The 227,848-nt window shown below is 68.8% G+C and carries 197 protein-coding genes, 3 tRNA genes and 4 pseudogenes (2 of these 204 only partly in view); 94 read left to right on the top strand and 110 right to left on the bottom strand.

Annotated features, from left to right (window positions below; all coding sequences use genetic code 11):
• The 13 genes and pseudogenes from AC07NS_RS06930 to AC07NS_RS06870 form a co-directional block, all read right to left on the bottom strand.
• A protein-coding gene (locus AC07NS_RS06930) for a TonB-dependent receptor (protein ID WP_494602399.1) crosses the window boundary here: on the bottom strand, positions 1-1,430 show its 5' portion. The gene continues 1,420 nt to the left of window position 1, outside the view; only the first 1,430 of its 2,850 coding nucleotides appear in the window; it begins with the start codon at positions 1,428-1,430; its stop codon lies off the left edge, out of view.
• A 266-nt stretch (positions 1,431-1,696) separates the two neighbouring features.
• Positions 1,697-2,152: a chemotaxis protein CheE gene (locus tag AC07NS_RS06925; protein ID WP_110118610.1), complete on the bottom strand. Its 456-nt coding sequence runs from the start codon at positions 2,150-2,152 to the stop codon at positions 1,697-1,699.
• Positions 2,149-2,751 (bottom strand): response regulator, encoded by a 603-nt coding sequence (locus AC07NS_RS06920; RefSeq protein ID WP_494602398.1) that lies wholly within the window; start codon positions 2,749-2,751, stop codon positions 2,149-2,151. Before AC07NS_RS06920 ends, AC07NS_RS06925 begins: the two co-directional genes overlap by 4 nt.
• Positions 2,752-2,758: 7 nt before the next feature.
• Complete coding sequence (locus tag AC07NS_RS06915; protein ID WP_494602396.1) at positions 2,759-3,148, bottom strand: DUF8776 family protein; 390 nt, start codon at positions 3,146-3,148, stop codon at positions 2,759-2,761.
• Positions 3,149-3,153: 5 nt separating this feature from the next.
• The gene (locus AC07NS_RS06910; RefSeq protein ID WP_110118613.1) at positions 3,154-3,732 is read right to left on the bottom strand and encodes a chemotaxis protein CheD; all 579 of its coding nucleotides are present in this window, start codon (positions 3,730-3,732) and stop codon (positions 3,154-3,156) included.
• On the bottom strand, positions 3,729-4,118 hold the full coding sequence (locus AC07NS_RS06905; RefSeq protein WP_007675655.1) for a response regulator: 390 nt from the start codon (positions 4,116-4,118) through the stop codon (positions 3,729-3,731). The genes AC07NS_RS06910 and AC07NS_RS06905 overlap by 4 nt, the downstream gene beginning before the upstream one ends.
• 4 nt (positions 4,119-4,122) lie before the next feature.
• Positions 4,123-5,151, bottom strand: coding sequence for a protein-glutamate methylesterase/protein-glutamine glutaminase (locus AC07NS_RS06900; RefSeq protein WP_110118614.1), 1,029 nt, complete (start codon positions 5,149-5,151; stop codon positions 4,123-4,125).
• Positions 5,152-5,153: 2 nt separating this feature from the next.
• Positions 5,154-6,032: a CheR family methyltransferase gene (locus AC07NS_RS06895; protein WP_494602393.1), complete on the bottom strand. Its 879-nt coding sequence runs from the start codon at positions 6,030-6,032 to the stop codon at positions 5,154-5,156.
• Positions 6,032-6,496, bottom strand: coding sequence for a chemotaxis protein CheW (locus tag AC07NS_RS06890; protein WP_110118616.1), 465 nt, complete (start codon positions 6,494-6,496; stop codon positions 6,032-6,034). The genes AC07NS_RS06895 and AC07NS_RS06890 overlap by 1 nt, the downstream gene beginning before the upstream one ends.
• Positions 6,497-6,500: 4 nt before the next feature.
• Positions 6,501-8,822, bottom strand: a complete 2,322-nt coding sequence (locus AC07NS_RS06885; protein WP_494602391.1) for a chemotaxis protein CheA — start codon at positions 8,820-8,822, stop codon at positions 6,501-6,503.
• 57 nt (positions 8,823-8,879) lie between these two features.
• The gene (locus AC07NS_RS06880) at positions 8,880-9,245 is read right to left on the bottom strand and encodes a response regulator (protein ID WP_058347355.1); all 366 of its coding nucleotides are present in this window, start codon (positions 9,243-9,245) and stop codon (positions 8,880-8,882) included.
• Positions 9,242-9,526 (bottom strand): STAS domain-containing protein, encoded by a 285-nt coding sequence (locus AC07NS_RS06875; RefSeq protein ID WP_370443997.1) that lies wholly within the window; start codon positions 9,524-9,526, stop codon positions 9,242-9,244. Before AC07NS_RS06875 ends, AC07NS_RS06880 begins: the two co-directional genes overlap by 4 nt.
• Positions 9,526-11,543 (bottom strand): annotated as a pseudogene (locus AC07NS_RS06870) (methyl-accepting chemotaxis protein). Before AC07NS_RS06870 ends, AC07NS_RS06875 begins: the two are co-directional and overlap by 1 nt.
• 301 nt (positions 11,544-11,844) lie before the next feature.
• On the opposite strand from AC07NS_RS06870, the gene AC07NS_RS06865 reads away from it, so the two are divergent.
• Complete coding sequence (locus AC07NS_RS06865; protein WP_494602389.1) at positions 11,845-12,156, top strand: hypothetical protein; 312 nt, start codon at positions 11,845-11,847, stop codon at positions 12,154-12,156.
• A 252-nt stretch (positions 12,157-12,408) separates the two neighbouring features.
• Here the strand turns inward: AC07NS_RS06865 and AC07NS_RS06860 are convergent, their stop codons facing one another.
• The 5 genes from AC07NS_RS06860 to AC07NS_RS06840 form a co-directional block, all read right to left on the bottom strand.
• Positions 12,409-13,998 (bottom strand): methyl-accepting chemotaxis protein, encoded by a 1,590-nt coding sequence (locus AC07NS_RS06860; protein WP_494602387.1) that lies wholly within the window; start codon positions 13,996-13,998, stop codon positions 12,409-12,411.
• Positions 13,999-14,118: 120 nt separating this feature from the next.
• Positions 14,119-15,267: an acyl-CoA dehydrogenase family protein gene (locus tag AC07NS_RS06855; RefSeq protein ID WP_494602386.1), complete on the bottom strand. Its 1,149-nt coding sequence runs from the start codon at positions 15,265-15,267 to the stop codon at positions 14,119-14,121.
• A gap of 84 nt (positions 15,268-15,351) precedes the next feature.
• Positions 15,352-17,607 carry a S8 family peptidase gene (locus AC07NS_RS06850; protein WP_494602385.1) on the bottom strand — a complete coding sequence of 752 codons (2,256 nt, stop codon included), beginning with the start codon at positions 17,605-17,607 and terminating at the stop codon, positions 15,352-15,354.
• A gap of 33 nt (positions 17,608-17,640) precedes the next feature.
• Complete coding sequence (locus AC07NS_RS06845; protein WP_494602383.1) at positions 17,641-19,059, bottom strand: amino acid permease; 1,419 nt, start codon at positions 19,057-19,059, stop codon at positions 17,641-17,643.
• Between the two features lie 157 nt (positions 19,060-19,216).
• Entirely contained in the window at positions 19,217-19,480 is a 264-nt protein-coding gene (locus tag AC07NS_RS06840) for a DUF6356 family protein (protein WP_494602381.1), read from the bottom strand.
• A gap of 123 nt (positions 19,481-19,603) precedes the next feature.
• On the opposite strand from AC07NS_RS06840, the gene AC07NS_RS06835 reads away from it, so the two are divergent.
• On the top strand, positions 19,604-20,068 hold the full coding sequence (locus AC07NS_RS06835) for an Lrp/AsnC family transcriptional regulator (protein WP_494602379.1): 465 nt from the start codon (positions 19,604-19,606) through the stop codon (positions 20,066-20,068).
• A gap of 137 nt (positions 20,069-20,205) precedes the next feature.
• Here the strand turns inward: AC07NS_RS06835 and AC07NS_RS06830 are convergent, their stop codons facing one another.
• Positions 20,206-20,835 carry a TetR/AcrR family transcriptional regulator gene (locus AC07NS_RS06830; RefSeq protein ID WP_494602377.1) on the bottom strand — a complete coding sequence of 210 codons (630 nt, stop codon included), beginning with the start codon at positions 20,833-20,835 and terminating at the stop codon, positions 20,206-20,208.
• A 312-nt stretch (positions 20,836-21,147) separates the two neighbouring features.
• Between AC07NS_RS06830 and AC07NS_RS06825 the strand changes: the two genes are divergently transcribed.
• A complete protein-coding gene (locus tag AC07NS_RS06825; protein WP_494602375.1) occupies positions 21,148-21,972 on the top strand; it encodes a UDP-2,3-diacylglucosamine diphosphatase in 825 nt (274 codons plus the stop codon).
• Positions 21,972-23,063: a glycosyltransferase family 4 protein gene (locus tag AC07NS_RS06820; RefSeq protein ID WP_494602374.1), complete on the top strand. Its 1,092-nt coding sequence runs from the start codon at positions 21,972-21,974 to the stop codon at positions 23,061-23,063. The genes AC07NS_RS06825 and AC07NS_RS06820 overlap by 1 nt, the downstream gene beginning before the upstream one ends.
• A gap of 849 nt (positions 23,064-23,912) precedes the next feature.
• Here AC07NS_RS06820 and AC07NS_RS06815 read toward each other — a convergent pair.
• The 8 genes from AC07NS_RS06815 to phnC form a co-directional block, all read right to left on the bottom strand.
• Positions 23,913-24,713 (bottom strand): TIGR02281 family clan AA aspartic protease, encoded by an 801-nt coding sequence (locus AC07NS_RS06815; protein WP_494602373.1) that lies wholly within the window; start codon positions 24,711-24,713, stop codon positions 23,913-23,915.
• A 37-nt stretch (positions 24,714-24,750) separates the two neighbouring features.
• On the bottom strand, positions 24,751-26,058 hold the full coding sequence (locus AC07NS_RS06810) for a hemolysin family protein (protein WP_494602371.1): 1,308 nt from the start codon (positions 26,056-26,058) through the stop codon (positions 24,751-24,753).
• Between the two features lie 166 nt (positions 26,059-26,224).
• Positions 26,225-27,268 (bottom strand): substrate-binding domain-containing protein, encoded by a 1,044-nt coding sequence (locus tag AC07NS_RS06805; protein ID WP_492854265.1) that lies wholly within the window; start codon positions 27,266-27,268, stop codon positions 26,225-26,227.
• Between the two features lie 66 nt (positions 27,269-27,334).
• Positions 27,335-28,594 carry an OprO/OprP family phosphate-selective porin gene (locus AC07NS_RS06800; RefSeq protein WP_494602369.1) on the bottom strand — a complete coding sequence of 420 codons (1,260 nt, stop codon included), beginning with the start codon at positions 28,592-28,594 and terminating at the stop codon, positions 27,335-27,337.
• A 221-nt stretch (positions 28,595-28,815) separates the two neighbouring features.
• Positions 28,816-29,808, bottom strand: a complete 993-nt coding sequence (locus AC07NS_RS06795; RefSeq protein WP_494602368.1) for a polysaccharide deacetylase family protein — start codon at positions 29,806-29,808, stop codon at positions 28,816-28,818.
• 43 nt (positions 29,809-29,851) lie between these two features.
• Positions 29,852-30,670, bottom strand: coding sequence for a phosphonate ABC transporter, permease protein PhnE (gene phnE / locus AC07NS_RS06790; protein ID WP_494602367.1), 819 nt, complete (start codon positions 30,668-30,670; stop codon positions 29,852-29,854).
• A gap of 16 nt (positions 30,671-30,686) precedes the next feature.
• A complete protein-coding gene (gene phnD / locus AC07NS_RS06785; protein WP_494602365.1) occupies positions 30,687-31,697 on the bottom strand; it encodes a phosphate/phosphite/phosphonate ABC transporter substrate-binding protein in 1,011 nt (336 codons plus the stop codon).
• Entirely contained in the window at positions 31,694-32,488 is a 795-nt protein-coding gene (gene phnC, locus AC07NS_RS06780; protein WP_494602364.1) for a phosphonate ABC transporter ATP-binding protein, read from the bottom strand. Before phnC ends, phnD begins: the two co-directional genes overlap by 4 nt.
• Before the next feature lie 250 nt (positions 32,489-32,738).
• Here phnC and AC07NS_RS06775 point away from each other — a divergent pair, with 250 nt between their 5' ends.
• From AC07NS_RS06775 to AC07NS_RS06750, 6 genes are all read left to right on the top strand, one after another.
• Positions 32,739-33,998: a type III PLP-dependent enzyme gene (locus tag AC07NS_RS06775; RefSeq protein ID WP_494602362.1), complete on the top strand. Its 1,260-nt coding sequence runs from the start codon at positions 32,739-32,741 to the stop codon at positions 33,996-33,998.
• A gap of 164 nt (positions 33,999-34,162) precedes the next feature.
• On the top strand, positions 34,163-35,215 hold the full coding sequence (locus AC07NS_RS06770) for a 1,9-bis(guanidino)-5-aza-nonane synthase (protein WP_110118635.1): 1,053 nt from the start codon (positions 34,163-34,165) through the stop codon (positions 35,213-35,215).
• Between the two features lie 298 nt (positions 35,216-35,513).
• Positions 35,514-35,996 carry a Fur family transcriptional regulator gene (locus tag AC07NS_RS06765; RefSeq protein WP_110118636.1) on the top strand — a complete coding sequence of 161 codons (483 nt, stop codon included), beginning with the start codon at positions 35,514-35,516 and terminating at the stop codon, positions 35,994-35,996.
• A 192-nt stretch (positions 35,997-36,188) separates the two neighbouring features.
• A complete protein-coding gene (locus AC07NS_RS06760; protein WP_494602361.1) occupies positions 36,189-37,136 on the top strand; it encodes a thioesterase family protein in 948 nt (315 codons plus the stop codon).
• Between the two features lie 15 nt (positions 37,137-37,151).
• Positions 37,152-37,763 carry a GyrI-like domain-containing protein gene (locus AC07NS_RS06755; RefSeq protein WP_494602360.1) on the top strand — a complete coding sequence of 204 codons (612 nt, stop codon included), beginning with the start codon at positions 37,152-37,154 and terminating at the stop codon, positions 37,761-37,763.
• Between the two features lie 117 nt (positions 37,764-37,880).
• The gene (locus AC07NS_RS06750; RefSeq protein WP_494602358.1) at positions 37,881-40,229 is read left to right on the top strand and encodes a glycoside hydrolase family 95 protein; all 2,349 of its coding nucleotides are present in this window, start codon (positions 37,881-37,883) and stop codon (positions 40,227-40,229) included.
• Positions 40,230-40,779: 550 nt separating this feature from the next.
• Here AC07NS_RS06750 and hisG read toward each other — a convergent pair.
• Genes hisG through hisS form a run of 3 tightly spaced genes read right to left on the bottom strand, consistent with a single transcriptional unit; the run spans position 40,780 to position 44,370 of the window.
• On the bottom strand, positions 40,780-41,748 hold the full coding sequence (gene hisG, locus AC07NS_RS06745) for an ATP phosphoribosyltransferase (RefSeq protein ID WP_494602357.1): 969 nt from the start codon (positions 41,746-41,748) through the stop codon (positions 40,780-40,782).
• On the bottom strand, positions 41,745-42,926 hold the full coding sequence (locus AC07NS_RS06740) for an ATP phosphoribosyltransferase regulatory subunit (RefSeq protein ID WP_494602355.1): 1,182 nt from the start codon (positions 42,924-42,926) through the stop codon (positions 41,745-41,747). The genes hisG and AC07NS_RS06740 overlap by 4 nt, the downstream gene beginning before the upstream one ends.
• On the bottom strand, positions 42,883-44,370 hold the full coding sequence (gene hisS, locus AC07NS_RS06735) for a histidine--tRNA ligase (RefSeq protein WP_494602353.1): 1,488 nt from the start codon (positions 44,368-44,370) through the stop codon (positions 42,883-42,885). The genes AC07NS_RS06740 and hisS overlap by 44 nt, the downstream gene beginning before the upstream one ends.
• Positions 44,371-44,725: 355 nt before the next feature.
• Here hisS and AC07NS_RS06730 point away from each other — a divergent pair, with 355 nt between their 5' ends.
• A complete protein-coding gene (locus AC07NS_RS06730; protein WP_494602350.1) occupies positions 44,726-47,782 on the top strand; it encodes a DUF4982 domain-containing protein in 3,057 nt (1,018 codons plus the stop codon).
• A 146-nt stretch (positions 47,783-47,928) separates the two neighbouring features.
• Here the strand turns inward: AC07NS_RS06730 and AC07NS_RS06725 are convergent, their stop codons facing one another.
• Complete coding sequence (locus AC07NS_RS06725) at positions 47,929-48,546, bottom strand: hypothetical protein (protein WP_494602349.1); 618 nt, start codon at positions 48,544-48,546, stop codon at positions 47,929-47,931.
• A complete protein-coding gene (locus AC07NS_RS06720) occupies positions 48,546-48,851 on the bottom strand; it encodes a PadR family transcriptional regulator (RefSeq protein WP_494602348.1) in 306 nt (101 codons plus the stop codon). Before AC07NS_RS06720 ends, AC07NS_RS06725 begins: the two co-directional genes overlap by 1 nt.
• 315 nt (positions 48,852-49,166) lie before the next feature.
• Here AC07NS_RS06720 and AC07NS_RS06715 point away from each other — a divergent pair, with 315 nt between their 5' ends.
• Positions 49,167-51,242, top strand: a complete 2,076-nt coding sequence (locus tag AC07NS_RS06715; RefSeq protein ID WP_494602347.1) for a TonB-dependent receptor plug domain-containing protein — start codon at positions 49,167-49,169, stop codon at positions 51,240-51,242.
• 59 nt (positions 51,243-51,301) lie between these two features.
• Positions 51,302-53,416, top strand: coding sequence for a discoidin domain-containing protein (locus AC07NS_RS06710; RefSeq protein ID WP_494602346.1), 2,115 nt, complete (start codon positions 51,302-51,304; stop codon positions 53,414-53,416).
• Positions 53,417-53,602: 186 nt separating this feature from the next.
• Here the strand turns inward: AC07NS_RS06710 and pgi are convergent, their stop codons facing one another.
• Positions 53,603-55,222 carry a glucose-6-phosphate isomerase gene (gene pgi, locus AC07NS_RS06705; protein WP_494602344.1) on the bottom strand — a complete coding sequence of 540 codons (1,620 nt, stop codon included), beginning with the start codon at positions 55,220-55,222 and terminating at the stop codon, positions 53,603-53,605.
• 103 nt (positions 55,223-55,325) lie between these two features.
• Here pgi and AC07NS_RS06700 point away from each other — a divergent pair, with 103 nt between their 5' ends.
• Positions 55,326-55,817, top strand: coding sequence for a hypothetical protein (locus tag AC07NS_RS06700; protein WP_494602342.1), 492 nt, complete (start codon positions 55,326-55,328; stop codon positions 55,815-55,817).
• A 191-nt stretch (positions 55,818-56,008) separates the two neighbouring features.
• Here the strand turns inward: AC07NS_RS06700 and AC07NS_RS06695 are convergent.
• Positions 56,009-56,610 (bottom strand): annotated as a pseudogene (locus AC07NS_RS06695) (thioredoxin family protein).
• 191 nt (positions 56,611-56,801) lie between these two features.
• On the opposite strand from AC07NS_RS06695, the gene AC07NS_RS06690 reads away from it, so the two are divergent.
• Entirely contained in the window at positions 56,802-57,539 is a 738-nt protein-coding gene (locus AC07NS_RS06690; RefSeq protein WP_494602340.1) for a DUF1353 domain-containing protein, read from the top strand.
• A 6-nt stretch (positions 57,540-57,545) separates the two neighbouring features.
• Here AC07NS_RS06690 and AC07NS_RS06685 read toward each other — a convergent pair whose 3' ends face one another.
• On the bottom strand, positions 57,546-57,728 hold the full coding sequence (locus AC07NS_RS06685; protein ID WP_494602338.1) for a hypothetical protein: 183 nt from the start codon (positions 57,726-57,728) through the stop codon (positions 57,546-57,548).
• 89 nt (positions 57,729-57,817) lie between these two features.
• Here AC07NS_RS06685 and AC07NS_RS06680 point away from each other — a divergent pair, with 89 nt between their 5' ends.
• Positions 57,818-58,267: a hypothetical protein gene (locus tag AC07NS_RS06680; protein ID WP_494602337.1), complete on the top strand. Its 450-nt coding sequence runs from the start codon at positions 57,818-57,820 to the stop codon at positions 58,265-58,267.
• Here AC07NS_RS06680 and AC07NS_RS06675 read toward each other — a convergent pair.
• The 3 genes from AC07NS_RS06675 to AC07NS_RS06665 form a co-directional block, all read right to left on the bottom strand.
• Positions 58,264-59,478, bottom strand: a complete 1,215-nt coding sequence (locus AC07NS_RS06675) for an acetamidase/formamidase family protein (RefSeq protein ID WP_494602335.1) — start codon at positions 59,476-59,478, stop codon at positions 58,264-58,266. The two genes, AC07NS_RS06680 and AC07NS_RS06675, sit on opposite strands and share 4 nt — an antisense overlap.
• A 170-nt stretch (positions 59,479-59,648) precedes the next feature.
• On the bottom strand, positions 59,649-60,224 hold the full coding sequence (locus tag AC07NS_RS06670; RefSeq protein ID WP_494602833.1) for a LysE family translocator: 576 nt from the start codon (positions 60,222-60,224) through the stop codon (positions 59,649-59,651).
• A gap of 127 nt (positions 60,225-60,351) precedes the next feature.
• Positions 60,352-62,550, bottom strand: a complete 2,199-nt coding sequence (locus tag AC07NS_RS06665) for a protein-disulfide reductase DsbD family protein (RefSeq protein ID WP_494602334.1) — start codon at positions 62,548-62,550, stop codon at positions 60,352-60,354.
• Positions 62,551-62,660: 110 nt separating this feature from the next.
• Between AC07NS_RS06665 and AC07NS_RS06660 the strand changes: the two genes are divergently transcribed.
• Entirely contained in the window at positions 62,661-63,053 is a 393-nt protein-coding gene (locus tag AC07NS_RS06660; protein ID WP_494602333.1) for an acyl dehydratase, read from the top strand.
• Positions 63,054-63,222: 169 nt separating this feature from the next.
• Here AC07NS_RS06660 and ptsN read toward each other — a convergent pair whose 3' ends face one another.
• The 9 genes from ptsN to AC07NS_RS06615 all read right to left on the bottom strand — a co-directional run bounded on the left by ptsN (position 63,223) and on the right by AC07NS_RS06615 (position 69,745).
• The gene (gene ptsN / locus AC07NS_RS06655) at positions 63,223-63,690 is read right to left on the bottom strand and encodes a PTS IIA-like nitrogen regulatory protein PtsN (RefSeq protein ID WP_110120469.1); all 468 of its coding nucleotides are present in this window, start codon (positions 63,688-63,690) and stop codon (positions 63,223-63,225) included.
• An 85-nt stretch (positions 63,691-63,775) separates the two neighbouring features.
• Positions 63,776-64,411 carry a ribosome hibernation-promoting factor, HPF/YfiA family gene (hpf, locus tag AC07NS_RS06650; protein ID WP_494602332.1) on the bottom strand — a complete coding sequence of 212 codons (636 nt, stop codon included), beginning with the start codon at positions 64,409-64,411 and terminating at the stop codon, positions 63,776-63,778.
• A gap of 52 nt (positions 64,412-64,463) precedes the next feature.
• Positions 64,464-65,075, bottom strand: coding sequence for an exopolysaccharide biosynthesis protein (locus tag AC07NS_RS06645; protein ID WP_110120467.1), 612 nt, complete (start codon positions 65,073-65,075; stop codon positions 64,464-64,466).
• 119 nt (positions 65,076-65,194) lie between these two features.
• Entirely contained in the window at positions 65,195-66,694 is a 1,500-nt protein-coding gene (rpoN, locus tag AC07NS_RS06640) for an RNA polymerase factor sigma-54 (RefSeq protein WP_494602331.1), read from the bottom strand.
• Between the two features lie 193 nt (positions 66,695-66,887).
• The gene (lptB, locus tag AC07NS_RS06635; RefSeq protein ID WP_494602329.1) at positions 66,888-67,649 is read right to left on the bottom strand and encodes an LPS export ABC transporter ATP-binding protein; all 762 of its coding nucleotides are present in this window, start codon (positions 67,647-67,649) and stop codon (positions 66,888-66,890) included.
• 10 nt (positions 67,650-67,659) lie between these two features.
• Positions 67,660-68,211 carry an LptA/OstA family protein gene (locus tag AC07NS_RS06630; protein ID WP_494602328.1) on the bottom strand — a complete coding sequence of 184 codons (552 nt, stop codon included), beginning with the start codon at positions 68,209-68,211 and terminating at the stop codon, positions 67,660-67,662.
• A 30-nt stretch (positions 68,212-68,241) separates the two neighbouring features.
• Positions 68,242-68,868 carry an LPS export ABC transporter periplasmic protein LptC gene (gene lptC, locus AC07NS_RS06625; RefSeq protein ID WP_494602327.1) on the bottom strand — a complete coding sequence of 209 codons (627 nt, stop codon included), beginning with the start codon at positions 68,866-68,868 and terminating at the stop codon, positions 68,242-68,244.
• A gap of 14 nt (positions 68,869-68,882) precedes the next feature.
• Positions 68,883-69,500, bottom strand: a complete 618-nt coding sequence (locus AC07NS_RS06620; protein ID WP_110120462.1) for a ribonuclease D — start codon at positions 69,498-69,500, stop codon at positions 68,883-68,885.
• A gap of 158 nt (positions 69,501-69,658) precedes the next feature.
• A tRNA-Leu gene (locus AC07NS_RS06615) sits at positions 69,659-69,745 on the bottom strand.
• Positions 69,746-69,887: 142 nt separating this feature from the next.
• On the opposite strand from AC07NS_RS06615, the gene AC07NS_RS06610 reads away from it, so the two are divergent.
• The gene (locus tag AC07NS_RS06610) at positions 69,888-70,859 is read left to right on the top strand and encodes a complex I NDUFA9 subunit family protein (RefSeq protein ID WP_494602325.1); all 972 of its coding nucleotides are present in this window, start codon (positions 69,888-69,890) and stop codon (positions 70,857-70,859) included.
• 5 nt (positions 70,860-70,864) lie between these two features.
• On the opposite strand, the gene AC07NS_RS06605 is transcribed toward AC07NS_RS06610, so the two are convergent.
• Together AC07NS_RS06605 and AC07NS_RS06600 are read right to left on the bottom strand one after the other, a co-directional pair.
• Entirely contained in the window at positions 70,865-71,506 is a 642-nt protein-coding gene (locus AC07NS_RS06605; protein ID WP_494602324.1) for a hypothetical protein, read from the bottom strand.
• Positions 71,507-71,573: 67 nt separating this feature from the next.
• A complete protein-coding gene (locus AC07NS_RS06600) occupies positions 71,574-72,383 on the bottom strand; it encodes an undecaprenyl-diphosphate phosphatase (RefSeq protein WP_494602323.1) in 810 nt (269 codons plus the stop codon).
• A 244-nt stretch (positions 72,384-72,627) separates the two neighbouring features.
• Here AC07NS_RS06600 and AC07NS_RS06595 point away from each other — a divergent pair, with 244 nt between their 5' ends.
• The 3 genes from AC07NS_RS06595 (at position 72,628) to AC07NS_RS06585 (ending at position 79,830) form a co-directional block, all read left to right on the top strand.
• Complete coding sequence (locus AC07NS_RS06595; RefSeq protein ID WP_494602322.1) at positions 72,628-74,073, top strand: NAD(P)-dependent oxidoreductase; 1,446 nt, start codon at positions 72,628-72,630, stop codon at positions 74,071-74,073.
• 18 nt (positions 74,074-74,091) lie between these two features.
• Positions 74,092-78,615, top strand: a complete 4,524-nt coding sequence (gltB, locus tag AC07NS_RS06590; RefSeq protein ID WP_494602321.1) for a glutamate synthase large subunit — start codon at positions 74,092-74,094, stop codon at positions 78,613-78,615.
• Positions 78,616-78,801: 186 nt separating this feature from the next.
• Complete coding sequence (locus tag AC07NS_RS06585) at positions 78,802-79,830, top strand: nucleoside hydrolase (protein ID WP_494602320.1); 1,029 nt, start codon at positions 78,802-78,804, stop codon at positions 79,828-79,830.
• Here AC07NS_RS06585 and AC07NS_RS06580 read toward each other — a convergent pair.
• Together AC07NS_RS06580 and AC07NS_RS06575 are read right to left on the bottom strand one after the other, a co-directional pair.
• Positions 79,827-80,411, bottom strand: a complete 585-nt coding sequence (locus tag AC07NS_RS06580; protein WP_494602319.1) for a hypothetical protein — start codon at positions 80,409-80,411, stop codon at positions 79,827-79,829. The genes AC07NS_RS06585 and AC07NS_RS06580 overlap by 4 nt on opposite strands.
• A gap of 39 nt (positions 80,412-80,450) precedes the next feature.
• A complete protein-coding gene (locus AC07NS_RS06575) occupies positions 80,451-81,593 on the bottom strand; it encodes a citrate/2-methylcitrate synthase (protein ID WP_494602318.1) in 1,143 nt (380 codons plus the stop codon).
• Positions 81,594-81,668: 75 nt separating this feature from the next.
• Between AC07NS_RS06575 and AC07NS_RS06570 the strand changes: the two genes are divergently transcribed.
• From AC07NS_RS06570 to queG, 6 genes and pseudogenes are all read left to right on the top strand, one after another.
• Complete coding sequence (locus AC07NS_RS06570) at positions 81,669-82,763, top strand: citrate synthase/methylcitrate synthase (RefSeq protein ID WP_494602317.1); 1,095 nt, start codon at positions 81,669-81,671, stop codon at positions 82,761-82,763.
• Positions 82,764-82,902: 139 nt separating this feature from the next.
• Positions 82,903-85,791 carry a TonB-dependent receptor domain-containing protein gene (locus tag AC07NS_RS06565; protein ID WP_494602832.1) on the top strand — a complete coding sequence of 963 codons (2,889 nt, stop codon included), beginning with the start codon at positions 82,903-82,905 and terminating at the stop codon, positions 85,789-85,791.
• Between the two features lie 48 nt (positions 85,792-85,839).
• Positions 85,840-86,733: a cation diffusion facilitator family transporter gene (locus AC07NS_RS06560; protein ID WP_494602315.1), complete on the top strand. Its 894-nt coding sequence runs from the start codon at positions 85,840-85,842 to the stop codon at positions 86,731-86,733.
• 204 nt (positions 86,734-86,937) lie between these two features.
• Positions 86,938-88,392 carry a D-glycero-beta-D-manno-heptose-7-phosphate kinase gene (rfaE1, locus tag AC07NS_RS06555; protein WP_494602313.1) on the top strand — a complete coding sequence of 485 codons (1,455 nt, stop codon included), beginning with the start codon at positions 86,938-86,940 and terminating at the stop codon, positions 88,390-88,392.
• A gap of 232 nt (positions 88,393-88,624) precedes the next feature.
• Complete coding sequence (gene fzlA / locus AC07NS_RS06550; protein WP_494602311.1) at positions 88,625-89,311, top strand: FtsZ-binding protein FzlA; 687 nt, start codon at positions 88,625-88,627, stop codon at positions 89,309-89,311.
• Positions 89,292-90,341, top strand: a pseudogene (gene queG / locus AC07NS_RS06545) (tRNA epoxyqueuosine(34) reductase QueG); the annotation flags it as partial. The gene fzlA and the pseudogene queG, both read left to right, overlap by 20 nt.
• 40 nt (positions 90,342-90,381) lie before the next feature.
• Here queG and AC07NS_RS06540 read toward each other — a convergent pair.
• From AC07NS_RS06540 to gmd, 4 genes are all read right to left on the bottom strand, one after another.
• Positions 90,382-91,545 carry a sulfotransferase family protein gene (locus tag AC07NS_RS06540; RefSeq protein WP_494602310.1) on the bottom strand — a complete coding sequence of 388 codons (1,164 nt, stop codon included), beginning with the start codon at positions 91,543-91,545 and terminating at the stop codon, positions 90,382-90,384.
• A gap of 211 nt (positions 91,546-91,756) precedes the next feature.
• Positions 91,757-92,326: a dTDP-4-dehydrorhamnose 3,5-epimerase gene (gene rfbC / locus AC07NS_RS06535; RefSeq protein WP_494602309.1), complete on the bottom strand. Its 570-nt coding sequence runs from the start codon at positions 92,324-92,326 to the stop codon at positions 91,757-91,759.
• A 75-nt stretch (positions 92,327-92,401) separates the two neighbouring features.
• Complete coding sequence (gene fcl, locus AC07NS_RS06530; protein WP_494602308.1) at positions 92,402-93,352, bottom strand: GDP-L-fucose synthase; 951 nt, start codon at positions 93,350-93,352, stop codon at positions 92,402-92,404.
• Positions 93,342-94,418: a GDP-mannose 4,6-dehydratase gene (gmd, locus tag AC07NS_RS06525; protein WP_494602307.1), complete on the bottom strand. Its 1,077-nt coding sequence runs from the start codon at positions 94,416-94,418 to the stop codon at positions 93,342-93,344. The genes fcl and gmd overlap by 11 nt, the downstream gene beginning before the upstream one ends.
• A gap of 228 nt (positions 94,419-94,646) precedes the next feature.
• On the opposite strand from gmd, the gene AC07NS_RS06520 reads away from it, so the two are divergent.
• Positions 94,647-95,693, top strand: coding sequence for a glycosyltransferase family 2 protein (locus tag AC07NS_RS06520; protein ID WP_494602306.1), 1,047 nt, complete (start codon positions 94,647-94,649; stop codon positions 95,691-95,693).
• Here the strand turns inward: AC07NS_RS06520 and argE are convergent.
• Entirely contained in the window at positions 95,656-96,834 is a 1,179-nt protein-coding gene (gene argE / locus AC07NS_RS06515) for an acetylornithine deacetylase (protein WP_494602305.1), read from the bottom strand. The two genes, AC07NS_RS06520 and argE, sit on opposite strands and share 38 nt — an antisense overlap.
• A 157-nt stretch (positions 96,835-96,991) precedes the next feature.
• Here argE and purU point away from each other — a divergent pair, with 157 nt between their 5' ends.
• Together purU and AC07NS_RS06505 are read left to right on the top strand one after the other, a co-directional pair.
• Entirely contained in the window at positions 96,992-97,834 is an 843-nt protein-coding gene (purU, locus tag AC07NS_RS06510) for a formyltetrahydrofolate deformylase (RefSeq protein WP_494602304.1), read from the top strand.
• A 13-nt stretch (positions 97,835-97,847) separates the two neighbouring features.
• Positions 97,848-98,846: a glycosyltransferase family 9 protein gene (locus AC07NS_RS06505; RefSeq protein WP_494602303.1), complete on the top strand. Its 999-nt coding sequence runs from the start codon at positions 97,848-97,850 to the stop codon at positions 98,844-98,846.
• On the opposite strand, the gene AC07NS_RS06500 is transcribed toward AC07NS_RS06505, so the two are convergent.
• On the bottom strand, positions 98,835-99,941 hold the full coding sequence (locus AC07NS_RS06500; RefSeq protein WP_494602302.1) for a glycosyltransferase family 4 protein: 1,107 nt from the start codon (positions 99,939-99,941) through the stop codon (positions 98,835-98,837). The genes AC07NS_RS06505 and AC07NS_RS06500 overlap by 12 nt on opposite strands.
• A 35-nt stretch (positions 99,942-99,976) precedes the next feature.
• Positions 99,977-100,498 carry a BamJ family beta-barrel-assembly machinery protein gene (gene bamJ, locus AC07NS_RS06495; RefSeq protein ID WP_494602301.1) on the bottom strand — a complete coding sequence of 174 codons (522 nt, stop codon included), beginning with the start codon at positions 100,496-100,498 and terminating at the stop codon, positions 99,977-99,979.
• 169 nt (positions 100,499-100,667) lie between these two features.
• Here bamJ and galU point away from each other — a divergent pair, with 169 nt between their 5' ends.
• Positions 100,668-101,537 (top strand): UTP--glucose-1-phosphate uridylyltransferase GalU, encoded by an 870-nt coding sequence (gene galU, locus AC07NS_RS06490; protein WP_494602299.1) that lies wholly within the window; start codon positions 100,668-100,670, stop codon positions 101,535-101,537.
• 139 nt (positions 101,538-101,676) lie between these two features.
• Here galU and AC07NS_RS06485 read toward each other — a convergent pair whose 3' ends face one another.
• Positions 101,677-102,879, bottom strand: a complete 1,203-nt coding sequence (locus AC07NS_RS06485; RefSeq protein ID WP_494602297.1) for a threonine ammonia-lyase — start codon at positions 102,877-102,879, stop codon at positions 101,677-101,679.
• On the opposite strand from AC07NS_RS06485, the gene rfbD (AC07NS_RS06480) reads away from it, so the two are divergent.
• The 5 genes from rfbD (AC07NS_RS06480) to AC07NS_RS06460 all read left to right on the top strand — a co-directional run bounded on the left by rfbD (AC07NS_RS06480) (position 102,866) and on the right by AC07NS_RS06460 (position 109,283).
• A complete protein-coding gene (rfbD, locus tag AC07NS_RS06480) occupies positions 102,866-103,915 on the top strand; it encodes a dTDP-4-dehydrorhamnose reductase (RefSeq protein WP_494602296.1) in 1,050 nt (349 codons plus the stop codon). The two genes, AC07NS_RS06485 and rfbD (AC07NS_RS06480), sit on opposite strands and share 14 nt — an antisense overlap.
• A 21-nt stretch (positions 103,916-103,936) precedes the next feature.
• Positions 103,937-104,824, top strand: coding sequence for a glucose-1-phosphate thymidylyltransferase RfbA (gene rfbA / locus AC07NS_RS06475; protein WP_494602295.1), 888 nt, complete (start codon positions 103,937-103,939; stop codon positions 104,822-104,824).
• Positions 104,825-105,169: 345 nt separating this feature from the next.
• Positions 105,170-108,097 carry a glycosyltransferase gene (locus tag AC07NS_RS06470; RefSeq protein ID WP_494602294.1) on the top strand — a complete coding sequence of 976 codons (2,928 nt, stop codon included), beginning with the start codon at positions 105,170-105,172 and terminating at the stop codon, positions 108,095-108,097.
• The gene (locus AC07NS_RS06465) at positions 108,094-109,023 is read left to right on the top strand and encodes an NAD-dependent epimerase/dehydratase family protein (RefSeq protein ID WP_494602292.1); all 930 of its coding nucleotides are present in this window, start codon (positions 108,094-108,096) and stop codon (positions 109,021-109,023) included. Before AC07NS_RS06470 ends, AC07NS_RS06465 begins: the two co-directional genes overlap by 4 nt.
• 65 nt (positions 109,024-109,088) lie before the next feature.
• Entirely contained in the window at positions 109,089-109,283 is a 195-nt protein-coding gene (locus AC07NS_RS06460) for a hypothetical protein (protein WP_494602291.1), read from the top strand.
• 54 nt (positions 109,284-109,337) lie between these two features.
• Here AC07NS_RS06460 and AC07NS_RS06455 read toward each other — a convergent pair whose 3' ends face one another.
• Entirely contained in the window at positions 109,338-111,407 is a 2,070-nt protein-coding gene (locus AC07NS_RS06455; RefSeq protein ID WP_494602290.1) for a hypothetical protein, read from the bottom strand.
• A gap of 349 nt (positions 111,408-111,756) precedes the next feature.
• Between AC07NS_RS06455 and AC07NS_RS06450 the strand changes: the two genes are divergently transcribed.
• The 4 genes from AC07NS_RS06450 to rfbB all read left to right on the top strand — a co-directional run bounded on the left by AC07NS_RS06450 (position 111,757) and on the right by rfbB (position 115,396).
• Complete coding sequence (locus AC07NS_RS06450) at positions 111,757-112,407, top strand: ABC transporter permease (protein WP_494602288.1); 651 nt, start codon at positions 111,757-111,759, stop codon at positions 112,405-112,407.
• A gap of 57 nt (positions 112,408-112,464) precedes the next feature.
• Positions 112,465-113,187: an ABC transporter ATP-binding protein gene (locus AC07NS_RS06445; RefSeq protein WP_494602831.1), complete on the top strand. Its 723-nt coding sequence runs from the start codon at positions 112,465-112,467 to the stop codon at positions 113,185-113,187.
• A 123-nt stretch (positions 113,188-113,310) separates the two neighbouring features.
• Positions 113,311-114,309 carry an STELLO glycosyltransferase family protein gene (locus tag AC07NS_RS06440; RefSeq protein WP_494602286.1) on the top strand — a complete coding sequence of 333 codons (999 nt, stop codon included), beginning with the start codon at positions 113,311-113,313 and terminating at the stop codon, positions 114,307-114,309.
• A gap of 31 nt (positions 114,310-114,340) precedes the next feature.
• Positions 114,341-115,396, top strand: coding sequence for a dTDP-glucose 4,6-dehydratase (rfbB, locus tag AC07NS_RS06435; RefSeq protein ID WP_494602284.1), 1,056 nt, complete (start codon positions 114,341-114,343; stop codon positions 115,394-115,396).
• Between the two features lie 112 nt (positions 115,397-115,508).
• Here the strand turns inward: rfbB and tkt are convergent, their stop codons facing one another.
• A complete protein-coding gene (gene tkt / locus AC07NS_RS06430; protein WP_494602282.1) occupies positions 115,509-117,467 on the bottom strand; it encodes a transketolase in 1,959 nt (652 codons plus the stop codon).
• 203 nt (positions 117,468-117,670) lie between these two features.
• On the opposite strand from tkt, the gene AC07NS_RS06425 reads away from it, so the two are divergent.
• Positions 117,671-119,707: an NAD(+) synthase gene (locus tag AC07NS_RS06425; protein ID WP_494602281.1), complete on the top strand. Its 2,037-nt coding sequence runs from the start codon at positions 117,671-117,673 to the stop codon at positions 119,705-119,707.
• A gap of 160 nt (positions 119,708-119,867) precedes the next feature.
• On the top strand, positions 119,868-121,187 hold the full coding sequence (locus AC07NS_RS06420) for a mannose-1-phosphate guanylyltransferase/mannose-6-phosphate isomerase (RefSeq protein WP_494602279.1): 1,320 nt from the start codon (positions 119,868-119,870) through the stop codon (positions 121,185-121,187).
• Here AC07NS_RS06420 and AC07NS_RS06415 read toward each other — a convergent pair.
• Entirely contained in the window at positions 121,171-122,325 is a 1,155-nt protein-coding gene (locus tag AC07NS_RS06415; protein ID WP_494602277.1) for an AGE family epimerase/isomerase, read from the bottom strand. The genes AC07NS_RS06420 and AC07NS_RS06415 overlap by 17 nt on opposite strands.
• 98 nt (positions 122,326-122,423) lie before the next feature.
• Between AC07NS_RS06415 and AC07NS_RS06410 the strand changes: the two genes are divergently transcribed.
• The 8 genes from AC07NS_RS06410 to AC07NS_RS06375 all read left to right on the top strand — a co-directional run bounded on the left by AC07NS_RS06410 (position 122,424) and on the right by AC07NS_RS06375 (position 128,300).
• On the top strand, positions 122,424-122,978 hold the full coding sequence (locus AC07NS_RS06410; protein ID WP_494602275.1) for a D-glycero-alpha-D-manno-heptose-1,7-bisphosphate 7-phosphatase: 555 nt from the start codon (positions 122,424-122,426) through the stop codon (positions 122,976-122,978).
• Entirely contained in the window at positions 122,975-123,853 is an 879-nt protein-coding gene (gene rfbD, locus AC07NS_RS06405; protein ID WP_494602273.1) for a dTDP-4-dehydrorhamnose reductase, read from the top strand. The genes AC07NS_RS06410 and rfbD (AC07NS_RS06405) overlap by 4 nt, the downstream gene beginning before the upstream one ends.
• 82 nt (positions 123,854-123,935) lie before the next feature.
• Entirely contained in the window at positions 123,936-124,589 is a 654-nt protein-coding gene (gene fsa, locus AC07NS_RS06400; protein ID WP_494602272.1) for a fructose-6-phosphate aldolase, read from the top strand.
• A 150-nt stretch (positions 124,590-124,739) separates the two neighbouring features.
• A complete protein-coding gene (locus AC07NS_RS06395) occupies positions 124,740-124,973 on the top strand; it encodes a hypothetical protein (RefSeq protein ID WP_494602271.1) in 234 nt (77 codons plus the stop codon).
• Between the two features lie 116 nt (positions 124,974-125,089).
• Complete coding sequence (locus tag AC07NS_RS06390) at positions 125,090-126,490, top strand: pyridoxal-phosphate dependent enzyme (RefSeq protein ID WP_494602269.1); 1,401 nt, start codon at positions 125,090-125,092, stop codon at positions 126,488-126,490.
• Positions 126,491-126,548: 58 nt separating this feature from the next.
• The gene (locus AC07NS_RS06385; protein WP_494602268.1) at positions 126,549-126,806 is read left to right on the top strand and encodes a type II toxin-antitoxin system ParD family antitoxin; all 258 of its coding nucleotides are present in this window, start codon (positions 126,549-126,551) and stop codon (positions 126,804-126,806) included.
• Complete coding sequence (locus AC07NS_RS06380) at positions 126,807-127,112, top strand: type II toxin-antitoxin system RelE/ParE family toxin (protein WP_494602266.1); 306 nt, start codon at positions 126,807-126,809, stop codon at positions 127,110-127,112. It abuts the gene before it with no gap.
• A gap of 12 nt (positions 127,113-127,124) precedes the next feature.
• Positions 127,125-128,300 (top strand): trans-sulfuration enzyme family protein, encoded by a 1,176-nt coding sequence (locus AC07NS_RS06375; RefSeq protein WP_494602264.1) that lies wholly within the window; start codon positions 127,125-127,127, stop codon positions 128,298-128,300.
• Here the strand turns inward: AC07NS_RS06375 and AC07NS_RS06370 are convergent.
• Positions 128,227-129,210, bottom strand: a complete 984-nt coding sequence (locus AC07NS_RS06370) for a mechanosensitive ion channel family protein (RefSeq protein WP_494602263.1) — start codon at positions 129,208-129,210, stop codon at positions 128,227-128,229. The two genes, AC07NS_RS06375 and AC07NS_RS06370, sit on opposite strands and share 74 nt — an antisense overlap.
• A 268-nt stretch (positions 129,211-129,478) precedes the next feature.
• Between AC07NS_RS06370 and AC07NS_RS06365 the strand changes: the two genes are divergently transcribed.
• From AC07NS_RS06365 to AC07NS_RS06345, 5 genes are all read left to right on the top strand, one after another.
• A complete protein-coding gene (locus AC07NS_RS06365) occupies positions 129,479-130,639 on the top strand; it encodes a DegT/DnrJ/EryC1/StrS family aminotransferase (RefSeq protein WP_494602261.1) in 1,161 nt (386 codons plus the stop codon).
• A gap of 67 nt (positions 130,640-130,706) precedes the next feature.
• Positions 130,707-131,486, top strand: a complete 780-nt coding sequence (locus AC07NS_RS06360) for a hypothetical protein (protein ID WP_494602260.1) — start codon at positions 130,707-130,709, stop codon at positions 131,484-131,486.
• Positions 131,486-132,382, top strand: coding sequence for a hypothetical protein (locus AC07NS_RS06355; RefSeq protein WP_494602258.1), 897 nt, complete (start codon positions 131,486-131,488; stop codon positions 132,380-132,382). Before AC07NS_RS06360 ends, AC07NS_RS06355 begins: the two co-directional genes overlap by 1 nt.
• Before the next feature lie 113 nt (positions 132,383-132,495).
• Entirely contained in the window at positions 132,496-135,600 is a 3,105-nt protein-coding gene (locus AC07NS_RS06350) for an FG-GAP-like repeat-containing protein (RefSeq protein WP_494602256.1), read from the top strand.
• Between the two features lie 255 nt (positions 135,601-135,855).
• On the top strand, positions 135,856-137,055 hold the full coding sequence (locus AC07NS_RS06345) for a multidrug effflux MFS transporter (RefSeq protein WP_494602830.1): 1,200 nt from the start codon (positions 135,856-135,858) through the stop codon (positions 137,053-137,055).
• 8 nt (positions 137,056-137,063) lie between these two features.
• Here AC07NS_RS06345 and AC07NS_RS06340 read toward each other — a convergent pair whose 3' ends face one another.
• From AC07NS_RS06340 to AC07NS_RS06330, 3 genes are all read right to left on the bottom strand, one after another.
• Positions 137,064-138,413: an HlyD family type I secretion periplasmic adaptor subunit gene (locus AC07NS_RS06340; protein ID WP_494602254.1), complete on the bottom strand. Its 1,350-nt coding sequence runs from the start codon at positions 138,411-138,413 to the stop codon at positions 137,064-137,066.
• Entirely contained in the window at positions 138,410-140,119 is a 1,710-nt protein-coding gene (locus AC07NS_RS06335) for a type I secretion system permease/ATPase (RefSeq protein ID WP_494602253.1), read from the bottom strand. The genes AC07NS_RS06340 and AC07NS_RS06335 overlap by 4 nt, the downstream gene beginning before the upstream one ends.
• A gap of 134 nt (positions 140,120-140,253) precedes the next feature.
• Positions 140,254-141,861 (bottom strand): cisplatin damage response ATP-dependent DNA ligase, encoded by a 1,608-nt coding sequence (locus AC07NS_RS06330; protein WP_494602251.1) that lies wholly within the window; start codon positions 141,859-141,861, stop codon positions 140,254-140,256.
• Between the two features lie 106 nt (positions 141,862-141,967).
• Between AC07NS_RS06330 and AC07NS_RS06325 the strand changes: the two genes are divergently transcribed.
• Positions 141,968-142,384, top strand: a complete 417-nt coding sequence (locus AC07NS_RS06325; RefSeq protein ID WP_494602249.1) for a PaaI family thioesterase — start codon at positions 141,968-141,970, stop codon at positions 142,382-142,384.
• A 3-nt stretch (positions 142,385-142,387) separates the two neighbouring features.
• On the opposite strand, the gene AC07NS_RS06320 is transcribed toward AC07NS_RS06325, so the two are convergent.
• The gene (locus tag AC07NS_RS06320; RefSeq protein WP_494602248.1) at positions 142,388-143,101 is read right to left on the bottom strand and encodes a hypothetical protein; all 714 of its coding nucleotides are present in this window, start codon (positions 143,099-143,101) and stop codon (positions 142,388-142,390) included.
• Between the two features lie 71 nt (positions 143,102-143,172).
• On the opposite strand from AC07NS_RS06320, the gene AC07NS_RS06315 reads away from it, so the two are divergent.
• Positions 143,173-144,156 (top strand): DUF2167 domain-containing protein, encoded by a 984-nt coding sequence (locus AC07NS_RS06315; RefSeq protein ID WP_494602247.1) that lies wholly within the window; start codon positions 143,173-143,175, stop codon positions 144,154-144,156.
• A 10-nt stretch (positions 144,157-144,166) separates the two neighbouring features.
• On the opposite strand, the gene AC07NS_RS06310 is transcribed toward AC07NS_RS06315, so the two are convergent.
• Positions 144,167-145,201 (bottom strand): ligase-associated DNA damage response exonuclease, encoded by a 1,035-nt coding sequence (locus tag AC07NS_RS06310; protein WP_494602245.1) that lies wholly within the window; start codon positions 145,199-145,201, stop codon positions 144,167-144,169.
• Between the two features lie 43 nt (positions 145,202-145,244).
• On the opposite strand from AC07NS_RS06310, the gene AC07NS_RS06305 reads away from it, so the two are divergent.
• The 4 genes from AC07NS_RS06305 (at position 145,245) to AC07NS_RS06290 (ending at position 149,255) form a co-directional block, all read left to right on the top strand.
• Entirely contained in the window at positions 145,245-145,772 is a 528-nt protein-coding gene (locus tag AC07NS_RS06305) for a PaaI family thioesterase (protein WP_494602244.1), read from the top strand.
• Positions 145,769-146,188: a PaaI family thioesterase gene (locus AC07NS_RS06300; RefSeq protein ID WP_494602243.1), complete on the top strand. Its 420-nt coding sequence runs from the start codon at positions 145,769-145,771 to the stop codon at positions 146,186-146,188. Before AC07NS_RS06305 ends, AC07NS_RS06300 begins: the two co-directional genes overlap by 4 nt.
• A gap of 247 nt (positions 146,189-146,435) precedes the next feature.
• Entirely contained in the window at positions 146,436-146,534 is a 99-nt protein-coding gene (locus tag AC07NS_RS06295) for a hypothetical protein (RefSeq protein ID WP_233245198.1), read from the top strand.
• Between the two features lie 279 nt (positions 146,535-146,813).
• The gene (locus AC07NS_RS06290) at positions 146,814-149,255 is read left to right on the top strand and encodes a TonB-dependent receptor (protein ID WP_494602242.1); all 2,442 of its coding nucleotides are present in this window, start codon (positions 146,814-146,816) and stop codon (positions 149,253-149,255) included.
• Positions 149,256-149,267: 12 nt separating this feature from the next.
• Here the strand turns inward: AC07NS_RS06290 and AC07NS_RS06285 are convergent, their stop codons facing one another.
• The gene (locus AC07NS_RS06285) at positions 149,268-150,218 is read right to left on the bottom strand and encodes a histone deacetylase family protein (RefSeq protein ID WP_494602240.1); all 951 of its coding nucleotides are present in this window, start codon (positions 150,216-150,218) and stop codon (positions 149,268-149,270) included.
• Between the two features lie 92 nt (positions 150,219-150,310).
• On the opposite strand from AC07NS_RS06285, the gene AC07NS_RS06280 reads away from it, so the two are divergent.
• Positions 150,311-151,165: an acyl-CoA thioesterase gene (locus AC07NS_RS06280; RefSeq protein ID WP_494602239.1), complete on the top strand. Its 855-nt coding sequence runs from the start codon at positions 150,311-150,313 to the stop codon at positions 151,163-151,165.
• A gap of 174 nt (positions 151,166-151,339) precedes the next feature.
• On the opposite strand, the gene AC07NS_RS06275 is transcribed toward AC07NS_RS06280, so the two are convergent.
• Positions 151,340-153,223: an HWE histidine kinase domain-containing protein gene (locus tag AC07NS_RS06275; RefSeq protein WP_494602238.1), complete on the bottom strand. Its 1,884-nt coding sequence runs from the start codon at positions 153,221-153,223 to the stop codon at positions 151,340-151,342.
• Between the two features lie 194 nt (positions 153,224-153,417).
• On the opposite strand from AC07NS_RS06275, the gene AC07NS_RS06270 reads away from it, so the two are divergent.
• From AC07NS_RS06270 to AC07NS_RS06260, 3 genes are all read left to right on the top strand, one after another.
• Positions 153,418-153,768 (top strand): hypothetical protein, encoded by a 351-nt coding sequence (locus AC07NS_RS06270; RefSeq protein WP_494602237.1) that lies wholly within the window; start codon positions 153,418-153,420, stop codon positions 153,766-153,768.
• Between the two features lie 17 nt (positions 153,769-153,785).
• Complete coding sequence (locus tag AC07NS_RS06265; protein ID WP_494602235.1) at positions 153,786-154,166, top strand: hypothetical protein; 381 nt, start codon at positions 153,786-153,788, stop codon at positions 154,164-154,166.
• An 89-nt stretch (positions 154,167-154,255) separates the two neighbouring features.
• Positions 154,256-154,867 (top strand): superoxide dismutase, encoded by a 612-nt coding sequence (locus tag AC07NS_RS06260; RefSeq protein WP_494602234.1) that lies wholly within the window; start codon positions 154,256-154,258, stop codon positions 154,865-154,867.
• A gap of 61 nt (positions 154,868-154,928) precedes the next feature.
• Here the strand turns inward: AC07NS_RS06260 and AC07NS_RS06255 are convergent, their stop codons facing one another.
• Together AC07NS_RS06255 and AC07NS_RS06250 are read right to left on the bottom strand one after the other, a co-directional pair.
• Positions 154,929-155,771 carry a metallophosphoesterase family protein gene (locus AC07NS_RS06255; RefSeq protein ID WP_494602233.1) on the bottom strand — a complete coding sequence of 281 codons (843 nt, stop codon included), beginning with the start codon at positions 155,769-155,771 and terminating at the stop codon, positions 154,929-154,931.
• Complete coding sequence (locus tag AC07NS_RS06250; RefSeq protein ID WP_494602231.1) at positions 155,768-156,625, bottom strand: diacylglycerol/lipid kinase family protein; 858 nt, start codon at positions 156,623-156,625, stop codon at positions 155,768-155,770. The genes AC07NS_RS06255 and AC07NS_RS06250 overlap by 4 nt, the downstream gene beginning before the upstream one ends.
• Positions 156,626-156,792: 167 nt before the next feature.
• Between AC07NS_RS06250 and AC07NS_RS06245 the strand changes: the two genes are divergently transcribed.
• From AC07NS_RS06245 to AC07NS_RS06230, 4 genes are all read left to right on the top strand, one after another.
• Positions 156,793-157,134 (top strand): YMGG-like glycine zipper-containing protein, encoded by a 342-nt coding sequence (locus AC07NS_RS06245; protein WP_494602230.1) that lies wholly within the window; start codon positions 156,793-156,795, stop codon positions 157,132-157,134.
• A gap of 144 nt (positions 157,135-157,278) precedes the next feature.
• Positions 157,279-157,695 carry an OmpA family protein gene (locus AC07NS_RS06240; RefSeq protein WP_494602229.1) on the top strand — a complete coding sequence of 139 codons (417 nt, stop codon included), beginning with the start codon at positions 157,279-157,281 and terminating at the stop codon, positions 157,693-157,695.
• Between the two features lie 309 nt (positions 157,696-158,004).
• Entirely contained in the window at positions 158,005-158,211 is a 207-nt protein-coding gene (locus tag AC07NS_RS06235; protein WP_487288871.1) for a hypothetical protein, read from the top strand.
• A gap of 14 nt (positions 158,212-158,225) precedes the next feature.
• Positions 158,226-158,498, top strand: a complete 273-nt coding sequence (locus tag AC07NS_RS06230; RefSeq protein WP_494602228.1) for a hypothetical protein — start codon at positions 158,226-158,228, stop codon at positions 158,496-158,498.
• A gap of 82 nt (positions 158,499-158,580) precedes the next feature.
• Here the strand turns inward: AC07NS_RS06230 and phyR are convergent, their stop codons facing one another.
• On the bottom strand, positions 158,581-159,372 hold the full coding sequence (phyR, locus tag AC07NS_RS06225) for an anti-anti sigma factor/receiver protein PhyR (protein ID WP_116489161.1): 792 nt from the start codon (positions 159,370-159,372) through the stop codon (positions 158,581-158,583).
• Positions 159,373-159,603: 231 nt separating this feature from the next.
• On the opposite strand from phyR, the gene nepR reads away from it, so the two are divergent.
• From nepR to AC07NS_RS06200, 5 genes are all read left to right on the top strand, one after another.
• Complete coding sequence (gene nepR, locus AC07NS_RS06220; protein WP_110118974.1) at positions 159,604-159,789, top strand: anti-sigma T factor NepR; 186 nt, start codon at positions 159,604-159,606, stop codon at positions 159,787-159,789.
• Between the two features lie 2 nt (positions 159,790-159,791).
• Positions 159,792-160,397, top strand: coding sequence for a sigma-70 family RNA polymerase sigma factor (locus tag AC07NS_RS06215; protein WP_110118973.1), 606 nt, complete (start codon positions 159,792-159,794; stop codon positions 160,395-160,397).
• On the top strand, positions 160,394-162,109 hold the full coding sequence (gene phyK / locus AC07NS_RS06210; protein ID WP_494602227.1) for a sensor histidine kinase PhyK: 1,716 nt from the start codon (positions 160,394-160,396) through the stop codon (positions 162,107-162,109). Before AC07NS_RS06215 ends, phyK begins: the two co-directional genes overlap by 4 nt.
• 70 nt (positions 162,110-162,179) lie before the next feature.
• Entirely contained in the window at positions 162,180-162,317 is a 138-nt protein-coding gene (locus AC07NS_RS06205) for an entericidin A/B family lipoprotein (protein WP_110120447.1), read from the top strand.
• Positions 162,318-162,523: 206 nt separating this feature from the next.
• On the top strand, positions 162,524-163,633 hold the full coding sequence (locus tag AC07NS_RS06200) for a hypothetical protein (protein WP_494602226.1): 1,110 nt from the start codon (positions 162,524-162,526) through the stop codon (positions 163,631-163,633).
• Positions 163,634-163,662: 29 nt separating this feature from the next.
• Here the strand turns inward: AC07NS_RS06200 and AC07NS_RS06195 are convergent, their stop codons facing one another.
• From AC07NS_RS06195 to chpT, 3 genes are all read right to left on the bottom strand, one after another.
• A complete protein-coding gene (locus tag AC07NS_RS06195; protein WP_494602225.1) occupies positions 163,663-164,493 on the bottom strand; it encodes a CheR family methyltransferase in 831 nt (276 codons plus the stop codon).
• Positions 164,490-164,867 (bottom strand): response regulator, encoded by a 378-nt coding sequence (locus tag AC07NS_RS06190; RefSeq protein WP_494602224.1) that lies wholly within the window; start codon positions 164,865-164,867, stop codon positions 164,490-164,492. Before AC07NS_RS06190 ends, AC07NS_RS06195 begins: the two co-directional genes overlap by 4 nt.
• Before the next feature lie 78 nt (positions 164,868-164,945).
• Positions 164,946-165,629: a histidine phosphotransferase ChpT gene (chpT, locus tag AC07NS_RS06185; RefSeq protein ID WP_494602223.1), complete on the bottom strand. Its 684-nt coding sequence runs from the start codon at positions 165,627-165,629 to the stop codon at positions 164,946-164,948.
• A gap of 126 nt (positions 165,630-165,755) precedes the next feature.
• Between chpT and AC07NS_RS06180 the strand changes: the two genes are divergently transcribed.
• The 5 genes from AC07NS_RS06180 to AC07NS_RS06160 all read left to right on the top strand — a co-directional run bounded on the left by AC07NS_RS06180 (position 165,756) and on the right by AC07NS_RS06160 (position 173,864).
• Positions 165,756-165,947: a DUF3553 domain-containing protein gene (locus tag AC07NS_RS06180; RefSeq protein ID WP_110120443.1), complete on the top strand. Its 192-nt coding sequence runs from the start codon at positions 165,756-165,758 to the stop codon at positions 165,945-165,947.
• Positions 165,944-166,723: a 3'(2'),5'-bisphosphate nucleotidase CysQ gene (gene cysQ, locus AC07NS_RS06175; RefSeq protein WP_494602222.1), complete on the top strand. Its 780-nt coding sequence runs from the start codon at positions 165,944-165,946 to the stop codon at positions 166,721-166,723. The genes AC07NS_RS06180 and cysQ overlap by 4 nt, the downstream gene beginning before the upstream one ends.
• 177 nt (positions 166,724-166,900) lie before the next feature.
• On the top strand, positions 166,901-169,276 hold the full coding sequence (locus AC07NS_RS06170) for a TonB-dependent receptor (RefSeq protein WP_494602220.1): 2,376 nt from the start codon (positions 166,901-166,903) through the stop codon (positions 169,274-169,276).
• A gap of 178 nt (positions 169,277-169,454) precedes the next feature.
• Positions 169,455-172,124 (top strand): PAS domain S-box protein, encoded by a 2,670-nt coding sequence (locus tag AC07NS_RS06165; protein WP_494602218.1) that lies wholly within the window; start codon positions 169,455-169,457, stop codon positions 172,122-172,124.
• Between the two features lie 72 nt (positions 172,125-172,196).
• Positions 172,197-173,864: an MFS transporter gene (locus tag AC07NS_RS06160; RefSeq protein WP_494602216.1), complete on the top strand. Its 1,668-nt coding sequence runs from the start codon at positions 172,197-172,199 to the stop codon at positions 173,862-173,864.
• Positions 173,865-174,030: 166 nt separating this feature from the next.
• Here AC07NS_RS06160 and AC07NS_RS06155 read toward each other — a convergent pair whose 3' ends face one another.
• Genes AC07NS_RS06155 through AC07NS_RS06145 form a run of 3 tightly spaced genes read right to left on the bottom strand, consistent with a single transcriptional unit; the run spans position 174,031 to position 177,791 of the window.
• Positions 174,031-175,779 carry a heparinase II/III family protein gene (locus AC07NS_RS06155; protein ID WP_494602214.1) on the bottom strand — a complete coding sequence of 583 codons (1,749 nt, stop codon included), beginning with the start codon at positions 175,777-175,779 and terminating at the stop codon, positions 174,031-174,033.
• A gap of 9 nt (positions 175,780-175,788) precedes the next feature.
• Positions 175,789-176,448, bottom strand: coding sequence for a ribulose-phosphate 3-epimerase (rpe, locus tag AC07NS_RS06150; protein WP_058348977.1), 660 nt, complete (start codon positions 176,446-176,448; stop codon positions 175,789-175,791).
• 59 nt (positions 176,449-176,507) lie between these two features.
• Entirely contained in the window at positions 176,508-177,791 is a 1,284-nt protein-coding gene (locus tag AC07NS_RS06145) for an RsmB/NOP family class I SAM-dependent RNA methyltransferase (RefSeq protein ID WP_494602212.1), read from the bottom strand.
• Positions 177,792-177,869: 78 nt separating this feature from the next.
• Here AC07NS_RS06145 and AC07NS_RS06140 point away from each other — a divergent pair, with 78 nt between their 5' ends.
• Positions 177,870-178,106 (top strand): DUF1674 domain-containing protein, encoded by a 237-nt coding sequence (locus tag AC07NS_RS06140; protein ID WP_494602210.1) that lies wholly within the window; start codon positions 177,870-177,872, stop codon positions 178,104-178,106.
• Positions 178,107-178,364: 258 nt separating this feature from the next.
• Here the strand turns inward: AC07NS_RS06140 and mscL are convergent.
• The 5 genes and pseudogenes from mscL to aroA all read right to left on the bottom strand — a co-directional run.
• Positions 178,365-178,775 (bottom strand): annotated as a pseudogene (gene mscL / locus AC07NS_RS06135) (large-conductance mechanosensitive channel protein MscL); the annotation flags it as partial.
• A 79-nt stretch (positions 178,776-178,854) separates the two neighbouring features.
• The gene (locus AC07NS_RS06130; protein WP_110120436.1) at positions 178,855-179,136 is read right to left on the bottom strand and encodes an integration host factor subunit beta; all 282 of its coding nucleotides are present in this window, start codon (positions 179,134-179,136) and stop codon (positions 178,855-178,857) included.
• A 186-nt stretch (positions 179,137-179,322) separates the two neighbouring features.
• Complete coding sequence (gene rpsA / locus AC07NS_RS06125; protein WP_110120435.1) at positions 179,323-181,032, bottom strand: 30S ribosomal protein S1; 1,710 nt, start codon at positions 181,030-181,032, stop codon at positions 179,323-179,325.
• 151 nt (positions 181,033-181,183) lie between these two features.
• On the bottom strand, positions 181,184-181,816 hold the full coding sequence (gene cmk / locus AC07NS_RS06120; protein ID WP_494602209.1) for a (d)CMP kinase: 633 nt from the start codon (positions 181,814-181,816) through the stop codon (positions 181,184-181,186).
• Between the two features lie 3 nt (positions 181,817-181,819).
• Positions 181,820-183,148: a 3-phosphoshikimate 1-carboxyvinyltransferase gene (aroA, locus tag AC07NS_RS06115; protein ID WP_494602208.1), complete on the bottom strand. Its 1,329-nt coding sequence runs from the start codon at positions 183,146-183,148 to the stop codon at positions 181,820-181,822.
• Positions 183,149-183,265: 117 nt separating this feature from the next.
• Here aroA and AC07NS_RS06110 point away from each other — a divergent pair, with 117 nt between their 5' ends.
• The 3 genes from AC07NS_RS06110 (at position 183,266) to AC07NS_RS06100 (ending at position 184,270) form a co-directional block, all read left to right on the top strand.
• On the top strand, positions 183,266-183,736 hold the full coding sequence (locus AC07NS_RS06110; RefSeq protein WP_494602206.1) for a TIGR02300 family protein: 471 nt from the start codon (positions 183,266-183,268) through the stop codon (positions 183,734-183,736).
• 211 nt (positions 183,737-183,947) lie between these two features.
• A tRNA-Ala gene (locus AC07NS_RS06105) sits at positions 183,948-184,023 on the top strand.
• A gap of 171 nt (positions 184,024-184,194) precedes the next feature.
• A tRNA-Ala gene (locus AC07NS_RS06100) sits at positions 184,195-184,270 on the top strand.
• 217 nt (positions 184,271-184,487) lie between these two features.
• On the opposite strand, the gene AC07NS_RS06095 is transcribed toward AC07NS_RS06100, so the two are convergent.
• The 8 genes from AC07NS_RS06095 to rimP all read right to left on the bottom strand — a co-directional run bounded on the left by AC07NS_RS06095 (position 184,488) and on the right by rimP (position 194,383).
• Positions 184,488-185,720: an aminotransferase-like domain-containing protein gene (locus AC07NS_RS06095; RefSeq protein WP_494602205.1), complete on the bottom strand. Its 1,233-nt coding sequence runs from the start codon at positions 185,718-185,720 to the stop codon at positions 184,488-184,490.
• 285 nt (positions 185,721-186,005) lie between these two features.
• Positions 186,006-186,551 (bottom strand): hypothetical protein, encoded by a 546-nt coding sequence (locus AC07NS_RS06090; protein WP_494602203.1) that lies wholly within the window; start codon positions 186,549-186,551, stop codon positions 186,006-186,008.
• Positions 186,552-186,565: 14 nt separating this feature from the next.
• Entirely contained in the window at positions 186,566-187,078 is a 513-nt protein-coding gene (locus AC07NS_RS06085; protein WP_494602201.1) for a DUF2939 domain-containing protein, read from the bottom strand.
• A 51-nt stretch (positions 187,079-187,129) separates the two neighbouring features.
• Positions 187,130-187,609 (bottom strand): YcxB family protein, encoded by a 480-nt coding sequence (locus AC07NS_RS06080; protein ID WP_494602199.1) that lies wholly within the window; start codon positions 187,607-187,609, stop codon positions 187,130-187,132.
• Between the two features lie 141 nt (positions 187,610-187,750).
• Complete coding sequence (gene infB, locus AC07NS_RS06075; protein WP_494602197.1) at positions 187,751-190,870, bottom strand: translation initiation factor IF-2; 3,120 nt, start codon at positions 190,868-190,870, stop codon at positions 187,751-187,753.
• 205 nt (positions 190,871-191,075) lie between these two features.
• Positions 191,076-191,726, bottom strand: coding sequence for an RNA-binding protein (locus AC07NS_RS06070; protein ID WP_494602195.1), 651 nt, complete (start codon positions 191,724-191,726; stop codon positions 191,076-191,078).
• Positions 191,727-191,789: 63 nt separating this feature from the next.
• A complete protein-coding gene (nusA, locus tag AC07NS_RS06065; protein ID WP_494602194.1) occupies positions 191,790-193,475 on the bottom strand; it encodes a transcription termination factor NusA in 1,686 nt (561 codons plus the stop codon).
• Positions 193,476-193,477: 2 nt separating this feature from the next.
• Positions 193,478-194,383 (bottom strand): ribosome maturation factor RimP, encoded by a 906-nt coding sequence (gene rimP, locus AC07NS_RS06060; protein WP_494602193.1) that lies wholly within the window; start codon positions 194,381-194,383, stop codon positions 193,478-193,480.
• Positions 194,384-194,461: 78 nt separating this feature from the next.
• On the opposite strand from rimP, the gene ppa reads away from it, so the two are divergent.
• From ppa to trmB, 9 genes are all read left to right on the top strand, one after another.
• The gene (gene ppa / locus AC07NS_RS06055) at positions 194,462-194,995 is read left to right on the top strand and encodes an inorganic diphosphatase (RefSeq protein ID WP_494602192.1); all 534 of its coding nucleotides are present in this window, start codon (positions 194,462-194,464) and stop codon (positions 194,993-194,995) included.
• A 115-nt stretch (positions 194,996-195,110) separates the two neighbouring features.
• Entirely contained in the window at positions 195,111-196,463 is a 1,353-nt protein-coding gene (gene miaB / locus AC07NS_RS06050; RefSeq protein ID WP_494602190.1) for a tRNA (N6-isopentenyl adenosine(37)-C2)-methylthiotransferase MiaB, read from the top strand.
• Positions 196,460-197,407 (top strand): PhoH family protein, encoded by a 948-nt coding sequence (locus AC07NS_RS06045; protein WP_110132750.1) that lies wholly within the window; start codon positions 196,460-196,462, stop codon positions 197,405-197,407. Before miaB ends, AC07NS_RS06045 begins: the two co-directional genes overlap by 4 nt.
• Before the next feature lie 11 nt (positions 197,408-197,418).
• Positions 197,419-197,886 (top strand): rRNA maturation RNase YbeY, encoded by a 468-nt coding sequence (ybeY, locus tag AC07NS_RS06040; RefSeq protein ID WP_494602829.1) that lies wholly within the window; start codon positions 197,419-197,421, stop codon positions 197,884-197,886.
• 18 nt (positions 197,887-197,904) lie between these two features.
• Positions 197,905-198,810: a transporter associated domain-containing protein gene (locus AC07NS_RS06035; RefSeq protein ID WP_494602187.1), complete on the top strand. Its 906-nt coding sequence runs from the start codon at positions 197,905-197,907 to the stop codon at positions 198,808-198,810.
• Positions 198,807-200,408, top strand: coding sequence for an apolipoprotein N-acyltransferase (gene lnt, locus AC07NS_RS06030; RefSeq protein ID WP_494602185.1), 1,602 nt, complete (start codon positions 198,807-198,809; stop codon positions 200,406-200,408). The genes AC07NS_RS06035 and lnt overlap by 4 nt, the downstream gene beginning before the upstream one ends.
• 33 nt (positions 200,409-200,441) lie before the next feature.
• The gene (locus AC07NS_RS06025) at positions 200,442-200,867 is read left to right on the top strand and encodes a helix-turn-helix domain-containing protein (protein ID WP_494602183.1); all 426 of its coding nucleotides are present in this window, start codon (positions 200,442-200,444) and stop codon (positions 200,865-200,867) included.
• A 124-nt stretch (positions 200,868-200,991) separates the two neighbouring features.
• Positions 200,992-202,215 carry a methionine adenosyltransferase gene (metK, locus tag AC07NS_RS06020; RefSeq protein WP_492854147.1) on the top strand — a complete coding sequence of 408 codons (1,224 nt, stop codon included), beginning with the start codon at positions 200,992-200,994 and terminating at the stop codon, positions 202,213-202,215.
• A 205-nt stretch (positions 202,216-202,420) separates the two neighbouring features.
• Entirely contained in the window at positions 202,421-203,101 is a 681-nt protein-coding gene (gene trmB, locus AC07NS_RS06015) for a tRNA (guanosine(46)-N7)-methyltransferase TrmB (protein ID WP_494602181.1), read from the top strand.
• Positions 203,102-203,170: 69 nt separating this feature from the next.
• Here the strand turns inward: trmB and AC07NS_RS06010 are convergent, their stop codons facing one another.
• The 11 genes from AC07NS_RS06010 to mutS all read right to left on the bottom strand — a co-directional run bounded on the left by AC07NS_RS06010 (position 203,171) and on the right by mutS (position 216,625).
• The gene (locus AC07NS_RS06010; RefSeq protein WP_109101055.1) at positions 203,171-203,578 is read right to left on the bottom strand and encodes a Fur family transcriptional regulator; all 408 of its coding nucleotides are present in this window, start codon (positions 203,576-203,578) and stop codon (positions 203,171-203,173) included.
• 47 nt (positions 203,579-203,625) lie between these two features.
• A complete protein-coding gene (locus AC07NS_RS06005; protein ID WP_492854145.1) occupies positions 203,626-204,078 on the bottom strand; it encodes a GNAT family N-acetyltransferase in 453 nt (150 codons plus the stop codon).
• The gene (gene tsaB, locus AC07NS_RS06000; protein WP_494602179.1) at positions 204,075-204,719 is read right to left on the bottom strand and encodes a tRNA (adenosine(37)-N6)-threonylcarbamoyltransferase complex dimerization subunit type 1 TsaB; all 645 of its coding nucleotides are present in this window, start codon (positions 204,717-204,719) and stop codon (positions 204,075-204,077) included. The genes AC07NS_RS06005 and tsaB overlap by 4 nt, the downstream gene beginning before the upstream one ends.
• 2 nt (positions 204,720-204,721) lie before the next feature.
• A complete protein-coding gene (locus AC07NS_RS05995) occupies positions 204,722-205,381 on the bottom strand; it encodes a DUF1131 family protein (RefSeq protein ID WP_494602177.1) in 660 nt (219 codons plus the stop codon).
• A gap of 69 nt (positions 205,382-205,450) precedes the next feature.
• Positions 205,451-206,038 carry a malonic semialdehyde reductase gene (locus tag AC07NS_RS05990; RefSeq protein WP_494602176.1) on the bottom strand — a complete coding sequence of 196 codons (588 nt, stop codon included), beginning with the start codon at positions 206,036-206,038 and terminating at the stop codon, positions 205,451-205,453.
• A 101-nt stretch (positions 206,039-206,139) separates the two neighbouring features.
• Positions 206,140-206,709 (bottom strand): NifU family protein, encoded by a 570-nt coding sequence (locus AC07NS_RS05985; RefSeq protein ID WP_494602828.1) that lies wholly within the window; start codon positions 206,707-206,709, stop codon positions 206,140-206,142.
• Positions 206,710-206,929: 220 nt separating this feature from the next.
• On the bottom strand, positions 206,930-207,964 hold the full coding sequence (gene trpS / locus AC07NS_RS05980) for a tryptophan--tRNA ligase (protein ID WP_494602174.1): 1,035 nt from the start codon (positions 207,962-207,964) through the stop codon (positions 206,930-206,932).
• A 280-nt stretch (positions 207,965-208,244) separates the two neighbouring features.
• Complete coding sequence (gene murJ / locus AC07NS_RS05975) at positions 208,245-209,885, bottom strand: murein biosynthesis integral membrane protein MurJ (RefSeq protein ID WP_494602172.1); 1,641 nt, start codon at positions 209,883-209,885, stop codon at positions 208,245-208,247.
• Positions 209,886-209,976: 91 nt separating this feature from the next.
• Positions 209,977-210,843, bottom strand: a complete 867-nt coding sequence (locus AC07NS_RS05970; protein ID WP_494602170.1) for an alpha/beta hydrolase family protein — start codon at positions 210,841-210,843, stop codon at positions 209,977-209,979.
• 178 nt (positions 210,844-211,021) lie between these two features.
• Positions 211,022-213,844, bottom strand: a complete 2,823-nt coding sequence (locus AC07NS_RS05965; RefSeq protein ID WP_494602168.1) for a [protein-PII] uridylyltransferase — start codon at positions 213,842-213,844, stop codon at positions 211,022-211,024.
• A gap of 78 nt (positions 213,845-213,922) precedes the next feature.
• Positions 213,923-216,625 carry a DNA mismatch repair protein MutS gene (gene mutS / locus AC07NS_RS05960; protein ID WP_494602166.1) on the bottom strand — a complete coding sequence of 901 codons (2,703 nt, stop codon included), beginning with the start codon at positions 216,623-216,625 and terminating at the stop codon, positions 213,923-213,925.
• A 192-nt stretch (positions 216,626-216,817) separates the two neighbouring features.
• Between mutS and AC07NS_RS05955 the strand changes: the two genes are divergently transcribed.
• Positions 216,818-217,324 (top strand): energy transducer TonB family protein, encoded by a 507-nt coding sequence (locus AC07NS_RS05955; RefSeq protein WP_494602164.1) that lies wholly within the window; start codon positions 216,818-216,820, stop codon positions 217,322-217,324.
• Here the strand turns inward: AC07NS_RS05955 and AC07NS_RS05950 are convergent.
• The 4 genes from AC07NS_RS05950 to AC07NS_RS05935 form a co-directional block, all read right to left on the bottom strand.
• The gene (locus AC07NS_RS05950) at positions 217,321-218,238 is read right to left on the bottom strand and encodes a cobaltochelatase CobT-related protein (RefSeq protein ID WP_494602162.1); all 918 of its coding nucleotides are present in this window, start codon (positions 218,236-218,238) and stop codon (positions 217,321-217,323) included. The genes AC07NS_RS05955 and AC07NS_RS05950 overlap by 4 nt on opposite strands.
• Before the next feature lie 120 nt (positions 218,239-218,358).
• Positions 218,359-219,510, bottom strand: coding sequence for a molecular chaperone DnaJ (dnaJ, locus tag AC07NS_RS05945; RefSeq protein ID WP_494602160.1), 1,152 nt, complete (start codon positions 219,508-219,510; stop codon positions 218,359-218,361).
• Positions 219,511-219,668: 158 nt separating this feature from the next.
• A complete protein-coding gene (gene dnaK, locus AC07NS_RS05940) occupies positions 219,669-221,573 on the bottom strand; it encodes a molecular chaperone DnaK (RefSeq protein ID WP_494602158.1) in 1,905 nt (634 codons plus the stop codon).
• Between the two features lie 302 nt (positions 221,574-221,875).
• Positions 221,876-224,515, bottom strand: a complete 2,640-nt coding sequence (locus AC07NS_RS05935) for a M1 family metallopeptidase (protein WP_494602156.1) — start codon at positions 224,513-224,515, stop codon at positions 221,876-221,878.
• 93 nt (positions 224,516-224,608) lie between these two features.
• Here AC07NS_RS05935 and AC07NS_RS05930 point away from each other — a divergent pair, with 93 nt between their 5' ends.
• A complete protein-coding gene (locus AC07NS_RS05930; protein WP_494602154.1) occupies positions 224,609-225,226 on the top strand; it encodes an alpha-ketoglutarate-dependent dioxygenase AlkB in 618 nt (205 codons plus the stop codon).
• Here the strand turns inward: AC07NS_RS05930 and AC07NS_RS05925 are convergent.
• The 3 genes from AC07NS_RS05925 to rpsT form a co-directional block, all read right to left on the bottom strand.
• Positions 225,223-225,591 carry a hypothetical protein gene (locus AC07NS_RS05925; RefSeq protein WP_494602152.1) on the bottom strand — a complete coding sequence of 123 codons (369 nt, stop codon included), beginning with the start codon at positions 225,589-225,591 and terminating at the stop codon, positions 225,223-225,225. The two genes, AC07NS_RS05930 and AC07NS_RS05925, sit on opposite strands and share 4 nt — an antisense overlap.
• Positions 225,592-225,718: 127 nt before the next feature.
• On the bottom strand, positions 225,719-227,206 hold the full coding sequence (dnaA, locus tag AC07NS_RS05920; protein ID WP_494602150.1) for a chromosomal replication initiator protein DnaA: 1,488 nt from the start codon (positions 227,204-227,206) through the stop codon (positions 225,719-225,721).
• Between the two features lie 425 nt (positions 227,207-227,631).
• Positions 227,632-227,848: the 3' portion of a 30S ribosomal protein S20 gene (gene rpsT, locus AC07NS_RS05915; RefSeq protein WP_494602149.1), read on the bottom strand. The gene runs 59 nt beyond the window's last position; the window shows 217 of its 276 coding nt (coding positions 60-276); its start codon lies off the right edge, out of view — the gene reads right to left on this strand; it ends in the stop codon at positions 227,632-227,634.

Genomic DNA, 227,848 nt, shown 5'->3' with positions numbered 1-227,848 from the left:
TGCGGGCGCAGGCGGATCTGGGTCAGCTTCCACTTGGTCGGGTCGGTCAGGGCCGCGTTGCCGTAGCTGAACTTCGGATCACGGCTGTCGGTGTAGTCGTAGCTGTAGCCGTCGACGTTGAAGTAGTCGAAGCGCAGCGTCGTCTGGATCGGGTTCTGGTGGTCCGACTTGGAGTGGCCGACGAAGCCGTGGATCGTGAAGTTGTCGCTGATCTGGTGGTCGCCGGTCAGCGAGAACTGGGTGAACTTGGTGTCGAGCTTGTCGAAGCGGTTCTCGACGGCCAGGTCGACGTCGTCGAACGTGCCCTTGACCATCACGCCGTTCTCGATGGTGCGCGCGGTCACGTTGGTGTCGGCGATGCCGCAACTGCTGGCGACGTTGGCGGCCGTACAGGCGCCGCCGGTGCTGAAGGACGGGGCCTCCAGATAGGTCTCCTGGCGCGTGCCCTTGAAGTCGGCGTAGAGGGCGTCGAACGACAGGGTCGTGCCTTCGAACGGCTGGAATTGCAGGGCCAGGGTGGCGCCCAGGCGCTCCTGGTCGCTCTCGAAGCGGTCAAGGCGCGGGAAGCGCGGGTGGAAGGCGGCGTTGTCGGCCAGGGCCTGGGCCGAGGGGTTCACCGTGGTGGGCAGGCCCGCGCCGTTGTTGACGGCGTCGAAGCCCGGCGAGAAGGCGTTGCCCGTGGCCCAGCGCACGGTGCTGTTGCCCTCTTCGAGGATCTTGCGCTTGGTGTAGGCCACCGAGAACAGGGCCCCGAACCGGCCGTCCTGCCAGGTGTTCGAGATCATGAAGGCGCCGCGCGGCGTGGCCTTCTCGGAGAGGTCGTTGTAGCTGCCCTGCAGTGAGGCCGACATGGCGAAGCCGTTGTAGTCGAACGGACGCGCGGTGCGCAGGTCGACCGTGGCGCCCAGCGAGCCCTCTTCCACCGACGCCTCGCCCGTCTTGCGCACGGTGATCGAGTTGAAGAGGTCCGAGGCGAAGATGTTGAAGTCGAACGAACGGCCGCGGTTGGTGCCGCCCGAGGCGTCGGCGCCGCCGGCGGTCGTCAGGGCTTCCATGCCGTTGATGCGCACGCGGGTGAAGGTGGGGCCAAGGCCCCGCACCGAGATCTGACGGCCTTCGCCGCCGTCGCGCGCCAGGGCCACGCCGGGGATGCGCTGGATGGATTCGGAGAGGTTGAGGTCGGGGAACTTGCCGATGTCCTCGGCCAGGATCGAGTCGGTGGCGGCGGCTTCCTCGCGCTTGACGTTGAGGGCCTTGGCCAGGCTGTTGCGGAAGCCCGTGACCACCACCGCCTCGACTTCGGAGCTCTCGGTCGTCGCACCGGCGTCCTGCGCCATGGCCGAGCCCGCGGCCGCCAGGGCCAACGCCACCGCGCCGGCCGACACGCCGATCTTCAGAGCGCGCAGGCGCGCGTCATGTCCGTAAGACATCCAGTCCTCCTCCCATACGTTTCGTTGCAACGCGGTCTCACAGACCCCGTCGTGGCTTCGAAACGACCGCGCGTCCTTCCCACGCGGCCGCTCTCGGCCGTCATTATGGAAACCGGTGTCATTCGCATTTGTAATGCGCTGACACCGGTAGCAACTAACGCGTAACAAACACTGGAGGGCGTATCAAGCTGTGGGACCGGTAACAGTTGCAACGACCGACGCGAACGTGGCGCCGGCGCTACGCTAGGGTCTCATGGGGCGCTGTTTCAGCGCTGGGCGACCTTGTGCAGGCCGTCGAGCATGCCCCGGCGGTGCTCGGCCGGCAGGCTGGCGCCGACGTTTCGCAGCAGGCGCAGGGCCGAAAGGTGGACGTCCACCGCGTCCCAGCGCCAGGCGCCGGCCTCGGCGCAGTTGTCGACCAGGGCGCACAGCGACACCGCCGCCTCGTCGACCCCGGCGTCGGCGGCGAAGCCGGCCACGTCGATGATCTTCAGGGTCAGGGTGTAGAGCGTCTCGAAGTCCTCGCCGGCGCGACCGGCGGCCGTGGGGCCAAAGCGCGCCTCAATGGCCTCCAGGGCTTCGTCCAGGGCGGCCAGCGAGCTATCGCGCAGGGTCTCGACATTGGCCTCGGCCGCGGCGACCGCGTCCTTGGCCAGGATGCCGCCGCGATCCTTGATCATGGCGGCGAGGCGGTTGGGGGGCCGGAACTTGCGGACGGTCATATCTGCACCTTCGCGACCTTCATCAGGCTGTTGATCTCTTCCTGCGACATGTTCGGCTCCTGAGCGTCGCCGACCTCCCCCGCCAGGTCGTCCTTGCGTCGGCCGTCCGTCCCCGGCGGCGGCCCCTCGTGCTTGAAACGGCGATCGGGCCCGACATAGCTGTCGCACTCGATGAAGGCTCGCTCTTCCCGCGCCACCCAGAAGATCCGCTCCAGCAGCACCTTGGGCGTGATCGGCTTGGCGACGGTGAAGTTGGATCCGGCGTCGCGGTTCTTGAACACCTGCGAGGTGCGGGTGTGGCCCGTCACCAGGATCACCGGAACATAGCGGTTGGTTTCGGGCCCCTCGCGGCGGAGCCACTGGATGAATTCGTAGCCGTCGACCTCGGGCATCTGCACGTCGCTGATGATCAGGTCGAAGGTGTGGATCTTGATGAGGGCCTGGGCGTCCTTGACCGACTCCGCGCGGTGCAGGGAGCGCACGCCGAAGCCGGAGACCACGCCCGACAGGATGTCCAGAGACGCGCCATTATCGTCGAGCACCAGCACGGTGGCCCGCTCGAGATTGATCCGAGTCGATGGATTTAGCGGCTCGGGCATCGACGCCTCAGAAGAAGTCGAGTTCGCCGGCCTCGGCGCCCCAGCCCGCATGGTCCTTGTCGGAACGCAGGCGGCCCACCAGGTCGGCCAGGCCCAGGCCTTCGAGCAGGGGCTCGATCGCCAGGTTCCATTCGCCGGACGCATGCTGACTGATGCGGGCCAGCACGTCCGACAGGCCGTGCAGCCGCTGGCTCAGCTCGTCGAGCGCCTGCAGGCGGGTGATGTTCTCGAGCGCCGCGCCGCCGGTGGCCAGCTCGCCCGCCACGTGCTCGCAGTCGCGGCAGATCATCGCCGCGGCCGCCAGCTCGGCCGCTAGCCGACGCGACAGCTCGCCCACCGGAAGCTGATGATCCGGGGAAACGATGATATCGGCGGCGGCGGTCGACGTGGCGGTCATGAGGTCTAGAACAGCTCCAGGTCGCCGGCGTTGGACGCGGGCTGAGGAATCGGGGCGGGACGACGCACTTCTTGCGGCGCATTGTCGACGGCCACAAGGCGTTGGCGCACCCGGCCGGTGACCGGCCAGAACTCGACCCGGCGGGCCGAGACGCCGCCGACGCTGGACGACACGATCGGAATGCCTTCGTCGCGCAGGAAACGCTCGGCGAAGGCCGCGTTGCTGGCGCCGACGTCCGACAGGCTGTCGAACAGCTTGCCGCCGCCGAAGATCTTGGCTTCCAGCCGCTCGCGGCGGGCGCCCTTCTTCAGCAGGCCGTTGATCAGCAGTTCCATGGCGTAGGCGCCATAGCGCACGGCGTCGCCGCCGCTACCGCTGCTGCGGCCGTCGCCCGCGTCGGGCAGCAGGAAGTGGTTCATGCCGCCGACGCCGGCCTGCGGATCGCGGATGCAGGCGGCGATGCACGAGCCCAGCACCGTGGTCATCACCACGTTCGGGTCGGTCGAGACATGGCTTTCGCCCTGGGTCACGTGGACCTTGGTCGCGCGCAACTCGTCGTCGTGGGAGTAGTCGCGCCCGATCATGTCAGCTGCCCGAAAACTTGTTCGATCTTGTCGCGCAGACCCTGCACGGTGAACGGCTTGACGCAGTAGTTGTTGACGCCGAACTGCACGGCGCGCTGCACGAGCTCGCGGTCGGCCCGGCCGGTCAGCATGACGAAGGCCGTCTGCCGGATCGGCGGGTGCGAGCGCACGGCGCGCAGCAGGGCCAGGCCGTCCATCTTCGGCATGTTGAAGTCCGAGATGACCAGGTTGGCCGGCTTGGCCAGGAGGTTCTTCAGAGCCTCCTCGCCGTCGGGCGCCTCGCGGATGTCCTTGAAGCCGATCTGCTGCAGGGCGTTTCGGATCAGCGCCCGCATGGTCAGCTGGTCGTCGACGACGAGAACGGAAATGGTGCTTGCTTGGGGCATGGGTCTATCGCCTCGCGGAGGCCAGATCGAGAATGGATTGGCCGATGGAGGACAGGGAAACCTGCTTCTCCACGGCCCCGAGTTCAAAGGCGGCGCGAGGCATGCCGTAGACGACGCAGCTGGCCTCGTCCTGGCCCACCGTGCGGGCGCCGGCCTGGCGCATCTGCAGCAGGCCCTGGGCGCCGTCGCGGCCCATGCCGGTCAGGATCGCGCCAACGGCCTTGTCGCCGACGGCCTGGGCCACCGAGCGGAACAGCACGTCGACCGAGGGGCGGTGGCCGCTGACCGGGTCGCCGGCCGTCAGGCGGCAGCGCAGGCCGGCCGAGCGGACGACTTCCAGGTGCGTGGCGCCGCCCGGGGCGACATAGACCTTGCCGACTTCCAGCAGCGCGCCGTCGGTGGCTTCCTGCACCTTAGCCCCGCTGGCGCGGTCGAGGCGCGCGGCGAAGCTGGCGGTGAAGGTCGCCGGCATGTGCTGGGTGATGACCGTCGGCGGGCAGGTCTCGGGGAACTGGGTCAGGATCGACAGCAGGGCTTCCACCCCGCCGGTCGACGAGCCGATGGCGACCACGTCGCCGGTCGGCACGTAGGCGCCGCGGCGAACCGGTGCCGGCGCGGCGTCGGCCTTGGTGCGGACCGAGGCGCGGGCCGCGGTCTTCACCTTCTCGGCGACTTCCGCCAGGGCCTCGGCGGTGCCGGTGGCCGTGGTCGGCTTGCCGACGCAGTCGACGGCGCCCAGCTCCAGCGCGCGCAGGGTCATCTCGGCCCCGGCCTGGGTCAGGCTGGAGACCATGACCACCGGCATCGGCCGCAGGCGCATGATCTTCTCGAGGAACTCGATGCCGTTCATGTTCGGCATCTCGATGTCGAGGGTCACGACGTCCGGGTTCAGGGCCTTGATCATGCCCCGGGCCTCGAACGGGTCGCCGGCGGCGCCGACCACCTCGATCTCGGAGTCGCGGTTGAGGGCGGCCGTGATCAGGCCGCGCATGGTCGCCGAGTCGTCGACGACGAGGACGCGAATCTTGGGCATGGTCAGACCCCCGTCTTGCGATAGGCGGTCAGGCCGCAGCTCTCGAAGCCGCGCACATTGGCGCCGACGCGTTCGGAGTGGCCCACATAGAGCTTGCCGCCCTGCGCCAGCAGAGGCTGGAAGCGGCTCCAGACCCGCTCCTGGGTCGGTTCATCGAAATAGATCACGACATTCCGGCAGAAGATGGCGTCGAACGGACCCTTCATCGGCCAGGACGGGCCGTTGAGGTTCAGTTCGCGGAAAGCGACCAGGCGGCGGGCGGACTCGCAGACGCGATAGGCCCGGCGGTCATTCGGATCGCGCTCGAAGAACTGGCCCCGCTGAGCCGGCGAAATGCCTTCCAGCAGGTGTTCGTCGTAGACGGCCTGACGGCCGGTCGCGAGCACGTTGGTGTCGATGTCGGTGCCCAGGATGCGGATGTCGAGCTCGGCCGCGTTGGGCCAAACCGACAGCACCGTGAAGGCCATCGAATAGGGTTCCTGGCCCGACGAGCTGGCGGCGGACCACAGGCGCAGACGGCGGCCGGCGCGCACCTGGTCGGCGATCGGCTCCAGGATGTTGGCGCGCAGGTCGTCGAAGTGGTGCGGCTCGCGGAAGAAGCGGGTGACGTTGGTCGTCAGGGCCCGCAGCATTTCCTGGCTCTCGTCGTGACCCTGCTCGCTGGTCACGAAGGCGCAGTATTCCTTGAACGAACGCAGGCCCAGGGCGCGCAGGCGCTTGGCCAGGCGCGAATAGACCAGCGTGGCCTTGGTGTCGGGCAGGCTGATGCCGGCCATGCCGTACAGGATCTCGGCGATACGCTTGAAGTCCTGGGTCGTGAAGGCGAACTCGCCGTCGACCAGGGCCTCGCGCCGATCAGTGGAGGAAGGAGCGAAGGTCATCAGGCGGCCAGGGCCTCGCGCTCGGGCAGCAGACGATCGAGCGAGATCTCGCTGATCATCCGGCCGTCGATGGAAATGATGCCGCGGATGAAGTTGCGAACCATGTCGCAGGCCAGATCCGGGGTCGGTTGAACGAGATCGTCGGTGATCGACAGGATGTCGGACACCGCGTCGACCAGCATGCCGATCATGCGGTCGCCCGCCTTGACCACGATGAACACGCTGCGGACGGTCGGCTCGACCATCGGCATGCCCAGGCGGCAGGCCAGGTCCATGATCGGCAGCACCGCGCCGCGCAGGTTGATGACGCCGCGCATGTAGCCGGGCGACTGCGGAAGCGTCGTGGCCGGGCTCCAGCCGCGGATCTCGCGGACGGCCATGATGTCCACGCAGTATTCCTGGTCGCCGACCCGGAAGGAGATCAGTTCCCGGCGCTCGCCCGTGGTGATGATTTCTTCGGTCATCGGCTTACTCCGCGGCGATCAGAGTGGGTTCGACGGGACGGGGCGGTTCGCGGCGGCGCAGGCTGATCACCGCGTCGACATCGAGGATGAGGGCCACGCGGCCGTCGCCCAGGATCGTCGCGGCGGCCACGCCGTCGACCTGCTGGTAGTTCTGCTCCAGCGACTTGATGACCACCTGGCGCTGGCCGTGGATGGCGTCGGCCACCAGGGCGGCGCGCGAGCCGTCCTCGCCCTCGACCAGCAGCACCACGCCTTCGGTCGGCGGCGGCGAGCTGTCGCGGTAGCCGAGGGTCAGGCCGACGTCGATCAGCGGCACGAAGCTGTCGCGGACGGCCAGCACGGCGCCGACCGGGCCCAGCGGGCGCACTTCCTCCGGCTTCGGACGCAGGCTCTCGACGATGGCGGCCAGCGGCACGACCAGGGTCTCGCCGGCCACGTCGACCACCATGCCGTCGAGGACGGCCAGGGTCAGCGGCAGGCTGAGGCTGAAGGTCGAGCCATGGCCCGGACGCGAGGTGATCGAGATGCGGCCGCCCAGGGCCTGCACCGAGCGCTTGACCACGTCCATGCCGACGCCGCGACCCGAAACGTCCGAGATCTTGTCGGCGGTCGAGAAGCCCGGGAGGAAGATCAGGTTGTCGATCTCCTCGTCGGTCAGCTGCAGCTCCGGCGAGATCAGGCCCTTCTTGATCGCGATCGAGTGGACGCGCTCGCGGTTGATGCCCTTGCCGTCGTCGGAGACCTCGATGACGATCCGGCCGCTGCGGTGCAGGGCGGCCAGGCGCACGACGCCTTCCGGATTCTTGCCGGCCGCCTTGCGCTCCTCGGGGCTTTCCAGCCCGTGGTCGATGGCGTTGCGCAGCATGTGGGTGATCGGGTCGGACAGACGCTCGATGACCGTCTTGTCGACCTCGGTGTTCTCGCCGTCCATCACCAGGCGGGCCTGCTTGCCCGTCATGCTGGCGACTTCGCGGACCAGGCGCGGCATGCGCTGGAACACCGACTTCACCGGCTGGGCGCGGATGGCCATGACGCTGTCCTGGATCTCGCGCGTCAGCTGTTCCAGCTCGTCGAGGCCCATGGCCAGGTTGGAGGACGGGGCGATGCCGTATTCGCCGACGCGCTGCGCCAGCATGGCCTGGTTGATGACCAGCTCGCCGACCAGGTCGATCAGGCGGTCGATGCGCTCGGGATCGACGCGGATCACCGACTGGCCCGGACCCGGGACGTCGATCTGCTGGGTCTTGGCGGCGGCGGCCGGAGCGGCAGCCGGAGCCGCGGCGGCGACGGGGGCCGGCGCAGCGGGCGCGGCGACCGGCGCCGGGGCGGCCTCGACGACCGGCGCGACGGCGACCGGCTCGGGCGCGGCTTCGATGGGCGCGGGTTCGAAGGTTTCGATGACCGGGGCGGCCTCGATCACCGCCGGCGCGGGGGCCGGGGCGGCGCCGGCCAGCAGAGCGGCCAGGGCGTCGTCGGTCGCCACGGCTTCGCCGCGGGTGATTTCCAGGTCGCAGTCGCCATCGACGAATTCGAAGACTTCGCGAATGGCGTTTTCGTCCTCGTCGGTCTCCAGGCGGACGGTCCAGGTCGCATAGGCGGCCTCGGCGTCCAGCAGCTCGAGCGGCGGAATCGCGCTGGCGTCCAGCGTGGCCTCGATCGGGCCCAGGCGCGCCAGTTCGCGCAGCAGCAGGGCGGTCTCGTTGGCCTTGCGGTAGAGGTCCGACTTCGGACGGATCGACACCGTCCAGACGTTGCCGGCGGCGGCGAAGACGTCGGCCGCCTGCTCATCGACCGTGATGGTCTGCGGGACGAAGACGAAGCCGAGGTCGTCGTCGTCCATGGCGTCGTCGGCGCCGATCAGCGGTTCGGCGACCGGAGCGGCTTCAACCGACGCGGCGGCTTCGACCACGACCGGCGCGGCGACGGGCGCCGGCGCGGCGTTCGGGTCGGTGCAGGCCTTCAGCTCGGCGGCCATCGAGGCGGAAACCGCCTCGTCGACGTCGCCCAGCCCGCGGGCCGAGCTGACGTGGTCGGCCAGCACGTCCGAGGCGCGCAGCAGGGTCACCACCAGGTCCGGGGTCGCGGGCACCTCGTTGGAGCGCACGGCGTCGAGCAGGGTCTCGAACACGTGGGCGAAACGGACCAGCGGCTCGAGGCCGAAGGCGCCGGCGCCCCCCTTGATCGAGTGGACGGCGCGGAACACGGCGTTGACGGTGTCGCCATCGTCGTTGCCGTCCTGCATGGCCAGGAGCCCGCCTTCGAGGTCGGCGAGCAGTTCCTCGCATTCCTGGAAGAAGGTGACCTTGATGGCCTCTAACTCGTCCATTCCAACGTTCCTAAAACGAGAGAGTCTTCAGTACCCGAGACGAAAAGAAGAGAGACGTCAGGCCGCGACGCGGCGGATGGCGTCGACCAGCTTCTCGGGGTTGAACGGCTTGACGATCCAGCCCGTGGCGCCGGCGCGACGCGCGCGGTCCTTCTTGGCGGGGTCGCTTTCGGTGGTGAGCACCAGGATCGGGATGGCGCGATAGTCGTCGTCGACCCGCACCGCCTCGATGAAGCCGAAGCCGTCGAGCTTGGGCATGTTGATGTCGGTGATGATTACGTCGGGGCGATGGGCCGAAAGAACTTCCAGCCCGTGCTCGCCGTCGACAGCTTCGACGACGTTGAACCCGGCGCCGGCGAGGGCCATGCGCAGCATGTCCCGCATCGTCCGGGAATCATCGACCGTGAGGACCGTCCGCGTCACGATTGAACTCCATGGATATCCGCCGAGAGAAGCGCCCCTTCGGCGCCGAACAGACGGGTGGTTTCGACAAAGGCCTCCGAAGGGGCCCGGATAGAGAAGGACTTTCCGTCCGCCGCCCAGGCGGTCTTGGCCGCGAGCAGCACCTGCAGGCACAGGCCGCCGAGGCGCCGGACGTTGCCGGCCTCGACCTCGACCGCCTCGCCGCGGCGTTCCAGGAACGCCGCCTTGAGGGGGCCCGACGCCTTCAGATCAAGCGTCTCGGGCAGCGAAAGGACAGTCATCAAAACTCCTCCCAGCCGTCGCTGACCGGGGCGGCCGCTGCGGCGGCTCCACCACGGCCAGGCCGGGCGAAGGCGCCGAGCCGGGCGCGTTGCTCGGCGACGGGGTTGCGGGCCGGCGAGTCGACATGGGCGTCGGCTTCGCGCGGGCGTTCAAAGCGTTGGGCAGAACCCTCACCCACACGGAAGCGACCGATCAGGCGCACCAGCTCCGCGGTCTCGCCCTTCAGCGAGTGCGTCGCGGCGGTCGATTCCTCGACCATGGCGGCGTTCTGTTGGGTCACCTGATCCATCTGGTTGACGGCGGTGTTCACTTCGTTGAGGCCGGTCGCCTGCTCGGCCGCCGAGGCGGCGATCTCGGTGACCAGGGCGTCGATCTCGCCGACCTTCACCACGATCCGCTGCAGGGCTTCCCCGGTCTGACCGACCAGGCTCACCCCGGCAGAGACCTGCTGGGTCGACGACGAGATCAGGGTCTTGATCTCCTTGGCGGCCTCGGCCGAGCGCTGGGCGAGCGCACGGACTTCCTGGGCGACGACCGCGAAACCACGTCCCGCTTCGCCCGCCCGGGCGGCCTCCACCCCGGCGTTGAGCGCCAGGAGGTTGGTCTGGAAGGCGATCTCGTCGATCACGCCGATGATCTGGCTGATCTGCTTGGAGGAATTTTCGATTTCGCCCATCGCGGACACTGCCTGATGGACGACCTGACCGGAATGCGTCGCTTCGCCACGGGTGGTCGAAACCACGTCCGAAGCCTGGCGGGCGCCCGAGGCCGTGCGGCGCACGGTGGCGGTCAGCTCGTCGAGGGCGGCGGCGGTCTCTTCCAGGCTGGCGGCCTGTTGTTCGGTGCGGCGCGAGAGGTCGTCGGAGGCGTGGGCGATCTCGTCGGCGCCGGTGCGCAGGCCGTCGGTCGAGGCCGCGATGACCTTCACCGTATCCTGCAGCTGGGCGATGGCGCCGTTGAAGTCGTCCTTGAGCTTGGCGTACTCGCCCGGGAAGGCGGCGGTGACGCGGAAGGTCAGGTCGCCCGAGGCCAGGCGCTCCAGGCCCTCGGCCAGCGAGCTGACGACCAGGGCGCTCTCGCGGGCGGCGGCCGCGGCGGCCTCCTCTTTGGAGCGGCGCTCGTCGGCGGTCAGGGCCGCGGTCTTCTCCTGCTCGGCGCGCAGCTGCTCGAGGTGCAGCTGGTTGTCGCGGAAGACCTTCAGCGAGCGGACGATGGCGCCCAGCTCGTCGGCGCGGGTCAGGCGCTCCAGGTCGATGGCGTTGTCGCCCTTCGACAGCTTCTCGGTGGCGCCGGCGATGTCGGCGATCGACTTGCGGACGTTCATCACCGTCAGGAAGGCCAGGGCGGCCACGGCGGCCAGCGTGATCAGCGACAGCACGATCGTGATGCTGATCGCGGCGGCGGCCTCGGCCTGCTTCTTGGCGGCCTGCTCGGCGACGCGGGTGTTGGCCGCGGCCACCACCTGGTCGAGCTGGGTCGTCATCTTGGCGTATTGTTCTTCGAACGGCGCGATGAAGCCGACGGCCATGTTGAAGTCGACGCCGATCATCCCGCTCACCGTGTCGATGGCGCTGCGGCATTCCTCGAGCGACTTGATCAGCTCGGCGATCTTCGGCTGCTCGGCGGCCGGAAGCTTCGACTTCAGGGAAGCCAGGTCCTTCTTGATCGAGTCGGTCTCGGCCAGGACGGCGGCCATGCGGGCGTCGTTCTTGGCGACGTCGATGTTGCCGGCCTTGTGGGTCATCACGGTGTAGAGCTCACCGTTGATGTTCGAGATGCGCTTGGAGAGCTTCAGGATCTCCATGTTCTGGGCCATGTCGCTCTCGACGACCTGGCGCAGCGCGGCGGACTGGCTCTTCTGGATCATGATCGCCCCGCCGGCCATCAAGGCCAGCATCACCAAGGCGAAAGCCGGTGCGAAGCCGATTTTTATGATCAACGGCAGATCGACTAGTCGAAAGCGCTTCATCTCGAGATCCCCTCCAAGCGACGGCCGTGCCCACGGACCGCCTGCAATGAGGTCGGATCATCACGATAGATTCCTAATAGTTCCTGACTTTGGTTAAGAACGATGGCCGCACCTTGTCGCACCCCCTCCCAACCGCGCGTGCGCAGCCGCGTTCCGCCCGCGTTTTGAGTCTAGAGAGGGGCAATTGCGGCGACATGGCGCCAGTCGCAAGTCACCTTGGTTATCGACAAGTAAATATCGATTATTCTTCGCTGACTCAGACTATCTTAACTCGCGACTGCGAGAAGGTGCAGGCGTCCGGTTGGCGCAACGTCCAACGGACGAATAAAAAATACTAGGAGCAGCGGGATGAAATATCCGATCGCTATTGCCGCGGGAATCGCCGGCAGCTTGTTCGTCGCTCAGGCCGCTTCGGCCGCTGGCGGCTTCGAAGATCAAATGGGCCGTTGCTTGCAGCAATTCGCCAACACCAAGGACGCCGCCCAGGTGATGCTCGAGTGCACCGCCGACGCCGGCAAGCTCTCGGGCTGCAAGGTCGTCGACAACAGCGCGGCCGGCAAGGGCTTCGACAAGGCGGCCATGTGCATCGCCGAGAAGCTGCCGATGGGCGCCAAGACCGGCACCGTGAAGGTTCCGTTCCGCTTCCCGGGCGGCGCGTAAGTCTTACGCGCCTACCCAACGGGGGTTTCAAGCGCCTCCGCTGGTCCAGGCCGGCGTCTCCCAGACGGGAAACGCCACGGCCGGATCGGCGGGGGCGTTTTGCTGTTTGAACACCAGCGCCCAAAGACTAGACAGCCTCCGCCCAAGAAAAAGGCCCGCCTTGCAGGGCGGGCCAGGGTCTAGGAGGGAGAACGCAACGAAGAAATATCCGGAGCGCGCTAAGCTACGCCGCGCCCGGTCACCGACAAAAACTCAGTATTCTTCCCAGTCCTGGTCGATCGCGACCGCGGTCGATCCGCGCGAGACCGCAGCGCCGGGACGGGACGCCACGCGGGCGGCCGCGGCGGGACGCGGCGTCGGCCGCGCGACCGGGGCCGGGGCGGCCTTGTGGGAGGTCTTGAAGCCGCCGATCAGGCGCGTCAGCTCGGCCGACTGGCCTTTCAGGGAATGGGTGGCGGCCGTGGTCTGCTCGACCATGGCGGCGTTCTGCTGGGTGACCTGGTCCATCTGGTTCACGGCGATGTTGACCTGGGCCAGGCCGCTGGACTGTTCCTGGGCCGAGGACGAGATCTCGCCCACCAGCCCGTCGATCTCGCCGACCTTGTCGACGATGCCGCGCAGGGCCTCGCCAGTCTGGCCGACCAGGGCCACGCCCGCCTCGACCTGCTTGGACGAGGCGCCGATCAGGGCCTTGATCTCCTTGGCCGCCTCGGCCGAGCGCTGGGCAAGCGCCCGCACTTCGGACGCGACCACCGCGAAGCCTTTGCCGGCGTCGCCGGCACGGGCGGCCTCGACCCCGGCGTTGAGGGCCAAAAGGTTGGTCTGGAAGGCGATCTCGTCGATCACCCCGATGATGTTGCTGATCTCGCGCGAACTGGTCTCGATCTCGCCCATGGCGGCGACGGCGTCATTGACGACCACGCCCGAACGCTCGGCCTCGGTCTTGGCGCCGGCCACCACGTCGGAGGCCTTGCGGGCCCCGGCGGCCGAACGCTTCACCGTGGCGGTGATCTCGTCGAGGGCGGCGGCGGTCTCTTCCAGGCTGGCGGCCTGCTGTTCGGTGCGGCGCGACAGGTCGTCGGCGGCGACGCCGATCTCGTCGGCGCCCATGCGGATGCCGTCGCTGGCCTGGGTTACGGCGGCCATCGCCTCCTCCAGCGTCGCCACGGCGGCGTTGAAGTCGCCCTTCAGCTTCTGGAAGTCGGCGGCGACCTCAATGTCGAGGCGCGAGGCCAGGTCGCCCTCGGCCAGGCGGGCCAGCGCCTCGCCCAGGGCCTGGACCGCCACGGCCTGGCTGCGCTCATTGGCCTGACGCACTTCTTCGAGGCGCTTGCGCTCGTTCTCGATGGTCTCGAGATAGATCGAGATGGCGAAGTCCATGTCGAGCATCACGGCCTTGATCAGGGCCGAGACGGCGTCGCCGGCCTTGTCGGCGCCGTCGCCCTTGGCCATGAAGCCCTTGGGCCAGGCCTCCTTGATCGCCGCCCGCGCCAGGTGCTCGCTGACCATGGCGTAGCCGCCGATGTACCAGCGCGGCTCCAGACCGATGCGGGCGTGGGTCTCGCCGATGGTGCGCACGGCCTTGACGTAGGTGTCGCTGAACTCGGCCTGGGCGATCACGCCCCAGTGCGACTTCTGGCGCGAGCCGGCCGCGTCCATGTGGCGCTCGTCGCCGAAGAACCTGCGGGTCTCGGGCGTGGCCTTGACCTTGTCGTAGAAGCCGGCCAGCGCCGGGCCGATCTCTCGCTCGATGAGCGGACGCAGCGCCCGCAGAGACGCCCGGGCCCGGTCATCCAGGCCCATGAACGCGACGCGGTCACTCAGTGCGTAGTCCTGGCTCATCTGCCGTATCCCCGGTCTTGAATATCGGGGTTAAATCTCACGGCTGATGGTTAATCGCAGTACAACTTTTCCCGTTATGAGCGCGTCATACCGCCGCACTCTCGCCGGATGTGCTTGCGACTATCCGCCGCGACGCAGGGTTTCTCTGGCGATGACCAGTTGCTGGATCTGGCTGGTGCCCTCGTAGATGCGGAAAATCCGGACGTCCCTGTAAAGGCGCTCGATGCCGTAGTCGGCGACATAGCCGGCGCCGCCGAAGATCTGCACCGCCCGGTCGGCCACCCGTCCGACCATCTCCGAGGCGAACAGCTTGGCGGCCGCCGCCTCCAGGGTCACGCCCTCGCCCGCGTCGCGCTTGCGGGCGGTCTCCAGCACCAGGGCCTTGGCCGCCAGGGCCTCGGTCTTGCTATCGGCCAGCATCGCCTGGATCAGTTGGAAGTTCGCGATCGGCTGGCCGAACTGCTTGCGCTCGGAGGCGTAGGCCACGCAGTCGGCGATCAGCCGCTCGGCCACGCCCGTGCAGACGGCGGCGATGTGCAGGCGGCCGCGATCCAGCACCTGCATGGCCACCTTGAAGCCCTCGCCCTCCGCGCCCAGCCGGTTCTCGACCGGCACCCGCACGTTGTCGAAGGTGACGTCGTGGATGTGGGCGCCCTGCTGGCCCATCTTCTTCTCGGCCTTGCCCACGTGCAGGCCCGGCAGGCCGGCCTCGACCAGGAAGGCCGACACGCCCGAGCCGCCCTTGGCGTCCGGATTGGTGCGGGCCATCACCGTGAACAGCGAGGCCTTGCCGGCGTTGGTGATGAAGCGCTTGGTCCCGTTCAGCACATAGGCGTCGCCGTCCAGGGTCGCGCGGGTCTGCACCGCGGCGCTGTCGGAGCCGGCCTCGGGCTCGGTCAGGGCGAAGCTGGTGACGGTCTCGCCCGAGGCGATGCCGGGCAGCCATTTGGCCTTCTGGGCCTCGGAGCCGAACATCACCAGGCCCTGGCTGCCGATGCCGACATTGGTGCCGAACACCGAACGGAAGGCGGGCGAGGCGCGGCCCAGCTCGACAGCCACCAGCGCCTCGTCCTCCATCGAAAGACCCAGGCCGCCGTATTCCTCGGGGATCGATAGGCCGAAGAGGCCCAGGTCGCGCATCTCGGCGATCACGCCTTCGGGCACCGCGTCGTTCTCGGCCACCTGGGCCTCGATCGGCCGCAGCCGTTCGGCCACGAAGCGGGCGACCATCTCGAGCAGCTGGTCGCGGGTCTCGCGGTCGAGGGCCATGGCGGTTCCTTCCTGTCAGTCGTCGCGTCAAACGATCGTTTTATTCGCCGACTGTACCCGCCGCTCGCGGGAATGGAAGAGCCGTCAGAAGCGGGCCCGATAGGTGGCCGCCAGGTTCAGTTCCGGATCGGCCGAGGCGTCGTGCCCAGGCTGCAGCGCCACGCCGCCGCGCACGCTGATCCGCCGCTCGCCGCCCAGCGACCGCTCCATGCCCAGCCGCAGGTCGATCTCGCGCCCGTCGGGCGAGGCGCTGAAGCGGCGGGTCGAATAGGTCAGCGGGTCGTCATAGGACAGCGGCACGTCGGCCAGGGTGGCGGTGAACCGGCCCCGCTCGACGCGCAGGGGCTGGCTGACCTCGAAGGTCAGCAGGGCGCAGGACCAGCCGATCAGGTCGCAGTCGGCGGCCGCCATCAGCCGCCAGGCGCCGCTGACCGCGCCGTCCAGGCCCAGCAGCCCGCCCTGGGCCGACATCCGCCCCATCGAGGCCTCGGCCCGCAGGCTCACGCCCGGGCGCGGCGACAGGTCGAAGGCGGCGGCGGTGAAGCGGGTCGAGGTGGGCAGGGCGAAGGTGGAGCCCGGCGCCAGGAACGACCCCAGCGGCCCCAGCGGCTCGTCCAGGGTCCCGGCGGTGACGCTGAGCACGCCGCCGGCGAGCGCGGTCTGGCCGGTGGCCGCGACATAGCTGGAGGCCTTGATCTCGGTGGTCTGCATCGGGCGGCGGCGCACGGCCTCGCCCTGCTCGGCGCTGAAGGCGAAGCGGCCCAGGCGTACAGCCGCCTGCACCGTCTGGTCGGGACGGGCGACGAGGCGGAAGGCGTCGCGGCCTTCCGGACCGGCCGGGGCCGGCGCGCCGCCCTCGCCCTTCCAGGTCGAGAAGCTGAACCGGCCAAACGCCGCCTGCATCCGCGCCGAGCGCATGGGCTGGGGCCCCAGCAGCATGTCCGGCGCGCTGGCGTTGGGGGTCGGCTCGAACAGCGGCGCCTCCGCGCTGAAGGCCAGCTGCGCGCCGCCCAGGCTCGGGCCGCCCAGCACCACCGCGCTGGAAGCGGTCGGCGGCGGCAGGTCGCCCACGCCCCGGCGCGACGCGCCCGGCACGGAGCCGGCCAGGTCGACCACGAAGCGGCGGTGATAGTCGTCGGTCAGCACCGTGCCGAGCGCGTCGGTGCGCGCCAGGGCCTGGCCGAACGGTCCGGCGAGGCTGGTCCCGGGCTCGTTGGCGTCGATCGTGACCGATTCGCCCTCGCCCACGGCCAGGCTGCTGGTCCCCACCGGCTGGAAGGCGCGGGTCAGGTCGAGCGAGCCGCGGCCATAGGTGCTGTCGGTCCCGGTCGTGCCGAGATCGGCGGCCGTGCGCAGCAGGATCGAGACCGCGTCGCGGCCGGAGATGTTGGGGAAGGCCTGCAGCAGCAGGGCCAGGGCGCCGGCCACGTGCGGCGCCGCGAACGAGGTGCCCGAGATCCGCCAGCAACTGCCGGCCGTGTCGCAGTCGGTGATCACCTGGTCGCCCGGGGCGACGATGTAGCCGTTGGCCGCCACCCCGGCCTTGTTGGAGAAGCTGGCCAGGGTTCCGCTCTGCGACAGCGCCCCCACGGCCAACAGCGCGCCCTGGTAGCGGGTGTCGACGGCGTAGCGCGCCGGCCAGCCCGGATCGGCCTCGCCTTCGTTGCCGGCCGAGGCGGCGATGACCACGCCGGCGGCCGTGGCGCGAGCCAGGGCCGCCTCGAAGGTCGCGCCCAGCGGCGTGTCGCCACCGAGCGACAGGTTGATCACCTTGGCGCCGTTGGCGACCGCGTAGTCGATCGACCGCGCCAGGTTGCTGGAGGTGAAGATGCACTCTTCGCAGTCGGGGTCGGTCGAGGCGGTGTCGGCGCGGATCGACAGGATGGTCGAGCCGTAGGCCACGCCGATCGTGCCCGTTCCGTTGAAGTTGGAGGCGATGATCCCGGCCACGCGGGTGCCGTGGCGATCGGCGTTGGCCAGCTCGTTGCGGCCGGTGACGATGTCGGTCGAGGCGGCCGACACCCGGCCAGCCAGGTCGGCCTGGGACTGATCGACGCCGGTGTCGACCACCGCCACCGTGATCCCGGCGCCGGTGTAGCCGGCGTCATAGGCGGTGTTGGCGTGGATCGCGGCCAGGCCCCAGCTGCGCGTGTATTCGGCGCTGGTGACGCTGGGCGGAGGCGGCGGGGGTGGAGGCGGCGCGGGCGGCGTGACCGGGGTCGTCACGCCCGTCGACGGACCGCCGCCGCCCCCGCCTCCACCGCAGCCGGTGACCAGGAGCGCGCCGCCCATGACCAGGGCGACGGGCCAGAGGCGCAGGATACGGTCGAAGTCGGTCATCAGAACCCCTCCAGCCCGTCCCCGCGCCCGAACTTACACCGTCGGCGGCGAGCCTTTCGCGAGGACACTGCGTCGCACGCCGTAAACGAAATATATCAGCAGGCCTACAATCTGAGCGTACAGGAAATAACGCTGTGTTTTTTCCGGCAAGCTGATGAACAGGTAGAGGCAGCCGAGGATCGCGCCCGAGGCCACGACCGGCCAGGCCGGAACCGAGAACACCCGCGGGCGGTTCGGCTCGCGCCGGCGCAGTACGATCACCGAGGCGCCGACGGCGATGAAGGCGGCCAGGGTGCCGGCGTTGGCCAGTTCGGCGATCTCCTTCAGCGGCAGCAGGCCCGACAGGAACGCCGACAGCACGCCGGTCAGCAGGGTCATCAGCACCGGCGTGCCGGTCTTGGCGTTCACCTTGGCCAGGGCGCGGGGCAGCAGGCCGTCGCGGGCCATGACGAAGAAGATCCGGCTCTGGCCGTACATGAAGGCCAGGATCACGGTCGGCAGGGCGACCACGGCGGCCAGGGCGACGAGCTGAGCCACCTTCGGATGCTTGAGGGTCTCCAGAATGAACACCAGCGGCGCTTCGCTGGCCGAGAACACCTCGGTGCGCGAGGCCCCGATCGAGACGGCGGCGACGATCATGTAGATGGCCGTGCAGGCGGCCATCGAGCCGACGATGCCGATGGTCAGGTCGCGCTTGGGGTTCTTGGTCTCCTCGGCGGCGGTCGACACCGCGTCGAAGCCGTAGAAGGCGAAGAAGATCAGGCTGGCGGCGGCCATGACCCCGACCTTGATCCCGTCCGGACCGGGGTTGGCGGCGAAGCCCTTGGGCATGAACGGCGTGAAATGGCTGGCGTCGAAGGCCGGCAGGCAGAGGGCCACGAACACGGCCAGGGCGGCGATCTTGATGACCACCAGCACCATGTTGACCGTCGCGCTCTCGCGGGTGCCCAGCGCCAGCAGGCCGGCGACCGCCATCGAGATGATCACGGCCGGCAGGTTGACGATGCCGCCGGCGTGCGGACCGGCCAGCAGGAACTCGGGCGTGCCGATCATCCGGAACAGCCCCTGGGCGTGGGCCGACCAGCCCACCGCCACGGCGGCGCAGACCAGGGTGTATTCGAGGATCAGGCTCCAGCCGATCACCCAGGCCACCGGCTCGCCCATGGCGACGTAGCTGTAGGTGTAGGCGCTGCCCGAGGCGGGGATCATGGTCGACAGCTCGGCGTAGCAGAGCGCCGCGCAGGCGCAGACCGCGCCGGCGATCAGGAACGACAGGATGACGCCCGGCCCGGCCAGGCCCGCGCCCACGCCCGTCAGGGTGTAGATGCCGGTGCCGACGATGGCGCCGACCCCCAGGGCCACCAGGTGCGGCCAGCTCAGGGTCTTCTTCAGCTCATGGCCGCCATGGCCCGCCGCCCCGTCGATCGCCTTGCGGCGCGTCCAGAAACTCATGCTCGTCCTCCCGACTGCCGGGCGACCATGGCTGGGGATCGGCGCCCCGCCAAGAGGGCGGACCGTAAAGACGACGGATCTTCGGCCGGGCCGCGAAATCGCGCCTTCCACGGACGAAACGCCGGAAAAGGCCCGACTCGACCGAAGGATCGTCGGATCAGATGGCGGCGTCGAACGCCTGGTAGCCGATCGGGCCGCTGGCGAGAGCGCCATGCGTCTGGGCCCCGCGCCCCTTCATCCGGGCGTGCAGGCGCTTCACGCAGTCGCTGCCGGTGCGTTCGAACAGGAAGGGCAGCAGGCCGTGGACCAGGCAGGCCAGGCCCGCGGCGACCATTGGCAGGCCGAAGCTCCAGGCCATGGCGAAGTGCTCGCCATAGGTTTCGCCGACCTGGCGCGGGTGGCGGGTGAACAGTTGGAGCATCGAAGGTCCCCTTCCTCGATCAAGAAGGGGAGCGTGCGCCCGTCCGGCGAGAAAGGCATTGTCGATCTTCGATGCGAACGACAGATTTGGAGAACTTGAATCTCCCCATCGCGAAATTAAGAGATGATCGATCTCGATTCCATCGACCGCCGCCTGCTCGCCATCCTGCAGGAGGACGCCACCGTCTCGATCGCCGAACTGGCCGAGCGGGTGGGCCTGTCGCAGACCCCGTGCTGGAAGCGGCTGAAGCGCCTGCAGGACACCGGGGTCATCACCGCCCGCGTCGCCCTGCTCGACCGCGAGGCGCTGGACGTCTCGCTGACCGTGTTCGTGGCCGTCAAGACCGGCCGCCACGACGAGGCCTGGCTGGAAACCTTCGCCAAGGGCGCGTCGGCCCTGCCCGAGGTGGTCGAGTTCTACCGGATGAGCGGCGAGGTCGACTATCTGCTGAAGGTGGTGGTCAAGGACATCGCCGCCTACGACCGCTTCTACAAGCGCCTGATCGCCACCGCGCCGCTGAGCGACGTCTCGTCGAGCTTCGCGATGGAGCAGATCAAGTTCACGACGGCGCTGCCGATACCTGCTTAGACCCTCCCCCTGAAGGGGGAGGTGTCGGCGAAGCCGACGGAGGGGGATGTGACTGTAGAGCCAGCAGCCGCTTCGACATCAGGAGGGACTTCCCCCTCCGGCCCTCCGGGCCACCTCCCCCTTCAGGGGGAGGGTCGTTAGTCCGGCCACAGGTCCTGGATGTCGCCCTTGCGGTTCAGCATGTGTGTGGCGCGCTTGATCAGCATCAGCAGGCGCTCGCGACGGCCCTCGCCGTCATAGGTCAGGGTGGTGCGGGCCAGGCCTTCGAGCATGAAGCGGGCGAGGTCGCGGCTGGCCTGGAAGCGCGGGCCGGCGCCGGCGTGCAGGATCTTCAGGAAGTGGTCGCCGGCCTGGGCGCGGTCGAACTCGGCCTGGGCCGGGGCCAGCAGGGCTTGGATGGCCGGGTCGGTGCGGCCGGCGGCCTCCAGCTCGGCGAAGGCCAGGAAGGGCTCGCTCTGCAGCAGGTCCCAATAGCTGTCGATGGCGTGCTCGGTGACGTCGCCCCCGGCCGGAATGCTGTCGGCGGCGGCGCGGAACAGGGCCGAGCGGGCGGCCTGGACGTGGGCCACGGCGGCCTCGACCAGGGCTTCGCGGGTCGGGAAATGGTAGAGCATCGCCCCGCGGGTCAGGCCCGCGGCGTCGGCGATCACCGGGTTGGTGGCCGCGTGATAGCCGGTCTCGGCGAACAGACGCATGGCGCAATCGAGAATCCGCGCGCGCGTCTTCAGCGATTTCGGCGTATCCTTGGCGAGGCGGGCGGCGTCCATGGGCGTGATCTAGTGCGGAGCATGCTGCGCTGCAACAGCCGTTTTCCCAAAGAACACAAGGGATGAGGCCGGTGTCGCGCCGTCGTGGACGCGCCTGCCGCATGCGCAGGAACTGGTCGAAAGGGAGGCTGACCCTACGGCGCCTACCCTCGTTCGGCCACCACCGGGCGATTCGCCGCGCCCATTAGGGGGCGCCGAACCCGGACGGTTTCATCAAAGCGACATGCAATCAGCTTATCCGCCACCCTCAGTTCTCGCTTGGGGAAGCGGACTTCGCGGGGGCGAAGCCTGCACAGCGCTGGGGAGCCGTTCATGGCCGCCGAGATCGAAGTCCGCCGCTATCGCAGCATCTTCATCAGCGACATCCATCTGGGCACGCGCGGCTGTCAGGCCGAGCTGCTGCTCGACTTCATCCGCCACGTCGAATGCGACCGGCTCTATCTGGTCGGCGACATCATCGACGGCTGGAAGCTGCGCAGCGGCTGGTACTGGCCCCAGAGCCACAACGACGTGGTGCAGAAGATCCTGCGCCTGGCCCGCAAGGGCGTCGAGGTGATCTACGTGCCCGGCAACCACGACGACCGGGTGCGGGATTTCTGCGGCACCCACTTCGGCGGCGTGGTCGTGGCCCGCGACGTGATCCACGAGGCGGCCGACGGCAAGCGCTACCTGGTGGTCCACGGCGACGAGTTCGACGGCGTCGTGCAGCACGCCAAGTGGCTCGCCTTCCTCGGGGATTGGTCCTATAGAACCATCCTCATGCTGAACACCTTGCTCAACCGCGCGCGGCGGAGAATGGGGTTCGGATACTGGAGTCTCTCGGCCTATCTGAAGGTCAAGGTGAAGAACGCATTGCAGTTCATCGAGAACTTCGAGGCCGCCGTCGCCGACGAGGCTCGCCGTCGCGGCGTCGACGGCGTGATCTGCGGTCATATCCACAAGGCCGAAATGCGAGAGATCGACGGTATTCTTTACGTCAACGACGGCGACTGGGTTGAAAGCTGCACCGCTCTGGTGGAGCATATGGACGGCCAGCTCGAAATCCTCGAATGGTCGAAGATGAGGTCCTGGTCGGTGATCGACCGGGCCCGGGCGCTCGGCGTCGAGCCCCCGTTGCCGGAGCCTGCCGCCGCCTGATGCGGATACTTCTCGCCACCGACGCATGGGAGCCGCAGGTCAACGGCGTGGTTCGGACCCTCACCAAGGTGATGGCCGAGCTTCGCGCCATGGGCCATGAGGTGGACGTGGTCAGCCCTGACCAGTTCCCCACCTTCCCGCTGCCCACCTATCCCGAGATCAAGCTCGCGATCGGCGCCTACGAGCCGGTGCAGGAGCGCTTCAAGTCGTTCGAGCCCGAGGCGATCCACATCGCCACCGAGGGCCCGATCGGCCTGGCCGCGCGCCGCATCTGCCTGGAGTGGAAGCTGCCGTTCACGACCAGCTACCACACGCGCTTCCCCGAGTACGTCTCGGCCCGCCTGCCGCTGCCGCTGGCGGCCGGCTACACCTACATGCGCTGGTTCCACAAGCCGTCGGGCCGCCTGATGGTGGCCACGCCCACCATGCGCGACGAACTGGTGCGCCACGGTTTCCGCAACATCTCGCCGTGGTCGCGCGGCGTCGACACCGACGTCTTCAAGCCGCGCGCCGAGGGCGAACCGGACCTGTTCGAGGGTCTGGCCCGTCCGATCTATCTCAATGTCGGCCGCGTGGCCGTCGAGAAGAACATCGAGGCCTTCGCCAGCCTCGACCTGCCGGGCACCAAGGTCGTCATCGGCGACGGCCCCCAGCGCGAGGAGCTGGCCGAGAAATATCCCGAGGTGAAGTTCCTGGGCGCCAAGTTCGGCGACGAACTGGCCCGCTACTTCGCCTGCGCCGACGTCTTCTGCTTCCCGTCGCTGACCGACACCTTCGGCCTGGTGATCCTGGAGGCCATGGCCGCCGGCGTGCCGGTGGCGGCCTTCTCGGCGCCCGGGCCCATCGACATCATTCCGGGTTCCGGCGCCGGCGTGCTGGCGCCCGGCCAGACCGACGGCCTGCGCGAGGCGTGCCTCGCCTGCCTCGACATCGACCACGCCACGGTGCGCAAGTTCGCCGAGGGCTTCTCGTGGCGCGCCTGCGCCGAGGAGTTCTTCAAGAACCTGCAGCCCTACCCCGAACCAGAAAAGACCCGCTTCTGGCGGCGCCTGCGGCGACTGGCGCGGATCCGCAGGAAGACGGCGGCTTAGGGTCATCAGACCCTCCCCCTGAAGGGGGAGGTGTCGGCGAAGCCGACGGAGGGGGATGTGATTGCTCCCGTCGGCGGCGACTTCTGACTCGTCAGGAACTTCCCTCTCCGGCCCTCCGGGCCACCTCCCCCTTCAGGGAGAAGGTCTTGGCGCACGACTTCTCGCGCTCACGCGGAAAACCGCTGAGTTGATGGAGAGGGCGCGGGGCGTCCGGGCCTCGCCCGGAGTTGATTGTGTAATACCGTTTCGACGAAGCTTAGACGCCCCGCGCGATCGTTGTGCCTCAGGCCGGGGCGCGCAGGCCTCTTCCGCCTTTCACCCCTTCCCCGCGCAAGGCTCCCCCGTTCATGCGGCCAGGAGTGCGTCAGGGCGCGGACCCTCGGACGGGCGGGAGCCTATGAGGCAAGCTCCCGATGAATGGGTTTACGTCCCCCATCCTCATTTAAGCCTTCAGGCCCGGCTCTCGCCGCTCCTTCGGCCCCGCTCGATCGCATCCACGTCGCCGCTTCGGGCCGGATCCTTGCGCCCTCTCCCTGCGACGGGACGGGGTCCATTATGCAGCGGGTTTCAGCGCGTCTGATCCAGAGCGCTGAGAAAGTTGCAAGGGGCTGGATTGGTTGGGGTTTGGTCGCGCGGTGACGGGGGTTGAGGGCGTTCTATCCCCGTGAGCGATCCTTCTCCCCTTGCGGGAGAAGGTAGCGGCCGAAGGCCGTCGGATGAGGGGTCTCTCAGATGGGAGACGCCCCGCCCGGCCTAACCGCTGCACGCGGCTTTCAGTTCTGAGAGACTCCTCACCCGACCCTGCTCCGCAGGGCCACCCTCTCCCGCAAGGGGAGAGGGAACGCACATCTACTCCCGCCAGCGCAAGATCAGCACCCCGTCGCGGACCTCGTAGGACTCCAGGGTGTCGAGGAAGCTCATGCCCAGCAGGGAGCCGCTCATCGGGGCCTTGTTGACGTCCATGGTGAAGTCCTTGCGGACGATCGGGCCGATGGCCAGGCGGTCAGCGGTCCAGACCGCGCCGTAGCCCAGGCCGTTGGCGGTCTCGGCGGTCTGGTCGTAGTTCAGGGTCTCGATCGGCACGCCGATGCGCTGGGCGTCGGCGGGGCTGAGCACGGTGTGGCTGGCGCCGGTGTCGACCATGAACGGCACCCGCTGGCCGTTGACCTCGCCGATGATGACGAAGGCGCCGCCGGCGTTCTTGGCCACGCGCAGCTCGCGCTCGCCGGTCGCCACCGGCGCGCCGACATTCAGCGCCATCAAAAGGCGCTGCGGCGCCTCGGCCAGTTCGGCCCGGTAGAGATAGCCCATGCCCAGGACGGCGGCGATCACCAGCCACAGGGCCGCGAAGCCGACGCCCCGCAAGGCCTCTCGCCGCGTCGCCCGCAGCAGCGCGCCCGAGAACACCACGGCCGCCGCGCCCCACATGAGGGCGTAGGTCTTGTCGTAGCCGTCCTGCGGACCCCAGGGCGCGAAAAAGTTCGCCAGCACGAGCGCCGCCACGATGCCGCCGGCGAGCAGCGCCCAGGCCAGCCAGCGCCGCCAGGAGGGACGCGGCGGCCCTTCCGGCTTGGCCGCCTTCGAGGCCTTGACCGGCGCGACTTCGGTTTCCGGCGGCGGCTCTACGCCCCAGGGTCCCGGCTGGCTCATCTGACTATCCCCCCGCGCCTTCCTCGGCGCCCGCGCTTCAGTCCTCGTCGTCCTCGCGGCGCTTGCCGGGCTTGAGGATGACCTTGTCGATGCGCGAGCCGTCCATGTCGACGATCTCGACGTCGAACGCCCCCAGGTGAAGGATCTCGCCCTCGGCCGGGATGCGGCCCAGACGGTCGAGGATCAGGCCGGCCACGGTGTGGTAGCCGCCCTCGGCCTCGAAGTTCTCGCCCAGGGCGTCGTTGAGCTCCTGTATGTCGAGGCGGGCGTCGACCAGCCAGCTGCCGTCCTCACGGCGCAGGATGCGGCGTTCGCCCTCGTCGTGATCCTCGGGGAAGTCGCCGGCGATCATTTCCAGGAGGTCGAGCGGCGTGATCACGCCCTGCACCGAGCCGAACTCGTCGACCACCAGGGCCATGTGCAGCGAGGTCTGCTTGAAGACCGCCATGGCGCGCAGCAGCGACATGGTCTCGGGGATGGCGATCGGCTGCTGGATGTGAGCGCGCAGGTCCAGCGGCTCGCCGCCGAGGCAGGAGTCCAGCAGGTCCTTCTTCAGCACCACGCCGATCTCGCCGTCGAGGTCGCCTTCCAGGGCCACGACGATGCGCGAATAGGGGCACTCGCGGACCTCGGCCTGCACGGCCTCGGGCTCGTCCGACAGCGAGATCCAGTAGAGGTCGCGGCGCGGGGTCATGGCCACGCGCACCGGACGGTCGCCCAGGCGCAGCACCTCCTGGATCATGGTGCGTTCTTCGGGCTCGATCAGGCCCGCGTCGGCGCCCTCGGCCAGCACGGTCTCGACCTCTTCGGAGGTGATGCCGCTGTTGCGCTCGTCGCGCACGCCCATCAGCTTGAGGATGGCGGCCGTCGAGACGGTCAGCAGGGTGACGAACGGGCGCAGCACCGTGGCCACCAGGGCCAGGAACGGGGCCATGGCGCGGGCGATGGTGTCGGGGAAGATCAAAGCCAGGCGCTTGGGCACCAGCTCGCCCAGGATCACCGAGACGTAGGTCAGGCCGATGACGACGATGGTGGTGGCGATGGCCTCGGAGTGCGGGCCGATCACCGGCATCGGCTCCAGCCACTTGTCCAGCGCGCCGGCGATGGTGGCCTGGCCGTAGGCGCCAGCCAGGATGCCGATCAGGGTGATGCCGACCTGCACGGCCGAGAGGAAGCGGGTGGGGTGTTCGGCGAGGCCAAGGGCGATCTTGGCGCCGCGGTCTCCCCGGTCGGCCTGGCTCTGCAGTCTGGCCCGCCGCGCGGAGACCACCGCGAGTTCGGACATGGCGAAGACCCCGTTCAACAGAACGAGGAACAGAACGACGGCGAGCGCGAGGAGTATCATTGTCCCTAGGGGCAAGTGACGCGGCGCCGGACGGCGGCCACGGCCCAGACTTTCTTGACGCGGCGCGGGCGGACCGGAGAGCACTATACAAAAGAAAACGCCGCGGCCCATAGGACCGCGGCGCAATCTTCGGTCGCGCGGCGAAAACCGCGCTTATCCGGGCTGATTAAGCGGCCGGACGGGGCATCGTGGCCTTCTTGGCGACGACGTCCTTCTGGGCCTGGTGCTGGCCGGGGGGCAGCGGGATCAGACCACGGCCCTGCAGGTAGCCGCCGCGACCCGTGGCGGCGTCGGAGGTGAACTCCTTCAGGAAGTCTTCCAGGCCCGGCGTGACGCCGATGTTGGCCTTCTTGACGTAGATGAACAGCGAGCGCGACAGCGGGTAGGAACCGTCGGCGATCGTCTGGGCCGAGGGACGCACGCCGTTGATGGTCGCGCCCTTGATCTTGTCCATGTTCTCTTCGAGGTACGACCAGCCGAAGACGCCCAGCGAGCCCGGGGTCTTGGTCAGGGTGCCGACGATGGCGTTGTCGTTTTCGCCGGCGTCGATCCAGCCGTCGTTACGCAGCGGGTCGACCAGTTGCTTGAACTTCTTTTCGTTGTCCGAGCGGATGGCGTCGGCGGTCGGGAACTTGCGGGCGCCGGCTTCGATGGCCAGTTCCACGAAGGCGTCGCGGGTGCCCGAGGTGGGCGGCGGGCCGTAGACCTGGATGCGGTTGCCCGGCAGGCCGGCGCCGACGTCGTCCCAGCTGTTGTACGGGTTGGCGACGAACTGGCCGCCCTTCAGCACTTGCTTGGCCAGGCCGAGGTAGAGGTGCTCGGTCTTGAAGTTGTAGTCGGCGCCGTCCTTGTCGGTGGCGACCACGATGCCGTCGAAGCCGATCTTGATCTGGATGATGTCCTTGACGCCCTTGGCGGCGCACTGGTCGAACTCGGCCTTCTTCATCGGACGCGAGGCGTTGGCGATGTCCGGGAAGCCTTCACCGAGGCCGCCGCAGAACAGCTTGATGCCGCCGCCGGTGCCCAGGCTCTCGACCTTCGGGGCCTTCTTGCCGGTCTTCTTGGCGAAGTTCTCGGCGGTGCGGGTGGCGAACGGGAACACGGTCGACGAACCGGCGGCCCAGACGTAGTCGCGGGCGGCGTTGGCGGGGACGGCGGCCAGGCCCGACAGGGCGACGGCGGCGGCCGCGCAGGACAGGAGCTTTTTCATCGGAAATTCCTGAGAGGAAAAGGAAATGTCCGGACGGGCGCGACGCCCGTCCGGCGGGATCGGGCCTTAGAAGTCCAGCTGAGCGCGCAGCTGGAATTGCTTGATGGCGTAGTCCTGGTTGGCGCCGAAGTTATCGACGTCGCCGTCCGTGTAGTTCGCCTGGAAGCGGACGTACGAGGTCGGGTAGTAGTTCACGCCCAGGGTGACGCCCGTGTACTTGCCGGCCTGCGAGGTGGCCGGCTTGGTCTTCAGGGTGTCGTAGGCGTCGGTGGTGTCGGCGAGGTCGTAGCGCAGGGCCAGCTCGACGCCGCCCCAGCCGCCGGCCGTGACCGGGTTGAGGATCTTCGGACGCTTGAATTCGCCCGCGGCCGCGTCGTAGTTGCGGATCTCGCCCGTCGGCCAGAAGGTGACGTAGGCGTAGCCGACCTTGACCTTCGGGTCGCCGCCGACGGCCGAGCCGCCCACGCGGGTCACGTCGATCGACGAGTATTCACCCTGCACCGAGAACGGGCCGTGCACGTAGGCGCCTTCGACGGCCAGCGTGTTGTCGCGGTTGCCGATGGCGCCCGTGGTGTAGAAGGTGGTGCCGTTGGTGTAGGCGGTGTTGGTGCGGCCGGTGTAGGCGAAGGCGGTCTCGTCGCCGCGGTTGCGGTAACGGTACGACACGGCCAGGTGCAGCTTGTCGAGGTCGGTGTTGATCGGCGCGTAGTGGAAGCGGCCGGTGACGGCGATGCGCTCCTTGGAGTCGGCGCCCGCGTTGGCGACGTCGGCGGTGTTGATGCTGTTGCCCTGCACCGCGCCGGTGAAGCTGTAGTTCAGGCCCTGGTACTTGGCCACGACGCCCAGCAGGTAGGAGTCGACGCCGAAGTCGCCGTACGGACCGCGGTCCATGAAGGTGGTGAAGCGGGTCGAGGTCAGGTTCTCGAGACCGGTCGCCTTGACGTTACCGAACAGCAGCGAGACTTGCTCGACCGGCTTGTATTCGATGACGACGTCGTCCCAGCTCCAGGCGCCGCCGTTCACCGCGCCGCCTTCGGCCTTGTAGGCGAAGTAGTTGTTCAGCTTGCCTTCGACGCCGAGGAAGACCTGGCGGCCGCGGACGTTGCGGGTGTCGAAGTCGCCGCCGGCGCCGTCACGCTCGACGTCCTGGAACACGGCGTCGATCAGGATGCGGCCGCGGACCTTGAAGGCCACGTCGTCGTTCGAAAATTGCGGCGAGCCGCTCCACTTCACGCCCAGGTCCTGGGCTTGGGCCGCGACGCCGAGACCGAGCGCGAGCATCGCGCCGAGGGCCGAACCGGCGACCAGCGAGGTCTTGTTCCGCATCTGAGAATTCCCCTTGAGGCTTTCCCTGCGCCTCGCCCCCCTCTTAGGTGCGGGATCAGGATGAGAGGGCCTTTACGGACGGGGCATGACGGTTCAGACACCGATCTGTGACAGCCCGATGACACGTGTTTTCAAGGGGTTAATCTGTGTCGCGGGGGCCACAGGGGGTGGACTGGAATTGTCCGGGTACGGCGGGGTGCGCGGAGCCCGGCAGCCGCCGCTCAGCCGGCTTCCGGCCCGCAGGGCGCGGCCGCGTCGGCGGCGTAGCGGGCCAGCCAGGGCGGCGGCTCGACTTCCTCCGCGCCGTTGACCTTCACGCCGCGCTCGCGCGCCCAGCGGTATCCCCACATCGGCCCGAAGCGCGACACGAAGGTCGACCTGGCCGTGTAGGCCGGGTCGCTCTGGGCCTCGTCGAGCGTCACGAACCGGTAGCCGCGCGCCGCGTAGAGATCCAGCAGCGCGTCCAGCGTGTCGGCGTTGATGCGGTTCAGGTGCAGCAGGGCGATCTCGGGCGGCGCGTAGCCCAGCACCTTGGCGTCCAGACGGGCGTAGTAGTCGATCTGGATCGCCGAGTGCCGCAGATAGGCCTCGCGGATCCGGCCGGCGCAGCCCCCGCCGCCGCGTCCCTGGCCGGCCCGGAGGAGAGCGGCGCGATAGGCGGCTTCGAAGACATAGTCGGAGGTGTCGATCGTCGAGGCCGCGGCCGTGTAGCCCAATCGATCGAGCAGCGCGGTGATCCCGTCGCGCTTCTCCGCGGTCTCGCCCGTGTGGTTCATCGGAAAGCGCATGAACCGCAGCGGCTTGCCCGCCTTGTCCATGAGCGGGCGGATGGAGGCCTCGCCCCGCGTGATCTCCTGCTCGATCCCCGCCAGGTCGAGCATGTTGGCGTCGGCGTGGGAGTAGCCATGATTGCCGAGCGAGAGATCGCCCCTGGTCCAGGCGGCCAGCACGGGCTCGGCCTTGTCGCCCAGGGCCTGCGCCGTCTGCTCGACGACGAAACCCGTCGCCGGCGCCGAGCGGCGCTTCAGAACCGCGCGGATACGGGCGTTGAGGCGCGCGACCTTAGCCGGCGACAGCGCCGTCTCGTCTGCGCCGATGGCGCCGGCATAGGGCAGATCGTCGAAGGTGATCGCCACGGCGGGACCGGGCGCGGCGGCCGCCGGAACGGCGAGCCAAGCGGCGACCAGCGCCAGCGCGAGCGGAATGCGGATCATGACGCTCCCCGGATCGATGCGCCGACGCCTCGCCCGCCTTGCGTCAGAGCAGCCGCGAGCGGATGGCCTGGGACAGCAGGTCGATCATCGACACCGCCACGACGATGACCAGCACGATGCAGCCGGTCTGGTCGAACTGGAAGGCGTTGATCGAGTCGATGAGGATGGCGCCGATGCCGCCGGCGCCGATCAGGCCCAGCACGGTGGCGGCGCGGGCGCTGCTTTCGAAGCGGTAGAGGGCGTAGCTGGTCCACAGCGGGGCCACCTGCGGGATCACCCCCCAGACGATCTCCTGCAGCTTCACCGCGCCGGTGGCGCGCACGCCCTCGACGGGCCCCTTGTCGATCGACTCCACGGCTTCCGCGAACAGTTTCGCCAGCACGCCGCCGGTGTTGAACATGATGGCCATGACGCCGGCGAACGGGCCCAGGCCCACGGCGGTGATGAAGATCAGGGCCACGACCAGGTCGGGGATCGAACGGATCAGGTCGAGCAGGCGGCGCACCGGCTGCTGGATCCACCACGGCGTGATGTTGCGCGCGCCCAGAATACCGAGCGGGATGGCCACCAGCACCGCCAGGACCGTGCCCCACAGCGCCATCTGGATGGTTTCCCACATCTTGGCGACGAACAGGCCCCAGCTCATCGACATGAAGAGCTGGGGGTCGGTGAAGGCCGAGAAGAAGCCGCGGGCGAACTCGCTCATGCGGCTGGAGCCGCTGAACAGCTCGGGGAACTTGTCGATCTCGGCTGGCTTGAAGCTGATGATCAGCAGCAGCGCGACGCCGCCCCACAGCAGGGCGTCGAACGCCAGCGCGGTAGCCGAGCGCTTGGGCGGAGCCGGGATCGCGGCGTCGGTCATCGAGCGGGGCGCCGGATCAGTTCGCGGCCGGGAGGCCGGCCTTGGCCTCGGCGGCCAGGCGCTGGGCCCGGATGTCGGCCAGGGCCTTCTCGGCGGCGGCCACCTTGGCCTTGTCGCCGCCTTCCTTGGCCAGGCCCAGGCCCTCCAGGGCCTCCATCTCGCGGACGGTCAGCAGGTGGGTGTCGTCGGCCGGCTTGAAGCCGCCGATCGACAGGCGCTTGAGATTGTCGCGCTGCTTCTGGGCCTCCGGCGTGTCGCCCTGCGCATAGGTCAGGAAGAACTGGCGCAGCTTTTCCTTCACGACCGGGTCGAGGTCCTTGCGCCAGATGATCGGGTCTTCCGGCAGGGTCGGGGATTCCCAGATCACCTTGACCTTGTCGGCCTGGCCGTCCTTGCGGTCGGCGTTGAGGCGCAGGCTGGTGGTGTTGTTGGTGGCCGCGTCGAGCTTGCCGTTGGCCACGGCGAACAGGTTGGCCTGGTGGTTGCCGGTCAGCACGGTCTTGAAGCAGGTCTCGGGCTTCTTGCCGGCCGGGATGAACACGTAGGTCATCGGGGCCAGGGTGCCCGAGGTCGACTTCTTGTCGCCGATGCCGAAGTTCAGCGACTTGTCGCACTTCAGCAGTTGCTCGAGGGTCAGCTTGCTGTCCTTCGGCACGATGATCACCGACTTGTAGCCGTCGACGCCCGAGGGATCGAAGGTGCGGGCGAAGACCTCGCCGTTCGAGCGACGCACGGCCTCGAGGCCCGACTGGTTGGAGAACCAGCCGAGATCCGTCTGCTTGGCGCCCATGGCCACGATCAGCGATGAGTAGTTGGACGAGAAGAACGGCTTCACCTTGAGGCCGGTCTGCTTTTCCATGTCGGCCAGGATCGGACCCCAGTAGCTTTCCATGTTCTGGGCGGACTCGGTCGACAGGATCGAGAAGGTCACCGTGTCGGTCGCCTTGGGGGCCTCGGACGGGCCCGAGCAGGCGGCGAGCGCCAGCGCGGAGAGCGTGAGGCCGGCGATCAGGCTGCGGCGGATCATTGCGGGGCTCCTTCCCAGAACACGTCCTCGAATTCCGGGCCGTAGATGTCGATGAGTTTCTCGCGGTCCAGCGCGTCGGCCGGACCGTCGTAGACTTTCTGCCCGGCCTTCAGGGCCACGACCCGATCGCAATAGCGCAGGGCGTAGTCCACCTGGTGCAGGGTGACGATGACGGTCAGGCCGTCGCTGGCGTTCAGGTCACGGAGGATCTCCATGACCTTGCGGGCCGAGACCGGGTCGAGCGAGGCGACCGGTTCGTCGGCGAGGATGATCTTGGCCTTCTGGACCAGGGCCCGGGCGATGGCGCCGCGCTGCTGCTGGCCGCCCGAAAGCGTGTTGGCCCGCTGGCCGGCGTAGTCGGAGATGCCGACGCGGTGCAGGGCCGCCATGGCCGCCTCGCGCGTCTCCCTGGGCCACCAGCCGAACAGGCCGCGAACCAGCGGGATGCGGCCCAGCGATCCGAGCGCGACGTTGCTGAACAGCGACAGCCGGCCGACGAGGTTGAACTGCTGGGCGATGAAGCCGATGCGGATGCGCGCCTTGCGCACCTGGTCGCCGACCTTGCCCCTGGCCTGCACAGGGCCGCCGAAGGCGCCGATCGTCCCTTCGCCGTCATCGATGGTCTGCAGACCGTCGATCGAGCGCAGCAGGGTGGATTTTCCGGAGCCGGACGGACCGATGAGCGCGATCATCTCGCCCCGAGCGACGTCGAGCGAAACGGCGTTCAGGGCCTTCCGCGACCCGAAGGTCTTGGAGACGGAACGGATCGAGAGAACTGGGTCCGACGTCATGGTCGGGACGAATCCTTAACGTGGTTTCCGACGCGGGCAAATCCGTTCCCTGCTTTGCGTGCGCCGCGCAACGGATTTGTGACATGCGGTGGATCAATTCGCCCCAGGCCGACCGGGGAGGCCTCGGTTCAAAAGGGACTTTACATCCCCCCCAATCGCCCCTATTTCGCACGGCTCCGGCGGACCCGAAGTCCTCTAAAGCGCTGCTAACGCCGGCCTGGGTTTAACTTCCAACAGGGGGTTACGTGCATTGTCCACGTACCACACGCCCCTGGACCTGGTCCGCGAGCGGTCACCGGAACGTCCTGTCGCACTCGTGCGACCGGACGCGGTGTCGGTAGCGGCGCGCTGGTTCCAGTCTGAATTCAAAGGCGATGTTTTCTACGCGGTGAAGGCCAACCCTTCCCCGTGGGTGATCCGCGAACTGGCTACGGCCGGCGTGCGATCGTTCGACGTCGCTTCCGTGGCCGAGATCGAGCTGGTGGCCGAACACGCCCCCGGCTCGCGCATGGCCTTCATGCACCCGGTCAAGAGCCGGCGCGCCATCTCGGCCGCCTATTTCGACCACGGTGTCCGCACCTTCTCGTTCGACACGCACGAGGAGCTGGCCAAGATCATCGACTCGACCGGCCAGGCCAAGGACCTGAACCTGATCGTCCGCATGGGCGTGCAGGCAGAAGGCGCGGCCTATTCGCTGTCGGGCAAGTTCGGTGTCGACCTGCACGCCGCCCCGGCCCTGCTGCTGGCGGCCCGCCGCTCGACGCAGGACCTGATGGGCGTCAGCTTCCACGTCGGCAGCCAGTGCATGCGGCCTACGGCCTATCAAGCCGCCATGGCCCAGGCCTCGCGAGCGCTCGTCCGCGCCGGCGTGCTGGCCGACGTCGTCGACGTGGGCGGCGGTTTCCCGTCGATCTATCCGGGCATGGTCCCGCCGGATCTGTCGGAATACCTGGCGGCCATCGACCGCGGCTTCGCCGAGATGATGGTGCACGAGACCACCGAGCTGTGGTGCGAGCCGGGCCGCGCCCTGTGCGCCGAGGCCTCGTCGCTGCTGGTCAAGGTCGAGCTGAAGAAGGGCGACGCGCTCTATCTGAACGACGGGTCGTACGGCTCGCTGTTCGACGCGGCGCACATGAAGTGGCCCTTCCCGGTGAAGCTGTACCGCAAGAACGGCGAAGTCGTCGAAGAGGGCCTCAAGCCCTTCCGCTTCTACGGCCCGACCTGCGACAGCGTCGACCACATGCCCGGCCCCTTCTGGCTGCCGGAAAGCGTGGACGAGGGCGACTACATCGAGATCGGCATGCTGGGCGCCTATGGCGTCGCGATGTCGACCCGCTTCAACGGCTTCGGCGAAACCGACACCGTGGAAGTGCAGGACGCCCCGATGGCTTCGATGTACGGCCTGGCCAAGCGCTCGATCCCGGCGGTCCGCCAGGAAAACGAAGAGCGCAAGGTCGTTCGCTTCTCGCGTCCGAAGGGCGCGGCCGGCAAGCGCAAGCGCCGTCGCTAAACCGACGTCGTTCGCCACTAAGTCAGTTCTGAGTTAAACCGCGCGCCGCGCCCGACGTTATGACGACGTCGGGTGCGGTTCGTATTTCCCACCTGTCGGTCGCTCCGTCCCGGCAGATGGTCTTGTTTCAACGACGGGCGTCCAAAGTCAGGGAAACCGAAGCGATGAACGCTCCCGTTCCGAACAACCAGAAGGCCGAGCTGCTCCAGAACGTGGTCGAGCACGTCGACATCACGTCGTACGACGCCCGCCCGATCATCGACGCCATGCGCAAGATGTCGTTCAGCTCGCGTGACACCGCCCGCGCGGCCGACATCTTCAACATGGCCCTGGCCGACAAGGGCTGCTCGACCTGGCTGATCCTGGCCGGTTCGACCTCGGCCGGCGGCTGCATGCACGTCTACCGCGACATGGTGAAGAACGGCATGATCGACGCCGTGGTCGCCACCGGCGCCAGCATCGTCGACATGGACTTCTTCGAAGCCCTCGGCTTCAAGCACTACCAGGCCGCCGGCCCGGTGGACGACAACGTGCTGCGCGACAACTACATCGACCGCATCTACGACACCTATATCGACGAAGAAGAACTGCAGGCCTGCGACCACACGATCCTCGAGATCTGCAACCGCCTGGAGCCGCGCGGCTATTCCTCGCGCGAGTTCATCTGGGAGATGGGCAAGTGGCTGTCGGAAGGCAACGCCAAGAAGGAAGGCAGCCTGATCCAGACCGCCTACGAAGAAGGCGTGCCGATCTTCTGCCCGGCCTTCGTCGACAGCTCGGCCGGTTTCGGCCTGGTCAAGCACCAGAAGGAAAAGATCGCCGAGAAGGCGCCCTACCTGATGATCGACGCCGTGGCCGACTTCCGTGAACTGACCGACGTCAAGATCGCGGCCGGCACCACGGGCCTGTTCATGGTCGGCGGCGGCGTGCCCAAGAACTTCGCCCAGGACACCGTCGTCTGCGCCGAAATCCTCGGCGTCGAAGCCGACATGCACAAGTACGCCATCCAGATCACGGTGGCCGACGTGCGCGACGGCGCCTGCTCGTCCTCGACCCTCAAGGAAGCCGCCTCGTGGGGCAAGGTCTCGACCACCTACGAACAGATGGTCTTCGCCGAAGCCACCACCGTGGTGCCGCTGATCGCCAGCGACGCCTATCACCGCGAAGCCTGGAAGGGCCGCGAGAAGCCGCGCTGGAACAAGCTGTTCGGCAAGTAAGCCTTACGGTCTGAAACGATGAACGAGGCCCTCGGAGCGACCGCTCCGGGGGCCTTTTTCTTGCGGCGCCGCTCGGAACGGCGGGCCCTCTTTTCCCCGCCTCCCTCGCCCTTGTGGCGAGGGCCCATGCTGGCGACCGCTCAGACCTTGGCCGCCTCGAAAGGTTTGAGCAGGCTGAACGATGGGTCCTCGCCACAAGGGCGAGGAAGGCAATTTGGGTGGGCGGCAAAGAAGCGCTGGAACACCCGACCCCGCCGCCGCCCTTGCACCGCCCCCGGCCGGGCTTTACCTGATAGGCATGGCCCATAACGCGTGCGACCACGACCATCACCACCACGGCGTCGCCGGCGACGCGCTCGCGTCCGAACTGGCGGCCGCCGAGGCGCGCTGCCAGGCGTCCGACCAGCGCCTGACCGCGCCCCGCCGCCGGGTGCTGGAACTGCTGCTGGAGGCCGGCCAGCCGGTGAAGGCCTACGACCTGATCTCCAGCTTCGCCGTCGACGGCCCGCCGGCCAAGCCGCCGACCGTCTACCGGGCGCTGGAGTTCCTGGAAAAGCAGGGCTTCGCCCACCGCATCGAGAGTCTCAACTCCTACGTCGCCTGCCGGCGCGAGGCCGACGGCCACGCGGCCGCCTTCCTGATCTGCGACTGCTGCGGCGCGACCCGCGAGTTCGAACCGGCCGCCACGGCCGACATCATCGCGGCCGGCTCGGCGGCCGGCTACGCCCTGACCGGCGTGACGATCGAGGCGCACGGCAAGTGCGCCGACTGCCGGGAGTAACCCCCTCTCCGCTCCACTTTTCTCCGAGCATCCCCGCGAAGGCGGGGATCCAAGCCGCGCCTGATGGCTGGCGAGGCGCACGGCGCTGGACTCGGCTTGGGCCCCCGCCTTCGCGGGGGTGAGCGCTTGTGGGGTGGCGCACCTCCTGCGGATCAGGTTTGATCCCCCAAAGCCCAAATCACGGACGCCCGCATGACCACCGCTGAGACCCTCCCCGGCGTCGAGATCTGGCGCGGCGGGGTCAACACCTGGGACTGCGACGAGATGGGGCACATGAACGTGCGCTTCTACGTCGTCCGGGCGATGGAGGGTCTCGCGGGGCTGGCGGCCGAGATGGGCCTGCCGCACGCCTTCGCCCCGCACGCCAACGCCACCCTGGTGGTCCGCGAGCACCACATCCGCTTCCTCAAGGAAGCCCACGCCGGCGCGCCGCTACACATGCTGGGCGGGGTGATCGAGATCGGCGAGACCGAGGCGAAACTCTTGCAGCTGCTGGTCCATTCGGCCACCGGCGAGCTGGCGGCGACCTTCCAGACCACGGTGGCCCACGTCACCCCACGCGAGGGCGAGGCCTTCCCCTGGCCGTCGATCGTTCGTGAACGGGCCAAGGCCCTGGCGGTCGAGGTTCCCGAGCGCGCCCGGGCCCGCAGCGTCGACCTGTCGCCGGCCGTCTCGCAGGCCAGCCTGGCCCGCGCCGACGACCTGGGCCTGACCCGCATCAGCCTCGGGGCCCTGACGACGGGCGAGGTCGACGCCTTCGGACGGATGCGGGCCGAGCAGTTCATCGGCCGGGTCTCCGACGGCATCGGCGCCTTCATCGCCCCCTTGCGCGACATCGTCGCCGAGGCGGCGGAGGCCGCGCCTGGCCGGGTCGGCGGGGCGGTGCTGGAATATCGGATCGCCTATCTCGCCTGGCCGCGCCTGGGCGACCGGCTGGAGGTGCGTTCGGGGCTGATGGGCGCCGACGGCCGCGTCCTGCGCTGCGCCCACTGGCTGCTCGATCCCGCCACCGGCGAGGCCTGGGCCACCTCGACCGTCAGCGCCATCACCTTCGACCTAGACGCCCGCAAGGCGGTGGCGATCTCGGCGAAGGCGGCCGAGCGGCTGAAGGACGAGGCGGTGGAAGGGCTGGGGCTCTAGCGCCCCGATTGATCCATGGAAAAGCTGGATCTGAAGAAGACCCGCAAGGCGCTGTTCACCGCGCCCCTCGGCCGCTTCGAGACGATCGAGGCGCCGCCGGTCTCCTACCTGATGGTCGACGGCCACGGCGATCCGAACGCCGTCCCGGCCTACCGGCTCGCCGTCGAAAGCCTCTATGCGACCGCCTACACGATCAAGTTCGCCCGCAAGGCCGACGGCCGCGACTTTGTCGTGCCGCCCCTGGAGGGCCTGTGGTCGGCGCCCGATCCCGAAAGCTTCACCGCTCGCCGCAAGCACGAGTGGGACTGGACGATGATGATCATGGTCCCCGATCACGTGGACGAGGCGACTTTCCAGGCGGCCCGCGCCAAGGCGGGCCAGAAGCTCGGCGCCGTCTCGGAAAGCCTGCGGCTCGAGCGCCTGGAGGAGGGCCCCTGCCTCCAGGCCCTGCACGTCGGGTCCTATGACGACGAGGGCCCGCTGCTGGCCAGGCTGCACGACGAAATCATGCCCGCCGGCGGCTACGCCTTCGCCGGCAGGCACCACGAGGTCTATCTGAGCGACCCGCGCAAGGTCGCTCCCGAGAAGCTCCGCACCCTTCTGCGGCAACCCGTGCGGCGGATCTGACAGCGCGGTCAGCAAAAATGTCCCCCGGTGTCATCTTGCAATGTTAGCGCTCACATGAGTTGATGCCCACGAAGCGCCGGACATAAGGCGCGCGCCTTGGGAAGGGACCACGCCCTGATGCAGCTCAACCGACGCCACGCCCTGCTGGGCGGCACCGCGACCGCGATCCTGGCCGGCGAGGCCCTGGCCGCGCCCCTGCCGCCCACCCCGGCCGGCGATCTGAAGCTCTGGTACCGCCAGCCGGCCAAGGAATGGGTCGAGGCCCTGCCGGTCGGGTCCGGGCGCCTGGGCGGCATGGTGTTCGGCGGCGTGGCCCGCGAGCGCATCCAGCTCAATGAGAACACCCTGTGGGGGGGCGGCCCCTACGACCCGGTCAATCCCGAGGCGGCCGGCGCCCTGCCCGAAATCCGCCGCCTGATCGAGGCCGGCGACTACGCCGCGGCCACCGATCTGGCCAACGCCAAGTTCATGGCCACGCCCCTGCGACAGCAGCCCTATAACACCCTGGGCGACCTGGTGCTCACCTTCCCCGGTCTGCCGGAGACCGCCGAGGCCTATCTGCGTGACCTGGATCTGGACGCCGCCACCGCCCGCACCCGCTTCGCCCACGACGGCGTCGCCTACGGCCGCGAGGTGATCGCCAGCGCGCCCGACCGGGTGATCGCCATCCGCCTGACCGCCGACAGGCGCGGGGCGATCGCGCTGGATCTGGCCTTCGACAGCCCGCTGAAGCCCGCCGTTACGGTCGAGGGTGGCGACACCCTGGTGCTGTCGGGCCGCAACGGCACGCACTTCGGCATCCAGGGCGCGCTGAAGGTCGATTGCCGGGTCAAGGTGATCACGCGGGGCGGCAAGGTCTCGGCGGGCGACAAGGCCGTGTCGGTGCGCGGCGCCGACGAGGTGCTGCTGCTGGTCGCCGCCGCCACCAGCTATCGCCGCTTCGACGACGTCTCGGGCGATCCCGTGGCGACCAACAAGTCGGTGCTGGCCAAGGCGGCCCGCAAGCCGTGGGCGGCGCTGCTGGCCGACCACCGCGCCGACCACCGCCGGCTGTTCCGCGCCGTCTCGGTCGATTTCGGGACCACGGCCGCCGCCGCCCGGCCGACCGACGAGCGCATCAAGGCCTCGCCGACCACGGACGATCCGGCCCTGGCGGCGCTCTATTACCAGTACGGCCGCTACCTGCTGATCGCCTGCTCACGGCCCGGCGGCCAGCCGGCCAACCTGCAGGGGATCTGGAACGACAAGATGAGCCCGCCCTGGGGCGGCAAATATACGATCAACATCAACACCGAGATGAACTACTGGCCGGCCGAGCCGACGGGTCTATCAGAGTGCGTCGCGCCCCTCGTGGCGATGGTGCAGGAGATGGCGATCACCGGCGCCCGCACGGCCAAGGGCATGTACGGCGCGCGCGGCTGGGTGGCCCACCACAACACCGACCTCTGGCGGGCGACCGCCCCGATCGACGGCGCCAAGTTCGGCGTCTGGCCCACCGGCGGCGCCTGGCTCTGCAAGCATCTGTGGGACCATTACGACTACGGCCGTGATGCGGCCTATCTGGCCCGCGTCTATCCGACCATGAAGGGCGCGGCGCTGTTCTTCGTCGACGCCCTGGTGGTCGATCCCAAGAGCGGAAAGCTGGTCACCAGCCCGTCGATATCGCCGGAGAACGACCATGGCCACGGCTCGTCGATCGTGGCCGGGCCGACCATGGACCAGGCGATCGTCCGCGACCTGTTCAACGCCTGCATCGACGCGGCCAGGATCCTGGGCGTTGACGCGGCGCAGGCCGCCGAGTTCGCCGCCGCCCGCGACCGCCTGGCGCCCTACAAGATCGGCAAGGACGGCCAACTGCAGGAGTGGCAGGAGGACTGGGACGCCGACGCCAAGGACATCCACCACCGCCACGTCTCGCACCTGTACGGCCTGTTCCCCTCCGACCAGATCAGCCTCGACACCACGCCCGAACTGGCGGCCGCCTGCAAGAAGACGCTGGAGACGCGCGGCGATCTTTCAACCGGCTGGGCCATCGCCTGGCGGCTAAATCTGTGGGCGCGGCTGGGCCAAGGCGACCACGCCCACGGGATTCTCAAGCTGCTGCTCAGCCCCGAGCGCACCTATCCCAATATGTTCGACGCCCACCCGCCGTTCCAGATCGACGGCAATTTCGGCGGGACCTCGGGCATGACCGAGATGGTCCTGCAAAGCCGCAACGGCGCGATCCACCTGCTGCCCGCCCTGCCCTCGGCCTGGCCGACCGGGCACATGACGGGGCTGAAGGCGCGCGGCGCGATCGGCGTCGACGTGCGCTGGCGCGAGGGACGGCTGGAGAGCGCCCGGCTGACGGCGGTGAAGGCCGGCAAGCACGTGGTCAAGCTGGGCGGGGAGACGTTGGAGCTGTCGCTGCGGGCCGACGAGGTCGCGACGCTGGGGCTGAAGGGCGGGCGGCTGGCGCGGGTTTGATCCGCCAGCCGACCACGATCCTCCTCACTCGTCATCCCGGCCGAAGCGCAGCGTAGAGCCGGGACCCAGGAGACTGGGCGCAGCGGCTGGATCGCCCTTCGCAGCGGCGCCGTCCTGCGGCGGCCCCTGGGTCCCGGCTCTGCGGCGCTGCGCGCCTCCGGCCGGGATGACGATCGATGGGATTTCGGGTGCAAGAATTCTTAACGCTCAAGCTAAAACGCTTGTTTGCCGTTTTTGACTCTTTTGTCGAAAATTAAAACCAAGGCCCAGATACACCAAGGCCCGCCGCGGGGGATAATCGCGGCGGGCCTGGCTATTTCTCGATCATTCGATCTAGGCGGGCGTTTCCTCCCCGAAACGCCGAAGAGAGGGGGTTCTCTGTGGACCCGTTTCTCTCTTGCCCAGTCAGAAAACGGCAAAACCGAGATCGTGTCAACGGCAACGATCTAGATTCCACAAGGGTTTCGACGTTTTTTTGACATCAGACCCGTAGTTTGGACGCTCAAGTCAAACTAATCACCGTTTGGTTCGGTAATTTTTGACATACTAGTCAAATATCAACCGCCAGGCGACGCTTGAGCGCCTCCAGCACCGCCGAGCGGGATTCGAACACGTAGTCGGGACGCGACACGGTTACCGGCTCGACGCCAGCCGCCGCGAGCGCCGCGGCGGCGGCGAACAGGTCGCCGGTCGCCAGCAGGGCGCCATTGGCCCGGCGCGAACCGCCGGCCTCGACGAACGGGGCGACGGCGGCCTGTCCGGCGACGTCCTGTTCGGCCGGCCAGACCAGGGTGGCGAGGGTGCGGGCCCGGCCCTTGGCCTCGACCACCGACAGCAGGCGAGCCAGGCTGTCGAGCTGGCCTTCCGTCCACGGCGTGACCAGCGAGGCGGTCAGTTGGGCCTGGCTCTTGAGGATGACGCCGTCGGACAGCACCTTCAGGCCGTTGGCGGCGAGGGTGGCGCCGGTGGTGGTGATGTCGACCACCAGCTCGGCCGCGCCGGCGGCCGGAGCCCCCTCGGTCGCGCCGCTGCTCTCGACGATGCGATAGTCGGCGACGCCGTGGCGGGCGAAGAAAGCCCGCGTCTGGGTGACGTATTTGGTGGCCACCCGCAGGCGGCGGCCGGTCTTGGCCAAGTGCAGGTGCCCGACCTCGTCGATGTCGGCCATGGTGTCGACGTCGAGCCAGCTCTTGGGCGCGGTCACCACCAGGTCGGCGCGGCCAAAGCCCAGGGCGCGCAGCAGCATCACCCGGCTGTCCATGTCGTCGCCGCGCTCGCGCAGCAGATCCTCGCCGGTGACGCCCAGGTGCAGGTCGCCGCTGTCGAGGCCGACGGCGATGTCGCCCGCTGACAAGAGGCGCACCGACACGCCGGGCAGGCCCGACAGTTCGGCCGAATAGCCGCGCGCGCCGCCGGTCATCTCGACGCGGAAGCCGCATTCGGCCAGCCAGGCCTCGACCTGTTCCTTCAGGCGGCCCTTGGAGGGGATGGCGAAGATCATCGGGGTGTCGGTGGTCATTCTCCGCCTCCGGCATAGGCGCGGGCCGGGCGCACCATGCAGCCGACAGCCCCGGTTTTCGTCTCGGCTCCGAGCCTTGCGGGGAGACCGTCGTAGCGGCCGCCGGCGGCGACCGGGCGTTCCTCGCCCAAGACAGCGCTGCGCACCTCGAACAGGTAGCCGTCGTAATAGCCGAAGGCGCGCCCGAAGGCGGCGTTCAGCCGGATCCGCTCGGCGGGCACGCCGCCGGCGACCATGCCGGCCAGGCGCTTGCGCCAGCCCTCGATGGCCGCGTCGAGCGGCGCGCGGTTGGGACCGGCAAGGGCCTGGATGGCGTCCAGCGCGGCGTCCGGCGCGTCGCCGACGGCCAGGAAAGCGCGAACCTTGTCGGCTTCCGCCGGCGACAGGCGGCCGGCCTTCACCACCTCGGCCTTCTCGACCAGGCGATGGGCGATCTCGGCGGGACGGCGACCGCCGACCGGCTCGATGCCGGCCAGAGACCACAGCTCCTGCAAGACGGCGGCGGCCTCGGCTTCCGGCAGGCCCGCCAGCAGGGCGGCGATGCGGCTGCGTTCGCTGGACGCTGCGGGCGCGGCCTCGCCCTCGAGCTCGGCCTTCAGCTGGCGCGGGCGCGAGAAGGTGCGCTTCAGCCGCGCGCCGAGCGGCGGGGTCAAATCGAGGCTGTCGACGAAGGCGGCGAACAAACCGACGTCGCCCAGCAGCAGGGTCAAGTCGTCGCGACCGCCGGCCGCGGCGCCGGCCCAGGCCAGGGCGGCGATCTCGGCGTCGGCGGCCACCGGGTCGGCGGCCTCGAAGGCCTCGACGCCGATCTGCAGGAATTCCTCGGCCCGGTCGCTGCCGCGCGGGGCGACGCGGAAGGCCTTGCCTTCATAGAGGTAGCGGCCCGCCTGGACGCCGGAAGCCAGGTGCTGGCGGGCGACGGCGACGGTGAAGTCCGGACGCAGGCAGGCCTCGTCGCCGCCGTCGCCGGAGACGACGAACAGCCGCGAGCGCATGGCCTCGCCGGCCAGGTCCAGCAGCAGACCCAGAGGCTGCAACACCGGGGCGTCGGTCGGGACGGCCCCGGCCGACAGGAACGGAGCGCGGATGGCGTCGAGCGCCTCCGCCGGGATGGAACGCTCTAGCCTCAACGGATCAGCCCCCGATGATCTTCTTGACGGCGGCGACGAGGTCGCCACGCGGAATGGTCTGCTGGCCGGGCCGCTCGGCCTTCCAGGCGGCGTTGTCGGCGACGCCCGAGGCCAGTTCGCGGCCCAGGTCCAGGTCCTTGATCGTCACCGTGCCGGCGGCGATCTCGTCGCCGCCCAGCATGATGGCGGCCGGCGACAGGCGGCGGTCGGCGTACTTCATCTGCGGACGCATGCCCGAGGTCCCGAGATAGACCTCGGCCGGGATCCCCGCCGCGCGCAGCTGGCCGGCGACGGCGAAATATTCGCCCATGTGGGCCTGGTCGAAATTGATGATCACGACGGGACCGCGCGCCGCCGAGGCCGGCTCACGGCCGGCCGCCCGCAGGGCCGCCGCCAGGCGCGAGACGCCGAACGAGAAGCCCGTGGCCGGCACCGGCTGGCCGGTGAAGCGAGCCACCAGGTCGTCATAGCGACCACCGCCGCCGATCGAGCCGAAGGTGACCTTGTTGCCCTTCTCGTCGGTGGTGCTGAGCAGCAGCTCGGCCTCGAACACCGCGCCGGTATAGTATTCCAGGCCGCGCACGATCGACGGGTCGATGATCGCCTGGTCGTCGGCGACGCCCAGGCTGGTCAGGGCCGCGTCGATCTTGGCCAGCTCTTCCAGGCCCTCGTCGCCCTCGGCCGAGCCGGCGACGACCTTGGCGATGTTGTTCAGCGTGGCCGAACGGCCGCCGACACCGGCCTGGACGAAGTCGAGCACGGAATCGATGGCCTTGCCGGCCAGACCCGCGCCCTTGGTGAAGTCGCCGCTGTCGTCCAAGCGCCCTTCGCCCAGCAGCAGCCGCACGCCCTCGACGCCCAGGCGGTCCAGCTTGTCGACCGCGCGCAGCACGGCCAGCTTTTGGCCCTCGCTGGTCGCGCCGGCCCCGGTCAGCAGACCGTTGAGGAGCTTGCGGTTGTTGATCTTCAGCACCGCCGCGCCGCGCGGCAGGCCGGCGGCTTCCAGGCCCTCGACGGCCATGGCGATGATCTCGGCGTCGGCCTCCGGACGGGCCGAACCGACGGTGTCGGCGTCGCACTGGATGAACTGGCGGAAGCGGCCCGGGCCGGGCTTCTCGTTGCGCCACACCGGACCGAAAGCGTAGCGGCGGAAGGGCTTGGGCAGGGTTTCCCAGTTCTGGGCGGCGAAGCGGGCCAGCGGCGCGGTCAGGTCGTAGCGCAGCGCCATCCACTGATCGTCGTCGTCCTGCAGGGCGAAGACGCCTTCGTTCGGGCGGTCGCTGTCGGGCAGGAACTTGCCCAGCGCGTCAGCATATTCGAAGGCCCCGGTGTCGAGCGCCTCGAAGCCGTAGCGCTCATAGACGGCCGAGACGGCCTCGAGGATCGACTTCTCGGCGCGCAGGTCGCGGGCGCGCTTGTCGGCGAAGCCGCGGGGGCTGCGGGCCTCGGGGCGGAAGTCTTGGGTCTTGGCGTCGTCGGAAGCGTCGGTCATCGTCGGTCCTTAGAGATCTTCTAGGCTTCGACGGATGGCGCTTAGCTCAAGCCCCATCCGCTAGGCGGGGCTCTGGCTGGGTTCGCTGGTTTAGAGCGTGCGGACCCGGCCGATCCCGCGAGGCGAGGTCGGATGGTGGTGGCAGCCATGGTGGTGCGGCGTGCGGGTCATCGCGGCGGCGTATAGCGCAGGCTCGCGGCGGTGACCAGCGCGCATCGACTTGGTCGGCATTTCTCACAATGCGGGATGCAGTCCACAATTGTGAGATCGACTTGACACAAGGACAGCGGTCAAGCCACATCTGCGTCCAACGATAAATTGGCCTGACCAATAACAAGTAGCTTGGGAGAGGTTCATGCGGCGCACCCGGAACCGTTCAACGCACCTTCTGACCCATCTGGGCCTGGCCGGCCTGCTGAGCCTGACGGCCGCGCAAGCCCTCGCCCAACGCCTGGACGCCCCGTTCAACGACGGCTGGCGGATGACGACCGGCGACGTCCAGGGCGCCTCAGCGCTGGAGTTCGACGACGCCGCCTGGAAGCCCGTCACCCTGCCCCGCGCCTTCAACGAGGACGAGGCCTTCGCCCGCGACATCCACGATCACTCGACCGGGATCACCTGGTACCGCAAGCGCTTCGTGCTGCCCGCCGACAAGGGCCCAGCCGTGGGCGGCCGGGCGATCCTCGACTTCGAGGGCGTGCGTCAGGCCGGCGACGTCTATGTCAACGGCGTGCTGGCCGGCGGTCATGAGAACGGCGTCACCGCCTTCGGCGTCGATGCGACCAAGCTGCTGAAGCCCGCCCCGTTCGTGAACGTCATCGCCGTGCGGGTCGACAACGACTGGAAGTACAAGGAGCGCGCCACCGGCAGCGGCTTCCAGTGGAACAACAACAACTTCAATGTGAACTACGGCGGCATCCACCGCGCGGTGCGCCTGCACCTGACCGGCGACCTGCACCAGACCCTGCCGCTCTATTCCAGCCTGGGCACGACCGGCGTCTACGTCTGGGCCGACGGCTTCGACATCAAGGGCCGCGCCGCGACGGTGCATGCCGAGAGCCAGGTGAGGAACGATGGCGCCAGGCCGCGCACCTTCGCCTATCGGGTCACGCTGAAGGACGCCGACGGCAAGCCGGCCGGCCAGTTCACCGCCCCCGCCGTGACCATCGCCCCGGGCGAGACCAAGACGGTCTCGGCCAGTAAGCGCCTTTCCGACCTGCACTTCTGGAGCTGGGGCTACGGCTATCTCTATGCGGTGACCACCGAGTTGGTGGAGGACGGCAAGGTGATGGACAGCGCCCTCACCCGCACCGGCTTCCGCAAGACCGAGTTTCGGAACGGGACCGTCTTCCTCAACGACCGCGCCATCCAGGTGCACGGCTACGCCCAGCGCACCAGCAACGAGTGGCCTGCCCTGGGCACCGACATTCCGCCTTGGATCAGCGACCTTTCCAACGGCCTGATGGTGGAGAGCGGCGGCAATCTGGTGCGCTGGATGCACATCGCCCCCGCCCGCCAGGACGTGGAGTCGTCGGACCGCGTCGGCCTGCTGCAGGCCATGCCGGCGGGCGACGCCGAGAGCGACGTCACCGGCCGCCGCTGGGACCAGCGGGTCGAGGCCATGCGCGATGCGATCATCGCCTTCCGCAACAACCCGTCGATCGTCTTCTACGAGGGCGGCAACGAGAACATCAGCGAAGACCACATGGCGCAGCTGAAGGCGGTGCGCGACCAGTACGACCCACACGGCGGCCGGGCCATCGGCTCGCGCGAGATGCTCGACAGCAAGGTCGCCGAGTACGGCGGCGAGATGCTCTACATCAACAAGAGCGCCGGCAAGCCGATGTGGGCGATGGAATATTCCCGCGACGAGTCCGCCCGGAAATTCCAGGACGCCTTCACCGCGCCGTTCCACGCCGACAGCCCCGACTACAACCGCAACCAGGACAGCATGGTCGCCGAGACCGTGCGCCGCTGGTTCGACTACTGGCGCGAACGCCCCGGCGGCGGCGAGCGGGTCAGCTCGGGCGGGGTCAACATCATCTTCTCCGACAGCAACACCCACTTCCGCGGCGACAACAACTACCGCCGCAGCGGCGAGGTGGACGCCATGCGCCTCCCCAAGGAGGGCTTCTACGCCCACCAGGTGATGTGGGACGGCTGGGTCGATGTCGAGCAGCCGCGCGCGCGCATCGTCGGCCACTGGAACTATGCGGCCGGCGTGGTGAAGGACGTCACGGTGGTGTCGAGCGCCGACAGCATCGAGCTGGTGCTGAACGGCAAGTCGCTGGGCCAGGGCGTGAAGTCGGACGGCTTCCTCTTCACCTTCAAGGGCTTGGCCTATGCGCCCGGAACCCTGGTCGCCATCGCCCGCGACGCCAAGGGCAAGGAGGTCGCCCGCGACGAACGGGTCACGACCGGCCCGGCCGTCGCCCTGCGCCTGACGCCGCGCACCGGCCCCGGCGGCTGGAAGGCCGACGCGGCCGACGTGGCGCTGGTCGATGTCGAAGCGGTGGACGCCGAAGGCCGCCGCGTGCCGACGGCGCTCGACACCGTCAGCTTCGACGTGGCCGGTCCAGCCGAATGGCGCGGCGGCATCGCCCAGGGCGATTCCAAGAGCGCCGCGAAGCCGACCGACACGCCGGTCTCGGCCTCGGGCGAGCCGGTGACCAAGGGCCCGGCGGGCGTCGATGCGGTGACCCAATACGCCGGCGCCAACCGCAAGGACGACAACTACATCCTGGCCAGGACCCTGCCGGTCGAGGGCGGCGTCAACCGCGTGGCCCTGCGCTCGACCCTGGCGGCCGGCAAGGTGACGGTGACCGCCACGGCCGAAGGGCTGAAGCCGGCGACCATCACGCTGGACGCCGTCGCCGCGTCGAGCGAGGCCCCGCTCCTCCCCGTCAGCCTGGCGCGCGGCCCGACCCCGGCGACGCCGGCGTTCAAGGTCCGCCGCGACACGCTGGGGCCGGCGAAGATCCTGGCCGGCTCCAACGCCGACACCGCCGGCGCCACCACCGACGACGACGAGACCACCCACTGGGCCAGCGACGGCAAGCTGGAGAACGCCTGGATCGAGTACGACCTCGGCAAGCCCCAGGTCGCCGACGAGGTGGTGCTGAAGCTGATCGGCTGGCGCCTGCGCTCCTACCCGCTGCGCATCACCATGGACGGCCAGGTGGTCTATGAGGGCGAGGCGCCCAAGAGCCTCGGCTACGTCACCCTGCCGCTCAAGCCGGTGAAGGGGTCGCGCCTGCGCATCGCCCTGACCGGGGCCACGGCCGACCGCGACGGCTTCGGCAAGATCGTCGAGATCACCGGCGCCAAGGCCGGCTTCGACACCGGCGCCGAGAAGGTCAAGGCCGGCGGGGCCCTGGGGATCATCGAGGCGGAGATCTATCGGAAGCGGTGACAGCCCCCCTGCACTCGTCATTCCCGCCCAGGAACCGGGGATATCTACCGCCACCGGCAACCCACCCAGAAGCGGACAGATTCCATGTCGGCTAGGGGTGGTTGTGGGACGCTTCTGCGCGCTAACGCGCTCTAGGTCCTAGCCATCTAGCGACGCGTAAAGCTCCAATGTTCCAGCTTGGCCAGGCCGTGCCCCATGGCCAACATCATTGCGATCAGAAGAATGTAAATCACCGGGAACGTAATGCCGCCGCCTCCAAGCGCTGGCATGGCGAGCGCAAGCGCGGCGACAATCATGCTCGTCCAAGCGAGGCGCCCGATACTGCCACGTAGCAGCAGCACCGCGGCGACGAGATGCAACGCTCCAAAAGCAGCCATGACGCCTTGCTGCCATAGCCAATGACTGAGCGGTAGGTCGCCGACAATGCGTACCCAGCTTTCGCAACGCGTTCCGCAGGCGGTGAAACCGGGATCCGCGAGCAGCCGCATTTTCAAGGCGACATTGGACCACAGCTGAACGACGTGCAGCAGCCCGAACAGACTCGCCGCGAGTGCGGTAGCCAAACGAGCGGAGAAAGCCAGAACGGCGAGAACGCTCATCCGTTGACTATAGGCGGCGACAACGCAGCCCAGCGCGAAATCTAAAGCGTCGCTCGCGCTTTCGATATGATCGAGTTCGACAACCATCGCGCGGGCCTGCGTCGGTCGTAGGGGGGCGATCACCGCCGCCGCATGAGTGACTAGACACTTGGCGAGCTTGCGCATCAGGCCATGCTCGGCTTCAGATTTACCACTACGGCGGGGGACGTTGCCCAGGTCTGCGCAAAAACGATCCCGTCCGCCGTCAGGCGATAGGCGTGCCTCGCGGGGCGTCCTGACGCGTCGGCATTGCGCCACTCGGCTTCAAGCAAGCCCTGACGCGCCCAGCGATCAAGGAGAGGGTAGAGCGTGCCCGCGCCTACACTTGTCTCCTTGGTCAGATCGTAGCCGTGACGCCAGTTCGCCGGTGCGGCGAGGAATGCCGCGAGCAGTGCCTGAGCCGCTGCTGAGGGTTTGCGTATCGATGCCATACACCCATACTCGATATATATCGATTTGAGTCAATATCCCAACGACGTCAATGACAACATATAGTTTCTGAGCGACCGCTATGGGTGAGGCGAAGCTGGCCCCGACGCCTCATCAAGGCACTCAGATAGCGTCATGAGCGAGTGTCAGACTCGGTCAACACCCGCGACAAGGGCGGGCATGACGGGACAAGAGCGAGGTTCGTCAACCTGAACTTCCCGTAATGATTTCCTATATTTAATCCACATTTCAGCCGTTTAATTTGAGATCGGCGCCTCCACGCGGCAAGACCTTCCCCGGGATTGAGGGGAAGTTAGATGTCCAAGTCCGTGTTGTTCGCCGGGGCCGCCCTGGCGCTGTGCATTGCCGCTGGAGCCGCCCAGGCCGCCGATGCGCCGCAGGCCGCCCAGGCTCCGGTTCCGACCGGCCCGACCAGCCAGGCGCCGATGGACGACGCCGCCCAGAAGGGCGTGCTGGTGTTCACGCCGGACTTCTTCGCCACCCTGCAGCCCAACACCGCGCTCGACATGGTCGATCGCCTGCCCGGCTTCGTGGTCAACGACGGGGCCGGCACCCGCGGCTTCGAGGGCTCGGTCGGCAACATCCTGATCAACAACAACCGCCCGGCCTCGAAGAACGACACCGGTTCGAACGTGCTGTCGCGCACCCCGGCCAATCAGGTCGAACGCATCGAGCTGATCCGCGGCGGCGCGCCGGGCATCGACATGCAGGGCTATGGCGTGGTCGCCAACGTGATCCTCAAGAAGGGCGTCAGCCGCCAGTCGGTGCTGACCCACAACAGCGCCATCTTCTTCGGCGGCCGGGATCTCTACGGCGGCTCCTACCAGTTCACCGCCCGCAACGGCGAGAAGAGCTGGGGCGTGACCCTGTCGGACGGCATCAGCTCCAGCGACTCCAACGGCGCCGGCCGCCTGACCCGCAAGAGCGCCGCCGGCGCCCTGCTGCGCGACGAGAGCTATCTGAACGACGGCTACGGCGGCAGCACCGGGATCCGCGGCAACTTCTCGGGCCCGGTCGCCGGCGGCAAGCTGGAGGCCACCGCCAAGTACGGAATCAGCAACTGGGACGAATGGCAGGAGACCGCCTCGTCCACCGCCTTCCGTCGCAGCGCCTACGAGGAAGACAACAAGTCGGGCGAGCTGGGCCTGACCTACACCCGCCCCCTGGCCCCGCGCTGGGCGCTGGAGACCCGGGCGATCCACGAGTTCAGCAGCTATGACGAGGTGGCGACCTACGGCCAGACCGTCAGCGGCGTCGCCGGCGACCAGGAGCGCTTCACGGCCGAGGGCAAGACCCAGGAATCGATTCTGCGCGCCCTGGTGCGCCACGAGCGCTCGGCCAGCCTGACGATCGAGGCCGGCGGCGAGGTCGCCTACAACATGCTCGACGTCGACCAGGCCTATTCGGTGGGCGGAACACCGGTCGTGCTGCCCTCGGCCTCGGTCAAGGTCGAGGAGCTGCGCGGCGAGCTCTTCACCAAGGGCACCTGGCGGGTCAGCCCCAAGCTGACCCTGGAGGGCGGCCTGCGGCTGGAGACCTCGACCATCAGCCAGTCGGGCGACGCCGACCAGGAAGAGAGCTTCTTCTACGCCAAGCCCCGCTTCCAGGCGACCTGGACGCCCAAGGCCGGCCACCAGCTGCGCTTCCGCTTCGAGCGCGAGCTGGGCCAGCTGGACTTCGGCGACTTCGCCGCCTCGGCCGAGTTCGGCGACGGCAACGTCTACGCCGGCAACGTCAACCTCGTGCCCGAGCAGCGCTGGATCTCGGAACTGACCTATGAGCGCCGGTTCTGGGGCCAGGGCGTGGTCGCCCTGACCCTGCGCCACGACGAGATCGTCGGCGTCATCGACCGCCTGCCCCTGCCCGGCGGTCTGTCGGCGACCGGCAACATCGGCGACGGCACGCTGGACAAGCTGGCGCTCAACATCGTGGTTCCCACCGACAAGCTGGGGATCAAGGGCGGCCGCTTCACCTTCAAGAACGACTGGAACCAGACCAAGGTCACCGACCCGACCACCGGCCAGGAACGGCCGATCTCGCAGGTGCGCCCGACCCAGGCCAATATCGGCTTCGAGCAGGACATCGTTTCCTGGAAGACCCAGTGGGGGATCAACTGGCTGCCGCTGCTGGGCCAGGGCACCTACGGTCCCGACCAGACCAGCAAGTGGCGCGGCTCGAACTATTACGAGGCCTTCGCCGAGTACAAGCCGACCCCGACCCTGGCCATCCGCGCCCAGCTGAACATCTGGGACGACTTCGTCGTCACCCGCACGGTCTACGCCAGCCGCAGCCCGCGCACGGTGGACTATGTCGAGGTGCGCGACATCGATCCGCGCACCTTCGTGCAGTTGCGGGTGCGCAAGACCTTCTAGGAGCGTTGACGGCGGCGCGGGGCCGGGCCAAAGGCCGATCCTCCCGACGGAGGTCGTCCATGCGTCGCCCGGTTCTCGCCCTGCTGATCGCCTGCGCTGGGCTCGCCGCCTCGCAGGGTCATGCGGCGAGCCCAGCGGTCGACACGGTGACCATCGACCTGACGGCCGGGCGTCCCGCCAACCGCATCGATCCGGCCGCCGCCCTCGGGGCGGGGCTGGACGGCATGGGCCGCGGCGAGGTCGCACCGCTCTACACGCCCCACAACGTCGCGCGCATGCGCCAGGGCGGCCTGAAGCCGATCACCTATCGCCTGCGCACCGAACTGGGGATCGAGGCCTGGCATTGGAACCCACGCGGAAGCTGGAGCGACGGCGCCCATAGCCAGGGCTACTGGACCTCCAGCGACCAGCCCGGAGCGCCGATCCGCCTGAGCCACGGCTACGCCCTGCCCCGGCGTGGCGACAGCGTCGACAACGCCAACAACAGCGGCTTCTCGCGGCTCGACGACGGCGATCCGGAGAGCTTCTGGAAGTCGAACCCGTATCTCGACCCGCGCTACACCGGCGCGCCGGCCCTGGCCGAATGGGCCAAGTTCGACCTCGGCGCCGACGGACCGGTCTCAGCCGCGCGCGTCCGCTGGGGAACGCCTTACGCCGTCGCCTATCGGGTGCAGCACTGGGTGGGGGTCGATGAATACGACCCCGTCGGCCGCTGGGTGGACTTCCCGGGCGGAGCGATCACCGACGGTCAGGGCGGCGAGGTGCTGCTGCGGTTCGCAAAGCCCGTCGAAGCTCGGTTCGTTCGCATACTGATGACTTCATCTTCGGGGACCGCGCCGACCGGCTCGGCCGACGTGCGAGACGGCCTTGGCTACGCCATCCGCGAGGTCGGGTTCGGGACGATCGACCCCAAGGGGGCCTTCGTCGACCGCGTGCGCCACGCCCGCTCCGGACGCGGACAGACCTACGCCCAGGTGTCGTCGACCGATCCCTGGCACCGGGCGATCGACCAGGACCGCGACCTGGAGCAGCCGGGGATCGACCTGGTCTACGCCAGCGGCCTGACGAACGGCCGGCCGATGATGGTCCCGGTCGGCGTGCTCTACGACACCCCCGAGAACGGCGCGGCCCTGATCCGCTACCTGCGTCGTCGCGGCCATCCGGTGACCCAGGTCGAGCTGGGCGAGGAGCCCGACGGCCAGTATGTGGACGCCGAGAGCTACGGCGCGCTCTATCTGGCTTTCGCCAAGGCCCTGGGCGCGATCGATCCGTCCCTGGTCTTCGGCGGCCCCAGCCTGCAGAGCGGCGTCGCCGACACCTGGCTGGACGAGGATCCCGACCACTCCTGGACCCGGCGGCTGATGCGTTATCTGCGCCAACGCGGCGAGATCGGGCGCCTCGGCTTCTTCTCCTACGAGCGCTACCCGTTCGACGACCTGTGCGGCGACATCGAGGACAAGCTGCGCGAGCAGACCACGCTGAACGCGGCCCTGTTCCAGCGCTTCGCCGACGACGAGATCCCGGCCGACATCCCCTGGGTGATCAGCGAGTACGGCTTCTCGGCCTATTCGGGCCGGGCGATGGCCCAGATGCCCAGCGCCCTGCTGAACGCCGACATCGTCGGCCAATTCCTGACCTTGGGCGGGGACGCCGCCTATCTGTTCGGCTACGGCCCCAACGTGCCGATCAACCAGCACCTGGCCTGCGCCGGCTACGGCAACATGATGCTGTGGCAGGCTGACGCGAAGGGCCAGGCCCGCTGGCCGATGCCGGCCTACTGGGCCGCCCGGATGATGACGCACGACTGGGCCGCAGCCGGCGGCGGGACGCACGAGGTGTGGCCGGCGAGCGGAGCGGCGCTCGACGCCAAGGGCCGGCCGCTGGTCACCGCCTACGCTCTGCGCCGACCGGACGGGCGCTGGGCGGTGATGCTGGCCAATCGCGACAAGGGCCACGCGCGGCGGATCGCGCTGGATCTGCTGACCGACCAGGGCCGGCGGCCGGTCATGGGACCGCTGGACGTCGTCCAGTTCGGGCCTGCGCAATACGCCTGGCGCGACGCGGGGCCGAAAAGCCGGCCCGCGCGCTCGCTGCCGCCCCGGCGGTTCACGACGTCGGCCGGCGCGCTGACGCTGCCGGCCTATTCGCTGACCGTGGTCGACTGGAAGGGCTGAGGGCGGATCGACGGTCGGTGTCTGCGTCCCCAACCCGTTTTCCCCGCGAAGGCGGGGACCCAAGCTGACGTTCAGGAGGAGGCGAGGCTGCGGATACCCTACGGACTCGGCTTGGATCCCCGCCTTCGCGGGGAGGCTCGATGAAAAATCGGCTCGAACTCGTGAATGTCGCCCCGCCCCAGGCTTCTACTTCTTCAGGCGCTGGATCAGGGCGCTGGTCGAGGCGTCGTGGTCGCCCACGGCGCCGGCTTCCAGTTCCGGCAGGATGCGGCCCGCCATCACCTTGCCAAGCTCCACGCCCCACTGGTCGAAGCTGTTGATCCCCCAGATCACGCCCTCGACGAAGGTCTTGTGTTCATAGAGGGCGATCAGGGCGCCGAAGGTCTGCGGCGTCAGGCGATCCAGCAGCACCAGGGTCGACGGACGGTTGCCGGCGAAGGTGCGCTGGGGCGCCAGGGTCGCGATCTCGGCTTCCGAGACGCCCTTGGCCTGCAGCTCGGCGACCACGTCTTCCGTCGTGCGGCCGACCATGAAGGCTTCGGCCTGAGCCAGCAGGTTCGACAGCAGCTTCTCGTGCATGCCGGCCGGCCCTTCGTCCGACTTGGCCAGCCCGATCAGCTCCATCGGGGTGATGTCGGTCCCCTGGTGCATGCACTGGAAATAGGCGTGCTGGACGTTGGTGCCCTCGTCGCCGAACACCACGGTGGCGGTGCCGCGCGCGGCCGGCTGGCCGTTCGGGCCGACCGACTTGCCGTTGCTCTCCATCTCCAGCTGCTGGAGGAACGAGGCCAGGCGACGCAGGCGGTGCGAGTACGGAACGACCGAGCGGGCGCGACGGTCCAGGCCGTTGCGGTTGAAGATCTGGGCCAGGGCCACCAGCACCGGGGCGTTCTTTTCCAGCGGCGCCGAAGCGAAGTGGGCGTCCATCTCGGCCGCGCCGTCGAGGAAGCCCTGGAACACGTCCCAGCCGGCGGCGACGGCCACCGACAGGCTGACCGCCGACCACAGCGAATAGCGGCCGCCGACCCAGTCCCAGAAGCCGAACACCCGCTCGTCCGCCACGCCGAAGGCCGAGGTCTTGTCCAGCGCGGTCGACACGGCGGCCAGGTGGGCGTTGGCGCCCTGCTCGCCCACGGCCGCGACCAACCAGGCGCGGGCGGCGGCGGCGTTGGACATGGTCTCCTGGGTGGTGAAGGTCTTGGAGACCACCACGACCAGGGTTTCTTCCGGATCGAGGTCGGCCGTGGTCAGCAGGAACTCGGCGCCGTCGACATTGGCCACGAAGCGCAGGTCGATCTCGGGCTTTACCGGACGGAGGGCGTCCCACAGCAGGCGGGGACCCAGGTCGCTGCCGCCGATGCCGATGTGCAGGATCGCCTTGAACGGCTTGCCGGTCGCGCCCTTGATCGCGCCCGAACGGACGGCCTCGGCGAAGGCCTTCATCCGGGTCCGGACAGCCTCGACGTCGGCCATCACCGAGACGCCCTGCGCCTTGATATCGGCGTCGGCCTTAGCGCGCAGGGCGACGTGCAGCACGGCGCGGCCTTCGGAACTGTTGATCGCCTCGCCGCCCAGCATGCGGGCGCGGGCGCCTTCGACGTCGGCGGCGTGGGCCAGGTCGAGCGCGGCTTCCAGGCCGGCTTCGTCCCAGGCCTGCTTGGAGAGGTCCAGATGCAGGCCGGCGACGTCGAGGGTCAGGGTCTCGAGGCGTTGGGGCTCGGCGTCGAAGAACTCGACGATGCGCTTCTCCCCGGCGGCCTTGGCGGCGGTTTCCAGGCGGGTCCAGGCGGCGTCGAGATCGGACACTAGCGTCTCCTATGATGGTAAAACGGTGTTTACGGACGCGGGCTTACCAAAGGTCAGTCTCGGCGTCATGAAGACCAATGACGTTTTTCGCCTGGAGCGCATGATGTCCTGCGACGCGATCGCCTTTTCCGCCATGTTGTGGCTGGCTTCGACCGGTTCGGCGGCGCCTGTCGACCAGGCTCCGGCCGTGGTGCAGCCGGGCCAGGCCCCGGCTTCGGTGGCGGGCGAGCCGCTGTTCGCCGACATCGTCAAACGGGCCGGCGCACTGAAGGGCCAGACCGAGGCCTATCGTCAGGCCTTGCCCAAGGACGCGACGGCCGCGGCCATGCCGCTCTCCGGCTTCACCGCCTTCAAGGCCGAGATCGAGGCGCTGTCGGCGCTAGACATGAAGGGCCACGTCACCCTGAAGGAGCGCGGCGCGGTCGATGACCTCAAGTGCATCCTGCGCGGCATCAGCCAGGACCTGCCCGAAAAGCTCGCCGCCATGTCGGCCGCCAAGACCGTCAAGGAGCAGGACCTGGCCCTGCGCGACATGGTCTATCTGCTGAATGACAACGTCGAGGTCATCACGGCGCCCCCGCAGCCGGCGGCTTGAGCTTTCCCTCTACCCTACCAAGCCCGTCATCCCGGAAAGCGCGCAGCGCTTATCCGGGACCCAGGGGCCGCCGCACTACGCCGGCCGCCGCGCGAGCGCCCAGCCTGGACGCGGCGCCCAGCCCCCTGGGTCCCGGCTCTTCGCTACGCTTCGGCCGGGATGACGAGGAAGGGGCGCGCGAGAGGTTTCCCCTACGCGTCCTTGTACTTCACCGCACACCCGTACGGCTGGCTCGCCGGCACGGCCACCTTGCGGCCGGCCTTGAGGTCGGCCAGCGCGGCGGCGACGTAGTTCTTGGCGCCGGCGATGTCCTCGGGCTTGTTGCTGGGCTTGTCGTCGATGGCGCCCTGGTAGACGACCTGGCCGGCCGGATCGATGACGAACATGTGCGGGGTGGTCTTGGCCTTGTAGGCGGTGGCGATCACGCCGTCGGAGTCGAGCAGCAGGGTGGTCGGCTTGGCGCCCTTGGCGCTCATCCAGGCCTTGGCTTGGCCGCCGTCGGCGAAATAGCCCTGCTTGCCGGGGGCCGAGGAGGCGACGCTGAGCCAGACCACGCCGTCGGCCGTGGCGGCCTGCTGCAGGCCCTGCATGTTCCCGGAGTAGTGCTTCTTCACATAGGGGCAGCCCTCGTTGACCCATTCGAGCACGACGGTCTTGCCCTTGAACTCGGCCAGCGAGCGGGTCTTGCCGTCGATGTCCTTGGCGGTGAAGCCCGGGGCCGGCGCGGCGAGCGCGAAACTGGGGCGAGCACGACCAGCGGGGCGCTGGCGACGATCAGGCGACGGGTGATCATGGGGAACCTCCGAGGGGGCGACAGTCGGCGTTGCGAGACATTCTCACGGATCGCCCTGCGGTGGAACAGCGCACCGGACGCGCAATCTTTTGTCGCGGACGGCCAAGCTTGCCCATGACCGCTTGATCCGCCGCATTTCGGCCGCCAGAAGACGGCATCGCTCGCCCCGTTTCTCCCCGAACGCCACGATCATGACGCTCCGCTCCAAGCTTTCCCTCGTCGCCGCCCTCGCTGCTGGCCTGACCCTGGCCGCCTGCACGACGACCAAGGAGACTACCGTCTTCGTGCCGGTGGTGGCGCCGACCCCGCCCAGCTCGCTGACGCCGCAGCCGATCATGCTGTTCAACCAGGCCAAGGAGGGGCGCAAGCTCTTCACCCTGGAGGCCGAGTTCCCCTATTGCGACGTCGAGACCGGCAAGGTGATCGTCGTGCCGCGCTGGTACGTCACCGACTTCGCCAGCGTGCCCTGGTATGGCCAGGGCTTCATCGACCCGCAGGGGCCGACGGCGCGCGCCGCCATCGTCCACGACTGGCTCTATGCCGTGGGCGAGCCGGGCAAGCGGGCCGAGGCCGACGCCATCTTCCTGCGCGCCATGCTGAAGTACGGGGTCAAGCCGTTCCAGGCCAACCTCGCCTACCAGGCCGTCAAGACCGGGGGCGAGCGCGGTTACGCCCTGCCCGGCGACTGGGTGTTCATCGACCCGCGCCGCCAGGACGTGCGCCAGCCGCCGCCCTTCGCCCGGCCCAAGACCGGCGCGGTACGGATCATGCCGCGCTGCCAGGGCTTCGAGGCGCTGATCCAGACCGGCTGGCGGGCCTATCCCCTGCCCCGGCCGGTGATCGCCGCGCCGCCGCCGGTGACGACCACGCGCACGCCGATCGACGACGTGAAGGCGCGCCTGCCCTGGGGCGGCGACAAGAAGAAGTAGCGACCGCTAGCGGCGAGGCCGGAACCGGACCATCGCGGCGAGGCCGAGCAGCAGCACGGCCATGATCAGCAGCGCCGGGTTCGGCGCCCGCCCGGTTGTCAGCGGCCAGGCGGCGGCCAGCGCGAAGGCGACGCCGATCGCCACGAGCGCTCCGACGCGCCCCCGAAGGTTGCGGATGAGATCGTCCATGGGTTGAAACTCACACAGGACGCGCGAGGGGACAAGGCCGCGCTCTTTCCGCCATTGCCGAGCTTGAGCGCCGGTCGTACGGCTAGGCCATGCTCGACTTCCTGTGGACCCTGAAGGGCTCGATCCCGCTGGACCCGACGGCTTCCTACGGGGGCGTGCTCGACCGCGTGGCGACCCTGCTCGAGCAGCAGAACAAGCCGCCCCGGCGCGTCGAGGCCAATGTCGTGACCTTCAAGACGCCGTTCTCGTCGTTTCGGCGCAGTTGGAAGGCCCTGCAGATCTACAACGAAGGCCGGTTCTGGACCGAGCACGGCCTGGATGGGCGGGTGCTGCGCTATCAGCTGAACTGCCTGCACCTGCTGCTGGCCTGCGCGCTGTTCGCCGTGTTCTTCGCCTTCATTTCCTTCAAGGCTGGGCCGGGCGAGGAGGACGTCACCCAGCACGGCGCCTACCTGCTCGCCGCGGTCTACGCCGCGAACTTGCTGGTGGGCTGGCTGCGCGCCACGCGGGTGATCCGCCAGGCCGTGCGCGGTCGCTAGGGCTTCTTGGCGAGCCCGCGCAGGCGGGCCTTGTCGAGGCTGAGCGCCAAGCCGGCGTTGCGGCCGGCCAGGGTCGCCACCCGGTACTCGGCTGCGCCGCCGAGGATCAGCGAGGCCTCGGAGGGGGTCAGGCCATAATCCTGCTCCAGCCACTGGATCATCGCCCCCGTCGCCGCGCGCGCCGCCTCGTCCAGCGACGAAGCCTGGCCCAGCACGGTGATCCGATCGGCGGTCTCGATGCGCGGCGCGGCCAGCGGCCGGGCCGGCAACAGCTCGACGCTGAACTCGACGTCCAGCGAGGTCTCCAGCGCCCACTGGGTGGTCTCGCCGTCGCCTTGCAGGGCGTGGCCGTCGCCGAGGAACAGCATGGCCCCGGGCTGGAACACCGGCAGGTAGACGGTGGCCCCCTCGCCGATCCCGTTGAAGTCCATGTTGCCGCCCCAGCGGCCGCTGTCGCCCGCCGACTGCGGCGGGAAACCGAAGTCCGGCGCCACGCCCAGCCCGCCCAGCATCGGCCGGACGGGGACGGCATAGTCCTTGAGCCGCGCGGGCGGATCCTCCAGCCTCGCCAGCCCGGCCGCGCGGTCCAGCCGCCAGCGGACCGGCTTGCCCAGCCCCGCCGAGCGCGCGGCCAGGCCCAGCGACATGGCCCGGCCGGCCACCCCGTCCAGGCTGTCGGCATAGTCGCGATTGAGCGTCAGCTTGCGGATGTGGACCGCCAGCACGTCGCCGGCCTTGGCCCCGGCGACGAAGAACGGCCCGGTCTGGGGATTGCCATAGAGCGCCGCGACCTTGCCCTGCTCGTCGACGCCGCCGGAATCGATCGTGCGGGTCGCCACCACGTCGCCAGGCCGGATCACAAGGGCCGGCGGCAGGTCGGCGGTGAAGGTGTTGGAGAAGCTGGCGGGCGAATAGGTCACCCGCCCCAGCGGCCCCGTGGGGATCTCCAGCCGCAGGGCGGTGAAGGCGTGGCGCGCTCGCGCCTTGTTGCTGGTGTCGGGATAGTCGGCCCAGCCGGTCAGGACGCCGTCGCGCTGCGTGGCCTCATAGCGGTGCGGCACGCCGTGGCTGTCGATGGCGACGAAGCTGAGCTTGTCGCCCCGCCGGTTGCCCGTCAGGGTCCAGTCGTCGACCGCGCCCGAGAGCGCGTCACCCTTGGCGTCCAGCGTCAGCACCGCATGCTCGGCGTTGCCCCATCGATCGACGGACATCAGCCAGGTCTGAGGCGCGGCCGCCGCAGGCCCCGTCAACGCCAGAAACGCCCCGAAAGCCGCCCCAAAGACCGTCCAAGCCCGCATCTCGCCCTCCGCCCCTGGGGTGCGCGCCGCACGGTAGCGACGTGGCGAAAGGTGACAAATGAAGCTTCTGACAGGTTGCGCGCTCAGGCCTTCGCCGCCGCCAGCCGCAGGCCCAGGCCGACGAACAGCGCGCCCATGGCCCGCTGGAGCCAGAGCGCGACCCTGGCGTTGCGGCGCAGGCTCGTCGTCAGGCGCGCGGCCAGAGCGATCAACACGAGATTGATGATGATCGCCGTCATGTTCGCCGTAACGCCCAGCAGGATCAGCTGCGCGGTCACGTGACCGGCCGCCGGCTCCACGAACTGCGGCAGCAGGGCGACGTAGAACACCGCCACCTTCGGATTGAGCACGTCGCTCCAGAAACCCTGCCAGAAGATCGCGCCCAGACCGGCCCCGCGCATCTCGCCGTCAGCCAGTTCGCTGGCCGCCGTCCGGCTGAGCAGGGCGCGGACGCCCAGATAGACGAGATAGGCCGCGCCCGCCCATTTGACGATCTCGAAGGCCGTCGCCGAGGCCAGCAGCAGGGCCGACAGGCCCGCCACGGCAGCCGCCAGATGCACATAGGCGCCGGCGTTGATCCCCAGTGCGGCCATGGCGCCGGCCCTTCGCCCCTGAGCCAGGGTGCGGGTCAGCATGTAGGCCATGTCCGGTCCGGGCACGAGCACCAGGACGACGCTGGCCGCGAGAACAGCAGGTAGGCGTGCAGGCTCATGCGGTGATGATTGCGCGCATTCCCGACGGCGCAACCTCAAACCGCAACGCCCGCCCGAAGGCGAGCGCGGCTGCTCAGCCCTTGGCCGCCTTCTCCACCGCTTCGATGACAAGGCCCTCGGTCAGCAGCTGGGGCAGGATGGCGGGCGCGCCGCCGCCCTTGGGATAGACCAGATAGAGCGGCACGCCGGCGCGGCCCTGCTCGGCCAGGGCCTTGGCGATCGTGGCGTCGCGCTTGGTCCAGTCGGCCTTCAGCAGGACGGCGTTCGAAGCCTTGAAGGCGTCGGCCAGCCGCGCGCCCGACAGAGCGGTCCGCTCGTTGACCTTGCAGGTCACGCACCAGTCGGCGGTGAAGTCGACCATCACCACCTTGCCCTCGGCCTGAAGGGCGGCGACGCGCTCAGGGCTCCAGGGCTCCGACGAGAGGCCCGGGCCGGCGGCCTCGGCTGTCTGCGGATCGGAGACGGCGGCCGGGGCCGGGACCTGCAGGGCGCCGACGGTCAGGGCGATCCCGCCGGCGAGGCCGGCCAGGGCGAAGCCGAAGGCGACCAGCGGGGTCTTGCCGGCGAACCGGCGCGTCTCGCCCAGGCCGTAGGCCCAGGCGGCGAAGGCGACCAGCACGGCGGCCGCCAGCAGCAGGGCCAGGGCGATCCCGCCGGCCTGCTGGCTGAACACCCAGACCAGCCAGGCGGCCGCGCCGTACATCGGGAAGGCCAGGGCGTGCTTGAGCACGTCCATCCACGGACCGGGCCGGGGCAGCTTGCGCAGCAGGCCCGGAACGAAGGCCAGGATGACGAACGGCGCGGCGAAACCGAGCGCCAGGGCCAGGAACACCAGCAGGGCGAAGGCCGGCGGCTGGGTCAAGGCGAAGCCGAGCGCGCCGGCCATGAACGGCGCGGTGCAGGGCGCGGCGACGATCACCGCCAGGGCCCCGGTCAGGAAGGCCCCGGCCAGGCCCGAACCGCCCGAGACGCGGCCGGCCGCCCCTTGCGCGGCGGCGCCGACCTCGAACACGCCCGAAAGGTTCAGGGCGACCAGCAGCATCAGCAGCGACAGCACCGCCACCACGGCCGGCGATTGCAGCTGGAAGCCCCAGCCGACCGCCTCGCCGCCGGCGCGGACGGCGATCAGCAGGCCGGCCAGCGCCAGGAAGGTCGCCACCACGCCGACCAGGAAGGCCAGGCCCTGCACGCGGGTCTTGCCGGCGTCGTGGGCGTGGGCGGCCAGGCTGGCGGCCTTCATCGACAGCACCGGGAAGACGCAGGGCATCAGGTTGAGGATCAGGCCGCCGAGAAAGGCGAACAGCAGGGCGACCGGCAGGCCGCCCGCGAGGCCGGAGGCGGCCGCGCCGCCGTCCGACGACGAGGAACCGCCGGTCGCGCCGGCGCCGGCCGCGGGAAGCGAGCCTAGCCCTACAGAGCCCGGAAGCGGTGCGCCCTCGGCGGCAGTGACTTCGTAGGCGCCGCCCTTGGTGGCCACGACGCCGACCAGTTCCTTGACCGGCTCGGTGGCCTCGGGGCCGAAGGCGAAGCCAGGCGTCAGGGTCAGGGTCAGCCCCTCGGGCCCGCGCTCGATGGCCTGGGGCGGGGCGTGATCGATGACCTGGCCGGAGTAAGGAAAGAAGTAGGCGTCGGCGAAGTCGCCGCCCTTCAGGGCCGCGCCAGTGACCGACAGCTTCACCTTGTCGCCGTCGCGGGCCCACACGGCCTTGAGGCCGGCCGGCTTGGGGGCCTTGGCCAGCACGGTCGCGACCGTCTCGCCCCACTTGGGATCGGGCTTGGCCGGGCCCGCGACCACCGGCAGGGTCAGGGTGACCACCGCGTCCTCGGGAACGCAGATCTCCTCGCAGACCAGGAAGGCGGCGGCCGCCTTGAGGGTGACGGTCTGCCCCGGCTTGGCCGTGGCCGGCACGGTGATCGGCACGGGAAGCAGCACCTCGCCGTTATAGGCGTAGTCCTGAAGCGGCCCGACCCGCACCCGTTCCGGGGTCGGCCAGACGATGTCGCCGGCGGTCCAGCCGGCCGGCAGGGTCCAGACGATCTTGGTGGCGTCGCCGGCGTCGCCGGGATTGCGCCAGTAGGTGTGCCAGTGGGTCTGGATCTTCTGGCGCAGGGCCACGAACACCGTCGAGCCGGGCACGGCCGCGGCTTCCTGGGAAACCAGCTCGACCTCCAGGTGGCCGGTCTTGACCACGTCGGCGCGGGCGGGCCCCGCTGCGGCGGCGAACAGGGCCACGGGAGCCAGGACGGCGGCGAACAGACGGCGCAACAGCATCGGCGACCTTGCAAAGAAAACTCGCGAAGACACATGGCCCGTGCGCGCGCTCTCGACAACCGTCAAGCCGCCGTGGTCAGGTCGGGGACCGCTTCGAACCAGGGGAATTCATGCCCGCTTCCTTCGACGACATCGAGATCGGCCAGGTCGTGACCCTGGGAACGACGGTGGTGGACGAGCGGGCCCTGGCCACGTTCATCGCCGCCTTCCAGCCCGGCTGGGACCCGTCGCTGGGCGCGCCCGACGCCATGGTCTTCGCCATCTGGACGCGGCTCGACAGCGAGGCCACCGCGGACTGGCCGCAGACCAAGCGGGTGGGCGTCGACGCCCTGCGCTGGCTGCGCAACCCGCCGGTGGGCGAGTTGCTGCGCGGCCGCATGACGGTGATGGGCAAGGACCCGGTCGGCGAGGGCAAGGGCATCATCATCGCCCAGCAGGACCTGCTCGACGAGGCCGGCCGGCTGGTGTTCTCGTGCCTGACGCGGAGCATATTCGCCAGATGATCCCCTCTCCCCTTGCGGGAGAGGGTGGCCCTGCGGAGCAGGGTCGGGTGAGGGGTCGAAAGTCCTCTCAGCCGCGACGGCTGACAGGCTGGGCGCGGCGTGTGATTTTTGAGAGACCCCTCATCCGTCGGCTAACGCCGACACCTTCTCCCGCAAGGGGAGAAGGAGGCTAAGCCGCCGTCGGGGTCGCGGTCTCGCGGGCCAGCAGCACGTGCACGGCGTCGGCCGAGCGGGCCTGACGCAGCTGCTCGCGCAGGTCGGGCTGGCGCAGCATGCGCGAGACGCGGGCCAGGGCCCGCAGGTGCTGGGTGTTGGCCTCGGGCGGGGCGAACAGGGCCAGGAACAGATCGACCGGCTTGTCGTCGAGCGCGTCGAAGGCGACCGGGGTTTCCAGGCGGACGAAGACGGCGCGGACGCGGTCCAGGCCCGGCACGCGGGCGTGCGGCAGGGCCACGCCCTGGCCCACGCCGGTGGAGCCGGCGGCTTCGCGCTCGATCAGGCCGTCCAGCGCGAGGTCGGAATCGACGCCCAGCACGCGGCCGGCGACATCGGCGATGACGCCGAGCACCTGGCGCTTGTCCTTGGCGCTGACGCGGAGGGTCACAGCCCCCTGGTCAAGAAGATCGCCGATCATCATGGACTTCAACTAGCTCGCTCTATGCCGGCCGCCGAAACACGGCCGCCGCGGTCCCGGAAACGCGCCGGGACCGCTTAGGCTCCAGCTAGCTCAGGGTCGAGCCGTTTCCGTTCAGCGGCTTGGTGCGCTCGGGGTCGATCCAGCCGATATTTCCGTCCGGCCGGCGGTAGACCACCGACAATCCGCCATGGGCGGCGTTCCTAAACACGATTGCCTGGGACTCGGTCAAGTCCAGTTCCATGACAGCCATCGAAACGGTCATCGTCTTGAGGGCGGCCTGGGTTTCGGCGATGACCATGGCCGAGGGCGCGCCGGCGGGGTGGGCTTCCTCCGTAGCCCAATCTTCCTGGTCGCCGCTGTCCTCGCCGTCGGGCGCGCGCAGCACGTAGAAGGCCGCGTTCTCGGCCTGCTTGGCGGTGGCGGCGATCGAGTGGCTCTTCAGCCGCTGCTTGTACCGCCTTATGCGCGTCTCGATCTTGGCCAGGGCCTGGTCGAACGCCATGTGGGCGTCGCCGCCGGAGCCGTGGCTCAGAAGCTGCTGACCCGAAGCCAGCTTGACCGAGCAATCGACGCGGAAGGCGTAACCCTCCTTGCTGATCACGACGTCGGCGTCACCGCCGCGGTCGAAATACTTACCGATGCTCAGGGTGATTTCGTCGGCGACTCGCGCTCGCAGAGCCTCACCAACGTCGACATGCTTGCCGGAGATTTGGACTTGCATGCCCTATCAACGCGCCCGTCTGGGGGCGGTGTCAAGCGGGAGCAAAACGGCCTCAGAAGAGTCCCGAAAAGACCCCGATCAGCTTCTTGACGGCGGCCGTCACGACACCTGCACTGACGAAAAGCAGGGCCGTGCTGCCCAGCGCCATCAGATAGCCGAGAAGGGCCAGCAGGCCGTCGCGCTGCAGCAGGGCGAGCGCCAGGACGGCGACGGTCGCGCCAGGCGCCAGATTGCCCAGCGGGATGGGCAGGATCAGCACCAGGGCCAGCAGGGTGCAGACCACGCCGATCAGGCGCTCGCCGCCGGCCGCGAACAGGAAGCCGAGCCTTGGCCGCGTCACCACCTCCAGCCGGCGCAGGACCGGCGTGATCTTGCGGAACAGGCCCCTGAGGTCGTCGCGCTTCAGCGGCTTTTCGGCCAGCCCCTCGGGCAGCCACGGCGCGTTGGCGCCCAGGGCGATCTGCGGCGCCAGCAGCAGGATCGGCAGCGACAGCAGGGTGGACGAACCCGGCGGCAGGGGCAGGCAGTTGAGCAGGCCGAACACCAGCAGCGTCGCCCCGAAGGCCCGGCTGTCGAAAGCGTCCAGCATCTGACCGACGGTCAATACGGGCCGGGGGTCGTCGCCGAACCCCTCGATCACGTCGGACAGTTTCTCCTGGCTCATGCGCGGTCCTGTTTCACCCATCCCTATAACGCGGGAAGCGGCCGGACCGCTTGCTCGAAAGCGTCACAGGCAGGGAGAAACCGGGTGCGGCGTCGCGTCGCAGGGGGCGGAGGACCTGCTCAGCAGGCTTCCTTGATCAGCCGGCGGCGCTCCACCGACGACGGGATGCGCATGGCCTCGCGATACTTGGCCACGGTGCGGCGGGCGATGTCGACGCCGGCGGCCTTCAGGATCTCGACGATGCGGTCGTCGGAATGGACGTCGGCCTCGCGCCGCTCGGCGTCGACCAGGCCCTTGATCTTGTGGCGGACGCTGGCGGCCGAGTGGGCCTCGCCGCCTTCCGACGACTGGATGGCCGAGGTGAAGAAGAACTTCAGCTCGAACACCCCGCGCGGGGTGGCGACGTACTTGTTGGAGGTGACCCGGCTGACCGTGCTCTCGTGCATGCCGATGGCGTCGGCGACGGTCTTGAGGTTCAGCGGGCGCAGGTGCTCGACGCCGTAGGCCAGGAAGCCGTCCTGCTGGCGCACGATCTCGCTGGCCACCTTGAGGATGGTCTTGGCCCGCTGGTCGAGGCTTTTGACCAGCCAGTTGGCGCTGGCGAAACTGTCGGAGACGAAGGTCTTTTCCTGGTCGCTGCGCGCGCCCTTGGAGACGCGGGCGTGGTAGCGCTGGTCGACCAGCACGCGCGGCAGGGTGTCGGTGTTCAGCTCCACGTGCCACATGCCGCCCAGGCCTTCGCGCACGTGCACGTCGGGCACCAGGGTCTGGGGCGGATCGCTGTGGAAGGCCGCGCCCGGACGGGGCGTGAGGCCGCGGACCTCGGCGATCATCTCGCGCAGGTCCTCGTCGTCGACGCCGCAGATCCTGCGCAGCGCGACGAGGTCGCGGCGGGCCAGCAGGTCGAGATTGTCGAGCAGGGCGGCGATGGCCGGGTCGTAGCGGTTGGCGTCGCGCAGCTGCAGCTCCAGGCACTCGCGCACGTCGCGGGCGGCCACGCCGCTGGGCTCGAAGCCCTGGACGACCTTCAGCACGCGCTCGACCCGGTCCAGTTCGCAGCCCAGGCGCTCGGCGATCTCCCAGAGGTCGGCGCGCAGGTAGCCGGCGGCGTCGACGGCGTCGATCAGGATGGCGGCGATGGCCTCGTCGGCCGGCGACAGGCCGGCCAGGACCAGCTGGCCGTTCAGATGCTCGGAAAGGGTCTCGGGACGGTTCAGGGCGCCTTCGAAATTGTCGTCGCCCTCGAAGCTGCCGCCGCCGCCGGCGCGCGACCAATCGATCTGGCCGCCGGCGTGCTCGGCGCCGAAGCTTTCGCCGTCGCCGGTGGCGCGCTCGCCGGGGGAGACGTCGTCGCCGGGGGTGTCCAGCTCGCGGTTGGCCGCGGCGTCCGACACGTTTTCCATGCCCAGGTTCTCGACGGCCCGTTCGGGCTCGCCGTCGCGCTCGACCTCGCGCTCGCTGTCGTCGCGTTGCAGCAGCGGATTACGCTCGAGCTCGGCCTCGACGAAGGCGTCGAGCTCGATGTTCGACAGTTGCAGAAGCTTGATGGCCTGCTGCAGCTGCGGCGTGATGACAAGGCCCTGGCCCTGCCGGATGTCGAGTCTTGGGCTGAGCGCCAACGCGCCCTCCTGGCAAATCGAACGAAACTTACGATCGCCATTGAAAGGGCAGTCTGGTTAACGGGGCGCGAACGCCAGCAAATATCGGGCCAGTGCGACCATCCGTCCTCGGAAAAAGAAAAAGGCCTTGCAGAACAAGGCCTTTCTCGAGATCCATGCGGCAGGTCGCCCCGCCTCAATCGTGTCCGAGGGCTTAAGCGCGCTCGGCGAAACTGTCGCCCAGGTAAACCCGGCGCACTTCCGGATTGTCGACAATCTCCTTAGGCGAGCCCTCGAAGAGCACCTCGCCGGCGGCGATAATCGAGGCCCGGTCCACCATGTCCAGCGTCTCGCGGACGTTGTGGTCGGTGATCAGGATGCCGATGCCGCGGTTCTTGAGGTAGTTCACGACCTCGCGGATGTCGGAGATGGCCAGAGGGTCGATGCCGGCGAAGGGCTCGTCGAGCAGCATGAACGACGGCTCGCTGGCCAGGGCCCGGGCGATTTCCACGCGGCGGCGCTCACCGCCCGACAGGGCGACGGCCGGCGACTTGCGGATATGGGTGATCCGCAGCTCTTCCAGGATGCCGGTGACCGTCTCGCGGGCCTTGCGCGCGTTCTTCTCGCGCATCTCGACCACGGCCATGACGTTCTGCTCGACCGTCATGCCGCGGAAGATCGAGGCTTCCTGCGGCAGGTAGCCGACGCCGAGGCGGGCGCGCTGGAACATCGGCTGGGCCGTGATGTCCTCGCCGTCGAGATAGATCGAGCCGTAGTCGGCGGCGATCAGGCCGGTGACCATGTAGAAGGTGGTGGTCTTGCCGGCGCCGTTGGGACCCAGCAGGCCGACGACCTCGCCGCGCTTGAGGCGCAGGGAGACGTTCTTGACCACGGCCCGGTCGCCGAAGGTCTTGCCGACGCCGTCGACATAGAGACCATCTTCGGTCGCGCCGCCCGCAAGGGTTTGAAACTGCATTTATACGGCCTCAGGGCTTGGCGGCGGGCTTCTTGGAGTCGTCCGACGTGCTGGGATAGACCACGGCGCGCACGCGGTTCTTCTTGCCGGCGCCCTTGACGCTGGACTCCATGCGCACGTCGTTGGTCTTGGTGTTGACCACCATGCGGTCACCGCGCGCCACGTCCTGGCCCTGCACGGCCACCACGTTGCCGGTCACCACGATGGTGTCGGAGGAATAGTCGTAGGTCGCCCGGTCGCCGCGCACCACCTGCTTGGGGGTGACGTAGAAGACCTCGCCCTCGGCCTCGACGCGGTCGACGTTGCCGCAACCGTTGCCGCCGTCGCCCTTGGCCTTCTTCTGATTGTAGAGGGTCATCTTGGCGGCGCGCAGGCGCGAGGTCTCCTGCAGCACCTCGACGGCGCCGCGGAAGATGGTCTTGCACTGGCTGGTGATGGTCTCTTGCTCGTCGGCCGAGATGTCGACCGGCGCGCTGGAATTGTTCTGCGCCATGGCCGGGCCGACCGCCAGGCCGCCCAGGAGGCTCGCGGCGAGCCCAGCGGCCGCCATTGCTCGTTTCATCGAACTCGCCCTCATCTGTCGCATCGTCCTCTAGTTTCCCTCGCCGACGCGATCGAGGCGCGTGCGGACTCCACCGCGGAAAACGACGCGGTCGCCCTTGTCATATACGGAATAAGCGTTGGATTTCACCTGTCCTGTGGGGCCTTCGCCCTGCAGCACGGATTCTCCGGTGATCACGCCGGTCTTGGTGTCGACGAAAGCCTCGTCCGACGCGAAGCGATAGCCGCCCCCGTCGTCCATGCGCACGTCGCCGCGCAGCACGAGCTTGAGGTTGTCCTCGCGATAGACGCCGCTCTTGGACGTCACCCGGCTGGGCTTGGGCTCGTCGATGCCCAGGGTCAGGGTCGGATCGTCCAGCAGCACGCGCTTGAGGTCGGCGTCGTCACGCACCGCCGAGCGGGCGGTGATCAGGAAGGCGCGCCCGTCGCTCGACTGGCCATAGAAGCGCGGGTTGAGCATGCGGATCTGGGCCTGCGGCCTCTCCGGCGCGCGTTCGGCGGCCGTCACCGTCAGCCAGACCACCTGGCCCACGGCCGAGCCGATCAGGGCCAGGATGGCGACGGGCAGGGCCGCGCGCGCGGCCCGGACCAGGCGCGAGCGCCGGCGCCAGCGCCGCAGATCGCGCTTGAAGCCGCTCCTCATCGCCACGTCCGACACCGTCCGGGTCTCCCTTAAGCGTGCGCGAAGATGTCGACGTCTTCCCAACCGGCCAGGTCGAGCGCGGCGCGGTGGGGCAGATAGTCGAAGGCGGCTTGAGCGAGCGCCATGCGGCCCTCGCGCACCAGCATGGTGTTCAAACGCTCACGCAGGCCATGCAGGTGCAGGACGTCCGAGGCGGCGTAGGCCACCTGTTCGGGGCTCAGCGAGGCCGCGCCCCAGTCCGAGCTCTGCTGGGCCTTGGACAGCTCCACGCCCATCAGTTCGCGCGTCACGTCCTTGAGGCCGTGGCGGTCGGTATAGGTGCGGGCGAGCTTGGAAGCGATCTTGGTGCAGTACACAGGCGCCGTCATGACGCCCAGATGCAGCAGGAACATGGCGATGTCGAAGCGGCCGAAGTGGAAGAGCTTCAGCACGGCCGGATCGGTCAGCAGCTTCTTCAGGTTCGGCGCGTGATAGGTCGAGCGGTCCAGGCGCACCACGTGGGCGTCGCCGTCGCCGGACGACAGCTGCACCACGCACAGCGGATCGCGCCCGAGGCGCAGGCCCATGGTTTCCGAATCGATGGCGATCGCCGTCGCCCCGGCGAACACGCCGTCGGGCAGGTCGCCTTCATGAACAAAGCTGGCCAAGTGTCTTTCGTCTCCACGCGTCGGCGTCGTCGCGAACGGCGCCGCTCCGACGCCTTATAGTGGGACGCCGGCGATGCACGCCAGATGAACCGAATATCTATTGCATGGAAAGCTTGGAACCACCCCGCTCCTCGCATCTGCGAGGGTTGGTAAGGGGGTGGTGCCCAGGAGAGGACTCGAACCTCCACGACCTTTCGGTCACTGGCACCTGAAGCCAGCGCGTCTACCAATTCCGCCACCTGGGCCCGCGGCGCAACCCGTTGGGCCGCTGCGAGGGCCGGACGTTTATGCAAAGGTTCTGACGGCGTCAATCGCATTTCTCACTTTTCTTGCGAACATCCCCAGGCTCGTCTAATCCCCCCTTCATCGCAGCGACGAGGAATGAAGATGCAGGGTCTGGTCACGGTGTTCGGCGGCTCGGGCTTCGTAGGAAGCCAGGTGGTGCGCGCCCTCGCCAAGGCGGGCTATCGCGTACGCGTGGCCGTGCGTCAGCCCAATCTGGCCTATCGCATGCGCATGCTGGGCGATGTCGGCCAGATCGAGGTCTTCCAGGCCAATGTGCGCAACGAGGCCTCGGTGGCCCGCGCGCTGGACGGCGCCGAAGCGGCCGTGAACCTGGTGGGCGTGCTTTGGGAAAGCGGCCGCCAGCAGTTCCAGTCGCTGCACGCCATGGGCGCCAAGATCGTGGCCGAGCAGGCCGCCGCCGCCGGCGTCAAGCGTCTGGTGCAGGTCTCGGCCATCGGCGCCAACGCCGAATCGGACAGCAAGTACGCTCGCACCAAGGCCGAGGGCGAAGCCGCCGTCCGCGCCGCCTTCCCGACCGCCACGATCGTGCGTCCGTCGGTGGTGTTCGGTCCCGAGGACAAGTTCTTCAACAAGTTCGGCCAGCTGGCCGCCCTGGCGCCCGCTCTGCCGCTGGTCGGCGGCGGCCAGACCAAGTTCCAGCCGGTGTTCGTCGGCGACGTCGCCGCCGCGATCGCCAAGATCATCGCCACGCCGGGCGCGGCGGGCCAGACCTTCGAGCTGGGCGGCCCGACCGTCTACAGCTTCAAGGAGGTGCTGGAGTTCGTGCTGACCGAGACCGGCCGCGCCCGCGTGCTGGCGCCCCTGCCCTGGCCGCTGGCCGGCGTCGTGGGCAAGCTGGGCGACATCCAGGCCTCGCTGCTGCCGCTGGCCCCGCCGCTGACCACCGACCAGGTGGCCCTGCTGAAGGCCGGCGACAACGTCGTCGCGCCGGGCGCCAAGGGCCTGGCCGACCTCGGCGTGGTCCCTACCGCCGTCGAGGCCGTGGTTCCGTCCTATCTCTACCGCTACCGCAAGGGCGGCCAGTACGCCCCGACCCCGGCCGGCGCGTTCTGATCTACTCAGCCATTGGTAGCTGAAAACATATCCGAAATGGGGACGGGCGGCATTTCGGCGACGGCGCGCAATTTTGCCTGCCGCGCCGTCGCTCGCTCGTGAATTCCTGCCAGAGCTGCCGCGGCACCATTGAGCTTGTTGGGAAGAGCGCCCCTAGCAAGCTCAATGGGTGCATCCGGCGCTATAAGCGAAATCGCTTGATCAACCTGACCAACGACCGCCTCGATCGTAGAATGAACCCTCAATAAATCTTGCACGAGAACATAATCGGATAGATGTCGCGCAATATAATGCTCGACAATGCGCTCTGCCCACACAAGTCTCAGCTTTATAGATCTGAGTGCGTCAACGTTTGCGGCACTCCCAGCTTCGCTTGATGTAACCACGAGCGTTGCGTATGTTTCTTGTATTGCTACGGTAGCCCCCAGCAAATCTTTTGCCTCAGCATGGTCAGCTAAGCGCCGATCATCTTTAGACTGCTGTCGTTGAACGCGAAAAGCTGCCCATACGACCAAGGCATTCACTGCCGCTCCCACGGCAGCTACAACCACACTACACCACGCGACCACTACCGCGTCCTTGGCAGCCGCCACCGCTGCCCAAGCTGCATGGGCTTGATTTATTGCTACGGGATCAGGAGCGGCCACAGAAAATCAATCCTCGCGCTTGCGGCTACCAGATATGTCCAATCCACCAAGCCACTCCACTTAAACGTCAGCGCGGGAAGTAGATGAACGCCAGGCCGGCGATCCCGGCGACGATGCGCCACCAGGCGAAGGGCGCGAAGCCGCGCTTGCCGATGAAGTCGATCATGTACTTCACCACCACCAGGCCCGACAGGAACGACACGACAAAGCCGATGCCGATGATGCCGAACTGGCTGGCGTCGATATCCTTGTAGCTCTTGATCAGGTCCAGGCCGAAGGCGCCGACCATGATCGGGATGGCCATGAAGAACGAGAACTCGGCGGCGGCCTTGCGCTCGACGCCCAGCAGCATCGAGCCGACGATGGTCGAGCCCGAGCGCGACACGCCCGGCAGCAGCGACAGGCACTGGAACAGGCCGATGAAGAAGGCCGTCTTCAGGGACAGCTTCATGCCGTCGTGCTCGCGAGCCGGCGGGGCCTTCTTGTCGACGATCAGCAGCAGGATCCCGCCGATGATCAGCGACACGCAGATCACCTGCGGCAGGAACGGGTTCTCGAAGAAGTGCTTGATGACGCCGTGCAGGGCCAGGCCCGCGGCGAAGGCCGGGATGCAGCCGATGATGACGCTGAGCGCGAACCGCCGCGCTTCCGGCTTGGTCGGCAGACCCACGACCACGCCCCACAGGCGCTGGAAGTAGAGCGCCACCACCGCCAGCACGGCGCCCAGCTGGATCAGCACGACGAAGGTGTCCCAAGGCGTCGCCGGCAGCATCATCGCCTTGGCCGCCAGCAGCAGGTGTCCGGTCGACGAGACGGGAATGAACTCCGTCAGGCCCTCGATCAGGCCCAGCACGATCGCGATCAGCCAATCCGGCATGTCATTCCCTTGTGAAACAAGCTCTTGCGAGTGGAAACGGGCGTGCGCCCGACACGGTAAAGAAAGGGTTTATCCATAAAGTGGACCATTTGAAGGCATAGATGCGAGTCGATCGCAATGACCCTGGCGTCATCACGGATATATTTGTCCAAAGATTTGACCACCGCATTCTTATTGCCCGGGAGAGTCCGTATGAGGCCCTCGAAAGCAAATTTTTCCCCGGCATCGGGGGCGAGGGAAGCGCATGGCCGAGCGCATGTTGAAATTCACGACCGTCTCGCGTCGCACGCCTGAAAAGCGGGCGGCCGAAGAGCGTAACGGCGACTTTCACGAGATCTACGCCGACTTCATCGACGCGAAAGCGACCGAGCAGGCCTCGCGCTGCTCGCAATGCGGCGTGCCCTACTGCCAAACCCACTGCCCGTTGCACAACAACATCCCCGACTGGCTGCGGATGACCGCCGAAGGCCGGCTGGAGGAAGCCTACGCCCTGTCGCAGGCCACCAACTCCATGCCGGAAGTCTGCGGCCGCATCTGCCCGCAGGACCGCCTCTGCGAAGGCAACTGCGTCATAGAGCAGTCGGGTCACGGCACCGTGACGATCGGCTCGGTCGAACGCTACCTGACCGACAAGGCCTGGGAGAACGGCTGGGTGAAGCCGCTGGCCGCCAAGGCCGACCGCGGCCAGTCGGTCGGTATCGTCGGCGCCGGCCCGGCCGGCCTGGCCGCGGCCGAGAAGCTGCGCGAGGAAGGCTACGCCGTCACCGTCTACGACCGTCACGACCGCGCCGGCGGCCTGCTGATCTACGGCATCCCCGGCTTCAAGCTGGAAAAGGACGTCGTCGAGCGCCGCACCCAGCGCCTGGCCGACGGCGGCGTGGTGTTCAAGCTCGGCTTCGAGGTCGGCAAGGACGCCAGCCTGGAAGACCTGCGCGCCGAGCATGACGCGGTGCTGATCGCCGTCGGCGTCTACGCCGCGCGCGACCTGACCGTGCCCGGCGGCGGCGACAAGGGCGTGGTGCCCGCGCTCGACTACCTGATCGCCTCGAACAAGAAGACCCTGGGCGACGACGTCCCGGCCTATGACAGCGGCGAACTCAATGCCGAAGGCAAGGACGTGGTCGTGGTCGGCGGCGGCGACACCGCCATGGACTGCGTGCGCACGGCCATCCGCCAGGGCGCGACCTCGGTCACCTGCCTCTATCGCCGCGACAAGGCCAACATGCCCGGCTCCCTCCGGGAAGTGGCCAACGCCGAGGAAGAAGGCGTCACCTTCGAGTGGCTGGCCGCCCCGCGCGCCCTGTCGGGCGATGCGAACGCCGTGACCGGCGTGCGCGCCATCCGCATGCGCCTGGGCGCTCCGGACGCCTCGGGCCGCCGCAGCCCCGAAGAGATCCCCGGCGGCGACTTCGACCGTCCGGCCCAGCTGGTGGTCAAGGCCCTGGGCTTCGAGCCCGAGAACCTGCCGGAACTGTGGGACGCCCCCGACCTGAAGACCACCCGCTGGGGCACGGTCAAGGCGGACGTGCGCCACCAGATGACCAATCTCGACGGCGTGTTCGCCGCCGGCGACATCGTCCGCGGCGCCTCGCTGGTGGTGTGGGCGATCAAGGACGGCCGCGACGCCGCCGCCGCCATGCACCGCTACCTGAAGGCCAAGGCGGCCGCGACCCTGATCGCGGCTGAGTAAGAGGAAAGAGATCAGACCATGAGCCAGATCGACCTCTATCTGAAGAACCGCCAGGCCCTCATCGACGGCCACGCCTACGACCCGACCACCGAGCGCGACGCCTGCGGCGTCGGCCTGGTCTGCGCCATCGACGGCCAGCCGCGCCGCGAGGTCGTCGAACTGGCGATCAAGGCCCTCAAGGCCCTGTGGCACCGCGGGGCGGTGGACGCCGACGGCAAGACCGGCGACGGCGCCGGCGTGCTGGTCAGCGTTCCGCAAGACTTCTTCATCGACCAGGTGCGCCGCACCGGCCACGCCCTGCGTCCCGGCCCCATCGGCGTGGGCCAGGTGTTCCTGCCGCGCACCGACCTGGGCGCCCAGGAAGCCTGCCGCACGATCGTCGAGGCCGAAGCCCTGCGTTTCGGCTTCTACATCTATGGCTGGCGCCAGGTGCCCGTCGACACCTCGGTGATCGGCGAGAAGGCCAACGCCACCCGTCCGGAAATCGAGCAGATCATGCTGGCCCCGCCGGCCGGCCTCGAGGGCGAAGCCCTGGAGCGCGCCCTGTTCCTGTGCCGCAAGCGCATCGAAAAGCGCGTGCACGCCCAGAACATCAGCGACTTCTACATCTGCTCGTTCTCGGCCCGCTCGCTGATCTACAAGGGCATGTTCCTGGCCGAGTCGATCGACGAGTTCTATCCGGACCTGAAGGACGAGCGCTTCGCCGCGGCCGTGGCGATCTTCCACCAGCGGTACTCGACCAACACCTTCCCGCAGTGGCGCCTGGCCCAGCCCTTCCGGATGCTCGCCCACAACGGCGAGATCAACACGATCAAGGGCAACATCAACTGGATGAAGTCCCACGAGATCAAGATGGCGGCCGACGCCTTCGGTGAGTTCGGGGACGACGTGAAGCCGGTGATCCAGCCGGGCGGTTCGGACTCGGCCAGCCTGGACAACACCTTCGAGGTGCTGGTCCGCGCCGGCCGCGACGCGCCGATGGCCAAGGCCCTGCTGGTGCCCGAGGCTTCGAACCCGAACCAGAGCGAAGAGCACAAGGCGCTCTATTCCTACTGCAACGCCGTGATGGAGCCGTGGGACGGTCCGGCCGCCCTGTGCGCCACCGACGGCCGCTGGGTCGTGGCCGGCAAGGACCGCTCGGGCCTGCGCCCGCTGCGCGTCGCCTACACCGACGACGGCCTGGTGATCATGGGCTCGGAAGCCGGCATGTGCGGCGTCGAGGAAAGCCGCATCACCCGCAAGCTGGCCATCGCGCCGGGCCGGATGATCGCCATCGACCTGGCCGAGGGCAAGCTCTACGGCGAGGACGAGATCGTCGACGAACTGGCCGGCCGCCACCCCTACACCGAGTGGCTGGGCAACATGGTCGATCTCGAAAAGGAGATCGCGCCCGGTCCCGAGCCGCGCAAGTTCGGCCGTGAGGAGCTGACCCGTCGCCAGGCCGCCGCCGGCTTCAGCCTGGAAGACCTGGAGATGATCCTGGCTCCCATGGTCGAGGACGGCAAGGAAGCCGTCGGCTCGATGGGCGACGACACCCCGCTGGCGGTGCTGTCGGAGAAGTACCGTCCGCTGTCGCACTACTTCCGCCAGAACTTCAGCCAGGTGACCAACCCGCCGATCGACCCCCTGCGGGAGACCGGCGTCATGAGCCTGAAGACCCGCTTCAAGAACCTCGGCAACATCCTGGCCCAGGACGCCGCGCAAGCGGATGTGTACGTGCTGGAAAGCCCGGTGCTGACCACCGGCATGTACATCCGCATCCACGAGCTGCTGGGTGAGAAGAACGTCGCGGTCATCGACTGCACCATGCCGCTGCCGGCCGAAGAGGCCCGGGCGGGCGACGCCCTGCGCGCCAACCTCGATCGCATCCGCGCCGAGGCCGAGGACGCCGTGCTGCGCGGCTGCGGCGCCATCGTCCTGACCGACGAGGCCAGCGACGCGACCCGCGTCGGCCTGCCGATGATCCTGGCCACCGGCGGCGTGCACGCCCACCTGGTCGGCAAGGGCCTGCGGTCGTACGTTTCGCTGATCGTCCGCTCGGCCGAGTGCCTCGACACGCACTATTTCGCGGTGCTGGTCGGCGTCGGCGCCACGGCGGTCAACGCCTACCTCGCCCAGGAAAGCTTCCAGGATCGCCTGGAGCGCGGCCTGGTGGGCGACAAGACGCTGCGCGACGTCTGCATCAACTTCAAGACGTCCATCGAGGGCGGCCTGCTGAAGATCATCTCCAAGATGGGCATCAGCGTCATCTCCTCGTACCGCGGCGGCTACAACTTCGAAGCCGTCGGCCTGTCGCGCGCCCTGGCCGCCGAGTTCTTCCCGGGCATGCCCTCGCGCATCTCGGGCATCGGCCTGGCGGGCATCGAGACCAAGACCGTCGAGCTGCACCGCAAGGCCTGGGAGAGCGCGGCCGTCACCCTGCCGGTCGGCGGCCTCTACAAGTCGCGCCGCTCGGGCGAGGCCCACGCCTTCGAAGCCCGCCTGATGCACACCCTGCAGACGGCGTGCGACACCGGCGACTACGAGCTCTATCGCCGCTGGTCGTCGGGCCTGCGCACCCAGAAGCCGATCCAGCTGCGCGACCTGCTGGACTGGCGCTCGGACCGCAACCCGATCTCGACCGACGACGTCGAGAGCGTCAACGAGATCCGCAAGCGTTTCGTCACCCCGGGCATGAGCCTGGGCGCCCTGAGCCCCGAGGCCCACGGCGCGCTGAACATCGCCATGAACCGCATCGGGGCCAAGTCGGTCTCGGGCGAGGGCGGCGAGGACAGCGCCCGCTACAAGCCCCTGCCCAACGGCGACAACCCCAACAGCGCCATCAAGCAGGTCGCTTCGGGCCGGTTCGGCGTCACCGCCGAATATCTGAACCAGTGCGTCGAACTGGAGATCAAGGTCGCCCAGGGCGCCAAGCCGGGTGAAGGCGGGCAGCTGCCCGGCTTCAAGGTCACCGAGATGATCGCCCGCCTGCGTCACTCGACGCCGGGCGTGATGCTGATCAGCCCGCCGCCGCACCACGACATCTATTCGATCGAGGACCTGGCGCAGCTCATCTACGACCTGAAGCAGATCAACCCGGTCGCCCGGGTCACGGTGAAGCTGGTCGCGGCCACCGGCATCGGCGCCATCGCCGCCGGTGTCGCCAAGGCGAAAGCGGACGTGATCCTGGTCGCCGGCGGCGTCGGCGGCACGGGCGCCTCGCCCCAGACCTCGGTGAAGTACGCCGGCGGTCCGTGGGAGATGGGCCTGTCGGAAGCCAACCAGGTGCTGACGCTGAACAACCTGCGCCACTCCGTGGTCCTGCGGGCCGACGGCGGCATGCGCACGGGCCGCGACATCGTCATCGCCGCCATGATGGGCGCCGAGGAGTTCGGCATCGGCACCGCCTCGCTGGTGGCGATGGGCTGCATCATGGTGCGCCAGTGCCACTCCAACACCTGCCCCGTCGGCGTGTGCACCCAGGACGAGAAGCTGCGCGCCAAGTTCACCGGCACGCCGGACAAGGTCGTCAACCTCTTCACCTTCGTGGCCGAGGAAGTTCGCGAGATCCTGGCGGGCCTGGGCTTCAAGAGCCTGCAAGAGATCGTCGGCCGCACCGACCTGCTGGCGCAGGTTTCGCGCGGCGGCGAGCACCTCGACGACCTCGACCTGAACCCGCTGCTGGTTCGCGCCGACCCCGGCGCCAACAAGCCGTACAACACGGTCGTCGGCCGCAACGCGGTGCCGGACACGCTGGACGCCCAGATCGTCCGCGACGCCGCTCCGCTGCTGGAGCGCGGCGAGAAGATGCAGCTGACCTACACGGTCCGCAGCACGGCGCGCACCATCGGCACCCGCACCTCGAGCCACATCGTCCGCAAGTTCGGCATGAAGGGCCTGCCCGCCGGCCACCTGACCGTCCAGCTCAAGGGCTCGGCCGGCCAGAGCCTGGGCGCCTTCGCGGTGCAGGGCCTGCGCATCGAGCTGACCGGCGAGGCCAACGACTATGTCGGCAAGGGCCTGTCGGGCGCGACGATCGTCATCAAGCCGCCGCGCGGCCTGGCGGCGCCGGAGACCAACACCCTGCTGGGCAACACCGTGCTGTTCGGCGCCACCGCGGGCCGGCTGTTCGCGGCCGGCCAGGCCGGCGAGCGCTTCGCCGTCCGCAATTCGGGCGCCACCACGGTGGTCGAGGGCTGCGGGACCAACGGCTGCGAATACATGACCGGCGGCCAGGTGGTGATCCTGGGTCCGACGGGCGGCAACTTCGGGGCCGGCATGACCGGCGGCATGGCCTTCGTGTTCGACCAGCACGACCGCTTCCAGGCCAACATCAACCCCGAAAGCATCATCGTGCAGCGCCTGGCCTCGCCCTATTGGGAAGGCGTGCTGCGCTCGCTGATCGCCGAGCACGCCCGCGAGACGGACTCGGCCTTCGCCGAGAGCCTGCTGCGCGATTGGGACCGCACCCGCGACCTCTTCTGGCAGGTCTGCCCGAAGGAAATGATCAACCGCCTGCCGCAACCGCTGGCGGCCGAGGAAGCCGTGCACGAGCGGGCGTAAAGCCGGCTCGCCCACGAGATCCGTCGCCTTCTTCCGGGGCGACGGCGGGCGGCGCGCCTCCCAGCCCGCCGCACGACGAGGGGAACGCTCCGGCCCGAGCGTTCCCCTTTGTCGTTTCCGGCGCTTGCCGCGAGCGCGACGGACTGCTGATCTGGCCGCGCCCCTCCTCGCGTCCCGGATCGTCCAGTGAGCTTTCAGAACAAGACCACCACCCCCTCCCGGCGCGGACTGATGGCCGGCGGCGCGGCCCTGCTCGGCGCGGCGGCGCTCGGCGGAGAGGCGTCGGCGCTGACAGCGCGACCGCGCCTGCGGGTGATCCTGGACAACGACTTCTCCGGCGATCCGGACGGCCTGTTCCAGCTGGCCCACCACCTGGCCTCGCCGTCGGTGGAGATCCCGCTGATCGTCGGCTCGCACATCCATGTGAACGACTTCCTCGACGGCTCGACCACCCAGGCCAACAACGCCGTGGCCCAGGTGCGCGCGATCTACGAGCGCATGAAGCTCTCCCGGACGCCGCCGGTGATCGCCGGCCGCAACGCCGCTCCGCTTCCCGGCGCGCCGCCCGAGGCGACCCCGGCCGTCAGGGCGATCATCGCCGAGGCGCTGCGAGAGGATAAAAGGCTGCTGTTCTATTGCGCGGGCGCCGGGCTGACGGATCTTGCAGAAGCCCTGCGGCTGGAACCGAAGATCGCGCCGCGCCTGAAGCTGGTCTGGATCGGCGGCCACGAGCACGACGACCTGCTGCCCGGCGTGCCGCCACGCAAGGACGCCGAATACAACGCCACCATCGACCTGGCGGCCGTGCAGACCGTTTTCAACGACTCCGCCATCGAGATCTGGCAGGTCCCGCGCAACGTCTACCGCCAGCTGATGATCAGCCACGCCGAGCTCACCGCCGGCCTGAAGCCGGCCGGGACGCTGGGGACCTATCTTCTGGACCAGCTGGAACGCGTGGTCTCCACGCCCAAGATCGCTCTGGGCGAGACCTACATCCTCGGCGACAGCCCGCTGGTCACCCTGACGGCCCTGCAGTCGTCTTTCGAGCCCGACAGCGCCTCCAGCGCCTATGTCGTGCGCCCCACGCCGCGCGTCGTCGCCCGGGCCCAGTATGAGGCGAACCCGAACGGCCGGCCGATGCGGGTCTATACGACCATCGACACCCGCCTGACCTTCGCCGACATGTTCGCCAAGTTCGCGCTGGCGGGGCGCTAATCCGGTTCGGACGCGATGTCGGCCCAGCACCAGGCGTCGACCACCGGCTCGTCGCCCGCCTCTTCCAGAACCCCCAACAGCCGGTTTGCCGCCGAAAGGTCGGCGCGGTCGAACAGGGGGCGGCCGAAACGCGGCTCCAGGGCCTGGATCCAGGGCTCGACGTGGTTGCAGGCCCGCACCAGGTTGCTGACTAGCCGATAGGGCGAGGCGATCACGCCGCCGGCGACGCGGGCTTCGCTCAGACGCGCGCGGGCCTCGGCCAGCTGGGCGTGGAAATAGCCGACCCGATCGACGGCGCCGCCCGGCAGCCGGCCAAGACGGCCCGCGGCGGCAGGATAGATCAACGGCGCTGACAATCGCCAGCGAGCGAAGAACGCTTCGTTCAGCGCCAAGCCCAGGCCCTCGGCGTGGAGACGCGCCAGCTCGCCGGCCAGCAGCGCCGCCTGCCGCTGCAATCCGACGACCTCGGGATAGAGCGCTCGTTCCAGAGCGCGGCGTTCGGACCGCTGTCGCCACCAGACGCAGGCGACGCCCGTGACGACGATCGCGACGACGATCAGCAGGGTCTGGAGAAGGGTCATGCGATCGGTCTCCTCGCGGCGGATCCCTCGATATAGGCGCTAGCCGACCTCCGGCCCCACATACCGCGCCCGGGGACGGATCAGCCGCCCCGTTTTCGACTGCTCCAGGGCGTGGGCCAGCCAGCCCGCCGTGCGGCCGACGGCGAACAGGGCGAAGGGGGCGTCTTCGGGCAGCTTCAGGGTCCGGGCCAGGGCGACCAGAGCAAAGTCGATATTGGCCGCCTGGCCGGTCGCCCCGACCACCGCCGCATGCAGCGCGGCCATGTCGGGCGAAGGCTCGAAGGCCGCCAGCAGCGCCGCCGCGCGCGGGTCGCCGTCGGGATAGAGTGGATGGCCGAAGCCCGGCAGCGGCGCGCCCTGGTCGAGGCGGACGGCGACGGCGGCCTCGGCCCCTTCGCGTTTCGCCTCGCGCGCCAAGGTCTCGACGCGGGCGGCCATGCCGCCATGCAGCGGTCCCGACAGCGCCGAAAGTCCGGCCAGCGCCGAAGCCGCCAGCGACGCGCCGGTCGAGGCCGCCACCCGGGCGGCGAAGGTCGAGGCGTTCAGTTCATGGTCGGCCAGCAGCACCAGCGCCCGCCGCACCAGGTCGCCGCCGGCCGCATCGAGGTCCCAGGCGGCGGCCAAGCGCTGGTGGATCAGCCCGTCTCCCCTCTCGCCCGCCACGGCGTCGGCGACGAGGTCGAGCAGACCCGCCGCCTCCTGGGCCAGCATCAGCGGCGCGCGGCCACGGGCCGGGCGGTCTTCGCCCGCCCTGGCGGCGAGATCGGCGAACAGCCGGGCGCGGATGGTCGGGGCCTGGCTGGGCGTATGGGTGGAGACCGCCGCCTCGGCCGCGTCGTCGCGCAGCAGCCGGCCGACGGCCTCGAAGCTTTCGGTCCGCGCCAGCTCGGCGGCGTCGCGGCCGCGATACCAGAGGCGCCCCGCCCGCACGGTGGTGATGGCCGAGGCCAGCACCGGCTCGCCCCAGGCGATGGCCGCCGCGGCGACGTCGGCGGCCTTGCGGCCCCGGGCCTTGCGCTTGGCCAGGTTCGCGACGTCGGAGGCGCGATAGAGACTGCGGCGCGGATCCTCGGGATGAGCTTGGGCCTCGATCCGGCCCCGGCTGACATAGGCGTAGAGGGTCTGGGCCCGCACGCCGAGCCGCGCCATCGCCTGATCCGCATCGAGCCAATCGCCCGCCATGGATATTGATTATATTGATCAAGATTGACGATCAAGACGCTCGGACGATCATCAGCGGCGAAAGGAGACCTTCCCATGGTCCAAGTTTCCGCCGGCCTCGAAGGCGTGATCGCCGCCGCCACCGTGCTTTCCGACGTCGACGGCCAGGCCGGCCGCTTGACGATCCGCGGCTGGGCCGTCGAGGATCTGGCCGGCCGCGCCCGCTTCGAGGACGCCGCCCAGCTGCTGTTCGACGGCTTCTTCGACGACCTGCCGACCGACCTGGCCCCTGCCCTCGGCGCGGCGCGCGTGCGGGCCTTCGCCGAGGTCGCCGCGCTGGACGAGGCCCTGGCCGCCCGCGATCCCTACGACGCCATGCGCGCCCTGCTGGCCCGCCTACCCGACGGCGAGACCCTGCACGACGCCCTGGCCCTGGCCGCCGCCCCCGCCGTGTTCACCGCCGCTGTACTGCGTCGCCAGGGCGGCGAGGCGCCGGTCGCGCCCGACCCGTCCCTGCCCCACGCGGCGGACTTCCTGCGGATGATCCGTGGCACGCCCGCCACCGAGGGCGAGGCCCGGGCGCTGGACGCCTATCTGGTCACGGTCTGCGATCACGGCCTCAACGCCTCGACCTTCGCCGCCCGGGTGGCGGCCTCGACGCGGGCGGGCCTGGGCTCGGCGGTGCTGGCGGGGCTCTCGACCCTGAAAGGTCCGCTGCACGGCGGCGCGCCGGGGCCGGTGATCGACATGCTCGACGCCATCGGAACCGCCGACAACGCCGTCGCCTGGCTGGAGGGCGTGCTGGACGCCGGCGAGCGGCTGATGGGCTTTGGCCATCGCATCTATCGTGTCCGCGATCCCCGCGCCGACGCCCTGAAGGCGGCGCTGGCCCGGCTGTCGCGCACCGCCGGCGCCCTGCCCGGACGCCTGGCCCTGGCCGAGGCGGTGGAGCGGGCCGCCCTCGACATCCTGCGCCGGCGCAAGCCCGACCGGCCGCTGGAGACGAATGTCGAGTTCTATACCGCGCTCCTGCTCGAGGCGCTGGGCTTCCCGCCGAAGGCCTTCACCTGCGTGTTCGCCGCCGGACGCACCGTGGGCTGGCTGGCCCATGCCCGCGAGCAGCAGGCCGGCGGCAAACTGATCCGTCCCCAGTCGATCTATGTCGGCCCTCGGCCCAAGGCGGCGGCATGAGGGCGCAGCCAAACCGCGCACGATTGTTGCGAAAGACACACAAAGCCGCGAAACGACGTATCGCCGTTCGACAAACTTGACACATTTTTGACCGCCGATTCACCTTCTGCGCGAGCGAATCCACGACTCAACCTTGACCGTGGGGATATCGCTGCTGGAAGGGCACGGCATGAACCGCATCGGCCAAGGACTTCTTTCGCTATTCCTGACTTCCGTCGCCGCCGCGCCCGTCGCGGCGGCCGCCCAGACCCCGGACGACAACAGCGTCGAGGCCGTGGTCGTCACCGGCTCGCGCATCCGGGTCAGTCCGCTCGACAAGAGCCAGGCCGTCTTCCAGATCGGCCAGGACGACATCGCCAAGACCGGCCTGACCTCGATCGTCGACGTGCTGCAGCGTGTGCCGGCCGCCGGCGGCGGCCTCAATTCGAAGTTCAACAACTCCGGCAACTTCGGCAATCCGCCCGACGGCGGCGGGGTGGGCGCGGGCTCGGCCGAGCTCGACCTGCGCTATCTCGGCTCGCGCCGGGTGCTGGTGCTGGTCGACGGCCAGCGCTGGGTCGGCGGGGCCGCGGCCTCGGGCGTGCCCGGCGTGGTGGACCTCAACACCATCCCCAACGCCATGATCCGCAACGTCGAGATCCTGCAGGAAGGCGCCTCGCCGATCTACGGGTCGGACGCCATCGCCGGGGTGGTCAACATCCTGACCCGCGACCGGCAGCAGGGGCTGGAACTGTCGGCCCAGGTGGGCGGCTACGGTGAAGGCGACGGCTTCGCCCAGGACTACAACGTCTCGTGGGGGGCCTCGGAGGACAAGACCAGCATCGTCGTCGGCGGCGGCTACTTCAAGCAGAAGAGCGTCATGTCGGCCGACCGCGACATCTCGCTGTTCCCCAGCCCCTTCTCGACCTCGTGCCTGGACGGCGGCTGTTCGTCGGGCACGCGGCTGGGCCGGTTCATCGTCAGCGATCCCAATACCGGGCAGGACCTGGACATGACGCTGAAGGCCGCCCTCGGCGTCGGCGTGCGGCCCACCTACAACCCGCTGGACCCCACCGGCGCGTCGAGCAGCTTCAAGAACTTCACCACCGCCGACCGCTTCAACTTCCAGCCCTACAACTACATCGTCACGCCGTCGGAGCGGGTCAGCCTGTTCGGGACCGTGACCCACGACTTCACCGACAGCGTCAAGCTGAAGGTCCGCGCCAGCTACGTGCAGCGCAAGTCGGCCAACCAGGCCGCGCCCCTGCCGCTGTTCGTCGGCCCCGACGCCGGCAACGGCAACCTGCTCGACACCGTCTCGGTCGACGCCACCAACCCCTACAACCCGTTCGGCTTCACCCTGACCAGCGGCACCTACGCCTTCGTCGGCCGTCGCCTGGTCGAGGCAGGCCCCCGCCACTACGCCCAGACGGTCGACACCTGGAACGTCAACGCCAGCCTGTCGGGCGACCTGAAGCTGGGCGAGAAGACCTGGTACTGGGACGTCAACGCCACCGCCTCGCGCAACCACGCCGAACAGAGCTTCACCGGCAACGTCAACGCCGCCCGCGTGCAGCAGGCCCTGGGCCCGTTGTCGGGCTGCACCGGCTCGTGCGTGCCGCTGAACATCTTCGGCGGGGTCGGCTCGATCACCTCGGAGATGCTGGGCTTCATCGGCTTCACCCAGCAGGACGTCTCGCAGCAGGAGCTGCACGACTTCACCGCCAACCTGACCGGCGACCTGTTCGCCCTGCCGGCCGGGCCGCTGGCCTTCGCCGCCGGCTACGAGCATCGCGAGACCAAGGGCTACTTCCAGCCCGACGCCGTGGTCGCCGCCGGCCTGTCGGCCGACATCCCGGCCCAGCCCGCCAAGGGCGAGATCAAGGTCGACGAGGCCTATCTCGAACTGCGCGCGCCGCTGCTGGCCGACCTGCCGCTGGTGCATCGCCTGGAGGTCTCGGCCGCCGGGCGCTGGTTCGACTATTCCACCTCGGGCCGGGACTCGATCTACAAGGCCGGCGTCAACTGGCGACCGGCCGAGGACCTGCTGGTCCGCGCCTCGTGGGGCCAGGGCTTCCGGGCGCCGTCGATCGGCGAGCTGTTCGGCGCGGCCTCGCGCTTCGACCAGGAGATCGTCGATCCCTGCTCGGACATGCTGGGCCTGTCGGGCGGAACCCCGGCCAGCGCCACCGTCCGCGCCAACTGCATCGCCGCCGGGGTGCCGGCCAGCGGCAGCTATGTGCAGCTCAATCCGCAGCTGTCGGTGATCACCAGCGGCAACAACGCCCTCAAGCCCGAGACCAGCGAGAGCAAGAACGTCAGCATCGTCTGGGAGCCCAAGGCGCTGAAGGACGCCAGCTGGGCCAGCAACGGCTCGATCGAGCTGGCCTATTCCGACATCGAGCTGGACTCGGCGATCCAGGCCCTCTCCGGGGAGAGCCTGCTGGCCCGCTGCGCCGAGCTGGCCGACAGCCTGGCCTGCTCGACCATCACCCGCACCGCGTCGGGCCAGGTGGCGGCGATCACCAACCCGCTGATCAACATCGGCGGCATCCAGACCCGGGCCATCGACCTGAACGTGCTGTGGTCGTCGCCGACCTACGACTTCGGGCGCCTGTCGCTGCGCTCCTATTCGACCTTCCTGCTCGAATATACCGAGATCGTGCCGACCGCGACGGGCTTCACCGAGATCCCGCGCGAGGGCACCGAGCGGGGCAGCCCCGACCAGGCCTACCCGAAGACCAAGACCACCCTGACCGTCGACTGGGACCACAAGGCCTGGGGCGCCAGCGCCTCGGCTCGCTACCTGTCGTCGGTCAAGGAGACGGCCGCAGCCGACAACAAGCTGGCCTCACGCACCTATATCGACGCCCAGCTGCGCTGGAAGCCCGCCTTCCTCGGCGAGACCACCGCGGTCGCCTTCGGGGTCAACAACCTGTTCGACAAGGACCCGCCGGGCTGCATCAGCTGCGGCCTCAACAACTACGACCCCAACGCCTATGACGCGCCGGGGCGCTACTTCTACTTCCGCCTGACCTACCGCCAGTAGGGACAGGCGGGGACTGACCTTGGGCGCGGTCGTGTTACAGCTTGGGCCATGACCGCGCCCGCCTCTCCCGCCGAGCTCGCCGCCCTTACTCGAAGAGTGACCGCCCTGTCGGTGGGGACGGCCGCCATACTGATCGTCATCAAGGGCGGCGCTTGGCTGGCCAGCGGCTCGCTGGCCATGCTGGCGTCGCTGGCGGATTCGGGGCTCGACCTCGTGGCCTCGCTGATCACCTTCTACGCCGTGCGCTACGCGGCCGAGCCGCCTGACGCCGAACACCGCTTCGGGCACGGCAAGGCCGAGGCCTTCTCCAGCTTGATCCAGGGCGGTCTGGTCTTCGCCTCGGCGGCCCTGATCGGACGCGAGGCGATCGGCGGCCTGCTGCATCCCAGGCCCGTCGAGCACAGCGTCTGGGGCATTGGCGTGATGATCGTCTCGATCGGCCTGACCCTGGCCCTGATCCGCGCCCAGGCCGCGGTGATGGCCAAGACCCGCTCGGTGGCCGTGGCCGGCGACCACGCCCACTACGCCGCCGACCTGGCGTCCAACGCCGTGACGCTCATAGGCCTCGCCGCCGTCGCCCTGCTGGGCTGGACCTGGGTGGACGCCGCCGCCGGCCTGGCCGTCGCCGCCTGGCTGCTGTGGGGCGCGGTGGGCGTGTTCCGCCAGGCCGCCGACCAACTGATGGACCACGAACTGCCGGTCGAGGAACGCGAGCAGATCCTGGCCCTGCTGGTCGACGACCCCCGCGTCGGCGGCGTGCACCAGCTGCGCACCCGCGCCGCCGGCCCGAACATCCACGTCCAGGGCCACATGGACCTGGCCGCCGGCCAGACCCTGGCCCAGGCCCATGCGGTGATGAGCGCCGCCGAGGACCGCGTGAAGGCGGCCTTCCCGAGCGCGGACGTGCTGCTGCATCCGGATCCGCGAGGGGCGGCCGAGTAGATCCTCCCCCTCTGGGGGAGGTGTCGGCGAAGCCGACGGAGGGGGGTGTGGCGCGAAGCCGGCCAACCGCTCCGAAAGCTGAAAACGTCCCCCCTCCGGCCCTTCGGGCCACCTCCCCCAGAGGGGGAGGATCTTGCGGCCCTCTTGCCCTCTCGCCGCTATGCGCCCAATTAGCGGCCTTCCCTGATCGACGAGCCTTCTTCCATGGACGACACCCTGGCCCGCCTGCCCGACGCCTTCGCCGGCAAGACCGTGCTGGTGCTGGGCGACGTCATGCTCGACCGGTTCGTCTATGGCGCGGTGGACCGCATCTCGCCCGAGGCCCCGGTGGCGGTGATCGCCATCGAGCGCGAAACGACCATGCTGGGCGGGGCCGGCAACGTGGCCCGCAACGTCGCGGCGCTGGGCGGCAAGGCCGTGCTGGCCGGGCTGGTCGGCGACGACGACGCCGGCAAGGCCGTCGCGGCGCTGGTCGAGCGCGAGCCCGGCCTGGAGAGCGCCCTGGCCGTCGATCCTGGCCGCCGCACCACCGAGAAGACCCGCTATGTCGCCGCCTCGCACCAGATGCTGCGCGCCGACCGCGAGGACCGCCATCCGGCCGACCAGGCCCTGGTGCTGGCCGCCTTCGAAAAGGCCCTCCCCGCCGCCGACGTCGTGGTGCTGTCGGACTACGCCAAGGGCGTGCTGACCCCCGAGGTGCTGAAGGCCGCCATCGCCGCCGCCCGCGCCGCCGGCAAGCCGGTGATCGTCGATCCCAAGAGCCGCGACCTCTCGCGCTACGACGGCGCGACGGTGATCAAGCCCAACCGCCGCGAGGCCGCCGAGGCCACGGGCGTGACCGGCGCCGACGACGAGGCCGCCGAGGCCGCCGGCGAGGCGATCCTGGCCGCCGCCCCCAACCTGACCGCCGCCCTGGTCACCCGCGGCGCGGCCGGCATGACCCTGTCGGCCCGCGGCGGCGCCCCCGTGCACCTGCCGGCCAGCGCCCTGGAAGTGTTTGACGTCTCGGGCGCCGGCGACACCGTGGCCGCCACCCTGGCCCTGTCGCTGGCCGCCGGGGCCGACCTGACCGCCGCCTCGCACCTCGCCAACGCCGCCGCCGGCCTGGTGGTGGCCAAGCTGGGCACCGACGTGGTCACCGCCGCCGAACTGAAGGCCGTGCTGTCCGGCGCCCACGGCGATCCCGGCCAGGAGAAGATCGCAGCCCGCGCCCGGATGATGGAGATCGTCGCCGGCTGGCGCGCGCGCGGCCTGAAGGTCGGCTTCACCAACGGCTGTTTCGACCTGCTGCACCCCGGCCACGTCTCGCTGCTGGCCCAGGCGAAGGCCGCCTGCGACCGGCTGGTGCTGGGCCTCAACACCGACGCCTCGGTCCAGCGCCTGAAAGGCCCGACCCGGCCGGTGCAGAAGGAGGACGCCCGCGCCGCCGTGCTGGCCTCGCTGTCGGCCGTCGACCTCGTCACCCTGTTCGACGAGGACACCCCGCTGGAGCTGATCAAGGCCATCAAGCCCGACGTGCTGGTCAAGGGCGCTGACTACACGGTCGAGACCGTGGTGGGCTCGGACGTGGTGCTGGCCAATGGCGGCCGCGTGGTGCTGGCGGATCTGAAGGCGGGCCAGAGCACCACGGCCCTGATCGCGCGGGCGAATACGCCCTGACGAACCTCCCCCCGTGGGGGAGGTGATCGCGAAGCGATCGGTGGGGGGCGTGTTTGCAGAACTGGCGAAGGCCCCGAAAGCTGAAAACTTCCCCCCACCGGCCTTCGGCCGCCTCCCCCATGGGGGGAGGTTCCCGAAAAACGCTCATTCCTCGGAATAGCTCTGCTCCGGCAATATCTTGTTAAGCAAAACGGCGCATCGATCAGACGATGCAGCCTGAACGCATGTGGGCATGAGCGTCGAACGCACCCTTCACCACTTCCCCCTCGACCCGGCCTCCCGCCAGGTTCGCCTCGTGCTGGGCGAAAAGCGGCTGCCGTTCGCCGAGGTGCAGGTGCGCTACTGGGAGTCGCCGCCCGAGTTCACGAGCCTGAACCCGTCGGGCCTGACGCCGGTGCTGGTCGAGACCCGCCACCAGCGCACCGCAGTGGTCTGCGAAAGCCGCGCGATCCTGGAGCACATCGAGGAGCAGGAGCCCGAGCCGGCGCTGCTGGGCCGCGAGGCCGGCGAGCGCGCCGAGGCCCGCCGCCTGATGCAGTGGTTCGACCGCAAGTTCGACAACGAGGTCAACGGCTTCCTGCTGCACGAGAAGATGGAGAAGCGGCTGCTGCGGATGGGCGCGCCCGACCTGTCGTCGCTGCGCCGCGGCCGCGACGCCCTGCGCGACCACCTGGGTTACATGGAAAGCCTGCTGCAGGCCCGCGACTGGCTGGCCGGCCGCCGCATGAGCCTGGGCGATTTCGCCGGCGCCGCGCACCTTTCCGTCATCGACTATTTCGGCGACGTGCCGTGGAAGGACTTCCCGGCGGTGCGCACCTGGTACATGAAGCTGAAATCGAGGCCGTGCTTCAGGCCGATCCTGGCCGACCGCTGGCCCGGCCTCGCGCCGGCCGCGCACTATGACGACCTCGACTTCTGATCTGACTCCCGAAGCCATCAAGGACGAGATCCGTCGCGAAGCCCTCGCCCTGGGCTTCGACGCCTGCGGCTTCGCGTCCGCCGCCGACGCTTGGCCCAACGGCGACTGGCTGCGCCAGTTCGTGGCCGAGGGCCTGCACGGGGCCATGGGCTGGATGGAGGAGACGCTCGAGCGGCGCAGCCACCCCACCGCCATGTGGACCGATGCGCTGAGCGCCGTCGTCCTGGGCGTCAACTACGGCCCCGACATCGACCCGCTGACCCAGCTGGAGCACCCGGACCGCGCCGCCATCAGCGTCTACGCCCAGGGCGACGACTATCACGACGTGGTCAAGAAGCGGCTCAAGCAGCTGGCCGGCTGGATGCACCGGCGCTGGGGCAATGAAGTGAAGGTGTTCGTCGACACCGCCCCGCTGATGGAAAAGCCCCTGGCCCAGCGGGCGGGCCTGGGCTGGCAGGGCAAGCACACCAACCTGGTGTCACGCCAGTTCGGCTCTTGGCTGTTCCTGGGCAGCGTGCTGACCACGCTGGATCTGCCGCCCGACGAGGCCGAGATCGATCGCTGCGGCTCATGCAGCGCCTGCCTGGACATCTGCCCGACGGGCGCCTTCCCCGCGCCGCACCGGCTGGATGCCCGGCGCTGCATCTCCTACCTGACCATCGAGCTGGCCGGCCCGATCCCCCATGAGTTCCGGCCGATGCTGGGCAACCGCATCTACGGCTGCGACGACTGCCTGGCCGCCTGCCCGTGGAACAAGTTCGCCAGCCTGTCGGCCGAGGCCAAGTTCCACGCCCGCGAGACCTTGAAAACCCCGCCTCTGGCGCAACTGGCCGTGCTGGACGACCCGTCGTTCCGGGCCCTCTTCTCCAAGAGCCCGATCAAGCGCATCGGCCGCGACCGCTTCGTGCGCAACGTGCTCTACGCCATCGGCAACAGCGGCGACACGGGCCTGACAGCCGTGGTCGAGCCCCTGCGGACCGATCCCGACGCGACCGTGCGCGACGCCGCCGACTGGGCGGCGTCGCGACTGTCATTGCTCCGGGAGTGAAGCCCGGCCGGCGCCCGTCGGCCTACGCCTGAACCGCCGGCGCGACCTCGGGCGGAGACTCTGCCTGCACGGGCGCGGCGGCCTCGCGGGCCAGAGCCTTTCGGGCCAGGACGCGCTCGAGATAGGCGAGCCGACCGGAGGCGTCATCGAGCGCCTTGCCCAGTTGTTCACGACGCGACGTGGCCGCCGCGTAGCGCTCCCAGGCCAGTTGGAAGCCAAGCTTGAACAGCCGAGCCTCGACGGGCGCCTTCTCGACCTTGACGTTCTGCGTCTCGGCCTCGCCGGCCACCGGAGCGACCACGTCATCGACGTCCTCCCCGCCAACCAGGAGCTTGAACTGATCCATCGGCATGAACAGCGCCTGCTTGGCGATGACCGGCCCATGCTGCCCGAGCTCGGCCTTGGTGAGCAACGCGTCCGCGACCCGGGCTCGCAGATGCGACAGGACATTCTCGGCGTCGCGACACGAGTTCACATACGCAGCCTCGGAGTCCTCCATCACCTTGGTGCAGGAGGTGTAGTTGCGCGCATGCGCCGCTTCGATGTCGCCCTTCAGCTCGTCGGAACTGAACTCGCCGCTGTGCTTGCCAACCGGCTTGTACTTGGAGCCGCCCCCGGCGATGAACTCCACGGCCGAGGCCAGCGTCTCGTCGTTGACCTTCAGCCCGAGCCAGGCGGCGAGCTCACGGAGCGTCTTCTCGGGATCCTTGATCAGCCCCTCGTAGCTGAGCGACACCGTGGGGTGGATGTTGAGCAGAAGAAAGCGGCCGATCTCCGCGAAAACGACGCCGACGTCGGTCGCCAGGACCTTGGGGTCGATCGCGTCATGCTTGGCCGCGCTGGCGATCACGTCCGACATGCTGCGGGTGATGACGACGTAGTGCGGGTTCCGCAGAAGGCCGGAAAAGAAGCTGACCGAGAAGATGTCGCGCGGCGACTTCCACCCCCAGACCGAATGCTTCTCGTTCATTTTCTGAATGTTCTTGGCGGTGCCCACCGCGTCCACCGCGCCGTTCTTGTAAACGATCGGCGATGATTCATGCTTGAGCGGATGGGTGTCGGCGGGCGTCTGCACGCCGAGAATCCTGAGTGCGCCAGCGATAGCGGAGGTGCCGCCCCGACCACATCCAAAAACGACGACGGTCTTCTGTTTCGTCGTTTTTGGGGAATCGTTGAAAATGATCATTTCGGCTCACTCCTACCTGACGGCGCCCTGATGCACGCTAAAGCGTGGCAAAGCACTTAATCGCGCTACAGGAGAGAGCCTAAAGCGGAACCGGACGCAAGCCGCGCCCGCCTTCCACGGTCGCCTTCGAACTCGGATCAGGCGTCACGAACGCACCAACTGGGCGAAATTCGGCGATCACTCGACCGTTGAGCGGTCCAGACTCGAAAGATCAGGGCGCTTCGTAGACGAACGGCGTGTCGAGATCTTCGAGCAGGGGCGCGCCGGCGTCGCGAGCGTTCGTCTGGATCTGCTCGGGGTCGATGCCCCAGTCGATACCGACGGCGGGGTCATTCCAGCGCAAGACGCCTTCGGCGGACGGCGCATAGTAGTCCGAGACCTTGTAGAGCACCTCGCACTCGTCGGTCAGGGTGCAGTAGGCGTGGGCGAACCCCTTCGGCACCAGCAACTGCTGGGCGTTCTCCGCCGAAAGCTCGGCGCCGACCCAACGGCCGAAGGTCGGCGATCCCTTACGGATATCCACCGCGACGTCGAAGATCGCGCCCCGCACGCAGCGCAGCAGCTTGTCCTGGGCGTTCGGCGGCCGCTGGAAGTGAAGCCCTCGCAGGATTCCCCGCGTCGTGGAGCGGACATGATTGTCCTGCACGAACGCTCCCCCGGTGAAACCGGCTTCCTCCAAGGCCGATTGCCGAAAGGTCTCGGAGAACCAGCCGCGCTCGTCGCCATGACGCTGCGGCGTGATGAGCAGGACCTCGGGGATTTCAAGCGGCTTGATCTTCATACGATCGACCTCTCAAGGGGAACGCCGGAGCACGCGGGGTCGCAGCGGCGGGTGGACGCTGCTTCCGCCGTCACATCAATTCTTGTTCGCTTCAAGAAACCAGCGATAGGCGTCGGCGACGCCTTCACGCAGACCGATACGCGGCGCCCACCCCATGCCCCGGAGCTTGTCCGCGCTCATCAGCTTGCGGGGCGTACCGTCGGGCTTGGACGTGTCGGTGACGATCTCGCCTTCGAAGCCGACCACATCGCAGACCAATCGGGCCAGTTCGAAGATCGTGATGTCCTCGCCCGAGCCGACATTGACGTGCTCGAAGCCCGAATAGGACTTCATCAGGAAGACGCATGCATCGGCGCAATCGTCCGCGTTGAGGAACTCGCGGCGCGGAGAGCCCGTCCCCCAGATCGTGATGTGCTCAGCGCCCGCCAGCTTGGCCTCGTGGGCCTTGCGGATGAGAGCGGGCATCACATGGCTGGAGTTGAGGTCGAAATTGTCGCCCTGCCCGTAGAGATTGGTGGGCATGGCGCTGATGAAATCGGCGCCGTGCTGCTTGCGATAGGCCTGGGCGAGCTTGATGCCGGCGATCTTGGCGATCGCGTACCACTCGTTGGTCGGCTCCAGCGCGCCGGTCAGCAGCGCATCCTCGGTGATCGGCTGGGGCGCGTACTTCGGATAGATGCACGACGACCCGAGGAACAACAGCTTGGCCACGCCGTTGGCGTGCGCGGCCTGGATGATGTTCGCCTCGATCATGAGGTTGTCGTACAGAAAGTCGGCCGGATAGGTGTCGTTGGCGAGGATGCCGCCCACCTTGGCCGCCGCCAGGAAGATGGCGTCCGGCCGCTCCCTGGCCATCCACGCCTCGACCTCGGCCTGACGCTTCAGATCGACCGTCTCGCGCGGAGCGATGATCAGCTCGCAACCTTCGCCGGCCAGACGACGCACGATGGCCGAGCCGACCATCCCGCGATGGCCGGCCACCCAGACGCGCTTGCCCTCGAGGGAAAACGCCGCGCTATTCGGCATTGCGGCGCTGCTCCTTGGCGACGGCGATCATGTCGGCCGCCACCATCTCAGCGCACAGCTGCTCCCACTTGGTCTCGTGGACCCACCCGAGCTTTTCCTTGGCCTTGGTCGCATCGCCGATGAGCAGTTCGACCTCGGTCGGGCGGAAGTAACGCGGATCGACCTCGACCAGGATGCGGCCGGTTTCGGCGCAAGCCCCCTTTTCGCCGACGCCTTCGCCGGACCAGACGATCGTCACGCCGACTTCCGAGAAGGCCTTGGTCACGAAATCACGCACCACCGTGGTTTCGCCCGTGGCCAGCACATAGTCGTCCGGCTGGTCCTGCTGCAGCATCAGCCACATGCCGCGGACATACTCCCGGGCGTGGCCCCAATCGCGGCGCGCATCCAGATTGCCGAGGTAGAGCTTGTCCTGGAAGCCTTGCTTGATGGCCGCCACCGCACGGGTGATCTTGCGGGTCACGAAGGTTTCGCCGCGCAGGGGGCTTTCGTGGTTGAACAGGATGCCGTTGCTGGCGTGCATGCCGTAAGCTTCGCGGTAGTTCACCACGATCCAATAGCCATAGAGCTTGGCCGCCGCGTACGGGCTACGCGGATAGAACGGGGTCTTCTCGCTCTGGGGCACTTCCTGCACGAGACCGTACAGTTCGGAGGTCGAGGCCTGGTAGAAGCGGGTCTTCTTCTCGAGCCCCAGGATGCGGATCGCCTCGAGCAGGCGCAGGGTGCCCACCGCATCGGCGTTGCCGGTGTATTCGGGCGTCTCGAAGCTGACCTGCACGTGGCTCTGTGCGGCCAGATTGTAGATTTCGTCCGGCTGGGTCTGCTGCACGATCCGGATCAGGTTCGTGCTGTCGGTCATGTCGCCGTAATGCAGGATGAACTTAGGATCCAGCTCGTGCGGATCCTGGTAGAGGCCCTCGATGCGACCGGTGTTGAAGGACGAGGAACGACGCTTGACGCCGTGCACCGTATATCCCTTCGAAAGCAGAAGCTCCGAAAGGTAGGCGCCATCTTGCCCCGTCACGCCAGTGATAAGCGCGACCTTGCCTTTGCCCTCGTGGCCCATAGTGCCTCCTGACGCGCGTCATCCGCGCTGCAATCGCGGTATAACAATTATTCGCTCTAGGCGCGCAAGACCTCGCAGCGCGTCGCGTGGATCGCTTGGAAATTTTGTCGGCGGGCGCCAGGCGCGATTCCGTCGACACCGATCGAGCGTAGGCGTCGCTGCATGTGCTAAGCACGGCTCCAGGCTGGCCTTGGAAAGAGCTTCGAGGGCGCTTTGAAGAGATATTGCATGCCCTCGTCGAGCGGCGAACTCGCCGATGCTCAAACCGCGCTGTTCACCGTCGTCGTCGTCGCCTACCAGAGCGGCCCCACCCTGGCGCGCAGCCTGGCCGGCCTGGCCGCCCAGACCTTTCGTGACTTCGAAATCCTGCTGGTCGACAACGCCTCGACCGACGGCGCGCCGCAGGCGGCGGCCAAGGCCGATCCGGCGATCCAGCTGATCGAGCCGGGCGCCAACACCGGCTTCGCGGTCGCCAACAACCTGGCCGCCCGCCAGGCGCGCGGCCGCTGGCTGGTGATGCTCAATCCCGACGCCTATCCGCACCCCGACTGGCTGGAGCAGCTAGCGGCGGCGGCGCGGCGCCATCCCGACGTGCGCAGCTTCGCCTCGCTGCAGCTGGTCGCCGACGAGCCCGGCCTGATGGACGGCGCCGGCGACGTCATGACCTCGGCCGGCATCCCGTTCCGCGGCGGCTATCGCCGCAAGGAGACGCCCAGGGTGTTCGAGGGCGAGGTGTTCTCGGCCTGCGGCGCGGCGATGATGGTCGAGCGCGACCTGTTCCTGGGCCTCGGCGGCTTCGATGAGCGCTTCTTCTGCTATTGCGAGGACGTCGACTTCGGCTACCGCCTGCGGCTGGCCGGCGAGCCGACCCTGCTGGTCCCGGACGCCAAGGTCGAGCACGTGGGCTCGGCGACGCTGGGCGTGCGCTCGGACTTCGCCCTCTTCCACGGCACGCGCAACCGGGTGTGGACCTTCCTGAAGAACACCCCCTCGCCGATGCTGTGGTGGAGCGCGCCGCTGCATTTCGGCGTGACCGCGGGCCTGTTCCTGCTGCACCTGCGCCGCAAGGACGCCGGACCGGTGTGGAAGGGCTTCAAGGCCGCCTTCGTCAAGGCCGACCTCGATCCGATCCTGTCCTCGCGCCGCGAGATCCAGGCCGCCCGCAAGGCGCCGGCGATCGACATCCTGCGGGCCATGGCCCTGGACCCCGTGGCCTTCTTCGGTCGCCGGATCGTGATCAGGCAGTGGCGAGGTCGTCGATCATCCGCCGCATGAACTGGGCGCCGCGCTCCATCTGGGCGATCTCGACATATTCGTCGGGCTGGTGGGCCTGGTCGATCGAGCCGGGACCGCAGATGACGGTGGAGAAGCCCGCGCCCTGGAACTGCCCCGCCTCGGCGGCGTAGGGCGCCACGCGGGCCGGGCCGTTGTCGCCGGCCATGCGGCGGGCGAAGGTCTCGGCGACCCCGTCCTTTTCCGGCGCGAACGACGGCGTCAGCGACCGCACCTCGACCTTGACCCCACCCTCGGGGGCCCTGGCCTTGACCTCGACGTCGAGCCGCGCGGCCAGGGCGAAGAAGTCGGCCAGGATGGCGTCGGGATCCAGGCCCGGCGGGGTGCGCAGGTCGAAGACGAACACGCATTGGCGCGCCAGGATGTTCACCGCCGTGCCGCCGTTGACCTGGCCGATGGTCAGGGTCGCGCCCTTGGGCAGGAACGGCGAGGCCGGATCGGCTTCGCGTTCCAACCGCTCCGACAACGCCACCAGATGGCTCATCAGCTTCACCGCGACCATGTTGGCCGAGACGCCCAGATGGGTGAGGCTGGAATGGGCCTCGCGGCCGGTCACCGTCACCCAGTAGCTGGCGATGCCCTTGTGGGCCTGGACGGCGACCATGTCGGTGGGTTCGCCCACCACCACCAGGGCCGGCCGGGGCACGTCGCGGGCGATGACCTCGATCATGTCGGGCGCGCCCAGGCAGCCGATCTCCTCGTCGTAGGAGAAGGCCAGGTGCACGGGACGCTGGAGATCGCTGGCGACCAGGTCCGGCGCGGCCGCCAGGGCCAGGGCCAGGAAGCCCTTCATGTCGCAGGTCCCCCGACCGTACAGGCGGCCATCGCGCTCGGTCAGCGTCCAGGGATCGCTGCTCCAGGGCTGGCCGTCGACCGGCACCACGTCGGTGTGGCCCGACAGCACGACCCCGCCCTCGACGGCCGGGCCGATGCTGGCCATCAGATTGCTCTTGGTGCCGTCGGCGTTGGGCACCCGCCGCGAGGCCACGCCCAGGTCGGAAAGATAGGCCTCGACCCATTCGATCAGGGCCAGGTTGGAGCCGCGCGAGGTGGTGTCGAAGGCGACCAGCTTGGCCAGGATATCGACGGCGCGGACGGAAAGCGCTTCAGCGGAGGAAACCATGACTGGAGCCTAGGCCGCGCCGCCCGCATCCGCCAACCCCGGGTCGGGCGAATGGGCAGGATCGTGCACCGGCGCCAGGAAAGCTCACACGGGGCACAAGAATCGTTCCCTTCGCCGGCTTTTCTTCGCGGAGCCTAAGCTTTAGAGGAAGCGGACCATGATCCTGACCCTCTCCTGCCCCGACCAGCCCGGCATCGTCGCCAAGGTCTCGACCTTCCTGTTCGAGCGCGGCTGCAACATCCTCGACGCCCAGCAGTTCGACGACCAGGAGACGGGCGACTTCTTCATGCGCGTCGTCTTCGATCCGGACGGCAGCGACCGCGACGCTCTGCGCGCCGAGTTCGAGGTCCTGGCCAAGGGCTTCTCGATGCGCTGGACCCTGCGCGACCCGGCCGAGCGCTATCGGGTGATGATCCTGGCCAGCAAGTTCGACCACTGCCTGGCCGACCTCGTCTATCGCTGGCGGATCGGCGAGCTGCCGATGGACGTGACCGCGGTCGTCGCCAACCACGCGGCCGAGACCTACACCCACGTCGACCTGTCGGGCCTGCCCTTCCATCACCTGCCGGTGACCAAGGAGACCAAGTTCGAGCAGGAAGCCGCGCTCTGGAAGCTGATCCAGGAGACGCGGACCGACATCGTCGTGCTCGCCCGCTACATGCAGGTGCTGTCCGACGGCCTGGCGACCAAGCTGGCCGGCCGCTGCATCAACATCCACCACTCGTTCCTGCCGGGCTTCAAGGGCGCCAAGCCCTATCACCAGGCCCACGCGCGCGGCGTGAAGGTGATCGGGGCGTCCGCCCACTACGTGACCGGCGACCTCGACGAGGGTCCGATCATCGAGCAGGACGTCGAGCGCATCAGCCACCGCGACACGCCCGAGGACCTGGTCCGCAAGGGCCGTGACATCGAGCGCCGCGTCCTGGCCCGCGCCCTGCGCTGGCGCCTGGAGGACCGGGTGCTGCTGAACGGTCGCAAGACCGTGGTCTTCACCGACTGACGGCGGGCCGCGCATGAACCTCGACCCCGCCGTTCCGCCCGAGGCCGGCCGCGGCCAGGTCCTGGTCTACATGCCCGACCGCGGCGTCGGCGACCTGACCTGGCACCTGCCGACCCTGCGCGCAATCGCCGCCACGACGCCGGAAAAGACCGTGCTGCTGGCCGCGCGGCCGTCGAGCCGGGCCCGCGACCTGCTCGGCGCGGAGACCTGCGTCACCGCCATCGACTATCTCGAATACCGCTCGGGAACCTGGAAGAACCTCCAGGAGATCGCCGACTTCCACCGCCTGTGCCGGGTCCGCCGGCCCCGCGCGGTGTGGATCCTGGAAAAGATCGACCGCCCCGCCATCGGCGCGGCCCTGGCCGGGGTGCCAGAGCGCCGGGGCTTCGGCCTGGGGCACGGCCAGCAGCGCTGGCTGACCCACGGCCCCTACCTGCCCAAGGCCATGCGTCCGGCCCACCGGATCGACAAGCTGGCCGCCTTCGAGACGGCCCATGGCCTGACGGTCGCGAGCCGAGAACCGGCCATGACCCCGACCCTGGCCGCGCTCGATGTCGTCGAGGCCCGCTTCGGCGCCCTGCCCCGTCCGTGGATCGTCTATGGCGTCGGCGCCAGCGAGGCGCGGCGGATGTGGCCGCTGGCCCGCTTCGCCGCCTTGAGCACGGCGCTTTCCGACCTCGGCGGAACCCGCTTCTGGCTGGGCGGCTTCGAGGACAAGGCCCGCGTCGACGCCCAGCTGGCCGACGGCTCGCCGGCCGGCGTCGCCGAGGTCAATGTCTGCGATCTGAAGTTCGACGTCGGCTCGGCCCTGATGTCGCGGGCCGACCTGTTCATCGGCAACGACTCCGGGCCGATGAACCTTTCGGCCTCGGTCGGCGCGACGACCCTGGGTCTGTTTGGTCCGGGTCCTGTGCTGGACTATTCGCGCTTCCTGCACGCCCAGGCGACCGAGGACCTGGCGACGCTGGAGGCCGAAACGGTCGCCGCCCGCGCCCGCGCCCTACTGGTCTGAGACCAACTGGCCTGACGCCGGCTGGCCGGCGGCGATCCGCGTCAGGGCCGCCTCCATCTCGTCGCAGGCGCGCTCCCAGGTGAACTGCGCCAGCCCCTCGCGCACCGCGCCGTTCAGTCGCGCGCGCAGCTCGGCGTCGGCGACCAGGCGCAGCAGGTTGTCAGCCAGGGCGCGGGGATCGCGCGGGGCGCTCATCAACGCCGTCTCGCCGTCGACGGCGAACTCGCGGTGGCCCAGCACGTCGGTGATCGCCAGGGCCGCGCCGCACAGGGCCGCCTCGCACGGCGGCAGGCCCCAGCCCTCGTTGTGGCTGGCCGACAGGAACACCGCCGAGCGGTTGTAGAGCGCCCGCAGGTCCGCGTCGCTGGGCGAGGCGTGATAGGTCACGTAGGACGGCAGGCCCTCTGGCGCGCCAGGACCGTACATCTCGACGGTCAGGCGCGGCTCGGCGGCGTGGGCCAGGGCCAGCGCCTCCAGGGCGTCGGAAAAGCCCTTGTAGCTGGCCCGCTGGTGGATCATCGCCACCCGCCAGGGATCGCGCCCGGCCAGCGGCGTATCGAGGCCGAAGGTCTCGAAGGCCAGGCCGTTGGGCACCAGCGCCGCCTCGACGCCGCGCTCGGCCGCCTTGGCCCGGATCGAGCGGGCGATGACGATCTTGGGCATCGGCGCGGACCAGGCCCGCTCGACGCCCTCGACGTCGCGCTCGAAGCCGAAATCCCAGTGCTGGGCGAAGAAGACCTTGGCGCCGTGGCCGGCGGGCAGGCGGTCGACCGCCTCGACGGCGCTCCACACCGTCGCCACCACGACGTCGCCGGGCGGCGTTCGCTTCGACGAAAGATCGAGGGTCCACAGCACGCGGACCTTGGGCGAGATGCTGGCCCAGGTCGGCCGCCAGCGGCCGTCGCGCTTCCAGCGGCGCCAGCGCAGCCACAGGCGGATCTTCTTGCCCAGGCGCGCGGCCGGCTTCTGCGCCGCCGGCAGGACGACGGTCACGTCGTGCCCGCGCTCGGCCAGTCGATTGGCGTGTTCATAGACGACACGCGTTCCGCCCACCGGACGAAGGCTCGCCCCAGGCTCCACGAATACGATTTTCACGCGCCCCCCTGGCGGTCGGATCTAGATTGTCAGCCTCAGCCCTTCGGCGCCTGCAGCTTGCTGCGCAGCACGTCGATCAGCTCGATCTTGAAGACCAGGGTGCTGCCCGGCGGGATGTCCGGCCCGGCCTGCATGTCGCCATAGGCCAGGTCGGCGGGCACATAGAGCATCCATTCGTCGCCCGGGCGCATCAGCTGCATGGCCTCGACCCAGCCGGGGATCAGGCCGCGCAGCTGGAACGAGGCCGGCACGCCGCGCTCGTAGGAGCTGTCGAACACGTAGCCGTCCAGGCGCTTGCCCTCGTAGTGGACCTTGACCTCGTCGATCGGGCGCGGATGCAGGCCGTCGGCCGGACCCGAGCGCACCACCTTGTACTGCAGGCCGCTGGGCAGGGTGACCACGCCCGGCTGCTTGGCGTTTTCGGCCAGGAAGCCCACGCCGGCGGTCTTGTTGGCCGAGATCGCGGCCTGCTTGGCGGCGAGGTCTTCCTTCGAGGGACCGCAACCGGCCAGGGACAGGCCGGCCAGGACGGCGATGACGAGGAACCGAGCGCGCATAGGGTGTCTTTCCGAGGGCGAAACCGCGCCCTCAGCTAGCAGGCTTGGCGCGAACATCAATCATTCCATGCTTGGAACGCTTTCCAGACACCGTTGTCATGCAACGGTGGTGGCGCGTACGGCTCCGAGCCCTTAAGACGCATCCATCGAGACGTAAAACGAGGCGTTCATGAAACCTGTCCGCAAGGCCGTTCTTCCCGTCGCGGGTCTTGGCACCCGGGTCCTGCCAGGCACCAAGTCGACGCCGAAGGAACTGCTCAACGTCGTGGACCGGCCGATCCTGTCCTACATCGTCGAGGAAGGCCGCGCCGCCGGCATCGAGCACTTCGTCTTCATCACCGGCCGCGGCAAGGGCGCCATCGAGGACTATTTCGATCACCAGATCGAACTCGAGATGCAGCTCGAGGCCAAGGGCAAGCTCGACATCCTCAAGCAGCTGCGCGACGAGCTGCCCAAGCCGGGCGAGATGAGCTTCGTGCGCCAGATGGCCCCGCTGGGCCTGGGCCACGCGGTGTGGTGCGCCCGCGACATCATCGGCGACGAGCCGTTCGCCGTGCTGCTGCCCGACGTCATCGTCGACGCGCCGCAATCGGCGCTCAGCCAGCTGATCGAGGTCTATGACAAGGTCGGCGGCGGCAACATCATCGGCGTCGAGGAAGTCCCCGAGAGCGAGACCCACAAGTACGGCGTCGTCGCCCCGAGCAAGGTCGAGGGGCGCCTCGCCACCATGAGCGGCATGGTCGAGAAGCCGGCCAAGGGCACGGCTCCGTCGAACTGGGCCATCGCCGGCCGCTACATCCTGCAGCCGGAGATCTTCGACCTGCTGGCCAGCCAGGAAAAGGGCGCCGGCAACGAGATCCAGCTGACGGACTCGATGGCCAAGCTGATGCAGGACCAGGCCTTCCACGCCTATGTCTACGAAGGCGACACCCACGACTGCGGCGACAAGATCGGCCTGCTCAAGGCCAATGTCGCCCTGGCGTTGAAGCGTCCGGACCTCGGCGAGGCCGCCCGCAAGGCGATCTCGGCGCTGCTGTAGACGCTCTCGGAACAAGAAACAGAAAGGCCCCTCATCACGCGATGAGGGGCCTTTTTTGTACAGCAACCCAACCTCGTCATCCCGGCCGCAGCGAAGCGGAGAGCCGGGATGACGAGCTTTGGGAACCTTGGGTGTCGCCTCACACCGTGCGCGGCGGATAGCCGTGCTCGCGCAGGGCGTTCATGACCTCCTGGGTGTGCTGGGCGTCGCGGGTCTCGATGGTGATGTCGAACTCCGCGCCCTTGGCCGGCACGTCGAGGGCCAGGCGGTTGTGGTTCACCTCGATGATGTTGGCGCCCATGGCCCCGATCACGCTGGCCACGGTCGACAGCAGGCCCGGACGGTCGTCGCCGACGATGCGCAGGGACACCAGGCGCTGGGCGCGCACCAGTTCCCGGGTCAGCACCGAGGCCAGCAGGCGGGTGTCGATGTTGCCGCCACACAGGATCAGGCCGCACTTCTTGCCCCGGAAGCGTTCCGGATAGGCCAGCAGCGCCGCCAGCGAGGCCGCGCCGGCCCCTTCGGCGATGGTCTTCTCGACGTTGCAGTAGAGCGAGACCGCCTGCTCCAGGTGCGGCTCTTCCAGCAGCAGCACGTCGTCGATCAGCGGGCGGGCGACGGCGTAGGTCAGTTCGCCGACCTGTTTGACCGCCACGCCCTCGGCGATGGTCTGGCCGCCGCAATGGGCCTGGACGCCGCGCATCTTGGCGGTGAACGACGGGTACATCGCCGGCTCGCAGCCGATGATGCGGATGTCGGGCTGCAGCGCCTTGGCCGCCGTGGCCACGCCGCTGATCAGGCCGCCGCCGCCGATCGGCACCGGCAGGATCTCCAGGTCCGGCACGTCTTCCAGCATCTCCAGGGCGATCGTGCCCTGGCCGGCCATGATGTCGTAGTCGTCGAACGGGTGGACAAAGGTCAGGCCCTGCTCATCGCGCAGCTTGCGCGCATGGGCGTTGGCGTCGTCATAGGTTTCGCCCTCGATGACCACGTTGGCCCCGAAGTCGCGGGTGTGCTGCACCTTCACGAACGGGGTGGTCTTGGGCATGACGATGGTCACCGGCACGCCGAGGCGGGCGCCGTGATAGGCCAGGCCCTGGGCGTGGTTGCCGGCGCTGGCGGCGATGACGCCCTTCTGCTTCTCGGCGTCCGACAGCAGGAGAAGCTTGTTGAGCGCCCCGCGCTCCTTGTAGGCCGCCGTGAACTGCAGGTTCTCGAACTTCACCCACACCTCGGCGCCGGTAATCTTCGACAGCGTCCGCGAATAGCGGCACGGCGTGCGCTCGATGTGACCGGCGAGGCGGTCTGCGGCGGCGCGGATGGCAGTAATGTCGAGGGACATGGCTTCAGGGGTCTGGCTGATCGGGGCGCGCAACCTAGCGGCGCCGGCCCTAGGCTTCAATCTGACCAGAGAAAAAGCCTCTCCAGCGTCAATTGACTTTAGCCATGAGACCCCCTTTCAATCCCGGCGCGTTCCCGAAGGATTTTCCAAAGACATGCGTATCCTTGTTTCCGGAAGGAGCGGTCAGGTCGTAACGAGCCTGATCGATCGGCAAAGCGGCGATCGCGACCAGATCATCACCCTCGGACGCCCGGAGACGGATCTTCGCGACGCCGAGGCGACCTACGCCGCGGCGGTCTCCGCGGCTCCCGACATCATCGTGTCGGCCGCCGCCTACACGGCCGTGGACCTGGCGGAGTCGGAACCGGAAGAGGCTTATCGCGTCAACCGCGACGGCGCCGGCGCCCTGGCCAGGGCCGCCGCGACCCTCGATGTCCCGATCATTCACCTTTCGACGGACTACGTGTTCGACGGTCTCAAGGACTCGCCCTACAGCGAAACCGACCCGACCAAACCGCGCACGGTGTACGGCGCCTCGAAGCTCGCTGGAGAGCGAGCGGTCGCCGAGGCGACGGACCGCCACGTGATCCTTCGGACCTCCTGGGTATACTCGCCCTATGGCAAGAACTTCCTCAAGACGATGTTGAATGTCGCCGGCCAGAGGTCGGATATCAACGTCGTTTCGGACCAGCACGGCAACCCGTCCTACGCCCCGGATCTGGCCGACGGGATCCTGAACATCGCCGGCCAACTGCTTGAAAAACAACCTGAGAATGCATTTGGCGTGTTCCATATGGCCGGCTCGGGCGACACCGTCTGGTCGGATTTCGCGGCCGCCATTTTCCGGGAGTCGCGAGCCCGTTCGGGTCCATACGCCGAAGTTCATCCAATCCTCTCCGAAGCGTATCCTACTCCGGCCGCCCGTCCGGCGAACTCACGCTTGAATTGCGCCAAGTTAGCCTTGACGTACTCCATCGATATGCCCGATTGGAACTCGGGCGTAGCGCGCTGCTTGGCCTACATCCTGGCTGACTGAGCCGCAAAAAGGGGCGTATCGATGAAGGGTATCATTCTCGCTGGAGGAAGCGGTACGCGCCTGCATCCGATGACGCTGGCCGTCTCCAAGCAGATGCTCCCCGTCTACGACCGCCCGATGATCTACTTCCCGCTGGCCACGCTGATGCTGGCCGGCGTCCGGGACATCCTGATCATCTCGACCCCGACGGACCTGCCGCTCTTCCGGCGCCTGCTCGGCAACGGCGGCGACTGGGGGGTCCGTATCGAGTACGCCGAGCAGCCTCGGCCCGAGGGCCTGGCCCAGGCCTACACCATCGGCGCCGACTTCGTTCGCGGGGGCCCTTCGGCCCTGGTGCTCGGCGACAACATCTTCCACGGCGGCGACCTCAAAACCCTCATGGGCCGCGCGATGCTGCGCTCGAAGGGCGCCTCGGTGTTCGCCTATCGCGTGGCCGATCCGGAACGCTTCGGCGTCGTGACCTTCGACGCGACCGGTCGCGCGGACTCGATCGAAGAAAAGCCCGCCGCTCCGAAATCCAACTGGGCCGTCACCGGTCTGTATTTCTATGACGAGCAGGTCGTCGACATCGCCGCCAGCCTGAAGCCCTCCGCGCGCGGCGAACTCGAGATCACCGACGTCAACAACGCCTATCTCGAGATGGGTGAACTACACGTCGAGCGTATGGGCCGCGGCACCGCCTGGCTCGACTCCGGCACGCCGGACTCGCTTGTCGACGCCGCCAACTACGTGCGCGCGCTCGAAAACCGACAGGGCGAACGCATCGCCTGCCCGGAACTGATCGCGCTTGAAAACGGCTTCATCAATCGCGACGAACTGACCGCATTGGGGGTCCGCCTGGGGAAAAGCGATTATGGCCGCTACCTGATGCGCATGGCCGAAGAGTACGTATCGTCCTCGGGCCAGTAGTTCCGGCGACGAGTAGATGCGACGCCGCGACCCGCGAGTACTACTCGGCGAAGACGCAGCCTTTCGCCCATAGAGTGCATGGCGCGGCAATGCTCGCGAAGATACAACTCCCCGGAAGTCCGTGGTGAAGCGCGACGGAATCGGGAGAACCGCTGAAGCTTCTGCCTATGATCAGACAGAACGCTTTGTAATGTGACGACGACGAAGTACGTACTTCTAAACGGGACTCCAGGCATGCTCTCTAACATGGTCGGTATCGTCCGTAGAATTCGCGGCGCTCGTGATCATTTCGGGGGCTGGTCTCCGCTCATCTCCCGTGCGGCGAACATCGCCGCGAAGGACGGCGTGGCTGCGCTCGTTCGCAAATCCTCGACCATCGCCTCGGGCCGCCAGACCGCGATCGACGCCGCCCTGGACGTTGCCGCCGCCCAGCATTCGGGCCAGCCGGCTCCTCAGGCGCCCCAGACCAACCTGCCGCCGATCACCGTCCGCTACCGCGCCGCCTGCGCCGACGCCGCCCAGCGCCTGAGGCCCATCGCCTCGCCGGGCTCGTCGAAGATCGACGGCCCGCTGATCTCGATCCTGACGCCGGTCTACAACTCGCCGATCGAACACCTCTCGCGCGCCATCCGGTCGGTGATCAATCAATCCTACGGCAAATGGCAGCTCTGCCTGGTCGATGACGGCTCGACGGCGCCCGGCGTCGCCGAGACGTTGCGCGACTTCGCCGCCTACGACCCGCGCATCACGATTTCGCTGCAGGCCAAGAACCAGGGCATCGCCGGCGCCACCAACGTCGCTCTGACGATGGCCCAGGGCGAGTATGTCGGCCTGCTCGATCACGACGACATGCTGACGTTCGACGCGCTGGAAACGGTGGCCGCCGCGATCCTCGCCAATGACAAGCCCGACCTGCTGTATTCGGACGAGTTCAAGATCGACGAGCAGGACCAGGCCGACGAACTGTTCCCCAAGCCGGACTGGTCGCCCCTGGCTCTGCTGAACCAGATGTACACCGGGCATTTCTCCGTCTACCGGAAGAGCGTGGTCGAGGCGGTCGGCGGCTTCCGCAGCGAATTCGATTTCTCGCAGGACTACGACTTGGCGCTCCGCGTCGCGGACACCAACCCGAAGGTCGTGCACCTCGAAGCCTATCTCTATGCCTGGCGGAAGATCGCCGGCTCCGCGGCCAGCGGCGGCAAGCAGGACGCCCGCGCCTCCAACATCGGAGCGCTGCAGTCGGCGTCGGATCGCCGCGCCTGGGACGGAACGGCCGTGCCGCTGAGCACGGCCAACAGGCTGGTGCGCAAGCCGACCGGCAAGGCCAAGATCTCGATCATCATCCCGTCAGACGACACCAGCAACATCCAGACGACGATCCGCTCGATCCTGGAGACCTCGACCTACGAGAACTACGAGATCGTCATCGTCACCAACTCCCGCATCGTCGACGAGCTGGAGGCCGGCGCCGACAAGCGGGTGCGCTTCCAGCGCTACGACAAGCCGTACAACTTCTCGGACAAGTGCAACGCCGGGGCCGAGATCGCCACGGGAGACTATCTGGTCTTCTTCAATGACGACGTGCGCGTGATTTCGGCGGACTGGATGGAGACCATCCTCGAAGTGGCCACCCTGCCCGGCGTCGGGATCGTGGGTCCCAAGCTGCTGTACGAGAACGAAACCATCCAGCATGCGGGCATGCTGACGGGCGTACGCCGTCTGGTCGGCACGGCGTTCCACTCGTTCCCGCGTGACACCGGCGCGCACTTCAACTTCGCCCAGAACGTGCGCGAGGTCTCGTTGATCTGCGGCGCCTGCCTGGCGATGCCCCGGACGGTGTTCGAGCAGGTCGGCGGGTTCAACGCCGTCAACGCGCCGATCAGTCACTCCGACGTCGATCTGTGCTTCAAGGTTCGCGACGCCGGCTACAGCTGCGTCTACACGCCCCACGCCGAGCTCTTCCACATCGGCCACGTCTCCATCGGCAAGGAAGAGGCCGCCAAGAAGGAAAAGGTGAAGCCCAAGGACAAGGCCGACATCTTCCTGATGCGGCAGTGGAGCGAGAAGCTCAATCGCGATCCCTACTTCCCGACCGCGATGCGAGACATCCTCTACATCGACTCCCAGGAAACCTTCACCTACTACCCCGGCGCGTCGCAGCCCGTCGGCCAGGGCCGCGACGTTCTGCTGCTGTCGCACGACCTCACCACGAGCGGCGCGCCCAAGATCGTCTACGACATGGCGCAGTGGCTGCGCAGCCAGGGCGACTTCGTCGTCGTCGTGTCTCCGGTCGACGGCCCCTATCGCCAGCACCTGCTCGACCTGGGCGTCCACGTGGTCATCGATCCGTTGATGCTGCGCTATCACAACTGGATGAAGGACTTCGGCCGCAACTTCGACCTGATGATCGCCAACACCATCGTGTGCTGGCAGGCCGTCCTGCAGCTGAGCAGCGAACTCGACACCTACTGGTACATTCACGAGTCCAACCTGATCCACGACCTGGTTCGCGGCGACCAGAACGTGGTCAAGGCTCTGGCCAGCGCCAAGAGCATCTGGGCGGGCAGCGCCCTGTCGGCCTCGGCCCTCCAGGACTACGGCGTCGAGGCCCAGGTCATGCCCTACGGGGTCGACGCCCTGGCTCCGAGCGCCGAGCCCGTCAAGAAGGTGGTGATCGGCGTCTTCGGCTCCTACGAGCCCCGCAAGGGCCAGGACCTCGCCGTGCTTGGCATGCTGGCCGTGCCCCCACACCTGCGCAACCGCGCCGAGCTGCGCCTGTTCGGCCGTTCGCTCGACAACCATTTCTACCAGTCGGTTCGCAACCTCGCCATGAACGACGGCGCGATCTTCGCGCGCGGCGAAGTGTCGTACAACGGCTACATCGAGGCGATGCACGAGGTGGATGTGGTGCTCGTGCCCTCGCGCGACGACACCCTGCCGCTCGTTTCCCTGGACGCCCTGGGCCTGAAGAAGGTGCTGGTCTGCAGCACCACGACGGGCAGCGCCGGCTATCTGGAAAACGGCGTGTCCGGCTTCGTCCTGGAGCACAACAGCCCGCAGGAGATTGGCGATGTCCTGGCCCGGCTGATCACGGACGAAGAGCTGCGTCGCACCGTGGCCGCCAAGGGTCACTCCGTCTACGAGCGCATGTTCACCCGTTCGGCTTTCGACGCGCGCATGTCGGCGGCGATCGGCGGCCCGAAGCCGGCGAAGGCGGTCAAGTCCGCCAAGCCCGCGAAGGCGCCTCAACGACGTAAGGCGGTCGCAAAATGAGGGCGCTCGTCCTCGGCGGCTGCGGCTTCATAGGGCGCCACCTGGTTCTAGCCCTGCGCGAGCGGATGTCGGCGGTGCGGGTTCTCGACCTCGCCCTGCCGGCTGAAGAGAACGCCGTCGATGACGTGGAATATCTCTCCGGCTCGTTCCTCGAGCCGGAGACCCTGAAAAAGGCGGTCGACGGCGTCGACATCTGCTTCCATCTCGCGGCCACCACCCTGCCCGCCAGCGCCAATCGCGACGTCCACTACGACCTGGAAAGCAACGTCGGCGGCAGTCTGAAGCTTCTCGACGCCTGCAGGGACGCGGACGTCAAGCGCGTCGTCTTCCTGTCGTCGGGAGGAACCGTCTACGGCGTGCCCAGGACGATCCCTGTCCCCGAGGACCACGGCCTCGACCCGATCAGCGCCTATGGCGTCTCCAAGGTCGCCATCGAGAAGTACCTGCACCTCTATTACAAGCTTCACGGGCTCGACTACCGGATCGTGCGGCTGGCCAATCCCTACGGACCGGGCCAGTCGCTCAATCGCTCACAGGGCGCCATCCCCATCTTCCTCAACCGGATCCTCAACAACGAGATCATCGAGATCTGGGGCAACGGGGAAGTGATCCGCGACTTCATCTATATCGATGACGTGTGCACGGCGATCCTCGCCGTGGCCCTCGGCGAGACGGAAGAGCGTGTGTTCAACGTCGGCAGCGGCCACGGGACCAGCCTCAACCAACTGCTGACCAAGCTGCGCCTCGTCTGCGGGCTCCCCGGCCACGTCGATTATCGGCCGGCGCGCGCCTTCGATGTGCCCACCAGCGTGCTCGACATCAGCCGTATCCAATACGCCCTGGGCTGGTCGCCGCAGGTTTCGATGGAAGAGGGCCTGCGCAATACGGTGGAAGCGGTTCGCCGCGCCAAGACGGCGTCGACCTGAGGCCGGCCGCCGGCGCAACTGCCGCTCGCGCATCGGCGTTCCATGGAGGACATGGAGGCCGAAAGATGAACGCCAGGATCAAGAAGGTGCTGCACCGCGCGCTCTGGACCACGGGCGGCTTCAAGATCGAATTGGCCGTGATCGGCGCGGTGATCGCCGCCGTGCTGACCGCGGGCGCGATCTATTACATCGATCACGGTCCGCCGGTGCGTCAGGATCGAGGCCTCATAGAGCCCGCCGCCGCCGTACAACGACCCTGAACGCCCAAAAAAGCCCGCCGGGTTGGGAAACCTGGCGGGCTTTTGGGTTCGCTTCTAGTCGATCGCCTTCAGCCCCTTGAGGCCGGCGATCGCGGGCAGGACGTCGCCCGAGGTCGCCCGGCGCATCAGGTTCACCAGAAGGCTGGGTTCGATCAGATAGTCGCAATAGCCGCCTTGGCCCAGGTCGTTGACCTCGCTCACGGCCGGCGTCACCGGCATCTGGGCGCCGGGGCGCACTTCGCCCCAGAACTCCATCTGGGCCAGGTGGGCGCGCTCGGAGTGGGCGACGCCCGGCTTCTTGGCCAACCAGGTGACCAGGGTCAGGCCCGAACCGATCGTGGCGATGTAGGAATCCACCGCGAAGGCCCAGGTGATGCTGTCGCTCATCGACACGTCGAGTCCGCGATAGATCTTCACGGACGCGGGCACGCGCGCGGCGATTTCGTCAGCCATCTCGCCGCAGTCGGGCGTGCCGTCGAGATAGAGGGCCAGCCCACCGTTGCGCCGCGCCAGGTCCTCGGCGACGCGGACGATGGCGTCGACCTGATTGCGCAGCACCTTGTTGTGCGCCCGCAGATTGGCCCACAACCGGTAGGGAGCCTTGGCGGCCTCGGCGATATGACGCTTGGTCTCGGCCGACACGCCTTCGCTCGCCAGCTTGCGCAGGCGGGCGGCGGTTTCGTCATCGATCGCCAGCGTGGTCGCCCGAACGCAGAACAGGCGATTGCTGAGAATCTGGACGAACAGCTCCTGCTCGGTCTTGGCCTTGAAGGCCGTCAGCTCGCCGGCGTTGGACAGGATGCTGAAGGGATCGAGGAAGGCGTGCTTGTAGCTGACGACGTACTTTACGTTCTCCAGCCAGCCTTCCCGCTCGGCCTTCACCAGGCCCGCCATGTCGTTCCAGAAGAAGTGGCCCAGATTTTCGATCGTGGCGCTGAGCAGGGCCGACTTCGTCGGGCCGCTCAGATAGTCGGCCACGAGCGCGGCGTTCGACACGACCAGGCGCTTGAGCACGTTCACGGCGTCCTGCGGCGGACCCCAGTTGTAGAGGGGGTCCTGCAGGCGGAGGATGGTCTCCCGCCGCGGGAAGTAGGCGAAGATCTTGGCGCCCGACCAGCCGCCGACCGCGAGGTAGAACGGCTCGACGCCCTGGAAATAGTAGAAGAGGAAGGTCTGCTTACCGAGGTCGAACGGCGCCGGGACGGCGTGGGACGACCGCAGCAGCTCGCCCGAGATCGGGCAGAGGCAATAGACCGCCCCCTTGGCCAGGCCGGGCTTCTGGAACGCCGACTGCATCTCCGAGAGCTTGGCGAGGTAGGGAGACTGGATCGGCCGGCCGAGCGTGCCGACCGCCGCTTTCCGCAGGCGCGCGTCGAGGCCCGCATCACCGTCCATGCTGGCGTAGGCCGCCTCGAGGGCGAGATCTTCGTACGCCATCAGCCGGACGGTCGAAGGAATGAAGCCGTGCGCGGCCAGATGGCGTTCGGCGAACACCCCCAGCTCACCCCAGCCCTCGATGACCGTGGCCCCGGCCGTCTCCCGGATCCAGTTTTGGATGGCTTCCGGCTCCAGCCCCTCGGCGAACCCGGCCAGCGCCTTGGCGTCCATGCCGCTGTGCACGCTGTTCCAGACCTGGGCGGCGCTCGCGCCGCCCCGCGGCCAGGCGCCCTTGAACGCTTCGCTCTTCGAGGCGGAGGCGGCGAGGGTGCGCGCCCGCGCCTCGGCGAGCGACACGCGATCGGGAAGACGCGCCATGTCCGGCAAGTCGGCGACCCGCTCGATCGACACGCTTCGGAACACGAAGGGCTTGCCCCGCGAATGCACGCGGAACTCGACCGCGGTCGCATCCTTCAGCCGCGCCTCGAAGGGCACGCCGCTTCGGAGCTCGCTGATCGCATAGACCTTGCCGTGGCTATAGACGTCGATCGTGCCGATGTCGGCGTCATTCGCCGCAACGTCGACCGTCACCTCGTAGATCCCGTCGGGCAGGTCGCGATACGGCCCGTAGAGGACGAAGCCCTCCAGGCCCTTTTCGACGCTCAGAGCGCCGCCCGCGGTCCGTCCCCGCGCGGCTTCGGCGGCGACGAACAAGTCATCGGCAGTGAGTACCAGCGCGCCAGCCATCGTCATTTGAAAACCGCAATCATCTTGTTTCCACTCACTTACCGGTGCCTTCGCGTCTCATCTCCGAGGTGTCAAGCACCCCGCATCGCAAAGGCTTGAGGCAAGCCCCCCATCCTCTCAACCGTTCCAGGAAAAACCGATTGCGGATCGGCACTTTGCCCTATATCTCACACGACGGCTACTGCTAGACGCAGCCGAGGATTGAATGTTCTTAACGGGTATACGCCAAGCGCTTGGAGATCTTTCCAAGTCGATCGAGTTAAATCACGTCTGGCGATATTTTGCTCTACAAGACGTGGCTTCCAAGTACCGCCGAACCCTTCTTGGTCCACTTTGGATCTCGGCTGGTATGGTGACGACGTCACTGGCCCTTTCCTTGGTTTTTGGCGGACTCTTCGGCCAGAACATCGCCGACGTGCTCCCGTTCGTCGTCGCCGGCATTATCATGTTCTCTCTGATCGGCCTGCCCATCGGCGAGGCGCCGGAGGTGTTTGTCGCCTCAGCCGGCACGATCAAGAGCTACGCCTTCCCTTACATGACCTATGTCCTGCGGATGGTGACGCGGGCCTTCATCATTTTCGGGCACAATATTGCGGTCTACTTTGTCCTCGCGATTATTCTGCACCGCTTCGTGTGGCCGCACTGGTCTCTGTTGCCCGGCTTGGCGCTCGTCGCCATTTACATGGTCTTCGCAAGCACGATCGTCGGCGCCATGGCTGCGCGCTTCAAAGACGTGCGCTTCCTGATGCCCTATCTTGGGCAAATCCTATTCTTCCTGACGCCGATTTTCTGGAAGCCAGAGAATCTGCAAGGCGCCAGAGTTTTTATCCTGAAGTACAATCCGTTCTACTACATGCTGAACCTCCTGCGCGAACCGCTGCTGGGCCGCGCACCCGCCCTCCACGACTGGCTGGTCACCCTGCTCGTCCTCGCCACGGCGTTCGTCGTGTGGCTCCTGGTATTCTCTACGGTTCGACGCCGTATCGTATTCTGGCTGTGATCACCGGTTGGCGTTGATATGAAAAAGCCCCTGATTCAACTCAGTAATGTGCACTTGGTGTACCCGATCTATTCGGTCGGGTCGCAGTCCCTGCGGCATACGATCCTCAACATGGCCGTGGGCGGCCGGATCATGCGGAGCTCACGGGACATCGTCCATGTGATGGCGCTCAAGGGCGTGAGCTTCAGCATCAACGAAGGCGACCGTCTCGGCGTCATCGGCCACAACGGCTCCGGCAAGACCTCCCTGCTGAAGGTCCTGGCGGGCATCTACCAGACCGACCACGGCGTCGTGTCGGTCAACGGCACGATCTCGTCGATGCTGGACATCTCCCACGGCGTCGATCTCGACGCCACGGGCCTGGAAAACATCCAGAACCTGGGCCGCATGCGCGGTCTTTCGGGCAAGCAGATCAACGCCAAACTCCCGGAGATCGTCGAGTTCTCGGAGCTCGGCGGCTACATGAACCTGCCGATGAAGACCTACTCGGCGGGCATGGGCATGCGCCTGTTGTTCACCTTCGCCACCAGCTTCGAGCCCGACATCCTTCTGCTGGACGAGTGGCTGGGCGCGGGCGACTCCAACTTCGTCCACAAGGCGTCCGAGCGCATGGAGGCCGTCGTCGGCGGAGCGCGCGCGGTCGTGCTTGCCTCGCACTCCGACCACCTGATCCAGCGCGTGTGCAACAAGGTGCTCGTGCTCGTGAACGGCTCGGTCCAGTACTTCGGCGATACGCAGGAGTACTACGCCGCCAAGCAGGCGGAAGCCGAAGCCCATTGATGCTCAACAGGTTCGCCGCTTGACCGGCGAGCCCGCCAAGTCGTTTTTATGGACCCCGCCAGCAACGCTTCGCGCGCCGCGCGCTCGCGCAATCTCCGGGCGGCTTACAGTGGATATGGAATGATGGAAAAATACGCTGTCGTCGTGACCACCATCAACGCGCCCACTCGCGCCGTCGTCGAGATTGCTCGCGACTGCCCGCGCCTGGACGCCAAGTTCGTCATCATCGGCGACGGCAAGAGCCCGCCCGATTTCGTCCAGGACGGCGCCGACTATTATGACCTCGACGCCCAGACGGCGACGGGCTTCCGTTACGCCGCCATCGCGCCGTCGAAGCACTACGCCCGCAAGAACGTCGGTTATCTGATCGCCGCCCGCGAAGGCGCGACCGTGATCGTCGAGACCGACGACGACAACATCCCCGTCGACGAGTTCTGGACCCCGCGCACCCGCGTCCAGTCGGCCAAGGCGCTGCGCGAAACCGGCTGGACCAACCTCTACGCCTATTTCACCGAAACCCAGATCTGGCCCCGCGGCCTGCCGCTGGACACGATCACCGTCGCCCCGCCCGCCTTGCCGGACGGCGTGGAGGAGGTCGACTGCCCGATCCAGCAGGGTCTCGCGGACCAGAACCCGGACGTCGACGCCATCTTCCGTCTGGTCCTGCCGCTGCCGCTGGACTTCGACCGCCGCGACGAGCCGGTGGCCGTGGGTTCGGGCGCCTGGTGCCCGTTCAACAGCCAGAACACCACCTGGTGGCGCGACGCCTTCCCGCTGCTGTATCTGCCCTACTACTGCTCGTTCCGGATGACCGACATCTGGCGCAGCTTCGTCGCCCAGCGCATCGCCTGGACCAACGGTTGGTCGGTCCTGTTCCACAACGCCACGGTCTTCCAGGAGCGCAACGAGCACAGCCTGATCCGCGATTTCGAGGAAGAGATCCCGGGCTACCTCAACAACGACAAGATGGCGAAGGCGCTCGACGCCCTGGACCTCGCGCCCGGCGTCGAGAACATCCCGGACAACCTGCGCAAGTGCTACGCCATGCTGGTCGAAAAGGGCTGGGTCGGCGAGGGCGAAATCGAACTCCTGGAAGCCTGGCTCGCCGATATCGCGAACTGAGCGCTCGCCAGCACCCAGGAGACTTGAACAGATGAAGAAAATTCTTGTCACGGGCGGCGCCGGCTTCATCGGATCCGCGGTCTGCCGTCGACTGATCAAGCAGGGCTACGGCGTTCTCAACCTCGACAAGCTGACCTACGCGGCCAGCCTGGCCTCGTTGAACGAGATCGCGGACTCGCCCAACTATCAGCTGGTCGAAGCCGACATCTGCGACGCCGAAGCCGTGAAGGCCGCCATCGCGGCCTTCCAGCCCGATGCGATCATGCACCTGGCGGCGGAATCGCATGTCGATCGCTCCATCACCGGCGCGGGTCCGTTCATCCAGACCAACATCGTCGGGACCTTCGTCCTGCTGCAACAGGCTCTGGAGTACTGGACGGGCCTGTCGGGCGACCGCAAGGCGAACTTCCGGTTCCACCACGTCTCGACCGACGAGGTGTACGGTTCGCTGGGCGAGACGGGCCTGTTCACCGAACAGACGCCCTACGATCCGCGCTCGCCGTATTCGTCCTCCAAGGCCGCCTCGGATCACCTGGCCAGCGCCTGGTGGCACACCTATGGCCTGCCGGTCGTGATCTCCAACTGTTCGAACAACTACGGGCCGTATCACTTCCCAGAGAAGCTGATCCCGCTGATGATCCTCAACGCCCTGTACGGACAGAAACTGCCCGTCTACGGCGACGGCAGCAACGTGCGCGACTGGCTCTATGTCGACGACCACGCCGCGGCCCTCGAGCTGGTCTGTACGCAGGGCGTCCCCGGCGAGACCTACAATGTCGGCGGCCGCAACGAGCGCTCCAACCTCCAGGTCGTGAACGCCGTCTGCACCCTGGTGGACGAGTTGGCGGCCCCGCTCGCCGACGGCCAGCCGCGCACCAGCCTGATCACCTACGTCGTCGACCGCCCCGGTCACGACAAGCGTTACGCCATCGACGCCACCAAGCTGGAGACCGAGCTGGGCTGGCGCGCCGCGGAAACCTTCGAGACCGGCCTGCGCAAGACCGTCGAATGGTATCTGGCCAACGAGGCCTGGTGGGCGCCCCTGCGGGAGCGCTACGACGGGCAACGACTGGGCCTCAAGGCCTAGAAGGCTCGGGCGTTCGCGGCCTCAACAGAGGCCGACTTCGCGAGATCAGACAAGGAAAAGGGCTCCATTCCGATCGGAATGGAGCCCTTTTTTCGTCCCGAAGCGGAGCGGATCAGCCCGCGGCGGCGGCCACGGCTTCGGCGGTGATGCCGAACTCCTTGTAGAGGCGCTCGAACGGCGCCGAGGCGCCGAAGCCCGTCATGCCGACGAACTTGCCGTCCTCGCCGATGAAGCGCTCCCAGCCCTGGCGGATGCCGGCCTCGACGGCCACGCGCACCGGAGCGTCGCCGATCGTCGCCTTGCGGTAGGCGGCCGGCTGCTGGTCGAACAGCTCCCAGCAGGGAACCGAGACCACGCGGGTCGGCTTGCCCTGGCCTTGCAGGATCTCGCGGGCGGCGACGGCCAGGCCGACCTCGGTGCCGGTGGCGAAGATCGTCACTTCGGCCTCGCCGTCGGCGGCGATCAGTTCGTAGGCGCCCTTGGCGACCTGGTTCTCGCCGGCCGACGTGCGGACGTGCGGGGTCTTCTGGCGCGACAGGCACATGACCGACGGGGTGGTGTTCTGCTGCAGGGCCACCTGCCAGGCCTCGGCGGCTTCCACGGCGTCGGCCGGACGGAACACCAGGAGGTTGGGAATGGCGCGCAGGGAGGCGACCTGCTCGACCGGCTGGTGGGTCGGGCCGTCTTCGCCCAGGCCGATGGAGTCGTGGGTCATCACGTGGATGACCTTGGCCTGCATCAGGGCGCCCAGGCGGATCGCCGCGCGGCTGTAGTCGGCGAAGGCCAGGAAGGTGCCCGAGTACGGGATCACGCCGCCGTGCAGGGCCATGCCGTTCATCGCCGCGGCCATGCCGAACTCGCGCACGCCGTAGTGGACGTAGCGGCCGGCGTAGTCGGGCGTGTCATAGGCGCCCATGCCCTTGACCAGGGTGTTGTTCGAGCCGGTCAGGTCGGCCGAGCCGCCGATCATTTCCGGGATGGCCGGGATCAGCTGGTCCAGCGCCGAGCCCGAGTGCACGCGGGTGGCGTTGACCGGCTTGTTCTCGACGGCGGCGGCGATGTGGGCCTCGAGCTCCTCGAAGGCGTTCGCCGGCAACTGGCCCTTCACGGCGCGGGTCAGTTCGGCGCCCTTGTCCGAGGCGGCGACGGCGGCTTCCCAGGCCTTGCGGACGCGGGCGCCGCGGCGGCCGACGCTCTTCCAGGCCTTGGCGATGTCGTCCGGCACGGTGAACGGCGCGGCGTCCCAGCCCATGGCGGCGCGGGCGGCGACGATCTCGCTGTCGAACAGGGTGTAGCCGTGGCTGTGGGGGTCGCCTTCCTTCGGACCGGCGCCCTTCGAGATCAGCGTCTTGCACGCGATCATGGTCGGACGGTCCTGCTTGGTGGCCCAGCGCAGGGCGGCGGCGATCTTGCCGTGGTCGTGGCCGTCGACGACCTTCACGGCCCAGCCGGCGGCCTTGAAGCGCGCCACTTGGTCACCCGTCTCGGCGATGGTGGCCACGCCGTCGATGGTGGTGTTGTTGTCGTCGAAGAGCACCGTGAGCTTGGACAGCTTCAGGCGGCCAGCCAGGCTGATGGCTTCATGGCTGACGCCTTCCATCAGGCAGCCGTCGCCGGCGATCACCCAGGTGCGGTGATCGACGAGGTCCTTGCCGTAGACGGCGGCGAGGTGAGCCTCGGCCATCGCCATGCCGACCGAGGTGGCCAGGCCCTGGCCGAGCGGGCCGGTGGTGGTCTCGACGCCCGGGGTGTGGTGCACCTCGGGGTGGCCCGGCGTCAGCGAGCCCCACTGACGGAAGTTCTCGATCTCCTTCATCGTCACGGCCTTGTAGCCGGTCAGGTGAAGCAGGCTGTAGAGCAGCATCGAGCCGTGGCCGGCCGACAGCACGAAGCGGTCGCGGTCGGCCCAGTCGGGCTTGCTCGCGTCGAACTTCAGGAACTTGCTGAACAGCACGGTGGCCACGTCGGCCATGCCCATCGGCATGCCCTGGTGACCCGACTTGGCCTTGTGCACGGCCTCCATCGAAAGGACGCGGATGGCGTCGGCCATCTTGATCGGCGAGACGGGCATGGGGCTCTGGCTCTTCGGCTTTATATGTCTGTGGACGGCGGGGGGCGCCTGCGCGGCCCGCACGTGACATGCGAGGCCGCCAGGGTCAAGCAACCCGGGCGCAACGCCCGAAAGCTGCGGCCGCTATGCAACGGCCGGCGGAACGGCTATAGCAGGGTCCAGACTTATGCTCATTTTCAGCATAACCTCGAAAGGTCGGCCTCTTGGGTAGCCCGTCGTTCTTCTCGCCCTACCGCCACGGCTTCGTTCGCGTGGCCGCGGCCGTCCCCAAGGTGAAGCTGGCCGATCCGGCCGTGAACGCCGCCAGCGTGCTCGACCTCGTGCGCCAGGCGCACGACCAGGGCGTGGCCGCGATCGTCTTTCCGGAGCTGGGCCTGACCGGCTACTCCATCGACGACCTGCTGCAACAGGACGTGCTGCTCGACGCCGTCGAGGCGGCGATCGCGACCCTGGCGGAAGAGAGCAAGAGCCTCGCGCCGCTGTTCGTGGTCGGCGCGCCGCTGCGCGACGGAGGCCGGCTTTACAACACCGCCGTCGCCATCCAGGGCGGGCGAGTGCTGGGCGTCGTGCCCAAGAGCTTCCTGCCCAACTATCGCGAGTTCTACGAGCGCCGCTGGTTCACGCCGGGCGCCGGGGTGACCGGCAAGACCCTGCACCTGGCCGGCCAGGAGGTTCCGTTCGGGACCGACGTGCTGCTCCGCTCGGGCGGCGCGACGCCGTTCACGGTGGGCGTCGAGATCTGCGAGGACGTCTGGACGCCCAATCCGCCCAGCACCGCCCAGGCCCTGGCCGGGGCCGAGATCCTGCTGAACCTGTCGGCCAGCAACATCACCATCGGCAAGTCGGAGACACGCCGCCTGCTGTGCGCCAGCCAGTCGTCGCGGGCCATCGCGGCCTATGTCTATTCGGCGGCCGGGGCGGGCGAGAGCTCGACCGACGTCGCCTGGGACGGCCACCTCGACATCCACGAGATGGGCGCCCTGCTGGCCGAGACCGAACGCTTCTCGACCGGCCCGACCTGGACCTTCGCCGACATCGACGTCGAGCGCATCCGCCAGGAGCGCATGCGGGTGGGCAGCTTCGGCGACGCCATGGCCCTGGCCCCGCCCAAGGTTCCGTTCCGGATCGCCGCGTTCGACTTCACGCCGCCGGCCGGCGACCTCGCCCTGGCCCGGGCGATCGAGCGTTTCCCGTTCACGCCGTCGGATCCGGCCAAGCTGCGCGAGAACTGCTACGAGGCCTACAACATCCAGGTTCAGGGCCTGGCCCGGCGCATCGAGGCGACGAATTCGCAGAGCCTGGTGATCGGCATTTCGGGGGGCCTGGACTCCACCCACGCCCTGATCGTCGCCGCCAAGGCCATGGACCAGCTGGGCCGGCCGCGTTCGGACATCCGCGCCTACACCCTGCCCGGCTTCGCCACCTCCGACCGCACCAAGAGCAACGCCTGGGCGCTGATGCGGGCCATGGGCGTCACCGCGCAGGAGATCGACATCCGCCCGGCGGCCCGGCAGATGCTGGCCGACATGGGACACCCCTTCGCCAAGGGGGAGGCGGTCTACGATGTGACCTTCGAGAACGTGCAGGCGGGCCTGCGCACCGACTACCTGTTCCGCCTGGCCAACCACCACAAGGGCATGGTGGTGGGCACCGGCGACCTGTCGGAACTTGCCCTGGGCTGGTGCACCTACGGCGTCGGCGACCAGATGAGCCACTACAACCCAAACAGCGGGGTGCCCAAGACGCTGATCCAGCACCTGATCCGCTTCGTCTCGCATTCCGGCGACGTCGATGCGGCGACCACCGCCCTGCTGGACGACATCCTGGCCACCGAAATCTCGCCGGAACTGGTGCCGGGGGAAGAGGTGCAGGCCACCGAGAGCTTCGTGGGCCCCTACGCCTTGCAGGACTTCAACCTCTACTACATGACCCGCTACGGCATGGCGCCGTCGAAGATCGCCTTCCTGGCCTGGAGCGCCTGGCATGACGCCGAGCACGGCGCCTGGCCGGTCGGCCTGCCGGAAGCCGCGCGGCGGGCCTACGACCTGGCGGAGATCAGGAAGTGGCTCGAACTCTTCCTGCGCCGGTTCTTCAACAACCAGTTCAAGCGCTCGGCCCTGCCCAACGGCCCGAAGATCTCGTCGGGCGGCGCGCTTTCGCCCAGGGGCGACTGGCGCATGCCGTCGGACGCGAGCGCCGACGCGTGGCTGGCGGAACTGTTTGCGAACACGCCAAGCTAAATCTTCGCGCCAAAGGCCAAGTCGTCACCATCCAGCGCTAAAGAGGCGCGGAACACGGTTTTCTTCTGTTGACTGTACGGCGCTGACAGTGCCCAACGCCGTAACGGGAAAACCGTCTTCCTGTATGTGTTTCGACGGCGACGCGTGACGCGAGGACCAAGTGACGAAGCTTTATCCAGTGATCCTGTGCGGCGGTTCCGGTACTCGTTTGTGGCCCGCCTCGCGCCTCGACCGGCCCAAACAGTTCCTCAAGTTGCTCGGCCCGCATTCCAGCTTTCAGGAAACCCTGCTGCGCGTGCGCGACCTGGCCGCCGACCAGGAGATCATCATCGTCACCGGCGCGGCGATGATCGGCTTCGTCCGTGAGCAGGCGCGCGAGATCAACGTGCCGATCGTCGTCCTGGTCGAGCCCGAGGCGCGGGATTCCGCCCCCGCCGTGGCCGCCGCGGCCGCCTATATCGAAGCCGTCGATCCCGAGGCCGTCGCCCTGATGCTCGCCGCCGACCACCATGTCGGCGAGGTCGAACTGTTCAAGGACGCCGCGCGCCTCGCCGCCCAGGCGGCCGACCAGGGCTTCATCGTCACCTTCGGCGTGCGTCCGACCGGCCCGGCCACCGGCTTCGGCTACATCCGCCCCGGCCCCGCCGTCGATGCTGAGGGCGTCTTCAGGGTGGCCGCCTTCGTCGAGAAGCCGGATCTCGACCTGGCCAAGGTCTATGTCTCCGAGGGCTATCTCTGGAACAGCGGCAACTTCGCCTTCAAGGCCTCGACCATGCTGTCGGAGCTGGAGACCTTCGAGCCGACCATCGCCGAGGCGGCGCGGGCCTGCGTCGCCAAGGCCCGCGATGACGGCGCCTGCCTGCACCTGGACGCCGAAAGCTTCGCCGGCGCGTCCAAGAAGTCGCTCGACTACGCCGTCATGGAACGCACCGACAAGGCCGCGGTGGTTCCGGCGGTCTTCGCCTGGTCGGACCTGGGCGCCTGGGACGCCATCTGGGGGGCCTCGCCCCAGGACGGCCACGGCAACGCCGCCCAGGGCGACGTGACCCTGATCGACTCCCGCGGCGTGCTGGCGCGATCGACCGGCCCGTTCGTCGGCGCCATCGGCGTGTCGGACCTGATGATCGTGGCCGAGCCCGACGCGGTGCTGGTCTGCCGCCGGGACGACGCCCAGGCCGTCAAGACCCTGGTCGATCGGCTGAAGGCCAACGGCCGCGACCTGGCCCAGCGGCATCCCGTCTCCGAGGCCGACGGCGTCGAACGCCGGGTTCTGGAACGGACGGCGCAGGCCTGTGTCGAGATCTGGCGGTTCGCGGCCGGCGCCGCCGTCGGCGTGCGCGGCGCCCAGATCCAGGTCCTGCAGGGACGCCTGCAGGGCGCGGATCGCGACCTGACGGCGGGCGACTTCGCCGTGCTCGCCGAAGGTCAGCCCCTGACGGCGTCGGAAGCCTCGACCGTCCTCGTCACGACCTTTTCGTGACGAACCGGTCCAGCTCCAGGATCGCGCAGACGATGTGATAGAACGAGCTGGCCGGCGCCGGCTCGTCCACGAAGCTTCCGTCGGCCTGGAGCTTGTCGCGCCACAGGCCCGGAACCGCCACGTCGAGATATTTGAGCAGGGCCTCGGCGCCGTCGGCGGCGGTTTCGGCGAAGGCCGCCTCGCCGGTGACGTCGGCGGCCAGCACCCCGGCCTTGATCCACTCCGTCTGGGCCCACAGGCGCGCGACGTCGTCGTGCACGCTCATGTCGTCCAGCAGGGCGAAGATGGCCACGCCGCGGGCCGGATCGACGCCCGGACCCTTGCCGATCTCGATCATTCGCAGGGCCGCGGCCCTGGCGTCTTCGCGACCCGCCAGCGCGCCCCAGCGCAGCAGCAGCCAGGCCCATTCGAACTGGTGGCCGGGCTCGACGATGCGGCCGGCCACGCCCTCGGCGGCGTTCCAGTCGCCGTCATAATATTCGCGCAGGCCGCCGCTGACCGGATCGATGAACTTCGAGAGCGCGAGTTCGGCGATCTCGTCGGCCAAGGCGCGCCAGCCCGCATCGCCGCCCGCCTCGACCCAGGCCAGGCTGGCCTCGAACATGTGCATGTGCGGGTTGGACAGCAGCGGCAGGGTGCGCGGAACGCTCTCCTCGAAGCCGGCCACCGGATGCTTCAGCCGGGCGTGAAGGGCGGCGCGCAGGTCCAGGGCGATGCGGGGCAGGTCTTCGCGTTCGGGCAGGGCCTGGCTGGCCAGGGCCAGGCCGAACAGGCCGAACGCCTGGTCGTAGAGGTCGACCTTGTCGTCCAGCGGCGCGCCGTCCGACGCCACCAGCGTGCGGAAGAAGCCGTCCGGACGACGATAGCGCGCCAGGTAGAACTCCAGGCCATGCTCCAGCGCCTCGCGCCAGGGCCCGTCCCAGCCCAGCATGCCGGCGGCGGCGTAGGAATAGATCTGGCGCGGCTGCACCCGGGCGCGGCGGGGCGCCTCGACCGGCGTTCCGTCCTGGTCGATCTTCTCGAAGAAGCCGCCCTTCTCGTGGTCCGCCCCCACCGTCCACCACAGAGGGAAGGCGTCGTTCAGCGCCCAGGCCTTGAGCTGGTCGCGAAGGCGGACGAGGCGGGCCGGAACGGTCATGCGGTTCTCCAATGGGATCGAGCGTTTCTAGCGGCAGCCGGCCGGCGCGCAACCCTCGGCTTGTGACGGGCGGGGCCGTCGCGTAATGGCGTGATGCGATGCTTGATCCCAGACCCCTGAAGGCCGTCTTTTTCGACCGCGACGGCGTCCTCAACGTCGATCACGGCTATGTCCACGACCCGGCCGACCTGGAATGGATCCCGGGGGCGCGCGAGGCGATCGCGGCCCTGACCGCGGCGGGGGTGCTCTGCATCGTGGTCACCAACCAGTCCGGCGTCGCCCGCGGCTATTACGGCGAGGACGCGGTCCACGCCCTGCACGCCCACATGCAGGGGGAACTGACCGTGCTGGGCGGAGAAATCACCGCCTTCTACCACTGCCCGTTCCACGCGGACGCGGTCGTCGAGGCCTATCGCTGCGAGGACCATCCCGACCGCAAGCCCAATCCCGGCATGATCGTGCGCGGCCTGGCCGAGAACGGCCTGTCGGCGGAGGACTGCGTGCTGGTGGGCGACAACGGCAGCGACGTCGAGGCGGCCCGCCGGGCCGGCATGGAGGGCTTCCTGTTCTCGGGCGGGGATCTGCTGGCCTTCCTGAAGGCGCGACTGGGGTCGCGTTTCCCCACGCCGGCCGGGGACAGGACGACGGCGTGATCCGCATCCTGCAGTTCGGCGCGACCGGCCAGACGGCCCAGGCGATGATCGCCACGGCCGCCGGCCGCGCACAGCTGCGGGCCCTGTCCCGGCAGGACGTCGATCTGACGGACCTGGCGGCCGTCGAACGGGCGATCGCCGCCGCCGACTGCGACCTCGTCCTCAACTGCGCCGGCTTCACCCTGGTCGACAAGGCCGAGACCGAGCCCGAGGCGGCGCGGGCCGCCAACGCCCTGGCGCCGGCCGCCATGGCGCGCGCCTGCGCGGCGCGGAGCCTGCCACTCGTGCACCTCTCCACCGACTGCGTGTTCGACGGGACGCTGGGTCGCCCCTACCGTGAGGAAGACCGGCCCAACCCGCTCTCGGTCTATGGCCGCACCAAGCTCGACGGCGAGACCCCGGTCCTGGCCTGGGAGAAAGGCGTCGTGCTGCGTATCTCGTGGGTGTTCTCGCGGTATGGCCGCAACTTCCTGCGCGCCATGCTGCAGCTTGGACGCACGCGCGACGAACTGCGGCTGGTCGCCGACCAGTACGGCTGCCCGACGGACGCGGTCGCGCTGGCCGACTTCGTGCTCGGCGCCGCGCCCCGGTGGACGACCGCCAAGGCCGGCGATCCGGTTTTCGGCCTCTTCCACTTCAACAACGGCCAAGCGACCTCCCGTCACGACATGGCGCTCGCCGCACTGGCGCGCGATCCAGCCATGCGGGCGCGGGTCCTCCCGGTGGCCAAGGCCGATTTCCCCGAACCCGCGGCGCGTCCGCTGAACGGCGTGCTCGACAATGGCAAGGCGACGACGGTGTTCGGCTGGCGTGCGGAGCCGTGGGCGCCGGCGGTGGCGCGCGCGGCCGACCAGATCCTCGACCAGGGCGTCTGACCCGCGCGAAATCCTGGCGCGGGCCGCCCCGAGCGGCTAAACCGACCGCAAACCCCTCCACGAAAAAGACCCGCGCAGAGCCATGCAGATCTTCCTCGACAGCACCGACACCAAGGTCATCGCCGACGCCGCCGCCACCGGCCTCGTCGACGGCGTCACCACCAACCCGACCCTGATCGCCAAGGCCGGCCGCCCGATGCTCGAGGTGATCGCCGAGATCTGCGACCTTGTTCCCGGCCCGATCAGCGCCGAAGTCGCCGCCACCACCGCCGACGCCATGATCGCCGAAGGCACGAAGCTTGCCGGCATCGCGCCGAACGTGGTCATCAAGCTGCCGCTGACCCGCGACGGCCTGATCGCCTGCAACCACTTCGCCAACGAAGGCGTGAACACCAACGTCACCCTGTGCTTCTCGCCGACCCAGGCCCTGCTGGCCGCCAAGGCCGGCGCGACCTACGTCTCGCCGTTCATCGGCCGCCTGGACGACTACGGCTTCGACGGCATGGACCTGATCCGCGACATCCGCACGATCTACGACAACTACGGCTACGAGACCGAGATCCTGGCCGCCTCGGTGCGCAACGCCGCCCACGTCAAGGAAGCCGCGATCGTCGGCGCCGACGTCGTCACCATCCCGCCGGCGGTGTTCGCCGACCTCTTCAAGCACCCGCTGACCGACAAGGGCCTTGAGCAGTTCCTGAAGGACTGGGCCGGCACCGGTCAGTCGATCCTGTAGTTCGGGCGATTTTCCGAGGGTCGAAAACCCTTATTTCACAAGGCGCGGCCTCGGATTCGTCCGGGGCCGTACTTTTTTGCAACTGCGAAGGTGGTTCGCAAACGCGAACTCGTGCGTTAGGGTCGGGAAACCTCGTCGAGGAGCGCGCCCATGAAAGCCGCCGATATCGCCGTCGACATCTGCCTAGCCTCCGCCGAGGAAGCCGTGCGGTTCTCGCGCTTCGTGCAGAGCTTCCTGGCCAGCAACGGCTTTCCGTTCGTGATGATCCACAACGCGCCCGAACTGGAGGGCGAACGCCGCAAGGTGGTGTTCGAGGACGCCGGCGTCGGCCGCAAGTTCGCTCTCGAATGGCGCATGGACCGTCTGGCCGCCAGTGGGGCTTGAAGCTGGCGCCTGAAGCCGGGTCCGAACGCTGCGGCCAAGCTTGAAGAACGGCGTTTCCCGTTTCTGATTTTGCGCGTTAGACAGGATATCCTTTCTTCCTGTCGCGGAGTCGCGCCATGAACGACCCCAAATTCGCCCTGCCACCGGTCGCTGGTTCCGCGCTCGACCTGATCGGCCGCACCCCGATGCTGGAGGTGCGCAACCTCGACACCGGCCCCTGCCGCCTGTTCCTGAAGCTGGAAAGCCAGAACCCCGGCGGCTCGATCAAGGACCGCGTGGCCCGCTCGATGATCGAGGCGGCCGAGGCCGACGGCTCGCTGAAGCCCGGCGGGACGATCATCGAGGCCACCGCCGGCAACACGGGCCTGGGCCTGGCCCAGGTGGCGGCGCTGAAGGGCTACAAGCTGATCCTGATCGTCCCCGACAAGATGGCGCGCGAGAAGATCCTGCACCTGCGGGCCATGGGCGTGGACGTGCGCCTGACCCGCAGCGACGTCGGCAAGGGCCATCCGGAATACTACCAGGACATGGCCCAGGCCCTGGCCCAGTCGATCTCCGGGGCGATCTACGCCAACCAGTTCGAGAACCCGGCCAATCCGCGCGCCCACTACGTTGGCACCGGTCCCGAGATCCTCGCCCAGATGGACGGCGACGTCGACGCCGTGGTGGTCGGGGTCGGTTCGGGCGGCACGCTGACGGGCGTCGGCCGCTACATGGCCGAGCAGTCGCCGAAGACCAAGATGGTGCTGGCCGACCCGGTCGGCTCGATCCTCTGCGACTACGTGGCGACCGGAACCTACGGCGAGGCCGGCTCGTGGATCGTCGAGGGCATCGGCGAGGACTTCATCCCCGACAACGCCCAGATGGACCTGGTCTCCAAGGCCTATTCGATCAGCGACCGCGAAAGCGTCGACACCGCCCGCCTGCTGTTGCGCAAGGAGGGCGTGCTGGCCGGTTCCTCGTCGGGCACCCTGCTGGCGGCGGCCCTGCGCTATTGCCGCGAGCAGACGGAAGCCAAGCGGGTGGTCACCCTGGTCTGCGACACCGGCGCCAAGTACCTGACCAAGATGTTCAACGACATGTGGCTGGCCGCCCACGGCTTCGACCAGCGTGAGCTGCACGGCGACCTGCGCGACCTGATCGCCAAGCGCTACGCCGACGGCGGCGTCATCGCCATCGGCCCCGGCGACACCCTTCTGACCGCCTACAACCGCATGCGCTCGAGCGACATCAGCCAACTGCCGGTGGTCGATCACGGCAGGCTGGTGGGCATTCTCGACGAGAGCGACATCCTGGCGGCCGTCGAGGGCCGCGACGAACATCGCGGCGCCCGCTTCAAGACCCCGGTCGCCGAGGCCATGACCCGCAAGGTCAACACCCTGCAGGCCCACCAGGGCGTCGAGGTGCTGCCCGACGTCTTCGATCGCGACGAGGTGGCCCTGGTGGTCGACGGCGAGGAGTTCCTGGGCGTGATCACCCGGGTCGACCTGCTCAACCACCTGCGGCTGGAGGCGTGAGCAAGTTGCGGAAATGTTCTGCCGGAGTCATGCTGGCGTCCAAGCGTAGGGTCCGATCATGGAAGTCTCTCTGAAGCCCGATCTTGAGCAGTTCGCCCGCGATTGCGTCGCCGACGGCCGCTACGAGGACGTCGGGGCGGTGATCAAGGCTGCGCTTGCCCTACTGCAGGAGCAGGAGGAACGACGGAAGCGGCTGAGCGACTCGCTGGACGAGGCGATGGCGGAGGCTGATCGCGACGGCTGTTTCACCGCTGCCGAAGTTGCGGCGGAAATGAGGGCCGCGATAGAAACGGCCGCCAGGGAAGCTGTGAAATAGATGGCGCCGGCGACGATCGCGCCGCAAGCCAGGCGTGAACTTCTCGCCGCTTCGAACTGGATTTCCGCCGATAGTCCGCGCGCGGCGCTGAGACTGACGGAGACCATGTTGGCCGCCGCCGACGCCCTGGGCCGCAATCCTTATCTCGGCCAGGAGCAGCCGGATCTTGTTCGACCACCCTTTCGTCTGTTCAGGCTGAAAGGATTTCCCTACGTCCTGGCCTACAATCCGTCTCGAAGGCCGCCGGTGATCGCACGCCTGCTGCACGAGGCCCGCGACCTGGCCGACGCCCTCAAATCCCTCTGACGTCGAGATCCCATGACCGACATCCCCGGCAAGAACCGCCTGGCCTTCGCCACCCGCGCGATCCATGGCGGCCAGTTTCCCGATCCCAGCACCGGCGCCGTCATGGTGCCGATCTACGCCACCTCGACCTACGTCCAGTCGAGCCCCGGCGAGCACAAGGGCTTCGAGTACAGCCGCAGCCAGAACCCCACCCGCTTCGCCTTCGAGCGCTCGATCGCCGACCTGGAGAGCGGCAGCGCCGGCTTCGCCTTCGCCTCGGGCCTGGCGGCGGCCTCGACGATCCTGGAGATCCTCGACAGCGGCGCCCACGTGATCGCCAGCGACGACCTCTATGGCGGCTCGTTCCGGCTGTTCGAGCGGGTGCGCAAGCGCTCGGCCGGCCTGTCGTTCAGCTTCGTCGACATGGCCGACGTCTCGGCCATCGAGGCGGCGATCCGGCCCGAGACGAAGATGATCTGGGTCGAGACCCCCACCAATCCGATGCTGCGCTTGGCCGACCTGGAGGCGATCGCTGCCCTGGCCAAGCGCCGCGGCCTGATCACCGTGGCCGACAACACCTTCGCCAGCCCCTACGTCCAGCGGCCGCTGGAGCTGGGCTTCGACATCGTCATGCACTCGGCCACCAAGTACCTGAACGGCCACTCCGACGTGGTCGCGGGCGTGGCCGTGGTCGGCGACAACGCCGAGATCGCCGACAAGCTGAAGTTCCTGCAGAACGCCGTCGGCGCGGTGCTGGGGCCGTTCGACAGCTTCCTGGCGCTGCGCGGGGTCAAGACCCTGGCCCTGCGCATGCAGCGGGCCTGCGACAGCGCTCTGGAGATCGCCCAGTGGCTGGCCACCCGCAAGGACGTCGAGCGGGTGATCTATCCGGGCCTGGAGAGCCACCCCCAGCACGCCCTGGCCCGCCGCCAGATGCATGGCGGCTACGGCGGCATCATCTCGGTGGAGCTGAAAGGCGACGAGGCCACGGCGCGCCGGATGCTGGAGCGCACGCGCCTCTTCACGCTCGCCGAGAGCCTGGGCGGGGTCGAGAGCCTGATCGAGCATCCGGCGATCATGACCCACGCCTCGATCCCGGCCGATCAGCGCAAGGCGCTGGGGATCAGCGACACCCTCATCCGGCTTTCGGTGGGGATCGAGGACTGCTCGGATCTGATTTCCGACCTCTCCTCGGCGCTTTCAGCTTGAACAGGTGATGGTCCTTGTCGCCGGGCATGGCCGGCGACGGGTCCGGAGCCTTGGACGGGCGCGGGGGCGGCAGCACCCGCGTCGGATCTTCGGCCAGCAAATGGGCGGCCAGCATCAGGTCGGTCTTGACCGGACCGAAGTCCTCCTTGGCCGTCCAGACGCGGATCGCGGCCTGGGCGAAGGCCTCCGACAGGTCGACGACCTCGATCATCGGCGCGGGATCCTTGCGCACCCGCGGATCGCTTTCGGCCCGCTCGCGCATCTTCTGCAGCACGGCCACCAAGTCGGTCTTCAGCGGCACCTTGAACAGCACGTCGGCGCGGCGGTTGCGGTGAGTCGAGTAGTTGAGGATGACGTCGCCGAACACCTTGCTGTTGGGGATCATCACCTTGACGTTGTCGGGCGTGGCGATCTCGGTGAACAGCAGGTCCAGCGACTTGACCGTGCCCTGGCGGGTGGCCGTCTCGATGACGTCGCCGACGCGGTAGGGGCGGAACAGCAGGATCATCACCCCGGCCGCCACGTTCGACAGCGCGCCCTGCAAGGCCAGGCCGATGGCCAGCGAGGCCGCGCCCAGCACGGCGATGATCGAGGTCGCCTGCACGCCCAGTTGCTGCAGCACCGCCACCAGGCCGATGGCGACCACGGCGTAGCGCACCAGCGAGGAGACGAAGCTCTCCAGCGTCGGGTCGGGATTGGTGCGATGCACCCGGCTCAACGCCCGCCTGGCCACCCCGGCCAGCCAGCCGGCCGCCCAGAAGGTGACGAACAGGATGAGGGCGGCGACGACCAGGTTGACGGCCACCTTGCCCAGCCAGTCGAGGAAATGCCCGAACATGGTCTCGTCGGCCTTGATGTTGGCGATGGACGGAAGATTGAGGTCGGCGGGTACGGTACTGGGCTTGCTCATAGGTCTCTCGATGGCGCCCCCGCGCCGGCCGGTCAACGAAGCGCGGTGAAGGTTCGTTCCAAACGACAGATCCTCCCCCTGAAGGGGGAGGTGGCCCGAAGGGCCGGAGGGGGAAGTCCCTGCTAATGTCGAGCCGGCCGCAACCTAAACAGCCACATCCCCCTCAGTCGCTCCGCGACAGCTCCCCCTTCAGGGGGAGCATCTGGCGAAACAGTCGGTTACATCAATTGGCTCGAAACCGAGCCGCCCCGCCTCTAAGAGCCCGCCCATGAGCATGCCCTTCATCGACCTCGCCGCGCAGCAGCGCCGGATCCGCGACAAGATCGATGTCGCCATCGCCAAGGTGCTGGACAGCGGCGCCTATGTCATGGGCCCGCAGGTGCGCGAGTTCGAGAGCCAGCTGGCCGCCTTCGGCCAGGCCAAGCTCGCCCTGTCCTGCGCCAACGGCACCGACGCCATCGCCCTGCCGCTGATGGCCTGGGGCGTGGGCGCTGGCGACGCCGTGTTCTGCCCGTCCTTCACCTTCGCCGCGACCCCGGAAGTCGTGCCGTGGGTCGGCGCCACGCCGGTGTTCGTCGACGTCCTCCCGGACACCTTCAACCTCGATCCCGCCAAGCTGGAAGCCGCCATCGCCGGCGTGAAGGCCAAGGGCGAGCTGACGCCGAAGGTGGTGATCGCCGTCGACCTGTTCGGCCAGCCGGCCGACTATCCGGCGATCAAGGCCATCTGCGACCGCGAAGGCCTGAAGCTGGTCTCCGACAGCGCCCAGGGCTTCGGCTGCACCCTGGACGGCAAGCATCCGCTGCACTGGGCGGACGTGGCCACCACCAGCTTCTTCCCGGCCAAGCCGCTCGGCTGCTACGGCGACGGCGGGGCGGTGCTGACCAACGATCCGGTGCTGTGGGACCTGATGGACAGCTACCGCGTGCATGGCAAGGCGGTCGGTCCGGACCTCGAAGGCAAGACCTTCGACCACGACCCCAAGTACCTCAACACCCGCATCGGCATGAACTCGCGCCTGGACACGATCCAGGCGGCGATCCTGATCGAGAAGCTGGCCATCTTCCAGGAAGAGATCGACCTGCGTCAGGTCGTGGCCAACCGCTACGCCGAGGGCCTGAAGGGCTCGGTGCTCGCCGTCCCGGCCGTCATCGACGGCGGCGTCTCGGTCTGGGCGCAGTACGTCATCGAGCACGAGAACCGCGACGGCCTGGCCGCGCACCTCAAGGCCAAGGGCGTGCCGACCGCCGTCTATTATCCGGTGCCGATGCACGTGCAGGCCCCGTACGCGGCCTTCCCGCGCGGCGAAGGCGGCCTGCCGGTGACCGATGCCAAGGCCGAGACGGTGCTGGCCCTGCCGATGCACCCCTATCTGGCCGAGGCTGACCAGGCCGTGATCATCGAGGCGATCCGCGGCTTCAACGGCTGAGCTGCGCCTCATTGAGGCCTCAACTTCGGGCGTTTCTCCGCCCGCGAGTCGCAGCCAGAAGGCCTCCATGCACGATCCGATCACCAGCTTCGTCGTCACGGTCTTCAGCGCGCCCAACGCGGCCTTGATCATGGCCGGCGCCATTCTGGCGCTGGCCATCGTCCTGATCTTCCAATCGGGCCATTTCGAATTCGCGCCATTGCGCGACGATCTGCGACGTCGTGGCGATCTGCTGTCCGAACTCCGCGGCGCGGACCTGCAGAAGGCCTTCGCCGAGTCGTTCCAGACGCTGGACAAGCGCCTCAGCGGCGCGGCCTACCCCACGCTGGAACTGGGTTGGGCCAACTATCGCGGCCAGCTTGCCGAAACCGCCGACGGTCGCCTGGCCTCGTCGATCCATGCCGTGGACGCCTTCGACCACGCCGACGGCCCGGCCCGCACCCTGGAATGGTGGGCCAACCTGCTGGTCGCCATCGGCCTGGTGATCACCTTCATGGGCATCGTCGCGGCCCTGACCGAAGCGGTTGACGCCATGCAGCGCCAGGGCGACGCCGGCATGCAGACGGCCCTGATGGGCCTGCTGGCCGTCGCCGCCACCAAGTTCTGGACGTCGATCGCCGGCGTGCTGGGCTCGATCGTCCTGCGCCTGGTGGCCCGTCGCCGCCGCCAGGCGATCGAGAGCCTGGAGGCCCACTTCTTCGCCCTGCTCGACGGCTGCGTCCGCTTCGCCCCGCCTGAAAAGGTGATGCTGGAGCAGCTGGCCGTGCTGTCGCGGATCGAGGCGGCCCTGGCCGTCGGCGGCGCGCCCCGCCCCGTTTCAGTCCCCGCCGCGCCGAGCCTGGCCTGATGGCGGCGCTCGCCCGCGCCCGCCGGCGCCGCACGCCCGACCTCGAGGAAGGCGAAAGCTACTACGTCTCGATGACCGACATGATGGTGGGGGTGATCTTCATCTTCATCATCATGCTCAGCTACTTCGCCCTGCAGTATCGGCAATCGACCAAGGCGCTGACGCAGGCCAAGCATCCCGAGACCGCCGCCCTGCTGCAGACCGCCACGGCCCTGACGCCGCACGAGGCCACCGTCGAGGTCGACGACAAGGCTCGTGTGCTGTGCGTGCCCGAAAGCCTGATCGGCGGCGCCGGAAGCGACCGCCGCTGCTTCTCCTACGCCCCTCCGGCCAAGAACGCGGCGACCACCGTGGCCGCCGAAGACGCCCAGCGCACGCTGATGGGCTTCCTCGACGCCGACCTGCGCGACACGCATACGCCCCTGATCGGCGACACCGCCGGCGGCTCGCTGTCGTTCAAGGCCGGGCAGTTGTTCGAACCCGGCTCGGCCGACCTTTCGGCCGGCGGCCGCAAGATCGCCGGCGACATCGCCGCGTCCCTGGCCAAGCGCCTGCCGTGCCTCGCCTATGGCGGATCGACCTCGGCCACCTGCCCCGAGGGCGAAGCCAAGCTGGCCCTGGTCAATGTGGTCAGCCAAACCAATCTCGACGCTTTCACGGCCGACGGCCAGCGCGCGGCGAGCCTGGCCCTGCAGCGTTCCGTCGCCTTCCACCGGGCCCTGACCAGCGCACAGCCCGTGCTCGGCGTCCTGCGCGACGCTCCGTCCACCCAGCCCAGCTCCCAGCCGCTGCTGCGGGTCGCCAGCGTGGGCCAGTCGCGGGAGCAGGCGCCCACCGACGGCGACGACCAAACGGTCACCATCGAGTTCCAAATGGCGGCGAAACCGCCCGGCTAGCGATCAATTGGTAATTGCACCGCTTGTTGCGCCACCGCTAAGATGTCGCAGTTCTAGGCTGTGCGCGTTCCTCGCAGTTCGGCCAATTACCCGATCATTGCGGACGCGTGACCATGCCGACGACGAGGACCATCAACGAGGCGACCACGATCGCCGCGGACCAGACGATCGAATTCATCGTCGATGGCTATAACAACACCGCGATCGCGGTGACGACGACCACCGGTTTCGGGCCTGATTACGAATTCAAGAACCTCGGCACGATCAAGATCGTCGACAACAATGCGCAGTACGCATCGTTCGGCGCCATCGCGATATTCTATACCTCGTCGAGCTTCTTCAGGGATTCGACCTTCGTAAACGAGGGCACGGTCTACAGCTATTCGGCGCACAGCAGCGCCTACGGTCTGTGGTCGACCGCCTGGTCGCCGAAGACCACCAACACGGGCACGATCTCGGCGATATCGCCGACGTTCTCGGCCATCGGGGTCGGCCTCTGGGCGATGCAGACGTCGGACGACGACGTCATTCTCGACAATTCCGGCAAGGTCTACGCCGAGGGCGTGTACGCGATCGCCGTACGGTCGGTGGCCGGCGCGATCGTCAACTCCGGCGAGATCATCGCCGTCGGCGCCAGCGACGAAACCATCGGCCTGCAGACGACCTACACCCACCTCACCAACACCGGCCTGATCAAGGCGACCAGCACGACCGGCAGTTCCATCGGCGTCTGGATTTCGCCGATCGGCGCCAACGGCCCCCGCAATGGCACGGTGATCGAGAACAAGGGGGTCATCCAGGGCGACACCTCGATCAAGATCTATGGCTCGCACTACGTCGATGTCATCAACACCGGCTCGCTCATCGGCGATGTGGAACTGGGCGGCGGAGCGGACCTGTTCCTCAACGCCGGCCGCGTCGAAGGCGACGTCTTCCTCGGCGCCGGAGACGACTCCTATGACGGCCGCAAAGGCTCGGTCACCGGCGTCATCGACGCCGGGGCCGGCGATGATATCGTCTGGGACGGCGCGGGCGCCGAGATCCTGCTGGGCGGAGACGGCGACGACTATCTGGCCGTGGGCGCCGGCGACCAGGTGACCGGCGGCGCGGGCGGCGACATCTTCGCCCTGGCCGCGGGCGGCGTCGTCCAGATCAACGACTTTGCCGCCAGCGGCGATCGCCTGTCGCTGCTGAGCGGCGGGACCTTCACCGGGCTGTCGGTCGCCAACGGCGACACCACCCTGACCTATGACGGCGGCAGCGTCGTGCTCAAGGGCGTGACGACACGCTCTCTGGCCGAGTGGAACGCCCTGCTCGTGCAGGTGGTGGCTGGAACCGCGAGCGACGACGCGCTGACGGCGAGCGGCGCCAAGATCTATCTCGGCGGGGCAGGACAGGACACCCTGTCGTTCAGCACCGCCGCGCATGGCGTGACCGTCGACCTGCAACTCACCACTCAATCCCTGGACGGCGGCGTCCTCGAATTGCATTCGATCGAGAACCTCGAAGGCTCGGCCTTCGCGGATGTGCTGATCGGCAACGACGCCGGAAACTATCTCTGGGGCGGCGACGGCGACGACGAATTGCGAGGCGGCGGCGGCGACGACGTCCTGGACGGCGGGCTCGGCAACGACGTGATCCGCGGCGGCGGCGGCGTCGATGTCGTCGACTATTCGGCGGCGACCGCCGGCGTCACCGTCGACCTGTCCCGATCCGTTCAGGTGACCGTCATGGGAACGGACACGCTGGAGTCGATCGAAGGCGTAATCGGCAGCGCCTATAACGACTATCTCGCAGGGTCGCGGCTGGATGGCGGCGCGGGCGATGACCAGCTCATCGGCACAGCCGGCGACGACCTGCTCATCGGCGGTGAGGGCAACGACTACCTGCTCGGCGGCGGCGGCGCCGACGAACTGCGTGGCGGCGCGGGCAATGACACGCTGTCGGGCGGCGCCGGGAACGACATCCTCAACGGCGGCGCCGGCGCCGACATCCTGATCGGCGGCGCCGGTTATGACGAGATGACCGGCGGAGACGGAGCCGACATCTTCCGCTTCGTGGACCCGACGGATTCCCAGGAAGGGCTGTCCATCGCGTCGGACCTGATCATCGATTTCGTTAGCGGCGAGGACAAGATCGACCTGACGGCGTTCGACGTCTCCAGCTACAAGATCACCCAGGACGTCGGCTCCATCACCCTGCGGGCCGAGACCGCCCAAGGCGTGGTGGTGATCCGGTCCTATTCATGGATCAAGGCGTCCGACATCCTCTTCAAGACCCCGGCGGTCTCGTTCGACACCCCGTCGGCGCTGGGCGGCGGCTACGATTTCGACGGCGACGGCGTCAGCGACATCGGCTGGCGCAGCAACAGCGGCGTCTTCACGACCTGGACGGCGGACGTAAAGGCCGACGGTTCGCTGTCGATGACCCGCAACGCCTACGTCAACAGCAGCGTCTCCTCCGACTGGTCCCTGGCCGGGACGCTGGACTACAACGGCGACGGCAACTCCGACCTGCTGTGGCGCAACACCAGCGGAACCTTCACGATCTGGAGCTCGACCGGAGAGAGCTTCACGCCCAACGTCGTCGTGAATCACGCCCTGGCCTCGGCCTGGCAGTTGGCCGTGACGGCCGACCTCAACGGTGACGGCCTGGACGACCTCGTCTGGAGAAAGCAGAGCGGCGAAGTTTCGATCTGGCGCTCGACGGGCTCGGGCTTCACCCAGGACGCCGAGACGATCAACGACGTCGCTTCGAGCTGGGACATCGTCGCCTCCGGCGATTTCAACGGCGACGGCAAGGACGACATCGTCTGGCGCAACGGCGACGGCAGCATGACGATCTGGAGCGGTTCCAGCGGTTCGCTGACCCGCAACAGCTACGTGGACTTCACCGTCGACAGCAGCTGGTCGCTGGCCGCCGTCGCCGACTTCAACGGCGACGGCAAGGACGACCTGCTCTGGCGCAACAAGCAGGGCACGTTCACCGAGTGGCTGTCCAACGGCGCGGGCTTCGACAAGAACACCTATGTCGACAGTTCGGTGAGTACGGACTGGACGCTCGAAAGCGTCGGCGACTTCGACGGCGACGGCATGGCCGACCTGTTGTGGCGCCACACCAGCGGCGTCTTCACCATCTGGACGTCCACGGGAAGCTCGTTCGAAAAGAACACCCTGGTCGACGGGAGCATGTCGTCCGACTGGAATCTGGTCGCCTGAAGACGCCTCCTTAAAAGAAGGCTGTAGGCCGGCCATTCCGCGCAAAGGAAACGCGGTCTTTTCACCGTCGCGCCCGCTCCAGGCGACCGTCCGCCCGTCCGCGCGTTTCGACAGCGGGCGAGCGACTATTCGCTCTCCCGCCCGGGGACCGTGTATATGGCCGCAGCCATGTTCCGGAACCGATGTGTATGGTTCCGCTCCCGGGAAGCGCGTATGCCCAAGGATACCCGTCAGACGACCTCGCCGCACCAGGGCATGGGCTTCGTCCAGTTCGTCGCCCTGATCGCGGCGATGATGGCCACCAACGCCCTGGCCATCGACTCCATGCTGCCGGCCCTGCCGCAGATCAGCGCCAGCCTGGGCCTGACCGCCGACAACGAGCGCCAGTGGGTGATCACCGCCTATCTGCTCGGCTTCGGCGTCGCCCAGATCGCCTACGGTTCGCTGGCCGACCGCTACGGCCGCAAGCCCGTGCTGCTGGCCGGCCTGACGCTCTACGTGCTGTTCAGCCTGGCCTGCGCCCTGACCAGCTCGTTCGAGATGCTGCTGGTCGCCCGGGCCCTGACCGGCGTCGGCGCGGCCGCCACCCGGGTGCTGGCGGTCTCCATCGTCCGCGACTGCTATTCGGGCCGCCGCATGGCCCAGGTCATGTCGCTGTCGTTCATCGTCTTCCTGGCGGTGCCGATCCTGGCCCCGTCGATCGGCCAGGCCATCGTGCTGGTCGCGCCCTGGCGCTGGATCTTCGGCGTCATGGCTCTGTTCGGCGGCGCGGTGATCGCCTGGACGGCCCTGAAGCTGCCCGAGACCCTGCATCCGGAAGACCGCACGCCGATCTCGGCCAAGGCCATCCTTTCGGCCTTCCGCCAGGCCCTGACCGAGCGGACGGCCATCGGCTACACGATCGCCGCCACCCTGGTGCTGGCCGGCCTGTTCGGCTTCATCAACTCGGCCCAGCAGGTGTTCGTCGACGCCCTGGGCGCGGGCGAGTGGTTCACCCTGATCTTCGCCGGGATCGCCGGCGGCATCGCCGTGGCCTCGCTGGTCAACGCCCGCATCGTCGAGCGGCTGGGCATGCGCAAGGTCTCGCACGGCGCGCTGCTGGGCTTCATCGCCTTCGCCGGGATCCACGCGATCGTCGCCCACACCGGCCATGAGACGGTCTGGACCTTCGCCCTGCTGCAGGGGTCGATGATGTTCTGCTTCGGCCTGGTCATGTCGAACTTCGGCGCGGTGGCCATGGAGCCGCTGGGCCACATCGCCGGCGCGGCGGCTTCGATCCAGGGCTTCATCACCACCATCGGCGGGGCGCTGGGCGGCTTCATGATCGGCCAGCTGTTCGACGGCACGGTGGGACCGCTGACCCTCGGCTTCTTCGGTTTCGGCCTGGCCGGCCTGCTGGTCGTGCTGGTCACCGAAAAGGGCAGGCTGTTCCGATCCACGGCGCCTCAGGCCTGAGGGCGAGCTCAGTGCTCCCGACCGGCTCGCCAGAAGGTCTGGACCAGGGGCTCGACGAGATAGTCCAGGGCCGTGCGACGGCGTAACGGCACGATCACCTCGACCGGCAGGCCGGGCTGGACGCCCGACTGCTGGCCGCGGATGGCGGCGATCTTGGCCATCTCGCCCGGCAGCACCTTCACCTCGGCCTTGAAGTAGCCCGCGCCGGTCTTCTCGTCGGTGAAGCTGTCGGCCGACAGCTTGGTGAGCACCCCCGAGAGGATCGGCAGGTTGCGCTCGTGCAGCGAACTGAAACGCACCTGGGTTTCCAGCCCCAGCCGCAGGTCGTCGGCGTCGGCTGTCGAGACCCGCGCCTCGATGACCATGTCGCGGTCCTGGGGAACAATCTCCATCAAGGTCTGCCCCGAGGCGATCACCCCGCCGACCGTGAAGACCGAAAGACCCACGACCCTTCCGCCCGCCGGGGCGCGGATCAGCGCCCGCCCCAGCTGCTCGCGGGCGGCGACCCATTTGGGCTGGAGATCGTCGAGCCGGACCTGGATGTCCCGCAGCTGGCCCGCCACCTCTTCCGAGCGCTCGCGCTGCAGCGACATGATCTGCAGGCGCGTCTCGCCGACCGCTTCGCCGGTGCGGGCAATCTGGGCGCGGTGGGCCCCGCTCTCGCCTTCCAGCGACGCTTCCGCCCGCTTGAGCGCCAGCAGGCGGGTCTTTGGCGCATAGCCCTTGTCGGCCAGCGCCTTGACCCCGTCGTACTCCTCCTCGATCAGTTTCTGCTGATCGAGGTTGGCCTTGAGCTGGCGCTCGGATCCGCTGGCCTGTTCGTTGAGTTGGAGAACCCGCGCGCTGAGCACCCCGCGCTGGGTTTCCAGGGCCTGACGGCGAGCCTGGAACTGCAGCTGCTGCAGCTTCATCGCCTCGTTCGCCAGCGCTCGATCCTCCGGCGAAAGCGACGCGAAGGTCGCCGGAGCGGAGAAGGTTGGACGGGAATCCCGCTCGGCCAGCAACCGCGCGCGCTGGGCCAACAGGGTCAGGGTTTCGCCCGCCAGACCGCGCTCGGTCGCCCGAATGTCGCTGTCCGACACTTCCAGCAGCACCTGCCCCTGGCGGACGGATTGCCCCTCCTGGACCTTTAGGGCGGTGACGACACCGCCTTCGCGATGCTGCACCGCCTGCCGATTGCCGGAAACGACGATGATCCCCGGCGCATAGGCCCCGGCGTCCAAGGGCGTCAGCGCCGCCCAGCCCAGAAAGCCGACGAAGAACAGAGCCGCGACGCACGCTCCGGCGGCGATCGTGCGGGACGGATCGTCGGACATCATGGGCTGAGGGCTTGCGGGCTCGACGACGGCGCGGCTCACGACATCACCGCCTTCGACTTCTGGGCGCCAGCCCGGGCGTTGAGTTCGGCCACCACCTTGTCACGCGGCCCGATCGCCTCGATCTGGCCTTCGCGGAGAACCACCAGTCGATCGACGACCCCCAGGATTCCGCTCCGGTGAGCGATGAGAATGATCGCACAGCCGCGCTTGCGGGCGTTGATCAAGGCGTTTGCCAGGGCGTTTTCGCCCTCCGCGTCGAGCGCGGAATTGGGCTCGTCCAGAACCAGCAGGGGCGGAGCACCGTAAAGCGCACGCGCCAAGGCGATACGCTGGGCCTGGCCGGCCGACAGCCCGCGTCCGGCCGGACCCAACTCGGTATCGTAGCCATTCGGCAGCCGCAGTATGAGTTCATGGACGCCGGCCGCCTTCGCGGCGTTGACCGTCTCGGCGTCGATCAGGGCCGCGTCGTTCTCGATCGCGCCCACAAAGCGCGAGATGTTGTCGCGCACCGAACCCGCCATCAGCGACGGGTCCTGGGGTACGTAGCCGATCAAGCGGCCCAGCTTGTCGGACTCCCAATCCTGGTAGCTCGCCTGGTCTATGCGCACCGTCCCGCTGTCGGGAACCAGGGCGCCGGCGACGACGCGGGCGAGGGTGCTCTTGCCGGCGCCGCTGTGACCGATCACGCCGAGGATCTCGCCGGGGGCGAGGGTCAGCGACAGGCCACGAAGCAGCAGGGAGCCTTCCCGCCCCTGGACGACGACCTGCTCCAGCTGAAGGTCGCCTTTGGGGACGGGCAGCAGCATCCCGCCTGGACGATCCTCCGAAGCGTCGAGCAGGGCGGTGACGTTCGACAGCGCGGTCCGGGCTTGGTTGACGACGGCCCAGGCCCCGACGATCTGCTCCACCGGCTGGAGGGCCCGGCTGATCAGCACCGAAGAGGCGATGATGGCGCCCGCGGAGATCTGCCGCTCGATCGCCAGCCAGGCGCCGAGGGCCAAGGCCAGGGACTGCAGCGCCAAGCGCGCGAACTTGGTCGTGGCGGCATAGCCGCCGCCCGCGGCCTGGGCACGGACGGTCAGGTCGAGGCCGGCGGCCCTCTGGCCCATCTGACGCGCCACCATGGCGCTTTGCATGCCGAGAGCTCGAACCACTTCCGCGTTGCGGGCGGAGGCGTCCTGGGCAAGGTAGGCGGCGGTCTGCGCCTGGCTTGCCGCCGCCGACGGCGCTCGCGTCGCCCGCTCGTTGAGCAGGGCCAGCGCGACGAGCGAGATCGAGCCCACCAGCGCCAGCGCGCCGATCGCCGGGTGAACGAAGAAGGCGATGACGACATAGATCAGCGCCCAGGGCGCATCGAGGATCGCCAAGGCTGTCGGGCCTGAAAGCGCCTGACGCAGCATGTCGAAGTCGCGGGCGCCTTGGGCCGAGGCGCTGCGACTGGCGATCAGCCGTCGCAGAATCGTGGGAGCCAGCAGGCGGTCCAGTCGCAGTCCCGCCAGGCTCAGGAGCCGCGCGCGCACGAGGTCGAGCGCCGCAAGGGTCGCCAGGGCCAGACCCACGACCACCGTCAGATAGAATAGGGTCAGCCGCCCGCTGGTCGGCACCACGCGATCATAGACCTGCAGCATGAAAAGCGTGGGCGACAGGTAGAGCAAATTGAGCAGCGCGCTGAAGATCGCCGCCGCCAAGAAATGCGCCCGGCAGGCCCGCAACGCCTTCGCCAGCGGAAAGGCAACCGACTTCACAAACCTACCCCCAACTCGCCCGATACGCGGCTTCATACTGGACGCCGCGCACCCAAGCCCGCTTAGCGGAGTTTACGCCGCGCACAAGTGGCCGCGCACGAGAGAAAAGCGATACCGAAGGTTGATCCGCATGATCAAGCCTCGAGCATCCGCTCCAAAGCGCTCAGTTCGTCCGCCTCCCGCGACGGCTTGTCCCACCGGATGCGGTTGATGCGGGGAAACCGCATGGCCACGCCCGACTTGTGGCGGGTCGAGCGCTGCAGCCCCTCGAACGCCACCTCGAACACCAGGCCGAACTCGAGGTCGGCCCGCACCGAGCGCACCGGCCCGAACCGCTCGACGGTGTGATCGCGGACGAACTTGTCGATCTGTTTCAACTCCTCGTCGGTGAAGCCGAAATAGGCCTTGCCTACCGGGGTCAGCTTGCGCTCGCCGGTCTCGTCCTCGCGCCAGACGCCGAAGGTGTAGTCGGAATAGAAGCTCGACCGCTTGCCGTGGCCGCGCTGGGCGTACATCAGCACCGCGTCGACCAGATGCGGGTCGCGCTTCCACTTGAACCACGGCCCCTTGGGGCGGCCTGGCTCGTAGGCGCTGTCCCAGCGCTTGAGCATCAGGCCCTCGGCGATGGCCGGATCGCCGGCCGGGGGATCGGCGCGCAGGGCGGCCAGTCCTTCCCAGGTCTCGAAGGGCTGGAGCGGCGACAGGTCGATCCGCGTCGTCTTCAATCCACCGACGAAGGCCTCCAGGCGCCGGCGGCGCTCGGCGAAGGGCAAGGCCCGAAGATCCTCCTCCCCGTCGAGCAGAAGATCGTAGGCGCGGATCCCGGCCGGATAGGCGGCCATCAGCTTGGCGTCGACCGTCTTGCGGTTCAGCCGCTGCTGGAGATCGCCGAAGCTGGCGATCGCGCCGTCGCGCATCACCAGCAGCTCGCCGTCCAGCGCGCCCTCGAAGTCCAGCGCCTCCAGCACGTCGGGAAAGGTCGCCGAGATGTCGTCGCCGGTGCGGGTGTAGAGCCGCCGCTCGCCACGCTCGCTGACCGCCTGCACGCGGATGCCGTCCCACTTCCACTCGGCGGCGTAGGCGGCCGGATCGAGCTTGGCGAAGTCCACGGCCTCGTCGATCGCCTGGGCCAGCATCACCGGCCGAAAGCGGCCCGGAGCGTCGGGCGAGGGCCGTTCCGAGCGACCCTCCAGCCAGGCGAAGAGATCGCCATAGGGCGGCGCGATCGCATGCCAGACCTCCTCGATCTCGCCGATCGGCACGCCGCCGAGATTGGCGCAGGCCTGCTTGGCCAGGCGAGACGACACCCCGACCCGCAGGCCGCCGGTCATCAGCTTGAGCAGCGCCCAGCGGCCGTCGGCGTCCAGCGCGTCGAGCCAGCCCTCGATCAGTTGTTGAGCCTGCGCCCGCGAGGTCGCCTTCAACGCCTCGACCACCTCCGACAGCTCCGGCTCGCGGTTGGCGCCGGGCCGCGCGGGCCAGACCAGGGCGACGGTCTCGGCCAGGTCGCCGACATAGTCGTAGGACCAGGCGAACAGCTGGGCGTCCATCCGCGCCTCGACCGCCTTCCTGATGAAGGCCGGCTTGGCCGCGTCGAACGACAGGGCGCCGGTCAGGGCCGCCAGGGCGTAGCCGCGGTCGGGATCGGGCGTCCCGCGCAGGAAATCCTCGATCAGGGTCAGCTTGGCGTTGCGCGAGGCCGTCAGCGACAGGCGGTCGAGAAGATGGGCGAAGGCGCGCATGGAAAGAGAATGTCGCGCCCGGACGCAGGTTCAAGCCATGGCGCGGCTTGCATGAAATTCAAACATTCGTTTAACTCCAGTTGAGAGCCTGGCCCCGGAGACGACCATGACGTTCCAGCCGCCCGACCCCTTCGTCCCGCACACCCGCGCCAGCCCCCTGACCGCGCCCTGGGAGCCGATCTACGCCGACGTGCGCGACGACCGCTGGGTGCTGGGACTGGAGGCGCGCGAGGTCCACGCCAATTCGCGCGGCGGACCGCACGGGGGTCTGATCGCCGCCCTGGCCGACAACGCCATGGGCCTGTCGTGTGGCGTTCGGATGCGCCGCGAGGGCCTGGCCTTCAACGGCTTCGTCACCGTCTCGCTGGGGGTCGACTATCTTGCCGCGCCGAGCCTTGGCCAATGGCTGGCGTTCGACACCGACTTCATCAAGCCCGGCAAGAGCCTCTGCTACGCCGAGGCCACGGTCCTCGCCGACGGCAAGCCGGTGGCGCGGGCGCGGGGCACGTTCAAGGTGGTGTGAGCCTCAGGCCTTCGCCTCGTCCAGCTGGCCCAGGATCATGATCTTCTGCCAGATCTTGCGGCCAAGGTCGGAGGTCAGGGTCTCGATGTCGTTGACCGCCGCCAGGATCGCCGGGTCGTCGTTTTCGCCGGCGTAGAGGGCGGCCAGCTTGGCGGTCAGGGCCAGCATCTCGGCGCAGTAGTCGAGATAGCGGGCCAGCTCGAAGCGGCTCATCTCCCGCGCGGGCGAGGAGGCCGTGCGCGGACCCAGCACCAGGGTCGGATCCTTGGTCAGCTGGTGCATGTCGACCACGTGGGCGAAGGAGCGCAGTTCGTGCAGGGCCTTGTGCACCCGAGCGCGCTTCCAGCGGGCCTCCAGCGACAGCAGGAACCACACCGCGCCGGCCGACAGCAGGGCCAGGTTCACCGCCGGCTCCAGCCCCTCGGCGGCGTGCAGCACGTCGGTCCCGCGCAGGCCGGCCAGCCAGTCTGTGCGGACGATCAGCCAGGTCGGCAGGGCCAGGGCCGCCAGGACGATCGCCGCCACCGGCAGGCGCAGGGCCAGATAGGGCCGCGACAGCCGCCGCGCCCGCCTCGCCGTCTCCCGCGCCGTCGCCGTCAGCCGCGCGCACACCCGCGACAGCCCCGAGGCCGGAAACCGTTCGGAGATCCGCGCGTGCAGGTGATCCAGCGTCGTGACCACCTCGCCCGCCTCCAGCCGCATCATGCCTTTCGCCATGGTCCCCTCCCCCTTGCCGACGCCCTCGGCCTGGCTATAGCTAAGCGCTAGTACGTTCGGGGGAACAATTCATGCGTCATTTCACGACTACCGCCGCGGCCGTCGTTTCGGTCGCCCTGCCCGCCGCTATTCTGCCGGCGATCGTCCTGCCCACGGCCGCCCTGGCCGCCGACCAGGACGTCGTCGCGGGCAAGCCCGACATCAGCTGGCAGGACAGTCTGCCCCGCCGCACCGGCAGCGTCGTCATTCCCGACGCCCATGCGACCCTGGACCTGGGGACCGACTTCTATTTCCTCGACGCCGCCGCCGCCCGGCGGGTGCTGACCGAGGGCTGGGGCAACCCGCCCGACGCCGCCGACGGCGTACTGGGGATGATCTTCTCCAGCCGCTACAAGCCGCTCGACGACGCGGCCTGGGGCGTGGTGGTGACATACGAGGACGTGGGCTACGTCTCGGACAAGGACGCCAAGACCACCGACTACGACAAGCTGCTGGTCGACCTGCGCTCGGGCGAGGACGACGCCAACGCCGAGCGCGAGAAGGCCGGCTACCAGACCATCCACCTGGCCGGCTGGGCCGAGCGCCCCAGCTACGACGCGGGCAAGCACGTGCTGATCTGGGCGCGCGACCTGTCGATCGGCCAGGGCCAGGCCCACTCGCTGAACTACGACATCCGCGTGCTGGGCCGCAAAGGCGTGATCAGCCTCAACGCCGTGGCCGCGCCGCAGTCGCTGGCCGAACTGCACGAGATGTCCGGCCGCATCGCCGCCACCGCCCAGTTCGACCAGGGCTCGCGCTATGCCGACTTCAAGCAGGGCGAGGACAAGGTCGCCGAGTTCGGCGTCGCCGGCCTGATCGCCGCCGGCGCGGGCGTGGCCGCGGCCAAGAAGTTCGGCTTGCTGGCCCTGCTGATCGCCTTCGGCAAGAAGGGGATCGTGCTGATCATCGCCGCCTTCGGCGGTCTGGTGACCTGGTTCCGCAACAAGTTCGGCGGCGGCGGCAAGAAGACCAAGAGCGGCTCCCCGCCGCCATCGGGTCCCGACCTGATCTCCTGATCCGGCCGCCCTATTCCCCGTCGTCCTCGTCGTAGCCGACGAGGCGCAGGGCGCGGGCGGGAATGCCCTCCAGGGCGCACCAGCGCTCCAGGGCCTCTTCGCGGCCGTGGGTGATCCACACCTCGCCGGGCCGTAGCTCGGCGAGGGTGTCGGTCAGCTCGTCCCAGTCGGCGTGGTCGGAGATGATCAGCGGCAGCTCCACGCCCCGTTGCCGGGCGCGGGCCCGCACCCGCATCCAGCCGCTGGCGAAGCAATCGACCGGGTCGGGAAAGCGCCGGCTCCAGCGGTCGGCCAGGGCCGAGGGCGGGGCGATGATGATGGCGCCCGCGAAGTCGCCCGCCTTGCCGCGCTCGGTGGTGGCCGGCGCCAGCGGACCAAGGTTCACGCCATGGGCCTCGTAGAGCCGGTTCAGCCGCTCCATGGCGCCGTGCACGTGAATGGTCTGGTCCCATCCCGCCTCGCGCAGCAGGCTGATCACCCTCTGGGCCTTGCCCAGAGCGTAGGCGCCGACGATGTGGGCGCGTTCGGGAAACTGCTCGACCGACTTCAGCAGGGCGGCGATCTCGCCCTTGTCGTCGGGATGACGAAAGACCGGCAGGCCGAAGGTGGCCTCGGTGACGAAGACGTCGCAGGGCACAGGCTCGAAGGCCGCGCAGGTGGGATCGCGGCGGCGTTTGTAGTCGCCCGAGACGACGATAGTCAGGCCCTTCCAGCGCACCACCGCCTGGGCCGAGCCCAGTACGTGGCCGGCCGGGACCAGGGTCACCTCGACATCGTTGTGCGTGATGCTCTCGCCATAGGGAACGGCCTGGCGGCTGACGACGGCGAAGTCCTCGCCGTAGCGCTCGGCCATGATCGCCAGGGTCTCCGGCGTCGCCGCCACATGGCCATGGCCGGCGCGGGCGTGGTCGGAATGGCCGTGGGTGATCACCGCCCGGTCCACGGGACGGACCGGGTCGATATAGAAGTCGCCGGGCGGGCAGTAGAGCCCGGCGGGCTTCGGACAGAGAAGATCCTGCGGCTTGATCACGGCTGGATAAGACAACGCGCGATCCTGTAAGCCTATCCCTCCAAGACCAGAGAACGGCATGAGCGAGACGGATCTGAACGAGCAGCACCGCCTCATCGCCAAGGCGATGAACGAAGGCAGTCCCCAGGCCAAGGCCCTGGGCTTCACCACCCTCGACATCGGCGACGGCGTCGCGGTGCTGAAGGTCCCCTACCGCACCGAGCTGGTCGGCGACCCGGAGACCGGGGTGATCGCCGGCGGGGTGGTGACCACCCTGCTCGACCACGCTTCGGGGCAGGCGGTGCACGCGGCCATGAGCACCTGGACCTCGATCGCCACCCTGGACCTGCGCATCGACTACATGCGGCCGGCCGAGCCGGGGAAGGACATCCTGGCCCGCGCCCACTGCTACAAGCTGACCCGCTCGGTCGCCTTCGTGCGGGCCGTGGCCTACGAGACCGATCCTGAGGATCCCATCGCCGCCGCCCAGGCCGCCTTCATGCTCGACTCCAGCGCCGGCAAGAAGGCGGGCGCCAATCTCAAGCCGCCCGGTTCGAGCAAGCAGGACTCCAGCAAGCCTTCGGACAACAAGGAGGGCGGCCAGTGAGCGAAGCCCAGGACCGCCTGGTCGCCGTGCTCGGCGCCATTCCCTACGCCCGCTTCATCGGCATGAAGGCCGAGCTGGCCGGCGACGAGATGACCGCCATCCTGCCGTTCTCGCCCGACATCGTCGGCAACCCGATGCTGCCGGCCATCCATGGCGGCGTGCTGGGAGCGTTCATGGAGATGACCGCCCTGGCCCAGCTGTCGATCGCCGAGACCCTGAAGCGCCAGCCGCGCACCATCGACGTCTCGATCGAGTACCTGCGCTCGGGCCGGCCGCTGACCACCTACGCCCGGGCCCAGATCAAGAAGGTCGGCCGGCGGATCGCCAACGTCCATGTCGAGGCCTGGCAGGAGCAGCGCGCCGCCCCGATCGCGGCCCTGCGCGGCCACTTCCTGCTGACCGGAGCCGAGGACTGATCCGCCCTCCAGGCGGCGGCGCGGCGCAAGACGGCGCCGCGCCGCCGTCGGCCAGGATCGCAATAATCATCCAGGTAATTACCCAGAAGCGCCAACATTAATCCCGTGTAATGCACATTACGCGCGAGATAGTTTCTTAAAACGGCGTCATGACGCATAGGTAACGGGTGTTCATCCCTCGCCCGGCCTATACCCCTTTTCACCGGACGCGGACGTCGCGCCGGGGAACAACTCAGGGATCAGAACAATGACCTTCTCGAACAACGCCTTCGCTTCGCTGGCCAGCCTGGTGCTCGCCGTCCTGCCGCTCGTCATCGTCGCCGGCTCGCTGTCGCCGAGCTTCTAAGTGACCGCCGCGTAGCTCCGCCGGCACAAACCCGGCGGGGCATGGCGCAATATTCGGCGCCATAGAATAGATTCGAAATAAACTGATACTTACCTATTTCTGCAAATATCGAACCGTTTCTTTTGCATCACCGATGCAGCAATATCGCCGGTTTTCGACCCCATATTCGCTCGAATATCGTCATCAAACATTGAATTACGGTCTCTAAAAGTCTCGATCCCGCAAGGACTTACTTTGCACTTCGCAAAAGTTGCCGCGGGCAAGGGGATAATCTTAGAGATGAACAAGACCAAGCTGGCCTGTCTGGCCACGACGGCGCTGTTCAGCGGCCTGCTTTCGGCCGCCGGCGCCTACGCCCAATCCACCGCCACCACGGAACTCGACGCCGTCGTCGTCACCGCCGCCACCGGTCCGAAGACCATCGACGGGACGATGGTCGCCGAGACCGCGCCGAAGGCGAAGTACACGGTCACCAACGAGTTCCTGAACCGCCAGCAGGACGGCCAGACCGTGCTGCAGTCGCTGAACCTGGTGCCCGGCGTCGTGTTCTCGAACAGCGACCCGTACGGCTCGTCGGGCGGCAGCATCCGCCTGCACGGCCAGGACGGCGCCCACATCGGCTTCCTGGTCGACGGCGTGCCGCTGAACGACGGCGGCAACTACGCCATCTATTCGAACCAGCAGGTCGACGCCGAGCTGATCCAGCAGGCCAACGTCAACACCGGTTCGACCGACGCCGACTCCGTGACCGCCTCGGCGACCGCCGGCGTCATCAACTACACCACCCTGAAGGCCACCAAGGACTTCGGCGTGGTCGCCAAGGCCGGCGTCGGCACCGACAACTACCGTCGCGTCTTCGGCCTGCTGCAGACCGGCGAGTTCGGCCCGCTCGGCACTCGCGCCTGGATCTCCGCCAGCTATCAGAAGTACGACAAGTTCAAGGGCCCGGGCACGCTCGAGAAGAAGCAGGTCAACGCCCGCATCGAGCAGGACCTGGTCAAGCCGGGCGACTTCGTCGCCGTGAACTTCAACTACAATGAAAACCGCAACAACAGCTACTACGCGCCCTACCTGACCAACGCCGACTACTCGGTGGCTGGCGACGTGGCGACCTACGGCAAAGACTACGACTACACGACCACGGCCGGCTCAAACTACTACGGCGTGCGGATCAACCCGTCGAACACCGGCACCATCCGCGGCCAGTCGCGCTACTCGATCCTGCCGAACCTGAAGCTGACGATCGACCCGTCGTTCAACTACACCATGGCCAACGGCGGCGGCACGACCAGCCTGTCGGAAAAGTCCATGCAGCTGCTGAACGCCGCCGGAACCACCGGCGTCGACCTCAATGGCGACGGCGACACCAGCGACACGGTCCTGGTCTATTCGCCCAGCAACACCAACACCCGCCGCTATGGTCTCAACACGTCGCTGATCTGGGACATCAACGACCACCACCGTCTGCGCTTCGCCTACGCCTGGGACGAAGCCCACACCCGCCAGACCGGTGAATACAGCACCCTCAACAGCGACGGTTCGGTCACCGACGTCTTCAGCGGCAAGGACGGCTACGGCACGGCGATCCTCAACGCCGACGGCGAAGTGGCCCAGAAGCGCAACCGCGCCTCGGTCGCCACCTTCAACCAGTTCAGCATCGAATATCGCGGCGAATTCCTGGACGAGCGCCTGATCGCCAACATCGGCGTGCGCCTGCCGACCCTGGACCGCGAACTGCACCAGTACTGCTACTCGCGCGCCGGCTCGAGCACCTACTACTGCACCTCGCAGACGCCTTCGAGCACCTCGGCCAAGGCCTCGGGCGCGGTGGCCTCGGCGGTCAAGTTCGGCACCTCGTCGACCACCTACTTCACGCCGTTCGACGCCAGCCGCACCTATGACGCGGTGCTGCCGAACATCGGCCTGTCGTACCGAGTGACCGACAGCAGCACGGTCTATGGCAGCTATTCGGAACAGCTGTCGGCGCCGAAGGTCGACAACCTCTACACCCTGACGACCACCGGCGCCCTGGGCGACGCCGAACCCGAAACCGGCAAGACCTACGAGGTGGGCTACCGCTTCCGCGTCGCCGACGTGATGGGCTCGATCAGCACCTACAACACCGAGATCAAGAACCGCATCGTCAGCACCGTCGACCCGAACGACACCAGCACCTACATCGACCGCAACGTCGGCAAGGTGGTGATCAAGGGCGTGGACGCTCAGGCCCAATGGCAGATCGACGAGCACCTGACCGGCTACGTGTCGGCCGCCTACACCGACGCCAAGCTGCAGGACAACCTGTACACCGCCGTCACGGTCAACAGCGTCACCACCACGGGCTACGCCAAGACCGCCGGCAAGCAGCTGGTCGAAACCCCGGAATGGACCTTCTCGGGCCGTCTGACCTACGACATCGGCAAGTTCCAGATCGGCGTGCAGGGCAAGTTCGTCGGCGAGCGCTACATGACCGACGTCAACGACCAGAAGGTGCCGCACTACACCATCTGGGACGCCGACGTCCGTTACGACCTGGGCGGCGACGGCTGGAAGAACTCCTACATCCAGCTGAACGTCACCAACCTGTTCGACAAGTTCTACTACGGCAACCTGTCGGGCACTCAGACCAGCGCCACCCCGGGCCAGCTCGGCTATGCGCGCACCTACGCCTATGTGGGCGCCCCGCGCGCGGCGGTGCTCAGCCTCAAGACGGCTTTCTAAGCCGCCTGAACCTCAGTACGCGTAAGGGAGGGGCGGCTCGGCGACGGGCCGCCCTTTTTCTTTGGCCGCCAGCATCGCGGCCGTGCGGTGCAGGATGGCGTGGCGGTCGGCCAGGCGGTCGAGGTCGGGGTCGTAGCCGCCGCCGATCACCCCGACGACCGGGATCTCGCGCGCCAGGCACGCCCCCAGCACCCGCGCCTCGCGGGCGGCGATGCCGGCGTTGGTCAGCGACAGCCGGCCCAGCTTGTCGTCCGCATGCGGATCGACCCCGGCGTTGAAGAAGACGAGGTCGGGCTCCACCCGCGCCAGCAGGTCCGGCAGGATCGCGTCCAGCCTCGCCAGATAGGCGGCGTCGTCCGTCCCGTCGGGCAGTTCGATGTCGAGATCGCTCGTCGCCTTGCGGTGGGGAAAGTTCTTCTCGGCGTGCATCGAGAAGGTGAAGACGCTGGGGTCGTCCTCGAAGATCCGCGCCGTGCCGTCGCCCTGGTGGACGTCGAGATCGACGACCAGCACCTGGCTCACCCGCCCCTCGGCCTGCAGCAGCCGCGCGGCCACCGCCACGTCGTTGAACACGCAGAACCCGGCGCCGGAAGCCGCCTCGGCGTGATGGCTGCCGCCGGCGGTGTTGCAGGCGATCCCGTGTTCCAGCGCCAGGCGCGCGGCCAGGATGGTGCCGCCGGTGGCGGCTCGGGCCCGGGTCGCCACGCTGTCGCTGTTGGGCATGCCGATGCGGCGCACGATGTCGGGCGGCAGGGAAAGCTCGACCACGCCGCGCACGTAATCGTCCGTATGCGCCAGGCGCAGGACCTCCAGCGGCGCGAACTCCGGCTTGTGGAAACCCTCCGGTCCCGCCAGCCCTTCGGCCTCCAGCAGGCTGGCCAGCTTCGAGAACTTGTCCATCGGGAAGCGGTGCCCGGGCGGCATTTCGGCCCGGAAGGCGGGGTGATGGACGATAGGCGGCATGCCGCAAGGATGGGCGCCGCGACCATGCGGCACAAGGCTGACGCTATGGGCATGCTTGCCCTATCGATCCGTGAAGCTTATCGCAGCGCACCATGCAGACGCCCGAGAACCTCGCCGAAATCCTAAGCCTCGAAGCCATCGAGGTGAACCTGTTCCGCGGGATCAGCCCCAATGACGGCTTTCCGCGGATCTTCGGCGGCCTGGTCATCGCCCAGGCCCTGACGGCGGCCTACAAGACCGTGCCCGACCGCGTCTGCCACTCGCTGCACGCCTATTTCATCCGCCCGGGCGACGTGAACGCCCCCGTCCTCTACGAGGTCGAGCGGGCCCGTGACGGCGGCACCTTCACCACCCGCCGGGTGGCCGCCATCCAGCACGGCGAGCAGATCTTCAACCTGGCCGCTTCGTTCCAGACGCCGGAAGTCGGGCTGGAGCACCAGTTCGAGGCCCCGGACGTGCCCGCGCCGGAGACCCTGCCCACCGAGGCCGAGTACCTGCGCAGCCTGGGCGACCAGATCCATCCCAAGATGCTGGCCTTCATGGAACGCCCGCGCCCCGTGGACCTGCGCTGGATCGATCCGCAGAACCCGGTGAAGCCCGAGAAGAAGTCGGGCGAAAAGCAGGTCTGGATGCGCGCCGTCGCCCCGCTGGGCGAGGACATCCGCATGCAGCAGGCCGCCCTCGCCTACGCCTCGGACATGGCCTTCATGGAAAGCGCCCTGCGCCCGCACGGCCTGATCTGGACGACGCCGGGCCTGCAGGCCGCCAGCCTCGACCACGCCATGTGGTTCCACCACCCCTTCGACTTCAACGACTGGACCCTGTTTTCCCAGGACAGCCCCAGCGCCTCGCAGGGCCGCGGCCTTGTGCGCGGCCAGATGTTCAGCCGCGACGGCAAGCTGGTGGCGTCGGTGGCGCAGGAATGCCTGATGCGGATCCGGAAGTAATTCCCCTCTCCCCCTGCGGGAGAGGGTGGCCTCCGAAGGAGGTCGGGTGAGGGGTCTCTCAGAACTGAAAGCCGCGCGCAGCGGCCAGGCCGGGCGAGGCGTCCCAAGTTTGAGAGACCCCTCATCCGTCAGCTACGCTGACACCTTCTCCCGCAAGGGGAGAAGGAAATCAGCCTACCCCCGCCCCGTCACCGAGGCCAAAGCCCGGGCGATCTGGTGGACGTTGTAGGGCTTGCGCACGATCGGGGCGTCGAAGCCCATCGGGGCGGCCTTGTCGGCGTAGCCAGTGGCGAACACGAACGGCCGGCCTTCCTTGCGCAGCACCTCGGCCACCGGGGCGACCGATTGGCCGTTGAGGTCGGCGTCGAGCACGGCCGCGTCGAATTCCTGCTCGAGCATCGCCAGGGCCTCGCCCAGCTCGGCCGCGCAGCCGACCACCTCGACGCCGCTGTCCTCCAGGCCCGCTTCCAGCTCCATGGCCAGCAGCAGCGAGTCCTCGACGATCAGCACCTTCAGGCCTGCGATGGCCCCGGCGCGGAAGTTCTCGTCGCCGCCGCCGATGGTCTCGACGATGCGCTCGGGCTCGACCTCGGCCGGCTCCGGCTCGGGACCGTCGGCCAGGGCGGCCGGCGCGGCGTGGATCATCGCCGACACGCCGCTGCGGCGGTAGTCGATCTTGGCCTCGCCGCCCAGCTCGCGGCCGACCACGTCCTCGACCAGGGTGGCGCCGAAGCCGCGGGTGGTCGGCGGATTGGTCACGGGACCGCCGGTCTCCAGCCACTCCAGGCTGAAGCCGCCGTCGGGCGAGCGACGCCAGACGATCTCGACCCGGCCGCTCTCGGTCGATAGCGAGCCGTACTTCACCGCATTGACCGCCAGTTCGTGCAGGGCCAGCGACAGGGCGGCGGCCGCGCGGGGGGTCAGGAACAGTTCCGGCCCGTCCCAGCGGGTCTGGTTGGGGGCCAGGCCGCCCAGCTCGGCGGCGGCGATGCGGCCCAGGGTGGCCCCGCGCCAGCGGGCGGCGCTGATCAGGTCGTGGGCCGAACTCATCGACTTCAGCCGCGCGGCGAAGGTCTTGAGGAAGGCGTCCAGCGACGAGCTCTTGCGGGCCGACTGGGCGGCGACCGACTGCACCACCGCCAGCAGGTTCTTGATGCGGTGGTCGAGCTCGGCCACCAGGTTGTCGCGCCGCTCGTCGGCCTCGCGCTGGTCGGTGATGTCCTGGACCACGCCGATCAGCAGGTCCGGCTTGCCCTCCCCGTCCTGCACCATGACGCCGCAGCCGCGGCTCCAGCGTTCGCGACCGTCGGGACTGGCGGCGCGGCGATACTCCACCTCGTAGCGGCCGCCTTCGTGCAGCTGCGCCCGCAGGTCGTCGCGGGTCATCTCGCGGTCGTCGGGATGGACGTAGGGCCAAATCGCCTTGCCTTCCTCGGCGGGCATCTCGCCGGCGGGAATGCCGCTGATCCGCGCCATGCGCTCGCTGATGCGCAGGCGGTCGGTCTTGACGTTCCACTCGAACTCACCCAAGCGCGCAGCGGTCAGGGCCAGGGCCAGGCGTTCACCGTCGAGCAGGCGCTCGGCCTCGGCCCGCGCCTGGTCGGCGCCGCGGATCAGCTCCTCGACCGCCAGGTCGGCCAGTTCGGACAGGGCTTCGAGCAGGTCGGGCGAGGCCTCGCCCCGCGGCGCGTCGTCCTCGACGGCCAGCACCCCCACGACGAAGCCGCGCGGATCGCGCAGCGGCGCGCAGGCCAGGAAGGCGGCGCCGGCCAGGTCGGCGTGCTGCGACGAGCGGCTGCAGCGCAGCACGATGTCGGCCAGCGGCGTCTGTCGGGAAATCGTCGGATTGGCGTGGCCGACCCGTCCGGCCAGGCGGATGTGGTCGACCTCGATCAGCAGCAGGGCCGCGCGCGGGGCTTCGAACAGCCGCGCGGCCAGCCGGGTCAGGCGTGAGAGACGCGGATCGTCGGCGTCCTTCCACGCTTCGGCCAGAGCCGTCGCCGCCCGCAGTCTACGGGCCTCCTGATCCGATGCTCGTTCTGCATCCGCGTCCGCCATGATTCGAACATAGACCGCCTTCCCGTCACGCGCGAGCGGCGATCACCCCGGATTGGGGCGTTCGCACGCGATCTTCTGTGGTGAAGCTTTCGCGGTGACGCTAAGATGGGAACTGGCCGCACGGGCTCCGCGTTGACGGGGCGCAGCTTGACGCTGCATTCCCGTACAGCCTGCCGCGAACCGGAGACGAGATCATGCCCGCGAACGCCTTGAATCCTGCTCTCAAAGAAGCCGACAAGGCGCAGGCCGCCGCCGGCGTGGCCGCCGAGCACGCCGAACGCAGCTTCGCCGAAGCCGCCTCGGCCGCGAAGGCCAGCTTCGCCGACGCCGCCAAGCGCCTCGAAAAGAACCTGCTCGAAGGCTTCGACACCCTGCGCGCCCAGAGCCGCACCTACACCGACACCGCCGGCGCCCAGCTGGAAGACGCCCAGAAGTACGTCTCCGAACGCGTGCGCGAGCGTCCGATCACCGCCACCCTCGCCGGTCTCGGCGTCGGCGTTCTCCTGGGCCTCCTGCTCGCGGGCGGCCGCAACCACAACAAGTGATCTTCGAAAAGACCCTGATGACGCTGGCAGCGGCCGCGGCGATCGCCGCGGCCGCTGCCGTGAGCGTGTTCGCCGCCGCCTTCGCGCTGTACGCGGTGCTGGCCCCGTTCCTGACGCCCGCCGGCGCGGCCGCCGTGGTCGCGGCGGTGACGGCCTTCATCGTCGCGGTGGCCGGCCTGATCGCCGCCAACCGGGCCGAGGCCAAGCGCGTGCGCCACACCCCGACGCCGGAAGTGAACGGCTTCGCCGAACGCATCGTCGACATCGTCAAGGACCGTCCGATCCTGTCGATCGGCGCGGCCCTGGCGGCCGGCGTCTTCGCGCTCAGGAACCCGACCTTCACGGCGGCCGTCGCCCAGGCCTTCATGGCTTCGAGACAACCACCGCCCAGACGTTGATTTTCTGGCGCCGAGTTTTTTCGGCGCCAACGTCTAGCTTTCAACCGCCCCCGGCCCATTTTCCGGGGGCGTTTCGCCATGGAGCAACCATGTTCAAGCTGCCCGACCTGCCCTACGCCTACGAGGCGCTTCAGCCGACGATCTCGGCCAACACGCTGCACTTCCACCACGACAAGCACCATGCGGCTTACGTGAACGCCCTGAACGGCCTGCTGCCGGAAGGCGACACCCGCTCGCTGGAAGCCGTCATCGCCGACGCCGGTCCGGGCAAGGTGTTCAACAACGCCGCCCAGGCCTGGAACCATGCGTTCTTCTGGGAATGCATGAGCGCGGACGCCAAGGGTCCGGGCGAAGCCCTGGCCAAGGCCATCGACGAGACCTTCGGCGGCCTGGCCGGCCTGAAGGAAAAGTTCGTCGCCGAGGGCGTCGGCCACTTCGGTTCGGGCTGGGCCTGGCTGGTCGCCGAAGGCGACAAGCTGTCGCTGATCTCGACCCACGACGCCGACGGCGCCATGACCAAGCCGGGCGTGACCCCGCTGCTGGTCTGCGACGTGTGGGAGCACGCCTACTACCTCGACCACCAGAACAACCGTAAGGGCTTCCTGGAAGCCTGGTTCGACGCCCTGCCCAACTGGGCGTTCGCCGACGCCCAGTACGCCGCTGCCCAAGGCGATGGCGAAGCCTGGAAGTACCCGGTCTAATCGACCGATCGAGGGCCGACCTCGAGAAGGGCGGGATCGCAAGGTCCCGCCCTTCTTGCGTTCAGGCGACCTTGCAGTTGGGCCGACGGTTCACCGCCCAGGTCCGCCAGACGACGAAGCCGGTGCGCTCGAAGGCCATGGCGGTGATGCGCATCTCGGTCTCGTCGGCCTCGATGATGTTGAAGCTGGGCGGCACGCCGCGCTCGCGCACCGACAATGTGCCCGAGCCCACCGCCTGGGTGCAGCCGCCGGCGTAGGGGTAGGCGTGCACGAACGGGGCGTGGATATGCCCGGTCAAAACGAGATCCGCGCCGGCGTTGGCGAAGGCCAGGGCCGCGGCCTGCCCGCCGCGCACCTTGGCGGTCATCGGCCCGCCCATCATCTCGATCAGCGGGTGGTGGCAGACCACCACCTTCAGCCGCCCGGCCGGCTCGGCTTCGAGGCGACGGGTCACCGCCCTGGTCTGCGAGCGCGACACCGCTCCTTTCGACCAGTTCCAGCGGATCTGGGCGCCGCGCGCCGAATTGAGCGTGAACACCGCCGCCCGCTCGTCGCGGAAGCACAGACCGTCGGCGTCGCCGAAGCGCGCCTCGTAGCGCCGCCAGGGCGTCGCCAGCCGCTCCAGGATCTCGATCGGTCCCTTGAACGGCGTGTCGTGATTGCCCGGGGCCAGCAGCTGCGGCTGGGGCAGGCGCGCGAACCAGGCGCGGGCGGCGTCGAACTCGACCTGGGCGCCGTCCTTGGTCAGGTCGCCGGCCCCGATCACCAGGTCCGGCTTGGCCGCCTGGATGCACTCGACCGCCGCCTCGACCGCCTGCGGATGCTCGCCGCCGAAATGGACGTCGGAGACCTGGACCATCTTGAAGACGGGTGACACCGGCTCGGTCGGTTCGCGCGCGCTCACGGGGCGTCGTCCTTCAGGGCCAGGGCGCGGAAGGCCTTGGGTCGAAAGCGGATCGAGACGTGGTCATCCAGCCGCACCGGCTCGCCGTCGAGGATGGCCGGGATCCGCCCGCCGGCCCAGGCCCGGCCGATCCGGCAGCGCCGGACGCTGACGGCCGGGTCGTTGCGCCAGTCGCCGGTGACCGTCTTCACGCCGAGGCGGAAGATGTCGAGGGCGTTGGTCGGATCGAGGGCGGCGGCCTCCAGGGCCCGCTCGTCGGCGTCGAGGGCGCTGGAGACCAGGGGGCACATGAGGGTCAGGGCCTCGGCCTTCTCCTTGGGCCGGCCGTCCAGCACGTAGCGCAGGCGGCTCGAGAAAGCCCGACGCAGGGCCCGCTGGGCGCGCATGATGGCCAGGTCCGCCCGGCCCTGGCGCGCGGCCTCGCGCGCCTCGGCCCACAGGGCGGGGCTGCCCAGGATGGCGGCGACGAAAAACAATCGGCCGGCCACCTCGCCGCCGGAGATCATCTTTTCCTCGCCATGGGTCAGGCAGGCCGCCAGCGCCTGGGGCCAGGCGCGCTCGCCGTAGAGGGCGCGCGGCAGCATGTTCATGGTGCCGCCGGGCAGGGGCGCGACCAGCGGCCCGTCGGGACCGGCCATCTCGGCCGCCGCCCGGGCGGTGCCGTCGCCGGCCAGCACGAACAGCACGTCGGGCTTGCGGGCCAGGGCTTCCGTCAAGCACGGCTCCAGCTCGCCGCCGGCCGGCGCATGGACCCTGGCCTCGACGCCGTGCTCGGCCAGGATGGCCTCGGCCTGGGCGGGGCCGTCCCGTCCGACCGATCCCGAGGCGCTGTTGGCGACCAGTTCGACGCGCATGGAGGCTCCCGACGGCGCGGCCCCGAACGGCCGCCGTCCGGAGCTAACGGCGGCGCTTGGCCGGGGTTCCCCCGGAGTTCCCAAGACGACAGCCGAGCCGTCCGCCGGAACTTCCAGCGGTGGTGTTCCGTTTGACTGGCCGGGACACGCTCGAACGGAGAGCCACGATGAAAACCACAATGATCGCCTTGGTCGGCGTCGGCCTGCTCGCCAGCGCCTGCACCGCCACCGGCAACACCGAACGCAACGCCGCCGGCGGCGCGGCCCTGGGCGCCCTCGCCGGCGCCGTGATCGGCAACAATGTCGGCGCGGGCGACGCAGGCACGGGCGCGGCCATCGGCGCGGCCATCGGCGGCACCGCGGGCGCCATCAAGGGCTGCCGCGAGGACGGCGGCTGCGGCGCCACCAACGTCAATCGTCGCCAGTACTATGACGAGCGCGCCGGACGGTATTACTACTACGACTCGCGCAGCGGTCGTTATTTCTGGGAAGACGGCAGCCCCCGCTGAGGCGGCTCCGTCCAACAGGGTTTCGAAGGCGGTCGACGCGCGTCGGCCGCCTTTGGCATGTTCGCGATCGGCGGGGTTCACATAGAGGGGCTACGAATGAACAAGGCTGGCGTCTGGATCGCGGCTACGGCGATCGGAGCAACGATGACGGGATGCGCCACTGGGCCGTGGCCCAAGTCGCGATCGCAGATCGAGGCCTTGCCGGCCGCCTGTGACGACTTCTCGGTGTCGATCTATTTCGACCGCGATTCCGCGGCGATCACCCGCGAGGCCCGGCAGGTGCTGCGCGGCGCGGCCGACCTGGCCAAGGGCTGCACGGCCAAGAACGTCCACGTGGTGGGCCTGGCCGATGCGGTCGGCGCGCCCGACGCCAATCTGGCCCTGTCGCAACGCCGCGCCAGCGAGGTCACCGCCGCCCTGGCCAAGGTCGGCTTCCGCCAGGTGTCGTTCGAGGTCTCGGCCGCCGGCGACGCGGGCGCGATCACCCGCGACGGCGAGGCCCGTCCCCTGCGGCGGCGCGCCGACGTGCGCATCGATCTCGAGGCGCCGCCCAAGCGCTGACCTCTGGTCCAACGCACTGCGCATGAAGAAAGGCGGGCCGGTCGTCCGGTCCGCCTGAGGCATGACAGAAAGGGGGGTGCGGAGACGGCAGGCTGGCTTTCACCAGCCTCAAGTCGGGGGGGGCGTCGCCGCCTCCGCAAAGAGTAAACGACCTCCCCCACCCGGCGTTCCCAACAATCCGAAATATTTTTCGCCTCCCCGGCGAGCGGACATTCCGCACTTCCGACGAGCGCCTCGGCTGGAACATGGCCGTGCGCGGAACGTTGTTTCTTCGACCCGCGACATCGCGGGCGAATGGGGAGCGACGTGATGATCCGCGCCTATCAAGCCGCGCATGGCGGACTGGTCTTCGAAACCCAGCGTCGACGCAAGCAGGCCCGGAGTTCGCGGCTGCTCGCCCTGGCGACGGTGCTGGGCATGGCGCTGGCGGTCGGCACCGTCCAGCATTTCGCCACCGCCTGGCTCGACGCCGACCACGCCGCCTCGAAAGGCGCGGCCTGGACCGTCGCGAACTAAGTCAGGAGGTCCCCATGGCGACCGACATCAATACCGAACACAGCCCCACCCTGAAGGCCACGCGCGCCCGACAGGGCCGCTGGGGCCGCCACATCTTCTGGGTGCTGGTGATCTCGACCGTGCTGGCGGCCATCGCCCTGTTCGGGGCCTGGGGCATGCGCTCCGGCGACCTGGCCTCGGTCCAGCACAACACCGGCGCCGACACCCCGGCCGAAGCCGCCCAGGGCACGACCGTGCAGACCGCGCCCAAGCAGGCCCCGGGCGAAAAGACCGCGCCGGCCCACTGAGGCCTTCGCGCGCTCGACAAGGAAAAGGCCCCGGCGATCGCTCGCCGGGGCCTTCGCCTTTTCAGCCCTCGCAGGCCGCCGGTCAGGCGGCCTGGCGGGTCCGGCGCGGATGGAAGAACAGCGCCTGGCCGATGGCGGCCTTCACCGTTTCCGGCTGGAACGGCTTGGTGATCAGGAAGGTCGGCTCCGGGCGCTCGCCGGTCAGCAGGCGCTCGGGGAAGGCGGTGATGAAGATCACCGGCACGTCGAGGCGGGCCAGGATGTCCTTCACCGCGTCGATGCCCGACGAACCGTCGGCCAGCTGGATGTCGGCCAGAACGAGGCCCGGGGTCTTGCGGGCGACGGCGTCGACCGCTTCACCGCGGGTGGCGGCGATGTCGATCACGTCGTGACCCAGCTCGCGCACCAGCGCCTCGATGTCGGCGGCGATGACCGGCTCGTCCTCGATGATCAGCACCTCGGTGGCCAGTTCGGCGTCGATCTCGGCCTGGGCGTCGGCGATCAGCCGCTCGACCTCGCCGAAGTCGCAATCGAGGATCTGGGCGGCCTCGGTCGGCGTGAAGCCTTCCAGGGCCGTCAGCAGGAACGCCTGGCGCGAACGCGGGGCGATGCGCAGCAGACGCTGCGAGGCGTCGTCAGAGATATCGTCGCGACGCGCTTCGAGTTGGGCGCCCGAGGACAGCCAGATGGCGTGGAAGACGCGATAGAGCGCCACGCGCGGCGACAGCGCCGCGTCCAGCGAACGTTCGCCGGCGGCCAGGGCCTCCAGCGCGACGCGGACATAGTGGTCACCGGTAGTCTGGTCCCCGGTCAGCGCACGGGCGTAACGGCGAACGTAGGGCAGGTGCGGCGCCAGTCGGGCAAGAAGACTCATGACCCCTCCCGTAGAGTGTCTTCGAAACAAAAAAGGTCGTCCATCACGGCAAAGCTATGCCGTTCGATCGGGAGCATAACGTGCCCTGCGCGACGACGGTTCCGCAGCAACTCGATTTTTGGCACTCTACGCTCAAGCTTATGGAACCCGATGCGGAATCTGGCGTTGACCTCCAGCATTTATAAATTCGGCCGCAGGGGGCGGACGCTGCGCACAACCGGCGTCGAGGACATGATCGAACACGTACCCATGGAAGATCAACGCAAGGGATCCGCCTCGCTCGACGAGGCGCGGCTTCGTCAGCAGGCCATCGGCGTCAAGCTTCGCCAGATGTTCGACGAGGTGGTCAACGAACCCATCCCGGACGAATTCCTCGACATTCTGCGCAAGGCTGAAAAGCCTTCGGGAGAGCGTTGAGCATGAGCGAAGCGCAAGTCGGCCGGTCGCCCATCGATCCGGTCCGTGACGAGACCTTCAAGAAAGAGCTCGTCACCCTCATCCCGCACCTGCGGGCCTTCGCGCGCACCCTCACAGGTGATCCGACGGCCGCGGACGACCTGGCGCAGGACGCCATGATGAAGGCCTGGGACGCCCGGGCCAGCTTCCAGCTCGGCACCAACATGAAGGCCTGGACCTTCATGATCCTGCGCAACCAGTTCTATTCGGAGAAGCGTCGCTCCTGGCGTCAGAGCCAGCTCGACCAGGAGGCCGCCGAGCGGACCCTGGTGGCGGTCGACGATCCGGAAGCGCCGGTGGCGCTGGACGAGCTGCGCATGAGCCTGGCCATGCTGCCGCCCGAACAGCGCGAAGCCCTGATCCTGGTCGGGGCCGGCGGCTTCGCCTACGAGGAAGCGGCCGACATCTGCGGATGCGCGGTCGGCACGGTGAAGAGCCGGGTCAGCCGGGCCCGCCGGGCCCTGCAGGCCATCCTCGAGTCGGGCGGCTATGAGCGTGACGGCGCCGCCGCCGGCGACGCAATGCACGCCATCCTGGCCGATGCGGAGCGTTTGAGCACCCAGCGGTGAAGCGCGTGTACGGCCGCGCGGCGGAGGTCGTCGGCACCATCCGGGTCCGCTTGCTGCTGACCCTGACCCTGGCGCTGCTGCCGGTGCTGCTGATCGGCGCGCTGCAGTCGGCCCTCGTGTTCAAGCACGAGGGCGACGCCCGGCGGCAGAGCCTCGAGCTCGCCGCCGGGCGCAGCGCCGCCATCGCCCGCGCCCGCATCGAGGCGGCCGGCGTGCTGCTCCAGACCCTGGGCCCCGGCTCGGTGGGGCTGGAATGCGCGCGCCGGCTCGACGCGGTGAAGGCCCGCCTGCCCGGCTACGCCAACCTGATCCGCTTCGATTCCTACGGCCGCGTGGCCTGCGCGGCGGGAACGACGCCGCGTGACCCCGAGCGCGCCCACCGTCCGTGGTTCCTCGACCTGGCCGCCGGCGCCCACCTGGCCGTCGCCCCGACGCCCGGCGCGATCTATTCGGGCGAGCCTTCGGTGCTGACCGCCGTCCGCGCCGAGGACTCGGCCGGGGTGTTCGACGGGGCCATGGCCGCGGTGCTGACCCTGTCCAGCCTCAAGCCCGAAACCGCCAACCGCTTCCTGCCCGACGGCGCCGAGATCGGCCTGGCGGACTCGCGCGGCCAGGTGTTCTCGGCGACCACGCCCGGCGCCTTCGGCGAGCCGCGCCCCGCTTTGCGCGACGAGATCGACCAGGGCCGCACGGTGCTGTGGTCGGGCAAGGACGCCCAGGGCCGCCGGCGACTGTTCTCGGCCGCCTCGCTGGTCGAGGACGATGTCTTCGTGATCCTGTCGGCCCCGGCCCCCGGCATCGTCTCCTGGGCCTCGTTGAACCCGATCTCCAGCATGCTGCTGCCGTTGCTGGCCTTCGCCCTGGCCCTGATGGCGGTGTTCTGGGCCACCGAGCGCGAGGTGATCCGCTGGATCGTCTATCTGCGCCGGGTGGCGGCGATCTACGCCAAGGGCCGCTTCACGGTGCGCCCGGTGCAGGCCTCCGAGCGCGCCCCGCCGGAGATCCGCGAACTGGCCAAGACGCTGGACGACATGGCCGTCGGCATCGTCCAGCGCGACGCCTCGCTGCGCGACAGCCTGGCGGAGAAGGACTCGCTGATGCGCGAGATCCACCACCGCGTGAAGAACAACCTGCAGATCATCACCTCGCTGCTCAACATGCAGCAGCGGGCGTTGACCGACCCGGCGGCGCGCACGGCGATGAACGACACCCGCCAGCGGATCACCGCCCTCGCCCAGATCTACCGCGCCCTCTACCAGGGGCCCGACCTCAAGCGGGTCGACCTGCGGCCGTTCCTGGAAGAGCTGACCGCCCTGCTGCTGGCCGGCGACATCAACGGCCCCGGCGCAGTGCGAACCGAGGTTCACGCCGACCCGCTGGTCATCGACCCCGACCGCCTGGCGCCGCTGGCCCTGTTCGCGGTCGAGGCCATCACCAACGCCCAGAAGCACGCCTTGGCCGAACGCGGCGGCGCGCTGACGGTGGACTTCTTCGTGCGCGGCGAGGAGGCCGAACTGGCCATCGGTGACGACGGCCCCGGCGCCCCGTCCGGACCGGGCGAGGGGGTGGGCCGCACCCTGATGACCGCCTTCGCCCGCCAGCTTCGCGGCCAAGTGAAGTTCGACGTCAGCCCGATGGGCGGGCTCCTTGTGCGGCTTGTGTTCCCGACGCCCCAGGCCCTGCCCCCGGTGCAGCAACAGACCGGAACCTAGGCCGCGCGGCCACGTTTGCTCTGGGCGATCCATCATCCGCCCACGAGGGCGAAAAGCGGAGAACCTCCCCATGCGCAAGCTGATCATTTTCGCCGCCCTGGCGGCCAGCCTGACCGTCGCCGCCTGCAACACCGTCGAAGGCGCCGGCAAGGACGTCTCGTCGGCCGGCAAGGCCGTCACCGACACCGCCCGCGACGCCAAGAACTGATCCCGTCGCCTCGACTGGATGCGAGGGGCCCGTCTCAACCCTGAGGCGGGCCCCTTTCCGTTCGGATCGCCAGATTACGCCGATGACGTCGAGAAACGGGCGCGCCCCTCGCCCACGCATCAAACTTTGCAATTCTGACACAAAAGACTCGGATTTTCTGTCTTCGGGGAGATAACCAGGCCAAGTCCGCAAGCCACGCTGTGGTCATGTCGGTTCCGGTCGCTTCCCTCGATTCCGCCCTTCCCCCCGTGTTCGTGCACAGCGGCTGGCGCTGCTCGAGCACCTATATCTGGAGCCGGTTCCGCGCCCTGGCCGGCGTGCGGGCCTATTACGAGCCCTGGCACGAACACCTCGAGACGATGACCCACGAGATCATCGCCCGCGAGACGCCCGAGCACACGCGGCTGCGCCACCCGGGCGGCGACCGTCCCTACCTCGCGGAATTCTCGGACCTGATCACCGCCGAAGGCGGCGTGGCCGGCTATCACGAGCGCTTCGCCCTCGACGGCTATCGCCTGGCCCCCGAGCAGGACGATCCGCAGCAGCAGGCCTATGTCGCCGGCCTCGTCGATCACGCCCAGGTCCAGGGGGAAGTCCCCGTGCTGGCCTGTTGCCGCACCCTGGGCAAGATCGAGTGGCTGCGTCGCCGGTTCGGCGGCTTCCACATCGTTTTGATCCGCGACCCGCTGCAGCAGTGGCTGTCGTTCTACTCCCTGCGCAAGCGCCCCCGGCCGACCTATTTCGAGATCTGCCAGTACGTGCTGATGTCGGAGTTCGCCGAGGCCGACAGCCTGCGCGGCGACCTGAAGGTGCCGGATTCCCGCGGCCACGGCTTCGCCGGACGGCTGGCGGCGGTGCGGGGACGACTGAAGCGCGCGCCGGCCAAGGTGTCGTTCGCCGCCTTCCTGTCGATCTACATCCTGTCCTACTTGCAGGCCCTGCCGGAGGCCGACCTCGTCATCGACGTCGACCGCCTGGGCCGCGACGCCGACTACCGGGCCGCCGTCTCTCAGGCGATCGAGGCGGGCTGCGGCCTGTCGCTCGACTTCTCGGACTGCCGCACGCCCGAGCCGCGCGAGACCGCCCCGCCCGTGCGCTACCGGCAGATGTCGCGGCGGGTGGTCGAGCGGCTGGACACGCGCGGCGCCCTGGCCGCGCCCGGGGCCACGGCCCTGCTGTTCGGCAAGCTGGCGCGCGCCATGGTCGACGCGCCGGAACCGCCGCCGTCGGCGTGGCGGACGCTGGCGTCGTGGCTACGCGGCCAGCGCGAGGGCATGGCTCAGGCGGTTACCCGACCCGCGCCTCGCCTGGGCTGACGCTCAGGGTCGTTTCGCTCAGAGAAGCTTCAGGCCGCGACGGCGCGGTAGGCCGGATCGCGGGCGAACACGCCGGGACGGCCGGCCACCGGATGCAGGGCCTCGGTCACGCCGGCCAGGCTCTCGGCCTCGCCCAGCACCAGCAGCCCGTCCTCGGTGAGGCGCGCGGCGAGGCTCTCGACCAGGCGCGCGCGCACCGACGGGTCCAGGCCCGGCAGCACGTTGCGCAGCATGACCAGGTCGAAGGCGCCCATGCCCGACAGGTCCGACATCAGGTTGATGCGCCGCCAGCGTACGGCCTGGCGGATGCGGGGCGAGATCGCCCAGGTCTCGTCCTGGTTCTCGAAATGCTTGATCAACAGCCGGATCGGCAGGCCGCGCTGCACCTCGAACTGGGTGTAGAGGCCGCTCTGGGCCTTCTCCAGGCAGCGCTCGGACAGGTCCGAGGCGAAGAACTCGAAGCGGACGCCCGGCTCGAGATTGCGGGCCTCGTCGGCGGCGATGGCCAGGGAATAGATCTCCTGGCCGGTCGAGCAGGCCGCGCTCCAGATCCGCACCGAGCCGTCCTTGCGGCGGCGCGACAGCTCCGGCAGCGCCGTGTCGCGCAGGAAGGCGAAGGTGGCGCGGTCGCGGAAGAAGGCGGTGTCGTTGACCGTCAGGGCCTCGACCACCGCCCAGATCAGCCGCTCCTCGCGCTTGGCGCGCAGGGCCGCCACCAGGGCGTCGATCGAGGGATAGCCTTCGCGGCGCGCCAGCGGCGCCAGGCGGCTCTCGACCACGTAGTGCTTGTCGGTCTCGACCTTCAGGCCGGCGCGGGTGCGGCCCAGAGCCGCCAGCAGATCCATGTCCTCGGGGGTCATAGCAGGCCCGCCTCGGCGAACTTGGCGGCGATGATCTCGCCGTCGAAGGGCTTCATGATGTATTCGTCGGCGCCGTTGTCGAGGGCCAGGCGGATGTTCTCGACCTTGTTCTCGACGGTGCAGAACACCACCACCGGCGCGTCGCCGCCCGGCTCCTGGCGCAGGCGCTGCAGGAATTCCAGGCCGTTCATCACCGGCATGTTCCAGTCGAGCAGGACGGCGTCGGGCATGGCCGCGCGACACCAGGCCAACGCCTCCATGCCGTCGGCGGCCTCGGCGATGTCGAAGCCGATGTCTTCCAACGCACGGCGGGCGACCTTGCGGATCACCCGGCTGTCGTCGACGACGAGGCAGGTCTTCACGGCACGCTCCAAATCGTAGAGGAGCAGGATGACGTGGTCCGGGTTAAGGAGCGGTGACGTCGCCGAAAAACGTACGGTTCAGTCAGCCGATCAGTCGGCGGGCGTCCAGGCGGCGATGCTGACGCGCTCCTCGGCGATCTCGACGCCGATCTGGCCGCCAGCGGCGCGGACTACCGCATGGAGATAGGCCGCCTGCACCCAGGGACCGCCCAGGCCCTCGCCCAGCGGCTCGCCCTTCAGGCCGGCCAGCACCTCGGGACGCAGGCGGGCGCGGGGGCCGACGGCGTCGGCGGTGATCGCGGTGCGGCCGTCGGCGACGACGGCGCGCAGCGTGGCCTCGCCGCCGGCCGGCAGGGCGCTGGCGGCGATCTGGGCGATGTTGAGCAGGGCGCGCGAGGCGGCCTTGTTCAGCGACTGCGGCGCTATGTCCCAGGTCAGGTTGGGGCGCACGTGGGCGAAGACGCCCTGCTGGGCCAGCTTTTCCAGTTCGCGGGAGTCGAAGCTCTCGGCCGAGGCCGAGGCGCCGAAGGCCACGCGGGTGAACTGCAGCAGGTCGGCCAGCTTGCGGGCCGAACTGGTGATCAGGCTCATGGCGTCGTCGCGCATGTCCTGGGCGCTGGGGTCTTCCAGCAGGTCCAGGCCCGAGACGATGGCGCTGGCCGGGCTGATGAAGTCATGACACAGGCGCGCGGCCACCAGGGCGGCGAAATCCGGGCCGTTGACGTCAAGCGTGGCGGCGGGCGCGGGCGAGGCGGTGGCTTCGGTGTCGGTCATGGCGCGATCTTTGGCGTGATTTGGGACTTTGGCAAACGGGACCGCCGGATCACGGCGACGACTTTTAGGGCGTCCGAGCGCCTAAAACCGCTCCCGCTTTGCGCCGCCAGCCTCTATCAGGTGCGTGTGATGGATCCCTTTCTCGAACCCGGCGCCCTGGTGCGCCATCCCGGCCAACCCGATTGGGGCCTTGGCCAGGTGCAGTCCGTGACCGGCCATCGCGTCACCGTGAATTTCGAAGAGGCCGGCAAGCAGACGATCGACGCCCGCGTCGTGACCCTGGACTTCGTCGGCGACGACCCCCGAGGACAAGCATGAGCTCCGCCCCCCTTCCGGCGAACATCGGCCGCGACCTGGCCCGCATCGTCGAGGCCGCCGCCGAGGTGATCCTGCCGTTCTGGCGGACCGAGCTGGACGTGGTGCGCAAGGCCGACGAGAGCCCGGTGACCGAGGCCGACCGCGCCGGCGAAAAGGTGATCCTGGCCCTGCTGGCCCAGCAGTTCCCCGAAATCCCCGCCATCTCCGAGGAGCACGCCTGCGAATACGGCACGCCCGACCAGATCGGCCCGCGCTTCTTCCTGGTCGACCCGGTGGACGGCACCAAGGCCTTCGTGCGCGGCGATCCCAACTTCACCGTCAACATCGGCCTGATCGACCAGGGCGTTCCCGTGGCCGGCGCCGTCTGCGCCCCGGCCACCGGCGAGGTGTGGTTCACGGCCGAAGGCGGGGTGCTCAAGCGCGAAGGACCGACCGGCGACGAGACGCCGGTCCGGGCCCGCGCCTGGCCGCAGGGCGAGGCCCTGGCCCTGGTCAGCCACACCATGAAGGAAGACAAGGCCACGGCCCTAGCCGACCAGTACGGCTTCAGCCTGCGCGCGCCCATGGACTCGTCGATCAAGCTGGCCCGCATCGCCGAGGGCGCGGCCGACATCTATCCGCGCCACGGGCCGACCATGGAATGGGACACCGCGGCCGGCCACGCCCTGATCGTCGCCGCCGGCGGCCGCTTCACCACCCCCGAGGGCGAGCCCTTCCTCTATGGCAAGGCCGACCAGGGCTTCCGCAACGGCTGGTTCGTGGCCCGCGGCGCCTGATACGAAGGCGATACGTTGCATTATGGCCACGGTTGCGGCGTGCATCCGTGGCCGCGCTCCTCCTGCGACTGATTATTATTGCACCCCGGCAAAGGCATAACTAAGAACGCCTCGCAATTTCAGGACAAGGGCCGCGGATCCTTCCCTCCGCGACCCGAGCTGGGGTCTCTCGACAAGATGCAAAAGCCTTCCTCGCCCGCCGCCGCCGGCGTTCGCAGCCACGCCCGTCGCGCCCTGGGCGCCGCCGCCGTCGCCGGGGTCGCCGGCCTCGCCATGGCGCCCGCCGCCTTCGCCGCCGACGCGGTGGACGCGGCCCCGGTCGCCACCGCCCCGGCTTCGGCTCCCGCCACCAGCGCGGCCGACGTGCAGGAAGTGTCCGGCATCGCCGTCGACGCCCGCAAGGCCACCGACATGCAGTCGGGCAAGTACACCGCCCCGCTGGTCGACACCCCGCGCTCGATCACGGTGATCTCGTCGCAGATCATCGAGCAGACCGCCTCGACCTCGCTGCAGGACATCCTGCGCACCTCGCCGGGCATCACCTTCGGCGCCGGCGAAGGCGGCCAGCCCCTGGCCGACCGTCCGTTCATCCGCGGCCAGGCCTCGGGCAACAACATCTTCGTCGACGGCATCCGCGACAGCGGCGGCCAGTCGCGCGAAGTCTTCGCCCTGGAGCAGGTCGAAGTCGTCAAGGGCGCTGACTCGGCCTATGGCGGCCGCGGCTCGGGCGGCGGCAGCATCAACCTGTCGACCAAGACCCCCAAGGCCCAGAACTTCGTCCGCGGCGGCCTGGCGGCCGGCACCGACAACTATTTCCGGGGCACGGTCGACGCCAACTATGCGTTCGCCGAGAACGCCGCCTTCCGCCTCAACCTGATGGGCACGCAGGGCGACACCCCCGGCCGTGACAGCGTCGACTTCAAGCGCTGGGGCATCGCCCCGTCGCTGGCCTTCGGCATCGGCACCCCCACCCAGGCGACGCTGACCTACTACCACCTCGACACCGACCAGGACCCCGACTACGGCATCCCGCTGGCCAGCAAGCGCACCTGGGGCGTGGCGGGCACCGACAGCCGCACCCGTCCGGCCAACGGCATTCTCGATGTCTCGCGCGACGCCTATTACGGCCTCGACCGCGACTTCCAGAAGACCAGCGCCGACATCGGCACCTTCATCATCAAGCACGAGATCAACGACAACCTGACGGTCCGTCAGGCCGTGCGCATCGGCCAGTCGGTCAACGACTACCTGGTCACCAACCCGGGCGACGGCGGCGCGGCCCAGTTCGTGGCCGGCGAATGGTGGATGAAGCGGGGCACCAAGTCGCGCTGGAACGAGACCACCACGGTCGCCTCGGTCACCGACCTGAGCGGCAAATTCGACCTCGGCTCGCTGAAGAACAGCTTCAACATCGGCCTGGAAGTGTCGCGCGAGGTGAACGACAACGCCTCGTACGTCATCTACACCACCAAGGGCTCGACCTGCCCGACCGGCTTCACCAACAACGTCACCACGGCCGGCGTCGGCGACTGCACCCGTCTGTACGCCCCCAACCCGTCGGACGCCTGGGAAGGCATCATCACCCGCGGCCCGTCCTCGCGCTCGGTGACCAAGACCACCGCGCTCTACGGCTTCGACACCGTCAACCTGACCGACAAGCTGCTGCTGAACCTCGGCCTGCGCTACGACGAGTACGAGACCGACGGCTACAACGCCACGGCCGCCTCCTCGAACGGCGTGATCACGGCCGTCACCTACGCCACCCTCGCGACCGCCAAGTGGGACTTCGTCAACTACCAGGTCGGCCTGGTCTACAAGCCGACCCCGAGCAGCAGCGTCTACGCTTCCTACGCCACGTCCTCGACCCCGCCGACCATCTCGGGCGGCGACCAGAACACCGCCTCGGGCTCGGGCACCGGCAACCTCGCCAACGAACTGCTTGATCCCGAAGAGTCCACCAACGTCGAACTCGGCGCCAAGTGGAACCTGTTCGGCGACCAGCTGGCCCTGTCGGGCGCGATCTTCCGCACCGAGCGCAAGAACGCCCAGATCCTGGTCGACGCCACGACCAGCACCTACGAGCAGGCCGGCAAGACCCGCGTGCAGGGCGTCGAGCTGGGCGCGTCGGGCAAGGTGACTCCGAAGTGGCAGGTGTTCGCCGGCTACACCTACATGGACAGCGAGCTGGTCCGCGGCGCCATCACCAGCGTCAACATCGGCGACCCGCTGGCCAACACGCCCAAGCACTCCTACAGCCTGTTCACGACCTACCGCGTCCTGCCGCAGATCTCGATCGGCGGCGGCGTCTACGGCGCCTCCAAGAGCTTCGGCGGCAACCAGGGCGGCGCTGGCGGCGGCGCGACCGGGGTCTTCGCTCCGGCCTATACCCGCTACGACGCCTTCGCCTCGTGGAAGGTCAACGACAAGGTCGACCTGCAGCTCAACGTCCAGAACCTCAGCGACGAGCGCTACATCCTGCGCACCAACGGCGTGCACCACGCCGACCCGGCGCCGGCCCGTCAGGCCCTGCTGACCCTGAACGTTCGCTACTGATCTTTCGCCTCTTTCAGGTGAAAAAACGCACAAACCCCGCCCGGAGCGATCCGGGCGGGGTTTTTCGTTGATGGCCGGAAACCAAGACCCGGAAATATTCGCCTGGCGCGAGCCGGCGCCAACCTAAAGTTTACCCTTGGGCGCGACGATCCGCCTCACCTTCCGCCGGGAGCTGGGATTGTCCTCGCCGCGCTCGCCAGACACGCCGCCCGCGCCTCTGAGCCAGGCCGAGAGCGCGCAATGGTTCTTCGAGAACGCCCACGACCTGTTCGCCGTCGTGGTCGAGGGCCGCTTCGTCACCGTCAATCCGGCCTGGACGCGCCTGACCGGCTGGACCGCCGCCGAACTGATCGGCCAGCCGCCCCTGAAATTCATCGACCCCGAGCACCACGCCGAGCTGATCCAGGCCGGCGAGGTCATCCGCGCCATGGGCGGCACGGTCCTGCGGGTGCGCATGGTCTGCAAGGACGAGCGCCGCGTCTGGCTCGAGGCGCACGTGCGCCGGGGCCCGGCCGGCGAGATGGTCGGCACCCTGCGCGACGTCTCGGCCGAGGTGGCGCGCAAGGCCGAACAGGCCGTCTCGCGCCGCACCCGCGAGATGCTGGCCTCGGCGGCCGGCGTCGGCGTGTGGAGCTTCGATCCCGTCACCCAGCGCATCGAGTGGTCGAGCGACATTCTGAGCCTGACCGGCCTGCGCCCCGAGCAGGTCTCGACGCCCGAGACCTTCTACGCCCAGCTCGACGAGCCCGAGCGCAGCCGCGTACGGGCCACTTTCACCCGCGCCGTACGCACCGGCCAGGGCGGCACGATCGAGCACCACATGCGCGGCGCGACGGGCCAGAAGTTCTCGTTCCGCGCCACCTTCCAGACCGAGCCGCGGCCCGGCGGCGTCTTCGCCCTGCGCGGCATCTCGCAGAACATCACCGAGGTCGCCCGCGACCGCGACCTGGCCCGCTGGGGCGAGCAGAAGGCCCGCCGGCTGGTCGAGGGCGCGCCCTTCGCCGTGGCCCTCTATGACCGCGACCTGCGCCTGAAGGTGGTCAGCCCCCGCTTCCTGGAGATCTTCCAGGCCAGCGAGGCCGAGGTCATCGGCAAGTCGCTGCAGGAGCTGACCTATGGGGCGCGCAAGCGCTTCGTCGCCGCCGTCGAGCGCGCGCTGACCGGGCAAACGGTGGTGCGCCGTGAGGACAGCCTGACCGACGGCCAGGGCCGCGAGCACCGCCTGCGCTGGGAGGCCCGCCCCTGGCGCGACGCCAACGGCGCGATCGCCGGCGTCATCACCTACATGGACGACGTCACCGCCCTGGCCGACGCCCGCCGCGAGGCTCGCGCCAACGCCCGGCGGCTGAAGACCGCCCTGGGCGCCGCCCAGGCCGGGGTCTACGAGATCGACCACGCCGAGCGCTCGTTCTGGGGCTCGCCCGAGTTCCACCGCATCCTGGGCCGCCGGATCACCTTCGAGGACGTGCGCCAGGCGATCTGGCCGATGATCCGCTCCGAGGACGTGGCCGCCGTCTACGCCGCTGGCGCGGTCGGCCGCTGGGGCGAGCGGGCCTTCGACGCCCGGGTCGTGCGTCCCAACGGCGAGGAGCGCTGGATCCGCCTGTTCCACGAGGTGCGCCGCGACGCCTCGGGCCGGGTGCGCAAGGCCTATGGCCTGGTGCTCGACATCGACGAGCAGAAGCGCGCCGAACTGGCCCTGGTCGAGGCCGAACGCGCCGCCCAGGCCGCCAACGAGGCCAAGGCCCAGTTCCTGGCCAATATGAGCCACGAGATCCGCACGCCCATGAACGGGGTGCTGGGGATCATCCACCTGCTCAAGCGCCAGGGGCTGTCGTCGGAAGCCGACCACCTGCTGGGCGAGGCGCTGGCCTGCGGCCGCATGCTGTCGACCCTGCTGGACGACATCATCGACTTCTCGCGCATCGAGGCCGGCCGCCTGGACGTGACGCCCGAGCCGATCGACCCGGCCGACCTGGTGCGCAGCGTCGCGCGCCTGCTGAAAGGCCAGGCCGAACACAAGGGCCTCGCCCTGATCGTCGAGGCCCCGGACGTCGGGATCGTGCTGGCCGACCCCACCCGCCTGCGCCAGGCCCTGTTCAACCTGGTCGGCAACGCCGTGAAGTTCACCCTGTCGGGTTCGGTGACCCTGCGCCTGCGCCGCGAAGGAACCGACCGCCTGGCCTTCGAGGTGGCCGACACCGGGGTGGGCATCGCCCAGGACGCCCAGGCGCGCCTGTTCCAGCGCTTCCAGCAGGCCGACGCCAGCACCACCCGCCGCTTCGGCGGTTCGGGCCTCGGCCTGGCCATCACTCGCCGTCTGGCCCAGATGATGGGCGGCGAGGTCGAGTTTTCCTCCATCGAGGGCGAAGGTTCGACCTTCCGCCTGACCATCGCCGCGCCGTCGGTGGCCCAGCCCGCCCAGGGCGACGCCGTCGACGAACAGATGCTGCAGGGCCTGAAGGTCTTGGTGGTCGAGGACAACCCCACCAACCGCATGGTCGCCCGCCGGATCCTGGAGATGCTGGGCGCCTCGGTCGAGACGGCGGAGGACGGCCTGTCGGGCGTCGAGGCAGCCGAGCGCGGCTTCGATTTGATCCTGATGGACGTGCAGATGCCGGGCGTCGACGGGCTGGAGGCCTCGCGCCGCATCCGCGCCCTGCCCGGCCCGGCCGGCGCCACGCCGATCGTCGCCCTGACCGCCAACGTCCTGGCCCATCAGCGCGCCACATACCTGGCCGCCGGCATGAACGGCGTGGCCGCCAAGCCGATCTCGCCCACGGCCCTGCTGTCGGAGATCGTCCGCGTCGCCGAAGCGGCCGCCGCGGCCCAGGCCGCCGTCGCCTGACAACGTTCTCCCAAGGCTTCCCAGGACGCCGCGTTCCGGGCTAATCCTCCGATCAATCAGGGGGAATTCCGAATGACGGAAGCGGTACCGGGCGCGGCTCACAAGGAAGGCGCGTCGATGCGCACGGTGGTGGCGGCCTCGTCGGCCGGCACCGCCTTCGAGTGGTACGACTTCTTCATCTTCGGCAGCCTGGCCCTGGTCATCTCCAAGACCTTCTTCACCGGCCTGTCCGACACCGCCGGCTACATCGCCGCCCTGGCCCTGTTCGGCGTCGGCTTCGCCTTCCGCCCCCTCGGCGCCCTGGTCTTCGGCAAGATCGGCGACCAGGCCGGCCGCAAGGGCGCGTTCCTGGCCACGGTGCTGCTGATGGGCGGCGCCACCTTCGCCATCGCCCTGCTGCCCACCTTCAAGCAGGCCGGAATCATCGCTCCGATCCTGCTGATCATCCTGCGCTGCGTGCAGGGCTTCGCCCTGGGCGGCGAATATGGCGGGGCGGCGATCTATGTCGCCGAGCATTCCCCGCCGGGCCAGCGCGGCCGGGCGACATCGTGGGTGCAGAGCTCGGCGTCCCTGGGCCTGTTCGCGGCGCTGCTGGTCATCCTGGCGACCCGCTGGGCGCTGGGCGCCCTGATCGGGCCGGAGGCCTTCGACGCCTGGGGCTGGCGGATCCCCTTCGCCGTCTCGATCGGCCTGCTGGCGGTCTCGGTCTGGATGCGCCTGAAGCTCAGCGAAAGCCCGACCTTCGCCCGCATGAAGGAAGAGGGTGCGGCGTCCAAGGCCCCCTACGCCGAAGCCTTCGGCCAGTGGAAGAACCTCAAGCTGGTGCTGCTGGCCTTCTTCGCCGTGATGTCAGCGCAAGGCGCGGTCTGGTACACCACCTTCTTCTACATCCAGACCTTCATGGAGAAGTTCCTCAAGGTCGCGCCCGGCACGATCAACGGCCTGATGATGGGGGCCGCGGCGGTCAGCGCGGTGCTCTACGTCGTCTTCGGCGCCCTGTCCGACAGGATCGGCCGCAAGCCGGTGATGCTGGGCGGCATGGCCCTGGCCCTGGCCTTCTACTTCCCCGGCTTCCACCTGCTGGAGCGCGCCGCCAACCCGGCCCTGGCCGAGGCCTCGGCGAGGGCGCCGGTCAGCGTCACCGCCGCCCCCGGCGATTGCGCCCTGCAGTTCGATCCCATCGGCAAGGCCGCCTTCGTCTCGTCCTGCGACATCGCCAAGAGCGCCCTGGCCAATGCCGGCGTCTCCTACGCCAACCAGACCGGCCCGGCCGGCGCCCCCGCCGTCGTCCAGATTGGCGAGACGCGCATCGTCTCGAAAAGCGCCGAGGGCCTGCCCGCCAAGGAGGCCAAGGCGGTGAAGGCCGCCGGCGAGGCCGCGATCAAGGCGGCGCTGGCCAAGGCCGGCTATCCGACCGCGGCCGACCCGGCGCGGATGAACCTCTGGGGCGTGTTCGGCGTGCTGCTGGTGTTCGTGATCGGCGCCACGGCCCTCTACGGCCCGCTGGCCGCGGCCCTGGTCGAGCTCTTCCCGACCAAGGTGCGCTACACCGCGCTTTCGCTGCCCTACCACATCGGCACGGGCTGGATCGGCGGCTTCGTGCCCTTCAGCGCCTTCGCCATCGTGGCGGCGGTGGGGAACATCTATGCCGGCCTCTGGTACCCGGTGATCTTCACCCTGATCAGCGTGCTGACCACGGCGTTCCTGCTGCCGGAGACGAAGGGGCGGTCGCTGGACTAGCCCCTCTCCCCTTGCGGGAGAGGGTGGCCTCCGGAGGAGGTCGGGTGAGGGGTCGAAAGCCCTGTCCGCCGTGACGGCGGTCAGGCTGGGCGCGACGTCGGAATTTTGAGAGACCCCTCATCCGACGCCTTCAGCGCCACCTTCTCCCGCAAGGGGAGAAGGACCTCTAATGATCCGCCGCCCGGGCCAGCTTCCACCTGATCTTCGCGCCCTTCTCGGCGCGGACCTGGCTTTTCAGGACGATCACCCCGGCCTGGCGGGCGTGGCCGTGGTCGAAGTGGGGGGCGGCCAGGACGGCGACGTCGGGCGCGTCGTTGCGCAGCCACCAACCGATGTTGGACGGCCCCTTGATCAGCACGCTCTTGCCGTCGCGGGCCAGCGAGGCGCGGGCGTCGGGGTGCAGGTGGAAGCTGATCTTGAACGGATGATAGCGGCGCGGACCGTCGGTCTTGGCCTCGGCCATCGGGATCAGGCTGTCCTCGCCGCGCAGCTCGTCGGCGGCGATGTCGAGGAACAGGCGGCGGGCGTGCTTGAGGCCCAGGCGCCGCCAGCCGTCATGGACGATGTCGAGCCAGACGCCCTGCTCGGCGTCGTGGCGACGGGACTCGACGTTGGTCGCGCCGTCCACCAGCCAGGGACCCAGCGCGGCGGCGCGGAAGCCCGACAGCGGCCGGCCGGCCGAGCCGCCGCCCACCGACACGGTCGAGGCGGCGTCGGACAGACGGAAGGCCTGGGCGTTGGCCGCCTCTGGGCTCCAGCCGCTGGAGGTGATCAGCCGGTCCTTGCCGCAGATGATCTCCAGGGCGGCGGGCTGGGCGCAGGCCGAACGGCTGAGCGCGCCCACGGGCGGGACGCCGGCGTCGGCCATCACCTGGATCGTGCCGCCCTGCATCTTCTGGAAGCCGGCGTGCGGCATGTCCATCGGCGGTTGGGGGCCATGGTCGTCATGCGCCAGGGCGGCGGCGATGCGGGCCGGCTCGATGGCCTCGCCGCCGTGGAAGGCCGCCAGCCGTCCGTCGGCCAGGGCGAAGAAGCGCGCGCCCGACGACAGGCGGTCGATGGCCCGGCTCATCGCCTCCGGCGTCGGCCGGCCGCGCTGGCCCAGGGCGTCGTCGAGGGTCAGCAGGTCGAACAGCAGCTCCAGCCCGGCCTCGGGCGAGCGCGAGGCGTGGCCGCCGTCGGCCAGGACGACCGTGTCGAGGCAGCGCAGCACCCGGCGCAGGCCCTCGGCCATCAGGCGGTCGCTGGCCTTGCCGACCAGGGCCGTGCCGGCGATGGTCACCACCACGGCTCGCTCCAGGACGCGATCGGGCGCGTCGGAGGCTCTGAGCAGCTGACGGGCGCCGCGGGCTATGTCGAGGGCCAGGGCCGTCGCCTCGGCGTCCGAGGCGCCCGGCGACAGGGTCTTGGCGCCGCAGGCCAGGTGGAAGGTGCGGCGCTCCAGGCACTCGCCCGACCACGAGAACTGGTTCCAGGTTCCGAACACCCGCCGCCAGTCCTGGATCAGCCGCAGGGCCCGCCGCGCGCCCTCGGGACCTTGGGCCAGCAGGCCGGGCAGCCAGTCAAAGCGGTGCAGGGCCACGGCGAAGGCGCGCGAGGGACTGGGGGTGTCGAAGGGATCGCCCTCGGCCCCGACCTTCAGGCTCTCGTCGTGCAGGGTCAGAACGCCGTCCAGCAGCTGGCGGCCACGCTGGGCCTGCACCGGACGGGGATCATGCGGCCGGGCGGCCAGGCCGACGGGACGCGGCGAGGAGATCAGCGCCCGGTGCGGCGGCGAGCCGAACCACTCGCGCTCGACGCCGGCGCGGACCGAAGCGGCGATCGACCGCGCCAACACGGATCCCCGGCGCACAGGACGTCCAGCGGGACGGCCGGCGGCCTGGGATGCGGAAGGCGTGTCGGGCGCGCCGGTCATGCGGTAGCGTCAGTCCCCTTTGAGGGCGCGGATGTTGGCGGCGTAGGCGTCCGGGCCGCCCTTGAACACCGCCGAACCGGCCACCAGGGCCGTGGCGCCGGCGGCGACGCATTGGGGCGCTGTGACCGGGGTCACCCCGCCATCGACTTCCAGGATGATGTCCAGGCCCTGGGCGTCGATCAGCTTGCGCAGGGCCTCGACCTTGCGCAGCTGGCCGGGAATGAAGCTCTGGCCGCCGAAGCCGGGGTTCACCGACATGACCAGCACCAGGTCGACGTCCTCGAGGATCCATTCGACGTGGTCGAGGCTGGTCGAGGGGTTGAACACCACGCCGGCCTTGGCGCCCAGTTGGCGGATGCGCTTGAGGGAGCGGTGCAGGTGGGGGCCGGCTTCCGGATGGATGCTGATGATGTCGGCGCCGGCTTCGCGGAAGGCTTCCAGGTAGGGGTCGGCCGGGCTGATCATCAGGTGCACGTCGAACGGGATCTTGGCGTGCGGCCGGATGGCTTTGACGATGTCTGGGCCGAGCGTGATGTTCGGCACGAAGTGGCCGTCCATGACGTCGACGTGCACCCAGTCGGCGCCGGCCGCCTCGATGGCGGCGACTTCGGCGCCCAACTTTGCGAAGTCGGAAGCGAGGATCGACGGGGCGATGATCGGCGCGGTCATGGTGTTCCTGGCTTACCGGGCAAAGGCTCGCGCTACAAGCGAGCGGTTGAGTTGCAGCCTTATGCGGCCTTGACGAAACGGGCGGCGAAGAAGCCGTCCTGACCGCCTTCGCGGTGATGCGGCAGCAGGCGCAGGGTCCCGCGCGGCGTCAGGCTGGCTTCGGGCGCCCCGCCCTCGCCGGCGGCGATCGGGGCCAGCGAGAATTCCGGATGGCGGGCCAGGAAAGCCTCGACCTGGGCCTCGCCCTCTTCCGGCTCCAGCGAGCAGACGCAGTAGACCAGGCGGCCGCCGGGGGCGGTGCGCTTGGCCGCGCTGTCGAGCAGGGCCGACTGCACGGTCGCCAGGCTGGCGATGTCGCCCGGGCGGGCGGCCCACAGCACGTCGGGATGGCGGCGGAAGGTGCCCGTGGCCGAGCACGGCGCGTCCAGCAGCACGGCGTCGAAGACGCGCTCGTCGGCCCAGGTCGCGGCGTCGGCGGCCACCACCTCGGCCTGGAGGTTCATGCGGGCCAGGTTCTCGCCGACCCGCTTGAGGCGCGAGGCCGAACGGTCGACGGCCACGACCTTGGCGCCCGTGGCGGCCAGTTGCAGCGTCTTGCCGCCGGGAGCCGCGCAGAGGTCGACGGCGGTCTCGCCGGGCTTGACGTCCAGCAGGCGGGCGGGAACGGCGGCGGCGGCGTCCTGCACCCACCAGCTGCCGTCCTCGAAGGCGGGCCAGGCGGCGACGTCGCCGCGACGGCGGGTGCGCAGGGTGTCGCCCGGCAGCACCTCGGCCTCCAGGGCCTCGGCCAGGGCCGCCACGTCGGTTCCGGGCTTGAGGGAGAGATCGGTGGCCGGCTCCTCGGCCACCACGGCGGCCAGGGCGCGGGCGTCGTCCTGGCCCCAGGCGCCGACCCAGCGGGCGAACAGCCACGGCGGCGTCAGGTCGGACGGATCGTCGGACGGCGCGCCGTCGCGCAGCAGGCCGCGCAGCACGGCGTTGACCAGGCCCTTGAACGGGCGGCTGGCCTTGTTGGCGCCGGCCAGCTCGACACTCGTCGCGACGGCGGCGAAGGCCGGCACCTCGAGATAGAAGGCCTGGGTGGCGCCCAGGCGCAGCAGGTTGCGCACGCGGGGCGGCGGCTCCTTGCTGAGCTTGGCGGCGAGGGCCCGGTCGACGGGTCCCAGACGGCGCAGCGCGGCCATGGCCAGAGCGCGCGCGAAAGCGCGCTCTCGCGGCTCCAAGGCGCGGAAAGCGTTGGTCGTCGCGGCCTCGTCGAGGCCGCCGCGGCGCGAAAGGGCCGCGTCGAGTAGGGCGAGGGCCGCTTCCCGAGCGGGAAGGCCGTCGTTCAATTCCTGAGTCACCGCCCCGCCGTGCCCCGCAATGAGCGCGAGCGCAAGCCCCTTGGGTGATAGATCGAGGGTCTCGTGCTATGAAAGCGCATGTCCGACGATCTTTCTTCCCCGCTTTCCGAGGTTCAGGACCCGGAACTGGCCCGCCTGGGCGCCGCTCCCGGCAAGGACCTCAGCCCCGCCGCCCGCCGCGCCCTGGAAGAGGCCGCCGCCCGCCGCGACGCCGAGGCGGCCGCGTCGCTGCCGGCCGAACAGGGCGGCCGCGACGGCCCCGAGCCGACGCGTTTCGGTGACTGGGAGCGCAAGGGCGTGGCGGTGGATTTCTGAGACCCATCCTTCTCCCCTTGCGGGAGAAGGTGGCGCGAAGCGCCGGATGAGGGGTCGCACGAACGAAAAACGCCGCGACAGCGGATCGGCTGTCGCGGCGTCCAATGTCTGAGAGACCCCTCACCCGACCTGCTTCGCAGGCCACCCTCTCCCGCAAGGGGAGAGGGATCAGGCCTTAGGCTTGCGCGGAGCGGCCGGCTTCTTGGCGGCCGGCGCGGGCTTTTCGGCGACCGCCGGGGCCACGGCTTTCACCGCCGGCTTGGCCAGCAGGTCGCGGATCTCGGTCAGCAGCTTTTCTTCCGGGGTCGGCGCGGGCGGGGCCTCCGGGGCCGGTTCGACCGCGTCGGCACGGCGGATCTGGTTGACCAGCTTGACCAGCAGGAACACCACGGCCGCGACGATGAAGAACTGGATCAGGGTGTTGATGAAGGCGCCGTACTGGATGGCGACCTTCTCGACCGCCTCGGTGGACGGATCCTCGGGGCGCAGCACCCATTCCAGCTTCGAGAAGTCGAGCCCGCCGGTCAGCAGGCCGATCGGCGGCATGATCACCTGGTCGACCAGGCTCTTGACGATGCCGTTGAAGGCCGCGCCGATGATCACGCCGACGGCCAGGTCGATGACGTTGCCGCGGGCGATGAACTCGCGGAATTCCTTGACGATGCTCATGCGAAAAACCCTCTCGGCACATCCAACGCCGAGAGGCTGAAGCGGTTCGCCCGCAGGGGCAAGTGAGTCGGACTGCCGACTATTCCGCGTTCAGGCGGGCGCGCAGTTCCTTGCCGCTCTTGAAGAACGGCACGTGCTTGGCGCGGACGTCGACGGTCTCGCCGGTGCGCGGGTTGCGGCCGGCCCGGGCCGGGCGCGAACGGACCGACAGGGCCCCGAAGCCGCGCAGCTCCACGCGGCCGCCGCCTTCCAGCGCGCCGATCATGCGTTCGAGGATGACGCCCACGACGCGTTCCACATCCTTTTGCGTCAGGTGCGGGTTTTCGTTCGCGAGCCTGGCGATGAGTTCAGACTTGATCATCGATGTCCCCTGCGCCGAGGGAGCGGCGCGCCGCGACCTTTGCCCAAGCGGCATGGAATCTTCAAGGAAAAGGTTGCAACCGGTTCCCAAAGACTTCGGGGGCGCCCGGAGTAACCGCAAAAGAAAAGCGGCGGCCGGATCGCTCCGGCCGCCGCCTGTCTTCAGCTCAAGCCGTTAGGCAGGAGCTTAGTCCTTCGTGGCGCGCTCGCGCAGAGCGGCGCCCAGGATGTCGCCCAGCGAAGCGCCGGAGTCCGACGAGCCGAACTGCTCGATGGCTTCCTTTTCTTCGGCCATTTCCAGCGACTTGATCGACAGCGAGACGCGGCGCGCGGCCTTGTCCACGTTGGTGATCTGAGCGTCGACGCGGTCGCCCACGGCGAAGCGCTCGGGGCGCTGTTCCTGACGATCGCGCGACAGGTCCGACTTGCGGATGAAGGCGGTCATCGGGGCGTCGTCTTCACCGAAGCGGACTTCGATGCCGCCCGAGGTCACTTCCGTGACGGTGACGGTCACGGTCTGAGCCTTGCGGAAGGTGTCGCCCGACATCGGGTCGCCGGCCAGTTGCTTGATGCCGAGCGAGATGCGTTCCTTCTCGATGTCGACGTCGAGCACCTTGGCCTTGACCAGGTCGCCCTTCTTGTAGCGGGCCATCGCTTCTTCGCCGGCGACGCTCCAGTCGATGTCCGACAGGTGCACCATGCCGTCGATGTCGTTGTCGAGGCCGATGAACAGACCGAATTCGGTCGCGTTCTTGACTTCGCCTTCGACGGTCGAGCCGATCGGGTGAGCCTCGACGAAGGCTTCCCACGGGTTGGCCAGGGCTTGCTTCAGGCCCAGCGAGACGCGGCGCTTGGACGGATCGACGTCCAGGACCACGACGTCGACTTCCTGCGAGGTCGACACGATCTTGCCGGGGTGGACGTTCTTCTTGGTCCACGACATTTCCGACACGTGCACCAGGCCTTCAACGCCGGCTTCCAGCTCCACGAAGGCGCCGTAGTCGGTGATGTTGGTGATGCGGCCGGTGAACTTGGCGCCGACCGGGTACTTGGCTTCGACGCCGTCCCACGGATCCGACTGCAGCTGCTTCATGCCGAGCGAGATGCGCTGGGTGTCCGGGTTGATCTTGACGATCTGGACCTTCACGGTGTCGCCCACGGCGAGCACCTGGCTCGGGTGGTTGACGCGCTTCCAGCTCATGTCGGTGACGTGCAGCAGGCCGTCGATGCCGCCCAGGTCGACGAACGCACCGTAGTCGGTGATGTTCTTGACGACGCCTTCGCGGATTTCACCCTCTTGCAGCTGCGACACCAGTTCGGTGCGCTGCTCGGCGCGGGCTTCTTCCAGGATGGCGCGACGCGAGACGACGATGTTGCCGCGCGGACGGTCCATCTTCAGGATGGCGAAGGGCTGTTCCTTGCCCATCAGCGGGCCGACGTCGCGGACCGGACGGATGTCGACTTGCGAGCCCGGCAGGAAGGCCGAGGCGCCGCCGAGGTCGACGGTGAAGCCGCCCTTAACGCGACCGACGATCGCGCCCATGACGGGTTCGTTCTTGGCGTAGACGCCTTCCAGGCGGGTCCAGGCTTCTTCGCGCTTGGCCTTTTCGCGGCTGATGACCGCTTCGCCCATGGCGTTCTCGAGGCGCTCGAGGAAGACTTCGACGGTGTCGCCGGTCTTGATGGTCGCCTTGCCGGCTTCGTCGACGCCGAATTCCTTCAGCTGGACGCGGCCTTCGGTCTTCAGACCGACGTCGATGATCGCGAAGTCCTTCTCGATCCCGACAACGACGCCCTTGACCACGGAGCCTTCGGCGAAGTCGCGGCCGCCCATGGAGTCGTTCAGGAGCGCTTCGAAATCGTCGCGCGTGGGGTTGAAGCTCATATCGTCAGCCATGCTGATCTTTGGTCTCTGGGTTGTGGGAAGCCCTGCGATGAGCGCCGTCGAATGACGGTTCTCGGGATTCCGGGTGAAGTGGATTTTTGATGCGATCCGGCGCTTCCAAAGCGGCGGCGAGGCGGGCGTTAGATTAGCCCTTGGAGTTTCCTCACCGGGCGCGCGCCGTCTCGACGATGCGGAGAGCCGCATCGAAGGCCTGGGATATAGTCATTTCCGACGTATCAAGCAAGGTGGCGTCCACGGCCTGGGCCATGGGCGCGTCCTTGCGGCCGCCGTCGCGCTCGTCGCGCTTGTGGATGTCGGCCAGGATCTCTTCGAACGAGACGCTTTCGCCCTGGCCGGTCAGCTGTTTCCAGCGGCGGTCGGCGCGGACCTCGGGGCTGGCCGTGACATAGAGCTTGGCCGGCGCCTCGGGGGCGATGACGGTGCCGATGTCGCGACCGTCGAGCACGGCGCCGCCGTCCTGGCCGGCGAAGGTCCGCTGCAGGTCGAACAGGGCCGAGCGCACGCCCGGATGCACGGCCACGCGGCTGGCGGCTTCGCCGGCGGCGCGGGTGCGCACCTCCGGCCGCTCCAGTTCGGAAAGATCCAGACCCCGGGCCGAGGCCTCGGCGGCCGCGGCGTCGTCCAGGTCGCCGCCGGCCTCCAGCAGCCGCACCCCGACCGCCCGGTAGAGCAGGCCGGTGTCCAGCATCGGCAGGCCGTAGTGGGCCGCCAGGCGCGAGGCGATGGTGCCCTTGCCCGAGGCGGCCGGGCCGTCGACGGCGATCACGAAGCCCATGGATCAGGCCTCGACGATCGAGCCGCCCAGGCCCGTCATCAGCGACACGAAGCCCGGGAAGCTGGTGGCGATCATGCCCGGCTCGTCGATCTCGACCGGCTCCAGGGCGGCCATGCCCAGGATCAGGTGGCTCATGGCGATGCGGTGATCGCCGTGGGTGATCACCTTGCCGCCGCCGCGCACCGGATGGTTGCCGCCGCGCGTGCCGACCACGGTCATGCCTTCCGGCTCTTCCTCGACCGTGACGCCGCAAGCCAGCAGGCCCGCCGCCGTCAGGGCGATGCGGTCGCTTTCCTTGACCCGCATCTCGCCGATGCCGCGCATGACGGTGGGACCGTCGGCGAAGGCGGCCGCGACGGCCAGGATCGGATATTCGTCGATCATCGACGGCGCGCGCTCGGGCGGCACGACCACGCCCTTGAGCTGCGAATGGCGGGCGGTGATGTCGCCGACCTCTTCGCCGCTCTCGACGCGGACGTTCGAGATCACCAGATCCGCGCCCATCTCCTGCAGGGTCGTGAAGAGGCCCGTGCGCAGCACGTTGAGCATCACGCCTTCGACGGTCACTTCCGAGCCGGGGACGATCAGGGCCGCCACCAGCGGGAAGGCGGCCGAGGACGGATCGCCCGGCACCTGCACGTGCGTGCCCTTCAGCTTCTGGCCTTCCGGCAGGCGCACGTGGCGCACACCCTTCTTGTCCTCGACGATCACCTCGGCCCCGAAGGCCCGCAGCATGCGCTCGGTGTGGTCGCGGGTGGCTTCCGGCTCGATCACCTCGACGCCGCCCTCGGCGTGCAGGCCGGCCAGCAGCACGGCCGACTTCACCTGGGCCGAGGCCATCGGCAGGGTGTAGACGAGCCCGCGCAGGCCCCCGCCCTTCAGGGTCAGAGGCAGGCGGCCCTTGTCGCGGCCCAGCCAGGTGGCGCCCATGCGGGCCAGCGGATCCAGCACCCGGCCCATCGGGCGGCCGCGCAGCGAATGGTCGCCGGTGAAGGTGGCGCACATGGGAAAGCCCGAGGCCGCGCCCATGATCAGGCGCACGCCGGTGCCGGCGTTGCCGCAGTCGATGACGTCGGAAGGCTCGGCGAAACCGCCCTTGCCCTCGACGCGCCAGCGGCCGACGCCTTCCTTTTCGATGCGCGCGCCAAAGGCCTGCATCGCCCGGGCCGTCGCCAGGACGTCGTCGCCTTCCAGCAGTCCCTCGATGGTCGTGGTGCCGCTAGCCAGGGCCCCGAGGATCATCGAACGGTGCGAAATGGACTTGTCGCCAGGCGCCCGAACCGTACCGCGAAGGGCTCCGCCGGGCGTGCTCTTCAATCCAGCCGTCGTCATGCCGAAACCGGCTCCTTGCAACATAGGTGTTTCGCGAAGGGGTTTGCTTTTGACAGCGGCCCTTCGTCATGGCAAGTCAGCCGCCGCTTTTCCCATCAGGATCAAAGGGTCGCCACCTTGGCAAATCCCGACTTGGGCGCAAAACAAATCTGCCCCAACTGCCAGTCGAAGTTCTACGACCTCAACCGCCGTCCGGCCGTCTGCCCCAAATGCGGTGAGCAGTTCGATCCGGAAGAGGCGCTGAAGTCGCGCCGCGTGCGCGCCCGCGCCATCACGCCGGACTACGACGCCGAAGACGAAAAGGAAGCCCCGGCTCCGAAGGAGCAGGACGGCTTCGAGGACGAGGTCGACGAAACCCCGGAAATCGACGAGGCGGCCGAGGCCGACGTCGTCGAGACCGATGACGAGGACGGCGATCCGACCTCGGCTCCGGCTCCGGGCGGCGACGACCTGGGCGTCGACTTCGCCGAGGACGAAGACCTCGCCGAGGACGAAGCCGACGACGTTCCGTTCCTGGAAGACGAGGACGACGATGATCTCGGCGACGAGATCGAAGGCCTCCCGGGCGAAGAAGACGACGACCGCTAAGCGGTGAATGCGCCGGGGTCGGAGCGATCCGACCCCGGGTTTTCGGGTTCTCCACAGCGTTTCGTCGCACCCCGAAAAAAAGTTCGCCGAGGGGGTTGATCCCGGAAAAACCTCGGCATAGGTTCCGCGCCTCTTCGGGGGACAGCCACTCGGAACCGTCGAAGAGACTAAGGAATTCAGACGAAAGTCTTCGGATTTTCGAAAGAGCCTTGGGGCTATAGCTCAGCTGGTAGAGCGCTTGAATGGCATTCAAGAGGTCAGCGGTTCGACTCCGCTTAGCTCCACCAAGACGGCCGCTTCCCTAAAGGGAGCGGCCGTTTCCATTTTCGGAAACGTCCGAAGACTTGCCGGAAAACTTGCGCCTCGCCTCACGGAGGGGGCTTGATCCCGGAAGGGCCTCGACATAGGTTCCGCGCCTTCCCGGGCGACCATCCGGGAGACCAAGGCTTTCTAGCCTCGGGGCTATAGCTCAGCTGGTAGAGCGCTTGAATGGCATTCAAGAGGTCAGCGGTTCGACTCCGCTTAGCTCCACCAAAACGGCCGCTTCCCTAAAGGGAGCGGCCGTTTCCATGTCTGGACATGGTCCTTCTCCCCCTGCGGGAGAAGGTGTCATCCGCAGGATGACGGATGAGGGGTCTCTCAGACTTGAGCCGCCTCACCCAGCCGATCCGCCTTCGCAGCGGACAGGATCTTCAACCCCTCATCCGACCGCCTTCGGCGGCCACCTTCTCCCGCAAGGGGAGAAGGATCGCTATTCCGCGATCAGCCCCGCCAGACGGCGCACCCCCTCCTCCATCTGCTCGGACGGCAGCAGGGAGTAGCTGAGGCGCAGGGTGTTGGCGGCGGGGGCCTCGGCGAAGAACGGAGCCCCGGGCACGAAGGCCACGCGGGCCTCGACCAGGGCGCGCTCCAGCAGCGCCTTGCCGTCGAACCCCTCGGGCAGGGTCAGCCAGACGAACATGCCGCCCTCCGGCGAGATCCAGGAGACGTCCTTGGGCATGTGGCGCTCCAGCGCCGCCAGCATGGCCCGCGCCTGACCGCCATACGCCCCGCGCAGGCGGTGAAGGTGCTGGTCGTAGCCTTCCGACACCACGCGGTGGGCGACCATCTGGTTGATGGTCGAGACGTGCAGGTCGCCGCCCTGCTTGAGCAAAACGAGCTTCTCGATCGCCGCCTTGGGGCCGCAGATCCAGCCGATGCGCAGGGCCGGCGACAGGGTCTTGGACAGGGTGCCGCAGAACAGGGTGCGGGCGGCCTCGATCGAGCCCTTGCGTGCGATGTCGAGGGCCAGGAGCGAGGGGATAGGCTCGCCGCCGAACCGCAGCTCGCGATAGGCCGCGTCCTCGATCAGAGGGAAGTCCTGGGCGTCGGCGAGGTCGAGCAGGGCCTCGCGCTCGGCCAGGGTCAGGCTGACGCCGGTGGGATTGGCGAAGTCGGGCACGAAGTAGCCGAGACGCGGCGCGCGGGCCGCAACAGCCTCCCAAGCCGCCGCATCGCCGGCCAGCGCGCCCTCGGGCAGGTCCAGATAGGCCGGCTGGTAGGCGTTGAAGGCCTGCAGGGCGCCCAGATAGGTCGGCCGGGCCACCATCACGCTCGCGCCGGGATCCAGGAACAGCTTGCCCAGCAGGTCGAGCGCCTGCTGCGAGCCGGCGGTCAGCAGCACGTTCTCGGGCTCGCACGGCATGCCGTCGCGGGTCATGCGCTCGGCGATCCAACGACGCAGCGGGCCATGGCCCTCGCTGACGGTGTACTGCAGGGCCTGGGCGGCCTGGGCGCCGTCGGCGAGGATATCGCCGTAGGCCGCCCGGATGGTTTCGGCGGGAAACAGGGCCGGGTCGGGAATGCCGCCGGCGAACGACAGGATGTCGGGCTGCTCGAGCAGCTTCAGCAGTTCGCGGATCTCGCTCGCGCGGATGCCGGCCATGCGCGCGGAAAAGCGCCCGGCCCAGTCTTGGATGGCCGCGTCTTGGGTGTCGATGGTCATGGAGGTCGTGTTCTTCGTCGAGACTGATAGGTGCGGCGGCCCTGTCGCTACCTTGAAGGGGCCGCCTGTCTTTGGAGCGCGGCGGCTGAGGCCGCCCCTCGGGCGCACGGAGGCGCCCCGCCTGATCCCTAGCGGTCAGGCGCTGCGTACGAGTCCGGTCGGTCCAAGGGAGCGGCGGCGCTGGAAGCGTCCCGGTCCGCGTTCGATCTCGATCATGGGCGCGACCCTAGCCAAACCGGACGCGGATGAAAACCCGTCCGGACGCCTCGATGATCGCAAACAGCCTTAGCGCACGCCGGTCAGGCTGTCGGTCCAGTCCTCGTTCGGATCGGGCGGGCCGCCGCTCGGCAGCCGCCATTCGCCGCGGTAGGAGAAGTCCAGCGTGCCGCACAGCCGCGCCTGGCCCGGCGCGGCGGGATCGTCGCCGAAGGCCTGGATGCGCAGGTCCTGGCGCACGGCGATGCGGCTGAAGCTCAGCCACAGGCGCTTGGAGCCCGGGCAGAAGGCGCGGACATAGACCTTGCCCTGCTCGGCCTTGCCGTCGACCTCGTAGAGGGCGGCGTTGGCGTCGACGCCGCTCATGGCGGCCAGGCCGCCCTTTCCGAGGTCCTTCTCGCCGCCCTTGCGCAGCAGGGCCTGGGCCGGCACGCCGGTGGCCAGCACCTTGACCGGCTTGGCGCCCAGCAGGCCCTGGTCGAACAGCACGGTCAGGCCCGCCCCGGTCAGCCGCTTGGCGTCGGGCGAGATCGGATCGTAGGAGAACATCCGCCGCTCGGCGGCCGCAGACGGCCCCGCCAGGGCGCTCAGGAGCGCCGTGGAGGCCAGGAGCAACGCAAACCCACGCCTCATCGCTTGGCCCGCAGGTCGACGGCCTGGGCGTCAAATCCGGACAGCCGCCAGGCTCCGCCCTCGCGGGTGAAGGTCAGCAGGCACGGCCCGTCCTTCTTGGCGGCGCAGACCCGGCCGTCGCCGGCCGGCCGCAGGGCCGAGGCGATGGCGATCCGGCCCGGGATCGGCCGATCGGGCGTGTAGCCGTAGTAGTTGGCGGCGGCGCGGAACACCTCGGGCCGGATCAGGGCCTCGCCGGCGACGTCGGCCGCAGGGCCGGCCAGGGCGATGGCGGCGGCCTGCCAGCCGCCCTTCAGGCCCGAACCGCGCGCCTCCTGCACCAGGTGCGTCTCGATCGCGCCCTTCAGGGCCTGGTAGTCGACCAGGCTGTCGAACGTCGCCCGGTCGTTGTTGCGGATCGACGTCAGCAGGGCGTGCACGTCGCCGGCCGCGTCATAGCGGTCGGCGGTGGCGCAGGCCGCCAGCGAAGCGGCGGCCGCGCTCAGGGCGATGAGGGCTCGAATACGCATGGACGAAGGGCTAGCGCCCAATTCCGGCGAATTCCAGTCCGGCGTGTATCGTCAGGCCGCGGCGACCAGGGCGGCGACCTCGCGGCTGCGGCCCTGGGCGGCGGGACCGAGGCGCTCGAAGCAGGCCGCCAGGAAAGCCTTTTCCGCGGCCTTGTCGGCGAAGAAACGCAGCGGCAGGAAGTAGGCCAGCCCCGGCCCAACGAACAGCCAGGCGTCCTTGCCGGGCGCGACCTGGGAGAGACCTTCCCACTTGAGCCGGATCTCGGACGTCGCTCCCAGGATGGTGAAGGCCTCGTCGTCGATCCGGTAGGTCGTGTGCGACTGCAACGGCACGCCCCGCGCCAGCCAGGCCTTGGGCGCCATCCGGCCGCACATCCGGACCCAGAGGAAATAGAATGGCACGGCGACTAGCAGGATTCCGGGCAGAATCCCGGCGGGGAACAGCTTCTCCATCAAGGTCGAGACGCTGAACAGGCACACAAGATAGGCCGCCAGCAGCAGCCAGGGCAGGAACCGCCTGGCGCCGAACAAGTGCCGGCGCAGCGGCCCACACGCCTTCTGGCTTTCAAAAATCCCGATATCCCCAGCGACTTCCATTCCCCGACCCCCAAACGCAAGAAAGGCGCGAACCGAGGTCCGCGCCTTTCTCTAAGCTGAGTTCCGATCGAGCGCCTAGTCGAGCTGGCGCTTGATCTCCTCGACGGTGAAGCACTCGATGGTGTCGCCGACCTTGATGTCCTGGAAGCCGGCGAACATCATGCCGCATTCCTGACCGACCGGCACCTCGTTGACCTCGTCCTTGAAGCGCTTGAGCGTCTGCAGGGTGCCGAGTTCGAGCACGACGATGTCGTTGCGGATGATCCGGACCTTGGCGCCCTTGCGGACCACGCCTTCGGTGACCTTACAGCCGGCGACCTTGCCGATCTTCGAGATGTCGAAGGCCTGAAGCACTTCGGCGTTGCCGAGGAAGGTTTCGCGCTGGATCGGGGCCAGCATGCCCGAGAGCACGCCTTTGATGTCGTCCAGCAGGTCGTAGATGATCGCGTAGTAGCGGATCTCGACCCCTTCGCGTTCGGCCAGGGCCCGCGCCTGGGCCGAGGCCCGGACGTTGAAGCCGATGACCGGCGCGCCGGCACCCTTGGCCAGCATGACGTCGCTTTCGCTGATCGCGCCGGCGCCCGACAGGATGATCCGCGCGCGGACCTCGTCGGTCGACATCTTGTCCAGCGAACCGATGATCGCTTCGGCCGAACCTTGCACGTCGGCCTTGATGATCAGCGGAAGCTCTTTCAGCTTCTTGTCCTGCAGCTTGGCCATCATGTCGGCCATCGAAGCACCGGCGCCCACCGGGGCCAGCGTCTTCTCGCGCTTCTGGCGGATGCGGTACTCGGTCAGCTCGCGGGCGCGGGCTTCGTTCTCGACCACGGCGAAGGCTTCGCCGGGCGAGGGAACGCCGTCCAGGCCCAGGATCTCGACCGGGGTGGCCGGACCGGCTTCGGTCAGCTGCTCGTTGCGCTCGTTCAGCAGGGCGCGAACCCGGCCGAACTGGCTGCCGGCGACGACGATGTCGCCGCGCTTCAGCGTACCGCGGTTGACCAGCACGGTGGAGACCGCGCCGCGACCCTTGTCCAGCTTGGCCTCGATCACAACGCCGTCGGCGGTGCGGTCGGGGTTGGCCTTCAGGTCGAGGACCTCGGCCTGCAGCAGGATGGCGTCGAGCAGGTCGTCCAGGCCCGTGCGGGCCTTGGCCGAGACTTCGATGATCTGGGTGTCGCCACCCAGGCTTTCGACGACGATCTCGTGCTGCAGCAGCTCGTTGACCACGCGGGTCGGATCCGAGCCGGGCTTGTCCATCTTGTTCACGGCCACGATGATCGGCACTTCGGCCGCCTTGGCGTGCTTGATGGCCTCGATCGTCTGCGGCATCACGCCGTCGTCGCCGGCCACCACCAGCACGACGATGTCGGTGATGTTGGCGCCGCGAGCGCGCATGGCCGAGAAGGCGGCGTGACCGGGCGTGTCGAGGAACGTCACGCGCTGGCCGTCCTTCAGGCGAACCTGATAGGCGCCGATGTGCTGGGTGATGCCGCCGTGCTCGCCGGCCGCCACGTCCGTCGAACGCAGGGCGTCCAGCAGGCTGGTCTTGCCGTGGTCGACGTGGCCCATGATGGTCACGACCGGAGGACGACCCTCCAGGTGATCGTCGTGGTCCTCGGCGCCGATGAAGCCTTCTTCGACGTCGGCTTCCGACACGCGGCGCACGGTGTGACCGAACTCGGTCGCCACCAGCTCGGCGGTGTCGTTGTCGATGACGTCGTTGATCTTCAGCATCACGCCCTGACGCATCAGGAACTTGATGATCTCGACGCCGCGCACGGCCATCCGGTTGGACAGCTCCTGCACGGTGATGACGTCGGGGATCACGACTTCGCGGGCGACGCGAGCCTGTTCCACGGCGCCGCCACGGCGCTTTTCCTTTTCGCGTTCACGGGCCCGGCGAACCGAGGCCAGCGAGCGCATGCGGTCGGCGGACTCCCCATCACCGGCCACGGCCTGGATGGTGAGGCGGCCTTCACGGCGCTGCGGAGCGCCCTTGGCGCGCGAAACGGCCTTGTTCGGCGCGTTGTTGGCCTTGCGGCGATCGTCGTCCTCGTCCGGACGGCGATCGGTCAGGCCGCCGCCGGGCCGCGGGGCCGAGCGGGTGGCGCGCTGGATTTCCGGGGTCGCCGGAGCCGAGGCGGGAACGCCGGGACGCGGGCCGCGCGGACCACCGGGGCCGCCAGGACCACGGGCGCCGCCGGGCGCCGGGCGCGGGGCCAGGGCCGAATAGCGGACGGTCTGCTGCGGACGGTCGCCTTGCGGACGATCACCCTGCGGGCGGTCGCCGCCCGAGCGGTAACCACCGCCGCCAGCGCCGCCTTCCGGACGCGGGCCACGCGGACGGTCGCCGTCCGGACGCGGAGCGCGCTGGTTGTACGGGCCGTCCTGACGGGGGGCGCGTTGATTGTAGGGGCCGTCCTGACGCGGCGCGCGCTGGTTGAACGCGCGGTCGCCCTGCGGACGATCGCCTTGAGGGCGATCCCCTTGGGGACGGTCGCCGTGCGGGCGATCGCCGCCCGGGGTCGGGCGATAGGTCGTGGTCGTCGGACGATCGTCGCGGCGCTCACGGCTGGGTTCGTAGGTGCGGGTCTGGCCAGGCGACGCGGCGGCGGGGCGAGGGCCCTCGCTGCGCGGCGCTTCGGCGCGCGGGGCGGCCGGAGCCGGGGTCGGCGCGGGCGTCGGGGCCTGAGCCACGGGAGCCGGAGCCGCCGGAGCAGCGGCCGCGGGAGCGACCGGCTTCGCAGCGGCGGCTTCGGCCGCGGCCTTCGCGGCGGCGGCCTTGGCCGCGGCTTCCCGAGCCGCGTTCGCCTCGGCGGCGGCGCGGGCCTCGGCGGCGCGGCGTTCGGAAGCCTGACGCTCCTGGTTTTCGCGAGCGGCTTCGATGGCGCGCTGACGCGCGCGCATCTCGTCCTGCGACAGACCGCCGGCCGACGAACCGCCGCCACCGCCCTGCCCTTGCGGACGCGGAGCGTCGTAGCGACGCTCGGCCTGCGACGGCGCGGCGAGGTTGCCGGCGGCGGGCGCATGCGGACGCGTGCGCTTGGTCTCGACGACCACCGTCTTCGTCCGGCCGTGGCTGAAGCTCTGCTTCACAACGCCCGCGCTCACCGAGCCCTGGCGGGGCTTCAGGGTGATGGGGGCTCGCCCACCGGGGTTGGAACCAGGCCGACCGTTATCGTTCTCGTCGCTCATGCGCTCGCTTGTACTTCCGCCGGGCGGGTTCCCGGCCCAAAAACCGATCAATCCATACGAGAAAGGGGCCTGGACGTACCTCCAGTAGGAAGCGCGTTTCCCGACCCTTCGCTCAAGAGCGCGACGCCTTAGGCGGCTTGCTCCAACATTCAGGTTCTAGACCTTTCGCGCCGCCGGATGAAGTCATCCGAGGACGCATCGAAGCCTAGGGCTCCTCGTTCTGACGCACCACCCAGTCCGGCGGTATGAGAGGACGGAAGCCTGATAACCGCTCGACATCCAAAGTCCAGCGATCCGTGCCTCGCCCCGTGAGGAGCGCCGTGTGTATCACATTCTCCCCGCCCAAGGCCAAACCCAATTCGTCGGATGTGAACATCCCGAGGATTCTGGGCGTGTTAGGCGCTTTGCGGGCGGCTGAAAACACCTTGCGGCGGCCGTCTTCGGCGCCATCGGCGGCTTCGATCAGCCAAGCGGTCTTGCCCGAGGCGAGGGCCGCCAGAACCTTTTCGTACCCGGAGATAATGCCGCCGGAGCGCCGCGCAAGACCCAGCCCGTCCAGAACCCGCTTGGCCAGCAGCCGTTCCACCTGGTCGGGCAGGTCGGCGGGCGCGGAAAGCTTGGTCTTGGCCGAGCGCGAGAAGGCGTTCTTCTTGACGGCCGCGGCGACGGACTCGCGATCGGACGCGACCCACATCCCCCGGCCCGGCAGCTTGCGGGCCACGTCGGGCACCACCACGCCGTCGGGACCGGCCACGAACCGCACCAGGCGCGCCTCGTCGACCGCCTCGCCCAGGACGACGTCCTTGCGCTGGCGGTTGGCTTCGGCGTGCGTCTTGGGGGCGGCCTGGTCGATCATGAAGTCCGTGACGGGGTCCTGAAAGGAAGCGGCCCCTCCGAAGGCCGGAGGGGCCGGGGTTTCTTACTGCTCTTCGGCGGCGTCTTCGGAGGCGGCCTCTTCGGCGGGGGCGTCTTCGCCTTCCGCCTCGATCTCGCCTTCGGCCTCAGCCTCGAGAGCCTCTTCTTCTTCGTATTCCGGCTCCGGCGGGGCCTCGACCCAGCCCATGACGATGCGGGCGCGCATGATCAGCGCTTCGGCGTCGTCGGGCGACAGGTTGAAGCTTTCGAGGATGCCCGGCTCGCGCACGCGCTCGCCGTTCTTGCTCTCGAACCAGCCGCGCATGTCGTCGGGAACGAGACCGGCGAGGTCTTCGATCGACTTCACGTCGCCTTCGCCCAGGGCCACGGCCATGGCGAGGGTCACGCCTTCGATGGTCAGCAGCTCATCCTGGACGCCCAGTTCGACGCGCTTGGCGTCAAGGGCGGCAGCTTCCTTCTCGAGGAACTCACGAGCGCGGGCCTGCAGTTCTTCGGCGGTCTCCTCGTCGAAGCCCTCGATCGAGGCGACTTCGTGCGACTCGACATAGGCCACGTCTTCCACGGCGGTGAAGCCTTCGGTGACCAGCAGCTGGGCGATGACTTCGTCGACGTCCAGGGCTTCCTGGAACAGGGCGGTGGCCTCGGCGAACTGCTTCTGACGGCGCTCGCTCTCCTGGCTTTCCGTCATGATGTCGATCTGCCAGCCGGTCAGCTGCGAGGCCAGGCGGACGTTCTGGCCGCGGCGGCCGATGGCCAGCGACAGCTGCTCGTCCGGCACCACGACTTCGACGCGCTCGTCTTCCTCGTCCATGACGACCTTGGAGACTTCGGCCGGGGCCAGGGCGTTGACGATGAAGGTGGCTTCATCTTCCGACCACTGGATGATGTCGATCTTCTCGCCCTGCAGCTCGGCGACCACCGCCTGCACGCGCGAACCGCGCATGCCGACGCAGGCGCCGACGGGGTCGATCGAGCTGTCGTTCGAGATGACGGCCATCTTGGCGCGCGAACCCGGGTCGCGGGCCACGGCGCGGATCTCGATGACGCCGTCGTAGACTTCCGGCACTTCCTGCGCGAACAGCTTGGCCATGAAGCCGCCGTGGGCGCGGCTCAGCATGATCTGCGGGCCCTTGGTCTCGCGACGGACGTCGTAGATGTAGGCGCGGATGCGGTCGCCGACGTTGAAGTTCTCGCGCGGGATCGACTGGTCGCGGCGCATGATGCCTTCGCCGCGGCCCAGGTCGACGATGACGTTGCCGTACTCGACGCGCTTGACGCTGCCGTTGACGATCTCGCCCGAGCGATCCTTGTACTCTTCGTACTGGCGCTCGCGCTCGGCTTCGCGAACCTTGTGCATGACGACCTGGCGGGCCATCTGGGTCTGCACGCGGCCGATCTCGAACGGCGGCAGGGATTCTTCGTAGACCTTGCCGATCTCGGCGTCGCGCCAGGTGCGCTTGGCCGACGAGATCTGGACCTTGCCGATTTCGCCTTCCATCTCGTGGTCGTCGGCGACGACTTCGATCACGCGCTTCTGGGTGGTCTCACCGGTGCGCGGATCGATCTTGACGCGGATGTCGTGCTCGGCGCCGTAGCGGGCGCGAGCGGCCTTCTGCAGGGCCTCCTCGATCGCCTCGATGACGACTTCCTTCTCGATGCCCTTCTCGCGGGCGACCGCGTCGGCGATCTGCAGCAGTTCAAGCCGGTTGGCGGCGATGCCGATGGCCATGGTCAGTCCTCTTCACTTTCGGACAAATCGTTGTCGTTCTCGGCGCCGACGCGGGCGGCGCGCTGGTCGGCGCCCCGCTTCATCAGCTCGTCGGTCAGGACGAGCTTCGCATCGACGATCCAGGCGAACGGGAAATAGACGGTGACGTCGTCCTCGCCCTCGATGTTGAGGCCGACCTGGTCGTCCTCGACACCGGCGAGCTCGCCCTTGAAGCGCTTGCGGCCCTCGGCCACGCGGTCGAGCTCGATGCGCACCTCGAGACCGGCGTAGGTCTCGAAGTCCTTCAGGCGGGTCAGCGGGCGGTCGACGCCCGGGCTGGAGACTTCCAGGGTGTATTCGCCGGCGATCGGGTCGGCGGCGTCCATCACCTCGGAGATGGCGCGGGACAGCTTGGCGCAGTCCTCGACGTTCATGTCGCCGCCCGTTCCATCTTCCTGGAGCGGACGTTCGGCCATGATCTGCAGGCGGCGCTGCTCGGCCCCGCCCATCAGGCGCAGGCGGACGATCTCGTAGCCGACGGTCTCGGCTATCGGATCGAGCATCTCGATCAGGTCCAGGTCTTCTCGCGTCTTGCCGCGCACGGTTCTCTTCTCAAATTCGCGGGTCGCAGGAGCGAGCCTCGAAAGGCCCAGCTGGCGAGCGACCAAAGAAAAAGCGGCAGCCTTTCGGGCCGCCGCTCGAAAGCGCCAATCAGCGCTAACGGACGATGTAGGAGCTATATAGCGCGATAGGCGAGCGGGTGGAAGCCCCCTGCGAACGGGCCCTGGCGGAGGCCGGCGCGCCTCGCCGCCACCGCTGCGCAAACCACGTCGCCGCGCTGTTCTCACGGTCACTGAACGAGCGCCAAGGCAGATCCGAGATGCTTTCTGCAGCCAAGTCGAGGCGCGAGCACGCCCCCTCTTTCGCATCGCAACACTTGTGGCCTATACAGGCGGCCGCTTGAGGCCCGCCTCCCCGCGGGAGCCTTCCCACAACGAAGAGTCACTATGGACCTCTCCAAGATCGCCGTGGGCGTGAACCCGCCCTACGACCTGAACGCCGTCATCGAGATCCCGCAGGGCGGCGAGCCGGTGAAGTACGAGATCGACAAGGAAAGCGGGGCCCTGATGGTGGACCGCTTCCTGCACACGGCGATGTTCTACCCGGCCAACTACGGCTTCATCCCGCACACCCTGGCCGACGACGGCGACCCGGCCGACATCATGGTCGTGGGCCCGACCCCGGTGGTGCCCGGCGCGATCATCCGCTGCCGCCCGATCGGCGCCCTGATGATGGTCGACGAGGCGGGGTCTGACGAAAAGATCCTGGCCGTGCCGGTCGACAAGCTGCACCCGTTCTACACGGGCGTGAACAGCTGGCGCGACCTGCCGACCATCCTGACCGAGCAGATCGCCCACTTCTTCCAGCACTACAAGGACCTGGAAAAGGGCAAGTCGACCAAGATCACCGGCTGGGCCGATCCGGAAGAGACCGCTGAACTGATCCGCGCCGCGATCAAGCGCCACGACGAGAACTACTAAGACGATGAGACGGCGCCGGGGGCTCTCCGGCGCCGTTTTCTTTTGGGGCTTCGGGCGCGGGGTGTGACCTCGGCGACCTTGCGCGAGGGGCCGCTCGACCCCATAACCTCGCCGGATGAGCGAGACCCCGCAAAAGCGCCTCTATATCAAGACCTACGGCTGTCAGATGAACGTCTACGACAGCGAGCGCATGACCGACGTCCTGCGTCCGCTGGGCTATGGCGTGGTCGATGATCCCGAGGGCGCGGATCTCGTGGTGCTCAACACCTGCCACATCCGCGAGAAGGCCACCGAAAAGGTCTATTCGGAGCTCGGCCAGATCAAGCTGATGAAGGACCGCAAGGCCCAGGCCGGCGGCAAGATGACCATCGCCGTGGCCGGCTGCGTGGCGCAAGCCGAAGGCCAGGAGATCATGACCCGCCAGCGGGCCGTGGACCTGGTGGTCGGCCCGCAGGCCTATCACCAGCTGCCCGAGCTGATCGCCCGCGCCCACCGGGCCAGCGGCGAGCGCCTGGCCGCCGACTTCGCGGCCGACGAGAAGTTCGACGCCCTGCCGGCCGAGCGCAAGGTCGATGGCGTCACCGCGTTCCTGACCGTGCAGGAAGGCTGCGACAAGTTCTGCACCTTCTGCGTGGTGCCCTACACCCGCGGCGGCGAGTGGTCGCGGCCGCCGGAAGCCATCGAGGACGAGGCCAAGCGCCTGGCCGACCAGGGCGTGCGCGAGGTCACCCTGCTGGGCCAGAACGTCAACGCCTATGACGGCGGCGGCCTGACCCTGGCCAAGCTGGTCCGTCGCCTGGCGAAGATCCCCGGCCTGGACCGCATCCGCTACACCACCAGCCACCCGCGCGACATGGGCGACGATTTGATCGAGGCCCACGGCGAGCTGCCGCAGCTGATGCCCTATCTGCACCTGCCGGTGCAGGCCGGGTCGGACAAGATCCTCAAGGCCATGAACCGCGACCACACGGCCGAAAGCTATGTGAAGCTGATCGAGCGCATCCGCGCCGCCCGGCCCGACATCGCCATGAGCGGCGACTTCATCGTCGGCTTCCCCGGCGAGCGCGACGGCGACTTCGAGAAGACCCTCGACCTCGTCCGCGAGGTCGGCTTCGCCAGCGCCTTCTCGTTCAAATATTCGCGGCGTCCTGGCACCCCTGCTTCGGCCATGCCCGGCCAGGTCGACGAGGCCGTGAAGTCCGAGCGCCTCGACCGCCTGAACCAGCTGCTCGACGAGCAGCAGCGGGCCTTCAACGCCAGCCAGGTCGGCAAGACCCTGCCGGTGCTGTTCGAGAAGTCCGGCCGCCACCCCGGCCAGATCGTCGGCCGCAGCCCCTATCTGCAAGCCGTCCACGCCTCGGGCGGGGAGCACCTGATCGGGACGATCGTTCCCGTCCGTATCGAGAGCGCCGCCAAGATGAGCCTGGCCGGCGTGCTCGCCAACGAACCTGTTCTGGAGACCGCGTGAGCCGCACGCCCGAGTTCCTGCCGCTTTCCGACGACGCCGTCGTCGCCGTCACCGGCCCGTCCGGCCGCCACGCCGCCCTGATCGAGGACGCCTTCAAGGTCCTGCTCGAAACGCCCGGCGGCGGCGTCAAGATCACCGGCGACGTCAAGGGCCGCTCGTCGGCCAAGCGCGCCCTGATCGCCCTGGCCGAGCGCGCCGACGCCGGTCACGAGGTGGTCGAGGCCGACATCCGCGTGGCCGTGGGCGAAGCCCACAGCGCCGGCGGCCAGGCCTCGCCGCGCGCCGTGCGCCGCGGCGCCGTCTCGCCCAAGACCAAGAACCAGGCCCGCTACATGGAGTCGATGACCCGGCATCCGCTGGTCTTCGGCCTGGGTCCCGCCGGCACGGGCAAGACCTTCCTGGCCGTGGCCCAGGGCGCGGGCATGCTGCTGCGCGGCGAGGTCGACCGCCTGATCGTCACCCGCCCCGCCGTCGAGGCCGGCGAGAAGCTCGGCTTCCTGCCGGGCGACCTCAACGAGAAGGTCGACCCCTACATGGCCCCGGTCTGGGAGGCCCTGACCGACATCATGGGCGCCGAGCAGCTGCGCCGCCGCCGCGACAAGGGCGAGATCGAGGTCGCCCCCATCGCCTTCATGCGCGGCCGCACGCTGGCGCATGCGTTCGTGATCGTCGACGAGGCCCAGAACTGCTCGCGCCTGCAGATGAAGATGGTGCTGACCCGCCTGGGCGAAGGCGCGCGCATGGTCGTCACCGGCGACCCGACCCAGATCGACCTCTTGAACCCCCGCGACTCCGGCCTCGCCCATGCCGTCTCGATCCTCGAAGGGGTCGAGGGCGTGGACGTGGCCCGCTTCACCGCGACCGACGTCGTGCGCCACCCGCTGGTGGAACGCATCGTCAAGGCCTACGACGCCGACGCGGCCCTGCTGGCGACTCCCCGATGATCACCGTCGATATCGAGATCGAAGACGAGGCCTGGACCAAGGCCGAACCCGAAGCCGAGGCCCTGGTCTGGCGCGCCGCCCAGGCCGTGCTCGACGCCCACGAGGACATCGAGGGCAAGGGCATCGTCATCCTGCTGGCCGACGACGACAGCGTCCAGGCGCTGAACCGCGACTTCCGGCAGAAGGACTACGCCACCAACGTGCTGTCCTTCCCCGCGCCCCAGGACCCGACCGCCAATCCGGAAGGCCAGATCGGCGACATCGCCCTGGCCTACGGCGTCTGCGTCCGCGAGGCGGCCGAGCAGGGCAAGCCCCTGGCCCACCACCTGCAACATCTTGTGGCGCACGGGGTGCTGCATCTCTTAGGATACGACCACGAGGGCGACGACGAGGCCGAGGCCATGGAAGCGCTCGAACGCGAGATCCTGGCGGGACTGGACGTGCCCGATCCTTACGCCGACGATAGTCCGGCAAACTAGGGGTGAAGACCTAAAGGCATGCCCGACGACGACCAGAGTTCCACGCCCGCCGGCCCGGCTCGACTTAGCCGAGGCCTGCGGGCGTTCTTCCGCAAGCTGCGTCGCGGCGGCGCGCCGGCCGAGCCCGCGCGACCGATCGATCCCGACACGCCCCCCGCCCCCGACCTGGTCGACCAGGCCGAGGCCTTCAAGACGCTGAAGGTGGGCGACGTCATGACCCCCCGCCCCGACGTGGTGGCGGTCGAGGTCGAAACCCCCTTCGCCGTGGTCGTGGCCCAGTTCGTCGAAGCCGGCCACTCGCGCATGCCCATCTATCGCGAGGCCCTGGACGCCCCGATCGGCGTGGTCCACGTCAAAGACGTCTTCCTGTTGCTGGCCGATGGCGACCTGCGGCCCGAGCCCGAGGACCGCATCCTCGAACAGCTGCGCCGCGACATGCTGCTGGTGCCCGCCTCGATGCGGGCCGCCGACCTGCTGCTGAAGATGCGCACCAAGCGCATCCACCTGGCCATGGTCATCGACGAGTTCGGCGGAGTCGACGGCCTCGTCACCATGGAAGACCTGATCGAGTCCGTGGTCGGCGACATCGACGACGAGCACGACGACGCCGCGAGCGTCAGCGTCACCGTCACCGACGACGGCGCGCTGGAGACCGAAGGCCGCACGCCGCTCGAGGATCTCGAAGCGATGGTCGGCGAGACCCTGGCCCCGCCCGAGCACGAGGAAGAGGTCGACACGGTCGGCGGCCTGGTCGCCGCCCTGGCCGGCCAGGTGCCCGAGCAGGGCGAGGTCGTACGCCATCCGGCCGGCTTCGATCTGGAAGTGCTGGAGGCCGACGCCCGCCGGGTGCTGCGGGTGCGCGTGCGCCGCGCCGAAGAGGCGGTCGAAGCCGACGTCCCGCTCGATGCGGTGGACGTCACTTGAAGCTTTCCGTGCTGACCAAGCGCTCCGCCTGGCGCGACCGCGTCCTGGCGCTGGTCGCGGGCCTGGCCGCGGCCCTGGCCCATCCGCCGTTCGGGATCCTGCCCGGCCTGCTGGGCTACGCCCTGCTGCTGTGGCTGCTGGACGGGATCGACAGACCCCGGCCGCTGCGTTCGGCCTTCCTGCGCGGCTGGCTGGCGGGTCTGGCCTATTTCAGCCTGGGCACCTGGTGGATCGGCGAAGCCTTCATGGTCGACGCCGCCAACCAGGGCTGGATGGCCCCCTTCGCCGTCGCCGCCATGGCCGCCGGCCTGGCCCTGTTCTGGGGCCTGGCCGCCCTGCTCTATCGCCGCTTCCGCCCCGCCGGCGCCGTGCGCGTCCTGGCCTTCGCCGCCGCCCTGTCGGCCCTGGAGTGGGTGCGCGGCCACGTGCTGACCGGCTTTCCCTGGAACCTGCCGGGCGAGACCTGGCGGGCCGGCTCGGCCCCGTCCCAGGCCGCCGCCCTGATCGGCGCCTACGGTCTGACCTTCGTGACCCTGGCGATCGCCGCCGCCCCGGCCGTCTGGCGCACCGGACGTTCGGGCCGGATCGCACTCGGCGTGGCCGCCGCGGCCCTGGTCGGCCTCTACGCCCACGGCGCCTGGCGTCTGCTGAACGCAATGGAGTTCACAGCCTCCGCCGTCGCCCCCCGCGTGCGCATCGTCCAGGCCAATGTGCAGCAGGCCGCCAAGTGGGACGCCGCCAGCTTTCAGGCGATCGTCCGCGATTACGTGACGCTCACCGCCCAGCCCTATGCAGACGGCAAGCCGGCCGACGTGGTGGTCTGGCCCGAAGGCGCCCTGCCCGCCGCCATCGACGACTACCTGGCCCCCGGGACCTGGGTGCGCCAGGCGATCACCGACGCCCTGCAACCTGGCCAGCTGCTGCTGATCGGCGGCTATCGCTACGAAGGCTCGGCCGAACATCCGACCTACTACAACAGCCTCGTGGCCCTGCGCCGCGACGCGGGCGGCCTGTCGGTGGTCGGGATCTACGACAAGCACCGGCTGGTGCCGTTCGGCGAGTACCTGCCGGCCGAGGGCCTGCTGACGGCCATCGGCGTCAAGAGCATGGCCCACCTGGGCGACGGCTTCGCCACCGGCCCCCGCCCCGCCCCGCTGGCGATCGCGCCCGGCCTGAAGGTGCAGCCGCTGATCTGCTACGAAAGCCTGTTCCCCGGCCTGGCCCGTCCCGATCCGGCCGTGCGGGCGCTGGTCAACGTCTCCAACGACGCCTGGTTCGGGGTCACCTCCGGCCCGCTGCAGCACCTGAACCTGGCCAGCTACCGCGCCATCGAGGCCGGCCGACCGATGATCCGCGCCACGCCCACGGGCGTCTCGGCCATGATCGACGCCCAGGGACGGGTGGTCGGGAACCAGCGCCTCGACCTTGGCCAGCGCGGCGTGATCGACGCCAACCTTCCCGCGATCGGGCGCGACACGTTCGCGCCCAAGGTAGTGGACTGGCCGTTTTTGGCGTTCATTCTCGCGTCGGTGGCGATCTGTATCGGAAGTTCGCGTAACCGCGTCCGCAAGTTTGCCGACGTGAAAGATATAGGCTGAACTAAAACCGCAATCTCAGGTCTATGCCTAAGCATGACCGTCGCCATTGAATCCCCCACCGATATCGAGCGCTCGCCCAACCCCGTGGACCTGCACGTGGGCGCCCGCATCCGCATGCGCCGCAAGATCCTGGGCGTCAGCCAGGAGAAGCTCGCCGAGAGCCTGGGCCTGACCTTCCAGCAGGTGCAGAAGTACGAGCGAGGCGCCAACCGCGTCAGCGCCAGCAAGCTCTACGAGATCGCCCGCAGCCTTCAGGCCCCCGTGGCCTACTTCTTCGAAGGCCTGGCCGATCCGTCCGAGCCCGGCGACGGCGAGGTCCGCAACGACCTCCAGGTCCACGAGTTCCTGATGACCCCCGAGGGCCTGGAACTGGCCGGCCTGTTCCCCAAGCTCACCAAGGCCCCGGTTCGCCGCCGGCTGCTGGACCTGGTGCGCTCGATGGCGGACGAAGAGCTCTAGACTTTACGTCGCACGCGGGTCGGCTTCGGCCGACTTGCAGACATAAACTTATCTTTATATGTTCCCCGGCATGCTCGCGGGGCCGGTCGCCGCGTGGGCGCTGGTCCTAGCCGGAGCGTTCCACTTGAATCGTTCGTCCTACATCTTCACGAGTGAGAGCGTTTCCGAGGGCCATCCCGACAAGGTGGCCGACCGGATCAGCGACACCGTCGTCGACGCGTTCCTGGGCGTGGACCCCGAAGCGCGCGTCGCCTGCGAGACCCTGGTCACCACCAACCGCATCGTCCTGGCGGGCGAAGTGCGCGCCGGCAAGCCGGGCGGCGACAAGGCCGCCAACAAGCAGCTGACCAAGGACATCATCAAGTCCCTGGAACCCAAGATCCGCGCGGCGATCAAGGACATCGGCTACGAGCAGAAGGGCTTCCACTGGGAGAAGGCCAAGTACGCCTGCTACCTGCACGGCCAGTCGGCCCAGATCGCCCAGGGCGTGGACGCCACCGACAAGAAGGACGAAGGCGCCGGCGACCAGGGCATCATGTTCGGCTACGCCAGCACCGAGACCCCGGAGCTGATGCCGGCGACCCTGCAGTACAGCCACAACATCCTCAAGCGGTTGGCCGAGCTGCGCCATTCGGGCGAGCTGTCGGAGCTGGAGCCCGACGCCAAGAGCCAGGTGACCCTGGAATACGACGGTAACGGCGTGCCGCAGCGCGTCGTGTCGATCGTCGTGTCGCACCAGCACAAGAAGAAGATCGACGGCAAGGCCCCGACCTCCAAGCGCGTGCTCGACCTGATCAAGCCGCACATCCTGCCGGTCTTCCCCGAAGGCCTGATCACCAAGAAGACCCAGTGGCTGGTCAACCCGACCGGCCGCTTCGAGATCGGCGGCCCGGACGGCGACGCCGGCATCACCGGTCGCAAGATAATCGTCGACACCTACGGCGGCGCGGCTCCGCACGGCGGCGGCGCCTTCTCGGGCAAGGATCCGACCAAGGTCGACCGCTCGGCCGCCTACGCCTGCCGCTACCTGGCCAAGAACGTGGTCGCCGCGGGCCTGGCCGAGCGCTGCACGATCCAGATCGCCTACGCCATCGGCGTGGCCAGGCCGGTGTCGTTCCACGTCGACCTGCACCGCACGGGCAAGGTCGATCCGGCCGTGCTGGAAAAGCTGCTGCCCGAACTGATCGGCGGCGCCACCCCACGCGGCATCCGCGAGCACCTGCAGCTGAACCGCCCGATCTACGCCCGCACCGCCGCCTACGGCCACTTCGGCCGCACGCCGGACAACGAAGGCGGCTTCTCGTGGGAGAAGACCGACCTGGTGTCGGAGCTGAAGGGCCTGGCGTAAGCAGGTCGTCCCCCAACTCAATTTGCCTTCCTAGGCCTTGTGCCTAGGACCCATCGTTCCGCCGGCGTTGCGCTCGACAGAGATCCGCAACGTCGGCGGTTTGCTTTTCTGAACAGCTCCGCCAAGCCCGGCCATGGGTCCTAGGCACAAGGCCTAGGAAGGCGAAGATTTTGATTTTTCGGACGTCGGCTCTAAACACCGCCCCATGACCAATCCCCAACAGCCCCATGGGCCGCTGCGCTCGTTCGGCCGCCTGAAGTCGCGGCCGGTGAAGCCGCGCCAGCAGGCCCTACTCGACAGCCTGCTGCCGACCATCAGCGTGCCGCACGAGGCCTTCCAGCCCCGCGACCTGATGCCCGACGCCAAGGAAGTCTGGCTGGAGATCGGCTTCGGCGGCGGCGAGCACATGGCCGCCCAGGCCGGTCGCCGTCCCGACGTGCTGGTGATCGGGGCCGAGCCCTTCGTCAACGGCGTGGCCAGCGCCGTCCGCCACGTCGAGGAGCAGGCCCTGAGCAACGTCCGCATCCACGAGGGCGACGCCCGCGACGTGGTCGGCTGGCTGCCCGACGCCTCGATCGACCGCCTCTTCGTGATGTTCCCCGACCCCTGGCACAAGGCCCGGCACAACAAGCGCCGGATCATCCAGCCGGAGTTCGTGGCCGAACTGGCCCGCGTGCTGAAGCCGGGCGCGGCCTTCCGCTTCGCCACCGACTGGGCCGACTACGCCGAGTGGACGATCGAGCGGGTGCTGGCCAGCCCCGCCTTCCGCTTCGCCGAGGCCGACGCCGATCGCCAGGCCATCCCGGCCGACCACGTCACCACCCGCTACGAAGAAAAGAAGCTGGGCGACTGCGCCCCGGTCTTCCTCGACTTCGTGCGGACCTGATCTCCGGGGTTCAGGCCAAAAGAAAAGGGCGCGGGTTCAACCCGCGCCCTTTGTCTTGATCCAGATCAATCACTCTTCGATCGGCACGCCGTAGAGTTCGAGCCGGTGATCGATCAGCTTGTAGCCGAGCTTCCTGGCGATCGCGTGCTGCAGGGCCTCGATCTCCTCGTCCACGAACTCGACGACCTTGCCGGTCTTCATGTCGATCAGGTGGTCGTGGTGATGGGTCGGGGTCTCTTCGTAGCGCGAGCGGCCGTCACGGAAGTCGTGGCGCTCGATGATGCCGCTCTCCTCGAACAGGCGGACGGTGCGGTAGACCGTCGCGATCGAGATGTGCGGGTCGATGGCGTGGGCGCGGCGGTGCAGCTCCTCGACGTCGGGATGGTCGTCAGCCGACGACAACACACGGGCGATGACACGACGCTGGTCGGTCATGCGCATGCCTTTTTCGATGCAGAGCTTTTCGAGGCGGTCCAAAGCGCAATCTCCGTCGGGGGATTCGCGGCACAATAGGCAATCGCTTCTTAAGTGTTAAGCGCCCGCCGCATGACGACGGCGTCCTTGGCGCCGTCAGGATGGGGATAATAGCCCTTCCTGAGACCCACTTGCGAAAAGCCGGTCGCCTTGTAGAGCCCGATCGCCGCCAGATTGTCGGCCGCGACCTCCAGGAACAGGTCGAAGGCCTTGGCTTCGGTGGCGATCCCGGCGGCCATCTCGACCAGGGCCGCGCCCCAGCCGCGCCGGCGGGCGGCCGGATCGACGGCGATGGTCAGGATCTCGGCCTCGCCGGCGATCGCCCGGCACAGAATGAAGCCGCGGGGCGCTTCCGGCTCGCCCGAACCGCCCAGCACGGCGAAGACGCCGGGCGAGTTGAACAGGGCCTCGAACTCGGTCGGGCTCCACGGCCGGTCGAAGGCCTTTTCGTGCAGGTCCGCCAGGTCCCAGCACGCTTCCAGTCCGACAGGGCGCAGGTTCATGCGGCGGGCATCGTGGCGTAGGGGGCGCGCAGATAGAGCGGCCGGGGCGAATGGGTCGGGGCCGGCCGGGCGGCGGCCAGGCGGGCGATGGCTACGGGATCGGCGCTGGCCGGGGTCAGGACGGTCGCTTCGGCCAGGACGCCTTCCAGCAGCGGCGCGCCGGAGCCCACCAGGGTCGCCGGACCGCCCGACCAGAGCTCGGCCAGGCGAGCGGTCGCCGCCCCCAGATCGAGGGCGTCGGGGGCCATCAGGGCCGTCCCGCCGTCGAAGACCTGCAGGTAGACCTGGCCCATCTTGGCGTCGAGCACGGCGGCGACGAACCCCTTGGCCTCCGACGAGGCCGCCAGGGCCTCCAGGCTGTTGACGCCCACGCAGGGGATCGACAGCGCCTGGGCCAGGCCCTTGGCGAAGGACAGGCCCACGCGCAGGCCGGTGAAGGATCCTGGGCCGACGGTGACGGCGATGCGGTCGAGCTGGGAAAAGGCGATCCCGGCCTCGGCGGCGATTTCCTTGGCCAGCGGCGCGATGCGCTCCTGATGGCCGCGGGTCATGGGCTCGGTGCGGGTGGCCAGCGTACGGCCGTCCTCGATCACGGCGACCGAGGCAGCCGCCAGGCAGGTGTCGACGGAGAGAACGCGCAAGGTCAGGCGGCCCCGACCTGGGCGGTCTCGGCCGGACGCCAGACGAACTCGTTGAGCTGGGCCTTGGCCTTCAGGGTCTTCTCGTCGGGCACGCCGCCCTTGGTCCAGCCGGGCACGCCGAAGACGTAGGACACGGTCGGGGCCTCGGGCCGTACGCAGACCACCGCATTGACCGTCCGGCCCTCGCCGGCGCGGCACTGGTCGACGGTGAAGCCCAGGGCTTCCCATTTGGCCAGCAAGCTCTCGCCCTTGGGACCGCGCACGTCGCCGGCCGCCAGGCGGATCTCGGAAATGCCGCCGTCGGCGCCCTTGCCGATCTCCAGCAGCGGGACCTTGTCCTGTTCGACGACGATGATCGGCCCGGGCGGACCCTCGCCGACATGGATGAAGGCGCTCTTGACCTGGGCTTTGGGGAACAGGGCCGCGATGGTCGGCTGGTCGAAGGCGGTGGCGGCGGTGATCGGCCCCACGCCCGCGGCCCCCACCTGCAGCGGACCGCCGACATAGGGGGTGATCTTCACGGCGACGGGACCGTCGGCCGGCTTGCCCGCTTCCTGCTCGGCCTGCGGGGCCGCAGCGGATGGGGCGGAGGTCTTTTCGGCGGGGCCGCAGGCGGCCAGCAGGGCCAGCGGGGCGGCGAGGAGCGCGAGGCGGAAGGTCATGACGAGGTTCTAACGCCGAAGCGCGAAAATCGCACGCCATCGTGCGATTTTCGCGCCCGGGATGACACGTCAGACGATCGAGGCGGCTTCCTCGAAGTCGAGGCGCGGGCTGCGCGGGAACAGGTTCTCGTCGGTGCCGTAGCCGATCGAGGCGATGAAGTTGCTCTTGATGTTGGTGCCCTCGAAGAAGGCCGCATCGACGCCGGCGTTGTCGAAGCCCGACATCGCTCCGACGTCCAGGCCCAGCGCCCGGGCCGCGAGGATGAAATAGCCGCCCTGCAGCGAGCTGTTGCGGAACGCGCCCCATTCCTTGGCCACGGGGTCGCCGAACCAGTTCTTCGCGCCCGGGGCGTGCGGGAACAGCTTGTCGAGGGTTTCGGGGAAATCGAGGTCGTAGCCGACGATGACGGTGACCGGGGCCTGGCGGATCTTCGGGCCGTTCGAGCCCGACGACAAAGCGGCCAGCTTTTCCTTGGCTTCCGGGCTGGTCACGAAGACGAAGCGGGCCGGGGTCGAGTTGGCGGCGGTCGGGCCGAACTTCACCAGGTCGTACAGCTCACGCAGCACCGCCTCGGGCACGGGGTCGGACTTCCAGCCGTTGCGCGTGCGCGCCTCGGTGAAGAGTTGGGCCAGGGCGGCGGCGTCGAGCTTGGACATCAGCAATCCTTATAGGGAGCCATAATCGCAACTTATAGAGTTACAGTATGGTGTTCCCAGCGGATCACGGCAAGGCCGGCGATGCGCGCCGGGACCGAAAATCAGAGCGTCTGCTCGACCCGGGTCACTTCCGGCACATAGTGCTTGAGCATGTTCTCGACGCCCGACTTCAGCGTCGCCGAGGATGACGGGCAGCCCGAGCAGGCGCCGCGCATGTGCAGCCAGACGACGCCCGTGGCCGGCTCGAACTTGCTGAACACGATGTCGCCGCCGTCCTGGGCCACGGCTGGGCGGATGCGGGTGTCGAGCAGTTCCTTGATCTCGGAGACGATCTGGGCCGCCTCCTCGTCATAGACGCCGTCGTCGTCGTGGCCGCTCTCGGCCTGGTCCAGCAGCAGCGGGCGGCCGCTGGTGAAGTGGTCCATGATGGCCGCCAGGATCGGCGCCTTCAGGTGCGGCCACTGGGCGTCCTCGCCTTTGGTCACCGTGAGAAAGTCCGGACCGAAGAACACCCGGGTCACGTCGCCCAGCCGGAACAGGGCGTCGGCCAGCGGCGAGGCTTCGCCTTCCTCGGGGGTGCGGAACTCCCGGGCGCCGTCCGCCAGAACCTCACGGCCAGGCAGGAACTTCAGGACCTCGGGGTTGGGCGTGGTTTCGGTCTGGATGAACATGCGGAACATGTGGCGCTTGAGGAGCCGAAGGGCAAGGCCCTGGAAAACCTCTCCCATAGGGAGAGGGAGGGGCCCGCCGCGAAGCGGTGGGAGGGTGAGGGGTTTCGCCCTCACCGATTTTCCCAAGATCGTGCCGGCACGCCGGCCGACGCCTTACCCCCTCATCCTCCCACGCCTGCGGCGCGGGCCCCTCCTTCTCCCCATGGGAGAAGGGGAAAACTCAGGCCCCCCAGAAGCCGACCAGCTTCTTGACCTCGGCCACCGTCGGGGCGGCGACCTCGCGGGCCTTTTCGGCGCCGGCGGCCAGGATGCGGTCGAGCTCGCCCTTGTCGGACAGCAGGCCGCGCATCTTCTCGCCCACCGGGGCCAGCTTCTCGACCGCCAGCTCGGCCAGGGCCGGCTTGAAGGCGCCGAAGCCCTTGCCGGCGTAGTCGGCCAGCACCTCGGCCTTCGAGCGACCCGACAGGGCGGCGAAGATGCCGACCAGGTTGTCGGCCTCGGCGCGGGTCGCCAGCTCTTCCAGGGTCTCGGGAAGCGGCTCGGGGTCGGTGCGGGCCTTCTTGATCTTGCCGGCGATGGCGTCGGCGTTGTCGGTCAGGTTGATGCGGCTGTAGTCCGACGGATCGGACTTGCTCATCTTGGCCGAGCCGTCACGCAGGCTCATGACCCGCGCGCCCGGGCCCTGGATCAGCGGATCGGGCTGCGGGAAGAAGCCCGGGGCCTTGAAGTCGTGATTGAACTTCTGGGCGATGTCACGGGTCAGCTCCAGGTGCTGCTTCTGGTCCTCGCCCACCGGCACGTGGGTGGCCTTGTAGATCAGGATGTCGGCGGCCTGCAGCACCGGATAGGTGTAGAGGCCGACGCTCGAGCGCTCCTTGTGCTTGCCGCTCTTCTCCTTGAACTGGGTCATGCGGTCGAGCCAGCCCAGGCGCGCGACGCACTGGAAGATCCAGGCCAGCTCGGCGTGTTCGGGCACGGCCGACTGCGGGAAGATGGTGGCCTTGGCCGGGTCGAGACCCGCGGCCAGATAGGCCGCGGCGATCTCGCGAGTCTGGTCGGCCAGGGCCTCAGGCTCCTGCCAGACGGTGATGGCGTGCAGGTCGGCGACGAAGATGAAGGTGTCGATCTCGTGCTGCAGGCGGGCGAACTTCACCAGCGCGCCGAGATAGTTGCCCAGGTGCAGGGCGCCCGAGGGTTGGACGCCGGACAGCACGCGGGACGGACCCGTATAGGCGACGGGAGCTTGATCGGTCATGGCTTCAGCCTTGGATGTCGGAAACGGGTATGGCGGGACGCGCGGAAGCGCGGGCCGCATCCGGGGACGCGGCGGTCGGGTTCAGAGCCAGTTGCGCCATCGGGGCGCGCGGGAACCGTTGAAAGCCATGCAAGGCTGGTTAGCTGGCCGGGAGCCCTAGAGCAAGCCTCCCCACATCCGAGCGCCCCCGCGAAGGCGGGGGTCCAAGCGGAATTTCCGCTGTAGCGCCCCAAGCTCAGCTTGGGTCCCCGCCTTCGCGGGGAAGGACGGAGATCCTAGCTCAAGCCTTGCCGCGCCGCAGGACCGCCTTCAGCTCGCTGGGCTTGACCCCGCCGAACAGGAACAGCAGCGGCGGATAGAGCGCCGCGCCGGCCAGGCAGGTCAGGGCCAGGGCGAACTCCTTGGCGCCGATGGCGTGGCCGGTCAGGCCGATGCCGCGCAGCGGAGCCTCGATCAGCTCGCGCCAGTGCGAGGCGGCGGCCAGCAGCAGGGCCATGCCCAGGCTGGCGGCCAGGATCCGCGCCAGGCGCGACCAGGTGTCGAGCGACGGATTGTATTCCTTCCTGCGCCACAGGGCGAAGGCCATCTGGCCGACATTGATCCAAGAGGCGACGGCGGTGGCTGCGGCGATGCCCCGGATCCCCATCAACCGGAAAAGCAGAATGCCCAGTCCGATGTTGAGGGCGACCGAGATCAGGGCGAAGCGCATGGGGCTTTTGGTGTCGCCGCGCGCGAAGAAGGCTCGCGAATAGAGCTGCTGCAGCACGAAAGCGGGGGTGCCCAGGCCGTAGAAGAACAGCGCCGCCGCCGTCTGGCTGGCGTCGAAGGCGGTGAACTGGCCGCGCGTGTAGAGACCGTCCGACAGGAAGCCCGGCATGGCCGACAAGGCGGCGGCGGCCGGCAGGGTCAGAGCCATGGCCATGGCGATCGCCTGGTCCATGGCGCTCTGGGCGTCGTCCCGATCACCGGTGTTCACGGCGCGCGACAGGCGCGGCAGCAAGGCGACGCCGATGGCCACGCCCACCAGGCCCAGCGGCAGCTGGTAGAGGCGGTCGGCCGTGGCCAGCCAGGACCGGCCGCCCGGCACGTTGCTGGCGAGATTGCCCGAGATGAAGATGTTGACCTGGGTGGCGCTGGCCGCCAGGGCGCCGGGGATGGCCTTGCCGATCAATTCGCGCACTTCCGGCGTCAGCCGCGGCAACCGCCAGTGCACCTTCGCGCCAGACTTGTTGACGCCCCAGGTCAGCAGCGCCGCCTGGGCCACGCCCGCCACGACCACGCCGGCCGAACCCCAGATGGCCGCGCCGAACGCCGTCTTCTGCGGCAGGATGAAGATCAGGGTGGCGATGTTCAGCAGGATCGGCGCGCCGGCCGACAGGATGAAGCGGTCGCGGGCGTTCAGCACCCCCGACAGGTGGGCCACGATCGCCATGCACGGCAGGTAGGGCATGGTGATCTGGGTCAGCAGCACCGCCAGCTTGTATTTCTCGGTGCCCCAGCCGAAACCCGGGTTCATCAACATCATCAGCCACGGCATGGCCAGCTGGCAGACGATGGTGATGATGATGGTCGAGGCCGCCAGGGTGGCCATGGCGTCGGCCGCCAGGATGTCGGCCTTCTCCTCGCCGTCGCGCTGCAGCGACTTGGCGTAGGCCGGCACGAAGGCGGCCGCGAAGGCGCCCTCGGCGAAGAACCGGCGGAACAGGTTCGGGAAGGCCAGGGCGGCGTTGTAGGCGTCGGCCGCCGGGGTGGCGCTGGCGCCCATCCGGTACGACACGGCCAGGTCCCGCGCGAAGCCCATGAACCGGCTGACCAGGGTCAGACCGGAATAGATCATCGACGACTTGAGCAGCCCCCCGCCCTTCTTGGGCTCGGGAGCGGGCGTCGGTTCGGGCGCGGCGGCGGCGGGAGTGTCGGTCACGTTCGGCTTCTGGGCGCTGGGCGAACAGGCGTCAAGCGGCGGCGCGGCGGCTGCACCGAGGTTTCACCGGAACTGCACCAAAGCCTCCGCCTCAGAACGGCGTCAGCGTCACATGAGCCGGCAAGGTCACGCGCGCCATGCCGCCGTCGGCCGCCACCTTGGCGTTGATCGCGGTCAGGATCATGGCCAGGGTCGCCGCGTCGGGACCATGGCCGGCGCCGTGGACGGTGAACATCGCGCCCGGTCGGTGGGCGGCCACCGCCGCGGCGCGCAGGGCCTGGCCCTGAACGAAGGGGACGACGTCGTCGGCGTCGCCGTGGATCAGGAAATAGGGTTCGTCCAGCGTCGCCACGGCGGCCCTGTTGTCGTAGCGGTCGGTCAGCAGCGGCCGGGCGATCGCCGGCGCCATGTCGCGAAGGCTGGAGAACGTGCCGATGGTGACCAGGGCGTCCAGGGTCTGGCGGCGGGCCAGGCCGAAGGCGACGCCGCCGCCCAGGCTGTGGCCGACAACGATCAGCCTGCCGGCGCCGGCCGTCTGTCGCGCTCGGGCGTAGAAGGCGTCGGCGTCGGCCGCCAGGCCCTTCTCCGACGCCCGGCCCGGATTGCCGCTGTATTCGCGGTACTCGGCCGCCACCACGCCGTAGCCCTCGGCGATCAGCGGCGACAGCCAGTCGATGCTGCGCGAGGCCGCCGAACCGTTCCCGTGGAAGAAGAGGAAGGTCGGCTTGCCCGGCCGGGGCGCGACCTCGACGCCCTTCAGCGCCAGGCCATCGGCCGTGGTCACCGTGACGAAGGCGGCGCCCTCGGGCAGCTCGGCCAGGCTCAGCGGCTGCGTCGGGGCTGGATAGATCTGGCGATGCATCAGGTCGGCGCTCAGTGCGCCGCCGCCCAGAGCGAACACGGCCAGCACGAACACGGTCACGACCGGCAGGGTCATGCGGCTCCGTCGATGGACCATGTCGAACGCCTTCCCCTGATTGACGCGGCGGACCGCCCACGCGCTCAAGCTAGGCCGCGGCGGACCTGGCGCAAAGTTGAATTCGGCGAGGCTCCAGACCCCAAAACTCGTCATCCGGGCCGCTGCGAAGCGGAGCGCTTGGATGACAAGCTTTGTTGGGCCTAATTCCTTCCGGACCCTACCGCGCCACGCTGGCCCGCGCCCGCTTCAGTCCCGGACGGGTGCTGGGCGCGCCAGCCTCGTTCTGCTCCAGGGCCGCCAGCAGGTCGGCCTTGAGGGTCGAGATCTTGCGGCTGTCGCCCAGTTTCCCGCCCTCGGCGGTCTGGACGTAGAAGGCGTCGACCGCCCGCTCGCCATAGCCGTCGATGTGGGCCGACTGGATGGACAAGCCGTTGTCGGCCAGGGTGCGGGCCAGGGCCTGCAGCAGGCCGGGGCGGTCGCGGCCCGACGCTTCCACCACGGTGGCTTCGTTGGAGGCCTCGTTGTCGACCACCACGGTCGGGGCGATGGCGAAGGCGGCGGTGCGGGCCAGCTCGGCGCCGCGCCGGCTCTCGACGCTGACGCCCTCGCCGCGACCGGCGGCTTCCAGGGCGTCGGCCAGGCGGCGCAGGGCGCGCGGGTTCTCGCAGCCGAGCGGCGCGCCGGTGACGTCCTGAACGTAGAACACGTCGAGCGCCTGGCCCTGGCGGGAGGTGAAGACCCGCGCCCCGACGACGTTGCCGCCCAGCGACGAGATGGCCAGAGCGAGGTCGGCGAACAGGCCGCGACGGTCCTTGGCGGCGATGACGATCTCGGCGGCGTTGGAGCCCGAGGCCACCCGCCCCTCGGCGGCGGCCCCGCCCTGGATGGCGGCGCGGCGGGCGAGCGCGGCGTGATCGAGCAGGTCCTGCGAGCCGAAGGCGCCGAAATAGGCGTCCTCCATGGCCGCGGCCCAGCCCTTGGCGGCCGGATCGGCGGCGACCAGGGTTTCGCGCGCCCCGGCGGCGGCGGCTTCCTGGTGGCGCTGGACGTGGATGGCCGCGTCGCTGCCGCGACCACCGCGGAACACCGCTTCGGTGGCGTTGTAGAGCTCGCGCAGAAGCTGGCCCTTCCAGCCGTTCCACACCCCCGGCCCCACGGCCCGGATGTCGGCGACGGTGATGACCAGCAGCAGGCGCAGGCGCTCGGGGTTCTCGACGATGCGGGCGAAGGCCGCCACCGTCCCCGGATCGGAAACATCGCGCTTCTGGGCGAAGTCGCTCATCACGAGGTGGTTCTCGACCAGCCAGGCGACCAGCTCGACCTTGGTGCGCTCGACGCCCAGGCGCTCGCAGGCGCTGCGGGCGCTGCGGGCCCCGGCCTTTTCCTGGCCGCCGACCCCGCCCTTGCCGGTGTCGTGCAGCAGCATGGCCAGGAACAGGGCCTCGCGGTCCTCGATCAGCGGCATGATCGACACCGCCAGCGGGTGGTCTTCCGACAGGCGCCCGGCGGCCATGTCGCCGATCAGGCCCACGGCCCGCAGGGTGTGCTCGTCCACCGTGTACGAGTGGTACATGTTGAACTGCATCTGGGCGACGACCCGGCCGAACTCCGGGATGAAGCGGCCCAGCACGCCGGCGTCGTTCATCAGGGTCAGGGTGCGGTAGCTGCGCTTGCCCCGCGCCAGCAGGTCGAGGAAGGCCTGGGTGGCGTGCGGGTCGCGGCGCACCTTCGAGGTGATGAGGCCAAGGTTGCGGGTCACCGCCGTGAAGGCGTCGGGGTGCAGATCCAGGTCGCGCTCGTCGGCGATCTTGAACAGCCGGATCAGGTTGACCGGATCGCGCTCGAAGACCTCTGGCCCCTCGATGTTCAGCCGGCCGCCGTCCTCGTAGAAGCCCGGCGCGTCCAGGGCCTTGCGCTTGGGCTTGCCGCCCGGAAGGAAGCGCGAGATGCCCTTGGGCTCGTTCTTGAAGTGCTCGGCTTCCAGCTTGGCCGAGAAGGCGCGGGTCAGGGCCCCGACCTCCTTGGCGATCAGGAAGTAGCGGCGCATGAAGCGCTCGACCGCCGGGGCGTCGCCGCGGTCGCCATAGCCCATGCGGCGGGCGATCTCGGGCTGCAGGTCGAAGGTCAGCCGCTCTTCGGGCCGGCCGGTGGTGAAGTGCAGGTGGGCGCGCACGGCGTGCAGGAAATCGAAGGCGCGGATGAAGGCCTTGGTCTCGCGGCTGGAGAACAGCTCCAGCTTGAAGACGTCCTCGGGCTTGTCGACCGGATGCAGGTACTCGGCGATCCACACCAGGGTGTGCAGGTCGCGAAGGCCGCCCTTCCCTTCCTTGACGTTGGGCTCGACCATGTAGCGGCTGGCGCCGGCGCGGGCCTGGCGGTCGTCACGCTCCTTGAGCTTGGCGGCCACGAACTGCTGGCCGGTGCCCTTCATGACCTCGTCGCGGAAGCGCTTCTTGAGGTCGGCCGCCAGGCGCTCGTCGCCGGTCAGCCGCCGCGCCTCGAGGATCGAGGTGCGGATCGTGAAGTCCTCCTTCGACAGGCGGACGCATTCCTCGATCGTGCGCGAGGCGTGACCGACCTTGAAGCCCAGGTCCCACAGCGCATAGAGCATGTACTCGATCACGCTCTCGACGTGCGGCGTCTGCTTGTAGGGCCGCAGGAACAGAAGATCGATGTCGCTGAACGGCGCCAGGGTGGCGCGGCCGTAGCCGCCCACGGCCAGCAGGGCCAGGCGCTCGCCCTCGGTGGGGTTGCGGGCCCGGAACACGTGCACCGTCGTGAAGTCGTAGAGGGCGGTGATCACCTCGTCGGTGACGCCGCTGAGCAGGCGGGCGGTCTCGACCCCGCTGGCGCCGTTCTCCAGCCGCTCCTTGGCGATCATCCGGCCGCGAAACAGGGCCTGCTTGAGGATCTCGATGGCCCGGGCGCGCTGGGCGGCCTCGTCGCCGATGGCGTCCAGCGCGGCGGCCGACAGGCGCGCGCGCAGGGCGTGGCCGTCGACGACATGTTCCAGGGGCGTGGGGCGAAGGCGACGGGGCATGGCGGTTATATGGTTACCCCAACGAGACGGCCAAGGCAGCCGCCACGAGCGGCCGCCGCCATGCTCCTATGATTGATCTCAAGCCTTGAGCAGACCCTTAAGACGATAAAGCGCCTCCAGGGCCTCGCGCGGGCTCATGCCGTCGACATCGAGGTCCTTGAGGGCCGCATCGACGACACTGGGCGCCGAAACCGCAGGCGCCGCCATGACCGGGGCCGAGGCCGCGAACAGCGGCAGGTCGTCGAGCTTGGCCGGTGATTCGGTCTTGCTCTCCAGGCGGTCGAGCACCTCCTTGGCGCGGGCGACCACCTGCGGCGGCACGCCGGCCAGCTTGGCCACCTGCACGCCGTAGGAGCGGTCGGCCGGACCGTCGGCGGCTTCGTGCAGGAAGACGAGGTCGCCGTTCCACTCCTTGGCCCGCAGGCTGAGGTTGGAGACGTACGCCATCCGCTCCTCCAGCGTCGCCAGCTCGTGATAGTGCGTGGCGAAGAGGGCGCGGCAGCGGTTGGTGTCGTGCAGAGATTCCGCGCAGGCCCAGGCGATGGCCAGGCCGTCATAGGTGGCGGTGCCGCGGCCGATCTCGTCGAGGATGACGAGGCTGCGCGGCGTGGCCTGGGTCAGGATGGCGGCGGTCTCGACCATCTCCATCATGAAGGTCGAGCGGCCCCGGGCCAGATCATCGCCGGCGCCGACGCGGCTGAACAGCCGGTCGACCACGCCCAGCCGGAAGCTCTTGGCCGGCACGTAGCAACCCGATTGGGCGAGGATCGCCAGCAGGGCGTTCTGGCGCAGGAAGGTCGACTTACCGGCCATGTTCGGGCCGGTGACGATGGAAAGACGCGCGGCGACCTCGCCGGCGGCGTCCAGCCGGCAGTCGTTGGGGGTGTAGGGGTCACCGGCGCGGCGCACGGCGGCCTCGACCACCGGGTGGCGGGCGGCCTTGGCCTCGAAGGCCAGCGACTTGTCGACCACCGGGCGCACGGCCCCGGCGTCCTCGGCCCATTCGGCCAGGGCGGCGGCGACGTCGAGACGGGCCAGGGCCTCGGCGGCGGCCTGGATCGGCGCGGCCAGGGCGGCGGCCTCGGCGCGCCAGTCCTCGAAGGCGGCGACCTCCATGGCCAGGGCGCGTTCGGCGGCCTGGGCGATACGGGCGTCGAGATCGGCCAGCTCCACCGTGGTGAAGCGCACCTGGTTGGCGAGCGTCTGGCGGTGGATGAAGGTGGCGTTCAGCGGCGGCTGGAACAGCGGGTCGGCCTTGCCGGCCGTGGCCTCGACGAAATAGCCGAGCACGCCGTTGTGACGGATCTTCAGCGGGACGCCGGCTTCCTGAATGAGCCGCTGCTCCAGCGCGGCCACCACCCGGCGGCTGTCGTCGCGCAGGGAGCGGGCCTGGTCGAGCTCCGGACGCACGCCGGGGGCCACGAAGCCGCCGTCGCGGGCCAGGGCCGGCAGGTCGGGGCCAAGACCCGTCTCCAGCGTGTTGAGAAGCTGCGAGATCCCCTGGTGCAGCGACGGCGTCAGGGCCGACAACGCCGTCTCCAGCTCGACCGGCGGCGGCGACAGCGGGTCGCCCGAACCGCCGACCATGCCGGCCAGCTTCTCGCCGGTCTTCAGGCCGTCGCGCAGGCAGGCCAGATCGCGCGGACCGCCACGGCCCAGCGCCAGGCGGGCCAGGCCGCGCGCCATGTCGCCCGCGCCCTTCAGCTGCTCGCGCAGACGCTCACGTAAGGGTCGGTGATCGACGAACCATTCGACGGCGTCCAGGCGCTGGTCGATGGCGGCTGGGTCGAGCAGCGGCCGGGCCAGGCGCGCGGCCAGCAGGCGGGCGCCGCCGGCGCTGACCGTGCGGTCGATGACCGCCAGCAGCGAGCCGTTGCGGTCGCCGCCCTGGGTGCGGTCGATCTCCAGGCTGGAGCGGGTGGCCGGGTCGATCGACATGACGTCGGCCTCGGCCGCGCGGCGCGGGGCGCGCAGGGCCGGCAGCTTGCCGGCCTGGGTCATCTCCAGGTGCGCGGCGATCAGGCCCAAAGCGCCGACTTCGGCCGGGGAAAGTCCGCCGAAGCCGTCCAGGGTGTCGACGCCGTAGAGGCGCTTGACCCGGGTCTCCGAAGCCTGCGGCTCCGAAAGCGCCGAGGGCATGGGCTGGATCAGCCCCCCGCAGATCTTCAGGGTCTGGGCCAGGTGATCGTCGGCCAGCAAACGGTCGGCGACCAGGGTCTCGGACGGCGACAGGGCCGCCAGCAGCGGGCCGACCCCGTCCTTGCCGGTCGAGAAGCACTCGACCTCGCCGGTGGAAAGCTCGACGGAGGCCACGGCGGCCTGGCCGGCGCGGATGGCCACGGCCGCCAGGCGGTTGGCGCCGCGGGCGTCCAGCAGGCCGTCCTCGGTGAGCGTCCCCGGCGTGACCACCCGGACGATGTCGCGGCGGACCACCGACTTGGAGCCGCGCTTCTTGGCCTCGGCCGGGTCTTCCATCTGCTCGCAGACGGCGACCTTGAAGCCCATGCGGATCAGCTTGGACAGATAGGCCTCGGCCGCGTGGTGCGGCACGCCGGCCATCGGGATCGGCTGACCGTTGTGGTTGCCCCGGAAGGTCTGCGAGATGCCCAGCGCGGCGGCCGCGCGGATCGCGTCGTCGAAGAACAGTTCGTAGAAATCGCCCATGCGGAAGAACAGCAGCGCGTCCGGCTGCCGGGTCTTCATGTCGAAGAACTGCTGCATCACGGGCGTGGCGCCGGTGGCGTCGAAGGTCTGGACAGGCGGAGAAACCGGGGCGTTCATCCGACCGGAAACTACAGAGCGTCGCGGTTTTCGTTAAGGGGTGCGACGGGGGTTTTTCGGATTCGCACGCGGCAATTACTTGCAGAATTTGCAAGTTATCCGACCGCGTGACGCGAGCGCCTCAGGACCATGCGCCGGACGATTGCCCCGCCGGGAACTCAGCCATAGGTTCGCTCCGAACGCGGGGGCGGCATGAGCGGCGACGAGCAATCCGGGACGACCACCTACAGGCCCGACTGGCTGCGCAAGCCGACGGCCGACCAGATGACCGAGTATTATCCGGAGCGGGCGCAGAAGGACGAGGTCGGCGGTTCGGCCGTCATCCGGTGCAAGGTCGGGATCGCGGGACGGCTGAACAACTGCGAAGCCATCAAGGAAACACCCGAAGGCTACGGCTTCGGCCAGGCGGCGGTGCGCCTGTCGGCCGAGTTCCTGATGACCTCGCCGCCGCCCGAACTGATTGACCAGAAGGAGGTGACCATCCCGGTCACCTTCAGTGTTCCGCCGCCCTCGCCGCTGTTCGAGCCGCCCGCCGCGTTGGTGCAGGCCGGGGCCAGGATCACCCGGGCGGTGGACGACGCCGGCCGTTTCGCCCGCTCGGACGCCGGCATGGCGACGATCCTGGCCGCCGCGATCCTGGTCGGCGGCCTCTTCGGCCTGATCCGCGCCCTGAAGGCCGACCGCCGGACCGACCTCTAGACGGCCGGCGAAGGGGCGGTCAGCAGACGCTCCAGCAGGGCCAGCATCTCCGCGCCCAGGTCGACCGGGTTCTCCGCCTTGGCGCCGTAGGCGTGGCCGGCCCAGAGTTCGCGGCCGACGCCGATCGCGGCTAGTTCGATCTCGCCGGCGGCCGTAATCTCGTCGGAGACCCGTTTCAGGTGGTCCACCAGATAGTGCGGCGGATTGGTCGACAGGGTGGCGTCGTCCACGGGCGCCCCATCGGACAGCAGGACCAGGATCTTGCGGCTCTCCGGGCGGCGACCCAGACGGCTCGCGGCCCAGAGCAAAGCCTCGCCGTCCAGGTTCTCCTTGGGCAGGTCGGGCCTCAGCATCGCCTGGAAGGCGAAGCCGCCCAGGCTGGCGCGACGATCGTCCGCCTCACGGTAGACGACGTGCAGGAGGTCGTTCAGCCGCCCGGGGCGCGGCGGCCGTCCGCCCCGGATCCATTTTTCCCGCGACCGGCCGCCCGTCCAGCGCGAGGTAGTGAAGCCCAGCACCTCCACCCGCACGCCCAGGCTGCCGAGGAATTCCTGACAGAGGTCCGCGGTCGCGGCGGCGTAGAGCATCTTCTGGCCGCGCATCGAGCCGGACTGGTCGACGAGCAGGGTCAGTACCGTGTCTTCCAGCGCCCCGGCCGAGTTGGCCCTGATCCGGGTCGAGGCCTCGCCGGCGGCGATCAGCAGCCGGGTCCGCCAAGGCAGAAGACCGACCTCCAGTTCATGCCTGGCCTGCTCCATGATGACCGCGTCGTCAGGCGAGGCCTTGCCGAGCACGTCGTCCAGCTTCGAGGCCTCGATCTCGCGATCGAACTCAGTGGTGAAGACACGATAGGAGTCACCGGCAGGCGGCGAAGCGGCGGCGGCGGGCCGAAACAGACGCTTGAAGAACTTCACCCCGCCCCCCCGTCGCAACGATGCTCCCCGGATGCGGGCAAATCGCTGGTGAACGCAAGACGCAGAAAGGCCCGCCACCAGGGCGGGCCTTTCGAGAATCGCGACGCTGAGCGGGGAAGCCTAGTTGCCCGTCACTTCTTCCCAGAAGCGCTTGGCCTTGCCGACGAAGTTGGCCGACTTTGGGTTCTGCTTGTCGTCGCACAGGCCGGCCAACTCCTTGAGGAGCTCCTTCTGGCGGGCCGACAGGTGGGTCGGGGTTTCCACGAACAGTTCGACCACCAGGTCGCCGCGCTGGCGGTTGCGCAGCGACGGCATGCCCTTGCCCTTGAGGCGGACGGTCTTGCCGGTCTGGGCGCCTTCGGGAACCTTGACGCTGACGCGGCAGGTGCCGTCGCAGGTCTCGCCGCCCTTCAGGCACGGGGCCTCGATCTCGCCGCCCAGGGCGGCGACCGTCATCGGCACCGGCACGGTGCAGAGCAGATCCAGCCCGTCGCGCTCGAACAGTTCGTGCGGGGTCACCGACAGGAAGAGGTAGAGGTCGCCGCGCGGGCCGCCACGCACGCCCGCGTCGCCCTCGCCCGCCAGGCGGATGCGGGCGCCGTCGTCGACGCCGGCCGGGATGCGCACCGACAGGATGCGTTCCTTGCGGACCTGGCCGTGGCCATGGCAGCCGGCGCACGGGTCGAGCACCAGGCGGCCCGAGCCGCCGCAGCGGGGGCAGGCGCGCTCGACCGAGAAGAAGCCTTGCGTGGCGCGCACGCGGCCGGCGCCGCCGCACGAGCCGCAGACTGTGGGGCTGGTGCCGGGCTTGGCGCCCGAGCCGTCGCAGACCTCGCAGGTCATGGCCGCCGGGACGGTGATCTCGACCTCGGCGCCGGCATAGGCCTGCTCGAGGCTGATCTCCAGGTCGTAGCGCAGGTCCTGGCCGCGTTGCGGGCCATTGGACTGGCGACGGCCGCCGCCGAACATCTCGCCGAAGACATCCCCGAACACGTCGCCGAAGATGTCGCTGGCGTCGAAGCCCTGACCGCCGCCGGGGCCGCCCTGCGGGCCGTTGACGCCGGCGTGGCCGAAGCGGTCGTAGGCCGCGCGCTTCTGCGGATCGGAGAGAACCGAATAGGCCTCGTTGATTTCCTTGAACCGGCCGCTCGCATCCTCGCAACCGCCGTTGCGGTCGGGGTGGTGCTGCATCGCCAGCTTGCGGAAGGCGGACTTCAGGCCCGCGTCGTCGCAGGTCCGGTTCACGCCGAGAATTTCGTAATAGTCGCGCATCGTCAGCGTTCGGCGCCCGTAAGGCTCAACAGGACAAGGATTGTCGTAGGAGAGGTGGGGGAGGCCGCGCCCGGCCGCAAGGCGTCAAACGGGCGCACCTGAAAACGAGCGCGCCGGCGAACGGTCCTCGAAAGGGCGTTCGCCGGCGCGTCCATGGCTTAGGACGCCGGCTTGTCGGCGCCGTCGACTTCCTCGAACTCGGCGTCGACCACGCCGTCGTCCGCAGCGGCTTCAGCGCCGTCTTCGGCGCCGTCGCCCTGCTGCGAGGCGTACATGGCTTCGCCCAGCTTCATCGAGGCCTGGATCAGCGCCTGGGTCTTGGCCTGGATGGCCTCGACGTCTTCGCTTTCCAGAGCGGCCTTCAGCTCGGTGATGCCGGTCTCGATGGCGCCCTTCTCGGCCGCGCCGACCTTGTCGCCGTGATCGGCCAGGGCCTTCTCGGTCGAGTGCAGGATCGCCTCGCCCTGGTTCTTGGCCTCGACCAGCTTCTTCTTCTGCTCGTCGGCGGCCTTGTTGGCCTCGGCTTCCTTGACCATGCGCTCGATGTCCGCGTCCGAGAGGCCGCCATTGGCCTGGATGCGGATCGAGTGCTCCTTGTTGGTCGCCTTGTCCTTGGCGTGAACCTGGACGATGCCGTTGGCGTCGATGTCGAAGGTGACCTCGATCTGCGGCACGCCGCGCGGCGCCGGCGGGATGCCCACCAGGTCGAACTGGCCGAGGATCTTGTTGTCCTGCGCCATCGGGCGTTCGCCCTGGAACACGCGGATGGTCACGGCCGACTGGTTGTCGTCGGCGGTCGAGAAGGTCTGCGAGCGCTTGGTCGGGATGGTGGTGTTGCGCTCGATCAGCGGGGTGAACACGCCGCCCAGGGTTTCGATGCCCAGCGTCAGCGGGGTCACGTCGAGCAGCAGCACGTCCTTGACGTCGCCTTGCAGCACGCCGGCTTGCACGGCCGCGCCCAGCGCCACGACTTCATCGGGGTTCACGCCCTTGTGGGGTTCGCGACCGAAGAAGTCCTGCACCGCCTGCTGGACCTTGGGCATGCGGCTCATGCCGCCGACCAGGATCACTTCGTCGATGTCGCTCTTCTTCAGGCCGGCGTCCTTGAGGGCCTGTTCGCACGGACCGATGGTGCGGGCGATCAGGTCGTCGACCAGGGCTTCCAGCTTGGCGCGCGACAGCTTGATGTTCAGGTGCAGCGGGCCCGAGGCGTTCATGCTGATGAACGGCAGATTGACCTCGTACTGAGCCGTCGAGGACAGCTCCTTCTTGGCCTTTTCCGCTTCTTCGCGCAGGCGCTGGAGAGCCAGCTTGTCCTTGCGCAGGTCGACGCCCTGCTCCTTCTTGAACTCGTCGGCCAGGTAGTCGACGATCCGAAGGTCGAAGTCCTCGCCGCCCAGGAAGGTGTCGCCGTTGGTCGACTTCACCTCGAACACGCCGTCGCCGATCTCCAGGATCGAGACGTCGAAGGTGCCGCCGCCGAGGTCGTAGACCGCGATTTTCTTGCCGTCGTTCTTGTCCAGGCCGTAGGCCAGGGCCGCCGCGGTCGGCTCGTTGATGATGCGCAGCACTTCAAGGCCGGCGATCTTGCCGGCGTCCTTGGTGGCCTGGCGCTGGGCGTCGTTGAAGTAGGCCGGAACGGTGATGACGGCCTTGGAGACCGGCTCGCCGAGGTGGGCTTCGGCGGCTTCCTTCATCTTCTGCAGGATGAAGGCCGAGACTTCCTGGGGCGAGTAGTCCTTGCCGTGGGCCTTGACCCAGGCGTCGCCGGTCGGACCCTTGACGATCTCGTAGGGCACCATGCCCTTGTCCTTCTCGACCACCGGGTCGTTCGCGTTGCGGCCGATCAGGCGCTTGATCGCGAACAGGGTGTTGGTCGGGTTGGTCACGGCCTGGCGCTTGGCGGGCTGGCCGACCAGGCGCTCGCCGTCCTCGAGGAAGCCGACCACCGACGGGGTGGTGCGAGCGCCCTCGGCGTTCTCGATCACCTTGGGGTTCTTGCCGTCCATGATGGCCACGCACGAATTCGTGGTGCCAAGGTCGATACCGATAATCTTGCTCATGTGTGGTGCCTGCAGCTCCTCGAATGGCGGACGGCGGTGACAAGGGCCTCATGAAAGCGCCCCGGTTTTTCTCGGTCCGTCCCCGTCTGGTCGCGTTGATCCAAAATCCTGCCGCCCGCGAACGGGCGAAAGGAGAGGGTTCAATCGAAGTTGACGAGCCCGTCAACCCCGCTTCGATGCCCGATATGGGGGATACGCAGCGACCCGCAACCCCATTCCCGCAGGGAAAGAAGGGGAATCTGCAAGACAGAAGGCCGCAGCGTCGGGCTGTCGACGCTGCGGCGAGGCTTTCAAAGGCCCGATCAGCCGGCCTTGGCGACCCAGGCGGTGATCGCCGGCAGGCGCTCGGCGCGCACTTTCGCCCGATATTCGATGGCCGCGATCGCCTTGTCGGCCTCCTTGCGCGAGCCTTCGGCCAGGTTCGCCGCCGCCCAGGCCTTCAGCTTGGCGGCCGTCTCCGGCTTGCCGGAAGCGGTGGCGAGGCTGGGGATGAAGCGGGTGCGGGCGCCGTTGTCGACCTTGTCGTTGACCGCGTCCTTGTGGGCGGCGGCGAAGTCGAAGGCCAGATCCGGATGGCGGCCGGCCACGCCCGAGATCATGCTCGAGGCGTTGGTCTCGCCCGGCTCGGCGGTCAGGGCCAGATCCAGCGCCTTGCGGGCCAGGGCCTCGTCGCGGGCCGAGGCCAGCAGGCTGTAGAGCTGGGCGCGGACCAGCGGGGTCTTCTCGGCAGCCGCCCGGGCGTGGATGGCGTCCCAGGTCGCCGCGTCGGCGTTGACCGCCACGACGCCGAGGATCGCCTTGCGCAGCGGGCCGGGGATCGCCGACGGATCGGTCGTGTCGGCGGCGAAGCGCCGCTGCGCCTCGGCGACCACCGCCGGGTCGCCCAGCTCGCCCAGGGTGGCGATCAGGTCGCCGCGCAGGATGGCGACGGGATCGGGCTCGCCGGCCTTGGGCGTCCAGCCCACGCGGTCCAGCATCGGCGCCAGACGGGCGATCGCCAGTTTGCGGAAGGCCGCTCGCTCGGGCTGGCCCTGGTAGTAGCCGTCGATGGCCGACAGCACGGAGGCGACCTTGGACAGCACCTGCGGGTCGGCGTCGGCCGGCGTGGCGGCGATCAGGTCCAGGGCGTCGGCCGCGCCCTGCTGGCCCGCCGTGCCCATGGCCCAGGCGTCGGACAGCAGGCCCAGCTGGTCGATGGCCGGCAGCTTGCCGAAATTGGCCGCCAGGGCCTGGAAGCGGGCCGGCGCGTAGAGGACGCGGTAGTAGCCGCTCTGGCCGGCGTTGACGACGACCGGGCCGCAGCCCTCGACCGTCAGGCTGGCCTTGCCGCCCTCGACCACGGTCTTGGCGACGCTGGCCCCGTCCAGCGCCTTGGCGTTGACCGGCACGCGCCAGGCCAGCGGCGTCTTGTTCGGGAAGTCCTTGCTGTACTCGCCCTGGGTAAGGGTCAGCACCTGCTTGCCGGCCTGGCAGGCGCCGCCCTCGACGCGGATCAGCGGCACGCCCGGCTGCAGGGTGAAGTCGTGGGCGATGGCGGTGATCGGCTTGCCGGCCGAGGCTTCGACCGCCTTCCACAGGTCGTCGCTGACCGTGTTGCCGTAGGCGTGGGCCTTGATGTAGGCGCGCACGCCGCTGCGCCAGGCGTCCTCGCCGACATAGCCCTCGAGCATGCGGATCACCGCCTCGCCCTTCTGGTAAGTGATGCCGTCGAAGGCCTGGCTGGCCTGCTCCACCGTCTCGACGTGCTGCACCACCGGGTGGGTGGAGGACAGGCCGTCGAGGTTCATGGCGTACTCACGCCCGGCCACCGCGCCCAGCTGCGAGTTCCATTCGGGATGGAACTTCTCGGTGGCCCGGCCCTCCATCCACGAGGCGAAGCCCTCGTTGAGCCACAGGTCGTCCCACCAGGCCATGGTCACCAGGTTGCCGAACCACTGGTGGGCGGTCTCGTGGGCGACGGTGGTGTAGATGTTCTGGGCGTCGCGCTGGGTCGAGATCGCCGGATCCATCAGCAGGGCGTATTCGAAATAGAAGATCGCCCCCCAGTTCTCCATGGCGCTGAAGAACTGGCTGCGGCCGGGAGCGGCGATGTGGTCGAGCACCGGCAGTGGATAGTCGACGCCGAAATAGTCGTTGTACCAGGCCACCAGCGGGCCGGCGGACTCCAGGGCGAACTTGGCCTTGGGCAGGTCGCCCTTCTTGGTGACCACGCCGATGTCGACGCCGGCGGTCTTGACGCTGGCGCGATCGAACTCGCCCAGGCCGAAGAACAGCAGGTAGGTCGACATCTTCGGCGAGGTGGCGAAGGTCACGCGGGTCTTGCCGCCGCCCAGGTCGACGCTCTTGGCCACCGGCATGTTGCCCAGGGCCATCTGGCCGGTCGGGATGATCGCCTCGACGCTGAACGTGGCCTTGTGGAACGGCTCGTCCCACGAGGGGATGAACCGGCGGGCGTCGGAGTTCTCGAACTGGGTGTAGAGGGCGCGCTTGGAGCCCTCCTCGGTGTCGTAGTCGAGCGCGAACAGGCCCGCGGCCTGGGTGTAGATCTTGCCGGCGTAGTCGGCGGTCAGCACGTGCGCGCCCTTGGCCAGGGGCGCGGCCAGGGTGAAGGTCACGGTCTGGGCTTCGTCGTCGACCTTGACGGTCGCCGGCTTGCCGTCGATGGCGGCCTTGGCGAAGGTCAGGTCGGCCGCCTGCAGGGTCAGGGTATGGGTCGGCTGCGTCACCTCGACGGCGATCTTCACCGAGGCGGTGAAGCTCATCTTCTGCGCGTCGGGCGTGAACGAGAGGTCGTAGTGGATCGGATGGGCGTTGCGCGGCAGCTGGGTGGTGACCGTGGCGGGCGTCGCGCCCTTGGTCCCGACTTGAACCGTCGCCGCCAGGGCGGCCTCGGAAGCGAAAAGCAGCGCGACCGCCGCGGCGGTGGACAGAAGACGACGCATGTACGGCCCTGGTATGCAACGATCGTGCGGCCAGCGGCCGCTTGGCGCGAAACCAACACCCATCCGGCCGCCGGGCGGCATTAATTCCGCGTAATGATGAACCCCGTCAGCCTCGTTCCCGGCTTCGATCTCTGGCCCGGCCTGCTGTCGCCGAGCGAGCAGGCCGCCCTGGTCGAGACCGTGCTGGCGGCCGTCCAGATCGCCCCGCCGGCCAACTACGCCACGCCCTACGGCAAGGCGATGAGCGTGGCCATGACCAGCCTCGGCCCCCTGGGCTGGACCAGCGACGCGGCCGGCTACCGCTACGCCGACCGCCATCCCGGCACGGGCGCGCCCTGGCCGCAGATCCCCCAGGCCCTGCTCGATCTCTGGGCGCGGCTGGGCGACCCCGAGGTCCCGCCCGACGCCTGCCTGGTGAACCTCTACGGCCCCGAGGCCCGCATGGGCCTGCACCAGGACCGCGACGAGGCCGACCCGCGCTTTCCGGTGCTGTCGATCTCGCTGGGCGACACGGCGGTGTTCCGCATCGGCGGGACAAACCGCAAGGACCCGACCCGCTCGGTGCGGCTGGCCTCGGGCGACGTCTGCCGGCTGTCGGGCCCCGCGCGGCTGGCCTTCCACGGCGTGGACCGGATCCTGCCGGGGAGCTCCCGGCTCGTGCCAGGCGGGGGAAGGATCAACCTGACGCTCAGGCGGGCGCGGGCGGGCTAGTTCTCGGCCCTGAGCAGTTCCTGATTGTAGACCAGGGCGTAGGCGGCGGCCTTCTTGTTGAACCGTGCATGCCCGAAGTCACGGATCTGGTCGCCGGTGTCCTCGATGAAAAGAACCGGCCTGCCAGCGGTTGCGGGGTCATCGACGCCGGGAACCAGGGCGCTGTAGCCATAGACGCCCAGCAGGTGATGGTCTCCGTGGCCGAGCGCCTTGGCAGCGTCAGCCCGGGCGTTGCCAGGATTCACCTGCGCCATCGAACGCCTGATCTCGTCCCGCGCCACAGGCTTGCCCGCGTGCGGGTTCGCATAGGGCGGCGAGCACCCGGCGATCGCCACCAGCAGCAGGAGCCAGGCTATCCGTTTCATTTCAGTCCCCCGCCCAGTCCCCCACCCATCGGTGAGCACCATGGTTATGACGGTCGCCGCCTGACGCCCAAACGAAAAAGGCCGCCCCTTTCGGAGCGGCCTCTTCATCTCGACGTCGGAAGTCCGATCAGCCGCGCAGCTTGCGGGTGATGGTCTCCAGGTCCTGGCTGAGCACGGCGTCTTCCTGGCGCAGGGCCTCGATGCGGCGCACGGCGTGCAGGACGGTGGTGTGGTCGCGACCGCCGAACCGACGGCCGATGTCCGGCAGCGAGCGGGTGGTCAGCTGCTTGGCCAGCCACATGGCCGCTTGGCGCGGACGGGCGATGGCGCGGTTGCGGCGCTCGCTGAGCAGGTCGGCCTGCTTCATGCCGTAGTGCTCGGACGTCGCCTTCTGGATGTCGTCGATGGTGATCCGCTTCTCGCCGCCACGCAGGTGCGGGCGCAGGATCGCCTGGACTTCGTCCAGCGTCAGGCGCGGCAGGCGCTCGCCGGCGCGGGCCGTCAGGGTGTTCAGCGCGCCTTCCAGCTCGCGGACGCTGTCGGTGAAACGGTCGGCCAGGAACTGCAGCACTTCGGGGCGCACGGCGCCGACGAAGCCCTGGGCGCGGCCCAGCGCCTCGATCTTGCGCTCCAGGATGCCCAGGCGCAGCGAACGGTCGGCCGGCTCCAGGCCGCAGACCAGGCCCGCCGACAGGTGCGAGCGCAGGCGGGCGTCCATCTCGGTCATGGCCGAGGGCGGACGGTCGGCCGAGAACACCACCCGGCGGCCGTCCTCGACGAGGGCGGTCAGGGTGTGGAACAGCTCTTCCTGGCTCGACTGCTTGCCGGCGATGAAGTGCACGTCGTCGATGATCAGCAGGTCGGCGCCGCGCAGCTCGTCCTTGAAGGCCGTGGTCTGGCGATCCATCACCGCGCGGACGAAGGTCGACAGGAAGCGCTCGGCGGTCAGGTACACGACGCGCTTGTTGGGCGCGTTGCGCATGGCTTCCCAGGCCAGGGCGTTCAGCAGGTGCGTCTTGCCGAAGCCGTAGGGGCCGTGGAACAGCACCGGGTTGAAGTGGCCGTCGGCCCAGCTGGCGACGCGGCGCGCCACGGCGTGGGCGAATTCGTTGGCCGGACCGGGGACGAAGGTGTCGAAGGTGAAGCGTTCCTGCAGGCCCTGGACCGGCGAGGTCTTGCCGGCGGCCGGGGCGGGCGCGGCGGGGACGTCGCTGGAGACCGGCAGCACGATCTCGATCGGCTGGGCCTTGGCTTCGACATAGACGGCGCCGGCGGTGGCCGAGGCGGCGTCGGCCGAGGCTTCGAATTCGAGGCGCGACTTCAGGTCCAGGCGACGGCCCACGGCGTCGCCGGCGGCCCACAGCTCGCCGATGCGGCGCCAGGCGCTGCGACGGATCCAGTCGCGGGCGATGCCGGTGGGGGTCACCAGGACGACGTCGCCGCCCTGGGTTTCACGCAGCACGGCGGGCGCGATCCACGAGCCGAAGGCGGCGTCGCCCAACTCGCGCTTCAGCGAGACACAGACCTTGTTCCAGACGATGCCGGCAGGCTCGCGCGTGACAGCGGCATACGCAGCCGACAATTCCTGACTGGCCGCCCCGACCTTGATCGACATCAGTTCACCGCCTCGCGCCTGCATACACACAATTACAGATTGCCGGTCGCAAGCCCCCCATGGCGCACGACCGTGCTCAAACACTGCCCCCACAATTATTGAAGACACACAGGGGCTTAACCGGCGAACGCATGGTGTTCGCCGCCGCCGCTGTCGTCAAAGACTGGGAGAGCGTTGAGACGCTTAAACTAGCCACCGGCCCCGGCCGGTCAAACGGAAAACTTGCGTCCGATCGCGGATATTTCTGTTGACTCGCGAGACCTCCTCGCTCGTCAAGGGAATGCCGTTTTGGAGAGTTTCGTTCGACGACCTGAGAGGCAGGTATAGGGATACATAGACAAAGCAAAAGCCGACCGAGTTGCCCCGATCGGCTCTTACAAGTCTTTGATTTCGCTGAACGAACGGCGTTCGCTCGCGATCTGGACTTAGGCGGCGGCCTTGTCCAGCTTCTTCAGGCGGGCGGCCAGGCGCGAGACCTTCCGCGAGCCGGTGTTCGGGTGGACGACGCCCTTCGAAACGGCGCGCATCAGCTCCGATTGCGCCTCGATGAAGGCGGCCTTGGCGACGGCGACGTCGCCGGCGGCCAGGGCGTCTTCGAACTTGCGCAGGAAGGTGCGCACGCGCGAACGGCGAGCGGTGTTC

It is taken from the genome of Caulobacter sp. GW821-FHT10A10, from assembly GCF_059415745.1.
Note: the sequence above shows the minus strand (reverse complement) of the source record. Positions and strands in the feature narration are given on the sequence as shown.

What these genes read in the sequence shown, in the direction of transcription:
- AC07NS_RS06925 (WP_110118610.1), bottom strand. Translation starts at nt 2,152, where the DNA reads ATGACCGTCCGCAAGTTCCGGCCCCCCAACCGCCTCGCCGCCATGATC.
- AC07NS_RS06920 (WP_494602398.1), bottom strand. Translation starts at nt 2,751, where the DNA reads ATGCCCGAGCCGCTAAATCCATCGACTCGGATCAATCTCGAGCGGGCC.
- AC07NS_RS06915 (WP_494602396.1), bottom strand. Translation starts at nt 3,148, where the DNA reads ATGACCGCCACGTCGACCGCCGCCGCCGATATCATCGTTTCCCCGGAT.
- AC07NS_RS06910 (WP_110118613.1), bottom strand. Translation starts at nt 3,732, where the DNA reads ATGATCGGGCGCGACTACTCCCACGACGACGAGTTGCGCGCGACCAAG.
- AC07NS_RS06905 (WP_007675655.1), bottom strand. Translation starts at nt 4,118, where the DNA reads ATGCCCCAAGCAAGCACCATTTCCGTTCTCGTCGTCGACGACCAGCTG.
- AC07NS_RS06900 (WP_110118614.1), bottom strand. Translation starts at nt 5,151, where the DNA reads ATGCCCAAGATTCGCGTCCTCGTCGTCGACGACTCGGCGACCATGCGC.
- AC07NS_RS06895 (WP_494602393.1), bottom strand. Translation starts at nt 6,032, where the DNA reads ATGACCTTCGCTCCTTCCTCCACTGATCGGCGCGAGGCCCTGGTCGAC.
- AC07NS_RS06890 (WP_110118616.1), bottom strand. Translation starts at nt 6,496, where the DNA reads ATGACCGAAGAAATCATCACCACGGGCGAGCGCCGGGAACTGATCTCC.
- AC07NS_RS06885 (WP_494602391.1), bottom strand. Translation starts at nt 8,822, where the DNA reads ATGGACGAGTTAGAGGCCATCAAGGTCACCTTCTTCCAGGAATGCGAG.
- AC07NS_RS06875 (WP_370443997.1), bottom strand. Translation starts at nt 9,526, where the DNA reads ATGACTGTCCTTTCGCTGCCCGAGACGCTTGATCTGAAGGCGTCGGGC.
- AC07NS_RS06865 (WP_494602389.1), top strand. Translation starts at nt 11,845, where the DNA reads ATGAAATATCCGATCGCTATTGCCGCGGGAATCGCCGGCAGCTTGTTC.
- AC07NS_RS06860 (WP_494602387.1), bottom strand. Translation starts at nt 13,998, where the DNA reads ATGAGCCAGGACTACGCACTGAGTGACCGCGTCGCGTTCATGGGCCTG.
- AC07NS_RS06855 (WP_494602386.1), bottom strand. Translation starts at nt 15,267, where the DNA reads ATGGCCCTCGACCGCGAGACCCGCGACCAGCTGCTCGAGATGGTCGCC.
- AC07NS_RS06850 (WP_494602385.1), bottom strand. Translation starts at nt 17,607, where the DNA reads ATGACCGACTTCGACCGTATCCTGCGCCTCTGGCCCGTCGCCCTGGTC.
- AC07NS_RS06845 (WP_494602383.1), bottom strand. Translation starts at nt 19,059, where the DNA reads ATGAGTTTCTGGACGCGCCGCAAGGCGATCGACGGGGCGGCGGGCCAT.
- AC07NS_RS06840 (WP_494602381.1), bottom strand. Translation starts at nt 19,480, where the DNA reads ATGCTCCAACTGTTCACCCGCCACCCGCGCCAGGTCGGCGAAACCTAT.
- AC07NS_RS06835 (WP_494602379.1), top strand. Translation starts at nt 19,604, where the DNA reads ATGATCGATCTCGATTCCATCGACCGCCGCCTGCTCGCCATCCTGCAG.
- AC07NS_RS06830 (WP_494602377.1), bottom strand. Translation starts at nt 20,835, where the DNA reads ATGGACGCCGCCCGCCTCGCCAAGGATACGCCGAAATCGCTGAAGACG.
- AC07NS_RS06825 (WP_494602375.1), top strand. Translation starts at nt 21,148, where the DNA reads ATGGCCGCCGAGATCGAAGTCCGCCGCTATCGCAGCATCTTCATCAGC.
- AC07NS_RS06820 (WP_494602374.1), top strand. Translation starts at nt 21,972, where the DNA reads ATGCGGATACTTCTCGCCACCGACGCATGGGAGCCGCAGGTCAACGGC.
- AC07NS_RS06815 (WP_494602373.1), bottom strand. Translation starts at nt 24,713, where the DNA reads ATGAGCCAGCCGGGACCCTGGGGCGTAGAGCCGCCGCCGGAAACCGAA.
- AC07NS_RS06810 (WP_494602371.1), bottom strand. Translation starts at nt 26,058, where the DNA reads ATGATACTCCTCGCGCTCGCCGTCGTTCTGTTCCTCGTTCTGTTGAAC.
- AC07NS_RS06805 (WP_492854265.1), bottom strand. Translation starts at nt 27,268, where the DNA reads ATGAAAAAGCTCCTGTCCTGCGCGGCCGCCGCCGTCGCCCTGTCGGGC.
- AC07NS_RS06800 (WP_494602369.1), bottom strand. Translation starts at nt 28,594, where the DNA reads ATGCGGAACAAGACCTCGCTGGTCGCCGGTTCGGCCCTCGGCGCGATG.
- AC07NS_RS06795 (WP_494602368.1), bottom strand. Translation starts at nt 29,808, where the DNA reads ATGATCCGCATTCCGCTCGCGCTGGCGCTGGTCGCCGCTTGGCTCGCC.
- phnE (WP_494602367.1), bottom strand. Translation starts at nt 30,670, where the DNA reads ATGACCGACGCCGCGATCCCGGCTCCGCCCAAGCGCTCGGCTACCGCG.
- phnD (WP_494602365.1), bottom strand. Translation starts at nt 31,697, where the DNA reads ATGATCCGCCGCAGCCTGATCGCCGGCCTCACGCTCTCCGCGCTGGCG.
- phnC (WP_494602364.1), bottom strand. Translation starts at nt 32,488, where the DNA reads ATGACGTCGGACCCAGTTCTCTCGATCCGTTCCGTCTCCAAGACCTTC.
- AC07NS_RS06770 (WP_110118635.1), top strand. Translation starts at nt 34,163, where the DNA reads ATGAACGCTCCCGTTCCGAACAACCAGAAGGCCGAGCTGCTCCAGAAC.
- AC07NS_RS06765 (WP_110118636.1), top strand. Translation starts at nt 35,514, where the DNA reads ATGGCCCATAACGCGTGCGACCACGACCATCACCACCACGGCGTCGCC.
- AC07NS_RS06760 (WP_494602361.1), top strand. Translation starts at nt 36,189, where the DNA reads ATGACCACCGCTGAGACCCTCCCCGGCGTCGAGATCTGGCGCGGCGGG.
- AC07NS_RS06755 (WP_494602360.1), top strand. Translation starts at nt 37,152, where the DNA reads ATGGAAAAGCTGGATCTGAAGAAGACCCGCAAGGCGCTGTTCACCGCG.
- AC07NS_RS06750 (WP_494602358.1), top strand. Translation starts at nt 37,881, where the DNA reads ATGCAGCTCAACCGACGCCACGCCCTGCTGGGCGGCACCGCGACCGCG.
- hisG (WP_494602357.1), bottom strand. Translation starts at nt 41,748, where the DNA reads ATGACCACCGACACCCCGATGATCTTCGCCATCCCCTCCAAGGGCCGC.
- hisS (WP_494602353.1), bottom strand. Translation starts at nt 44,370, where the DNA reads ATGACCGACGCTTCCGACGACGCCAAGACCCAAGACTTCCGCCCCGAG.
- AC07NS_RS06730 (WP_494602350.1), top strand. Translation starts at nt 44,726, where the DNA reads ATGCGGCGCACCCGGAACCGTTCAACGCACCTTCTGACCCATCTGGGC.
- AC07NS_RS06725 (WP_494602349.1), bottom strand. Translation starts at nt 48,546, where the DNA reads ATGCGCAAGCTCGCCAAGTGTCTAGTCACTCATGCGGCGGCGGTGATC.
- AC07NS_RS06720 (WP_494602348.1), bottom strand. Translation starts at nt 48,851, where the DNA reads ATGGCATCGATACGCAAACCCTCAGCAGCGGCTCAGGCACTGCTCGCG.
- AC07NS_RS06715 (WP_494602347.1), top strand. Translation starts at nt 49,167, where the DNA reads ATGTCCAAGTCCGTGTTGTTCGCCGGGGCCGCCCTGGCGCTGTGCATT.
- AC07NS_RS06710 (WP_494602346.1), top strand. Translation starts at nt 51,302, where the DNA reads ATGCGTCGCCCGGTTCTCGCCCTGCTGATCGCCTGCGCTGGGCTCGCC.
- AC07NS_RS06700 (WP_494602342.1), top strand. Translation starts at nt 55,326, where the DNA reads ATGTCCTGCGACGCGATCGCCTTTTCCGCCATGTTGTGGCTGGCTTCG.
- AC07NS_RS06690 (WP_494602340.1), top strand. Translation starts at nt 56,802, where the DNA reads ATGACGCTCCGCTCCAAGCTTTCCCTCGTCGCCGCCCTCGCTGCTGGC.
- AC07NS_RS06685 (WP_494602338.1), bottom strand. Translation starts at nt 57,728, where the DNA reads ATGGACGATCTCATCCGCAACCTTCGGGGGCGCGTCGGAGCGCTCGTG.
- AC07NS_RS06680 (WP_494602337.1), top strand. Translation starts at nt 57,818, where the DNA reads ATGCTCGACTTCCTGTGGACCCTGAAGGGCTCGATCCCGCTGGACCCG.
- AC07NS_RS06675 (WP_494602335.1), bottom strand. Translation starts at nt 59,478, where the DNA reads ATGTCCGTCGATCGATGGGGCAACGCCGAGCATGCGGTGCTGACGCTG.
- AC07NS_RS06665 (WP_494602334.1), bottom strand. Translation starts at nt 62,550, where the DNA reads ATGCTGTTGCGCCGTCTGTTCGCCGCCGTCCTGGCTCCCGTGGCCCTG.
- AC07NS_RS06660 (WP_494602333.1), top strand. Translation starts at nt 62,661, where the DNA reads ATGCCCGCTTCCTTCGACGACATCGAGATCGGCCAGGTCGTGACCCTG.
- ptsN (WP_110120469.1), bottom strand. Translation starts at nt 63,690, where the DNA reads ATGATGATCGGCGATCTTCTTGACCAGGGGGCTGTGACCCTCCGCGTC.
- hpf (WP_494602332.1), bottom strand. Translation starts at nt 64,411, where the DNA reads ATGCAAGTCCAAATCTCCGGCAAGCATGTCGACGTTGGTGAGGCTCTG.
- AC07NS_RS06645 (WP_110120467.1), bottom strand. Translation starts at nt 65,075, where the DNA reads ATGAGCCAGGAGAAACTGTCCGACGTGATCGAGGGGTTCGGCGACGAC.
- lptB (WP_494602329.1), bottom strand. Translation starts at nt 67,649, where the DNA reads ATGCAGTTTCAAACCCTTGCGGGCGGCGCGACCGAAGATGGTCTCTAT.
- AC07NS_RS06630 (WP_494602328.1), bottom strand. Translation starts at nt 68,211, where the DNA reads ATGAAACGAGCAATGGCGGCCGCTGGGCTCGCCGCGAGCCTCCTGGGC.
- AC07NS_RS06610 (WP_494602325.1), top strand. Translation starts at nt 69,888, where the DNA reads ATGCAGGGTCTGGTCACGGTGTTCGGCGGCTCGGGCTTCGTAGGAAGC.
- AC07NS_RS06600 (WP_494602323.1), bottom strand. Translation starts at nt 72,383, where the DNA reads ATGCCGGATTGGCTGATCGCGATCGTGCTGGGCCTGATCGAGGGCCTG.
- AC07NS_RS06595 (WP_494602322.1), top strand. Translation starts at nt 72,628, where the DNA reads ATGGCCGAGCGCATGTTGAAATTCACGACCGTCTCGCGTCGCACGCCT.
- gltB (WP_494602321.1), top strand. Translation starts at nt 74,092, where the DNA reads ATGAGCCAGATCGACCTCTATCTGAAGAACCGCCAGGCCCTCATCGAC.
- AC07NS_RS06580 (WP_494602319.1), bottom strand. Translation starts at nt 80,411, where the DNA reads ATGACCCTTCTCCAGACCCTGCTGATCGTCGTCGCGATCGTCGTCACG.
- AC07NS_RS06575 (WP_494602318.1), bottom strand. Translation starts at nt 81,593, where the DNA reads ATGGCGGGCGATTGGCTCGATGCGGATCAGGCGATGGCGCGGCTCGGC.
- AC07NS_RS06570 (WP_494602317.1), top strand. Translation starts at nt 81,669, where the DNA reads ATGGTCCAAGTTTCCGCCGGCCTCGAAGGCGTGATCGCCGCCGCCACC.
- AC07NS_RS06560 (WP_494602315.1), top strand. Translation starts at nt 85,840, where the DNA reads ATGACCGCGCCCGCCTCTCCCGCCGAGCTCGCCGCCCTTACTCGAAGA.
- rfaE1 (WP_494602313.1), top strand. Translation starts at nt 86,938, where the DNA reads ATGGACGACACCCTGGCCCGCCTGCCCGACGCCTTCGCCGGCAAGACC.
- fzlA (WP_494602311.1), top strand. Translation starts at nt 88,625, where the DNA reads ATGAGCGTCGAACGCACCCTTCACCACTTCCCCCTCGACCCGGCCTCC.
- AC07NS_RS06540 (WP_494602310.1), bottom strand. Translation starts at nt 91,545, where the DNA reads ATGATCATTTTCAACGATTCCCCAAAAACGACGAAACAGAAGACCGTC.
- rfbC (WP_494602309.1), bottom strand. Translation starts at nt 92,326, where the DNA reads ATGAAGATCAAGCCGCTTGAAATCCCCGAGGTCCTGCTCATCACGCCG.
- fcl (WP_494602308.1), bottom strand. Translation starts at nt 93,352, where the DNA reads ATGCCGAATAGCGCGGCGTTTTCCCTCGAGGGCAAGCGCGTCTGGGTG.
- gmd (WP_494602307.1), bottom strand. Translation starts at nt 94,418, where the DNA reads ATGGGCCACGAGGGCAAAGGCAAGGTCGCGCTTATCACTGGCGTGACG.
- AC07NS_RS06520 (WP_494602306.1), top strand. Translation starts at nt 94,647, where the DNA reads ATGCCCTCGTCGAGCGGCGAACTCGCCGATGCTCAAACCGCGCTGTTC.
- argE (WP_494602305.1), bottom strand. Translation starts at nt 96,834, where the DNA reads ATGGTTTCCTCCGCTGAAGCGCTTTCCGTCCGCGCCGTCGATATCCTG.
- purU (WP_494602304.1), top strand. Translation starts at nt 96,992, where the DNA reads ATGATCCTGACCCTCTCCTGCCCCGACCAGCCCGGCATCGTCGCCAAG.
- AC07NS_RS06505 (WP_494602303.1), top strand. Translation starts at nt 97,848, where the DNA reads ATGAACCTCGACCCCGCCGTTCCGCCCGAGGCCGGCCGCGGCCAGGTC.
- bamJ (WP_494602301.1), bottom strand. Translation starts at nt 100,498, where the DNA reads ATGCGCGCTCGGTTCCTCGTCATCGCCGTCCTGGCCGGCCTGTCCCTG.
- galU (WP_494602299.1), top strand. Translation starts at nt 100,668, where the DNA reads ATGAAACCTGTCCGCAAGGCCGTTCTTCCCGTCGCGGGTCTTGGCACC.
- rfbD (WP_494602296.1), top strand. Translation starts at nt 102,866, where the DNA reads ATGTCGAGGGACATGGCTTCAGGGGTCTGGCTGATCGGGGCGCGCAAC.
- AC07NS_RS06485 (WP_494602297.1), bottom strand. Translation starts at nt 102,879, where the DNA reads ATGTCCCTCGACATTACTGCCATCCGCGCCGCCGCAGACCGCCTCGCC.
- rfbA (WP_494602295.1), top strand. Translation starts at nt 103,937, where the DNA reads ATGAAGGGTATCATTCTCGCTGGAGGAAGCGGTACGCGCCTGCATCCG.
- AC07NS_RS06465 (WP_494602292.1), top strand. Translation starts at nt 108,094, where the DNA reads ATGAGGGCGCTCGTCCTCGGCGGCTGCGGCTTCATAGGGCGCCACCTG.
- AC07NS_RS06460 (WP_494602291.1), top strand. Translation starts at nt 109,089, where the DNA reads ATGAACGCCAGGATCAAGAAGGTGCTGCACCGCGCGCTCTGGACCACG.
- AC07NS_RS06455 (WP_494602290.1), bottom strand. Translation starts at nt 111,407, where the DNA reads ATGGCTGGCGCGCTGGTACTCACTGCCGATGACTTGTTCGTCGCCGCC.
- AC07NS_RS06450 (WP_494602288.1), top strand. Translation starts at nt 111,757, where the DNA reads ATGGTGACGACGTCACTGGCCCTTTCCTTGGTTTTTGGCGGACTCTTC.
- AC07NS_RS06440 (WP_494602286.1), top strand. Translation starts at nt 113,311, where the DNA reads ATGGAAAAATACGCTGTCGTCGTGACCACCATCAACGCGCCCACTCGC.
- rfbB (WP_494602284.1), top strand. Translation starts at nt 114,341, where the DNA reads ATGAAGAAAATTCTTGTCACGGGCGGCGCCGGCTTCATCGGATCCGCG.
- tkt (WP_494602282.1), bottom strand. Translation starts at nt 117,467, where the DNA reads ATGCCCGTCTCGCCGATCAAGATGGCCGACGCCATCCGCGTCCTTTCG.
- AC07NS_RS06415 (WP_494602277.1), bottom strand. Translation starts at nt 122,325, where the DNA reads ATGACCGTTCCGGCCCGCCTCGTCCGCCTTCGCGACCAGCTCAAGGCC.
- AC07NS_RS06410 (WP_494602275.1), top strand. Translation starts at nt 122,424, where the DNA reads ATGCTTGATCCCAGACCCCTGAAGGCCGTCTTTTTCGACCGCGACGGC.
- fsa (WP_494602272.1), top strand. Translation starts at nt 123,936, where the DNA reads ATGCAGATCTTCCTCGACAGCACCGACACCAAGGTCATCGCCGACGCC.
- AC07NS_RS06395 (WP_494602271.1), top strand. Translation starts at nt 124,740, where the DNA reads ATGAAAGCCGCCGATATCGCCGTCGACATCTGCCTAGCCTCCGCCGAG.
- AC07NS_RS06390 (WP_494602269.1), top strand. Translation starts at nt 125,090, where the DNA reads ATGAACGACCCCAAATTCGCCCTGCCACCGGTCGCTGGTTCCGCGCTC.
- AC07NS_RS06385 (WP_494602268.1), top strand. Translation starts at nt 126,549, where the DNA reads ATGGAAGTCTCTCTGAAGCCCGATCTTGAGCAGTTCGCCCGCGATTGC.
- AC07NS_RS06380 (WP_494602266.1), top strand. Translation starts at nt 126,807, where the DNA reads ATGGCGCCGGCGACGATCGCGCCGCAAGCCAGGCGTGAACTTCTCGCC.
- AC07NS_RS06375 (WP_494602264.1), top strand. Translation starts at nt 127,125, where the DNA reads ATGACCGACATCCCCGGCAAGAACCGCCTGGCCTTCGCCACCCGCGCG.
- AC07NS_RS06370 (WP_494602263.1), bottom strand. Translation starts at nt 129,210, where the DNA reads ATGAGCAAGCCCAGTACCGTACCCGCCGACCTCAATCTTCCGTCCATC.
- AC07NS_RS06365 (WP_494602261.1), top strand. Translation starts at nt 129,479, where the DNA reads ATGAGCATGCCCTTCATCGACCTCGCCGCGCAGCAGCGCCGGATCCGC.
- AC07NS_RS06360 (WP_494602260.1), top strand. Translation starts at nt 130,707, where the DNA reads ATGCACGATCCGATCACCAGCTTCGTCGTCACGGTCTTCAGCGCGCCC.
- AC07NS_RS06355 (WP_494602258.1), top strand. Translation starts at nt 131,486, where the DNA reads ATGGCGGCGCTCGCCCGCGCCCGCCGGCGCCGCACGCCCGACCTCGAG.
- AC07NS_RS06350 (WP_494602256.1), top strand. Translation starts at nt 132,496, where the DNA reads ATGCCGACGACGAGGACCATCAACGAGGCGACCACGATCGCCGCGGAC.
- AC07NS_RS06345 (WP_494602830.1), top strand. Translation starts at nt 135,856, where the DNA reads ATGGGCTTCGTCCAGTTCGTCGCCCTGATCGCGGCGATGATGGCCACC.
- AC07NS_RS06330 (WP_494602251.1), bottom strand. Translation starts at nt 141,861, where the DNA reads ATGCGCGCCTTCGCCCATCTTCTCGACCGCCTGTCGCTGACGGCCTCG.
- AC07NS_RS06325 (WP_494602249.1), top strand. Translation starts at nt 141,968, where the DNA reads ATGACGTTCCAGCCGCCCGACCCCTTCGTCCCGCACACCCGCGCCAGC.
- AC07NS_RS06320 (WP_494602248.1), bottom strand. Translation starts at nt 143,101, where the DNA reads ATGGCGAAAGGCATGATGCGGCTGGAGGCGGGCGAGGTGGTCACGACG.
- AC07NS_RS06315 (WP_494602247.1), top strand. Translation starts at nt 143,173, where the DNA reads ATGCGTCATTTCACGACTACCGCCGCGGCCGTCGTTTCGGTCGCCCTG.
- AC07NS_RS06305 (WP_494602244.1), top strand. Translation starts at nt 145,245, where the DNA reads ATGAGCGAGACGGATCTGAACGAGCAGCACCGCCTCATCGCCAAGGCG.
- AC07NS_RS06295 (WP_233245198.1), top strand. Translation starts at nt 146,436, where the DNA reads ATGACCTTCTCGAACAACGCCTTCGCTTCGCTGGCCAGCCTGGTGCTC.
- AC07NS_RS06290 (WP_494602242.1), top strand. Translation starts at nt 146,814, where the DNA reads ATGAACAAGACCAAGCTGGCCTGTCTGGCCACGACGGCGCTGTTCAGC.
- AC07NS_RS06285 (WP_494602240.1), bottom strand. Translation starts at nt 150,218, where the DNA reads ATGCCGCCTATCGTCCATCACCCCGCCTTCCGGGCCGAAATGCCGCCC.
- AC07NS_RS06280 (WP_494602239.1), top strand. Translation starts at nt 150,311, where the DNA reads ATGCAGACGCCCGAGAACCTCGCCGAAATCCTAAGCCTCGAAGCCATC.
- AC07NS_RS06275 (WP_494602238.1), bottom strand. Translation starts at nt 153,223, where the DNA reads ATGGCGGACGCGGATGCAGAACGAGCATCGGATCAGGAGGCCCGTAGA.
- AC07NS_RS06270 (WP_494602237.1), top strand. Translation starts at nt 153,418, where the DNA reads ATGCCCGCGAACGCCTTGAATCCTGCTCTCAAAGAAGCCGACAAGGCG.
- AC07NS_RS06265 (WP_494602235.1), top strand. Translation starts at nt 153,786, where the DNA reads ATGACGCTGGCAGCGGCCGCGGCGATCGCCGCGGCCGCTGCCGTGAGC.
- AC07NS_RS06260 (WP_494602234.1), top strand. Translation starts at nt 154,256, where the DNA reads ATGTTCAAGCTGCCCGACCTGCCCTACGCCTACGAGGCGCTTCAGCCG.
- AC07NS_RS06250 (WP_494602231.1), bottom strand. Translation starts at nt 156,625, where the DNA reads ATGCGCGTCGAACTGGTCGCCAACAGCGCCTCGGGATCGGTCGGACGG.
- AC07NS_RS06245 (WP_494602230.1), top strand. Translation starts at nt 156,793, where the DNA reads ATGAAAACCACAATGATCGCCTTGGTCGGCGTCGGCCTGCTCGCCAGC.
- AC07NS_RS06240 (WP_494602229.1), top strand. Translation starts at nt 157,279, where the DNA reads ATGACGGGATGCGCCACTGGGCCGTGGCCCAAGTCGCGATCGCAGATC.
- AC07NS_RS06235 (WP_487288871.1), top strand. Translation starts at nt 158,005, where the DNA reads ATGATCCGCGCCTATCAAGCCGCGCATGGCGGACTGGTCTTCGAAACC.
- AC07NS_RS06230 (WP_494602228.1), top strand. Translation starts at nt 158,226, where the DNA reads ATGGCGACCGACATCAATACCGAACACAGCCCCACCCTGAAGGCCACG.
- phyR (WP_116489161.1), bottom strand. Translation starts at nt 159,372, where the DNA reads ATGAGTCTTCTTGCCCGACTGGCGCCGCACCTGCCCTACGTTCGCCGT.
- nepR (WP_110118974.1), top strand. Translation starts at nt 159,604, where the DNA reads ATGATCGAACACGTACCCATGGAAGATCAACGCAAGGGATCCGCCTCG.
- AC07NS_RS06215 (WP_110118973.1), top strand. Translation starts at nt 159,792, where the DNA reads ATGAGCGAAGCGCAAGTCGGCCGGTCGCCCATCGATCCGGTCCGTGAC.
- AC07NS_RS06205 (WP_110120447.1), top strand. Translation starts at nt 162,180, where the DNA reads ATGCGCAAGCTGATCATTTTCGCCGCCCTGGCGGCCAGCCTGACCGTC.
- AC07NS_RS06200 (WP_494602226.1), top strand. Translation starts at nt 162,524, where the DNA reads ATGTCGGTTCCGGTCGCTTCCCTCGATTCCGCCCTTCCCCCCGTGTTC.
- AC07NS_RS06195 (WP_494602225.1), bottom strand. Translation starts at nt 164,493, where the DNA reads ATGACCCCCGAGGACATGGATCTGCTGGCGGCTCTGGGCCGCACCCGC.
- chpT (WP_494602223.1), bottom strand. Translation starts at nt 165,629, where the DNA reads ATGACCGACACCGAAGCCACCGCCTCGCCCGCGCCCGCCGCCACGCTT.
- cysQ (WP_494602222.1), top strand. Translation starts at nt 165,944, where the DNA reads ATGAGCTCCGCCCCCCTTCCGGCGAACATCGGCCGCGACCTGGCCCGC.
- AC07NS_RS06170 (WP_494602220.1), top strand. Translation starts at nt 166,901, where the DNA reads ATGCAAAAGCCTTCCTCGCCCGCCGCCGCCGGCGTTCGCAGCCACGCC.
- AC07NS_RS06160 (WP_494602216.1), top strand. Translation starts at nt 172,197, where the DNA reads ATGACGGAAGCGGTACCGGGCGCGGCTCACAAGGAAGGCGCGTCGATG.
- AC07NS_RS06155 (WP_494602214.1), bottom strand. Translation starts at nt 175,779, where the DNA reads ATGACCGGCGCGCCCGACACGCCTTCCGCATCCCAGGCCGCCGGCCGT.
- rpe (WP_058348977.1), bottom strand. Translation starts at nt 176,448, where the DNA reads ATGACCGCGCCGATCATCGCCCCGTCGATCCTCGCTTCCGACTTCGCA.
- AC07NS_RS06140 (WP_494602210.1), top strand. Translation starts at nt 177,870, where the DNA reads ATGTCCGACGATCTTTCTTCCCCGCTTTCCGAGGTTCAGGACCCGGAA.
- AC07NS_RS06130 (WP_110120436.1), bottom strand. Translation starts at nt 179,136, where the DNA reads ATGATCAAGTCTGAACTCATCGCCAGGCTCGCGAACGAAAACCCGCAC.
- rpsA (WP_110120435.1), bottom strand. Translation starts at nt 181,032, where the DNA reads ATGGCTGACGATATGAGCTTCAACCCCACGCGCGACGATTTCGAAGCG.
- cmk (WP_494602209.1), bottom strand. Translation starts at nt 181,816, where the DNA reads ATGGGCTTCGTGATCGCCGTCGACGGCCCGGCCGCCTCGGGCAAGGGC.
- aroA (WP_494602208.1), bottom strand. Translation starts at nt 183,148, where the DNA reads ATGACGACGGCTGGATTGAAGAGCACGCCCGGCGGAGCCCTTCGCGGT.
- AC07NS_RS06095 (WP_494602205.1), bottom strand. Translation starts at nt 185,720, where the DNA reads ATGACCATCGACACCCAAGACGCGGCCATCCAAGACTGGGCCGGGCGC.
- AC07NS_RS06085 (WP_494602201.1), bottom strand. Translation starts at nt 187,078, where the DNA reads ATGCGTATTCGAGCCCTCATCGCCCTGAGCGCGGCCGCCGCTTCGCTG.
- infB (WP_494602197.1), bottom strand. Translation starts at nt 190,870, where the DNA reads ATGAGCGACGAGAACGATAACGGTCGGCCTGGTTCCAACCCCGGTGGG.
- AC07NS_RS06070 (WP_494602195.1), bottom strand. Translation starts at nt 191,726, where the DNA reads ATGATCGACCAGGCCGCCCCCAAGACGCACGCCGAAGCCAACCGCCAG.
- nusA (WP_494602194.1), bottom strand. Translation starts at nt 193,475, where the DNA reads ATGGCCATCGGCATCGCCGCCAACCGGCTTGAACTGCTGCAGATCGCC.
- rimP (WP_494602193.1), bottom strand. Translation starts at nt 194,383, where the DNA reads ATGCGAAAGAGGGGGCGTGCTCGCGCCTCGACTTGGCTGCAGAAAGCA.
- ppa (WP_494602192.1), top strand. Translation starts at nt 194,462, where the DNA reads ATGGACCTCTCCAAGATCGCCGTGGGCGTGAACCCGCCCTACGACCTG.
- miaB (WP_494602190.1), top strand. Translation starts at nt 195,111, where the DNA reads ATGAGCGAGACCCCGCAAAAGCGCCTCTATATCAAGACCTACGGCTGT.
- AC07NS_RS06035 (WP_494602187.1), top strand. Translation starts at nt 197,905, where the DNA reads ATGCCCGACGACGACCAGAGTTCCACGCCCGCCGGCCCGGCTCGACTT.
- AC07NS_RS06025 (WP_494602183.1), top strand. Translation starts at nt 200,442, where the DNA reads ATGACCGTCGCCATTGAATCCCCCACCGATATCGAGCGCTCGCCCAAC.
- trmB (WP_494602181.1), top strand. Translation starts at nt 202,421, where the DNA reads ATGACCAATCCCCAACAGCCCCATGGGCCGCTGCGCTCGTTCGGCCGC.
- AC07NS_RS06005 (WP_492854145.1), bottom strand. Translation starts at nt 204,078, where the DNA reads ATGAACCTGCGCCCTGTCGGACTGGAAGCGTGCTGGGACCTGGCGGAC.
- AC07NS_RS05995 (WP_494602177.1), bottom strand. Translation starts at nt 205,381, where the DNA reads ATGACCTTCCGCCTCGCGCTCCTCGCCGCCCCGCTGGCCCTGCTGGCC.
- AC07NS_RS05990 (WP_494602176.1), bottom strand. Translation starts at nt 206,038, where the DNA reads ATGTCCAAGCTCGACGCCGCCGCCCTGGCCCAACTCTTCACCGAGGCG.
- AC07NS_RS05985 (WP_494602828.1), bottom strand. Translation starts at nt 206,709, where the DNA reads ATGTTCATCCAGACCGAAACCACGCCCAACCCCGAGGTCCTGAAGTTC.
- trpS (WP_494602174.1), bottom strand. Translation starts at nt 207,964, where the DNA reads ATGACCGATCAAGCTCCCGTCGCCTATACGGGTCCGTCCCGCGTGCTG.
- AC07NS_RS05970 (WP_494602170.1), bottom strand. Translation starts at nt 210,843, where the DNA reads ATGGTCCATCGACGGAGCCGCATGACCCTGCCGGTCGTGACCGTGTTC.
- AC07NS_RS05965 (WP_494602168.1), bottom strand. Translation starts at nt 213,844, where the DNA reads ATGCCCCGTCGCCTTCGCCCCACGCCCCTGGAACATGTCGTCGACGGC.
- mutS (WP_494602166.1), bottom strand. Translation starts at nt 216,625, where the DNA reads ATGAACGCCCCGGTTTCTCCGCCTGTCCAGACCTTCGACGCCACCGGC.
- AC07NS_RS05955 (WP_494602164.1), top strand. Translation starts at nt 216,818, where the DNA reads ATGAGCGGCGACGAGCAATCCGGGACGACCACCTACAGGCCCGACTGG.
- dnaJ (WP_494602160.1), bottom strand. Translation starts at nt 219,510, where the DNA reads ATGCGCGACTATTACGAAATTCTCGGCGTGAACCGGACCTGCGACGAC.
- dnaK (WP_494602158.1), bottom strand. Translation starts at nt 221,573, where the DNA reads ATGAGCAAGATTATCGGTATCGACCTTGGCACCACGAATTCGTGCGTG.
- AC07NS_RS05935 (WP_494602156.1), bottom strand. Translation starts at nt 224,515, where the DNA reads ATGCGTCGTCTTCTGTCCACCGCCGCGGCGGTCGCGCTGCTTTTCGCT.
- AC07NS_RS05930 (WP_494602154.1), top strand. Translation starts at nt 224,609, where the DNA reads ATGATGAACCCCGTCAGCCTCGTTCCCGGCTTCGATCTCTGGCCCGGC.
- AC07NS_RS05925 (WP_494602152.1), bottom strand. Translation starts at nt 225,591, where the DNA reads ATGAAACGGATAGCCTGGCTCCTGCTGCTGGTGGCGATCGCCGGGTGC.
- dnaA (WP_494602150.1), bottom strand. Translation starts at nt 227,206, where the DNA reads ATGTCGATCAAGGTCGGGGCGGCCAGTCAGGAATTGTCGGCTGCGTAT.